General features: G+C 70.3%; 215 protein-coding genes, 4 tRNA genes, 1 rRNA gene, 1 pseudogene and 1 riboswitch (1 of these 222 cut by a window edge). Of the genes and pseudogenes, 104 read left to right on the plus strand and 117 right to left on the minus strand.

The annotated features are described in order from the left end of the window. A 16S ribosomal RNA gene (locus KOI35_RS38600) occupies window positions 1–99 on the minus strand; the annotation flags it as partial. 595 nt (window positions 100–694) lie between these two features. On the opposite strand from KOI35_RS38600, the gene KOI35_RS38605 reads away from it, so the two are divergent. Continuing rightward, on the plus strand, window positions 695–910 hold the full coding sequence (locus KOI35_RS38605) for a hypothetical protein (protein ID WP_215794092.1): 216 nt from the start codon (window positions 695–697) through the stop codon (window positions 908–910). A gap of 27 nt (window positions 911–937) precedes the next feature. On the opposite strand, the gene KOI35_RS38610 is transcribed toward KOI35_RS38605, so the two are convergent. The 3 genes from KOI35_RS38610 to KOI35_RS38620 are packed head-to-tail and all read right to left on the minus strand — an operon-like array spanning window position 938 to window position 2562. Beyond that, window positions 938–1735 carry a carbon-nitrogen hydrolase family protein gene (locus tag KOI35_RS38610; protein WP_215794094.1) on the minus strand — a complete coding sequence of 266 codons (798 nt, stop codon included), beginning with the start codon at window positions 1733–1735 and terminating at the stop codon, window positions 938–940. Window positions 1736–1744: 9 nt separating this feature from the next. Beyond that, window positions 1745–2206: a hypothetical protein gene (locus KOI35_RS38615; protein WP_215794096.1), complete on the minus strand. Its 462-nt coding sequence runs from the start codon at window positions 2204–2206 to the stop codon at window positions 1745–1747. Continuing rightward, window positions 2203–2562 (minus strand): nuclear transport factor 2 family protein, encoded by a 360-nt coding sequence (locus KOI35_RS38620; protein WP_215794099.1) that lies wholly within the window; start codon window positions 2560–2562, stop codon window positions 2203–2205. The genes KOI35_RS38615 and KOI35_RS38620 overlap by 4 nt, the downstream gene beginning before the upstream one ends. 70 nt (window positions 2563–2632) lie before the next feature. Here KOI35_RS38620 and KOI35_RS38625 point away from each other — a divergent pair, with 70 nt between their 5' ends. Continuing rightward, window positions 2633–3190 carry a PadR family transcriptional regulator gene (locus tag KOI35_RS38625; RefSeq protein WP_246614495.1) on the plus strand — a complete coding sequence of 186 codons (558 nt, stop codon included), beginning with the start codon at window positions 2633–2635 and terminating at the stop codon, window positions 3188–3190. Between the two features lie 65 nt (window positions 3191–3255). Here the strand turns inward: KOI35_RS38625 and clpX are convergent, their stop codons facing one another. From clpX to KOI35_RS38650, 5 genes are all read right to left on the minus strand, one after another. Beyond that, window positions 3256–4545: an ATP-dependent Clp protease ATP-binding subunit ClpX gene (gene clpX, locus KOI35_RS38630; protein ID WP_215794101.1), complete on the minus strand. Its 1290-nt coding sequence runs from the start codon at window positions 4543–4545 to the stop codon at window positions 3256–3258. Between the two features lie 210 nt (window positions 4546–4755). Then, entirely contained in the window at window positions 4756–5412 is a 657-nt protein-coding gene (locus KOI35_RS38635) for an ATP-dependent Clp protease proteolytic subunit (protein ID WP_215794103.1), read from the minus strand. 11 nt (window positions 5413–5423) lie between these two features. Next, a complete protein-coding gene (locus tag KOI35_RS38640; protein ID WP_215794105.1) occupies window positions 5424–6053 on the minus strand; it encodes an ATP-dependent Clp protease proteolytic subunit in 630 nt (209 codons plus the stop codon). A 166-nt stretch (window positions 6054–6219) separates the two neighbouring features. Then, window positions 6220–7569, minus strand: coding sequence for a trigger factor (tig, locus tag KOI35_RS38645; protein ID WP_215794107.1), 1350 nt, complete (start codon window positions 7567–7569; stop codon window positions 6220–6222). Window positions 7570–7607: 38 nt separating this feature from the next. Then, window positions 7608–7681, minus strand: a tRNA-Pro gene (locus KOI35_RS38650). Window positions 7682–7813: 132 nt separating this feature from the next. On the opposite strand from KOI35_RS38650, the gene KOI35_RS38655 reads away from it, so the two are divergent. From KOI35_RS38655 to KOI35_RS38690, 8 genes are all read left to right on the plus strand, one after another. After that, a tRNA-Gly gene (locus tag KOI35_RS38655) sits at window positions 7814–7884 on the plus strand. Between the two features lie 792 nt (window positions 7885–8676). Continuing rightward, complete coding sequence (locus tag KOI35_RS38660) at window positions 8677–8991, plus strand: LapA family protein (RefSeq protein WP_215794109.1); 315 nt, start codon at window positions 8677–8679, stop codon at window positions 8989–8991. A 367-nt stretch (window positions 8992–9358) separates the two neighbouring features. Continuing rightward, a complete protein-coding gene (locus KOI35_RS38665) occupies window positions 9359–9994 on the plus strand; it encodes a GntR family transcriptional regulator (RefSeq protein ID WP_215794112.1) in 636 nt (211 codons plus the stop codon). 227 nt (window positions 9995–10221) lie between these two features. After that, window positions 10222–11802: an allophanate hydrolase gene (gene atzF, locus KOI35_RS38670; protein WP_308121341.1), complete on the plus strand. Its 1581-nt coding sequence runs from the start codon at window positions 10222–10224 to the stop codon at window positions 11800–11802. Window positions 11803–11817: 15 nt separating this feature from the next. Then, the gene (biuH, locus tag KOI35_RS38675; protein ID WP_215794114.1) at window positions 11818–12543 is read left to right on the plus strand and encodes a biuret amidohydrolase; all 726 of its coding nucleotides are present in this window, start codon (window positions 11818–11820) and stop codon (window positions 12541–12543) included. A 10-nt stretch (window positions 12544–12553) separates the two neighbouring features. Beyond that, window positions 12554–13219 (plus strand): cysteine hydrolase family protein, encoded by a 666-nt coding sequence (locus KOI35_RS38680; RefSeq protein ID WP_215794116.1) that lies wholly within the window; start codon window positions 12554–12556, stop codon window positions 13217–13219. Continuing rightward, window positions 13216–14811: a SulP family inorganic anion transporter gene (locus KOI35_RS38685; protein WP_215794118.1), complete on the plus strand. Its 1596-nt coding sequence runs from the start codon at window positions 13216–13218 to the stop codon at window positions 14809–14811. The genes KOI35_RS38680 and KOI35_RS38685 overlap by 4 nt, the downstream gene beginning before the upstream one ends. Window positions 14812–14885: 74 nt before the next feature. Beyond that, complete coding sequence (locus tag KOI35_RS38690; RefSeq protein WP_215794120.1) at window positions 14886–15242, plus strand: AtzH-like domain-containing protein; 357 nt, start codon at window positions 14886–14888, stop codon at window positions 15240–15242. A gap of 108 nt (window positions 15243–15350) precedes the next feature. Here the strand turns inward: KOI35_RS38690 and KOI35_RS38695 are convergent, their stop codons facing one another. Next, window positions 15351–15998, minus strand: coding sequence for a DNA-directed RNA polymerase II (locus KOI35_RS38695; RefSeq protein WP_215794122.1), 648 nt, complete (start codon window positions 15996–15998; stop codon window positions 15351–15353). A gap of 103 nt (window positions 15999–16101) precedes the next feature. On the opposite strand from KOI35_RS38695, the gene KOI35_RS38700 reads away from it, so the two are divergent. Both KOI35_RS38700 and KOI35_RS38705 read left to right on the plus strand, forming a co-directional pair. Next, window positions 16102–17322, plus strand: a complete 1221-nt coding sequence (locus tag KOI35_RS38700) for a GNAT family N-acetyltransferase (RefSeq protein WP_215794124.1) — start codon at window positions 16102–16104, stop codon at window positions 17320–17322. Window positions 17323–17347: 25 nt separating this feature from the next. Further along, window positions 17348–17812: a hypothetical protein gene (locus tag KOI35_RS38705; protein ID WP_215794126.1), complete on the plus strand. Its 465-nt coding sequence runs from the start codon at window positions 17348–17350 to the stop codon at window positions 17810–17812. 125 nt (window positions 17813–17937) lie between these two features. On the opposite strand, the gene KOI35_RS38710 is transcribed toward KOI35_RS38705, so the two are convergent. From KOI35_RS38710 to KOI35_RS38725, 4 genes are read right to left on the minus strand one after another with little or no spacing between them, the layout of a single operon-like run. Then, the gene (locus KOI35_RS38710; protein ID WP_215794128.1) at window positions 17938–18414 is read right to left on the minus strand and encodes a ribose-5-phosphate isomerase; all 477 of its coding nucleotides are present in this window, start codon (window positions 18412–18414) and stop codon (window positions 17938–17940) included. 12 nt (window positions 18415–18426) lie between these two features. Next, window positions 18427–19341 carry an alpha/beta hydrolase gene (locus KOI35_RS38715; RefSeq protein ID WP_215794130.1) on the minus strand — a complete coding sequence of 305 codons (915 nt, stop codon included), beginning with the start codon at window positions 19339–19341 and terminating at the stop codon, window positions 18427–18429. A gap of 1 nt (window position 19342) precedes the next feature. Continuing rightward, window positions 19343–20539, minus strand: a complete 1197-nt coding sequence (locus tag KOI35_RS38720; protein ID WP_215794133.1) for a DUF1015 family protein — start codon at window positions 20537–20539, stop codon at window positions 19343–19345. 10 nt (window positions 20540–20549) lie between these two features. Beyond that, on the minus strand, window positions 20550–20762 hold the full coding sequence (locus tag KOI35_RS38725) for a hypothetical protein (protein ID WP_215794135.1): 213 nt from the start codon (window positions 20760–20762) through the stop codon (window positions 20550–20552). 142 nt (window positions 20763–20904) lie between these two features. Here KOI35_RS38725 and pepN point away from each other — a divergent pair, with 142 nt between their 5' ends. After that, window positions 20905–23508, plus strand: a complete 2604-nt coding sequence (gene pepN, locus KOI35_RS38730; protein ID WP_215794138.1) for an aminopeptidase N — start codon at window positions 20905–20907, stop codon at window positions 23506–23508. Window positions 23509–23628: 120 nt separating this feature from the next. On the opposite strand, the gene KOI35_RS38735 is transcribed toward pepN, so the two are convergent. The 3 genes from KOI35_RS38735 to ctaJ all read right to left on the minus strand — a co-directional run bounded on the left by KOI35_RS38735 (window position 23629) and on the right by ctaJ (window position 25090). Then, on the minus strand, window positions 23629–24189 hold the full coding sequence (locus KOI35_RS38735; protein WP_215794621.1) for a Uma2 family endonuclease: 561 nt from the start codon (window positions 24187–24189) through the stop codon (window positions 23629–23631). A gap of 159 nt (window positions 24190–24348) precedes the next feature. Next, a complete protein-coding gene (locus tag KOI35_RS38740; protein WP_215794623.1) occupies window positions 24349–24765 on the minus strand; it encodes a DUF5130 family protein in 417 nt (138 codons plus the stop codon). A 31-nt stretch (window positions 24766–24796) separates the two neighbouring features. Further along, a complete protein-coding gene (gene ctaJ / locus KOI35_RS38745; protein ID WP_246614497.1) occupies window positions 24797–25090 on the minus strand; it encodes an aa3-type cytochrome oxidase subunit CtaJ in 294 nt (97 codons plus the stop codon). Between the two features lie 213 nt (window positions 25091–25303). On the opposite strand from ctaJ, the gene KOI35_RS38750 reads away from it, so the two are divergent. Continuing rightward, window positions 25304–25804: a hypothetical protein gene (locus KOI35_RS38750; RefSeq protein ID WP_215794140.1), complete on the plus strand. Its 501-nt coding sequence runs from the start codon at window positions 25304–25306 to the stop codon at window positions 25802–25804. Between the two features lie 2 nt (window positions 25805–25806). Continuing rightward, complete coding sequence (locus KOI35_RS38755; RefSeq protein ID WP_215794143.1) at window positions 25807–26643, plus strand: class F sortase; 837 nt, start codon at window positions 25807–25809, stop codon at window positions 26641–26643. Between the two features lie 2 nt (window positions 26644–26645). Here the strand turns inward: KOI35_RS38755 and KOI35_RS38760 are convergent, their stop codons facing one another. Then, window positions 26646–27194, minus strand: coding sequence for an HNH endonuclease (locus tag KOI35_RS38760; protein ID WP_215794145.1), 549 nt, complete (start codon window positions 27192–27194; stop codon window positions 26646–26648). Window positions 27195–27412: 218 nt separating this feature from the next. On the opposite strand from KOI35_RS38760, the gene KOI35_RS38765 reads away from it, so the two are divergent. The 4 genes from KOI35_RS38765 (at window position 27413) to KOI35_RS38780 (ending at window position 32063) form a co-directional block, all read left to right on the plus strand. Next, the gene (locus KOI35_RS38765; RefSeq protein WP_246614518.1) at window positions 27413–28480 is read left to right on the plus strand and encodes a mechanosensitive ion channel family protein; all 1068 of its coding nucleotides are present in this window, start codon (window positions 27413–27415) and stop codon (window positions 28478–28480) included. Window positions 28481–28689: 209 nt separating this feature from the next. Further along, the gene (locus KOI35_RS38770; RefSeq protein ID WP_215794147.1) at window positions 28690–30072 is read left to right on the plus strand and encodes an MFS transporter; all 1383 of its coding nucleotides are present in this window, start codon (window positions 28690–28692) and stop codon (window positions 30070–30072) included. Between the two features lie 41 nt (window positions 30073–30113). Continuing rightward, window positions 30114–30545: a globin gene (locus KOI35_RS38775; protein ID WP_215794149.1), complete on the plus strand. Its 432-nt coding sequence runs from the start codon at window positions 30114–30116 to the stop codon at window positions 30543–30545. 261 nt (window positions 30546–30806) lie between these two features. Next, a complete protein-coding gene (locus KOI35_RS38780; RefSeq protein ID WP_215794151.1) occupies window positions 30807–32063 on the plus strand; it encodes a delta-60 repeat domain-containing protein in 1257 nt (418 codons plus the stop codon). Window positions 32064–32233: 170 nt separating this feature from the next. Here the strand turns inward: KOI35_RS38780 and KOI35_RS38785 are convergent, their stop codons facing one another. The 5 genes from KOI35_RS38785 to KOI35_RS38805 all read right to left on the minus strand — a co-directional run bounded on the left by KOI35_RS38785 (window position 32234) and on the right by KOI35_RS38805 (window position 36286). Further along, window positions 32234–32818, minus strand: coding sequence for a type III secretion system chaperone family protein (locus KOI35_RS38785; protein ID WP_215794153.1), 585 nt, complete (start codon window positions 32816–32818; stop codon window positions 32234–32236). Window positions 32819–32949: 131 nt separating this feature from the next. After that, window positions 32950–33609 carry a DUF8185 domain-containing protein gene (locus KOI35_RS38790; RefSeq protein ID WP_215794156.1) on the minus strand — a complete coding sequence of 220 codons (660 nt, stop codon included), beginning with the start codon at window positions 33607–33609 and terminating at the stop codon, window positions 32950–32952. After that, window positions 33606–34022 (minus strand): acyl-CoA thioesterase, encoded by a 417-nt coding sequence (locus tag KOI35_RS38795; protein ID WP_215794158.1) that lies wholly within the window; start codon window positions 34020–34022, stop codon window positions 33606–33608. The genes KOI35_RS38790 and KOI35_RS38795 overlap by 4 nt, the downstream gene beginning before the upstream one ends. Then, window positions 34015–35691, minus strand: a complete 1677-nt coding sequence (gene ettA / locus KOI35_RS38800) for an energy-dependent translational throttle protein EttA (protein WP_215794160.1) — start codon at window positions 35689–35691, stop codon at window positions 34015–34017. Before ettA ends, KOI35_RS38795 begins: the two co-directional genes overlap by 8 nt. A gap of 136 nt (window positions 35692–35827) precedes the next feature. Next, on the minus strand, window positions 35828–36286 hold the full coding sequence (locus KOI35_RS38805) for a hypothetical protein (RefSeq protein WP_215794162.1): 459 nt from the start codon (window positions 36284–36286) through the stop codon (window positions 35828–35830). A 212-nt stretch (window positions 36287–36498) separates the two neighbouring features. Here KOI35_RS38805 and KOI35_RS38810 point away from each other — a divergent pair, with 212 nt between their 5' ends. Continuing rightward, a complete protein-coding gene (locus KOI35_RS38810) occupies window positions 36499–37935 on the plus strand; it encodes an alpha,alpha-trehalose-phosphate synthase (UDP-forming) (protein ID WP_215794164.1) in 1437 nt (478 codons plus the stop codon). Here the strand turns inward: KOI35_RS38810 and KOI35_RS38815 are convergent. From KOI35_RS38815 to cobC, 4 genes are read right to left on the minus strand one after another with little or no spacing between them, the layout of a single operon-like run. After that, complete coding sequence (locus KOI35_RS38815) at window positions 37923–38300, minus strand: VOC family protein (protein ID WP_246614498.1); 378 nt, start codon at window positions 38298–38300, stop codon at window positions 37923–37925. The genes KOI35_RS38810 and KOI35_RS38815 overlap by 13 nt on opposite strands. A 29-nt stretch (window positions 38301–38329) precedes the next feature. Continuing rightward, window positions 38330–39520 carry a uroporphyrinogen-III C-methyltransferase gene (gene cobA, locus KOI35_RS38820; protein ID WP_215794166.1) on the minus strand — a complete coding sequence of 397 codons (1191 nt, stop codon included), beginning with the start codon at window positions 39518–39520 and terminating at the stop codon, window positions 38330–38332. Continuing rightward, window positions 39517–40572 carry a nicotinate-nucleotide--dimethylbenzimidazole phosphoribosyltransferase gene (gene cobT / locus KOI35_RS38825; protein ID WP_438870649.1) on the minus strand — a complete coding sequence of 352 codons (1056 nt, stop codon included), beginning with the start codon at window positions 40570–40572 and terminating at the stop codon, window positions 39517–39519. The genes cobA and cobT overlap by 4 nt, the downstream gene beginning before the upstream one ends. Next, on the minus strand, window positions 40569–41621 hold the full coding sequence (gene cobC, locus KOI35_RS38830; protein WP_246614499.1) for an Rv2231c family histidinol phosphate aminotransferase CobC: 1053 nt from the start codon (window positions 41619–41621) through the stop codon (window positions 40569–40571). The genes cobT and cobC overlap by 4 nt, the downstream gene beginning before the upstream one ends. A gap of 67 nt (window positions 41622–41688) precedes the next feature. On the opposite strand from cobC, the gene KOI35_RS38835 reads away from it, so the two are divergent. Beyond that, window positions 41689–43890, plus strand: coding sequence for a transglycosylase domain-containing protein (locus tag KOI35_RS38835; RefSeq protein ID WP_215794170.1), 2202 nt, complete (start codon window positions 41689–41691; stop codon window positions 43888–43890). A gap of 125 nt (window positions 43891–44015) precedes the next feature. On the opposite strand, the gene KOI35_RS38840 is transcribed toward KOI35_RS38835, so the two are convergent. Continuing rightward, window positions 44016–44633: a TIGR03086 family metal-binding protein gene (locus KOI35_RS38840; protein ID WP_438870650.1), complete on the minus strand. Its 618-nt coding sequence runs from the start codon at window positions 44631–44633 to the stop codon at window positions 44016–44018. 158 nt (window positions 44634–44791) lie between these two features. Beyond that, complete coding sequence (locus tag KOI35_RS38845) at window positions 44792–46237, minus strand: cobyrinic acid a,c-diamide synthase CobB (protein WP_246614500.1); 1446 nt, start codon at window positions 46235–46237, stop codon at window positions 44792–44794. A 114-nt stretch (window positions 46238–46351) separates the two neighbouring features. Between KOI35_RS38845 and KOI35_RS38850 the strand changes: the two genes are divergently transcribed. After that, entirely contained in the window at window positions 46352–47251 is a 900-nt protein-coding gene (locus KOI35_RS38850) for an SURF1 family cytochrome oxidase biogenesis protein (RefSeq protein WP_308121344.1), read from the plus strand. 158 nt (window positions 47252–47409) lie between these two features. Here the strand turns inward: KOI35_RS38850 and KOI35_RS38855 are convergent, their stop codons facing one another. From KOI35_RS38855 to KOI35_RS38905, 11 genes are all read right to left on the minus strand, one after another. Next, entirely contained in the window at window positions 47410–48933 is a 1524-nt protein-coding gene (locus KOI35_RS38855) for an ATP-dependent DNA ligase (RefSeq protein WP_215794175.1), read from the minus strand. Between the two features lie 68 nt (window positions 48934–49001). Continuing rightward, window positions 49002–49298: a hypothetical protein gene (locus KOI35_RS38860; RefSeq protein WP_215794676.1), complete on the minus strand. Its 297-nt coding sequence runs from the start codon at window positions 49296–49298 to the stop codon at window positions 49002–49004. Between the two features lie 77 nt (window positions 49299–49375). Next, window positions 49376–50827, minus strand: coding sequence for an FAD-dependent monooxygenase (locus KOI35_RS38865; protein ID WP_215794178.1), 1452 nt, complete (start codon window positions 50825–50827; stop codon window positions 49376–49378). A 12-nt stretch (window positions 50828–50839) separates the two neighbouring features. Further along, a complete protein-coding gene (locus KOI35_RS38870) occupies window positions 50840–52192 on the minus strand; it encodes a dipeptidase (RefSeq protein ID WP_215794181.1) in 1353 nt (450 codons plus the stop codon). A 21-nt stretch (window positions 52193–52213) separates the two neighbouring features. Next, the gene (locus KOI35_RS38875; RefSeq protein ID WP_215794183.1) at window positions 52214–53275 is read right to left on the minus strand and encodes a M48 family metallopeptidase; all 1062 of its coding nucleotides are present in this window, start codon (window positions 53273–53275) and stop codon (window positions 52214–52216) included. After that, window positions 53272–53832, minus strand: coding sequence for a uridine kinase family protein (locus tag KOI35_RS38880; protein WP_246614501.1), 561 nt, complete (start codon window positions 53830–53832; stop codon window positions 53272–53274). Before KOI35_RS38880 ends, KOI35_RS38875 begins: the two co-directional genes overlap by 4 nt. Then, window positions 53825–55366: a cobyric acid synthase gene (locus KOI35_RS38885; protein WP_215794188.1), complete on the minus strand. Its 1542-nt coding sequence runs from the start codon at window positions 55364–55366 to the stop codon at window positions 53825–53827. Before KOI35_RS38885 ends, KOI35_RS38880 begins: the two co-directional genes overlap by 8 nt. Further along, entirely contained in the window at window positions 55363–56286 is a 924-nt protein-coding gene (locus KOI35_RS38890) for a cobalamin biosynthesis protein (RefSeq protein WP_215794190.1), read from the minus strand. The genes KOI35_RS38885 and KOI35_RS38890 overlap by 4 nt, the downstream gene beginning before the upstream one ends. Then, entirely contained in the window at window positions 56283–56750 is a 468-nt protein-coding gene (locus KOI35_RS38895; protein ID WP_215794192.1) for a hypothetical protein, read from the minus strand. The genes KOI35_RS38890 and KOI35_RS38895 overlap by 4 nt, the downstream gene beginning before the upstream one ends. Before the next feature lie 46 nt (window positions 56751–56796). Beyond that, on the minus strand, window positions 56797–58011 hold the full coding sequence (locus tag KOI35_RS38900; protein ID WP_215794194.1) for an RNA polymerase sigma factor: 1215 nt from the start codon (window positions 58009–58011) through the stop codon (window positions 56797–56799). Next, a complete protein-coding gene (locus tag KOI35_RS38905; RefSeq protein WP_308121345.1) occupies window positions 58008–58334 on the minus strand; it encodes a YciI family protein in 327 nt (108 codons plus the stop codon). Before KOI35_RS38905 ends, KOI35_RS38900 begins: the two co-directional genes overlap by 4 nt. A 90-nt stretch (window positions 58335–58424) precedes the next feature. Here KOI35_RS38905 and KOI35_RS38910 point away from each other — a divergent pair, with 90 nt between their 5' ends. Both KOI35_RS38910 and KOI35_RS38915 read left to right on the plus strand, forming a co-directional pair. Further along, window positions 58425–58979, plus strand: coding sequence for a dihydrofolate reductase family protein (locus tag KOI35_RS38910; RefSeq protein WP_215794197.1), 555 nt, complete (start codon window positions 58425–58427; stop codon window positions 58977–58979). Beyond that, on the plus strand, window positions 58976–59182 hold the full coding sequence (locus tag KOI35_RS38915) for a DUF4287 domain-containing protein (protein WP_215794199.1): 207 nt from the start codon (window positions 58976–58978) through the stop codon (window positions 59180–59182). The genes KOI35_RS38910 and KOI35_RS38915 overlap by 4 nt, the downstream gene beginning before the upstream one ends. Here the strand turns inward: KOI35_RS38915 and KOI35_RS38920 are convergent. From KOI35_RS38920 to KOI35_RS38935, 4 genes are all read right to left on the minus strand, one after another. Further along, a complete protein-coding gene (locus KOI35_RS38920) occupies window positions 59179–60018 on the minus strand; it encodes a phosphotransferase (RefSeq protein ID WP_215794201.1) in 840 nt (279 codons plus the stop codon). The two genes, KOI35_RS38915 and KOI35_RS38920, sit on opposite strands and share 4 nt — an antisense overlap. 195 nt (window positions 60019–60213) lie before the next feature. Then, window positions 60214–60286: transfer RNA gene (locus tag KOI35_RS38925), tRNA-Arg, on the minus strand. Window positions 60287–60319: 33 nt separating this feature from the next. Further along, complete coding sequence (locus tag KOI35_RS38930; RefSeq protein WP_215794203.1) at window positions 60320–62605, minus strand: tetratricopeptide repeat protein; 2286 nt, start codon at window positions 62603–62605, stop codon at window positions 60320–60322. Between the two features lie 88 nt (window positions 62606–62693). Then, window positions 62694–63731, minus strand: a complete 1038-nt coding sequence (locus KOI35_RS38935) for an alpha/beta hydrolase (RefSeq protein ID WP_215794206.1) — start codon at window positions 63729–63731, stop codon at window positions 62694–62696. Between the two features lie 171 nt (window positions 63732–63902). Here KOI35_RS38935 and KOI35_RS38940 point away from each other — a divergent pair, with 171 nt between their 5' ends. Beyond that, window positions 63903–64529: a single-stranded DNA-binding protein gene (locus KOI35_RS38940; protein ID WP_215794208.1), complete on the plus strand. Its 627-nt coding sequence runs from the start codon at window positions 63903–63905 to the stop codon at window positions 64527–64529. A 47-nt stretch (window positions 64530–64576) separates the two neighbouring features. On the opposite strand, the gene KOI35_RS38945 is transcribed toward KOI35_RS38940, so the two are convergent. Next, complete coding sequence (locus KOI35_RS38945; protein WP_246614502.1) at window positions 64577–65326, minus strand: HEAT repeat domain-containing protein; 750 nt, start codon at window positions 65324–65326, stop codon at window positions 64577–64579. Window positions 65327–65488: 162 nt separating this feature from the next. Here KOI35_RS38945 and KOI35_RS38950 point away from each other — a divergent pair, with 162 nt between their 5' ends. Further along, window positions 65489–66220: a hypothetical protein gene (locus KOI35_RS38950; RefSeq protein WP_215794212.1), complete on the plus strand. Its 732-nt coding sequence runs from the start codon at window positions 65489–65491 to the stop codon at window positions 66218–66220. Window positions 66221–66228: 8 nt separating this feature from the next. Here KOI35_RS38950 and KOI35_RS38955 read toward each other — a convergent pair whose 3' ends face one another. Both KOI35_RS38955 and KOI35_RS38960 read right to left on the minus strand, forming a co-directional pair. Then, the gene (locus KOI35_RS38955) at window positions 66229–66771 is read right to left on the minus strand and encodes a hypothetical protein (protein WP_308121346.1); all 543 of its coding nucleotides are present in this window, start codon (window positions 66769–66771) and stop codon (window positions 66229–66231) included. 126 nt (window positions 66772–66897) lie between these two features. Further along, a complete protein-coding gene (locus tag KOI35_RS38960) occupies window positions 66898–67518 on the minus strand; it encodes a winged helix-turn-helix transcriptional regulator (protein ID WP_215794214.1) in 621 nt (206 codons plus the stop codon). 53 nt (window positions 67519–67571) lie between these two features. On the opposite strand from KOI35_RS38960, the gene KOI35_RS38965 reads away from it, so the two are divergent. Together KOI35_RS38965 and KOI35_RS38970 are read left to right on the plus strand one after the other, a co-directional pair. After that, complete coding sequence (locus KOI35_RS38965) at window positions 67572–68039, plus strand: pyridoxamine 5'-phosphate oxidase family protein (RefSeq protein ID WP_215794216.1); 468 nt, start codon at window positions 67572–67574, stop codon at window positions 68037–68039. Beyond that, window positions 68036–68710 carry an alpha/beta fold hydrolase gene (locus KOI35_RS38970; protein ID WP_215794218.1) on the plus strand — a complete coding sequence of 225 codons (675 nt, stop codon included), beginning with the start codon at window positions 68036–68038 and terminating at the stop codon, window positions 68708–68710. Before KOI35_RS38965 ends, KOI35_RS38970 begins: the two co-directional genes overlap by 4 nt. Here the strand turns inward: KOI35_RS38970 and KOI35_RS38975 are convergent. After that, window positions 68699–69649 (minus strand): zinc-binding dehydrogenase, encoded by a 951-nt coding sequence (locus tag KOI35_RS38975; protein ID WP_215794220.1) that lies wholly within the window; start codon window positions 69647–69649, stop codon window positions 68699–68701. The two genes, KOI35_RS38970 and KOI35_RS38975, sit on opposite strands and share 12 nt — an antisense overlap. Window positions 69650–69698: 49 nt before the next feature. On the opposite strand from KOI35_RS38975, the gene KOI35_RS38980 reads away from it, so the two are divergent. After that, complete coding sequence (locus tag KOI35_RS38980; RefSeq protein WP_246614503.1) at window positions 69699–70277, plus strand: TetR/AcrR family transcriptional regulator; 579 nt, start codon at window positions 69699–69701, stop codon at window positions 70275–70277. Window positions 70278–70359: 82 nt separating this feature from the next. On the opposite strand, the gene KOI35_RS38985 is transcribed toward KOI35_RS38980, so the two are convergent. The 5 genes from KOI35_RS38985 to KOI35_RS39005 form a co-directional block, all read right to left on the minus strand. Then, window positions 70360–70998 carry a DUF998 domain-containing protein gene (locus KOI35_RS38985; RefSeq protein WP_215794223.1) on the minus strand — a complete coding sequence of 213 codons (639 nt, stop codon included), beginning with the start codon at window positions 70996–70998 and terminating at the stop codon, window positions 70360–70362. Between the two features lie 81 nt (window positions 70999–71079). Beyond that, window positions 71080–72237 carry an ABC transporter permease gene (locus KOI35_RS38990; protein ID WP_215794225.1) on the minus strand — a complete coding sequence of 386 codons (1158 nt, stop codon included), beginning with the start codon at window positions 72235–72237 and terminating at the stop codon, window positions 71080–71082. Window position 72238: 1 nt separating this feature from the next. Beyond that, window positions 72239–72898, minus strand: a complete 660-nt coding sequence (locus tag KOI35_RS38995) for an ABC transporter ATP-binding protein (RefSeq protein ID WP_215794227.1) — start codon at window positions 72896–72898, stop codon at window positions 72239–72241. Continuing rightward, window positions 72895–73950, minus strand: a complete 1056-nt coding sequence (locus KOI35_RS39000) for an efflux RND transporter periplasmic adaptor subunit (RefSeq protein WP_215794229.1) — start codon at window positions 73948–73950, stop codon at window positions 72895–72897. The genes KOI35_RS38995 and KOI35_RS39000 overlap by 4 nt, the downstream gene beginning before the upstream one ends. After that, complete coding sequence (locus tag KOI35_RS39005) at window positions 73947–74501, minus strand: hypothetical protein (RefSeq protein ID WP_215794231.1); 555 nt, start codon at window positions 74499–74501, stop codon at window positions 73947–73949. The genes KOI35_RS39000 and KOI35_RS39005 overlap by 4 nt, the downstream gene beginning before the upstream one ends. A gap of 220 nt (window positions 74502–74721) precedes the next feature. Between KOI35_RS39005 and KOI35_RS39010 the strand changes: the two genes are divergently transcribed. The 5 genes from KOI35_RS39010 to KOI35_RS39030 all read left to right on the plus strand — a co-directional run bounded on the left by KOI35_RS39010 (window position 74722) and on the right by KOI35_RS39030 (window position 79066). Further along, window positions 74722–75378: a response regulator transcription factor gene (locus tag KOI35_RS39010; RefSeq protein ID WP_215794233.1), complete on the plus strand. Its 657-nt coding sequence runs from the start codon at window positions 74722–74724 to the stop codon at window positions 75376–75378. Beyond that, the gene (locus KOI35_RS39015; RefSeq protein ID WP_215794236.1) at window positions 75375–76487 is read left to right on the plus strand and encodes a sensor histidine kinase; all 1113 of its coding nucleotides are present in this window, start codon (window positions 75375–75377) and stop codon (window positions 76485–76487) included. The genes KOI35_RS39010 and KOI35_RS39015 overlap by 4 nt, the downstream gene beginning before the upstream one ends. A gap of 13 nt (window positions 76488–76500) precedes the next feature. After that, window positions 76501–77136, plus strand: a complete 636-nt coding sequence (locus KOI35_RS39020; RefSeq protein ID WP_215794238.1) for a dihydrofolate reductase family protein — start codon at window positions 76501–76503, stop codon at window positions 77134–77136. 40 nt (window positions 77137–77176) lie between these two features. Then, complete coding sequence (locus tag KOI35_RS39025) at window positions 77177–77812, plus strand: hypothetical protein (RefSeq protein ID WP_215794240.1); 636 nt, start codon at window positions 77177–77179, stop codon at window positions 77810–77812. Between the two features lie 129 nt (window positions 77813–77941). Next, a complete protein-coding gene (locus KOI35_RS39030) occupies window positions 77942–79066 on the plus strand; it encodes a ScoMcrA-related endonuclease (RefSeq protein ID WP_215794242.1) in 1125 nt (374 codons plus the stop codon). A gap of 100 nt (window positions 79067–79166) precedes the next feature. Here KOI35_RS39030 and KOI35_RS39035 read toward each other — a convergent pair whose 3' ends face one another. After that, window positions 79167–80030 carry a DMT family transporter gene (locus tag KOI35_RS39035; RefSeq protein ID WP_215794244.1) on the minus strand — a complete coding sequence of 288 codons (864 nt, stop codon included), beginning with the start codon at window positions 80028–80030 and terminating at the stop codon, window positions 79167–79169. A 95-nt stretch (window positions 80031–80125) separates the two neighbouring features. Between KOI35_RS39035 and KOI35_RS39040 the strand changes: the two genes are divergently transcribed. Continuing rightward, the gene (locus KOI35_RS39040; protein ID WP_215794245.1) at window positions 80126–81031 is read left to right on the plus strand and encodes a phosphotransferase family protein; all 906 of its coding nucleotides are present in this window, start codon (window positions 80126–80128) and stop codon (window positions 81029–81031) included. A gap of 146 nt (window positions 81032–81177) precedes the next feature. Further along, a complete protein-coding gene (gene serA / locus KOI35_RS39045) occupies window positions 81178–82392 on the plus strand; it encodes a phosphoglycerate dehydrogenase (protein ID WP_215794247.1) in 1215 nt (404 codons plus the stop codon). Window positions 82393–82516: 124 nt separating this feature from the next. Here the strand turns inward: serA and KOI35_RS39050 are convergent, their stop codons facing one another. Continuing rightward, window positions 82517–84124, minus strand: a complete 1608-nt coding sequence (locus KOI35_RS39050; RefSeq protein WP_215794250.1) for a hypothetical protein — start codon at window positions 84122–84124, stop codon at window positions 82517–82519. 333 nt (window positions 84125–84457) lie between these two features. Beyond that, window positions 84458–85114: a response regulator gene (locus KOI35_RS39055; RefSeq protein ID WP_215794252.1), complete on the minus strand. Its 657-nt coding sequence runs from the start codon at window positions 85112–85114 to the stop codon at window positions 84458–84460. A gap of 222 nt (window positions 85115–85336) precedes the next feature. On the opposite strand from KOI35_RS39055, the gene KOI35_RS39060 reads away from it, so the two are divergent. The 5 genes from KOI35_RS39060 to KOI35_RS39080 are packed head-to-tail and all read left to right on the plus strand — an operon-like array spanning window position 85337 to window position 89087. Beyond that, window positions 85337–85828: an AfsR/SARP family transcriptional regulator gene (locus KOI35_RS39060; RefSeq protein ID WP_215794254.1), complete on the plus strand. Its 492-nt coding sequence runs from the start codon at window positions 85337–85339 to the stop codon at window positions 85826–85828. Between the two features lie 36 nt (window positions 85829–85864). Next, the gene (locus KOI35_RS39065) at window positions 85865–86464 is read left to right on the plus strand and encodes a class I SAM-dependent methyltransferase (protein ID WP_215794256.1); all 600 of its coding nucleotides are present in this window, start codon (window positions 85865–85867) and stop codon (window positions 86462–86464) included. Window positions 86465–86495: 31 nt separating this feature from the next. Beyond that, window positions 86496–87002 carry a MarR family winged helix-turn-helix transcriptional regulator gene (locus KOI35_RS39070; protein ID WP_215794258.1) on the plus strand — a complete coding sequence of 169 codons (507 nt, stop codon included), beginning with the start codon at window positions 86496–86498 and terminating at the stop codon, window positions 87000–87002. Next, on the plus strand, window positions 86999–88729 hold the full coding sequence (locus KOI35_RS39075) for an MDR family MFS transporter (RefSeq protein ID WP_215794261.1): 1731 nt from the start codon (window positions 86999–87001) through the stop codon (window positions 88727–88729). Before KOI35_RS39070 ends, KOI35_RS39075 begins: the two co-directional genes overlap by 4 nt. 46 nt (window positions 88730–88775) lie before the next feature. Beyond that, window positions 88776–89087: an antibiotic biosynthesis monooxygenase family protein gene (locus KOI35_RS39080; protein WP_215794263.1), complete on the plus strand. Its 312-nt coding sequence runs from the start codon at window positions 88776–88778 to the stop codon at window positions 89085–89087. Between the two features lie 12 nt (window positions 89088–89099). On the opposite strand, the gene KOI35_RS39085 is transcribed toward KOI35_RS39080, so the two are convergent. Beyond that, window positions 89100–89789: a GAF and ANTAR domain-containing protein gene (locus KOI35_RS39085; protein WP_308121347.1), complete on the minus strand. Its 690-nt coding sequence runs from the start codon at window positions 89787–89789 to the stop codon at window positions 89100–89102. Between the two features lie 442 nt (window positions 89790–90231). On the opposite strand from KOI35_RS39085, the gene KOI35_RS39090 reads away from it, so the two are divergent. The 3 genes from KOI35_RS39090 to KOI35_RS39100 all read left to right on the plus strand — a co-directional run bounded on the left by KOI35_RS39090 (window position 90232) and on the right by KOI35_RS39100 (window position 92234). After that, window positions 90232–90630: a hypothetical protein gene (locus KOI35_RS39090; RefSeq protein WP_215794267.1), complete on the plus strand. Its 399-nt coding sequence runs from the start codon at window positions 90232–90234 to the stop codon at window positions 90628–90630. Between the two features lie 11 nt (window positions 90631–90641). Continuing rightward, complete coding sequence (locus KOI35_RS39095; protein WP_215794269.1) at window positions 90642–90962, plus strand: DUF3817 domain-containing protein; 321 nt, start codon at window positions 90642–90644, stop codon at window positions 90960–90962. A 168-nt stretch (window positions 90963–91130) separates the two neighbouring features. Then, window positions 91131–91259: riboswitch (cyclic di-AMP (ydaO/yuaA leader) on the plus strand. A 57-nt stretch (window positions 91260–91316) separates the two neighbouring features. After that, complete coding sequence (locus KOI35_RS39100; protein ID WP_215794271.1) at window positions 91317–92234, plus strand: C40 family peptidase; 918 nt, start codon at window positions 91317–91319, stop codon at window positions 92232–92234. A gap of 91 nt (window positions 92235–92325) precedes the next feature. Here KOI35_RS39100 and KOI35_RS39105 read toward each other — a convergent pair whose 3' ends face one another. Beyond that, complete coding sequence (locus KOI35_RS39105; RefSeq protein WP_215794273.1) at window positions 92326–93330, minus strand: sigma-70 family RNA polymerase sigma factor; 1005 nt, start codon at window positions 93328–93330, stop codon at window positions 92326–92328. A gap of 570 nt (window positions 93331–93900) precedes the next feature. Here KOI35_RS39105 and KOI35_RS39110 point away from each other — a divergent pair. After that, window positions 93901–94596: an SDR family NAD(P)-dependent oxidoreductase gene (locus KOI35_RS39110; RefSeq protein WP_215794275.1), complete on the plus strand. Its 696-nt coding sequence runs from the start codon at window positions 93901–93903 to the stop codon at window positions 94594–94596. 173 nt (window positions 94597–94769) lie between these two features. Here KOI35_RS39110 and KOI35_RS39115 read toward each other — a convergent pair whose 3' ends face one another. Beyond that, window positions 94770–95468, minus strand: coding sequence for a dTMP kinase (locus tag KOI35_RS39115; protein ID WP_215794278.1), 699 nt, complete (start codon window positions 95466–95468; stop codon window positions 94770–94772). Between the two features lie 169 nt (window positions 95469–95637). On the opposite strand from KOI35_RS39115, the gene KOI35_RS39120 reads away from it, so the two are divergent. From KOI35_RS39120 to KOI35_RS39150, 7 genes are all read left to right on the plus strand, one after another. Beyond that, the gene (locus KOI35_RS39120) at window positions 95638–96222 is read left to right on the plus strand and encodes a nucleotidyltransferase (RefSeq protein ID WP_215794280.1); all 585 of its coding nucleotides are present in this window, start codon (window positions 95638–95640) and stop codon (window positions 96220–96222) included. A gap of 9 nt (window positions 96223–96231) precedes the next feature. Beyond that, window positions 96232–96480 carry a BON domain-containing protein gene (locus KOI35_RS39125; RefSeq protein WP_215794282.1) on the plus strand — a complete coding sequence of 83 codons (249 nt, stop codon included), beginning with the start codon at window positions 96232–96234 and terminating at the stop codon, window positions 96478–96480. Beyond that, window positions 96477–97235 (plus strand): metallophosphoesterase family protein, encoded by a 759-nt coding sequence (locus tag KOI35_RS39130; RefSeq protein WP_215794285.1) that lies wholly within the window; start codon window positions 96477–96479, stop codon window positions 97233–97235. The genes KOI35_RS39125 and KOI35_RS39130 overlap by 4 nt, the downstream gene beginning before the upstream one ends. A 27-nt stretch (window positions 97236–97262) precedes the next feature. Then, complete coding sequence (locus tag KOI35_RS39135) at window positions 97263–97406, plus strand: GPGG-motif small membrane protein (RefSeq protein ID WP_203378731.1); 144 nt, start codon at window positions 97263–97265, stop codon at window positions 97404–97406. Window positions 97407–97577: 171 nt separating this feature from the next. Then, the gene (locus KOI35_RS39140) at window positions 97578–98462 is read left to right on the plus strand and encodes an MHYT domain-containing protein (RefSeq protein WP_215794287.1); all 885 of its coding nucleotides are present in this window, start codon (window positions 97578–97580) and stop codon (window positions 98460–98462) included. Window positions 98463–98482: 20 nt separating this feature from the next. Further along, window positions 98483–99199, plus strand: a complete 717-nt coding sequence (locus tag KOI35_RS39145) for an HD domain-containing protein (protein ID WP_215794290.1) — start codon at window positions 98483–98485, stop codon at window positions 99197–99199. Window positions 99200–99226: 27 nt separating this feature from the next. After that, window positions 99227–100828: a glycoside hydrolase family 13 protein gene (locus KOI35_RS39150; RefSeq protein WP_215794292.1), complete on the plus strand. Its 1602-nt coding sequence runs from the start codon at window positions 99227–99229 to the stop codon at window positions 100826–100828. On the opposite strand, the gene KOI35_RS39155 is transcribed toward KOI35_RS39150, so the two are convergent. Genes KOI35_RS39155 through xylA form a run of 3 tightly spaced genes read right to left on the minus strand, consistent with a single transcriptional unit; the run spans window position 100736 to window position 104819 of the window. Further along, window positions 100736–102202 (minus strand): MFS transporter, encoded by a 1467-nt coding sequence (locus tag KOI35_RS39155; RefSeq protein WP_215794294.1) that lies wholly within the window; start codon window positions 102200–102202, stop codon window positions 100736–100738. The genes KOI35_RS39150 and KOI35_RS39155 overlap by 93 nt on opposite strands. 9 nt (window positions 102203–102211) lie before the next feature. Continuing rightward, a complete protein-coding gene (gene xylB, locus KOI35_RS39160; RefSeq protein WP_215794305.1) occupies window positions 102212–103612 on the minus strand; it encodes a xylulokinase in 1401 nt (466 codons plus the stop codon). Between the two features lie 19 nt (window positions 103613–103631). Next, the gene (xylA, locus tag KOI35_RS39165; protein WP_215794307.1) at window positions 103632–104819 is read right to left on the minus strand and encodes a xylose isomerase; all 1188 of its coding nucleotides are present in this window, start codon (window positions 104817–104819) and stop codon (window positions 103632–103634) included. An 89-nt stretch (window positions 104820–104908) separates the two neighbouring features. Between xylA and KOI35_RS39170 the strand changes: the two genes are divergently transcribed. Beyond that, window positions 104909–106006: an ROK family protein gene (locus KOI35_RS39170; RefSeq protein ID WP_215794643.1), complete on the plus strand. Its 1098-nt coding sequence runs from the start codon at window positions 104909–104911 to the stop codon at window positions 106004–106006. Here the strand turns inward: KOI35_RS39170 and KOI35_RS39175 are convergent. Further along, entirely contained in the window at window positions 105994–106476 is a 483-nt protein-coding gene (locus tag KOI35_RS39175; RefSeq protein ID WP_215794309.1) for a MarR family winged helix-turn-helix transcriptional regulator, read from the minus strand. The two genes, KOI35_RS39170 and KOI35_RS39175, sit on opposite strands and share 13 nt — an antisense overlap. Before the next feature lie 50 nt (window positions 106477–106526). Between KOI35_RS39175 and KOI35_RS39180 the strand changes: the two genes are divergently transcribed. Continuing rightward, entirely contained in the window at window positions 106527–107660 is a 1134-nt protein-coding gene (locus KOI35_RS39180) for a PP2C family protein-serine/threonine phosphatase (protein WP_215794312.1), read from the plus strand. 54 nt (window positions 107661–107714) lie between these two features. Here the strand turns inward: KOI35_RS39180 and KOI35_RS39185 are convergent, their stop codons facing one another. The 6 genes from KOI35_RS39185 to KOI35_RS39210 all read right to left on the minus strand — a co-directional run bounded on the left by KOI35_RS39185 (window position 107715) and on the right by KOI35_RS39210 (window position 115002). Beyond that, window positions 107715–109424: a VWA domain-containing protein gene (locus tag KOI35_RS39185; RefSeq protein WP_215794314.1), complete on the minus strand. Its 1710-nt coding sequence runs from the start codon at window positions 109422–109424 to the stop codon at window positions 107715–107717. A 239-nt stretch (window positions 109425–109663) separates the two neighbouring features. Continuing rightward, on the minus strand, window positions 109664–110713 hold the full coding sequence (locus KOI35_RS39190; RefSeq protein ID WP_215794316.1) for a lactonase family protein: 1050 nt from the start codon (window positions 110711–110713) through the stop codon (window positions 109664–109666). 27 nt (window positions 110714–110740) lie between these two features. After that, on the minus strand, window positions 110741–111340 hold the full coding sequence (locus KOI35_RS39195; RefSeq protein ID WP_215794318.1) for a GTP-binding protein: 600 nt from the start codon (window positions 111338–111340) through the stop codon (window positions 110741–110743). Beyond that, on the minus strand, window positions 111321–111704 hold the full coding sequence (locus KOI35_RS39200) for a DUF742 domain-containing protein (protein ID WP_215794320.1): 384 nt from the start codon (window positions 111702–111704) through the stop codon (window positions 111321–111323). The genes KOI35_RS39195 and KOI35_RS39200 overlap by 20 nt, the downstream gene beginning before the upstream one ends. Continuing rightward, the gene (locus tag KOI35_RS39205) at window positions 111694–112116 is read right to left on the minus strand and encodes a roadblock/LC7 domain-containing protein (RefSeq protein ID WP_215794322.1); all 423 of its coding nucleotides are present in this window, start codon (window positions 112114–112116) and stop codon (window positions 111694–111696) included. Before KOI35_RS39205 ends, KOI35_RS39200 begins: the two co-directional genes overlap by 11 nt. Beyond that, window positions 112117–115002, minus strand: a complete 2886-nt coding sequence (locus KOI35_RS39210) for a sensor histidine kinase (protein WP_215794324.1) — start codon at window positions 115000–115002, stop codon at window positions 112117–112119. Window positions 115003–115260: 258 nt separating this feature from the next. On the opposite strand from KOI35_RS39210, the gene KOI35_RS39215 reads away from it, so the two are divergent. The 3 genes from KOI35_RS39215 to KOI35_RS39225 are packed head-to-tail and all read left to right on the plus strand — an operon-like array spanning window position 115261 to window position 117898. After that, window positions 115261–115920, plus strand: coding sequence for a hypothetical protein (locus tag KOI35_RS39215; RefSeq protein ID WP_215794327.1), 660 nt, complete (start codon window positions 115261–115263; stop codon window positions 115918–115920). 11 nt (window positions 115921–115931) lie between these two features. After that, entirely contained in the window at window positions 115932–116855 is a 924-nt protein-coding gene (locus KOI35_RS39220; protein ID WP_215794329.1) for a hypothetical protein, read from the plus strand. A 59-nt stretch (window positions 116856–116914) separates the two neighbouring features. After that, window positions 116915–117898, plus strand: coding sequence for a helix-turn-helix transcriptional regulator (locus KOI35_RS39225; RefSeq protein WP_215794332.1), 984 nt, complete (start codon window positions 116915–116917; stop codon window positions 117896–117898). Between the two features lie 40 nt (window positions 117899–117938). Here the strand turns inward: KOI35_RS39225 and KOI35_RS39230 are convergent, their stop codons facing one another. Together KOI35_RS39230 and KOI35_RS39235 are read right to left on the minus strand one after the other, a co-directional pair. Further along, a complete protein-coding gene (locus tag KOI35_RS39230) occupies window positions 117939–118457 on the minus strand; it encodes a hypothetical protein (protein ID WP_215794334.1) in 519 nt (172 codons plus the stop codon). 226 nt (window positions 118458–118683) lie between these two features. Then, a complete protein-coding gene (locus KOI35_RS39235) occupies window positions 118684–120765 on the minus strand; it encodes a M48 family metallopeptidase (protein ID WP_215794337.1) in 2082 nt (693 codons plus the stop codon). 164 nt (window positions 120766–120929) lie between these two features. Here KOI35_RS39235 and KOI35_RS39240 point away from each other — a divergent pair, with 164 nt between their 5' ends. Continuing rightward, window positions 120930–122123 carry a cytochrome P450 gene (locus tag KOI35_RS39240; protein ID WP_215794339.1) on the plus strand — a complete coding sequence of 398 codons (1194 nt, stop codon included), beginning with the start codon at window positions 120930–120932 and terminating at the stop codon, window positions 122121–122123. Here the strand turns inward: KOI35_RS39240 and KOI35_RS39245 are convergent, their stop codons facing one another. After that, a complete protein-coding gene (locus KOI35_RS39245) occupies window positions 122124–123605 on the minus strand; it encodes a beta-N-acetylhexosaminidase (RefSeq protein WP_308121348.1) in 1482 nt (493 codons plus the stop codon). Between the two features lie 25 nt (window positions 123606–123630). Between KOI35_RS39245 and KOI35_RS39250 the strand changes: the two genes are divergently transcribed. Beyond that, the gene (locus KOI35_RS39250) at window positions 123631–124164 is read left to right on the plus strand and encodes a GNAT family N-acetyltransferase (RefSeq protein ID WP_215794344.1); all 534 of its coding nucleotides are present in this window, start codon (window positions 123631–123633) and stop codon (window positions 124162–124164) included. Window positions 124165–124305: 141 nt separating this feature from the next. Here the strand turns inward: KOI35_RS39250 and KOI35_RS39255 are convergent, their stop codons facing one another. The 3 genes from KOI35_RS39255 to KOI35_RS39265 all read right to left on the minus strand — a co-directional run bounded on the left by KOI35_RS39255 (window position 124306) and on the right by KOI35_RS39265 (window position 127322). Beyond that, window positions 124306–125055, minus strand: coding sequence for an SGNH/GDSL hydrolase family protein (locus KOI35_RS39255; protein WP_215794346.1), 750 nt, complete (start codon window positions 125053–125055; stop codon window positions 124306–124308). 140 nt (window positions 125056–125195) lie between these two features. After that, the gene (locus KOI35_RS39260; protein WP_215794349.1) at window positions 125196–126041 is read right to left on the minus strand and encodes an LLM class flavin-dependent oxidoreductase; all 846 of its coding nucleotides are present in this window, start codon (window positions 126039–126041) and stop codon (window positions 125196–125198) included. 327 nt (window positions 126042–126368) lie between these two features. Beyond that, window positions 126369–127322 (minus strand): helix-turn-helix transcriptional regulator, encoded by a 954-nt coding sequence (locus tag KOI35_RS39265; RefSeq protein WP_246614505.1) that lies wholly within the window; start codon window positions 127320–127322, stop codon window positions 126369–126371. A 62-nt stretch (window positions 127323–127384) separates the two neighbouring features. On the opposite strand from KOI35_RS39265, the gene KOI35_RS39270 reads away from it, so the two are divergent. The 4 genes from KOI35_RS39270 to KOI35_RS39285 all read left to right on the plus strand — a co-directional run bounded on the left by KOI35_RS39270 (window position 127385) and on the right by KOI35_RS39285 (window position 132984). Continuing rightward, window positions 127385–128344, plus strand: a complete 960-nt coding sequence (locus KOI35_RS39270; protein WP_215794351.1) for an ABC transporter ATP-binding protein — start codon at window positions 127385–127387, stop codon at window positions 128342–128344. Between the two features lies 1 nt (window position 128345). Beyond that, window positions 128346–129080 (plus strand): ABC transporter permease, encoded by a 735-nt coding sequence (locus KOI35_RS39275; RefSeq protein ID WP_215794353.1) that lies wholly within the window; start codon window positions 128346–128348, stop codon window positions 129078–129080. Window positions 129081–129107: 27 nt separating this feature from the next. Next, window positions 129108–130148: a magnesium and cobalt transport protein CorA gene (locus KOI35_RS39280; RefSeq protein WP_215794356.1), complete on the plus strand. Its 1041-nt coding sequence runs from the start codon at window positions 129108–129110 to the stop codon at window positions 130146–130148. Between the two features lie 220 nt (window positions 130149–130368). After that, window positions 130369–132984, plus strand: a complete 2616-nt coding sequence (locus KOI35_RS39285) for a lipopolysaccharide biosynthesis protein (protein ID WP_215794358.1) — start codon at window positions 130369–130371, stop codon at window positions 132982–132984. A 170-nt stretch (window positions 132985–133154) separates the two neighbouring features. On the opposite strand, the gene KOI35_RS39290 is transcribed toward KOI35_RS39285, so the two are convergent. Then, the gene (locus KOI35_RS39290) at window positions 133155–133607 is read right to left on the minus strand and encodes a hypothetical protein (RefSeq protein WP_215794361.1); all 453 of its coding nucleotides are present in this window, start codon (window positions 133605–133607) and stop codon (window positions 133155–133157) included. A gap of 214 nt (window positions 133608–133821) precedes the next feature. Continuing rightward, on the minus strand, window positions 133822–134712 hold the full coding sequence (locus KOI35_RS39295) for a hypothetical protein (RefSeq protein ID WP_215794363.1): 891 nt from the start codon (window positions 134710–134712) through the stop codon (window positions 133822–133824). 401 nt (window positions 134713–135113) lie between these two features. Here KOI35_RS39295 and KOI35_RS39300 point away from each other — a divergent pair, with 401 nt between their 5' ends. The 3 genes from KOI35_RS39300 to KOI35_RS39310 are packed head-to-tail and all read left to right on the plus strand — an operon-like array spanning window position 135114 to window position 136353. Beyond that, window positions 135114–135482, plus strand: coding sequence for a DUF2750 domain-containing protein (locus tag KOI35_RS39300; protein ID WP_215794365.1), 369 nt, complete (start codon window positions 135114–135116; stop codon window positions 135480–135482). A 56-nt stretch (window positions 135483–135538) separates the two neighbouring features. Continuing rightward, window positions 135539–135976, plus strand: coding sequence for a response regulator (locus tag KOI35_RS39305; protein ID WP_215794368.1), 438 nt, complete (start codon window positions 135539–135541; stop codon window positions 135974–135976). A 29-nt stretch (window positions 135977–136005) separates the two neighbouring features. After that, the gene (locus KOI35_RS39310) at window positions 136006–136353 is read left to right on the plus strand and encodes a PRC-barrel domain-containing protein (RefSeq protein WP_215794370.1); all 348 of its coding nucleotides are present in this window, start codon (window positions 136006–136008) and stop codon (window positions 136351–136353) included. Here KOI35_RS39310 and KOI35_RS39315 read toward each other — a convergent pair. From KOI35_RS39315 to KOI35_RS39335, 5 genes are all read right to left on the minus strand, one after another. Continuing rightward, entirely contained in the window at window positions 136350–137363 is a 1014-nt protein-coding gene (locus tag KOI35_RS39315; RefSeq protein WP_215794372.1) for a 3-oxoacyl-ACP synthase III family protein, read from the minus strand. The two genes, KOI35_RS39310 and KOI35_RS39315, sit on opposite strands and share 4 nt — an antisense overlap. Window positions 137364–137672: 309 nt before the next feature. Further along, complete coding sequence (locus tag KOI35_RS39320) at window positions 137673–138545, minus strand: MHYT domain-containing protein (RefSeq protein ID WP_215794374.1); 873 nt, start codon at window positions 138543–138545, stop codon at window positions 137673–137675. A gap of 115 nt (window positions 138546–138660) precedes the next feature. Then, window positions 138661–139077, minus strand: a complete 417-nt coding sequence (locus KOI35_RS39325; protein WP_215794376.1) for a hypothetical protein — start codon at window positions 139075–139077, stop codon at window positions 138661–138663. An 81-nt stretch (window positions 139078–139158) separates the two neighbouring features. Continuing rightward, a complete protein-coding gene (locus KOI35_RS39330) occupies window positions 139159–140370 on the minus strand; it encodes an Ig-like domain-containing protein (protein ID WP_215794379.1) in 1212 nt (403 codons plus the stop codon). A gap of 134 nt (window positions 140371–140504) precedes the next feature. After that, window positions 140505–141740, minus strand: coding sequence for a L,D-transpeptidase (locus KOI35_RS39335; protein ID WP_246614506.1), 1236 nt, complete (start codon window positions 141738–141740; stop codon window positions 140505–140507). A 147-nt stretch (window positions 141741–141887) separates the two neighbouring features. On the opposite strand from KOI35_RS39335, the gene KOI35_RS39340 reads away from it, so the two are divergent. The 3 genes from KOI35_RS39340 (at window position 141888) to KOI35_RS49165 (ending at window position 145896) form a co-directional block, all read left to right on the plus strand. Beyond that, window positions 141888–141963, plus strand: a tRNA-Lys gene (locus KOI35_RS39340). A 157-nt stretch (window positions 141964–142120) separates the two neighbouring features. Continuing rightward, window positions 142121–142549: a hypothetical protein gene (locus KOI35_RS39345; protein ID WP_308121349.1), complete on the plus strand. Its 429-nt coding sequence runs from the start codon at window positions 142121–142123 to the stop codon at window positions 142547–142549. Between the two features lie 428 nt (window positions 142550–142977). Continuing rightward, window positions 142978–145896 (plus strand): tetratricopeptide repeat protein, encoded by a 2919-nt coding sequence (locus KOI35_RS49165; RefSeq protein WP_215794381.1) that lies wholly within the window; start codon window positions 142978–142980, stop codon window positions 145894–145896. Between the two features lie 21 nt (window positions 145897–145917). Here the strand turns inward: KOI35_RS49165 and KOI35_RS39355 are convergent, their stop codons facing one another. The 6 genes from KOI35_RS39355 to KOI35_RS39380 all read right to left on the minus strand — a co-directional run bounded on the left by KOI35_RS39355 (window position 145918) and on the right by KOI35_RS39380 (window position 155686). Continuing rightward, entirely contained in the window at window positions 145918–146862 is a 945-nt protein-coding gene (locus KOI35_RS39355; RefSeq protein WP_215794383.1) for a hypothetical protein, read from the minus strand. Between the two features lie 126 nt (window positions 146863–146988). After that, window positions 146989–147975, minus strand: a complete 987-nt coding sequence (locus tag KOI35_RS39360) for a trypsin-like serine protease (RefSeq protein ID WP_215794385.1) — start codon at window positions 147973–147975, stop codon at window positions 146989–146991. A 56-nt stretch (window positions 147976–148031) separates the two neighbouring features. Beyond that, window positions 148032–151691: an FHA domain-containing protein gene (locus KOI35_RS39365; RefSeq protein ID WP_215794388.1), complete on the minus strand. Its 3660-nt coding sequence runs from the start codon at window positions 151689–151691 to the stop codon at window positions 148032–148034. Window positions 151692–151740: 49 nt separating this feature from the next. Beyond that, the gene (locus KOI35_RS39370) at window positions 151741–152184 is read right to left on the minus strand and encodes a CBS domain-containing protein (RefSeq protein WP_215794391.1); all 444 of its coding nucleotides are present in this window, start codon (window positions 152182–152184) and stop codon (window positions 151741–151743) included. Window positions 152185–152210: 26 nt separating this feature from the next. Continuing rightward, on the minus strand, window positions 152211–153398 hold the full coding sequence (locus tag KOI35_RS39375; protein ID WP_215794394.1) for an SWIM zinc finger family protein: 1188 nt from the start codon (window positions 153396–153398) through the stop codon (window positions 152211–152213). Then, window positions 153395–155686, minus strand: coding sequence for a DUF6493 family protein (locus KOI35_RS39380; protein ID WP_215794396.1), 2292 nt, complete (start codon window positions 155684–155686; stop codon window positions 153395–153397). The genes KOI35_RS39375 and KOI35_RS39380 overlap by 4 nt, the downstream gene beginning before the upstream one ends. 173 nt (window positions 155687–155859) lie before the next feature. Between KOI35_RS39380 and KOI35_RS39385 the strand changes: the two genes are divergently transcribed. The 3 genes from KOI35_RS39385 to KOI35_RS39395 are packed head-to-tail and all read left to right on the plus strand — an operon-like array spanning window position 155860 to window position 163270. Next, complete coding sequence (locus KOI35_RS39385; protein WP_246614507.1) at window positions 155860–156444, plus strand: hypothetical protein; 585 nt, start codon at window positions 155860–155862, stop codon at window positions 156442–156444. Next, a complete protein-coding gene (locus KOI35_RS39390; protein ID WP_215794400.1) occupies window positions 156444–158441 on the plus strand; it encodes an SPFH domain-containing protein in 1998 nt (665 codons plus the stop codon). The genes KOI35_RS39385 and KOI35_RS39390 overlap by 1 nt, the downstream gene beginning before the upstream one ends. Next, the gene (locus KOI35_RS39395) at window positions 158438–163270 is read left to right on the plus strand and encodes a DNA repair ATPase (RefSeq protein WP_215794403.1); all 4833 of its coding nucleotides are present in this window, start codon (window positions 158438–158440) and stop codon (window positions 163268–163270) included. The genes KOI35_RS39390 and KOI35_RS39395 overlap by 4 nt, the downstream gene beginning before the upstream one ends. Here KOI35_RS39395 and KOI35_RS39400 read toward each other — a convergent pair. The 3 genes from KOI35_RS39400 to KOI35_RS39410 form a co-directional block, all read right to left on the minus strand. Beyond that, the gene (locus KOI35_RS39400; protein WP_215794405.1) at window positions 163245–163649 is read right to left on the minus strand and encodes an SRPBCC family protein; all 405 of its coding nucleotides are present in this window, start codon (window positions 163647–163649) and stop codon (window positions 163245–163247) included. The two genes, KOI35_RS39395 and KOI35_RS39400, sit on opposite strands and share 26 nt — an antisense overlap. Before the next feature lie 101 nt (window positions 163650–163750). Next, window positions 163751–164545 (minus strand): AraC family transcriptional regulator, encoded by a 795-nt coding sequence (locus KOI35_RS49170; RefSeq protein WP_215794408.1) that lies wholly within the window; start codon window positions 164543–164545, stop codon window positions 163751–163753. 9 nt (window positions 164546–164554) lie between these two features. Further along, window positions 164555–165376 carry a S1 family peptidase gene (locus tag KOI35_RS39410; protein WP_246614508.1) on the minus strand — a complete coding sequence of 274 codons (822 nt, stop codon included), beginning with the start codon at window positions 165374–165376 and terminating at the stop codon, window positions 164555–164557. Between the two features lie 87 nt (window positions 165377–165463). On the opposite strand from KOI35_RS39410, the gene KOI35_RS39415 reads away from it, so the two are divergent. The 4 genes from KOI35_RS39415 to KOI35_RS39430 are packed head-to-tail and all read left to right on the plus strand — an operon-like array spanning window position 165464 to window position 167740. After that, window positions 165464–166123, plus strand: coding sequence for a response regulator transcription factor (locus KOI35_RS39415; protein WP_215794412.1), 660 nt, complete (start codon window positions 165464–165466; stop codon window positions 166121–166123). After that, a complete protein-coding gene (locus KOI35_RS39420) occupies window positions 166120–167178 on the plus strand; it encodes a sensor histidine kinase (protein WP_215794414.1) in 1059 nt (352 codons plus the stop codon). The genes KOI35_RS39415 and KOI35_RS39420 overlap by 4 nt, the downstream gene beginning before the upstream one ends. A gap of 29 nt (window positions 167179–167207) precedes the next feature. After that, complete coding sequence (locus KOI35_RS39425) at window positions 167208–167441, plus strand: hypothetical protein (RefSeq protein ID WP_215794417.1); 234 nt, start codon at window positions 167208–167210, stop codon at window positions 167439–167441. After that, a complete protein-coding gene (locus KOI35_RS39430) occupies window positions 167438–167740 on the plus strand; it encodes a putative type II toxin-antitoxin system PemK/MazF family toxin (RefSeq protein WP_215794419.1) in 303 nt (100 codons plus the stop codon). Before KOI35_RS39425 ends, KOI35_RS39430 begins: the two co-directional genes overlap by 4 nt. 1 nt (window position 167741) lies before the next feature. On the opposite strand, the gene KOI35_RS39435 is transcribed toward KOI35_RS39430, so the two are convergent. From KOI35_RS39435 to KOI35_RS39455, 5 genes are all read right to left on the minus strand, one after another. Next, window positions 167742–168764, minus strand: a complete 1023-nt coding sequence (locus KOI35_RS39435; protein WP_215794421.1) for a DUF695 domain-containing protein — start codon at window positions 168762–168764, stop codon at window positions 167742–167744. A 28-nt stretch (window positions 168765–168792) separates the two neighbouring features. After that, on the minus strand, window positions 168793–169488 hold the full coding sequence (locus KOI35_RS39440; protein WP_215794423.1) for a DUF429 domain-containing protein: 696 nt from the start codon (window positions 169486–169488) through the stop codon (window positions 168793–168795). After that, on the minus strand, window positions 169469–169633 hold the full coding sequence (locus KOI35_RS39445) for a hypothetical protein (protein ID WP_215794425.1): 165 nt from the start codon (window positions 169631–169633) through the stop codon (window positions 169469–169471). Before KOI35_RS39445 ends, KOI35_RS39440 begins: the two co-directional genes overlap by 20 nt. Window positions 169634–169652: 19 nt before the next feature. Then, a complete protein-coding gene (locus KOI35_RS39450; RefSeq protein WP_215794428.1) occupies window positions 169653–170651 on the minus strand; it encodes an RICIN domain-containing protein in 999 nt (332 codons plus the stop codon). Window positions 170652–170740: 89 nt separating this feature from the next. After that, entirely contained in the window at window positions 170741–171886 is a 1146-nt protein-coding gene (locus KOI35_RS39455; protein ID WP_215794430.1) for a GH12 family glycosyl hydrolase domain-containing protein, read from the minus strand. Window positions 171887–171974: 88 nt separating this feature from the next. Here KOI35_RS39455 and KOI35_RS39460 point away from each other — a divergent pair, with 88 nt between their 5' ends. Together KOI35_RS39460 and KOI35_RS39465 are read left to right on the plus strand one after the other, a co-directional pair. Then, a complete protein-coding gene (locus KOI35_RS39460; RefSeq protein WP_215794432.1) occupies window positions 171975–173540 on the plus strand; it encodes a ricin-type beta-trefoil lectin domain protein in 1566 nt (521 codons plus the stop codon). A gap of 37 nt (window positions 173541–173577) precedes the next feature. Further along, window positions 173578–174999, plus strand: a complete 1422-nt coding sequence (locus tag KOI35_RS39465; RefSeq protein ID WP_215794435.1) for a GGDEF domain-containing protein — start codon at window positions 173578–173580, stop codon at window positions 174997–174999. On the opposite strand, the gene KOI35_RS39470 is transcribed toward KOI35_RS39465, so the two are convergent. Beyond that, window positions 174983–175978, minus strand: a complete 996-nt coding sequence (locus KOI35_RS39470) for a fibronectin type III domain-containing protein (protein WP_215794437.1) — start codon at window positions 175976–175978, stop codon at window positions 174983–174985. The genes KOI35_RS39465 and KOI35_RS39470 overlap by 17 nt on opposite strands. Before the next feature lie 245 nt (window positions 175979–176223). On the opposite strand from KOI35_RS39470, the gene KOI35_RS39475 reads away from it, so the two are divergent. The 7 genes from KOI35_RS39475 to KOI35_RS39505 all read left to right on the plus strand — a co-directional run bounded on the left by KOI35_RS39475 (window position 176224) and on the right by KOI35_RS39505 (window position 183595). Beyond that, window positions 176224–179571 carry a CARDB domain-containing protein gene (locus KOI35_RS39475; RefSeq protein ID WP_215794439.1) on the plus strand — a complete coding sequence of 1116 codons (3348 nt, stop codon included), beginning with the start codon at window positions 176224–176226 and terminating at the stop codon, window positions 179569–179571. Between the two features lie 51 nt (window positions 179572–179622). Beyond that, a complete protein-coding gene (locus KOI35_RS39480) occupies window positions 179623–180297 on the plus strand; it encodes a maleylpyruvate isomerase family mycothiol-dependent enzyme (protein WP_215794441.1) in 675 nt (224 codons plus the stop codon). 113 nt (window positions 180298–180410) lie between these two features. Next, complete coding sequence (locus KOI35_RS39485) at window positions 180411–180662, plus strand: ABC transporter substrate-binding protein (protein ID WP_215794443.1); 252 nt, start codon at window positions 180411–180413, stop codon at window positions 180660–180662. Window positions 180663–180703: 41 nt separating this feature from the next. Beyond that, a complete protein-coding gene (locus tag KOI35_RS39490; RefSeq protein WP_246614551.1) occupies window positions 180704–180991 on the plus strand; it encodes a hypothetical protein in 288 nt (95 codons plus the stop codon). 93 nt (window positions 180992–181084) lie between these two features. Then, complete coding sequence (locus KOI35_RS39495; protein WP_308121350.1) at window positions 181085–181909, plus strand: SGNH/GDSL hydrolase family protein; 825 nt, start codon at window positions 181085–181087, stop codon at window positions 181907–181909. A 55-nt stretch (window positions 181910–181964) separates the two neighbouring features. Beyond that, on the plus strand, window positions 181965–182471 hold the full coding sequence (locus tag KOI35_RS39500) for a SigE family RNA polymerase sigma factor (RefSeq protein WP_215794447.1): 507 nt from the start codon (window positions 181965–181967) through the stop codon (window positions 182469–182471). After that, window positions 182468–183595 (plus strand): hypothetical protein, encoded by a 1128-nt coding sequence (locus KOI35_RS39505; protein WP_215794449.1) that lies wholly within the window; start codon window positions 182468–182470, stop codon window positions 183593–183595. Before KOI35_RS39500 ends, KOI35_RS39505 begins: the two co-directional genes overlap by 4 nt. Before the next feature lie 10 nt (window positions 183596–183605). On the opposite strand, the gene KOI35_RS39510 is transcribed toward KOI35_RS39505, so the two are convergent. The 7 genes from KOI35_RS39510 to KOI35_RS39540 all read right to left on the minus strand — a co-directional run bounded on the left by KOI35_RS39510 (window position 183606) and on the right by KOI35_RS39540 (window position 193981). Then, complete coding sequence (locus tag KOI35_RS39510) at window positions 183606–184397, minus strand: hypothetical protein (protein WP_215794451.1); 792 nt, start codon at window positions 184395–184397, stop codon at window positions 183606–183608. A gap of 322 nt (window positions 184398–184719) precedes the next feature. Further along, complete coding sequence (locus KOI35_RS39515; protein ID WP_215794454.1) at window positions 184720–189237, minus strand: hypothetical protein; 4518 nt, start codon at window positions 189235–189237, stop codon at window positions 184720–184722. Between the two features lie 376 nt (window positions 189238–189613). Next, window positions 189614–189868 (minus strand): hypothetical protein, encoded by a 255-nt coding sequence (locus KOI35_RS39520; RefSeq protein ID WP_215794456.1) that lies wholly within the window; start codon window positions 189866–189868, stop codon window positions 189614–189616. A 155-nt stretch (window positions 189869–190023) separates the two neighbouring features. Continuing rightward, the gene (locus tag KOI35_RS39525; protein WP_215794458.1) at window positions 190024–191097 is read right to left on the minus strand and encodes a DMT family transporter; all 1074 of its coding nucleotides are present in this window, start codon (window positions 191095–191097) and stop codon (window positions 190024–190026) included. Window positions 191098–191157: 60 nt separating this feature from the next. Next, window positions 191158–191814: a zf-HC2 domain-containing protein gene (locus KOI35_RS39530; protein WP_215794460.1), complete on the minus strand. Its 657-nt coding sequence runs from the start codon at window positions 191812–191814 to the stop codon at window positions 191158–191160. Next, window positions 191811–192257, minus strand: a complete 447-nt coding sequence (locus KOI35_RS39535; RefSeq protein WP_308121351.1) for a sigma factor-like helix-turn-helix DNA-binding protein — start codon at window positions 192255–192257, stop codon at window positions 191811–191813. The genes KOI35_RS39530 and KOI35_RS39535 overlap by 4 nt, the downstream gene beginning before the upstream one ends. Further along, on the minus strand, window positions 192254–193981 hold the full coding sequence (locus KOI35_RS39540; RefSeq protein WP_308121352.1) for a YncE family protein: 1728 nt from the start codon (window positions 193979–193981) through the stop codon (window positions 192254–192256). Before KOI35_RS39540 ends, KOI35_RS39535 begins: the two co-directional genes overlap by 4 nt. 112 nt (window positions 193982–194093) lie before the next feature. On the opposite strand from KOI35_RS39540, the gene KOI35_RS39545 reads away from it, so the two are divergent. After that, window positions 194094–194672 carry a hypothetical protein gene (locus tag KOI35_RS39545; RefSeq protein ID WP_215794465.1) on the plus strand — a complete coding sequence of 193 codons (579 nt, stop codon included), beginning with the start codon at window positions 194094–194096 and terminating at the stop codon, window positions 194670–194672. Here KOI35_RS39545 and KOI35_RS39550 read toward each other — a convergent pair. After that, complete coding sequence (locus KOI35_RS39550; RefSeq protein WP_215794467.1) at window positions 194662–195159, minus strand: TspO/MBR family protein; 498 nt, start codon at window positions 195157–195159, stop codon at window positions 194662–194664. The genes KOI35_RS39545 and KOI35_RS39550 overlap by 11 nt on opposite strands. A 260-nt stretch (window positions 195160–195419) precedes the next feature. Between KOI35_RS39550 and KOI35_RS39555 the strand changes: the two genes are divergently transcribed. The 5 genes from KOI35_RS39555 to KOI35_RS39575 are packed head-to-tail and all read left to right on the plus strand — an operon-like array spanning window position 195420 to window position 200199. Then, the gene (locus KOI35_RS39555; RefSeq protein WP_246614509.1) at window positions 195420–196259 is read left to right on the plus strand and encodes a S1C family serine protease; all 840 of its coding nucleotides are present in this window, start codon (window positions 195420–195422) and stop codon (window positions 196257–196259) included. 14 nt (window positions 196260–196273) lie between these two features. Continuing rightward, window positions 196274–197263 (plus strand): AAA family ATPase, encoded by a 990-nt coding sequence (locus tag KOI35_RS39560; protein ID WP_215794470.1) that lies wholly within the window; start codon window positions 196274–196276, stop codon window positions 197261–197263. Between the two features lies 1 nt (window position 197264). Next, window positions 197265–198152: a DUF58 domain-containing protein gene (locus KOI35_RS39565; RefSeq protein WP_215794473.1), complete on the plus strand. Its 888-nt coding sequence runs from the start codon at window positions 197265–197267 to the stop codon at window positions 198150–198152. Continuing rightward, window positions 198149–199105, plus strand: a complete 957-nt coding sequence (locus KOI35_RS39570) for a VWA domain-containing protein (protein WP_215794475.1) — start codon at window positions 198149–198151, stop codon at window positions 199103–199105. Before KOI35_RS39565 ends, KOI35_RS39570 begins: the two co-directional genes overlap by 4 nt. Then, on the plus strand, window positions 199105–200199 hold the full coding sequence (locus KOI35_RS39575) for a VWA domain-containing protein (protein WP_215794477.1): 1095 nt from the start codon (window positions 199105–199107) through the stop codon (window positions 200197–200199). Before KOI35_RS39570 ends, KOI35_RS39575 begins: the two co-directional genes overlap by 1 nt. A gap of 256 nt (window positions 200200–200455) precedes the next feature. Here KOI35_RS39575 and KOI35_RS39580 read toward each other — a convergent pair whose 3' ends face one another. Further along, entirely contained in the window at window positions 200456–200935 is a 480-nt protein-coding gene (locus tag KOI35_RS39580) for an NUDIX domain-containing protein (protein ID WP_215794479.1), read from the minus strand. 151 nt (window positions 200936–201086) lie between these two features. Here KOI35_RS39580 and KOI35_RS39585 point away from each other — a divergent pair, with 151 nt between their 5' ends. Continuing rightward, window positions 201087–201287 carry a hypothetical protein gene (locus KOI35_RS39585; protein ID WP_215794481.1) on the plus strand — a complete coding sequence of 67 codons (201 nt, stop codon included), beginning with the start codon at window positions 201087–201089 and terminating at the stop codon, window positions 201285–201287. Here KOI35_RS39585 and KOI35_RS39590 read toward each other — a convergent pair. Continuing rightward, a complete protein-coding gene (locus KOI35_RS39590) occupies window positions 201277–202260 on the minus strand; it encodes a glycoside hydrolase family 18 protein (RefSeq protein WP_215794483.1) in 984 nt (327 codons plus the stop codon). The genes KOI35_RS39585 and KOI35_RS39590 overlap by 11 nt on opposite strands. Before the next feature lie 57 nt (window positions 202261–202317). Between KOI35_RS39590 and KOI35_RS39595 the strand changes: the two genes are divergently transcribed. Then, window positions 202318–204429: a bifunctional polysaccharide deacetylase/glycosyltransferase family 2 protein gene (locus tag KOI35_RS39595; protein WP_215794485.1), complete on the plus strand. Its 2112-nt coding sequence runs from the start codon at window positions 202318–202320 to the stop codon at window positions 204427–204429. A 72-nt stretch (window positions 204430–204501) separates the two neighbouring features. Continuing rightward, complete coding sequence (locus KOI35_RS39600; RefSeq protein WP_215794487.1) at window positions 204502–205317, plus strand: SGNH/GDSL hydrolase family protein; 816 nt, start codon at window positions 204502–204504, stop codon at window positions 205315–205317. Here KOI35_RS39600 and KOI35_RS39605 read toward each other — a convergent pair. The 5 genes and pseudogenes from KOI35_RS39605 to KOI35_RS39625 all read right to left on the minus strand — a co-directional run. Continuing rightward, a pseudogene (locus tag KOI35_RS39605) lies at window positions 205296–205484 on the minus strand (hypothetical protein); the annotation flags it as partial. The gene KOI35_RS39600 and the pseudogene KOI35_RS39605 overlap by 22 nt on opposite strands. Before the next feature lie 174 nt (window positions 205485–205658). Continuing rightward, entirely contained in the window at window positions 205659–206876 is a 1218-nt protein-coding gene (locus KOI35_RS39610) for a glycosyltransferase 87 family protein (RefSeq protein ID WP_246614510.1), read from the minus strand. After that, complete coding sequence (gene mptB / locus KOI35_RS39615) at window positions 206873–208279, minus strand: polyprenol phosphomannose-dependent alpha 1,6 mannosyltransferase MptB (protein ID WP_215794493.1); 1407 nt, start codon at window positions 208277–208279, stop codon at window positions 206873–206875. The genes KOI35_RS39610 and mptB overlap by 4 nt, the downstream gene beginning before the upstream one ends. A gap of 106 nt (window positions 208280–208385) precedes the next feature. Continuing rightward, window positions 208386–209678 (minus strand): DUF4832 domain-containing protein, encoded by a 1293-nt coding sequence (locus KOI35_RS39620; RefSeq protein ID WP_215794495.1) that lies wholly within the window; start codon window positions 209676–209678, stop codon window positions 208386–208388. Between the two features lie 30 nt (window positions 209679–209708). Continuing rightward, on the minus strand, window positions 209709–210845 hold the full coding sequence (locus KOI35_RS39625) for a type III PLP-dependent enzyme (RefSeq protein ID WP_215794497.1): 1137 nt from the start codon (window positions 210843–210845) through the stop codon (window positions 209709–209711). Between the two features lie 117 nt (window positions 210846–210962). On the opposite strand from KOI35_RS39625, the gene KOI35_RS39630 reads away from it, so the two are divergent. Further along, window positions 210963–211892, plus strand: a complete 930-nt coding sequence (locus tag KOI35_RS39630; RefSeq protein WP_215794660.1) for a helix-turn-helix domain-containing protein — start codon at window positions 210963–210965, stop codon at window positions 211890–211892. 28 nt (window positions 211893–211920) lie between these two features. Here KOI35_RS39630 and KOI35_RS39635 read toward each other — a convergent pair whose 3' ends face one another. From KOI35_RS39635 to KOI35_RS39645, 3 genes are all read right to left on the minus strand, one after another. Continuing rightward, window positions 211921–215463, minus strand: coding sequence for a S8 family peptidase (locus KOI35_RS39635; RefSeq protein WP_308121353.1), 3543 nt, complete (start codon window positions 215461–215463; stop codon window positions 211921–211923). 110 nt (window positions 215464–215573) lie between these two features. Then, window positions 215574–216299 carry a hypothetical protein gene (locus KOI35_RS39640; protein ID WP_215794501.1) on the minus strand — a complete coding sequence of 242 codons (726 nt, stop codon included), beginning with the start codon at window positions 216297–216299 and terminating at the stop codon, window positions 215574–215576. Beyond that, window positions 216292–216825: an RNA polymerase sigma factor gene (locus KOI35_RS39645; protein WP_308121354.1), complete on the minus strand. Its 534-nt coding sequence runs from the start codon at window positions 216823–216825 to the stop codon at window positions 216292–216294. The genes KOI35_RS39640 and KOI35_RS39645 overlap by 8 nt, the downstream gene beginning before the upstream one ends. 178 nt (window positions 216826–217003) lie before the next feature. Between KOI35_RS39645 and KOI35_RS39650 the strand changes: the two genes are divergently transcribed. The 5 genes from KOI35_RS39650 to KOI35_RS39670 all read left to right on the plus strand — a co-directional run bounded on the left by KOI35_RS39650 (window position 217004) and on the right by KOI35_RS39670 (window position 221253). After that, complete coding sequence (locus KOI35_RS39650) at window positions 217004–218215, plus strand: YncE family protein (protein ID WP_215794506.1); 1212 nt, start codon at window positions 217004–217006, stop codon at window positions 218213–218215. 280 nt (window positions 218216–218495) lie between these two features. Continuing rightward, window positions 218496–219476 carry a polysaccharide deacetylase family protein gene (locus KOI35_RS39655; protein WP_308121355.1) on the plus strand — a complete coding sequence of 327 codons (981 nt, stop codon included), beginning with the start codon at window positions 218496–218498 and terminating at the stop codon, window positions 219474–219476. Window positions 219477–219543: 67 nt separating this feature from the next. Continuing rightward, the gene (locus KOI35_RS39660) at window positions 219544–220011 is read left to right on the plus strand and encodes a permease-like cell division protein FtsX (protein ID WP_215794511.1); all 468 of its coding nucleotides are present in this window, start codon (window positions 219544–219546) and stop codon (window positions 220009–220011) included. Window positions 220012–220061: 50 nt separating this feature from the next. Beyond that, the gene (locus KOI35_RS39665) at window positions 220062–220370 is read left to right on the plus strand and encodes a hypothetical protein (RefSeq protein WP_215794513.1); all 309 of its coding nucleotides are present in this window, start codon (window positions 220062–220064) and stop codon (window positions 220368–220370) included. 103 nt (window positions 220371–220473) lie between these two features. Then, complete coding sequence (locus KOI35_RS39670) at window positions 220474–221253, plus strand: hypothetical protein (RefSeq protein WP_215794514.1); 780 nt, start codon at window positions 220474–220476, stop codon at window positions 221251–221253. 3 nt (window positions 221254–221256) lie between these two features. Here the strand turns inward: KOI35_RS39670 and KOI35_RS39675 are convergent, their stop codons facing one another. After that, the gene (locus KOI35_RS39675; protein WP_215794516.1) at window positions 221257–222081 is read right to left on the minus strand and encodes a S1 family peptidase; all 825 of its coding nucleotides are present in this window, start codon (window positions 222079–222081) and stop codon (window positions 221257–221259) included. A 158-nt stretch (window positions 222082–222239) separates the two neighbouring features. Between KOI35_RS39675 and KOI35_RS39680 the strand changes: the two genes are divergently transcribed. Next, window positions 222240–222956: a hypothetical protein gene (locus tag KOI35_RS39680; protein WP_215794518.1), complete on the plus strand. Its 717-nt coding sequence runs from the start codon at window positions 222240–222242 to the stop codon at window positions 222954–222956. Between the two features lies 1 nt (window position 222957). Then, window positions 222958–224820 carry a CHAT domain-containing protein gene (locus tag KOI35_RS39685; protein ID WP_215794521.1) on the plus strand — a complete coding sequence of 621 codons (1863 nt, stop codon included), beginning with the start codon at window positions 222958–222960 and terminating at the stop codon, window positions 224818–224820. On the opposite strand, the gene KOI35_RS39690 is transcribed toward KOI35_RS39685, so the two are convergent. Beyond that, window positions 224753–226435: an L-lactate permease gene (locus KOI35_RS39690; protein WP_215794523.1), complete on the minus strand. Its 1683-nt coding sequence runs from the start codon at window positions 226433–226435 to the stop codon at window positions 224753–224755. The two genes, KOI35_RS39685 and KOI35_RS39690, sit on opposite strands and share 68 nt — an antisense overlap. A 141-nt stretch (window positions 226436–226576) precedes the next feature. Here KOI35_RS39690 and KOI35_RS39695 point away from each other — a divergent pair, with 141 nt between their 5' ends. Continuing rightward, complete coding sequence (locus tag KOI35_RS39695; RefSeq protein ID WP_215794525.1) at window positions 226577–227644, plus strand: PAS domain-containing sensor histidine kinase; 1068 nt, start codon at window positions 226577–226579, stop codon at window positions 227642–227644. After that, a protein-coding gene (locus tag KOI35_RS39700; RefSeq protein ID WP_215794528.1) for a PAS domain-containing hybrid sensor histidine kinase/response regulator crosses the window boundary here: on the plus strand, window positions 227641–227713 show its 5' end (the start). It continues 1763 nt past the right edge of the window; only the first 73 of its 1836 coding nucleotides appear in the window; the start codon lies at window positions 227641–227643; its stop codon lies off the right edge, out of view. The genes KOI35_RS39695 and KOI35_RS39700 overlap by 4 nt, the downstream gene beginning before the upstream one ends.

Genomic DNA, 227713 nt, shown 5'->3' on the forward strand with positions numbered 1-227713 from the left:
TTCGCCGCTCGAGTACCCCGAAGGGCCTTTCCGCTCGACTTGCATGTGTTAAGCACGCCGCCAGCGTTCGTCCTGAGCCAGGATCAAACTCTCCAACAAAAACTGTGGAAAAGCGTCCCGGCAGTTATTAACTGCCAAAGGAATCTCCCACCGAACTAACTCGCCCCAAAGAACGAGAAGCCGGCCGGGGTATTACTTAATTGGCACTGGCTTATCAAGCACCCTGTTGAGTTCTCAAAGAACAACCACACCCGGCTTACTGCTCCGGGGCAACCGCTCAAACTTACCCGGTCGACTTCGCAAGCGCAAGATCCAAGATCTTGCTTGCATCGCCCAAGTTTGCCCCACGACTCGAACCCGCTTTCCGGCGGGTGGATCGTGAGAGTGGCCTTGCGGACCGGCCGACGATCACTTTCGTGATCTGCTTGCCCGGTTCCCCGCTGGCCTGACTACCTTACCCGGTCGGTTTCGCTGGCGCAAGTTGCCCTGCTCCGCTCCGCCCGAGCTCGTTAATCGAGCTTCTTGCGTACCCGGGAGGTTCCTGGGCGTCCGTCGCTTTCGCGCCGTTCGTCCGGGTTTCCCTCGGGCAGAGAGAAAGTTACAAGACCGGGGGCCGCGCATGCAAATCGACCCCCGTGCCCGGCCGTGCGCCGAGACGCCCCGAAACGGCTTCACATCGTGAAAGAGTGGTGCCATGGGAGCTTCCGGGACGCTGGCAGCTGACGTGCTGGTCGACATGATCATGCCGTTCGGACAGTTCCTCATCGGCACGCTTGTGCTGGTCACGCTGGTGGTCTCGGTCCGCCGGCTCCTCGAACGGGGTCCGTCCCGTATGGGCGGAGCGATGCTCCTCAGTGGTGGCGCCGTGATCGGCCTGGCGGTCGTCGGCTACCTCTTCCAGCTGCTGTGACGCCGCTGACACAAAGCAAAAGCCGGGTCAGAGCCGACGGTTGGCCAGGCTGGGCAGCTCGGTCCGGATCTGCTCGAGATGCTCAAGATCCAGCTCCGCGGTGACGATCCCTACGGTGTCGGGCGCCTGGGCGACCACGGTGCCCCACGGATCCACGATCATGCTGCGGCCGAAACACGTACGGCCGGGGTCGTGGTCTCCGATCTGGCCGGCGGCCACCACGTAGCACTGGTTCTCGATCGCGCGCGCCCGCAACAGCACTTCCCAGTGGTCGCGGCCGGTGTGCATCATGAAGGCGGCCGGCACGATCAAGACGCGGGCCTCTCCCCCGACCGCGAGCCGTCGATAGAGCTCGGGGAAACGGAGGTCGTAACAGATGGAGAGCCCGGTACGCACCCCGGCGATGTCGGCCGCCACCGTCTCGGCGCCGGGAGCCACCGAACGCGACTCCTGATAGGAGACCCGGCCCGCGATCTCCACGTCGTACAGGTGGATCTTCCGGTACGTGGTGACCAGCTCGCCGCGTGGGTCGAAGACCAGGGACGTGTTGTAGGTGCGGCGCTCGTCCGGGCCGGCCTCGTGGAAGGACCCGGCGTGGACCCAGATCCCCAGCTCTCGTGCGGCGGACGCGAAGAACTGGGCGAACTCCCCGTCGATCCCCTCGGGTTTGGGCGCCGTGTCTCCGGGACCGAGGTAGTCGACGTATTCCGGCAGCACGGCCAGCTCGGCACCGGCCGCCGCCGCCCGTTCCAGCAGCCCACGGGCCACTCGCAGGTTGTCATCCCGATCGGCCCGCGAATTCAGCTGACACACCGCAACGCGCATAGGTGCAGCCTACGAGCGGGCCCGCCGCTGACCAACCTCCAGCAACGCGCGGAGGAAGCGGTGGTGCGCGGGGGCCAGGCGGGACCAGATGAGCCGGCCGGGCGGGTGGTCGTAGCGGACCAGCATGACCTGGGTCAGGTCGGTGCCCGAGATGTGCAGCACCAGGCGAGCGGTGACGCCGGCCGCGGCGCGGACCTCGAGCACGATCGCGCCCGGGGTGTTGTGCCGGATCCGCCAGCCCAGCACCTGGGAGCGGGACCATGGAGGGGCGAGGGGGATACCGAGCAGGGTCCAGGTCGTGACCATCTGGGCCCGGGCTTTCCAGGAGGCGCCCTCGAGCATGTGCCGGGCCCACTGTTCGGCGCTTCGCGACCCGGTGACGGCGAGCGTGAAGGACTCCCGCCAGTCGACCGGGGTCAGGGCGGCCAGGGCCTCGAGATCAGCGGGAGCGTCGATCTCACGGACGGTCATGTGAGCCGGGCCTGCATCGCTCCGGCCAGGGCCTGCAGACCCTTGAGCGGACGGATCATGACGACGAACTCGGTGATCTCGCCGGTCGGGGACTCCTGCAGGAAGTCGCAGCCCTCCAACTGCTTGTCTCCGACCCGGGCCTGGAACATCAGCGCGTGGGAGGAACCGTCGCCGATCTCCCGCGTGTACTCGAAGTCTTCGAAGACCTCGATAACGGCCCGCAGCAGGGGCGCCACCGCGAAACGACCCCGGTACGGGGTGAAGACGGCCGGACTCTTGAAGATGACGTCCTCGTGGAGCAGGGCGATGGCGGCTTCGATGTCGCGGGACTCGACGGCGGCGCGGAACGGATGCACGGCAACCCCTATAGTCAACAAATTGATTAGGTGCGGATTACGCTAACCTCCGCGTGAGGGAGGTGTCCAGATGTCACTGCGCCACGCACTGCTGGCCGCCCTGTCCCAGGGTGAGGCGTCCGGATACGAGCTGGCCAAACGGTTCGACGTGGCGGTGGCGGACTACTGGTCGGCGACACCGCAACAGCTCTACCGCGATCTCGAACGACTCGAGCAGGACGGCATGGTCAAAGCCCACGTGGTCGAACAGACCCGGCGGCCCAACAAGCGCGTGTTCACGATGACCGAGCGGGGACGCGAAGAACTACGGTCGTTCAGCCGCCGGCCGTCCAAGCCACCCGCGATCCGGGACGAGTTCCTGGTCAAGCTCCAGGCGGGCGACGCCGCCGACCCCGCGGCGATCATCGCGGAGACGAGGGCCCGCATCGACCGGTCACGCGAGAAGCTGGCGCGGTACGACGAGATCCGCGAACGCATGCTCAAGGGGCGCGACGAGGACGACTTCCTACGGGAGAGCCGGCGCGCCGGGCCCTACCTGACCCTCATGGCCGGGCGCATGTACGAGCAGATGAACATCACCTGGGCCGAAACCGTGCTCGCGACGCTCATCCGGCGGGAACAGGGCTGACGGCGTACGGGAAAAGAAACCGCCGCCGGCCCCCGGGAAGGGGAACGGCGGCGGATCGAGACAACCTAGGCGGACTTTTCCTCGCGCTCGCGACGCCGGCGGCCGACGAACTCGCGCGGGACGATCGTGGGGTTCACGTTTTCCAGCACGACCTCGCGCGTGATCACCACACGGGCCGCGTCGGGGTTGCTCGGCACCTCGAACATCACCGACTGCAGCACCTCCTCCATGATCGCGCGGAGGCCACGAGCGCCCGTGCCGCGGAGCATGGCCTGGTCGGCGATCGCCTCGAGCGCGCCGAAGTCGAACTCGAGCTCGACCCCGTCCAGCTCGAAGAGCCGCTGATACTGCTTGACATACGCGTTCCGCGGCTCGGTCAAGATCTTGATGAGCGCTTCGCGGTCGAGGTTACGCACCGTGGTGATGACCGGCAGACGACCGATGAACTCGGGGATGAGCCCGAACTTCAGCATGTCTTCCGGCATGACCCGGCTGAAGATGTCGTCGGTGTTCCGCTCGGAGACCGACCGCAGGTGAGCGCCGAAACCGACACCACCGTGGCCCACGCGGGACTCGATGATGCGGTCGAGCCCGGCAAATGCGCCGCCCACGATGAACAGCACGTTCGTCGTGTCGATCTGGATGAACTCCTGGTGCGGGTGCTTACGGCCGCCCTGCGGCGGAACGTTGGCCACCGTGCCCTCGAGGATCTTGAGCAGCGCCTGCTGCACACCCTCGCCGGAGACGTCACGTGTGATCGACGGGTTTTCGCTCTTGCGGGCGATCTTGTCGACCTCGTCGATGTAGATGATGCCCTGCTCGGCGCGCTTCACGTCGTAGTCGGCGGCCTGGATCAGCTTGAGCAGGATGTTCTCGACATCCTCGCCGACGTAGCCCGCCTCGGTGAGCGCCGTGGCGTCGGCGATCGCGAACGGCACGTTGAGCATGCGGGCCAGCGTCTGCGCCAAGTGCGTCTTGCCGCAGCCCGTGGGGCCGATGAGCATGATGTTGGACTTGGCCACCTCGACGTCGCTGCCCGCACCGGGAGCGCCGCTCGACTCGGCCTGAATCCGCTTGTAGTGGTTGTAGACCGCGACCGAGAGAGCCTTCTTGGCCTGCTCCTGGCCGACCACGTACTGGTCGAGGAACTGGCAGATCTCCATCGGCTTGGGAAGCTCTTCCCACTTCACCTCGCCGGTCTCAGCCAGCTCTTCTTCGATGATCTCGTTGCAGAGGTCGATGCACTCATCGCAGATGTAGACCCCAGGGCCCGCGATGAGCTTCTTGACCTGCTTCTGCGACTTCCCACAGAAGGAGCACTTGAGTAGGTCGCCGCCGTCGCCGATCCGTGCCACCTACGTTCTCCTTGAGCTCATCGGCCGACTCGCACCGGCCCCTGATCCGAGGACTGATTGCCTCGTTGCCATCTCATCGTCTGCGGAACCGCGTAACTGAGGCTGCATGCTCGACGTTACCCGCAAAGGTTCGGAACTCCGACCCCCCAAAACGGGCGTGTCAGGGGTCGGCCAGTTTAATCCGTCCCGGCCGGCCCCCGACAGCATGCCTCAGCTCACCGACTGCAGGCTCTTCTTACGGCTCGCCAGCACGACATCGACCATGCCGTACTCCTTGGCCTCCTCGGCCGTCATGATCTTGTCGCGGTCGACGTCCTTGCGGACCTGCTCGGGCGTGCGGCCCGAGTGACGCGCGATCATCTCTTCCATCTGGGACCGCATGCGCAGGATCTCGCGCGCCTGGATCTCGATGTCGGAGCCCTGGCCGTAGCCGCCCTCGGTGGCCGGCTGGTGAATGAGCACCCGCGAGTGCGGCAGCGCCATGCGCTTGCCCGGCGTACCGCCGGCCAGCAGTACGGCGGCGGCGCTGGCGGCCTGCCCGAGGCAGACCGTCGAGATGTCGGGGCGCACGTACTGCATGGTGTCGTAGATCGCCGTCATGGCGGTGAAGGAGCCACCGGGCGAGTTGATGTACATCAGGATGTCGCGGTCGGGGTCCGAGCTCTCCAGCGTGAGCAGCTGGGCCATCACGTCGTTGGCCGACGCGTCGTCCACCTGCACGCCGAGGAAGATGATCCGGTCCTCGAACATCTTGTTGTAGGGGTTCGTCTCCTTCATCATCCCGTTCGAGGAACGCTCGACGAAGGAGGGCAGCACGTAGCGGTTGTGCACCGGCGCGAACCCGGAGGGCAAGGTCAGATCAGTCATGGTTCAGCTCCTCAGTTCAGCGTTCCGGCGCCCTCGGGAACCTGAGTGGCCCCGGTGATCACCTTGTCGATGAAGCCATAGTTCTTGGCCTCTTCGGCCGTGAACCAGCGGTCACGGTCGGAATCGGCCTCGATCTGCTCCTGAGTCTGGCCGGTGTGGTGGGCGACCCGCTCCTGGAACATGCGCTTGGTGTAGAGCATCTGCTCGGCCTGGATGGCGATGTCGGCGGCCGTGCCGCCCATGCCACCCGACGGCTGGTGCATCATGATCCGCGCGTGCGGCAGCGAGAAACGCTTGCCGGGGGCGCCGGCGCAGAGCAGCAGCTGCCCCATCGACGCGGCCATACCCATCGCGACGGTCTGCACGTCGTTGTCGATGAACTGCATCGTGTCGTAGATCGCCATGCCCGAGTAGACCGAGCCACCGGGCGAGTTGATCCAGAGGTTGATGTCGCGCTCAGGGTCCTCGGCGGAAAGCAGCAGCAGCTGCGCGCAGATGCGGTTGGCCACCGAGTCGGTCACCTCGCTGCCGAGGAAGATGATGCGCTCACGCAGCAGGCGGTTGAAGACCGAGTCGTCGAGGTTGCCACTGAGGGAATCACCGCGGAGCACAGGGCTCGCGGGGAGATGAAGATCGGTCATGGCAGCCCTTCACAGCTAACTGTGTCGGCCTCAGGTTCGAAGGCCGGCAGGTCGTCCGTCGTACGACCAACCTAACCGGTCGAATGCGCATCAGCTTCCCGCTCGGGCAGGTGTTCGCTGACAGCGCAGGCGGCCCGGGAAAGCTTCCCGGGCCGCCGCGTCGACGTCAGTGGTTGTGGCCTGCGTGCTCGTCTTCCGAGGCGGCGCGGAGGTCGTCGAGGGTCAGAACCGTGCCCTCGGAGTCCTTCATCTCGACCTGCTCCATGACCGAAGCGAGCGCCTTGCCCCGCCGCACGTCACCGAACACGGCGGCCGCCGCACCCGACTGCACGAGCTGGTCGTAGTACTGCTGCGGCTGCATCTGCGCCCGCTGCGCCCGGTGCACGATCTCGTGACCGAACTCGTCGTCCGACACCTGCACGTCCTCGGCGTCGGCGATCGTGTCGAGCAGCAGCTGAATCCGGACGCCCTCCTCGGCGGCCTCGGTCAGCTCCTGGTCGATCTGCTCCTCGGTCTTGTCCTCCGAGGTCAGGTAGTCCTGCAGGGTCGCGCCGATCCGCTCCAGCTGGTCGGTCATGGCCTGCTTGCGGCCCTCGACCTCATCCTTGACGACACCCTCGGGAGCCGGGATGTTCGCCGCCTCGACCAGCTGCTTGAGCGCCTCGTCACGGGCCGCGTAGATCTGCTCGACCTTCTTGACCTTGGTCAGCCGCTCGCGCAGGTCACCCTTGAGCTCCTCGAGCGTGTCGAACTCGCTCGCCATCTGCGCGAACTCGTCGTCGACCTCGGGAAGCTGCTTGTCCTTGACGCTGCGGACCTTGACCTCGACATCGGCGTCCCGGCCGGCGAAGTCGCCGCCCACCAGCTGCGTGGTGAACTGGGCGTCCGCGTCGGCGACCAGGCCCACCAGCACCTCGTCGAGACCCGGGAGCAGCTGCTTGCTGCCGACCTCGTGCGAGATGTTCGTGGCCGAACCACCCGGCACCTCTTCGCCGTCGACCGTGGCCTTCAGGTCGAGCTGCACGTAGTCGCCCTCGGCGGCGGGCCGGTCGACCGTCTTCAGCGTCGCGAACCGCTCACGCAAGCCGTTGATCTGCTCGTCGATCTCGCTGTCACCGATCGCGACCGCCGGTACCTCGACCGAGATGGTCTTCAGGTCGGGAACGGTGATCTCGGGACGCACGTCGACCTCGGCCGTGAACTTCAGCGGCTCGTTGTCGGCGAACTCGGTGATCTCGACCTCGGGGCGACCCAGCGTCTTGACGTCGTGCTCACGCACGGCCGCCAGGATCTGCTGCGGAATCGCCTCCTGAACCGCCTCGTTGAGGACCGCGCCACGCCCGACCCGCTGATCGATGACCGCGCTCGGAATCTTGCCGCGACGGAAGCCCGGCACCTGCACCTGCGCGCCGATCTCCCGGTACGCCTTCTGCAGGCTCGGCTTGAGCTCGTCGAACGGCACCTCGATAGCGAGCTTCACCCGGGTCGGGCTCAGAGTCTCGACGGTGCTCTTCACAGGCGTACTCCTTGTAACTGCCGATAGTTGGTTGTCAGTCGGGGTGGCGGGATTTGAACCCACGGCCCCTCGCTCCCAAAGCGAGTGCGCTACCAAGCTGCGCCACACCCCGTGGCGACGGCCAGTGTATGCGGTCCGCTTCCGCGCGCGTGCCTCGGAGTCACCTGGTGGGGAATCCGGTTCGCGTCGACGGGAGATGATTCAGTAAGCTATCCCCGCAACCCCGCGAATGTGCGGGGTTGATGCGGGCGTAGCTCAATGGTAGAGCCTCAGTCTTCCAAACTGATTACGCGAGTTCGATTCTCGTCGCCCGCTCGCTCGGGAGCAGTGTGTCCGCAGTACTGCTCTGTGGACCTGGCTCGCTCTCACTCCTACCTGGGGGCCAAGCCCCCAGACCCCCACGTTACGGCTGGTCACTGGCCGTCTTTGGGTGGGCTTCGATCAAAACCGTTTCTCGTACGCCTCGTGGTGTCTCCGAGCGCAATGGGGCTGGGCTCCGCCTTCGGCGGCTGCCGCGCGCGATGTGGGGACCTGGGCTGGGCCGTAGCGCGCGACCGGGATGTTGCCGGTGGTTGCGCATAGAAAGTCAGCGGGGAAAGTCACCGGAGGCTGCAGGAGCTACGGGCTGCCGGACCAGGACGCGGCGCCAGCGGACCAGAGTGCGGGGCCACCGGACCAGGACGCGGCGCCAGCGGACCAGAGTGCGGGGCCACCGGACCAGGACGCGGCGCCAGCGGACCAGAGTGCGGGGCAAGGGCGGAGTTGGGTGCGCGGAGCGGCAAAGTGGCGTCGATGCGGCATGGGCTGGGTGGGTATTGCTAGGGGCGCGGCGCCGGGCCGCCACCCGGCGCCGCGCGTCTCGGCCGGCGGTGCCCCGGCCGGGAGCTTCTGGTGCTTGACGCGATCCAGATACCCGCCGGAGAACCTAGCGGGACGCTTCGACGCCCGTCTATTAGCGGATCCTTAAATCGCACCGTGGGATTAACAATTGGTCACGCAGGGCAACACCCAGTCATGAGTAGCCCGGCCGCTGAAACCCCACCTGAGCTGCCACCACGCCCGCCGGAAACCGCCCCGCGGTCAACGCTGCCTCTGGCCGACGATTCGTTGCCGCCGCGGACCCCGGTAGGGGACTCGCCGCCACCTCCGCCGTCGGCCCAGGTCCGTGCACGGGTTCCGCATACGCGGATCGGCGCCGCCTGGTTCGGAGTCTGGGCCGGCGTCCTGGTCGTCATCCTGCTGATCGTCTTCATCAGCCAGAACACCGCCGCGGTCCGCATCAACTTCCTCTGGATGACCGGCCAGTTCCCCGTAGCCCTGGCCCTGCTGATAGCAGGCGTTGGCGGCGCCATCATCGCCATGGCCGTAGCAGCAGCCCGAATAGTCCAGCTGCGCCGCCTGGTCAAACGCCCCCCACGCTAGCCCCGCCGCAGCAGTGCCCCCGCCCGTGCCGTCCCGGCCGCCACTCGCAGCGCGCCCCCGCGTGATTGGTGCCGTGTGGGGCGCGTTCTGCGCAGATCGCGAGGGCAGCGAGCGTCTGTCGCACGAGGGCGGTCGGCTGGAGATTGCGCGGATGGTGCACCACGGGGCGTACGCGCTAAGGGGTGCCGGTGGGGTCGGCGGGGTTAGGGTCGCGCGATGACTGTGGTCTGGACTGCACTCATCGTGCTCGGAGTGGTCATGATCGTGGTCGCGGTCTGGCCCAGCCTCCGGCGGCCGCGGGGTGGCCGGCGCGACGAACAGGACAGTGCCTGACACGGCGGTTTGCCCCGGCTGGCACACTTCAGGCGTGAGCGACGGGGAGCTGCGGACCTACAGTCTGGTCGAGCTCGCCGTGGAACGCCTGCGCCGCGAGATCCTCAGCGGACGCGTCGAGCCGGGCGAACGGCTCGTCGAGGAACAGCTGACCCGCCGCCTCGGGATCAGCCGGGCACCGCTGCGTGAGGCCATGCGGCTGCTGGCCCAGCAGGGCCTGGTCGAGCACATCCCGCGCCGTGGTGCCCGCGTCGCCACGCTCTCCGCCGACGATGTTCAAGAGCTCTACGAGGTGCGCGACGTCCTCGAACGGCACGCCGTCGCCGCCATGCCGGCCGCACCCGACCTGACCGCACTGCGCGCCGCGCTCGAACTCATGCGCAAGGCCACCGAGGCCGACGACCGGCTCGAGCTGGCCAACGCGCACCGCCAGTTCCACACCGAGGTGGTGGCGCTGGGCGGCAACCGTCAACTGGCCGACCTGTACAGCTCGGTACTGGTGCGCATCCAGCTCTACATGGCCGTCAACATGCGACGCGAGGCCGAGGCGGCCCGCGCCGAAGACGGCGTGCTGCGCCACGAGCGCCTGTTCGCCGCGGTCGAGCAGGCCGACACGACTGCGGTGATCGAGGCGCTGACCGCCCACGGAGCCCGCACGTACCTCAGCTGAGCCGGCCTCTCACCGTTATCCACAGGTCCGGCTTGTCCACAGAGCGACGGTCAAGATCCACAAATCGCACTAGCCTGGCCGGTGGTGGAGGCCCCCGGTGGTGGGTGGGCTACGTGCCGGGCGGGCTACATGCCGGGTGGGCTACGTGCCGGCGATGTGAGCTACGCGAAATCGCAGCGTTACACGGCGTCGCGGTTTGCGAAACAGAATTGTCGACAATCGACGATGTGGATGTCGACGGGATCGTGGAACGGGTCCGGCGGGCCGAGGGCGTGTGGATCAGTGCCTTCGGGGCCGATGAGCTGCGGGCGCGCGTCCGGGAAGTGGATCCGGGGCTGCCGCTCGCGGGGGTGCCGTTCGCGGTCAAGGACAACATCGACGTGGCGGGGCTGTCCACCACGGCTGCGTGCCCGGACTTCGCGTATGTGCCCGAGCGGCACGCGCCCGTCGTCCAACGGCTGGTCGACGCGGGCGCGATCGTGGTGGGCAAGACGAACCTCGATCAGTTCGCCACGGGGCTGACGGGCGCCCGGTCTCCGTACGGGAAACCGGAAAGTGTGTTCGGCGGCGGGCTGATCAGCGGGGGCTCGAGCTCGGGGTCGGCCGTGGCCGTGGCGGACGGGACGGTGGCGTTCGCGCTGGGCACGGACACCGCCGGGTCGGGGCGGGTGCCGGCCGCGCTCAACGGGATCGTGGGCATCAAACCGACGCGGGGGCTGCTCAGCACGCTCGGGGTGGTGCCGGCCTGCCGGTCCCTGGACTGCGTGTCGGTGTTCGCCCGGGACCTGCCGATGGCGGACCGGGTGATGCGGGTCGCGCGGGGACGCGTACGGGAAGATCCGTGGTCGCGGGAAGGCCACCGGCCGCTGATCGCCGAGCCGGCTGTGGGCGTACCGGAAAGCCTGGATTTTTTTGGTGACTCCGGGCAGGAGAAGGCGTTCGCGCGGTTCGGCGGTGCTGCCACGGTCGACATCGGGCCGCTGCTCGAGGCCGGTGACCTGCTGTATCGCGGTCCGTGGGTGGCCGAGCGGCTGGCCGATCTCGGGGATTTCCTGGCCGCACATCCGGAGTCGGTGCTGCCGGTGACGCGGGCCGTGCTGGAGACGGGGAACGGGTTCTCGGCGGCGGACGCGTTCCGGGCTCAGCATCGGTTGCAGGAGCTCAAGGCCGCGGCCGACCGGATGTGGGAACAGATCGACGTGCTCGTGCTGCCGACGATCGGCACCACCTACACGCACGACGAGATCGCCGAGGATCCGATCGGGCGGAATCTGAATCTGGGGCGGTACACGCAGTTCACGAACCTGCTCGACATGGCCGCGGTGACCGTGCCCAACGGGTTCACCGCGGACGGGCGGCCGGCCTCGATCACGCTGTTCGGGCCGGCCTTCAGCGACGACATGCTCGCGCTGGCGGCCCGGTCGCTGCCGGTCGAGGACGCCATGACGCTCGCCGTCGTCGGGCTGCACCTGCGCGGCGAACCCCGCAACGGCGAGCTGCTCGACCGCGGGGCCGCCTTTCTGCGAACCGCCCGGACCGCGCCCTGCTACCGCCTCCATCTCCTGCCGTCGGGGGCGCCCGGCCTGGTGCGGGACGAGTCGTCACGAAAAGAAATCGACATCGAGCTCTGGCAACTGCCGGCCACGCAGGTCGGCGGCTTCCTGGCCGGCATCGCGGCACCGCTGTCGCTGGGCCGGATCGCTCTGGACGACGGCACCGAGGTCACCGGCTTCCTGTGCGAGGCCTACGCGGTGGCCGGCGCCCCGGACATCACCGCCAGCGGCGGCTGGCGCAACTACCGCAGTTGAAGGAGGACGGAACTCATGACGGCAACGATCGGGCCGGTCAAGGCCAACCCCTACCTCTGGCCGTACGACGGCACCGTGGACGTGTCACGGACGGCGCTCATCTGCATCGACTGGCAGACCGACTTCTGCGGCAAGGGCGGCTACGTCGATTCGATGGGCTACGACATCGAGCTCACCCGGGCCGGGCTGCCGGCCACCGCGCGACTGCTCGAGCACGTCCGCGGGCTCGGCATGCTGGTGATCCACACGCGGGAAGGACACGACCCGGACCTGTCCGACCTGCCGCCCAACAAGCGGTGGCGGTCGGCTCAGATCGGCGCCGAGATCGGCAGTGACGGGCCGTGCGGCCGCATCCTGATCAAGGGCGAGCCGGGCTGGGAGATCGTGCCCGAGGTGGCGCCGCTTCCCGGCGAGGTGCTCGTCGACAAGCCGGGCAAGGGCGCCTTCTATGCCACCAATCTCGACCTGGTGCTGCGGACCCACGGCATCACCCACCTGATCCTGACCGGCATCACCACGGACGTCTGCGTGCACACGACGATGCGCGAGGCCAACGACCGCGGTTACGAGTGCCTGATCCTCAGCGACTGCACGGGCGCCACCGACCCGTCCAACCACACCGCCGCCCTGCACATGGTCACCATGCAGGGCGGCGTCTTCGGCTGCGTCGCCACTTCGGACGACGTGATAGCGGCAACGGAGCCATCCGACCACCCCGCCCGCCACCCGGAAAACGACTGAAGGCGGCGCCATGCCCACTGTCGATGCAAAACCATCCCCCTTCACCTTCGAACTCGACAACGTCGCCCTGCTCGTCATCGACATGCAGCGTGACTTCCTGCTTCCCGGCGGTTTCGGCGAGAGCCTGGGCAACGACGTGTCCCAGCTCGCCCGCACGATCGAGCCCCTCGCGGCCCTGATGGCCGTCTGGCGCGCGCACAACCTGCCGATCATCCACACCCGCGAGGGCCACCTACCCGATTTGTCGGACTGTCCGCCGTCCAAGCTGGCGCGCGGAGGAATCGGGGAGCAGGGCGCCTTCGGCCGCATCCTGATTCGCGGCGAGTACGGCCACGACATCGTCGACGAGCTGGCTCCCCTCGACGGGGAGCTCGTCGTGGACAAGCCAGGCAAAGGCGCCTTCTACGCGACCGACTTGTCGGACATTCTGGAAAAACTCAACGCCAAGAAGCTGGTCGTCACGGGGGTCACGACCGAGGTCTGCGTCCACACCACGGTCCGCGAGGCGAACGATCGCGGCTACGACTGTCTCGTCCCGGCCGACTGCGTCGGCTCCTACTTCCCGGAATTCCAGCGCGTCGGCCTGGAGATGATCGCCGCGCAGGGCGGCATCTTCGGCTGGGTCGCCGACTCCCCCACCCTGATCGCCGCCCTCTCGTCGCAGGAGCAGAAATGACGACCAATACCGCGGCACGGCTCCCCCTCTGGGTGCGCGGCGACACCAACGCCTTCTTCGGCTTCGGCGTCAACGTGCTGGTCAACGTCCTCACCCTGACCGGACTCTGCATCGGCGTCATCAAGATGCCGGCCTCCGACGTCTTCGGCGTCATCCTGCCCGCGCTCGGCGTCGCCCTGGTCGCGGGCAACATCTACTACACGTTCCTGGCCCGCCGGCTGGCCGCCAAGGAGGGGCGTACGGACGTCACGGCCATGCCGTACGGCCCGAGCGTGCCGCACATGTTCATCGTGATCTTCGTGATCATGCTGCCGATCTATCTGACCACCGGGAACCCGGTGCAGGCGTGGACGGCGGGCATCGCGTGGGCGTTCATCATCGGGATCATCGTGCTGATCGGCGCGTTCGTCGGGCCGTACATCCGCAAGTACACGCCGCGGGCGGCCCTGCTGGGCACGCTGGCCGGCATCTCGATCACGTTCATCTCGATGAACCCGGCCGGCAACATGTGGAACTACCTGTGGATCGCCCTGCCGGTCTTCGGCCTGCTGCTGATCGGCCTGCTCACCGACGTGAAGCTGCCGTTCAACTTCCCGATCGGCCTGGCCGCGCTGCTGCTGGGCACGGCGATCGGCTGGATCGGCGGGGCCATGTCGGTGCCGGACGTGACCGCGGCCGCCCGGGACATCGCGTTCGCCTTCCCGCACCTCAAGTTCGACCTGCTCTTCGACGGTCTGCGGGACATGGCGCCGCTGCTGGCCACGGCCATCCCGCTGGGCGTCTACAACTTCACCGAGGCGATGACCAACGTGGAGAGTGCGGCCACCGCGGGTGACCGCTACAACCTGCGCAGCGTGCTGCTGGCCGACGGCGCGGGCGCGGTGATCGGCTCGTGCCTGGGTTCGCCGTTCCCGCCCGCCGTCTATGTCGGGCACCCGGGCTGGAAGGCGGCCGGCGGCCGGACCGGCTACTCGATGGCGACCGGCATCGTGATCGCGCTGCTCTGCTTCTTCGGCCTGTTCGGGCTGCTCGGCGCGATCTTCCCGACCGCCGCCATCGTGCCGATCCTGCTCTACATCGGCCTGCTGATCGGCGCCCAGGCCTTCCAGGCCTCACCCCGGGCGCACGCCGCCGCGGTGGTGGCGGCGCTGATCCCCAACATCGCGTCGTGGGCCACCGGGCAGATGGACAACGTCCTGTCGGCCGCGGGCACGACGGCCAACCAGGTCGGCATCGACGCGCTGGCCGGCGCGGGCGTGGTCTACGACGGCCTCAAGACACTGGGCGAGGGCGCGATCCTGGCCGGTCTGGTGCTCGGCGCGATCGTCGCGTTCATCATCGACAAGCGCTTCTGGCACGCGGCGGTCTTCGCCGGGTCGGGGGCGGTGCTCAGCTTCATCGGCCTGATCCACGCCGAGAAGGTGCAGTGGAACGCGGACGGGCAGGTCACCCTCGGCTACCTGTTCCTGACCGTCGTCTGCGTGGCGTTCGCGCTGACCCGGCCCACGCCGCGCGTGCCCGACGCGGCCGAGATCGAGCTGATGCGCGAGGAGGGTGAGGTCGTCGAGGCTCCGGTTCCGGTCCGGGCCTGATCGATCCGGGCGGCCCGGTTCACGCCGGGCCGCCCTTTCCGTCGATTCGAGAGTCGATTCGAGGAGGAGACGCCATGGACACCGTCGCCGAGGTGAGCGCGGCCTTCGAGGCGTACGAGAAAGCCCTGGTCCTGAATGATGTCGACGCGATGCTCAGCTTCTTCGCCGAGGACGCGGTGCGGTACGGCGTCGCCGATCAACAGATCGGGCTCGAGGAGCAGCGACGCTGGCGGCTCGCTCAACCGCCGCTGCCGCCGGGCCGCTATCTCAAGGACACGATCATTTCCCCGTACGGGGACGGGGTCGTCATCGTGAACACGCTCTTCGGATATCCCGGTCGTGCGGTGCTCGGTCGCCAGTCGCAGACGTGGGTGCGGCTGCCCGAGGGCTGGCGGATCGTCGCCGCCCACGTCTCGGAACCGGGCGCATGACACCCGATTTCGTGGACATCCGGAAGTCCCACGCCGCTCGGGCGGCCCGGCCAACCGGCCGAGCTCGCCTCCGCGTACGTCTCCTGCCCCCGCCCGGGGGCAAGCCGGTCAGCTGAACAGGCCGGCCACCCAGTTCCAGGCGTCGACCACCCACGGGGTCTGACGCAGCCAGGCCACGCCGACACCGGTCAGGAACAGGGCCGTGACCAGGTGTGAACCGCGAGCGGTGCGGCGCACGCGACCCATCTGGCGCTCCAGCACCAGGTGGCCGACGAGCCGGGCCAGGCAGAAGACGCCGAGGGCGATCACCAGCGTGACCACCAGCACGACCGTCGGGGTGCCGAACGGGCCCTCGCCCGAGAGCGCCCAGATGCCCCAGCAGACGAAGGCGAACAGCACCGCGGCGCTGCTCCATTCGCTGCCCAGACGCAGTTCGCTCCACTTCCAGCTCATGCCGGGGTGACTGCGTGGTGCCTGGGCGCCGGGCCAGCCGGTGCCGGTCGGCTCGTGCTCCGCGTACGGCTGGTGCGGCCGCGCGTTGACCTGGGCCCGGCCCTGGCTGAACGGCGCGTTCTGACTCTGCGGATCTTGCGGTGCTTGTGGTGCCGGGAACGACCCCCGGTCTTGCGGTGCGGCTGCCGGGAACGGCGCCGTCGGGGGTGGTGACCCCTGCGACGGCGTGGTGGGCGCGTCGGCCCACGGGTCCTGCGGCGGCATGTCGAGCGTCCGCTCCGACCACTGCGGTTGCTCAGGCATCAACTCCCCCTCCGGTCGGCGGTGCATCCCACCCGCCCACATCGAGAGTAGCGAGCCGACAAATCGTTGGCCCTCAGGGACTCGTTCCGTTACACAAGTGCCCATGGACGAATCCGTGCGCCTCCGTACCGCGGCCGCCGACGATCGGCGTGCGATTGCTGACCTTTTGCTCTACGTCTTCAACGAGCACACGACCGACGAATCGCGTGAGCTCGAAGAGTTGATCATGGAGTCGGACCGCACGATCGTGGCCGAGGACGGCGACCGGATCGTCGGCACCGCGGCCGCCCAGACCCGGGAGATGAGCCTGCCCGGGGCCGTCGTGCCGGTCGCGCATGTGACCGGCGTCGGCGTCGCCCCGACGCATCGCCGCCGCGGCATTCTGAGCGCGATGATGCGCCGCCAGCTGACCGAGATCGCCGCGGCCGGGCGCGAACCGGTGGCGGCGTTGTGGGCGAGCGAGACCGCGATCTACCCCCGGTTCGGGTACGGGCCGGCGTGCGGCCGCCTCGTCTTCGACATCCTGAGCCGCGAGGTGAAGATCACCGCCCCGCCCGCCCCGCCCGGCCGGATGCGCCTGGTCGAGCCCGCGGCCGCCCGCGCCGAGATGACCGCCCTGCACAACGGGCTGCGGATCCACCGGGTGGGCTGGTCGAGCCGCCCCGAATACTGGTGGGACTACCTGCTGCGCGACACCGACAGCCAGCGCGACGGCGCCACCGAGTCACGCGGGGTGATCTACGAGACCGCCGACGGGCCGGTCGGCTACGCCACCTGGCGGGTCAAGAACGACTGGAGCTCGCACGGCCCGGCGGCCGAGGTCCGCGTCCGCGAGGTGGTGGCGGGCGACCCCGGCGTCTACGCCGAGCTGTGGCGCTTCCTACTCAGCCTCGACCTGTCGAAGAAGGCGTCGTACCACTACGGCGCGGTCGACGAGCCCCTGCAGTTCATGGTCGACGAGCCCCGCAAGCTGGGCGCCCGCTACGCCGACTCGCTGTGGATCCGCCTGGTCGACCTGCCGGCCGCGCTCGCGGCCCGGCGCTACGCCTGCCCGGTCGACGCGGTGATCGAGGTGACCGACCCGATCATCGAGGCCAACAACGGCCGGTGGCGCCTCATCGGGGGTCCGGACAAGGCTTCCTGCGTACGCACCGACGACGCCCCCGACCTGGTCTGCTCGATCACCGAGCTGGGGGCGGCCTACCTGGGCGGCACCACGCTGGCCACCCTGGTCACGGCGGGCCGGGCGCGCCAGCTCACCGACAACCTGCCCTCGACGGCGTTCCGCTGGAATCGCGAGCCCAGCTCGATCGAGGTGTTCTGAGAGTGCACCGGGTAGCGTCGGCGGCATGGGTGAGCCCGAACGCCGACGCCGCCGCCTGCGTCCCCCGTCTCAGAAGGCCACACCGGCCGACCTCGACGAGGCGCCCGAGCCGGAGGCGGGCTCGGCCGTGACCGAGCCGATCGCCGATCCGGAGGACACCCCGGCCCCGATCTCGCCGCTGATGATCGCGCCGACCTCACCCGCGTCGACGGCACCGACCTCGCCCGCGCCCGCCGAGCGCGGGCAGCGCCCACCGCGGACCGGCACCGGCCGGCGCCCCGCTGCGGGCCCCGGCGGCGACGACCGCGAGGTCGAGCGCGGCCTGCGCGGCCTCGTCGGTTCCGGATCGTCGCAGGTCAGCGTCGGCGCCGCCATGCGGGCCCGGGACGCCGCCCGGGCCAGCGATCAGGACCTGGCCGACGCCGACGCCAACCTCACGATCGTCCGGCGCAACTGGGTGCCCCGCGAGGAGCTCCCCCGCAATCGTTAGGGGTCGTCTCCCGGATAACGCGGGGTTGCGGTGCGGTCCAGGTGGTGGCTGACGTCGGCCGCGGAACGGCCGCATCCCGGCGTTGGATTCGGGCGCTCCGCGGCTGCCGTCAGGCGCCGCGACCCCTAACTCGCGGGAAGCTCGGGCAGCGTGGGGCGGCCGGCCTCGTAGTCGGCCAGCTGGGCGATGCGGCGGGCGTGGCGCGGGTTGCCCGAGAACGGCGTGGCCAGGAACGCCTCGACGAACGACGTGGCGTCGTCAAGGGTGTGCTCGCGGGCGCCGATGCTGATGATGTTGGCGTCGTTGTGCTGGCGGGCCAGCTGGGCGATCTCGGTGCGCCAGACCAGCGCCGCGCGGACGCCGTCGATCTTGTTGGCGGCGATCTGTTCGCCGTTGCCCGAGCCGCCGATCACGATGCCCAGCGAACCCTCGTCGGCGACCACCTTGGCCCCCGTGTGCAGGCAGAACGCCGGGTAGTCGTCCTCCGGGTCGTAGACGTGCGGTCCCACGTCGACGACGTCGTGTCCCTGCTTGATCAGGTGGTTCACGAGGTGCATCTTCAGCTCGTAACCGGCGTGGTCGGAACCCAGGTAGACGCGCATGGTCTCACTCTCTCAGAAGGTCAAGCCTGTACGCAGGTAAGAGGCCACTTGATCGGTCGCCACGCGGGCCGCGTCGACGACCGCGAGCTTGCGGGCGAATCCATGATTCACCCCCATGTAGCGGGTGTGCACGACGGGCACCCCGGCTGCGATCAGCGCGTCGGCGTAGTCCGCTCCCTCGTCGCGCAGGGCGTCGTACTCGGCCGTGATGATCAGGGTCGGGGGCATACCCGCGAGGTCTTCGGCGGCCAGCGGGGCGACGTCGGGGGTGAAGCGGGTCATCGGGTCGGGCACGTACGTCTCCCACGCCCGCTTCATCGAGGCACGGTCGAGCCCGTACGAGCCGACCTCGTCGAACGATTCCGAGGCGGTCATCGGATCGATCGCCGGGTAGATCAGCACCTGGAGGTCGAGCGGGGTCGCCGCGTCGCGCTGCCGCCGGGCCGCGACCGTGGCGAGCTGTCCGCCCGCACTGTCGCCGCCGATGGCCAGCCGGGACGGGTCGACTCCGAGCTCGGCGGCGCCGGACTTCCGTACGTACGAAAGAACGGTCTCGAGGTCTTCCAAGGCAGCCGGGAACACATGCTCCGGAGCGAGCCGGTAGCCGACGGACAGCACCGCGCAGCCGGACCGGTCGGCGATGCGGCGGCACACCCGGTCGACCGTCTCGATGCTGCCGTAGCTCCAGCCGCCGCCGTGTGCGTAGACGAACACGGGGGCGTCGACCCGGGAGGCGTAGAGCCGGGCCGGCACTCCCCCGGCGTCGACGTCGACCACCACCGGCAACGGCAGCGCCGGGCCGCACTCGGCGTCGTTCGAGTCCTCCATCGCCTGCCGCATGAAATGGAGGATCTCGAGGGGCTCGGTGAGGTCGGCGGGCGGCCGGGCACGCAACCCGGCCGCCGCCGCCACTTGCGGATGCAGCATCTCAGTCGAGCTGGGCGAGGACGAGACCGCCGCGCGCCTTGGGCGTGAACCAGGTGCTCTTGCGGGGCAGCTTCTGCCGTTCGAGGTTGACCCGGACGAAGTCGTCCACGGTCACCGGCGCGATCAGCACGGCCAGCTCGGACCGGCCGCCGTCGACCTCGCCGCGCAGCCACTCGGCCGGGTAGTCGCCGCCCACGTAGTTGATCCGCTTGTCACCCGGGTCGAGGCCCAGCACGTCGCGCAGCAGGACCCGCTCGACCAGGGCATGGTCGAGGTTGTCGACGTCGGGCAGGTTCACGTTGACCGGCAGGCCGACGGTGAACGAGCGACCGGCGGCGTACAGCTCGATCGTGCTCTTGGCCGGTATGCGCGCGGGCCGCGGCACCTCGGTGACCGTCGCCCCGGCCGCGCGCAGCCGGGCCAGCATCTCGTCGAGCGGCAGCGGCAGCTCGCTGACCAGGCGGTTGTACGGCTGAATGGCGACCGAGGCCGGGGTGGTGACGACGGCCAGGAAGCGGGGCAGGCCGGCCGTCTGGGCGGCCAGGCTGCGGTGGTTGCCGTCGGCGACGACGAGCTCACCGCCGCCCGCGAGCGCGGTCAGCTCGGACTGCAGCGGGCCGGGGCCGACGACCCAGATGGCGTGGGTGCGGCCGGTCTGGTCGGTGTCGGTGGCGGCCGGGGCGCCCGCGGCGTCGGTGGCGGCGGCCAGGGCCGCGTGCAACGCGTCGCCATGGGCCGTCTGGAGCAGCAGGACCGGGGACAGCAGCGTGGCCACCGCCTCGGCCAGGGCCACCCGTTCGCGCACCTTTTCCAGGAACACGTCCTCGTTGCGGATCACCAGGCCGGGTTCGTCGGCGCTGGTCGAGATCTGGTCGGTGTCGACCATGCTCCACAGCCCGTACGCCGGGGGCTCGCCCGCCGCGGTGATGCGGTAGAGCACGACCACGTCGTCGGACGGGGTGTAGAGCCCCTCGGCCCGCTCGAGCGCGAGCCGGGCGACCGCCTCGGGCAGCGAGTCGAGGAACGACTTGCCCAGGGAATCGGGTGCCAGGTGCGGCATCTCGATCGCGAGCGAACTATGCGGATTGTCGGCGATGATGGACGTTATTTCGGCGTCGTCGGCGAATTCGTCGTAGTTCTGGGCGCCGGTGCCACCAGTGGTGACCCAGGCTCGGCTGATCGGGTGCACGACCGTCATGGGACGGAACTTACCGGGCCGCCCGGGCGTGCTTGCCGACGGGCATGTTGCCGCGTGACCTGGCCAGCTGACCGCGGCGCCAGCTGCCGATCGGGCGCTCGACGGGCACCGACGACACCACCACCGGCGGCGCCACCAGCGCGGCCACATCGGCCGGCAGGTCGGTCCAGGCGCCGCGGTGCACGGCGATGCTCGACTGCGCGACGGCTTCGGAGTCCGCCATTTCTGCTCCCGAGTTGAATGAGGTGTGCATCACCTCATCCAACGCCTGGACCGGGCGCTGGTCGTGGGGTTTACCGGGATCTCAACCTCCGGAGTCGGGGTCCGAGTGTCGCCTCCTGTACTCCGGGTGCGGTGAGACCTCGATGTGCCGCCTAGGCTGGCAAGGAAAGACGAGCGCTCAGAGGAGAGTGACTGTGGCCGGAGTTCGTAATTTGACCCAGGTGGAGGCGGCCGAGCGGGCCCGTCTGCTGGATGTCACCGGGTACGACATCACCTTGGATCTGACCGATGGCCACGGTAATCCCGGCGACGGCACCTTCCGCTCCACCACGGTCGTCACCTTCACCTGCCGTGAGCCCGGTGCGGAGACCTTCATCGAGACCGCCGCGGCGTCGGTACGGTCGGCGACGCTGAACGGCGCGCCGCTCGATCTGACCGGGTTCTCGGCCGAGAAGGGCCTGACCCTGACCGGGCTGGCCGCCGAGAACGAGCTGGTCGTGGACGCCGACTTCGCGTACTCGGCGAGCGGGCAGGGTCTGCAGCGCAGCCCCGACCCGGTCGACAAGGAGGTCTACCTCTACAGCCAGTTCGAGACGGCCGATGCCCAGCGGGTGTACGCCTGTTTCGACCAGCCCGACCTCAAGAGCGTCTACACCTGGCACGCGACCGTGCCGGCGCACTGGAAGGTCATCTCGAACATGCCGGCCGAGCGCTCCGAGCCGGCCGGGCCGGGCGCCAAGACGGTGCACTTCGCGACGTCGGCCCGGATGAGCACCTACATCACCGCGATCTGCGCCGGGCCCTATCACGAGGTGCGCGACGAGCACGACGGCATCTCGCTGGGCGTCTTCTGCCGGGCCTCGATGGCGCAATATCTCGACCCGGACGACCTGTTCCTGGTCACCAAGCAGGGCTTCGACTTCTTCCACGAGCAGTTCGGGGTGCGCTACCCGCTGCCCAAGTACGACCAGCTGTGGGTGCCCGACTTCAACGCCGGCGCGATGGAGAACTTCGGCTGCGTGACCCACGCCGAGGCGCACTACATCTACCGCTCGCAGGTCACCGACTTCGAGTACGAGCAGCGCGCCAACACGATCCTGCACGAGATGGCCCACATGTGGTTCGGCGACCTCGTGACCATGCGCTGGTGGAACGACCTGTGGCTGAACGAGTCGTTCGCCGAGTGGGCCAGCCACTGGTGCAACACGCACGCCACCCGCTTCACCGACGCCTGGACGACGTTCCTGTCGATCCGCAAGAGCTGGGGCTACCGGCAGGACCAGCTGTCGTCGACCCACCCGGTCTACACCGAGATGCCCGACCTCGAGGCGGTGGAGGTCAACTTCGACGGCATCACGTACGCCAAGGGCGCCAGCGTCATCAAGCAGCTGGTCGCCTACGTGGGTCTCGACCCGTTCGTCACCGGTCTGCGGGCCTACTTCGCCAAGCACGCCTGGAGCAACGCCACCTTCGACGACCTGCTCACCGAGCTCGAGACGGCGTCCGGTCGCGAGCTGCGCAAGTTCGCCGCCCAGTGGCTCGAGACGGCGCAGGTCAACACGCTGCGCCCGCTGGTCGAGATCGGCGCCGACGGCACGTACGCGAAGGTGGTCGTGCGGCAGGAGGCCCCGGCCGGCTATCCCACGCTGCGCACCCACCGGATCGGGGTCGGCCTCTACGACCTCGAGGGCTCCCGCCTGGTGCGGCGCGACCTGCTCGAGATCGACGTCACCGGTGAGCAGACCGAGATCACCGCGCTCGCCGGGGTCAAGGCGGCCGACGTGCTGCTGCTCAACGACGACGACCTCTCGTACGCGAAACTCCGGCTGGACGAGCGTTCGATGGCGACCGTGGTGCGGCACATCGACGGGCTCGACTCGTCGCTGTCGCGCGCGCTGTGCTGGAACGCGGCCTGGGACATGCTGCGCGACGCCGAGCTCGCCGCCCGCGACTACGTGACGCTGGTCTGCTCGGGCCTGCCCGCCGAGACCGACATCAACCTCACCACCTGGACGGCCCGGCAGGCCGCCACCGCCGTCGCGCAGTACGCCGACCCGGCCTGGCAGCCCACCGGCTGGGCGCAGCTGGCCGAACTGGCCCGCACGTCGCTGGCCTCGGCCGAGCCCGGCAGCGGCTGGCAGCTCACCTGGGCCCGCTCGTTCATCGGCGCCGCCCGCACCCCCGACGAGCAGGCCGTGCTGCGCGGCTGGCTGGCCGGCGAGGGCGTGCCCGAGGGCCTGGTCGTCGACACCGAGCTGCGCTGGTCACTGCTCCAGACCCTGGCCTCACTGGGCGCCACGACCGACGACGAGATCGAGGACGAGCTCAACTCGGACCGTACGGCGAGCGGCGAGCGCGAGGCGGCGCTGGCCCGGGCGCTGATCCCGACGGCCGAGAACAAGGCCCGGGTGTGGAGCGAGCTGACCGGCGAGGCCGACGTGCCGAACTGGCTCAACCGGTCGCTGCTGTCCGGCTTCCAGAGCGCCAAGCAGGTCGAGCTGACCGCGCCCTACGCCGAGAAGTTCTTCGACGTGGTCGGTGACGTGTGGGCCCGCTCGGACAGTGAGCCGGCTCAGGAGTTCGCGATGATGGGCTACCCGGTCTATCAGATCAGCGAGCGGACGGTGCAGCTCACCGACGCCTGGCTGGCCCGCGACGGGCACCCGGCCTCGCTGCGCCGCCTGGTCGCCGAGGGCCGCGACGGCGTCGTGCGCGCCATCAAGGCGAGGGCCAAGGACTGTGCCTGATGGCCTCGCTCCGCTCGGCGGGGATTGCGCCCGAGAGGTTGGTGTCGAGAGAGCCGGAAATGACATCGGCTGCGCCTCGCCATTTCCGGCGCTCTCGACACCAACGGCGCAATCCCGCCGCTAGCTGATCCACGCCGCCGGGGCGATCCGGACGGGATAGGGGGCGTCGAGCTTGACCGGCTCGGCGCCCTCGATGCTGTGCATCACCCGATAGCGGGCGGCGCCGAGTTGATACGTGCGGAGCAGGGGCCCCGGCTCGACGCGCCAGAAGGACGGGATGCCGGCCTCCGCGTACAGGGAAGGCTTGAGCAGCCGGTCGAACCGCCGGGTGGCCGCCGTCTCGACCTCGACGACCAGGGCCACGTCGGCCGGGTCGCACCAGCTCGCCCCGGACGAGCGGGGTCGCAGCACGGTGACGTCGGGCACCAGGTTGCTGTCGCCGATCTCGACGCCGAGCCGGTCGCAGACCCACCAGCCCTCGGGGGCGGCCGCGCGCAGCGTGGTGACGACGGCGCGGACGATCGTCTCGTGCGACTCGGGCTCGGGCGGGGCGACGTGCAGGCTGCCGTCGACGATCTCGTAGCGATGGCCGTCCTGCGGGAAGAGATGAAGGTCGGGTTCGGTCCATCGCCCGTCAGGCGCCGTCCACCGGAGCGGGGGACTCGAAGCCGGACTCGTCATCACCAACCGGACCACCTCCGTACGCGCCGTCGCGTGGAGTAACGAGCCTACCTACACCCTGTTGTTACCGCCCGGTTTCGGGCGCGACACGATTTTCCCGGCATGACGAAAGCCCCCGTCCCACCAGCGGCGGGGCGAGGGCTCTGTCCTAGATCTGACTTACGCGCGACCGGCGTGGGTGGCCAGCTGGTCGATACCGGCGACCACCCCACCGGCCAGGTCGCCGCCGGCGAAGGCGGCCGCCATGGAGAGGCCGGCCAGCTTGGCGTCCCGGTCGGAGATGCGCTTGCGCGCGTCGTTACCGGTGATGATCTCGAGCTTGCGCTGGTTGGGCGAGACCGCGATCAGCACGGCGGTGCCCGCGTGCTCGATCTGCGCGTGCAGCTTCTCGGCGAACGGCCGGGCCGGGGTCTCGAACTCGCCGACGTAGACGCTGAACGTCAGGCCGGTCTCGGTGTTCGCGATCCGGAGTGCGTGGTCGAGCCGCAGCAGCTGCCGGGTGGTGAAGGGTCCGTCGGCAGCGTGGTTCTGGTGGGCCGCGACCGTGTCGCCGCCCGCGTGGTCGAGCTCGGTCAGGGGCTGCTCGTGCGCACCCTGCTGAGCCAGGTCACCAGCTGTCACTTGCGCCTCCTGTGGAACCGGGCTTCACCCGGGCGCCGCTGCTGTCCTCCAGCACCTGGCCACCGGTCAGGGCCGGCTGGGCGTGCCCACCGGCGGAGCCGACGATCTGTTCCGGCGAGGCCAGGAACCACATCGGCTGGAAGTTGTAGGGACGGCCGGGACGGTAACGGCGGTCCGGCTGCTTGGTGTCCCGGGTGCCGGCCATCGACAGCGAAGCGATCAGCACGATGACCGCGGCCGGAATGACCACGTACACCAGAACGGTGATTGATATCGACAACCTCAACGCCCCCAGGCGTCCTGTGATCCCAGTTGATTCGAACAAGAGTCACGGTAGCGGAGCGCCGGTCGTCCCGGAGCGTCGGGTCTCGAACCCGTGCGGGTTGGACGCATCATGCCGTCGGGATCTTCGCGGAATGTGCTCCGGGGTGCGAAAATCACCCACACGCGCCGTTCGTGCCTACGCGCCCGCGGACGGCAGGAGGGGGAACCAATGCGCCTGCCCGTCCCCGCCGCCCTGGCGGCGCTCGCTTTGGGGTTGTCCGTCCTGTTCATCCCGCTGGGAGCGGCACCCGCGGCGGCCGCCCGGGCCGCCCTCTTCCTCGAGCTGAGTCCCAGCACGGTCCCGGCCGGTGACGAGGTCGGGCTGCGCGCCTCCTGTGACGACAATCTCAAGGCGGCGACGGTCACCTCCGGGCTCTTCGGGTCGGTCACCGTGGCACCTCGGTTCGGGTTTCTGACCGCGACCGCCCAGGTGCCCGGCAACACCCGGCCCGGCGACTACCGGATCGACCTGAGCTGCCCCGACGGCGCCACCGCGTCGGCCACCCTGCACGTGGTGGCCAAGGTGCAGCCGGCCCGCGGTCCGGCGACGGGCGCGGGCGGCACGGCCCCCGGGCGCAATGCTCCCCTGCTGATCGGTGGCGGCCTCGCGATCGTGGCGATGGCGGCCGGACTGGGCGTGGTCTCGCTGCGCCGGCGACGGCTCGGCTGAGCATGGCCGGCCGTCAGCCACCCGGCGCGTCCGGGCCGCGCATGCCCGAGTCGGTGCTGCGCAAGCAGCCGGCCCAGATCGTCGCTCCACCCCCCGGAGTCATCACCGGCCGGCTGCCCGCCCCGCGGCCCGCGCCCGGCCGACCGGCCTTCCGCAAGCCCAGTCCCCGGCCGCTGCCCAAGACGCCACCCCGGCCGATGCGGGGCCGGGGCCAGGGCAAACCGTGGCCGATCGGGCTCATCGCGCTCGCTCTGCTGTTCCTCGGTCTGTTCGTGGTGGCCATGGGCATCGGCGCGGCCACCAACGTCGACCTGGGCGGGCTCTTCAGCGGTCCGGCCCGGAACGAGCCGCCGCCGCGCGCGTTCCCGGTCCTCGACCCGAGCCGGCCCGAACGTCTCACCATTCCGGCCATCAACGTGGAGGCGCCGATCCTCGAGGTGGGCCTGGCCGCCGACGGGACGGTCGGGGTGCCCCCGCTCAAGCGGCACAACGAGGCGGGCTGGTTCGACGGCGGGCCGACACCCGGGCAGTTCGGGCCGGCGCTCATCGTCGGGCACGCGGACACGCGTACGGGACCCTCGGTCTTTCACGAACTCCCCAAGCTCAAGCCCGGGCAGCGCATCGAGGTCGAGCGGGCCGACAACTCGGTCGCGGTCTTCGAGGTGAACTCGGTCGAGCACTTCGACAAGGGCAAGCTGCCGGTGCAGCGGGTCTACAGCGACTTCACCCGGCCGTCACTGCGCCTGATGACCTGCGGCGGGCGCTGGGTCGGGGGCAGCACGGGCTACGCCGACAACATCGTCGTGTTCGCCTCGCTGGTCTCCGCGAAGAAGACCTAAAACTAAGCCGCCTCGGCCGAGACGGCCGGGGCGGCGGGAAGGTCGAGCCAGTCGGCCCAACGAGGGTCGGGCGTGCGGTGTCCGAGCACCCGCCAGGCCACCCCTCGGGGCGCCGCCGGTATCTGGTGCAGCCGCCAGCCGAGCTCGGCCGGGGTCTTGTCGCCCTTGCTGTGATTGCACTTGGCGCAGGCGGCCACGACGTTCTCCCACGCGTGCAGGCCACCCCGGCTGCGCGGGAAGACGTGGTCGATGGTCTCAGCCGAACCACGGCAGTAGGCGCACCGGCCACCGTCACGGGCGAAGATCGCGCGGCGGGAGAGGCCGACGTGGGTGCGGTAGGGAACCTTCACGTACCGGGTCAGGCGGACCACCGACGGAACGGGAAGATTGGTGTGCACGCTGTGCAGGATGCCGTCGCCGTCGGAGACGCACTCGGCCTTGGCGGTCAGCACAAGGATGGTCGCTCGACGCACAGATACGACGCACAGCGGCTCGTAGGTGGCGTTCAGAACCAACGCGGATGAGCCCACTATGGGTCGTATGTCAGGCATCGCGATCACCTTTCGGTGTAGGTGCTAAGTCACCGCTCCTGGTTGAATCCGTAGCCGGGTAACGAGGCGTCGACGACGATGCCTCGTGCGCCAATAGTCCCTGACGGATGCCCAAATTGCGAGCACAATCCGTGGCCGGGCGGTAAACGTCTGAGGTCACACGGCTGTGTGGTGACTGAAAGAGCCTTCCCGTACGCCCGGTACGGTTGTTCCCCGTGTTGTTCCAAGCCCCCACCCCCGACCCGTCCACCTCACCCGACATCTACGTCACGCCCGACGTGTCCGCGATCTGCAACACGGACGTGGTCTGCAGCCGGGTGTTCGAGTGGACCGGCAACCAGTGGCTGGCCAACAGCAGCTACGTCGTGATCGTGAAGCCGTTGCGGATCATCGGCATCATCCTGATCGCGCTGCTGATCCGCTGGCTGATCCACCGGGCCATCGACCGCCTGACCACCAGCACCAGCCGGGCCTCGATGCCGGCCCTGCTCAAGCCGCTCAAGGAGAAGGTCTCGGCCACCGCCGAGGAGGGCCAGTTCATCCCCGAGCGGCGGCGCCAGCGGGCCGAGGCGATCGGCTCGGTGCTGCGCAGCTTCATCAGTGCGGTGATCTTCACCATGGCCGCGCTGCTGGTCTTCGGCGAGCTCGGCTTCAACCTCGGGCCGCTGCTGGCCAGCGCCGGCATCGTCGGCGTGGCGCTCGGCTTCGGCGCCCAGAGCCTGGTCAAGGATCTGATCGCCGGCCTGTTCATGCTGCTCGAGGACCAGTACGGCGTCGGTGACACGGTCGACGTGGGCGAGGCGACCGGTGTCGTCGAGACGGTCGGTCTGCGGATCACCACCATCCGCGACGGGCGCGGGGTGCTCTGGTACATCCGGAACGGCGAGATCGTCCGGGTCGGCAACAAGAGCCAGGGCTGGGCCATGGTCGTGATCGACATCCCGATCGGCTTCGTCCGGTCCGAGGAGGCCATCGGCGTGATGCGGGACGCCGCCGAGGCCGTGGCCAACCGGACCGACCATCAGACCGAGTTCCTCGAGCCGCCCGACGTGGTCGGCGTGGAGCAGCTCACCGTCGACGGCGCCACGATCCGGACGATCGCCAAGACGACGGCCGACGGTCAGCTGGCCGTGCAGCGCGACCTCCGGCGGGCGCTGATGGAGGCGCTGGACTCGTCCGGGCTCTCCGAGCGCATCGCCGCCTCTCGATTGCTGCCGCGGGGCGCGGTGCCGCCGCCCTACTTCCAGGATTCCGTCAGCGACCAGCGACCGGGTGGGGCAACCTGAGCTGGGATTAGTTCTTCCGGGGGATGCCCGACCTCGACCGAATGGCCGACATTTCGCCCGTACGCCCTAGCATCGGCTCGGACGATCGGGCAGAATCCGGTTGAGCATCTGCACATGCGGCATCACGTTCCCGTCGGGCTCCGACCCGCGCGGGTCGTGTCCGGTGACCGCCGTGACCCGGCGGAAAGCCGACATCGATGGAGGACCTGGTGTCCGAGGACCCGGATGCGCGGACGGCGAACAACGCCGCCGCGACTACGGAGGGCGATCGCCTGGTTACTTTTCGCGACCTCTTTGCGATCCGTGAATACCGGGCGCTCTACCTCTCCCTGGTCACCAACTGGGTCGGCGACTATCTCGCCCGCGCCGCCATCACCGTCCTCGTCTATGAGGAGAGCAAGTCCGTCCTGCTCTCGGCGGCGGCCTTCGCGGTCACCTTCCTGCCCTGGGTGATCGGTGGCACGCTGCTGTCGGCGCTGGCCGAGCGGTACCCGTACCGCCGGGTCCTGATCACCGCCGACCTGTACCGCATGGTGCTGATCGCGCTCCTGCTGATCCCGCACACGCCGATCCCGGTCATGCTGCTGATCGTCTTCCTGGCCAGCCTCGGCACCCCGCCCACCCAGGCCGCCCGCTCGGCGCTGCAACCACTCGTGGTGGGCCGGGACAAACTGCCGATCGCCGTCGCCACCAACGCCACCAGCGTGCAGGCCGCCCAGGTGTTCGGCTACCTGGCCGGGGCGGCCCTGGCCACCGCCATCAGCCCGCAGGTGGCGCTGGTCATCGACGTGATCACGTTCGCCGTGTCGGCCGCCCTCATCCTCACCGTCGTCAAGGTCCGGCCGGCGGCCCGCAGCCGGGCCCAGCGCACCCATCTCCTGCGCGAGTCGGGCGAGGGATTCCGCCTGGTCTTCGGTTCGGCCACGCTGCGGGCCATCGCGATCATGGTGTTCGTCCTGACCATGTTCGCGATCGTGCCCGAGGGCCTGGCCGCCGCCTGGGCCGCCGAGGGCAGCCCCGACCCGGCCACCCGCGGCCTCAACCAGGGCCTGATCATGGCGGCCGGCCCGATCGGGTTCGTCGTCGGCGGCCTGCTGATCAACCGCCTGGCCGGGCCGGTCATGCGAGACCGCCTCGTGCGGCCGCTGGCCGTGCTGTCGGCGCTGGCCCTGGTGCCGGCGCTGGCCTCACCGCCGGCGCCGATCGTGGCCGTGCTGGTCGCGATCTCCGGGATCGCCCAGGGCGGCGTGGTGCCCACCCTCAACGGCAAGTTCGTGTTGATCCTTCCGCACGGCTACCGCGCCCGGGCGTACGGAGTCATGCAGACCGGCATCCAGTTCAGCCAGTTCGCGGCCGTGATGGTCACCGGCCTGCTGGCCGATCATTACGTGCTGCCGGTGGTGGTCGGGCTGTGGAGCCTGGGCGGCACGGTGGCGCTGCTCTACCTGGCCCACCGGTGGCCGCAGGCCGCCACCTTCACCGCCGCTGAGGCCGTTGCGTCCGCCGGGGCGGCTGCCGCCCCGGTCTCGCCCGCCGTGCGGCCCACCTCACTGGCCGACGCTCCCCCGGCCCGGCCGTCCGTGCGGCCTTAGCCGCCGCCGTCCATGCGCCTCCGGTTTCGCCGCCGCCGTCCATGCGGCCTCCGGTTTCGGCTCCCTGGCAGGATGGACGGGTGACAGCGCCAAACAGCTTCTACGACGCCGTGGGTGGCGAGCCCACCTTCCGGCGCCTCGTCGACAAGTTCTACGAGGGTGTGGCCGAAGATCCGCTGCTGCGGCCGATGTATCCCGAAGAGGATCTCGGACCGGCGGCCGACCGGCTGACGCTGTTCCTCATGCAGTACTGGGGCGGGCCCAACACCTACTCGGCCAGTCGCGGTCATCCCCGGCTGCGGATGCGGCACGCGCCGTTCGTGGTGGACGCAGCCGCCCGCGACGCCTGGCTCCTGCACATGCGGGTGGCCGTGGAGTCGCTCGAGCTGCCGAAGGAGCTGCACGACGAGCTCTGGACCTACCTCGAGCGCGCCGCGTACTTCATGGTCAACAAGATGGATGAGCTGAGCTGAGTTGATGGCTGAGCTGATGGCTGAGCTGATGGCGTCGCTGAGCTCCGCGGCGATTGCCTTGTAACCGTTGAGATGGCACGCGATTTCCTGCCACCCGCAAACCCCACGGGCGTCAGAAAATCGAGTGCCATCTCAACGGCGGCAATCGCGATTGTTCCGTGGCTCGCTTGCGATCGTTCCTCGGCTCGCTCTGTGTCGTTGAAGCGGGTGACAAACTCGCTGATCACCTGAAATTTCGGGTATTACGACCAGGAGCTCGCCATGCGCCGCCGCCTGCTCGCCGCCGCTACCGTCGTTGCCGCCGCTGTGGCGTGCGCGCACCCGGCCGCGGCCGACATGGCCCATTCCACCGTGGTGTCGACCAACCCGGTCGACTTCACCCCGCACGTGCTCGACGGCACCGTCTGGTCGATGACCGTGATCGGTGACACCGTCGTCGTCGGCGGGGCCTTCACCAAGGTCGCCGACAGCACGCGGAGGTCGACCTTCGCCCGCAAGAACCTCTTCGCGTTCGACCTGCACGACGGGGCCATCCGCGCGTTCGCCCCCCAGGTCGACGGCGCCGTGTACTCCGTCGCCGCGGGCCCCGACGGCACGGTCTACGCCGGCGGTGCCTTCAAGACCGTCAACGGCACCGGCCAGCGCGGCATCACCAAACTCACCCTCGGCGGCCAGCGCGTCAGTGCCTTCAGCGCCAAGATTGCCTGGGGCGACGTCCGGTCCCTCCAGGCGCGCGGCTCCCGCCTGTACGCGGCCGGCACGTTCCAAGCCATCAACGGAGTCAACCGGGCCGGCCTGGCCCGCCTCAACACCGACACCGGCGCGGTCGACACCGGCTTCGACGCGAAACTGACGGCACCCGGCCTGACCCGCACCCGGGTCGAGCACTTCGACATCTCCCCTGACGGCCGGAAACTGGTCGCGGTCGGTGCGCTCCTCCGTGCCGGCGGCTACGACCGTACGCAGATCGCCATGTTCGACGTGTCCGGCCCGTCGGCCCAGCTGACCAGCTGGTACACGGACGCGTACAAGCCGCAGTGCATGAAAGGCTTCGACACGTACCTGCGCCAGGTGAAGTACTCGCCCGACGGCTCCTACTTCGTGGTCGCGGCGACCGGGCGGGCGTCCTCGCCCGACCGGCTGTGCGACTCGGCGGCCCGTTTCGAAGCCGGCGGCACGGGCCGGCACAACCCGACCTGGGTGCAGCGGACCGGTGGGGACTCCCTGTACGCGGTGGCCGTGACCGGATCGGCCGTCTACCTCGGTGGGCACCAGCGGTACTTCGACAACCCCTACGGAACCGACGCCAAGGGGCCGGGGCCGGGTGCTGTTTCGCGGCCGGGGATCGGGGCGGTCAGTTCGTCTACCGGGCGGGCGCTGTCCTGGAACCCGACGCGGAAGCGCGGGGTCGGGGTGCGGGTCTTCGTGGCCGTGCCCCAGGGCTTGCTGGTCGGCTCGGACACCGACGAGCTGGGCCGCGAGTACCACGGCCGGGTGGGGATGTTCCCCATCAACTAGGGGGCTTCAGGACAGTTCACAAACGCAACTGTCTTTCTGGGCTCCGCTTCGCTCCGCCGGCAAATGCCTTGTAACCGGTGACTTGGCAGGTGATTTCCCGCCACCCGCAAACCCCGCGGGCGTCGGCAAATCACTTGCCAAGTCACCGGCGGCATTTGCGGGGATGGCCGTTAAAGCAGCGCGCCCTCGTCGTGGAGCCAGTCGACGAAGCTGGTGGCTACCGCTGCGCCGCAGTCGAGCAGCTCTACCAGCAGGGCGTCGTGGGTGCCTGCGGCCAAGGGGACCTGCAGTTCGGCGTAGATGGGGAGCTGGTTTCGCTCGGTGGGGTCACCTACGTAGGCCTTGCAGAAGCGGCGGGTGTGGTTCCACTCGTTGACCACGCGGTAGGCCCGGTCGGCCCAGTCGGGTGGGACCGTGGCGTGCGGGCGGGCGCGCATGACGAGGATCTCGTCGTCGGGGCCCTCGAGTGTGAACAGGACGGCGTGCCGCTCCCACATCGCCAGCAGGCTTCCGCCGCCGTCGGCCAGGAAACGGATGTCGAGCAGATCGAGCGCCTTACCGATCCGCGTGAGCGTCACCGGAGCGACAACCTCGGGCTCTTCGGACGTCGCGGTCTCGACCGGCACCGGCAGGCGGGCCGGTTCACGTTGCGCCGGGACACCGACACGCACCGTGCTGCTCCGTACCGTCGAATCCTCGTCGGTCTCCGGCGCGTTGCCCGCGGCCGAACCCGGACGCCATGACCACCACGGCATCTTTGTGCACCTCACTCCCCAGCAGACCCGCCGCCGGACGTTGCGAGCGGATCCGAGAGCCGACGGTACCCGTACCGGTCGCGGAGGTCATCCCCCCAACCGGAGGGCGGGACCGGTCGTACGATCGGCCATCACCCTTTCGGGTGACCACCTATAGGCATAACGGTCAATTTCTTGACCGCTTGTAACCACGCCACTCCATATGGTGCCGAAAGTCCCACCCAGGTGCCGGCCACCCGAACTCGCGTCTCCGGACCTTCAGTCTCCCCCGGACCGAGGAAACCCATCCGGGAGATCGCCTGAACGAGTCGCTGCGAAACCTCGACCGGCCGGCCGCCGGGCGGCGTCACCACCAGGGCCACGTGGTCGAGCAGCGCGTCGCGGACGGCCCGCTGGCCCACCGAACGCCCGGACAGGCCACCGGCGGAAACCTCACGGAGCGTGCCCGCCGCGGCGTCGGCCAGCTGGCTCAGCTCGGCGCCGGAGACCGACTCGACTGTCTCGCCGCCGGGTGGCGGCAACGGCCAGCGCCACTGCGCGTCGCGCCGGGCCGGGAGCTCGTCGCCACCGCGGGCCAGCACGGAGAGCAGCTCACTGGCCGAGACCGTGGCATCGTCGGGGCCGTGCCCGGCGACCTCGCGGGTGACGAGCACCTCCCACGGCAGCCGGCCCCACAACGCCACCCGGCCGCCGAGGGTGCGCAGGCGAACCGGAGCGGTGGGGTCCAACCTGGTCAGCCGGGCCAGGAAGGCGCCTGCGTCGGGAACCCCGAGCAGGCCGTGCGAACTCATGACTGGGTCCGTACGAGATAGGGCTTCAGGAACTCACGCTCGGTCTCGGTGAGCCGCCGCGGGTGGCCGTTGGCCAGGTTGTACGGCACGCAGACCGACTTGGCTCGGCTGGCCAGCACACCGTCGTCGAACAGCTCGTAGGAGACGGTGAATGCGGCCGCGCGCTGCTCGGAGATCCACATTTCGATACGTACAGGATCGCCGTAGTCAACCGGCCGCAGATAGTCGACCTCGTGCCGGGCGATGACGATGCCCTCCTCGAAGGACCCGAGACCGTGCTCGCGCGCGCCGACGAAGAACATGGCGACGCGCGCCTCCTCGTAGAGAGTGAGGAAGCGCGCGTTGTTGACGTGCCCGTACGCGTCCATGTCGGACCAACGTACGGGCACGTGATGCACGAATCTCTTAGTCACGCGTCAGCTTGCGGTAGGTGACCCGGTGCGGACGGGCGGCCTCGGCGCCGAGCCGGTCGATCTTGTTCTTCTCGTACGCGTCGAAGTTGCCCTCGAACCAGAACCACTTGTCCGGGTCTTCCTCGGTGCCCTCCCACGCCAGCATGTGGGTGGCAACGCGGTCGAGGAACATCCGGTCGTGGCTGATGACCACGGCACAGCCCGGGAACTCGAGTAGCGCGTTCTCCAGGCTGCCCAGGGTCTCGACGTCGAGGTCGTTGGTCGGCTCGTCGAGCAGGATCACGTTGCCGCCGATCTTCAGCGTCAGCGCGAGGTTGAGCCGGTTGCGCTCGCCACCGGAGAGCACCTTGACCGGCTTCTGCTGGTCGGGACCCTTGAAGCCGAACGCCGCCACGTAGGCCCGGGACGGCATCTCGACCTTGCCGACCATCAGGTGGTCGAGACCGTCGGAGACGACCTCCCACACCGTCTGGGGGCCCATCAGGCCCTCACGGCTCTGGTCCACGTACGACAGCTTGACGGTCTCACCGACCCGGACCTTGCCCTCGTCCGGCTGCTCGAGCCCGACGATGGTCTTGAACAGCGTGGTCTTACCGACGCCGTTGGGGCCGATGATGCCGACGATGCCGTTGCGCGGCAGCGAGAACGACAGGTGGTCGATCAGCGTACGGCCGTCGAAGCCCTTGACCAGGTCGTTGACCTCGATCACCGTGTTGCCCAGACGCGGGCCCGGCGGGATCTGGATCTCTTCGAAGTCGAGCTTGCGGGTCTTCTCGGCCTCGCTGGCCATCTCGTCGTACCGGTCGAGGCGGGCCTTGCTCTTGGTCTGGCGGGCCTTGGCGTTCGACCGCACCCACTCGAGCTCCTCGGTGAGGCGCCGCTTGAGCTTGGCGTCCTTCCGGCCCTCGACCGCGAGGCGCTGGGCCTTCTTGTCCAGGTAGGTCGAGTAGTTCCCCTCGTACGGGTACGTCCGGCCGCGGTCCAGCTCGAGGATCCAGTTGGCCACGTTGTCCAGGAAGTACCGGTCGTGGGTGATGGCGATGACGGTGCCGGCGTATTTGGCCAGGTGCTGCTCCAGCCAGCTCACGCTCTCGGCGTCGAGGTGGTTGGTGGGCTCGTCGAGCAGCAGCAGGTCGGGCGCCTCGAGCAGCAGCTTGCACAGGGCGACGCGGCGGCGCTCACCACCGGAGAGCTGGGTGACGTCGGCGTCCGGCGGCGGGCAGCGCAGCGCGTCCATCGCCAGCTCGAGCTGGGAGTCGAGATCCCAGGCGTTGACGTTGTCGAGCTCCTCCTGGAGCTTGCCCATCTCTTCCATGAGCTCGTCGGTGTAGTCGGTCGCCATCTCTTCGGCGATCTTGTTGAACCGGTCGAGCTTGGCCTTGGTCTCGGCGACGGCCTCCTCGATGTTGCCGAGGACCGTCTTCTCCTCGTTCAGAGGAGGCTCCTGTGCGAGCATGCCGACGGTGTAGCCGGGCATGAGCTTGGCCTCGCCGTTGCTGAGCGTCTCGACGCCGGCCATGACCTTGAGCAGCGTGGACTTACCGGCGCCGTTGGGGCCGACCACACCGATCTTGGCGCCCGGCAGGAAGTTCAGCGTCACGTTGTCGAGCACGACCTTGTCGCCGTGCGCCTTGCGCGCCTTTTCCAGGACGTAAATGAACTGGGCCACGGTGCGCCCTACCTCCGTGATCGTGGATTTCCAGCCGGATGAGATACCGGTTGAGTCGCAGAATGCAGGACCAATCTTTCCAGGTCGCTCACCGGCCGCTTTCAACAACCCCGGCAACGCCCCGCGGATTCCCCGCTCAGTCGACCGGACGGGCCTTGTCGGTCTGCGGCGCCTTGCCGCTGGCGAAGGTCACCGTCAACTTGGTCTTGGACACGGTGAACACGTTTCCGTCGGGCGCCGTGGCCCGATAGGTGCCGTCGGCCTCGACCACGCCGGGCAGGAACAGACCGGTCTTGTTCTGCACCAGCGGCCGGTCGACGTTCGACCAGCTCTGATAGAAGTATCCGCCGTTGCGGTCCATGCAGACCCAGACCATGGTGTTGGTGCGGTCGATGCGCACCTTGAGCACCTGCCACAGCTCGGAGGTGAAGCCCTCCGACTCGGCCGTCTGGCGGGCCTCGTCGAGACAGAACGGGCCGGGCGGGGTGAAGGCGGGCGAGGGTGAGTCGGTGGGATCGCTCGGTCCGGCCACTCCGCCGCCGCTCGATCGATCGTCGTTGCGCTGCTGCTCCCCGAGCACGTACCCGCCCGTCATGGCGATGATCGTGAGGAAAACCGTGGCAATCACCACAGGGAAGAAGATCGGCCGCCGGGGCGGGGAAAGATCAGCAGACGGTGTCACGCGCTCAGAATGGCACCCGGCCGCCACCGAGGTCCATCGGCGACGGCAGACACTGGGCACGCCCCGTGCTGCTACGCACAGTAGGCTCACAGGGGGAACAGAAACGACCCGGAGGTGCACTCAGCGTGGCCGAACGAAGTTCCTTCGTCGTAGTCGCCAACCGTCTGCCCGTCGATGAAGTAACCACCCCGGGCGGGGAGCGCCAGTGGCGTACAAGTCCGGGTGGCCTGGTCACAGCCCTGCACCCGGTGCTCACCGAGCACGGTGGCACCTGGATCGGCTGGGCCGGCGGCACCGGCGACGCGCCCGATCCGTTCGAGCTCGAGGGCATCCGCATCCACCCGGTGCCGTTGAGCGCCGAAGAGCTGGAGCGCTACTACGAGGGTCAGTCCAACGCGACGATCTGGCCGCTCTATCACGACGCCGTCGAGACGCCGGTGTACAAGCGTCGCTGGCGTGAGACCTACCGGCTGGTCAACCAGCGCTTCGCCGAGGCCGCGGCCGAGGTGGCCGACGACGGCGCCACCGTCTGGGTGCAGGACTACCAGCTCCAGCTGGTGCCGGCCATGCTGCGCGAGCTGCGCCCCGACCTCAAGATCGGGTTCTTCCTGCACATCCCGTTCCCGCCGATCGAGCTGTTCATGCAGATGCCGTTCCGGGCCGAGGTGCTGCGCGGACTGCTCGGCTCCGACCTGGTCGGCTTCCAGCAGCGGCTGGCCGCGCAGAACTTCGTCCGCCTGGCCCGCCACCTGCTCGGCCTGCGCTACGAGGGCCAGTCGATCCAGGTCGACGGCCGCAAGGTCAAGGCGGGCGCCTTCCCGATCAGCATCGACACCAAGGAGATGGAGCGCCTCGCGGCCGACCCCAAGGTGCAGGCGCGGGCCAAGGAGATCCGGGCCGAGCTGGGCGACCCCAAGACGATCATCCTGGGTGTCGACCGGCTCGACTACACCAAGGGCATCGAGCTGCGGCTCAAGGCGTTCCGCGAGCTGCTGGCCGACGGCAAGCTCAAGGTCGGCGACGCGGTGATGGTGCAGGTGGCGACCCCGAGCCGCGAGCGCGTCGAGCACTACCAGACGCTGCGGGTCAAGGTCGAACGCGAGGTCGGGCGGATCAACGGCGAGTTCGGCCGGGTCGGCGTGCCGGCCGTGCACTATCTGCACCAGTCGTACAGCAAGCAGGAACTGGCCGCGATGTACGTGGCGGCCGACGTGATGATGGTGACCCCGCTGCGCGACGGCATGAACCTGGTCGCCAAGGAATACGTGTCCTGCCGGGCCGACACCGGCGGCGCGCTCGTGCTCAGCGAGTTCGCCGGGGCCGCGACCGAGATGCGCCAGGCCTTCCTGTGCAACCCGCACGACCCCGACGGCGTCAAGGACGCGCTGCTGCGGGCCGTCGGCGCCGAGCAATCCGAGCTCAAGCGGCGGATGCGGGTCATGCAGCGGCATCTGCGGACGCACGACGTGGCCCAGTGGGCGCACACGTTCCTCGACGCGCTCAAGGAGGCGGCCGAGGGCCGCGACCCCGAGCCGCATTCCCTGGACGGTCAGTCCACGTAGAGGCAGAACGGGTGTCCGTCCGGGTCGAGGAAGACCCGGACGTGCTCCTGCGGCTGGAAGTCGGCCAGGGTGGCCCCCGCCTGGGTGGCGTGCGCGCTGGCCGCTTCCAGGTCGTCGACCCGGATGTCCAGGTGGGCGCTCATCTGCGGGTCACCGGGCCGGGCGGGCCAGACCGGCCGGGCATAGAGCTTCTCGGTCTGGAAGGACAGCCCGGCGCCGCCACCCGGCGCGCCGAGCACCACCCAGCCGTCCTCGTCCTGGGTCGCGCTCCAGCCCAGCAGCCGCTTGTAGAAAGCGGCCAGCTCACGAGCGTCGGGCGCGTCCAGCACCATTCCCGTCATCGTCATCTGTGGCCGTCCGTCCATGGATCCGACCTACCCAGATCGTGACGGGTCTATACCGCTGCGTGTACGACTTCCCCGATGACGACCACGGCCGGCGGCCGGATCCCGGCCTCGGTGACCGCCGCCGCGACCTCGCCGAGCGTGCTCCGCAGCGATCTCTGGTGGCTGGTCGAGCCCTCCTGGACGACGGCGGCCGGCGTCTCGGGCGAGCGGCCCTCGGCGATCAGCCGGTCGGCGATCCGGCTCAGGTTCTTCAGGCCCATCAGCACGACCAGGGTGCCCCGGAGCCGGGCCAGCGCGGGCCAGTCGACCAGCGAATCCGCGTGGCCGGGCGGGATGTGCCCGCTGACCACGGTGAACTCGTGGGCGACGCCGCGGTGGGTGACCGGGATGCCGGCCAGCGCGGGCGCGGCGATCGAGCTGGTCACGCCGGGGACGACGAGCACGGGCACGCCCGCCTCGGCGCAGGCGATCGCCTCTTCGCCGCCTCGGCCGAAGACGAACGGGTCGCCGCCCTTGAGCCGGACGACGAACTTCCCCTCCAGGGCCCGTTCGACCAGGATCCGGTTGATCTCCTCCTGCGCGGCGGCCGGCCCGTACGGGATCTTGGCCGCGTCGACGAACTCCACCTCGGGCCGCAGGTCGCCCAGCAGCAGGCCGGGCACCAGCCGGTCGGCCACCACCACGTCGGCCGCGGCGAGCAGGCGCCGGCCCTTCACCGTGATCAGCTCGGGGTCACCCGGACCGGCCCCGACCAGGGCCACGCCCTTGTGCTCGCCGACAGCCGGCGGGCTGCTCTCGAGCGCATGGGCGACGAGGTCACGGACGGCCATCGCGCGCCGCCGGTCGCCGCCGTCGGTCACCGCTACGGTGACCTGCCCCTGCCGGGTCACGGCCGGGGTCCACGCGGTCGCCGCGTCACGGTCGTCGGCCCGTACGCAGAAGACGTGCCTCTGCTCGGCCGCCGCACTCACCGCAGCGGCCGCCTCCGGGTCGTCGATCGCTACGTGGACCAGCCAGGCGCCGTCGACGTCGGCCGGCTCGAAACGGCGGGCGCTCCAGGTCGCCCGGCCGGCATCCACCTGGCCACGCAGGGCCGGGGTGAGCTCGGGCGACACGATCTCGACGACCGCACCCGCGGCGAGCAGGGCCGGCACCCGGCGGGTAGCCACCGCGCCGCCGCCCACCATCAGCACGCGGCGGCCGGTCAGCTTGAGCCCGAGGGGGTAGACGCCGCTCATTTCTCCGAGACCCCGGCCGAGTCGAACGTGGCGACCTCGTGCAGCACCCGGACGGCGGCCTCGACCACCGGCAGCGCGAGCGCGGCGCCGCTCCCCTCGCCCAGCCGCATGCCCAGGTCGAGCAGGGGCTCGAGACCCAGGTGGGCCAGCGCGACGGTGGCTCCGGGCTCGGCCGAGCGGTGCCCGGCGATCATCGCGGCCACCGAGTCGGGCGCGAACGCGGCCGCGGCCAGCGCGGCCGAGGCGGCGATCACGCCGTCGACGATCACCGGAATCCGCTGCGCCGCCGCGCCCAGGATGAAGCCGGTCAGGGCGGCGTGCTCGAGCCCGCCGACCGCGGCCAGCACGCCCAGCGGATCGGCCGGGTCGGGCCGGTGCAGGGCGAGCGCCCGCCGCACGATCTCGATCTTGTGGTCGAGGGTGGCGTCGTCGATGCCGGTGCCGCGGCCGGTCGCGTCGACCGGGTCACGGCCGGTGAAGACCGCGATCAGGGCCGCCGCGGGCGTCGTGTTGGCGATGCCCATGTCGCCGGTGAGCAGGCATTTCGCGCCCGAGTCGATGAGCGCCGAAGCGACGCCGAGGCCGACCTCGACCGCGGCCCGGGCCTCGTCGGGGGTCAGGGCCGGCTCGACCGACAGGTCGCGGGTGCCCCGCCGGACGTTCGCGTCGAGCAGGGTGGCGCCGCCGTGCAGCGGGATGGCCACGCCGACGTCGACGACCATGACGTCGGCGCCGGCCTGGCGGGCGAAGGCGTTGACGACCGCGCCGCCGGCCACGAAGTTGGCCACCATCTGGGCGGTGACCTCCTGCGGCCACGGGCTGACACCCTGGGCGTGCACGCCGTGGTCGCCCGCGAACACGGCCACCGTGGCCGGCGTGGGGCGGGGCGGCGGGCAGACCCCGGCCAGCCCGGACAGGCGTACGGAAAGATCCTCGAGCATGCCCAGCGAACCGGCCGGCTTGGTCAACCGGGCCTGGTGGTCACGCGCCGCGGCCATCGCCGTCTCGTCGGCGGGCCGGATCGCGGCGAGGGTCTCCTCCAGGGCAGTCACGGGCGCTCCTCCAGCACGGTGGTCAATACATCGACGAAGGCGTCGGTAGTGGCAGTGTCGCGCACCGCGATCCGCAACCAGTCGGCGCCCAGCCCCGGGAACGTGTCGCCGCGGCGTACCGCGTAGCCCCGTTCGCGCAGCTCAACGCGTAGTTTGTCGGCCCCGTCGAGGCGTACGGTAACGAACGCACTGGCCGGATGGCCCGCGACCGTGAGCTTCGGCACGTGCCGGAGCCGCCGCACCAGATGCTCGCGCTCGGCGGCCAGACGCACCGCGATCTCCCGTTCCGCCGCCACCGCGACCGGCGACGCGCAGGCGATCGCCGCGGCCAGCGCCGGGGTCGACACCGCCCACAGCGGCTGCGCGGCGGCCAGCCGGGGCAGCAGATCGGCCGGCCCGAGCAGATAGCCGATCCGCAGCCCGGCCAGCCCCCAGGTCTTGGTCAGGCTGCGCAGCACCACCAGGCCCGGCAGGTCACGACGGCCGGCCAGCGACTCCGGCTCGCCCGGCATGCCGGACCGGTGGGTCGTGTCGGAGAACGCCTCGTCGACCACCAGCACGCGGCCGGGCCGGGCCAGCTTCGCGATCTCGTCGGCCGGGTGCAGCACCGACGTCGGATTGGTGGGATTACCGACGAAGACCAGGTCTGATTCCTCCGGTACGAGCGTCGCGTCGAGCCGGAAGCCGTCCTCCTCGCGCAGCAGCACGCGTTCGACCACGTGACCCGCGTTGTTCAGGGCGGCCTCGGGCTCGGTGAACTGCGGGTGCACCACGACCGGACGGTGGGCACCCCGCAGGGCCTGCGCAAGCAGCACGAACGCCTGAGCCGCCCCGGCCGTGAGCAGGACCTCGGACGGGTCACGCCGGTGTCGGCGGGCCACGGCCGAGGTCGCTTCGGAGCTTTCCGGGTACGCCGCCAGGTCGCTCAACGAGGCCCGCAGGGGTTCGGCGAGCCAGGCCGGCATGGGCTCGCGACGCACGTTGACCGCGAGGTCGATGAGACCGGCGGCCACTTCCGTGTCGCCATGGTGGCCGAGGTCGAACTTCATGCGTATGAGCATGCCCGAACCCGATAGTGCGTCTCACTTCGGCCGATTCCTTCGGATATGAACGTTTTTGTCATACCTTCATGGGGTGGCAGCCGGAAAAGTCGCACCCCTCGTCCGTGCCGGCCTGATCGCGGGTCTCGTGATCGCCGGTCTCGCCTACCCCCTCGCCGCCCTCGCCGGACTCGGCGTCAAGGCGGGCACCGAGGCTCTCCAGGGCATGCCCGAGGAGCTGATCGAGGTGCCGACCGCACAGACCAGCTACGTGTACGCCAAGGACGGCAAGACGCTGCTCACGATGTTCTACGAGGAGCACCGGAAGCCGATCAAGATCGCCGACATGTCGCCGTACATCACCCAGGCGATCGTGGCCTCCGAGGACAACCGCTTCTACGAGCACAACGGCGTCGACGCCAAGGGTGTGGCCCGCGCGTTCGTGGCCAACCAGCAGGCCGGCGGGGTGTCACAGGGCGCGTCGACGCTGACCATGCAGTACGTACGGATGGCCCTGCGCGACGGCGCCAAGACGCCCAAGCAGGCACTGGAGGCGACCGAGCAGACCACCCAGCGCAAACTGCGCGAGATGCGGCTGGCCATCGAGCTCGAGAAGCGGATGAGCAAGCAGGAGATCCTCGAGCGGTACCTGAACGCGGCGTACTACGGCCACCGGGCGTACGGGATCTTCGCCGCCTCGCAGGTCTTCTTCTCCAAGCTGCCCCGCGACCTCACCCTGAACGAGGCGGCGCTGCTGGCCGGGCTGGTCAAGGCGCCCTCGGCCTACGACCCGGCGACCCAGGACCGGCAGGCGGCGACCAGCCGGCGCAACTACGTGATCGACCAGATGCAGAAAATGAAGTCGATCACGCCGCTGCAGGCCACCGAGGCCAAGGACCAGCCGATCAAGCTGAAGCTCAGCTCCCCCGCCAACGACTGCATCAGCATCGCGGACAAGCACAACGACTGGGGCTTCTTCTGCGACTACTTCAAGTCGTGGTGGAAGGAGCAGCCCGCGTTCGGCGCCAACCCGATGGAACGCGAGGAGAACCTGCGGCGCGGCGGCTACCGGGTGGTGACCTCGATCGACCCGCGGATCCAGGCGTCGGCCATGGAGCACATCCTGGACAAGGAGAAGCGGCGCAGCCGGATCGCGCACGGCCAGGTGATCATCGAGCCGAACACCGGCCGGGTGCTCAGCATGGCGGTGAACCGGCGGTACTCGCTCGACCAGAAGAACAACGCCAAGCACAGCCGGTACAAGAAGTTGAAGGGCAACTATCCCAACACGGTCAACCCGCTGCTCGGCGGCGGCACGATGGCCGGATATCAGGCCGGGTCGACCTTCAAGATCTTCACCATGCTGGCCGCGCTGGACGAGGGCATGCCGCTGAGCACCTCGTTCTACAGCCCGCCGCGGTTCTACTCGAAGTACATCACCGCGCCCGGACCGGCGACCTGCGGCGTGCACTGGTGCCCCAAGAACTCCACCCCGTCGATGACCGGCGATCAGACCATGTGGAGCGGCTTCGGCAAGTCGGTGAACACCTACTTCGTGCAGCTCGAGCAGAAGGTGGGCGCGGACAAGGCGGTCAAGATGGCCGAGCGGCTCGGGTTGCGCTGGCGCACCGACATCGACCGCAAGCTGGCGTCGCCCGAGCATGCCTCGGGATGGGGCGCCTTCACCCTGGGCGTGAGCGACGTGACACCGATCGAGATGGCCAACGTCTTCGCCACGCTGGCCGCCGAGGGCAATTACTGCCAACCTCTTCCCGTACGCGTGATCAAGAACCGGGATGGCGCCGACGTCACGTACAAGGGGAAGGTCGTGGCCACCCCCCGCTGCCACCGCGCGGTGAGTGTCGATGTGGCCCGGGCGGCGACCGATGCGGCCCGATGCGTCACCGGTTACGGGGCGTCGCGGGGCAGCTGCGGTGGCTGGGGCACCTCCGAGATGGTCTACGGGACGCTGCGCCGGCCGATCGCCGGGAAGAGCGGCACGACGGACAGCAACAAGACGGCCTGGTTCTGCGGCTTCACCCCGCAGCTGGCGGCGGCCGCCTTCGTCGCCGACCCGGACAACCCGGAGATGAACGTGGGGTCGAACCGCTCGACCACATCGAAGTACACGCTCGCCGAGACGTTCAAGGACGCGCTCAAGGGGCAGCCCAAGGCGAAGTTCACGCCGCCCTCGGACGACCTGGTCTACCGCTCGCACGACCGCGATCGTGGCCAGAACCGGGACCGCGACCAGGACAGCGACAACTCCGACAATTAGCCCAGAAGCCCGCCCTCCCTGGGGGACCCCCACCACCGGCAATTATGTCGAAACTCGCCGATCTTGGGGCGCAGCCTGTGGACAGCGCTCAGCTGTGGACAACCCCCGGGCCGGGCGATGATCTGCTATGCGGCGGCCCTCCGACGGCGGGGCGGGCGCCAGCCGGCGTCGCGGCCGGTCAGGGCCAGCGCCTGGTCGAGCAGGGTGGACTCGTCGTCGGTGGGCACGCGCGGGCCGAACAGGCCGGGCGTGCCCTCCTCGGGGCCCTCGGCCAGGAACTCGATCAGCACCTCGAGGGTGCGCGGGTCGGTGTAATACTCCTGACCGGTAGCCATGGCCAGATCCCAGCTGTGCATGATCACTTCGTTCATCGCCACATGGCCGAGCGCGGCGGCCGGCATGGTGACTCCCCCGGCCTGTGACGTGCCCGTCCAGGCGGCCGGATCCTTCCAGGCGGTGGCCAGGTCTTCGAGCAGGACCGGCAGGCGGCTGCGCCAGTGGCGGGTCAGATGCTGCGCCGAGGGGGCGGGCGCCGAGGTCGTCTCGGGGCCGTCGAGGCGCTTGTGGGCGGCCTGGGTGAAGGCCACCGACAGGCCCATCAGATGATCGAGAAGGGTGGCGACGGTCCACTCGGGACACGGCGTGGGATTGGGCAGCTCACCGTCGTCGACGCCGAGCAACAGTGCCCGCAACATCCGGACCGGGGGGTCGAAATCCAGAGGAACACGATCGGCCACGGCCATCCTCCTTCGCGTCGTACCTGTTAACCCCACGTTACGGCTGGGGTGCGACAGTTTCCGCTCGCCGAACGGGCGTTTTCACGGATGCTTCCCGGCAGGGTGTATTTCCGCATATCGATCTTGACATTCCGGCCGCCCGCGCGCCGTCCGGCTCTCCGTCGTCAGGCTGACGTGATGTCCACCGTGTCGTTCTGGTTCTGATCGGGGATCGGCTGCATGGATCGCACGTGCACCGGCGGCAGCAGCTGGGCCGGGCCGGCGATCGCGGCCGACACCAGGCGCTTGGCGATCTCGGGGGCGGCGGCCCAGTGCAGGCCCAGCTGGGAGGCGTGCACCTGACGCCAGACGAAGCCCTCCGGGTTGCCGCCCGACCAGGTCCAGGCCGGCACCGCCCCGGCACGCGGCGTGACGATCGCCCGATGCTGTTTGTAACCGGTGATGCGGGCGCCGGCCGGAGCCAGCGGCGAGGTGGTCGGCGCGGTCGCCTCCCGATAGCCGGCCACGGTCTGCTCGCCGGTCACCGCCGAGGCGTCGAGCACAGCGCACATCGGCCGGCCGTCGAAGTCGCGGCCCAGCCACGGCAGCGCCACCCCTTCGGCGATCACCGGCCAGCCGTCGACGGCGAACTGGGCCACCGCGTTGCACAGCCGCCGGTTGGCCGACAGCTCTTCGGCGTAGCCCTCGGGCAGCCCCCCGCCGACGACCAGGGCCCGGGTGCCGGCGGGCAGGCCCTCGTCGCGCAGCGGGTCGACCACGGCCACGTCAGCGCCGGCCGCGGTGAGCAGCTCGGCCGTCTCGACGTACGTGTAAGGGGCCCCCGGCCCGCCGGCCAGCGCGATCACCGGACGTGGGTCGAAGACCTCGCCGCCCGCCGCCTCGCCCGGGGTCCAGATCGGGCCGGACAGCGCCGGGGCCGAGTTGGCCAGGCCCATGATGCGGTCGAGGTCGAGCCCGCCCGCCACCGCCTCGCCCAGCCGGCGCACGGCCCGGCTCGCCTCGACCGTACGGTGGGCGACCGGAACCGGTCCGTGAGCGCGCGCGGGCAGCACATTGGGCAGATCGCCGCGGCGGAGGGCGCCGAGCACCGGCATGCCGATGTCGTCGAGGGCGGTCCGCAGCATCTGCTCGTGCCGCGGTGAGGCGACCCGGTTGAGGATCACGCCGCCCAGGTGCACCATCTCGTCGAACATGCGGAAGCCGTGCACCAGCGCGGCCAGCGAGTGACCCATCGCGGCCACGTCGACGACCAGCACGACCGGGGCCTGCAACTGGGCGGCGACGGCGGCCGTGCCGTCGATCTCGGGCTGACCGGTCAGCGAGTCGAACAGGCCCATCGCGCCCTCGATCACCGAGATCTGGGCGCCCGACGAGCCGTGCCGGAAAAGCGGAGCGATGCGCTGCGCGCCGACCAGCCGCGGATCGAGGTTGCGCCCGGGACGACCGGCGGCCAGACCGAGGTACGCGGCGTCGGTGTGATCGGGACCGACCTTGAACCCGGCCGACGGGACGCCACGGGCCGCACACGCCGCGAGCAGGCCGACCGCGATGGCGGTCTTGCCGTGCCCCGACGCGGGGGCGCTCACGACCAGACGGGGCTGGGCGCTCATCTATGACTCTCCCGGTTGCGCGTATCACCTGACGCCGACCATCTCATCGACCGCCGGAGTGGGACAGTACCCGGCAGGGGCATCGGCAACCTGGTCGGCGGGTAGCCTCATGACGTGTACCGCTTCCTGCTGAGCCCCCGCTGGCTCGCCGCGGCCGCGCTCGCCGTCGCCGCGGCGGTGGTGATGGTGATGCTCGGCAACTGGCAGTTGCGGCGCTACGAGGAACGCACCGCGATCAACGATCGCATCGACGCCGCCGACTCGGTGGCGGCCGTCCCGCTCACCTCCAAGCTGTCCCGGCCGACCACGCCCGGCGCGGCCGGCGAGTCCCCCGGCAAGGCCCTGGCCTGGACAAAGGTCACCGTGTCGGGCCGCTACGACCCGGCCCACGAGATCCAGGCCCGGGGCCGCACGGTGGACGGCGACGTGGGCTTCGAAATCGTCACGCCGCTGGTTCTCGACGACGGCTCGGCCGTGCTGGTCGACCGCGGCTGGGTGCCCGCGCCCGAGGGCGGCGCGACGGCGGCGCCGGTGGTGCCGCCCGCGCCGACCGGCCCGGTCACGGTGGTCGGTCAGATTCACCTGTCGGAAAGCCGACCGGCCCCGATCGAGCATCGCAACGGGCGGCTGGACACGCGGCGGATCTCGCTGTCCAAGCTGGCGCCGGAAATGCCCTATCCGGTGTACGGCGCCTACGTGCTGCTCACCGAACAGACGCCGGCCGCCGACGCCGCCTTCACCCAGATCCCGATCGACCACGAAGACTCGTGGCAGAACGGCGGCTACGCGGTGCAGTGGTGGCTGTTCGCCGCGATGGCCCTGGGCGCCTACGTCTATTACGCCCGCAAGGAGGCCCGCGGCGAGTCCGGCGAGACCCGCTCGCGCCCCCAGACCCCCGACCGCCCACGCACATCAGGCGGCGACCGAGTCGAGGAAGCCGACCGCCGCCGAGCCGCCGCAGCAGCCACCCCCGGCGACCGCGTCTCCGACGCCGACCGCGCCCACTCCGACTGACGCACACCCGCAAGATCGCCGCAGATCCGCGCGGAAGAGAGCCCGCCCTCCCAGAGGGGGGCCACCGCCTCACCCGAAGTTTGACAAGCATTTCGGATCTTGGTCGGCTGACCAGCGCCGCTCTGTGGACAGGTCGGGATTGTGGATAACTCGGCGACTCAGCTCGCGGTGTGGCCTCCGATTGCTCGGACTGTGTCGATCGTGTCGGCCTCGGTGGCCGGCTTGTCGTCGCGGTAGCGCAGCACGCGGGCGAAACGCAGCGCCACCCCGCCCGGATAGCGCGGCGACGTCTGCACCCCGTCGAAGGCGATCTCGACCACCTGCACGGGCCGCACCCGTACGACCCAACCGTCGTCGTCGGTCTTGAGTTCTTGGAAACGCTCGGTCTGCCAGCGCAGCAACTCGTCGGTGAGGCCCTTGAAGGTCTTGCCGAGCATGACGAACCCGCCGGTCTCGGGGTCGCGGGCGCCCAGATGCAGGTTGGACAACCAGCCCCGGCGTCGGCCGTGCCCCCACTCGACGGCCAGCACCACCAGGTCGAGCGTGTGCCGGGGCTTGACCTTGACCCAGGCCGAACCGCGCCGGCCCACGTCGTAGGGCGCCTCGGACGCCTTGACGACCACGCCCTCCTGCCCGTGCTTCAGAGCAGCGGCGAACGCGGCCGCGGCCTCTTCCTCGCTCGTCACCGTCGTGCGACCGACGACAAGAGAAGACGGCAGCGCGTCGGCCAGCGCCGCCCAGCGGACCCGGCCCGGCTCGTCGAGCAGATCGACCCCGTCGAGATGCAGCACGTCGAAGAAGAAGGGCACGAGCGCGACCGGACCGGCGGCCGAACGGGTGGCGGCTCGGCTCGACGTCTCTTGGAACGGGCGCGGCCGGCCGGACGCGTCGAGTGTCATCGCCTCGCCGTCGAGCACCGCCTCGCGCAGCGGCAGCTTGCGGACCGCCTCGACCACCTCGGGCATGCGGGCGGTGATGTCGTCGAGGCTGCGGGTGAAGACGGATACCTCGTCGCCGGACCGGTGGACCTGAATGCGGATGCCGTCGAGTTTCACGTCGACGGTCGCTGGGGTGCCGGTGGCCAGCAGGGCCGCGCCGACGTCGGGGGCGCTCTGGGCCAGCATCGGCGTGAGCGGGGTGCCGACCCGCAGGTGGATCTCGGCCAGCGCCGCCGCCCCGCCGGTGAGCGCGGCCACGGCGACCTGCTTGAGATCGCCGGAAAGCAGCAGCGCGCGGCGGACGGCAGTGAGCGGCACCTCGCCGGCCTTGGCGATCGCGTCGGCCAGCAGCCCGGCCTGGGCCCCCTGGCGCAGCTCGCCGCTGAACAGGCCGACCAGCAGGCGCTGCTCGTCGGCGGTGGCCGCGCCGAACAGGGCACCGACCAGATCGCGCCGCCGGGCCTGGGAGCCGGCCCCGGCCACGACCGAGATCTCGGCGATCAGGGCGTCGACCGCGCCGACGGTGAGGGTGGGCTCGGTGGCCGGCTCGGGGCGCTCGCGCAGGCTGGCATAGCCCACCCCGGTCTGCCGCTGCCGCAGCTCACCGGCCAGATAGGCCGAGCCGGGCGCGATCTCGCCGGGGTCGAGCCGGCGCAAGGCGTCGGCCAGCAGCTCGACCTTGGCCTTACGCCCGGACGTCGCCGCGACGGCCGCCGAGGTCGCCGCCAGATCAACAAATCGCACCACCACATCCTGGCAGCACCCACCGACAATTTCGCGGGCTCGAGCCCTCGGCCCGAGCGGCCCACGGCTCAGGCCGCCCGCGGCTCCGAGATGCGGAAGCCCCGGGCCCGCACGGCGTCGGCCACCCGGGCGACCTGGGCGTCGATCGCGCACAGCGTGGCCGACAACTCCTCGAGATGGTCGGTGAGGTCGTCGTCGTCCCAGTCGGAGACGTCGACCTCGTCCATCGCGCGGACGGCGGCCCGCAGGCGGGCGATCGACTCGAGACGGTCACGGGAGTGCAGGCGATCGATGGCGTTACGCGGCCCGGCCAGCTTGGGCCGCACCACCAAGGACAACGAGACGGGCGCATCATTCGAACGCATGTTCGATATCCTAACAGGACGAAATCACGCCCCGCACCCGTTTGCTCTGCGTAGCGACGAAACGAAACCCTACGTAACTAGCCCTGCATGATCGCCGCGAAGACCCGGGCCGCCTCATCGACCGGGGCCGCCGCCGCGACGAACCCGTCCGGCCGCACCAGATAGAGCAACCCCGACTCAAAGGCCGCCGCAGCCGGAAAGACGTGCACCGGCAACCCGAGATCCGGCACGTCCGAGACCGGCCCATAGGCATGGACCTGCCAGTGCAAATCGCGGAGGACCGCGTAGTTGCCCCCGGCCCAGGGCAGCCGCCGCCCCACCACCGGATCCCGCTTCCCCTCGGCCGCGAGCTGCGCGTTCGGCGTCATCCAGTAGTGGATCCGGATCTGCGACACGTACTGGAAGAAGCGTGATCCGCGCGGCCCGAGCCGCACGCCCAGCGGCCCCACCAGCGGCACGACCAGCCGGCGCAATGCGCGGGCGACCGGCCGCTGCGAGGTGATCGCCCCGAAGATCCGGTCGGTCGTCGCCACCAGGGTGCGGGCCACCGGGCGGCGTTCGGCGTCGTAGCGGTCGAGCCACGCGTCCTTGCGGCGCCCCTGCAGCACGTCGGCCAGCTTGAAGGCCAGGTTGTGGGCGTCCTGCAGGCCGGTGTTCATGCCCTGGCCGCCGACCGGGGAGTGCACGTGGGCGGCGTCCCCGGCCAGGAAGAACGGACCGTCACGGAACGTGGCGGCCACCCGGTGGTGCACCTTGTACGTCGCGAACCAGCGCGACTCCCCGTATGTGACCGCGAAATCCTTGAGCCGGGGCCGGACGTCCTCTTCACCGACGAGACCCTCCGCGGAGGAGACCAGGCCGATCAGACGCCACGCGTTGCGGCCACGCATCGGGAAGGCGAGCAGGAAGTCGGCTCCCCCCGGCCGTACGTTGATCGCGTTTTCCACCAGGCCGGCCACGCCGGTCGCGTCGATCACGTAGAAGCGGTGCGGGTTGGTGACGCCCTCGAAGGCGATCCGCCGCGCCTTGCGCACGGCCGAGTTCGACCCGTCGCAACCGACGCAGAAGCGGGCCCGGACGGTGTCGTTGCCGACCTTGGCCTCGATGCCGGCTTCGACCTGCTTGACCGCCGTGACCGGGGTCTCCCAGCGCACCGCGGCGCCGAGTTTCTGCAGGTTGTCGTAGAGGATCTCTTCGTTGCGGCTCTGTTCGAGGATCTCGATGAACGGGTAGGGCGTGCTGTCGCCGCCGAGCGGGCCGAGCGGAACCCGCCCGAACGCGTGGTCGAGAAAGCCCGGAGCGAGCGCGTCGGCCCGATGAGCGGCGTCGAGCACCTGGTCGGCCAGGCCGAGCTGGTCGTAGATCTCGAGGCTGCGGGCCTGGACGACGAGGGCCCGCGACTCGCGGGTCGGGCCCTCCTTGCCGTCCGCGACGATCACGTCGACCCCGAGCCGAACCAGCCAGTTGGCGAGCATCAGCCCGGTCGGGCCGGCGCCCGCCACCAGCACGTCACACGACAGCTCGGCCATCGGCCGGCCCCCTTATCTGGTCAAGGTCGCAGCCACGTTCTGCAGGAGGAAGGCCTCGGCCACGCAGACCCGCTCGAACTCGCCCAGGTGCAGGCTCTCGTCCGGGCCGTGGGCGCCCGAGTAGGGGTCTTCGACGCCGGTGACCAGGATCGCCGCCTGCGGGAAGAGATCTTGGAAGGTGGCGATGAACGGGATCGACCCGCCGACGCCCATGTCGACCGGCTCGGTGCCGTCCCAGGCCGAGCGGAAGGCCGCCCGCGCCGCGTCGTAGGCCGGGCCGGTCGCGTCGATCACGCACGGCGAACCGTCGCTCTCGAGGGTCACCTCGACGTGGGCGCCCCACGGCACGTGCTTCTCCAGGTGGGCGCGGATCGCCGCGTACGCCGACTTGGGGTCGTCGCCCGGGGCCAGCCGCACGCCGATCTTGGCTTTGGCCGTGGGCTGGAGGGCGTTGGCGGCCTCGAAGGTGCGGGGCGCGTCGATGCCGAGCACCGAGATCGAGGGCTTGGTCCAGATGCGGTCGGTGATCGAGCCCTTGCCGACCAGTTCGACGCCGTCGAGCATGCCGGCCTCGTGCCGGAACCGGTCGGCCGGGTAGTCGACGCTCGCACCCTCGCGACCGATCAGCCCGTCGACCGCGACCTCGCCGCTCTCGTCGTGCAGGGTCGCCAGCAGGCGCGCGAGGGTGGTCAGCGCGTCGGGCACCGGGCCGCCGAACATGCCGCTGTGCACCGCACTCTTGAGTACCTTGACCTCGGCGAACAGGTTGACCAGGCCGCGCAGCGAGGTGGTCAGGGCGGGCTGCCCGATGTCCCAGTTGCCGGAGTCGGCGATCACGATCACGTCGGACCGCAGCACCTCGCGGAACTCTTCGAGGATGGCGTCGAGCGAGTCGGAGCCGTATTCCTCCTCGCCCTCGACGAAGACGACCACGCCGACCGGCAGCTGGTCGCCGAACGCGCGCAGGGCCGCGACGTGGGCCATCACGCCCGCCTTGTCGTCGGCGGCGCCACGGCCGTAGAGGCGCCCGTCGCGCTCGACCGGCTCGAACGGGTCGCTGCTCCAGAGCGCCGGGTCGCCGACCGGCTGCACGTCGTGGTGGGCGTAGAGCAGCACCGTGGGCGCGCCCTCGGGGGCGGCCCGGTGACCGATCACGGCCGGCTGGCCGCCGCGGCGCACGATCTGGGTGTCGAGACCGCAGCCGCGCAGCAGCTCGGCCACCGCCTCGGCCGACCGCTCGACGTGGGAGTGGTCGAAGCCCTCGAAGGCGATGCCCGGAATGCGGACGAGCCGTTCCAGATCGGCACGGACTCCGGGCATCTCCCGCGCAACGGCGGCACGCAGATCGGTCTCGCTCAAGCTCATGAGATCGATCCTAAGGGTCGTTCAGCCTTGGTCGTCGTCCTGGCGACCTCGGCGGGAGGCGTCGTTCATCCAGCCCCGGGCCCCGCGAGCAGCGGATCCGGCCAGGTCGGCGGCACCGTCGCCCAGTTTGCGCAAAAGCCCGACGAGCGGATCCTGCGAATTGCTGAAGGTCTCGCGGTAGGAGTTGGCCGCCGCCTTGACGTCTTCGCTGACCGAGGCGTCGCCGTCGGAGTCGCGGCGCGGGTAGTCGCCGCCGAGGATCTCGGCGTAGGCCCCCGAGTCGACCCACTTGCGCAGCTCGGAGGCCCGGGCCACCGGCACCGGGTGGGTGCTCCAGGCGGTCATGCCGATCTTCTGGATGCTGTCGCGCAGGTCGCCGCCGCTCTCGTACTCGGCCGCCTGCTCGAGGAAGGCCGCGGTGTCGATCTGCGACAGGTCGCCGCCGCCGGCCAGCTTCATCAGCAGGCGGGTCGAGGCGGCCGGATCCTGACCGGCCAGCAGCCCGGCCCGGTCGGCCGACAGCTCGGCCTTGCGCCACCACTCGAACATCGCCGCGATGATCGCCCGCAGCGCGATGGCGCCGACCGGCAGCCAGCTCAGGTTGGCCGCCCACCGGGTGAGGATCATCATGATCGTCTTGTAGACGGCGTGGCCGCTGCGGACGTGGCCGATCTCGTGGCCCAGCATCGCACGCAGCTCGTCATCGTCGAGCCTCTCGACGGCGCCGGTCGTGATCACGATGAACGGCTTGTCGAGGCCGATCGCCGAGCCGTTGATGATCGGGTCTTGCGAGACGTAGAGCTCGGGCAGCTCGACCACGTCGAGGGTGGTCGCGGCCTCGGTGAAGCGCTGGTAGACCCGGGGATATTGCCGGTGGTCGACCCGGATCGCGCCGGCCAGGAACTGGAGGCGGAAACCGCGCTCGTTCCACATGCCGAAGAACGCCTTGACCACGTCGTCGAAGCCGCGCAGCTCGCGCAGGGCGGTCAGCGCGCCACGGTCGGCCGGGTGTTCCCAGGCCCGCGAGCTGATCCCGGTCAGGGTGACGCGCCTGCGTACCGGCTGGTTTGCCTCGTCGGTCATGGTGCCTGCCCTTTCGTCGCGCCGTCGACGATCAGATCCGCGTACGCGGCCGTCTCGTCCACGGCGAAGTGCCGGTCCTCGGCTGCCCGCCAGCGCTCAAGGTACTTCCGATACGCAACACTGTCGTCCCCGTCGCGGACAATCGCGCGCTCCCAGCGAAGTTCGGGCGGAGCGTCGACGAACACCGCCGCTGACAGTTCGGGACGAACTTCGCGTCGAGCCGCACTCACCCCCTCCAGCAGTACGACCTCGGCCGGCGGGACCACGATCGGCGTACCTGCGAAATCGCCCTTTTCCCAGTCATAACGCTCGAAGGTCGCCGTCTGACCACGTCGCAGCGGACCGAGTACGTTCGCTTCGAGCCGTTTCCAGAAGGTGAACTGGTCGTCCCATCCGTCGAGAAGGTCGTCGGTGTGCACGACCGGACTGCCCAGCTCACCGGCCAGCCGTTCGGCGAAACGCGTCTTGCCCGCACCGCTCGGCCCGTCCACGGCGACCAGGCGCGTCCGGCCCAGCCGGGGCGGTCGACTCATGATCAACTCGACCAGCTCAGACATCATCGGGCGCCCCGGGTGGCAGGAACGGCAGCCCCGGCGTCGGGCCGGTCTCGATCAACCGCCACAGCGCATCGACGTCCAGATGCTCCTCGACCAGGTCACCCAAAAGATCAAGAGCGGTTTCCCGTACGGCGGAAAAGCTCGTCGCCGGGGCCACGACGAACCCGGGCCGGCCCGCCGATCGAGCGGCCCCGGTCAGGAATCGACGACGGAACTCGTCCGACTCGAAGGCACCGTGCCAGTGAGTCCCGAACACGTTGCGCACGACGGCTCCTTCGGCGCGGCCATCGGCGTACCGGAGGAAGGGGTTGACCTTGACCTTGGCCGGGGAGACGACCCCGTGGTGGATCTCGTAGCCGGTGACGGGTGCGCCGAGGCCCTCGCCGGTCGCGCGCGCGAGGGTCTTGACCGGCTCGAACGCGATCTCGACGGGCAGAAGACCCAGCCCCGGCACGGTTCCGCGGCGGCTCTCGACCTCGTCGTGGATGCGCTCGGCCAGCATCTGGAAACCGCCGCAGATGCCGAGCAGCGGCTTCCCGGCGGCGGCGTGCTGGTGGATCGCGCCGGCCAGCCCGGTCGCGCGCAGCCACTCGAGATCGGTGACGGTCGCCTTGGAACCGGGGATCACCACCAGATCGGCTTCGAGCAGGTCGGCCGGGTCGCGGGTCAGACGTACGCGCACGCCCGGCTCGGCCGCGAGCGCCTCGGCATCGGTGGCGTTGGAGATCCGGGGCAGCTTGATCACGGCGACGCGGAGCCACTCGGTGCCGACTGGGCCCTGTTCGCGACCGACCGTCGATCCGAAGGCCAGTGAGTCCTCGCCGTCGACCCACACGCCCTCGTCGTACGGGAGGACGCCGAGGACCGGACGGCCGGTGGACGCGGTGATCATGTCGAGGCCGGGCCGGAGGATCTCGGGGCTGCCCCGGAACTTGTTGATCACGTAGCCGGCGATCAGCTCCTGGTCCTCCCGCGCGAGCAGGGCGACCGTGCCGAACAGCGCCGCGAAGACACCGCCGCGGTCGATGTCGCCGACCACGATCGCCGGGAAGCCGGCGTGCCGGGCCAGACCCATGTTGACGAAGTCGCCGGCGCGCAGATTGATCTCGGCCGGGCTGCCCGCGCCCTCGCAGATCACCGCGTCGTACTCGGCACGAAGATCGGCCAGGGCGGCGTACGCGGTCTCGGCCAGCCGGGGTTTCATCGAGCGGTAGTTGCCCGCGGTGACCGTGTCGATCGCCTCGCCGAGCAGGACGACCTGGCTCGACCGGTCGCTCCCGGGCTTGAGTAGCACGGGGTTGAACCGCAGGTCGGGGGCGATCCCACAGGCGGCCGCCTGCATCGCCTGGGCCCGGCCGATCTCACCGCCGCGGCCGTCCGGCCCGACCACGACGACCGAGTTGTTGCTCATGTTCTGGGCCTTGAACGGCGCGACCTTGACACCCCGGCGATGCAGCCAGCGGCAGATGCCCGCGGTGAGGATGCTCTTGCCGGCGTCGCTCGTCGTGCCGGCGACCAGCAGGCCGCCGGTCATCGTGCTCTTACCGCGGCGGCTATCGCGGCCGCGGCGAGCCCGACAGCGCCGGAGATGCGGGCGGCCTTACGCAGGTGCACCGCCGTCGGGCGGGGTCCGTCACCGAGGAACGGCCGGGTCTCACTTCGTCCGAAATAGACATTTCGCCCACCCAGCCGTACGCCGAGGGCCCCGGCCATGGCCGACTCGCACTGCCCGGCGTTCGGGGATGGGTGGTCGTTGCGATCGCGGCGCCAGACCCGCAGCGTCTCGGCCGGCGTCCCACCCACGATCGGGGCGGCGGCGATCGTGAGCAGCCCGGTCAGCCGCGAGGGCAGCAGGTTGAGCGCGTCGTCGAGCCGGGCCGAGGCCGTGCCGAAGCGGGCGTACCGCGGCGAACGGTGCCCGACCATCGCGTCCAGGGTGTTGGCGGCCCGATAGGCCAGCAGCCCCGGCAACCCGAGCAGGCCGCCCCAGACGAGCGGCGCGACGACGGCGTCGGACGTGTTCTCGGCGACCGACTCGACCGTGGCCCGGGCGAGTTCCGGCTCGTCCAGGCCCGACGGGTCACGCCCGCACAGGTGATTGAGGCGGCCCCGGGCCGCACCGAGATCCTCGTCGCGCAGGTGCCGGGCCATGATCCGCGATTCCCGCCGGAGGGTGCGCCCGCCCAGCACGGTCCAGGTGACCCCGGCGACCAGGGCCGCCCGCACCAGCGGCTGCTTCCGGGTCGCGACGGCCGCGGCCACACCGGCCAGGGCCGGCACACCGACCGCGATCGCGGTGAACGCCGCGCCGGCCGCGCGGCTGTCGGCGTAGAGCCGCTTCTCGAGGGCGGCGGCCGCCGTCCCGAAACCGGCCACCGGGTGAAACCGGCGCGGATCTCCGAGCATCGCGTCGAGCGCGTAGCCGGCCAGCAGACCCGCGGCGTCGGCTTTCATACGCTCCTCAGGTCGCACACCCAGACCGAGATTTCCGGCGCCTCCGGCGATTCCGGACCATCCGGAATCGGCACCGGGTCGAACTCGCCCCAGACGATCGCGCCCGGCGCCCGGTCCTCCAGGAACTCGATGACGATCGCGTGCAGATCGTCGGTCGCCCGGTATTTCTCGGTGAACGGCAGTTCGTCCCGCCCGCACGAGGCGGTCGAGCAACGCAGCTGCCCCGCCTGCAGGTCGTGCCACACGTAGAAAGTCGCCGGCCCGGTGTGCGACAAGGCCACGACCTGCGTACGCAGCAGCTCGATCGTCTCCTCGAAGGCGTTCACCACCTCGTCGGCCGACAGGCCCATACGCTCGTGCGGCGGAGCGCCGAACCAGCTGGTGTTGGCGGTCTCGGTGTCCTGGTCGTGCGGAGCGAGCACCAGGGTCTCGCCCGCGATCGCGCGGATCTCCTTCAACAGCACACGCCCAGTCTGCCGGGCCGCCCCTACCGTCGCCCAACCGGGCGGCTCAGATTTCGGTCCGGCTCAACAGCGCGTCGCGCTCACGGCGGTTCCCGGTCAGCGCGGCCGCCCGTTCGAATTCGGCCCGCGCCTCGTCCACCCGGCCGAGCCGGGCCAGCAGGTCACCGCGGACGCTGGGCAGCAGGTGGTAGCCCCGCAGAGCCGGATCGCCGGCGATCTCGTCGACCATCTCGAGCGCCGTTTCGGGGCCTTCGGCCATCGCCACGGCGACCTCCCGGTTGAGCTGCACGACCGGCGAAGATGTCAGCCGATGCAGTGACGCGTAGAGCGCGGCGATGGCCGGCCAGTCGGTATCCTCGGGCCGGAAGGCGCGGGCGTGACAGGCCGCGATGGCCGCCTGCAGCACGTACGGGCCGGCCGGCTTCTTCAGGTGCTGCGCGCGCAAAAGTGCCGTGTAGCCGCGGCGGATCAACAGCCGGTCCCAGCGTCCACGGTTCTGTTCCAGCAGCGGAACCGGGTCACCCTCCGGAGTCAGGCGGGCGGCGTTCCGCGACGACTGGAGCTCCATCAGCGCGGCGAGCCCGTGCACCTCCGGCTCGTCCGGGGCCAGCTCGGCCAGCATCCGGCCCAGGCGCAGAGCCTCGTACGTGAGCTCGGGCCGCAACCACTCGTCACCCGCGGTCGCCGTATAACCCTCGTTGAAGATCAGGTAGACGACCTCGAGCACGGACGCCAGCCGTCCGGCGAGCTCCTCGGCCGGCGGCAGCTCGAACGGGATGTGCTTGTCGGCGAGGGTCCGCTTGGCGCGCACGATGCGCTGAGCCACCGTCGGCACCGGGACGACGAAAGCCCGCGCGATCTCCTCGGTCGTCAGCCCGCCGACGACCTTGAGCGTCAGGGCGACCCGCGCCTCCGCCGGCAGCACCGGGTGACAGGCAATGAAGATCAGCCGGAGGACGTCGTCCTGTTCTTCTTGTTCTTCTTGGTGGTGCTCAACCGCACGCCCGAGCTCGGCGATGTTGGCGGCGAGCCGGTCGTCGCGCCGCAGCCGGTCGATCGCCCGGTGCCGCGCGGTGGTCATCAGCCAGCCTCCCGGGTTGACCGGCACACCTTTGACCGGCCACTCGGTCAGCGCCGCGACTACCGCGTCCTGAGCCAGTTCCTCGGCCAGCCCGACGTCGCGGACCAGCCGGGACAGCACCGCGACGATGCGCGCCGACTCCAGCCGCCAGAGCGCGTCGACAGTGGCCTGGACCGTCATTCCGGTCCGAAAACCTGGCGGATGTCGCCCTCGCCGTCGCCCACCAGCTCCCAGAAGCGGCGGCTGAGCTCGATCGCCTCCTCTTTGGACCGCACCTCGAGCAGTGCGAAGCTGACGATCGTCTCCTTGGCCTCCGCGTACGGCCCGTCGGTGAACGTCACCCGCCCACCCGACGCCGACGCGTGGGTCCCCTGCATCGCCAGCCCGCCCGTGGCCAGCAGCACGCCGGCGCTGGTGAGCTCCTCGACGAACTTCCCCATCTCGGCGTAGAGCTGCTCGTCGGCCGCGGCCACGCCCCCGTTGAGCGTCATCAGAAATCTCACCCGAACATTCTCGCCGATCTTGTCGATTCTCCCCAGGCCCGTTCGCTGTCCCAGGTGAAAGCACCTCCGACACTCACCAGGAGACCCGTCATGCGAAAGATCACGGTCGGCGAGTTCATCTCCCTCGACGGCGTCGTCGAGGCCCCCGACAAATGGCACATGCAGTACGTCAACGACGAGATGATGGCGGCCATGTACCCCGCCGACAGCGACGTCGACACGCTGCTGCTGGGCCGCACCACCTACGACACGTTCGCCGGCGCCTTCGAACACGCCCCCGCCGAAGACCCGGTGGCCGCGGCCATGAACAAGACCGCCCGGGTAGTCGTGACGTCGACCCCCGAGACGGTGACCTGGGCCGGCGCGACCCCGTTGACGGGCGACGTGATCACCGGCGTACGCGACCTCAAGAACCAGCCCGGCGGCTCGATCTCGGTCGTCGGCAGCACCCAGCTGGCCCGAACCCTGCTGGCGGCCGGCCTGGTCGACGAGCTGAGCCTGATCCTGCACCCGCTCACCGTCGGCACGGGCGAGCGCCTGTTCCCGGCTTCCGGCCCCGGCGCCGACTTCACCCTGAAGACCTGCACGCCGATGAGCACCGGCGTGATCCACCTCGTATACACCTTTGCCGGAGGAACTCGATGAGCGACGAAGTCAAGGGAAGCGCCTACTTCCCGTCCATCGAAAAGAAGTACGGCCAGCCGATCACCCATTGGCAGCAGTTGGTCCGCGCCTATCGGACCGAGAACCCGTCAGCGAAGCACATGCAGGTGGTGGCCTGGCTCAAGACAGAACACGGCATGGGCCACGGCCACGCCAACGCGGTGGTGGCCAGCGTGGCAACCTAGCCGGTCAGTTCGTCGAGGACGCGCCGTCCACGCCGCACCACCTCGGCCACGACTTCGTGTCGGCGAAGACGAACGGACCACTCCAGCTGCAGGAGGATCTGGGTCGCGGCGAGAACCGCGGCCCCCTCCCCGCCGACCAGGTCGAGGATTCTCCGCCGCAGCCGGCCGTCGAAGGTGTGCCAATGCAGGGTGGTGAGATCGGTAGCCCGCGTGCCGCAGCCGGCGTTCCCGACATCCACGACGGCCACCACGACGCCGTCCCGAACCAGGACGTTGCTCGGGTTCAGATCGGCATGAACCATGTCCGGCGCCCCCACCGGCAGCGGGACGTCGGCACACAAGTTCCGCAGACGCTCGACCAGGGCCGTCACCTCGACGGAGTACCCCGCGACCACGGCTTCCTGACCGGTGACAACGCGCCAGGCGTACGACGAGTGGTCATGGGGTTCGGTGGCCTGGCCGGCCTGAAGCTCAACAATCGCCATCAGTTGCTCGACGATGGCCGGAGTCAGCTCGGCCACGGGAGCCGCGTCGACAAACTCCATCAGATGCCAAGCATGAGTGGCGGTGGCCCCAACGCCGAGCCAGGCCGGGGTGGGATAACCGCGGCCGCGCATGTGCTCGACCACTCTCTGGGCCCGCAACATCTCGTCCAGGTGGGCGGAGTGCGCTGCTTTGAGCACCGCGTCGGCCCCGCCACCCAACCGGACGCGCCACGCTCCCCCATTCGCGCCTCCGGCAAGGCCACCGAGCAGAGTGACCTCAGCCCCGACCACGCCGGCCACATCGACTAGGACTTCGGCCGGCAGCTCGTCGGAACGGGAGCCCTGGCTCACGAAACCACGGTAGTCAAAGAGCTGACTCGCCTTCGCGGACTTCCCGGCCAGACATCACCGTCCGCGACTCAGCTGCCTGGTCGCGTCTAAAACTGGAGTGCCGCCCACGAATCGGCCGGCGGCACGACGATGGGGGATCCGGGGGGCTCGCCCCCACGGCGTGGGGTCTGGGGCTCGGGCCCCAGGAAGATACAGCGCGCCCGGCAGGATTCGAACCTGCGACCGACGGATTAGAAGTCCGTTGCTCTATCCGCTGAGCTACGAGCGCATGGGGTCCACAGCTTATCGTGCCGACCGCACCCTACGGTGCCCCCGCTGGCGGCGGGCCAACAGGCAGTGCGGCCAGCCCCGTACGGGCTCGGGCCTGCTCCGACGGGTCGTCGATCGCGCGGGCCGTGTCCAGCGCCAACTCGAAGGTCGTTCGCGCCTCGGCCACCCGCCCGGCCCCGGCCAGGGCCGCACCCCGGCCGTTCAGGGCGCACGTCTGCCCGTAGCGTTCGCCCAGGTCACCGAAGATGGCGATGGCCTGGTCGTACGACTCCAGCGCCTCGGCGAACAGGCCCAGCCCGGTGTCCGCGTCGCCGAGGTTGGTCAAGGCCGTCGCCTCCCCGCCGCGGTGGTTCAGGTCGCGGAAGAGCGCCAGCGCCCGCCGGTGCTGCGAAGCCGCGTCGGACGGCCGGCCCAGCCGCAGGTAGACGTCGCCCAGGTTGGTCAGCGTGTTGGCCTCGCCGACCCGGTCGCCGATCTCGACGAACTGGTCCAGCGCCTGCGCGTGGTGCGCCGCCGACGCCTCCTGGTCGCCCAGCCCGTTGTAGACCACGCCCAGGTTGCCCAGCGTGCGGGCCTGTCCGCGGTTGTCGCCGAGCCGGCGGAACAGGGCCAGGCCTTCGTCGAGCAGCCCCAGCGCCTCGGGCAGCCGGCCCAGTTGCCAGTGCACCACGGCCAGGTTGACCAGCGCGTTCGCCTCGCCCGCGAAGTCGCCGACCCGCGCCGCCGCGTGCCGGGCCTCGCTGTGCACGGCGATCGCGTCGGCCGGGTAGCCGCCGTTGTCGAGGAACGTGTAGAGCGTCGCGGCCAGGCGCACCGCATGTGATTCCCAGCCGTGCCGCGCCGCGTACAGGCAGATCGCCACCAACGTCGCGCGTTCGGTGTCCAACCAGTGCAGGGCCGTCTTGGCATCAGAAAGATCAGGTCTCCGTACGCCGTGATCCTCGAGCAGTGGACGACGGTGCTTCTCGGCCGGGTGCAGGGCATCCATCGCGGCCCCGGATGCGTACAGGTAATGGTCGAAAAGCCTGGTCAGAGCGGCCCGGCGGTCGGCCGGTCGTTCCTCGTCGGCGGCTCGTTCGGCCGCATACTGCCGCACCAGGTCGTGCAGCACGAACCGGCCCGGCACCGGCTGCTGGATCAGGTGCTCGGCGGCCAGCCGGCGCAGGTGTTCCTCGGTCTCGTCGAGTTCGGCGTCGAGCAGGGCGGCCGCCGCGTACGCGTCCAGGTCTTGCCCGGGGTGCCCGGCCAGCCGCCGCAGCAGGATCCGGCGGCTTTCGGGCAGCCGCTGGTCGGAGAGGTGCAGGGCCAGTTGCACGCCGTCGTCGAGGCGATGGTTGCGGTGCCGCTCGTCGAGCCGGTCGGCATGATCGGCCACCGACCATCCGGGTGTCGCCGCCATCTGCCCGGCGACCACGGTCAGCGCCAGCGGCAGGTAGCCGCAGCGCTCGGCGACCCGTTCGACCGCCGCCGAGTCGGTGTCGGTTCCGGCCGCGTCGGCCAGCAGCGCCGACGCCTCCTCGGCCGAGAACACGTCGAGGTCGATGCGGGTCGCGTGGTCGAGCCCGCCCAGGTCGCTGCGCGAGGTGACCAGCGTCAGCGCGTCCGGCGTCAGCAGCGGGCGCACCTGTTCCTCGTCGACCGCGTTGTCCAGCACCACGACCGCCTGCCGACCGGCCACCTGCTCGCGGAACAGCTCGGACCGCGCACTCAGATCGTGCGGGATCTGCCGGGCCGGGACGCCGAGCGCGCGGAGGAATCCGTCCAGCACCGCCCCGGGTTCGGCCGGCGGCTGGCTCTCGTCCGGATGGAAACCCCGGAGATCAACAAACAAAGTCGTTTCCCGCGTACGCCGGTGCCCCGCCCGAACCGCAAGCTGCGTCTTCCCGACTCCGGCCATCCCGGTGATCACGCAGACGCCGGCCGCCCGTTCGAGCGAGGCGAGCTGGGGTTCGCGGCCGACGAACGAGGACGCGTCGCTGGGTAGACCGGCCAAAACCCGTACGGTAGCCGCTGCTTGTCGCTCGGCCAACGTGATCCGGATGGCCTGCCGCCAGCGGGCGAGGTAGGCCTCGTCGTCGTGGAGGGACGCCACCACCGCGATCACCAGTTCGGCGTTGATCCGGCGGCGACCGTCGCGGAAACAGTCGACCACGGTGCCCCGGCCCGCCGCCGTGTTCGCGGCGTTGACCCGCCTCGTGATCGTGTCGTACGACGGATCGCCGGCCCACGACTTGAGGGCGCGCAGGGCGGCGGCCAGTTCGTCGAGGCTCCGGCAACCGGTCGGATCGGGCAAATGCGGATCACGTGGCTCGTCCATCAGCGCGAACGATAGCAATCGATGTTCGGGATCGTTCGGGATTTCTCAGCCCGCGGGCCGCACCTGATAGGCCGAAGAGATGCCGACGCTATTCGCGCTTTTCGCCGCTTTCCACCACTGGATCCTCTAGAGCCACGTTGTCCTCGGGTGCTGGTGGCACGTCAACCTCGGGCGTGCCCACCGGCGGCACGAACGCGTCCACCCATCGGGCCAGCTCACGGAACACCTCGACGCGTACCTCTTTGCCGGAAAGCATCAGGTCGTGCATCCCGCCGTCGAACCGCGCGATCGTCACCCGGGGTCCGAGGCGCGGCGCCCACCGCACGATGTGTTCGACGTCGAGCACCGAATCGGTGACGCGCAGATCCTCGTGCCAGGCGCGGCCCTTGAACGTACGGGTGGAACACGCGACCATCACCGGGACGTCGATGCCCAGCCCGGCCCGCAACCGCTGCTGACCACGGCGGATCGCCTCGAGCCAGCCGGTCGTGACCGGGAACCCGAGCACCGGTTTCCAGGCCAGGTCATAGGTCCATTCGCCGTGGTGGTCGGTGTGCAGGCTCTGCCCGTACAGGCCGAGCGAGGCCATCGGGACGATGCGGTACGGCGTCCGGCGGGTGGCCGCGATGGTGGCCGCCATCAGCGGGCGTTTCACCAGCCAGGGCACGTTGAAGTCGAAGAACGGGCTGTTCAGGAACAGCCCGTCGACCAGGCCCTGCCCCTGGCGCGCGTGCGCCCACAACGACGTGATCAGCCCGCCGGTGGAATGACCGGCGACCAGCAGCTGATCGTGGCCGTCCTGCTCGCGGATGATGCGCGCCGACTCGTCCAGTTCGGGGAAGTAGTCGGTCAGGCTGCGCGCGAAGTTCGGCGTCTGGTGCGGGAGCAGGCTGCGCCCGTACTTGCGCAGGTCGAGCGCGTAGAAATCCCAGCCCCGCTCGACGAAGAAGTCGGCCAGGTGGGTCTGGAAGAAGTAGTCGACGAACCCGTGGACGTACAGCACCGCCCGCCGGGAGGGCGTGGCGGCCCGCCGCCGTACCAGCGTGGCCACCACCGCGCCCTCGTCGTCACTACCCAGGTCGATGGTGTGCCGCTCATAGGGCGGTCCCAGGACGTCGATCTCCACGTGCCCAGGCTACCGGCCGGTACGCACCGGCGCGCCCTATCAGATCCCGCGCCCGGAGCGACGTTTTCCACAATCGTCCCGCTGTCCACAGCCTCCGCCCGGCGCCGGCCTGCCGCTCGCCGGAACCCGCGATGCTTCCGGCCTCACCGCAACTCCACCTGGAGGTCACAAGTGTTCGACACCACCCTCGTCGTCGTGGGTAACGTGCTGGCCGCCCCCGAATGGCGGCGTCTGGAGAGCTCCGGCTCGTTCGTCGCCAACTTCCGGATCGCGTCCACCGCGCGCCGCTTCGACCGCGAGAACAACAGCTGGATCGACGGCAACAGCCTGCGCGTCCGCGTGAGCGCATGGCGGCGCCTGGCCGAGGGCGTCATCTCGTCCATCGCCGTCGGCGACCCCGTGATCGTCTACGGCCGCCTCTTCACCCGCGACTGGAAGGACGACCAGGGCAACAACCGCATCTCGTACGAGATGGAGGCGTACTCGATCGGCCACGACCTCGCCCGCGGCCGGTCCCGCTTCGCCCGCAACACCCCGATCACCGCGATCGACGACGCCGCCGACGACCGCGTCCTCGGCGGCGAGCCGCTCCTGCCCGTCCCGGCCGAGGAGGCCCCGGTCAGCTTTGGCGACGGCGTGCCCACAGAGGACGCGCCCGACTTCGCCGAGGTGGAAGCGGCCGTCCCGACCGAGCAGTCCGACGAGGAGATCGCCCTCGAGGTCGAGCGCCTGACCGAGGAGGAATCCGCCACCCCGACCCGGCGCCGGCGCACCCGCAAGGAGCCGGTCGCAGCCTGACCGGCAGTGCCCGGCCGGCCTCACACCGGCCGGGCACCCACTCACGCTCAGAGGTCCGCGTGATCGACCCACTCGATCGTCGCGAGCAGATCGCCGCGCGGAACGACGAACGCCGCCTCGATCAACGCCGCCTCCCGAGCAGCCTCGACGACATGGGGCCAGGGCAGGCCGACGTCCAGGGTCTGGTCGAGCCTCTCGTGGTTCTGCCAGTAAAAGCTCCCATCGGCAGCCGTCCACAACTGGAAATACAGCACCGCTTGATCATGGTCAGCCAGGTCATTGACGACTTCCGTCAGGTGCGCCGCCGACCAGGCGAAATCCCAGCTGCCGGCCGGCACCAGCAGGGAGGCCGCCAAGGGCGGCAACACGTCTTGTCGAGCGCCGAGCACCGTCAAGGCCCGACGGAGGGCAACGGCTTCCGTGAAGTCGAGTTCGTCCCCGCCGGCCCGCTGGCGCCGGTATGCCGCTCGCAGAGCCGGCACCGCCTCCGGCACACCCAGCTGGGCAACAGCACCGGCCGCCCATTCGCGCACGGTCGCGGCCTCGCTGTCGAGCAGACCGATCAGGCTGGGCCCAGCGGCGAGATCGCCGAAATGCTCGAACACCTCGATCGCGGACAACTGGCCGAAGTAGTCCAGCGACCGCACAGCGACCGTCAAGGGCAGCACAACCTCGCCGCCGATCGACATCAGCTCGCCCTTGGCATCCTCGGCGATCTCCGTCGACTCGTGGTCCAGCAGCCCGATGAGCCGCGCGATCTCGTCCGACGCGAGGTCCAGTCTGTCCCATTTGGCCAACCACCTACAGCAAGATTCAGACATGTCTCACGCGACATCAACGGTGCCCGGACGATGACGCTGAGGCGGTGAGTGAGCTGCGCCTGATTAGCGAGGCCAGCACTAATCGTTTCGAAAAACCAGGCCTTTATCTCCGTCGCATTACTCGGCTACCATCCGTTCATGGTGGACGTGGTAGCGCTCGACACAAGCGCGAACCTGGCCGACTGGATCAGCGCAATTGGTCAAGCGGCAGGCGCTGTCGGCACTGTCGCGGCGGTGGTGGTGGCACTTTTCCTTCCCGGATGGCAACGGGCCAAAATACGACCGATAGTGACTCTCGAATTCGATCGGACGTCGGCGGACATCGCCGTTTACGACAGCTCCCCCTGGGCCAGCGTCTGGATAAGGCTGCGAGCTACCAACCGGCCGGGGCGAGAGACGGCCAGGAAAGTTCGTGTGATCGTCTCCAAGGTGGAGGCCGAAGGCGGGTCCGTGCTGCCGGACAACACACTTGCCCTGCGTGAACTCTCCTGGTCGGAGGTCAGGACGGGAGAGCTGGATCTTCCGGCTGGGATGCAGCGTCGAATTGACGTCGCTCATGTTGAGAAGAAGCGAGCGGCAAAGAGGAATCTGGTCACTCCTTGGCCAGATCTTGGCATGGGTCTGGCCAGTTGGCCCCAGCGCTATGACGGGCGCGATTATCTGGGCGAGGGGGCGTTTCGCATCCAACTGACTGTCGCCGGCGAAAATTTGGATGCCTCGGAATGGGAGATACGCATTTCCTTCAAGAAGGCCGGCCTGTCCAACCGGTCATCGCTGGCGCGAATCCGGGACGCCGTAGATGTGTCTGATCCTGTGCTTGTATCCACCGAGACTTCGCTACGTCGCCGCCGATGGCTCGCGGCCGGCTGACCCGACGCTTATCCGAGGCGGCGGATACGGCCTCCTGACCGGATCGATCCGCCGTAAAGGTGTACGCGCTTGTCGACGTCGTGGTCCGGCTCGCCCCGGACGAACCGGTCGGCCTCGACCCGGCCGTTGCTGACGTGCACCGACCAGGTCTCGTAGTACCAACTCGGATCGCAGCAGCACGCCGCGAATCGGAGGCGGAAGTTGGCTCGATATCGGCCCACCTCACCGGGCTCGAGCGTGAACAGGCGAGCCGGCCCGCTGTCCGCCGGGTAGGCCGCCCGACCCGGTAGCCGATCCACCTTCAGAGTCGACCCTTCGCTCATGAACCACAGACCGACATCCCGACCTCGCTCGACGCCGCCGTACGACACCTCCTCGTGCCGGGCATAGCCGGTGGCTTCGTCAGCGAGCACGTCATGAACCGCGACCTCGGATCCCGGCAGCAGGGCGGGCAGGTCTACCGGGCTGTCCAGGCCGCGCCGGGCATTCGCCTGCAGCGCACCACGGGACGCCGCACTCCACCGCACGCGCACCCGCTGAATCGTGATCACGACTCACCATGACCTGCCGACGGCCCGGCCCGCCAGCCATATTGCCGAAGCGAGGCGCGTCAGCCGGAGATCAGGCTCAGCACCATGCCGATGACACATCGCGGTGGCCAGGAAGACCCGACCAGGTCAAACCCTGGAGGGCCGCGGGAACAAGGTGACCAGGTGAGCGGCCGCGTCGCGATCACCGGTGACCGAAGCCGGGTCCAGCGGCCACCCGCCGAAGATCACGGACCGCCAGGTCGTCGCCGTGGTGGTGATGGTGACGTCAGGATCGGGCATTTCGCCGCGGGTGATGGTCAGCTCGGGACCCGCCACCACCACCTGCAGATGGTCGGCGTCCACATTGAGCTGTGCCCGGATCTCGGTCGAGGCACCCACGAAGGTCGTCCGCATGGCCAGTGCCAGCGCATCAACGCTCAGTTCCTCGGAGGAAGCCGTCGGCTCGCGGCTGCCCCACGCCGACAGCGCCACCAGGGCCGGCGAAAGATCCTGGCCGCGCGCCGTCAGCTCGTAGACCTGCGAGGCGACCGGCGGGCCGAGTCGGCGCCGCCGCAGCACCCCGGCCTGTTCGAGCTCGGCCAGCCGGGACGTGAGCATGCTCTGGCTGGCGCCGGGCAGGCCGCGCCGCAGGTCGGTGAACCTTTTCGGCCCGAGCAGCAACTCCCGCACGATCAGCAACGCCCACCGTTCCCCCACCACGTTGAGGGCGCGGGCCAGCCCGCAAGGGTCGTCATACGTTCGCGGCATGGTCCCGATCCTAGGGGTTGCTTTATCGCACCGGCTAGTGCGAAATTAGAACCATGACATTGCCGCAAGGATCGACCGCGCTGCTCGACCACTCGACCGCCACCGATCTGCTCGCTTCGACCGAGCTGGCCCGCCTGGCCTACAACGCCCCCGACGGCACCCCGCGTGTCCTGCCGATGCTCTTCACCTGGACCGGCGACGAGCTGGTCATGGCCACGTTCCAGGGCGCCGCCAAGATCGGAGCGCTGCGCGCGAACCCGGCCGTGGCCGTCACGATCGACCGGCCGGGGCCGCCGCCCGAGGTGCTGCTGCTGCGCGGCCGGGTGACCGTCACCGATGCCGAAGGGCTGGTTCCCGAGTACGCCGCCGCCCACCACCGCTACTACGGACCCGAACAGGGTGCAGCCAACGTGGCCGGCCTCGACCGTCCGGGCGTTCGCATGGCCCGGATCGCCCTGCGACCGGACTGGGTCGGTGTGCTCGACTTCCAGACCCGTCTCCCCGGGGCGGGTGCACAGTGACCACCTACGTTCTCGTTCCCGGAGCCGGCGGACAGGCCTGGTACTGGCACCGCGTCGTACCCGAACTGGAGCGCCGCGGTCACGAGGTCATCGCCGTGGAACTGCCCACCGGTGACGAAACGGCCGGGCTTTCCGCGTACGCGGAAACGATCGTCACCGCCGCCACCGGTCGAGGTCCGGTCACGCTCGTCGCCCAGTCGATGGCCGGCTTCTCGGCCCCACTGACCGTAGGACGGTTGCCGGTCGACGAGATCGTGCTGGTCAACGCCATGGTCCCGGCCCCCGGCGAGACGGCCGGCGACTGGTGGGACAACACCGGCCAGCCGGCCGCCCGTCGCGATGCCGAGGCCGCCGCCGGACGCGATCCGAACGCCGAGTTCGACCTGCTCGAGGGCTTCTTCCACGACGTACCGGCCGAGGTGACGGCGGCGGCGATGGCGGCCGAGCCGGACCAGGCCGACAAGCCGTTCGGCGATCCGTGGCCGCTCGACGCCTGGCCCGACGTGCCGACCCGGGCCGTCGTCAGCCGCGGTGATCGCCTGTTCCCGCCCGACTTCCAGCGCCGTGTCCTGGCCGATCGCCTGAAGATCGAACCGACCGTCATCACCGGCGGTCATCTGGTCGCGTTGAGCTACCCGCAGGAGTTGGCCGCCGCGATCTCAGACAGTTAGCACGATGCGCCCGAAGACCTCGCCGGCGTCCATTCGACGGTGCGCCTCGGCGGCGTCGGCCAGCGGCAGCACGTCATGCACCACAGCCTTCAGCTCGCCGCGGGCCGCAGATTCAAGCTGCGTTTCCCGTACGCCGTTTCGCGCACCCACAGGCACAGAGTCCAGGCTGAACGTGGCGAACGAGCGGGACCGCTGATAGGCGCGGAAGAGTGCCATCCCAAAATCGTCGGGCGGGAAGCCCCCGACCACGCCGGCCGACACCAGGCGGCCGTTGCCGGCGAGTCGGTCCAGAAAGGACGGCAGCCCCGGCCCGCCCACGATGTCGAGCACGACGTCGAACTCGAGCGAGGCGTCGCCGCCGGAACGGTCGAGCACGGTGGTGGCGCCCAGCGACTGGAGGCGCGAACCGCGTTCGGGCGACGACGTGGTGACGGCAATCGTCCGCGGTGCGAGGGCAGCGAGCTGGACCGCCATGATGCCGATGCTGCCGGCCGCTCCCCGGATCAACAGCGACTCGCCCTCGGCCAGCCGGGCGTGGGCCAGCGCGAAGTGCGCCACCGGCCCCGAGCTGCCGAGCGTCACCGCATCGACCGGCGATAGCCCCTCCGGCAGCGCGGTGATGTCTTCGAGCCGGGCAACCGCGTGCGTGGCATAGGCGCCGCCGACACCGGTGAACGCCCACACGCTGCGCCCGACCCAGGACGCGTCGACCCCGTCGCCCACCGCCTCGACCCGCCCGGCCACCTCGCTGCCGGGGATCAGACCCTCGCGGAAGCCGTAACTGCCCAGGGTCCCGCGGCGGATCACCGCGTCGACCCCGCCGACTCCGATCGTCTCCACCGCGATCAGCAGCTGGCCGGGCGCCGCGGACGGCCGGGGCGCGTCGATCACCACCAGGCCGCTGGGGTCGCCGAACTTCTCGATATGCACCGCTTTCATGGCCCGAACGTAACGGACGCCCCCGTCCACTTGGCTAAAGTGAGACATCATGACCGCTCCACTGCCCCAGTTGCGTTCCGACGCGAGAGACAATCGCGATCGGGTGCTCGAGGCGGCCCGCGTCCTGTTCTCGGAGCGCGGCCTCGAGGTGCCGATGCGCGAGATCGCCCGCCGGGCCGAGGTCGGGCCGGCCACGCTCTACCGCCGCTTCCCGACCAAGCAGGCGCTGGTCGACGCGGCGTTCACCGACGAGCTGCGGGCCTGCAGCGCGATCGTGCGGGACGGGTGCGCCGACCCGGATCCGTGGCGCGGGCTGTGCGCCGTGATCACCGGCATCACCGAGCTCAACGCGCAGAACCAGGGCTTCGTCGACGCCTTCATGTCGTCCCACCCCGACGCGGCCGACTTCGCCGAGCACCGCCAGGGCATGCTGCGCTCCCTCGACGGCCTGTGCCGCCGCGCCAAAGAGGCCGGCGACCTCCGCGCCGACTTCGTGATCGACGACCTGGTCCTCGTGCTGATGGCCGGGCGCGGCCTGCAGTCGGCCCGGCCGGCCACCCGGGTCAAGGCCGCGAGACGATTCGCCGAGCTGACCATCGACGCGTTCCGCGCCAGACCGACCGGCTAGAAGCGCCGGGAAAGACGAGCGGTGTCCCTCTTCCCTCCGAACGAAGATCTGCCCACCGACGAGGCACGGCAGTGGCGATTCTTCATCCCCGCCGGGACGTAACGGGAACGCGGGCCCTGCTGCTCACCGCCCACCACGCGATGAGCAGCAGGGTCACCACCTCGACCAGGCCCAGCAGCCGCTCGACCCCGCCCAGCGGAATGGCCCGCCACCACCGCACCCCGGTCCACGGCTCGGACACCAGAGCCCACAGGATCGGGGTCAGGCAGAGCAGCGACACCACGCCGCCCAGCGCGACCAGCCGTCCGGCCGGCGAGGAGGAACGGCGAGCCGCCAGCAGAGCCGCGACCGGCAGGCTGAGGAACGCGACCACGCTGGCCACCCGGTGAATGTCGCCGCTCATCGACGGCCCGGCCGCCCAGTTGTGCTTCTCGAACCACACCACACCGACCAGACCCACCGCCCACAGCAGCAGCGCCGCCGCCGCACCGCCCCGCACGACCCCGGCCCGCCGCGCCGCCAGCAGCACCGCGACCGACCCCGCGGCCAGCAGCAGCGTCGCCGCGTCGAACCACCAGCCGTTCTCGACCAACGCGTACTGGCTGATGGTCCGGCGCGCCCAGTCGAGCTCGGCCGAAGGCGACACGAGGTGCAGCAGGCCGTAGAAGGTCAGCGCCGCGAGGACGCACACGACACCCAGGCCGGCCAGAACAATCACCATCCCGCCAAGCCTGCCAGCGAGCCCCGAAAGAAACCCGAAATCACGCCACCAGAGCGGCCGCGGCGGGCCCGAGAGCCCCGATCACGCCGCCAGCGCCTCGGTAGGGGCGAGCCGCGCCGCCCGTACGGCCGGATAAAGACCCGCCACACCCCCGATGACCAGAGTCGCCCCGACCCCACCGGCGAGCGCCCACAACGGCACCACGGTCGGCCACTTCTGGGTAACCGCGTACAACCCGGTGACCAGATAGCCCAGCAACACCCCCGCCGCCCCACCGAGCAGCGACAACAACAGCGACTCGGCGACGAACTGGATCCGGATCTGCCCCCGGGTGGCTCCCAGGGACCGGCGCAACCCGATCTCGGCCCGTCGTTCCAGCACCGAGATGACCATCGTGTTGGCCACCCCGATCCCGCCGACCAGCAGGGCCACCGCGCCCAGCCCGAGCAGCAGGGCGGTGAACGCGGCGTTCGTGGCCTGCCGGGCGGCCAGCGCGTCCGAGGGCTTGGACACCTTCACCTCATCGGGGCTCGAAGGGTTGGCCGTGCGAGCCAGCACTCCCCGTACGGCCTCGACGAAGGCATCCGCCGATCGCGTGTAGACGGTCGTCGGGTGGCCGTCGAAGCCGAGGTACGAGGTGGCCGCGTCCCAGCCGACCAGCACCGACTGGTCGAGCTCGGGCGCGAGGGGCACCGGCGCGAGCACCCCGCTGACGGTCCACCAGCGTCCGGCGATGTAGACCGACGGCACGTTCCCGAGGCGGCGGGCCGCGGTCGCCCCGAGTACGACCGTCGGATATTTCGGGACGAGCCACGTGCCCCGCGCGAGCGTGCCGCCGACCGTACCGAGCAGGTCGGACCGGGCCGCCAGCAACGCGAGCCCACCGGTTTCGCCCGCCGGGATGCGGTCGGTGCGGTAGACGCTGGTAGAAGGCACCAGACCGGTGGCCGTGGCCGACTGCACCGGCCCGATCCGTTTGATCATCGGCACCGACGTGTCGGGCAGCGTCGCCTCCTTCCCGAACATCGTCTGCCCGGGCGTCACGGTCAGCAGGTTGGTGCCGAGCGCGGCCAGTTCGCGGTCGAGGTCGGCCCGGCTCGACGACGAGATGCCGACAACGGCGGTCATGGCGGCGATGCCGATCGCGATGCCCAGGGCCGAAAGCACCGCGCGCATCGGCCGCGCATGGAGGCCGTACGCCGCCAGATTCACCAGATCGCGGAAACCCAGGCGGTTCATGTCAGACCACCCGCCCGTCGTGCATGGGCACCTGCCGGGGCAGGGCGGCGGCGATCTCGCGGTCGTGGGTGATGATCAGGACAGTCGTCCCCGAGGAATGCAGCGACAGCAGCAGCTCGACCACCCCGGCCCCGGAGACCGAGTCGAGATTGCCGGTCGGCTCATCGGCCAGCAGCACGGCCGGATCACCGGCGACCGCCCGCGCGATGGCCACCCGCTGCCGCTCGCCGCCGGAGAGCTGATGCGGACGGTGGTCGAGCCGATCACCGAGTCCGACCCGCACCAGGGCCGCTTCGGCTCGCCACTCGCGCTCCTTACGGCGTACGCCGGAATAAAGCAGCCCGTCCGCCACATTGGCGAGGGCGGTCCGGCCCGGTGCGAGATGGAACTGCTGGAACACGAAGCCGATCCGGGTCGCGCGCAGCCCCGACAGCTGCCGATCGGTCAGGGTCGCCACGTCGTGCCCGTCGATCCGCACCGTCCCCTGGGTGGGCCGGTCGAGCGTGCCGATCAGATGCAGCATGGTCGACTTGCCCGAGCCGGAAGGACCGACAATCGCCACCAGTTCCCCGTACGCGACGGTCAGGTCGACCGACCGCACAGCCGTGACCCCGCCCGGGTAGGCCTTCGTGACCCCGGCCAGTTCGATGACGGCGTTCACGACGGCATCCCCACCTTCTGGCCCGCCGTGATGCCGCCGCCCGACACCTCGACCCGGCTGTCGGCGAACAGTCCGGTCTTCACCCCGACGATCCGGGTGCTGCCGCCGGCCTCGACGACCTCCAGTCCGTACCCACCCTCGGCCAGCGCCAGCAGCGCGGACACCGGCACGGTCAGCACCCCTTCGCGCTGCGAGGCGACGAAGTCGACGGTCACCGCCGCCTCGTCCAGGCCGGTCGGCGTCCTGGTGAAGGCGATGGTCACCTCCAGCGACGTGGTGTCGTCCTCCTCGCCCTGACCAGGGGTGACGACCGTCTCGACCGCCGTGATCCGGCCCTTCCCCGTACTGCCGTCGGGCAGGGTCACGTCGACCGTCGCCCCCTTGCGGGCCAGTCGCTGGTCGTCGACGTCGAGGTCGACCGTGGCCACCAGCGTCGTGCCGGTCGTCCGGAACAGGTCGGCGCCGGGTTGCACGACCGCGCCGAGCTCAGCGCTCAGCGAGTCGACGCGGACCTTTCCTTTCGCGTACGCGATCTGCCCGCTCTCGATCCGCCCGGTCTGCCGTCGTCCGAGGTCGTCCTGCCACTGCTTCACGGCCGAGGCGGTGGCCGACGTGAACTCGTCGTCCACAGTAAACCCGGTGTAGCCGAGCGCCCGCAGGTTCTGCTCGAACTGGCGGACATCCGCCCCCTCGACCCCGGGACGCAGCGTTCGGTAGGCGGGCAAGGACCCGTACAGGAGGGAAACGGGTTTGTTGTCGAGTCGATAGAGCGGCTTACCGCGGGTGATGACCGCACCGCCGGCGGGCAGCCAGGTGACCGTGCCGGAACCACGCGCGGTGACCGTGCTGGTGTCGCCGTGACCGAGCGTGCCGTCATGCGACTCGTGATCGACCAGCGTCTCCTTGGTGATCTCGGCCGTCTCGGCCGGCCCGCTGCGCGTCGTGTTGTCGCCGCTCTCGGCCGGGGGCAGGTTGATCACGGCCACCGCCGCCGCGACCGCCCCGGCGGTCAGCACTCCGGCGACCACGGCCGTCGTCCGCCGGCGCGTCATGCCGTCCCCGCCTGGGTCCCGGCCTGGCCCGGCCCGTCCGGAAGGAACTGCCGGCACTTCTCGTCGGCCTTGTCAAACGTCGGGTCACCCGGACCGGCCGGGCCTTTCCCGTCCTTGCCGCGGTCGATCCGGATCGAGCCGTCGGGCTGCGGATCGGGGAAGTCGGGCACCCCGTTCTCGCGCATGCACTTGGCCATCTTGCGGGCCGCCTCGAGCATCGCCGGGTCGGCCCGATCGCCGTTGGTCATGTCCGGCGCGAACTCCTGGCACGCCTCCTGCGCGGCCTGGAACTTGTCCGGGTCCATCCCCTTCGGTGACCGGATGGTCTGCCGTCCGCTCGGATCCGGATCGGGGAACCACGTCATGCCATGGGCCCGCATGCACTGCGCGTATTTGAGTGGCGCGTCCTCGTCACGCGTGGTGGCGGACGCGCTCGGCGCCGCCGTCGATCCGCTCTGCGCGGTCGCCACTCCCGGGTCGGCCGGGTCGCCCCCGCATCCCGACGCCAGGGCCAGAAACAAGGCCACTACGACGATCTTTCCCGTACGCATCTCCGCCTCCCTCGGGCGGCCACGGCGGTCGCCCCGGGTCCGGAGTCTTGTGCGCAACCGGTTTCCCGGCCGTCACGAAAAAACGTGACGCTCAGGTGACGCCGCGGCGCGGTTTCGCTGGCGCGGGAAAACGTGACGCTCAGATGACGCCGCGGCGCGGTTTCGCTGTCGCGGGAAAACGTGACGCCCAGGTGACGCCGTTGCGCGGCAGGATGGGTGGATGCGGATCCTGGTGGTCGAGGACGAGCCGCTGCTCGCCGACACGGTGGCGCAAGGTTTGCGGCACGAGGCACACGCGGTCGACGTGGTCTACGACGGCGCCGCCGCCCTGGAACGGGTCGGCGTCAACGACTACGACGTCGTGGTGCTCGACCGTGACCTGCCCAGCGTGCACGGCGACGACGTGTGCCGGGCGCTGGTCGAACGCGAGGCCGACACCCGGGTGCTGATGCTGACCGCCGCGGCCGGCGTCGACGACCGGGTGACCGGGCTGTCGCTGGGCGCCGACGACTACCTGCCCAAGCCGTTCGCCTTCCGCGAGCTGAGCGCCCGGGTGGCCGCGCTGGGCCGCCGATCCCGTCCGGCCGCGCCGCCGGTGCTGCGCCGCGCGGGCATCAGCCTCGACCCGCACCGGCGCGAGGTGTACCGCGACGGTCGCTACGTCCCGTTGTCCCGTAAGGAGTTCGCCGTGCTGGCCGAGCTGCTGCGAGCGGACGGCACGGCGGTGTCGGCCGAGACCCTGCTCGAGAAGGCGTGGGACGAAAATGCCGATCCGTTCACCCACGCAGTACGGATGACGATCCTGAAATTGCGGCGGAAGCTCGGCGATCCGCCGGTCGTGCTCACCGAACCGGGAGTGGGGTATCGGATCCCATGAGACTCACCGTGCGGGGCCGGCTCACCCTCGTCTACGGCGGCCTGTTCGTGCTGGCCGGCCTCGTGCTGCTCGGCGCCACCGCGGTGCTGGTGTCGCAGCGGCTGCCGATGGTGCTGGCCCGCTCCGACGTCGTGGCCGGCCCCGGGCCCGGGGGCGGAACCGTCCAGACGCAGCAGTTCATCGAGTCGAGCCGCGACGAGACCATGAGCACCCTGCTCTCCCAGGGCGCGGTCGTGCTGATCCTGGTCGGCGCGGCCACGATCGCGCTCGGCTGGCTGGTCGCCGGCCGCATGCTCCAGCCGTTGCAGCAGATCACCGCGACCGCCCGCCGCATCGCCGAGGCGCCCGACGCCGACCGTGGCCTGCACGAGCGGATCGCGCTGACCGGTCCTCCGGACGAGATCAAGGAGCTGGCCGACACGTTCGACGTCATGCTGGCCCGGCTCGACCACTCCTTCGACAGTCAGCGCCGGTTCATCGCCAGCGCCTCGCACGAGTTGCGTACCCCGCTCACCCTCAACCGCACGCTGCTCGAGGTGGCCCTGGCCCACGAGGCGGCGACCGAGCAGGTGCGGCAACTGGGTTCGACCCTGCTCGCCATCAACGACCGCCACGGCCGGCTGATCGACGGTCTGTTGCTGCTGGCCCAGTCCGAGCGTCCGGTGGTCGAGCGGTCCTATGTCGACCTGGCCGACATCGTCGACCACGTCGCGGTCTCGGACAGCGTCAAGGTGCTGACCGAACCCGAGGAGGCCACGGTTCTCGGCAATCCGGTGCTGCTCGAGCGTCTGGTGCAGAATCTGGTCGAGAACGGCGTACGGCACAACGTCGGAGAGAACGGCTGGGTCCGGGTCCGCACCGGCACCCGCCTCGACGGCTGGGTCGTGCTCGAGGTCAGCAACTCGGGCCCGGTGATCCCCCGCTACGACGTGCCCGGCCTGTTCGAGCCGTTCCACCGTTACGGCGCCGAGCGACTGCACTCCCCCGGCGCCGGCCTCGGCCTGTCCATCGTGCGGGCGGTGGCCCGGGCCCACGGCGGCGACGCCCGGGCCGACGCCCGCGACGAGGGCGGCCTGATCGTGACGGTCACCCTGCCCCGCGCCCTGTGACATCCTGTGGCGCATGGCGAAGCTGCGCGTGCACAACCTCGCGACCTCCCTCGACGGCTACGCGGCCGGCCCCGGCCAGACCCGGCAGGATCCGCTGGGGGCCAACGGCGAACGGCTGCACGACTTCTTCTGGAAGACCCGCTTCGGCTCCGGTGACGACGAGGGCAGCGTGGGCCTCGACAACGACGTGCTCGAGGCCGCCGTCGACAACATCGGCGCGAGCATCATGGGCCGCAACATGTTCGGCCCGGTCCGCGGCCCCTGGCCCGACGACTCGTGGACCGGCTGGTGGGGCGACGAGCCGCCCTACCGCCACGACGTCTTCGTGCTGACCCACCACCCGCGTGAGCCGGTCGCCATGAAGGGTGGCACCACGTTCCACTTCGTCACCGACGGCATCGAGGCCGCCCTGGCCCTGGCGTTCGAAGCCGCCGACGGCCGGGACGTACGCCTCAACGGTGGTGCCGCCACGGTCCGCGCCTATCTGCGGGCCGGGCTCGTCGACGAGATGCACGTCCCGGTGGTCCCGCTGCTGCTGCGCGGCGGCGAGCGCCTGCTCGACGACGAGGTTCTGGCCGGCTACTCACTCGACCGTTTCGCCGCCTCCGCTGAGGCCGCCCACTACTGGTACGTACGCACGCGTCCTTGATCCGACGGCCCTTTCGGCCGGTCCCTGCCACCCTGCTGAGATGTTCACTTCTCCGACACGCGTCCCCGGCACCGCCGGGCAGGACGCGGAACCGCCCCAGGTGGTGCGGACCGGCAACGACGTCTTCCTGCTGTGGCACGAGTTCCCGGACGCGGCCGCCACCCAGCCCGACATCTTCCTCGCCCGCAGCGGCAACGGCGGATCCTCGTTCCGCCCGCGGATCAACCTGAGCAACAGCCCGGCCGCGTTCTCGGCCGACGAGGACATCGCGGTGGCCCGGGTCGGCAACGCGACCCGCGTCTACGTGGTGTGGATCGAGGACACGGCCGTGCTGTTCCGCCGGGACAAGACCAACGACGGCACCTACTCCAACGCCCTCCGGCTCAACGACACGCTCGGCGTCAACTCCCCGTCGCGGGTGCGGGTGGTGGCCTCGGGCGACAACGTCTTCGTGGTGTGGCAGGCCGAGCACCCGCAGCCGGGCGACAACACCGACATCTTCTACGCGCGCAGCACCGACGCGGGCGACTCCTTCAAGGACAAGAAGAACCTGAGCACCAACGCCGGCGTCTCCGAGTTCCCCGACCTGACCGTCCTGGCCGACAACCGGGTCCTGGTGACGTGGCGGGACAGCACCACCGGCGACTTCGAGATCTTCTTCACCCGCGGTAGCTAGGGGCGGCGGCTTTAGAGGCCGCCTACGAACTCGACCAGCAGGCAACCTCGCGCGATCCCGCGCGCTCGGCGCTAGCCATGCCTAGATCAACTAACCTGATCCCTCCGACTCTCATCAAGGAGGACGCTCGTGGCGGTCAGGAATCCAGCTTGGACCAGGGAAGAAATCATTCTGGCGTGCGAGCTGGTGGCCGACAACGGCTGGAAGGAGCTGCGCACGCCAGATCCAAAGGTCCAACAGCTGTCGAAGGTTCTCCGAAGTATGTCCATCCACCCTGTGGAGAACCAGTTGCCGAGCTTCCGATCCCCGGACTCCGTTTCCCGCAAGACAAGCGATTTGATGACCGCCCATCCGTCGTACCAAGGGAAACCGACAAGAGGGTCGAAGCTTGACCGCGAGGTCATCGATGCGTTTGAAAACGAACCGCAGGCCATGAGGGCGACCGCGGCCAGAATCCGGGCATCACTAACGGCGAATTCGCCTGGACGCGACCGCCGGTCGGGAGTAGCCGACGGGGTCCACCGTCATCACATTGACGCGGCGTTGAAAGAATGGTGGATGCTGGGCCGTGACGTGTTCATGGATACCTACTCTACGAACGCCGCCGATCGCTATGTGGTTGTCACCCCGGGCGGCCCCGTTGATGCTCTCGCGCTCATCGTTGGCGCCCGCGCCAAAGCGGGACTAGATACAGCCGGGCCTTGGCGCGGTGATCGTGCGAACGTAGCCGGTCCGTTGCGCAGCCTCGGCTACCTGGTCGACGACAGCACCGGGAATGTTTCGCCGGAGGTCGTCAGCGCGGAGCACTCTGTCGACAATGCTGCCGGATATCTACGAGGCTCCACGGGTGGCCAGGGCTTCCTTTTAGATCAAAAGAAGAAGGTAGCCATCGAACTCTATGCGATGAAGCGGGCCTTGGAGCACTACGCCGCGAGAGGCGATGTGCTCAATACGTCTCGGCACGCAAGCTGGGACTATGAGGTTGACATCGGCAACGAGCGTTGGCATGTCGAGGTCAAAGGAACTACCGGCGACCCCATCGACGTCATCCTTACTCCGAACGAGGTCATGCACGCGCGCAGCTATCCTCGGGTTGCACTTTTCGTCGTAAGCAATATCGATGTCCGAACCGGCGCGGACGACGAGTTCGTCACATCCGGCGGAAAGATTACCCACCTCCACCCGTGGACGATCGAAGACACCGCCTTGAGACCGATCGGCTACAAATACCGACTTCCTGACTCGCCTCCGTGATCCGGCACGTCGCCGCCTGAGTGACAAATGTGGTGGCGATCGTCGCGCCGACGGTCATGCCGCCGGGATTGACATGCAACCGCCATCGAGACGCTGTGCGTCAGGTGGCGATGTCGGTACGGGTCGCAGAATCCGCCCGACCGTCGGACGGTGACTCGGCGGCGGCTCGCCGGGCCAGGCCGATCACGCCGACGGTCATCACGGTCGCGGCGAACGCGACCACGGCCAGGCCCGACGGGCCGAACCGGAAACCCTCGCCGAACACGACCACGCCGGCGATCGCGGCGACGATCGGGTTGGCCACGCTCACCGTGGCCAGCGGTGCGGCCATGCCGGCGCGGCCGTAGGAGAGCTGGCTGAGCACGTAACCACCGGTGGCGAAGACGAGCACGGCCACCCCCGCGAACGGCGACACCGCGCCCACGCCGCCGGCGGTGAACGCGGCCAGCACCGCTTTCGACAGCACCGACGAGATGCCGAAGGCCACCCCGGCCGCGGCCGCCAGCAGCACCGACCGGACGCGCGGACCCGACGCCCACGCGCCCAGCACCAGCACCGCGACCACGGCCAGGGTGATCAGCGCGAGATAGCGGTCGTCGGGCTGGCCCAGCACGCGCGGCTCGGACGACTCGACCGAGAGCGACAGGATCAGGGCCAGGCCGACCACGGTCAGGATGGCGTCGACCCAGGCGGCGCGGCCGACGCGGGTGCCGTAGCGCACGGCCGCGATCGGAAGCGCGAAGAGCAGGGTGAGCGTGCCCAGCGCCTGCACCACGGCCACGGTTCCGAAGTTGAGCGCCACCACGTGCAGCACCACTCCACCGCCGGTGAGGAGCAGCGCGGTGGCCCAGCGCGACCATCCGCGCTGGCCGTGCTCGGCCAGCCGCTCCTGGGCGATGGCCGCGGCGGCATAGCTGGCCGCGGAGAGTACGGAGAACGCGACCGCCCACCCCAGCGTTCCCATTTGCACCCCCTTGGGGCGAGTCTGCCAGACCGGGGAGGGGGCCCCGTAAGTGTCATGGGTCACTCGAATGACGCCGCCGCTGCGAGGATGACCCCATGGTTCAGGCTGCGGGCACTCGGATCGGCTGGCGCGACCTGCCCGCCCCGGTGCGGAGACAGATCGAGGACATCGTCGGCGGACCCGTCGTCGAGGCGGTGTCGCAGGCCGGCGGGTTCTCCCCCGGCACGGCCGACCGCGTGGTCACCGCCGACGGACGTCGTGCCTTCGTCAAGGCGGTCTCCCCCGCCCTCAACACCGAGTCCGCCGTTCTCGCCCGGCGAGAGGCACGGATCAGTGCGGCGCTGCCCGGCCACGCCCCGGTCCCGCGCGTGCTCGGATCGTTCGACGACGGCGACTGGGTCGTGCTGGTGCTCGAGGACATCGAGGGCACCCACCCCCGTACGCCGTGGGTCGCAAGCGAGATCGACGCCGCCATGACTGCCCTCGCCGAGCTCACCGACGTCCCGGCACCGTCCGGCCTCCCGCCGGTCAGCGAGGCCATGCGGGAGGACTTCGGCGGCTGGGCGCGGGTCGCCGCGGATCCGCCGGCCGGCCTCGACCCGTGGGAGGCGGACCATCTGCCCGCGCTGATCGCCGCCGCCGACCGCGGGCTGGCCCGGCTGAGCGACGGCGACACCCTGGTGCACTGCGACATCCGGGCCGACAACATGCTCGTCCGGCCCGACGGCCGCGTGGTGATCGTCGACTGGCCGTGGGCCGCCACCGGGCCCGCCTGGTTCGACCGGGTGCTGCTGGCGCTGAACATCGTCGTGCACGGAGGTGACCCCGAACGGGTGATCAGCGGCCTCGACCGGAGCATCGTCACCGACACGTTCGCCGGATTCGCCGGGTATTTCCGCGACCGCGCCCGCCGTCCACCACCGCCGTCACTGCCCTCCGTCCGGGCCTTCCAACGGTGGCAGGCCGATGAGTTGCGGCCATGGCTCCGCCGTGAGCTGTGACGAAGGTGTGAACCGAAGCCGGACCGCCACCGTATGGGAGGTCGAGCACACCGGCCCGGGGCGCGCGGCACAGGGCATTAGGCTGGGTGGTCGGGCTTCGGCGTGGCGGCCCGGACGGCCACCACTTCCTCACGGATCGGAACAAGATGAGCGACCAGGCCAAGGTGCGAGTCCTTCTGTTGGAGAGCATCCACCCCGACGCGGTGTCCCGGCTCGAGGCCGAGGGCTACGAGGTCGAGTCCGTCCGCAACGCCCTCGACGAGTCCGAGCTGATCGCCCGCATCGCCGGCGTCTCGCTGCTCGGCATCCGATCCAAGACCAAGGTCACGGCCAAGGTGCTGGACGCCGCCGACAAGCTGGTCGCGATCGGCGCCTTCTGCATCGGCACCGACCAGATCGACCTCACCGCCGCCTCGGCCAACGGCGTGGCCGTGTTCAACGCCCCGTTCTCCAACACCCGCTCGGTCGTCGAGCTGGCGATCGCCGAGATCATCTCGATGACGCGCCGCCTCACCGACAAGAACAAGCTCATGCACGACGGGGTCTGGGACAAGTCGGCCGACGGCGCCCACGAGATCCGCGGCCGGCGGCTCGGCATCATCGGCTACGGCAACATCGGCACCCAGCTCTCGGTACTCGCCGAAAACCTGGGCATGTACGTGTCCTTCTACGACACGGCCGACAAGCTCGCCCTGAGCAACGCCCACCGCTGCGCCACGATCGAGGAACTGCTCGAGACCAGCGACGTGGTGACCATCCACGTCGACGGCCGTCCCGGAAACGCCGGCTTCTTCGGCGCCGAGCAGTTCAAGCGGATGCGCGAGGGTGCCCTGTTCCTCAACCTGTCGCGCGGCATCGTGGTCGACCACGTCGCGCTGCGTGAGGCTCTCGAGACCGGTCACCTGGCCGGCGCGGCCGTCGACGTCTTCCCGACCGAGCCCAAGGGCCGCGGCGACGAGTTCGTCTCCGAACTGCGCGGCCTGCCCAACGTCATCCTCACGCCGCACATCGGCGGCTCGACCGAAGAGGCGCAGTCCGACATCGGCGGTTTTGTCGCCAACAAGCTGGCGTCCTTCGTCGAAGACGGCAACACCACGCTCAGCGTCAACCTCCCCGGCGTCTCACTGCCCGAGCACCCCGGTCAGAGCCGCATCGGGCACGTGCACATCAACACCCCGGGCGTCCTCGCCCAGGTCAACAGCATCCTGGCCGAGCACCACGTCAACGTGGAGGGTCAACTGCTCAGCACCCGCGGCGAATACGGCTACCTGATCACCGACATCGGCGGCGGCTTCTCCGACGAGGTGCTCGACCGCCTGCGCGCCATGGAACAGACCGTCCGCCTGCGGGTCCTTTCCTAGATTCTTTTCCCGTACGCGGTAAAGGGCGCCTCGTTCGTGAGGCGCCCTTCCTTTTCCCGTACGTCGTTCTCGAGCTCGCCGGCTCCGGTGCTCTCTTCCCGTACGCCTGTCTCGAGCTCGCCGGTCAGGCGTTCTCGACGGTGAGCGTGGTGATCGGAGCGCCCGCGCCGATGTCGTAGCGGTTCTGCACGGCCCAGTTCTTCGGGGTGAGCGTCGATCCGGGCGCGACGTCCTTGATCGTGCGCGAGCCCGCGACGACCGTCTTGGCGCCGCCGTTGACCGTGACGCGCACCGGACTTCCGCTCGGCGAGTTCACCACCAGCCGCTCCACCGCGCCGTTGACCTTGATCGGCACCGTGCCGGTGGGGCGGGCCAGGCTGATCCGGGCCGTCCGCATGCCGCCGACCATCTCGAGCCCGCTGATCTGCCCGCCGCTGAGGTCGATGGCCTGCTCCTCGGCGTAGCCGGAGAAGCGCAGCGCCCACCGCACCTTGGCCGCCAGCACGATGTTGATCTCGCCGCCGGTGCCGTCGCCGTCCTTGGTGACCTGAAGCTTGACGTCGTCACCGCGGATCACCGGGTCAGGCAGGAAGCCGGCGTCGTCGGGCGTCGAGATGCGGTAGAGGTCGTCGCCGAGCTCACCGATCGTGACGTTGACCCGGTTGGTGGCGGCGAGCACCTCGAAGCTGGCCTGGTTGCGGTTGTCGAGCGGCGCGGTGACCGCACGCGGGGCGGACTCGCCGGCGCCGAGCTGCAGCACCGAGTCGAGCCGATCGTCGGTGCCGGTGAAGTAGGCCACGCCCACGATCCCGCCGGCCACCAGCACCACGATGCTGAGCAGCACGATGCCGACCGTGACCGCGCGCGACTGACGCGGAGCCTCCCCGACCGGCACCGGCCGGCGCTGCTCCTTGGCCTCGGGCCGCTCGGCCGCACGGTCACTGGCGTCGAGGAAACGACGGAACTCCCCGGTGTCCGCGCCTCGGCTCTCCGCCGGACGCGTCTCGGGCTTACGAGTCTCGGGCGCACCGGACGCACCCCACCGAAACTCACCCGTCTCCGAAACGCGGGCAAACGAACCACTGTCGGCACGCGCGAACGAGCCGCTGTCGTCGGCACGCGCGAACGAACCGCTGTCGTCGGCACGCGCGAACGAACCGCTGTCGGCTCCACGCGTGGACGAACCGCTGTCGGCTCCACGCGTGGACGAACCGCTGTCGGCTCCACGCGTGGACGAACCGACCTCCGAGACCCGCCCGAACGATCCCGTGTCGGACACCGGCCGGAACGCACCGGAGCGCTCGAACGAACCATTGTCGGGCGCGCGCCCGAACGAATCGGGGTCTGGCACCCGGTCGAACGGCCCGGGATCGGACAGGCGACGGAACTCCCCCGAGTCCGCCGCACGACCGGAATCACTCGGATCCGCCACCCGCCGGAACGCACCGGAATCGGAGACCGCCGACGCCTCGGGCGCTTTGGCTCCGCCGCCACGGCGCTGTCCGCCGGCCCCGCCGACACCGCGCTGTTCGCCGGTGTGGGCGCCGGCACGGCGTACGGGAAGCTCGGTTTTCTCCACCCCCGTCGGGGCGGGCGCCGGAGGCGCAGCCGGTGCCGCCGGAGAGGTCGGTGACGCCGGGTGACGAACCGGTGAGATCGGGCTCGACGTGAACCCGAAGGAGATGCGACTGGACCCGCCGGGCGTGGCCGGGCCGTATTCGGGCGCGCTCACCGCGGGACCCTCTCCGGAAGACGACGAAGCGGTTGATGAAGTCGGAGCGGTCGAAGGCTCGGCGCCCCCGAACCACGGCGGGTCGTCCGCCGCCGGACGGGCCGGTGGCCGCCGGTACATAGTGTCGCGAGAGCCGTTGCCCGGCGATCCCGCAGTCGACGGCTCGGCCACCGCCACATCGGACGGTGTCCCACCAGCCGCTGCTCGGTCAGCTGCTGTCCGGTCCACGTGAAGCCCTTCCCCTGAATCGGCGCCGCACCGCGGCATCCATCCCCGAAAACAGGTACGGATTTCACGTCCTCTCGGATGAGTGTCGAGAAGAACTACTTACTGTTACGGCCGACCGGGTCGTACCAGGCCACGGCGGGTGGCGATCGCGACCGCCTCGAGTTGGCTGTGCGCGCCCAGTTTGGCCAGTACCGCCTTTACGTAACCCCGGCACGTGTGCAGGCTGATGCCGAGCCGGCGTGCGATCGCCCGCGCGTCGAGGCCGGCCGCCATCAGTTGGAGCACTTCGTCCTCACGCGCGGTGAGGCCGCCGCCGCGGGGGCCGACGACCGGGCTGGTGCTGCGCAGCAACCGGGCCAGGATGTCGGTCGACACCGTCATGCCGCCGCCGTGGGCCGTACGCAACGCGTTCAGCACGTCGCCGAGCGCACCGTTCTTGGACAGGAAGCCGGCTGCCCCCGCCGCCGTGGCCCGGCCTACGAGCGCCGATTCGTCGCTGGCAGTGAGGATCACCACACGTGTGTCCGGTTGGCGTACGCGGAGCAGTTCCGCGATCGCAATTCCGTCCGCATCGGACAAATCCGGGTCGAGGAGGATGACGTCGGGACGCAACTCGGCGGCGAGCCGCAGGCACTCCGCACCGGTCAGCGCATGCCCTACATATTCGAGGTCGGGCTGGCCGGCCAGGGCGTGTCCGAGCAGCTCGGCAAACGTCTGGTGGCCGTCGACGACGAGCACGCTGATCGCATCGCCGTTAATCATGCGCCACCTTTCCTGGAGATCCTGACCGTGGAAGTCTAAGGAGTACCAGCTCTCATCTTTGCCCTACCAACAGGCGGCTGGTGCACCGGCCCGGATCCGTTCCGCCGGTACGCCCGATGATCGGATGAGGCCGAGCGGCCGCGATAACCAGTCTTTCGGGTGAGGTCACCCCTCGCTTTGGGGCTTGCCGCCATGACTCCCACACCCGCAGAGTTCCGAAACATGTTCGACATCCAGCTTTTCGGTCCCGTCGAGGTCCGGACCAGGGGCGTCCTCCTGGCCGGAGCCGATTTCGGCGGCGACCACCCGCGCCGCATCCTGGCTCTTCTCGCTCTTCGGGGCGAAATGTCCACCTCGGAGCTGGCCGGCGTGCTGGAAGAAAAGAAGAAGGCTGTCGAAAGCGACATGTCGGTCCTACGTGATCGACTGGAGCCCGGGACGGCCCCGAACGACTCCGTGGTGCGCCGGCGCGGTGGCCGCTGGTCGCTCGACCCCGACCGTGTCCGGGTCGACGTCGCCCGCTTCGACGAACTGATCAACGCCGCCGCGGGCCGGCCCGCCGAGCGCGCGGTCAAGCCGCTGACCGCGGCCTCGTTCGTCGCGTCGCGTCCCCTGCTCGAAGACGAAGACCTCCCGTGGGCGGCCGAGGCCCGGGCCGCATACCGCGCCAAGCTCGTGATGGCCCGCCACGAGGATGTGACGCAGGTCAATTAGCGCGCGGTCGCGCCCGGCCGGGCGCACAATCGCCGCGTGCCGCAGCCCACGACCACGCTCCGTGAGGTCCCGTTGACCCCGGAGATCTCCCTGCATCTCGCCGCCGACTCGACCGGCCTGTTCGACTCGGCCGGGGGCGAGTTCCGCAGCGACGACCCACCGCCGTTCTGGGCCTTCGTCTGGGCCGGCGGCCAGGCGCTCGCCCGTTATCTGCTCGACCATCCCGAGGTGGTCGCGGGCCGGCGGGTCCACGACCTCGCCACCGGCAGTGGCATCGCCGCGATCGCCGCCGGCAAGGCCGGGGCCGCCGAGGTGGCCGCCACCGATCTCGATCCCGCCGCCGAACTGGCCGCGCGCCGCAACGCCGCCGCCAACGGCGTGGTCATCTCCGATCCCCCGGCGCGGCCCGACGTGCTGCTGGCCGGCGACGTCTTCTACACCCCCAGCGCCGCCGCCGAGATGACCCGGCGGATGCGGGCGGCCCGGCGGGAATCCGTCGAGGTGCTGGTTGGGGACCCGGGGCGGGGGTACTTCCCGGATCGGCTCTTCGACCGGATCGCCGAGTACGCCGTGCCCGTACCGAAAGCCCTCGAAGAGGCCGAGACGCTCGTCACAGGAGTCTGGCGCATGCGCTAATGCGTTCACCACCCAAGCAGTTGTACGGTACATGCAACTTCCCAACCGGACGACCGGACGGCAGATCGTGCACGAATCGGACATTGACGCTGCCATCCCGCAGTTGGCCGACGAACTTATGCGGTTCGCCCGTGTCGTCGCGCGGGCCAAGAGCATGCTGAATGTCGGAGACCTCGGTGCGGAGTTCTCCGCGCTGATGTTGTTGTTCCCGCTGCGGTTCCGAGGTCCTCTGCGGGCCACCGATCTCGCCGAGATCAAACAGGCCGACCCGTCCACGGTCAGCCGTCAGGTCGCCCAGCTGGTCAAGGCCGGCCTCGCCCGGCGCGAAGCCGATCCGGTCGACGGCCGGGCCACCCGGCTCGCGATCACCGACGCCGGACTGGAGGCCGTCGAGCGACTTCAGGAAGCCCGTCAGGCCTGGCTGCGCGAGGCGCTCAACGACTGGCCGGCCGACCGCATCGCCGCCTTCACCGGCCTCTTCTCAGAATTCAACAGCTCGGTCGAGGCTCACCTCGCCACACCACGGGAGAACTCGTGAGCAACTCCAACCCCACCGCGCCGCCCGCCAAGGCGTCCACCGAATTCAGCCACCGCCAGATCCTCACGATCCTGGCCGGCCTGATGATGGGCATGTTCCTGGCCGCCCTCGATCAGACGATCATGGCCACGGCCACCCGGACCATCGCGGACGACCTGAACGGCTTCAACATCCAGGCCTGGGCCACGACGGCCTTCCTGATCACGTCGACGATCTCGACGCCGCTCTACGGCAAGCTGTCCGACATCTACGGACGACGGCCGTTCTTCCTGTTCGCGATCGGCATCTTCGTCGTCGGCTCGTTCCTGTGCGGGCTGTCGCAGAACATGTACGAGCTGGCCGCGTTCCGGGCGATCCAGGGCATCGGCGCCGGCGGCCTCATGTCGCTGGCGCTGGCCATCATCGGCGACATCGTGCCGCCCCGTGAGCGCGCCAAATATCAGGGCTATTTCCTGGCCGTCTTCGGCACCGCGAGCGTGCTCGGCCCGATCCTGGGCGGCTTCTTCGCCGGCGCCGACAAGATCCTCTGGGTCGACGGCTGGCGCTGGGTGTTCTATCTGAACGTCCCGATCGGCATCGCCGCGATGGCCGTGGTCGCCCGCGTGCTGCACCTCCCCCACCACCGCGTCGACCACCGCATCGACTGGCCCGGCGCGGTCGCGCTGATCGTCGGCCTGGTGCCGCTGCTGACGATCGCCGAGCAGGGCCGGGCCTGGGGCTGGGACTCCGGGCGAGCGTTCCTCTGCTACATCATCGGCGCGATCGGTCTGGTTGCGTTTGTGCTGGCTGAACGGGCGTACGGGGACGAAGCTCTTCTGCCCTTGCGGCTGTTCCGCAACCGTACGATCGCCGTCGGCGCCACCTCCAGCACGATCCTCGGCATGGCGATGTTCGGCGGCCTGATGACGGTTCCGCTGTACCTGCAGATCGTCAAGGGCTCGACCGCCACCATGGCCGGCCTGCAGATGATCCCGTTCGTGTTCGGCATCATGTCCGGCTCGATCATCTCGGGTCAGTTGATCGCCCGGACCGGCCGCTACCGCATCTTCCCGATCATCGGCAGCACGCTGATGGTGGCCTCGCTCGCGCTGTTCGCGACCATCGGCGCCGACACCCCGCTCTGGCGCACCATGCTGATCATGGTGCTGATGGGCCTGGGCCTGGGCGGCAACATGCAGCCGATGATCACCGCCGTGCAGAACGCGGTCTCCCCACGCGAGATCGGCGTGGCCACCAGCTCGGTCACGTTCTTCCGCTCGATGGGCGGCACGCTCGGCACCGCGGTCTTCCTGTCGGTCCTGTTCAACGTGCTGCCCGGCAAGATCCAGTCGGCGTTCCAGACCGCCCAGGCGACTCCCGAGTTCCAGGAGTCGCTGCGCGACAACCCGGCTCAGCAGCAGGTGCTGCAGCGGGCCACCGGCGGCGGCGAACTGAGCGACACCTCGTGGCTCAGCCAGCTGTCCGACGTGGTGTCGCACCCGTTCAAGGTCGGCTTCTCGGACGGCATCCAGGTCGTCTTCCTGCTGGCCCTGGCCGTGATGATCGTGGGCCTGATCGTGGTGTTCTTCCTGCCCGAGATCCCGCTCAGCCTCCGCTCGGCCCAGCAGCAGCGCGCCGACGACGCGCTGGCCGCCGAGAACAGCATGGGCGTCCCCGGTGAGGTCGGCGCCGGACCGCTGCGCGACGACGAAGTCGCCGTGCCCGCCTCCAAGGACACCCCGAAGTAGGAGCACGCCTCCTCCGCCGCGGTCGGCGCGGGCTAGTTTTGGCGGCATGGCTGTTGTGAAGATCAACGCGATCGAGGTTCCCGAGGGTGCCGGGGCCGAGCTCGAGCAGCGGTTCGCCGCCCGCGCGGGCATGGTGGAGAACGCGCCCGGTTTCCTGGGCTTCGAGCTGCTGCGTCCGGTCGCGGGCGAGACACGCTATTTCGTCTACACGCGGTGGGAGACGGAAGAGGCGTTCCAGGCCTGGTCCGCCGGCAGCGGCCGGGCCGCCCACGCCGGCGAGCGCTCCCGCCCGGTGGCGACCGGTTCCGGCCTCCTCGAGTTCGAGGTGATCCAGCAGGTGGCGAAGGCCGCCGACTGAGCCGGCGCCGGGTCAGGCGTTACGGGCCGCCACGGCGATCAGGCGATCAGCCACGGCGTGGCGGTCCAGCCCCAGGCGCTGAGCCGTGTCCCGCAGCACGGAGTAGGCCTCCTGCACCCCGCATCCCCGCTGGGCGATGATCACGCCGATGGCCCGGTCGACGGCGGCCCCGGAGCTCAGCGCGTCCCGGCGGCGCAACTCGTCGAGCAGCAGCTCGGACTGGTTGGCCAGGGCCATCGCGGTGAGCAGGTCGTCGGCGCCGGGCCCCTCGACGGTGTCGAAATAGAGGCTCAGCGCCCCGACGTCGGCCCGCGGCAGGTCGAGCGGCACCGCGGCCACGGCGTGGATCCCCTCGGCGCGGGCGGCCTCGGCCAAGTCGGGCCAGCGGGCGTCGGTCGACAGGTCGGGCACCGTGACCGTGGAGCGGGTACGCGCCGCCTCGAGCGCGGGGCCGGTGGTGCCGGCCGCGTACTGGATCTCGTCGATCGCGGCGCCGGCCGGGCCGTGGCCGACGTGGGTGAGCGGTCCGCCCTCGCCGATCAGCACGATCGAGCAACGAACCGCACCGGGGACGGCGCCGGCCCCCAGGACGGCCAGCCGCTCCAGGGCCTGCGGAAAGCTCTCGGCCGAGAGCAGAAGTGCGGTGAGCTCGTGCAACAGGCCGGCCAGCTCCACCGGGTGCGGGCTCGCGGGCACCGCCACGCGAGACGCGGAGCGGGTGCGCCCAGGCCGGGTCACCACTCGGGCGGGACCACGATCCAGGGGCGAAACCCGGCGATAAGGGGCAGACACCCGGGGCATCCTGCCATGACCATCGACGATCACGTAACTCGTGTGCCTCTAACGAGTGGCTTCGCCCGTCCTCCGCGCATAAAGATCAACTACCCCGCACGCGAGCTGGGCAAACCCGGAAAGCAGAGCGCCGCCCCCGGCGAACCAAGGGCGGCGCAGATGTCGGTGTGCAGGTCGCCTCGCGGCGAGCGGCTCAACACGGCTCCAGCCGAACGGTATTCCGTGAAGGCAATGGGTGAGGCCCGGGGACACTGGGCACACCGACATCTGTCATCAACGGTCGGACCCGGTAGGCGATTCCGTTAGCGAACGTGACGCCGGTCACACCGACCCTCGCCGGTACGCTCTAGGCATGAAGGGCCTGTGGACCCCGGCGTGGATCGCCCGGCACGTCCTGGCACTGGTTCTCGCCTCGGGCTGCCTGGTGCTGGGCTGGTGGCAGTTCAGCCGCGCCCAGGAGGGCAATTCGATCAGCTGGGGCTACATGTTCGAGTGGCCGGTGTTCGCGGCCTTCGTGGTGTTTCTCTGGTGGCGCGAGGTCCAGCTGGCCCGCCGCAAAGGCACGCCCGCCAAGACCGGGGAAGCCGAGGAACCGAGGCTCCCAGGTTCGGCTGTTACCGTCGGGCGGCCGGTCCGGGTGGCGACGCGTTCCACCGTGAATGACGACGATCCCGAACTGGCCGCTTACAACGACTATCTCGCCTGGCTGAACGCCAATCCCGGCGCCCGCCCGAGCGACTATCCCGGATAGGACAGAGCAACGTGCAGGGTGCCCTGACGCGATACCGGATCATCGCGTGGATCGTCGGTGTGGTCCTGCTCGCCCTGGTCGTGGTCGGCATGCCGTTGAAATACCTGGGCGACAACGCGGTGGTCGTCGAGGCGGTCGGCCCGGCCCACGGCTTCCTGTTCATGGTCTATCTGGTCGCCACGTTCGATCTGTCGCGCCGCGCCCGCTGGTCGTTCGGCCGCATGATCCTGGTGATGCTCTCGGGCACGATCCCGTTCCTGTCGTTCTGGGCCGAGCGTAAAGTGAGCCGGGAATGGGTGCCGGCCGCCGAGTTGGCGAAAAGCCCGGTTTGACAGTCGGGTTAGACGCACCGCTTTCGTCGAATTACTAGCTGTTATCGGGATCATTCCCGCAAAGCGGTCCATTGTCTTAAATCACTCTGTGACCCCTTGCATTTGATATTCCCACCGATAGGTTGGTGCGGTTGGTTTCGGTCCGCAGCCACTTCCCCCTAGTGGCGCCGGCCAACGCCGCCGAATCACACCGAGCCGGGGAACCACGTACCCGGGGCGAATCCGCGTCCGCGCGGTAGGGCTCATCTTCCAGCCCGAGCCCGTCAGCTAACCCGGTAGGCGGCCACGCGGAAGAAAGGCCACTGACCGGTGCCCCACCCCCGTACGAGGCTTCGGGTCCTCGTCGTCGCGGCGATGGCTGCCGCGATCGCCGGCTCCTTCGTGACGCCCGCCCAGGCGGCGCCGTCCGCGACCGAGCTGAAGAAGCAGATCGAGACGGCGTCCAACAAGCTCGAAGACGTCACCGAGCAGTACAACGCCATGAACGTCAACCTGAAGAAGACCCAGGCTGACACGAAGAAGCTCCAGGCCTCCCTCGCGCCCGCTCAGGCCGCGTTGAAGGCGGCGAGCGCGAACGTGGGCACGCTGGCCACCACGTCCTACATGCAGGGCCGGGTCGGCCCGGTGAGCGCGCTGCTGAGCGGCACGCAGGACAGCATGATGGAGCGGATGAGCTACCTCGACATGATCACGCGCTCCAACCAGCGTGACATCGACGAGTTCACCGCGGCGACGCAGAACTTCAGCGACCGTCAGGCCGCCCTCAAGGCGACCCAGACCAAGCAGACGGCCCAGCTCAAGGCGCTCGCGACGCAGAAGACCGGCATCCAGAAGGACCTCAAGAAGCTGATCTCGATGCGTGAGGCCGCGTTCGGCCAAGGGCAGGAGACCGGCAGCAAGTACACCGGCAAGATCCCGGAGATCTCGGGTGCGGCCGGCGTCGCGGTCAAGTTCGCGTACAACCAGATCGGCAAGCCGTACCTGTTCGGCGCGGACGGTCCGGGCAGCTACGACTGCTCCGGTCTGACCTCGGCGGCGTGGGGAGCGGCGGGCAAGTCACTGACCCACCAGACCAAGTCGCAGTGGAGCGAGACCACTCGCATCAGCCGCGACGACCTGCAGCCGGGCGACCTGGTGTTCTATCGCAGCCTCGGGCACGTCGCGATCTACGTCGGCGACGGCCAGATCATCGACGCGCCGCACTCCGGCACGGTGGTCAAGAAGCGGACGATCAACATCATGACGCCGTACGGATACGGTCGCGTCACCTGACCTGATCCGCGCACTTCCGGATACGGAGAAGGCCGGTACCCGTCGGGTACCGGCCTTTCGCGTCTGTGGGTAACGGGGGAAATGAGGTGGATCAGGCGGCCTGCAGGCCCTCGGCCCGGGCCAGCTCGCGCAGCCGGCCGAGCGCCTGGATCTCGAGCTGACGGATGCGCTCCCGGCTCAGCGAGAAGCGCGAGGCCACCTCGGTGAGCGAGTGCTCGCGGCCGTCTTCGAGACCGTAGCGGGCCCGCATGATGCCGGCCGACCGGTCGTCGAGGTGGTTGAGCAGACCCTCGATGCGCTGACGCTCCAGCGCGGTGAGCACGATCTCTTCGGGCGAGGGGGCGTCACTGTCGGCCACCAGGTCACCGAGGTTGGTGTCGCCGTCGTCGCCGACCGGCGTGTCGAGCGAGACCGTGTCCTGCGCCCAGCGGGTGAGCTCGTTGACACGCTCGACGGTCACGCCGAGGGCGGCCGCCACCTGCTCGGGCTCGGGGTCGCCGCCCAGCTCACGGACGAGCTGACGGGTCACGTTGCGCATCCGGTTGACGTCTTCGACGAGGTGCACCGGCAGGCGCACGGTGCGCTCCTGCTGGGCGATGGCCCGGCTGATCGCCTGGCGGACCCACCACGTCGCGTACGTCGAGAACTTGTAGCCGCGCTCGTAGTCGAACTTCTCGACGGCGCGGACCAGGCCGGTGTTGCCCTCCTGGATCAGGTCGAGCATCGGCATGCCGGAGCGCACGTAGCGCCGGGCGATCGACACGACCAGTCGCAGGTTGGCCCGGATGAACAGGTCTTTCGCCTTGGCGCCCTCGGTGACGAGGCGCTCCAGCTCCTCCCGGCTCACGCCACGCCGGACCTCGCCGCTGTCGAGCAGGTGCTCGGCGTAGAGGCCCGCCTCGATTGCCTTGGAGAGCTCGACCTCCCGTGCGGCGTCCAGCAGTGGCGTCCGGGAGATCTCGTGCAGGTAGACGCCGACCAGGTCGCGCTCCTCGGCGACTTGATCGGTCCGCATCACGGTGTTCTTCTCCACGTTGCCCACGGTCCCCTCATTGCCATCACTACTAACCCCGTTACGGGTGATACCTGTATCCATCAGTTCCCTCCCCGTAACGTCCGCAGTTCGCACATTGCGGTTACTGGCATCTACACAACAAATGGCTGCCTGCACTGATTCCGGCTGGTGGGTCGAAAGTGTCACGAATGCCTGGGGCTTAGCTGAGAGCCGCGTGCGTACTTCCTGTACAGGGCTCCTGTGTTACGGCATTCGGCCTCGCGACCACCCGGTCGCGCTGACAGAGGCATACCCGTTGCAAGCCTCATGACACCACCGGCCCCTCGTCCCTCACAGCGACGTCCATCACCAATGACCTTGGGACGTCCGTCACCACCCAGTACGTTCCTTGGGCTCGCCAGGTTCACGTGCTGGATCGACAGCTTCGGGACGGGCTTGAAACAAAAGCAACATCAAAAGATCCCGGCGCTCAACCCGAACGGGACCACCTGCCACAATGCGGCACGCAGCGGCGCAGTTCACTAGCCCGGCCGGATGACCCTGACTGGGTGACGGCTCCTTTGACAACGGTTCGGAGCCGGCTCTCCATCCGCTTGGCCGGGTGACGTAAAACACAGTGGCCGGACACGCGGGAGGGGCACGATGGGCGGCATGGAGAACGGTCGTACGGCTCTGATCACCGGCGGAACGGGCGGCCTCGGGGTGGCCGTGGTCGAAGCATTCGTGGCCGACGGCTGGCGCGTGGTGACTCCGGTCCGCGCCGGATCCGTCGATCGAGTGCCCAAGGGCGCCGTGCCGGTAGTGGCCGACCTCACCGACGAGACGGAGGTCACGACCGCGGTGGCGGCCGCCGTCCAGGCCGGTGGTCCGGGTTCGCCGCTGCGCGCCGTGGTCAACCTGGCCGGCGGGTTCGCCAGTGGCCCGCTGATCGCCGACGCGCCCTACGCGGGCCTCGAGGAGCAGCTGCGGATCAACCTGCGCCCCACCTACCTGGTCACTCAGGCCGCCCTGCCCCACCTGGTCGACGCGGGCGGGGGCAGCATCGTGTGCGTTTCCTCCCGTACGGCGGTGGCCCCGTTCCCGGGCGGCTCGGCCTACGCGATCTCCAAGGCCGCGGTGGTCGCCTTCGCCGACTCGGTGGCGCTCGAATACCGGTCGAAGAACGTGCGCTGCAACACGATCCTGCCGAGCGTCATCGACACCCCGGTCAACCGGGCCGCGATGCCCGACGCCGACGTGTCGAAGTGGGTGCGGCCGGACGAGATCGCCCCGGCCATCCTGTTCCTGGCCTCCGACGCGTCGGCCCCGACCAGCGGCGCCCAGATCCCGGTCTACGGCCGGGCCTGAGGCCCGATCCCGCGCCGATCGTCGCGTCGCCCAGTGATCATGGCCCGCCCTCCCCAAGGGGGCGGCCCCCGCAGCCATTATCCAGGGAAAATGGGCCGCGCGGGCGGGTCGGAGCCGGGGCCTGTGGATAACCCGTAACTGTGGACAACGCCGGAGCGGCGGCCGGAGGCGTCTCAGAGGGCCTCGGCCAGCTGGTGACCAGCGACGGCGAGCGCGGCCACGACCGGGCCGCCGGCCAGGATCATGCCGCCGACGTTGCGGCCGCGCGCCGGTACACCCAGGCGGGCGAGCTCGGCGTGGATGGCGGCCGAGACCTCGTCGGGGGTGCCGTTGGCGTCGATCACGACGAAGTCGCGCGCCTCGGGCAGGGAGCAGTAGGCCGCGCGGGCGGCGTTCAGGTAGTCCATCGTCTCGCTGTCGTAGCCGCGGGCCTCGATGCGGTCGTGGGCCACGTCGGGGGTGACGTCGAGGAAGAAGGTGACGTCGGGGCGGGGGAACAGACGGTAGGCGAGGCGGGCGAAACGCTCGGCGCCCGGTTTCGCCCCGCGGGCGCGCAGGCTCGCGTATTGGCAGAACGCGTAGCGGTCCATCACCACGAGGCCGCCCGCGAACGCGCGCCGCAGCACCGTGCGCAGGATCGCCAGCCAGCGCAGCACCGCCTCGACCAGGAGCATGCCGCGCCGGCCGAGCAGGGCGTCGCCGTCGGCTCGGCCCAGCCGGCGGGCCAGCACGCCGAACCAGTGCCGGCCACCCGCGTTGCGGCGGTAGGAGGCGTCGAGACCCTCGGCACGCAGCTCGTCGGCCAGCCGGTGCGCCTGGGTGGTCTTGCCCGAGCCGTCGATGCCGACCAGCGCGATCATGCCGGAGTTCATGCCAACCAACGGTAACCGTAGGGCGCACGCGCCGTTCTCCGGCGAACGGGCGGGCCGCCGTAGGAAAATGGGTTTTTGTCCGGTGAACGGCGGGGGCAGCGATTCAACGAGAGGCGGCCCGGGTAGTCCAATCCGACACCGAACCGCACACGTCGACAGGGGGATCACCATGCCGCACCGGGTGGACGAGGGGCTGGCCGTCACGCTGAAGAAGGTCGCCTCGACCCTGAAGGGTGCCGGCATACCGTTCGCGCTGGGCGGCAGTTTCGCGGTCTATGCGCACGGCGGGCACTCCAGCGATCACGACGTCGACTTCCTGCTGCGCGAGAAGGACAAGGACCAGGCGCTGGCCGAGCTGGCCCAGGTCGGGTTCCGCACCGAGCAGCCGCCGGAGGACTGGCTGGTCAAGGTGTACGACGAGGACCGGATGGTCGACCTCATCTATCGCCCGGTGGAGACGCCGGTGACCGACGAGACGCTGCGCGACACCGAGCAGATCTCGGTCGAGGCGATCTACATGCCGGTGCTGTCGGCGACCCAGCTGATGGTGCACAAGCTGCTCAGCTACAGCCAGCACTACTGCGATTTCGCGACCGGACTGCCGGTGGCGCGATCCCTGCGGGAACAGATCGACTGGCGACGGGTGCGCCACGAGACGCGCAAATCGCCGTACGCGGAAGCTTTTTTGATCTTGCTTGATCGCCTGGACGTCGTGCCGTTCCCGGATGACGAAGAGGCCCTGGCCAACAAGTAGGGGGTTCTGATGACTACGGACACCGATCTCGAGGCCGAGATCCAGCGCCTGCTCGCCGAGCACGACCGGATAGCCGAGCAGGGCATCACCGTGCAGCGCCGCGACCACCTGATCGTGCTCGGCGGCGAGGTGGAGAGCGCCCAGCGCCGCGACGAGATCTGCAAGCAGATCACCGCGCACTTCCCGGACGTGCAGATCACCTGCGACATCGGGATCACGCGGTCGCAGGCGCCGAGCGAGGTGGAGGAGATTTCATGATCCGGATCGCCGCCGTGGGCGACGTCCACGTGGACAAGGACGTGGTCGGCCGGTACCGGCCCGCCCTCGAGGAGCTGCCCGACCGGGCCGACGCGCTGCTGGTCGCGGGCGACCTGACCCGGCACGGCACGCCCGACGAGGCACGCTGCTTCGCCAAGGAGTTCGGCGCGCTGGCCGTCCCGGTCGTCGTCGTGCTCGGCAACCACGATCACCAGAGCGACCAGCAGGACCAGGTCACCGAGGTGCTCACCGACGCCGGCATCACCGTGCTGGAGAGTTCGGCGACCGTCCTCGAGATCCGGGGGCACCGGCTCGGCATCGCCGGCACCAAGGGCTTCGGCGGCGGGTTCGCCGGGGCGTGCGCGAGCAACTTCGGCGAGCGCGAGATGAAGGACTTCGTCGGCACCAGCGAGCGCTACGCCCAGGCGCTGGAGGCGGCGCTGAACTCGGTCGAGTGCGACGCCCTGGTGGCGCTGACGCACTACGCCCCGGTGCCGGAGACGCTGGTCGGCGAGCCCCTCGAGATCTACGCGTTCCTGGGCTGCTACCAGCTCGGACGGGCGATCGACGCGGCGCCGACGGCCCTGGCCCTGCACGGGCACGCCCACCACGGATCAGAGCGCGGCCGTACGCCCGGAGGGGTGCCCGTCCGCAACGTGGCGCACCCGGTGATCAAGCAGGCGTACAACGTGTATCAGCTGCTCTCGGACGAGGTCGACGCCACATTGGTGACCGCGAACAAAACAGGTTTCTGATTTTCGCGCATCGGGTATCCGATGTGCATGGACCTAATCCTTTGGATTCTCGCAGTCATCCTGGTGGTCGCCGGTATCCTCGCGCTCTTCCGGCGGCAGCTGCTCTGGGGGATCGTGCTGATCGTCGTCGGCCTGCTGGTCGGCCCCGGCGGCGTCAGCATCTTCACCTGATCGGCTCTCCTCACCTCTCGCCTCATCCCCCACGAGCAAGAACCGGGTCACCCTGAGGGTGGCCCGGTTCCGTTTGTCCGCCTTGCCGCACTCGCGGTGCGATGAACCGATGCGTGAACCTGACTGAATCACTCGCGGAAATCTTTCGATCTTCTCCCGCGAGGAGTGCCGGTGGCCGAGGTTCATCACTTCACGTACGGCGCGTTCAACCCGATCGCCGCGTTCCTGCTGGCTTTTGTCGGCTCGTTCTTCGGGCTGCTGAGCACGTCACGGGCCCGGGACGCGCGGACCCGGGGCCGGCGCAACCGCTGGCTGGTCATCGCCGCGTTCGCGATCGGCGGCGGCGCCATCTGGCTCATGCACTTCACCGCGATGCTCGGGTTCGAGGTGCCGGCCAGCCCGGTCCGCTTCGACGTGCCGGTCACCGTCACCAGCCTGGTCTTCGCGGTCGGAGCGGTCGGCGTCGGGCTGCTCATGGTCGGCCACGGCCGGCGGAGTCTGCCCAAGGTGGTGGTGGCCGGCGTGCTGACCGGCGGCGGTGTGCTGGCCATGCACTACACCGGCATGCGGGCGATGCACATGGGCGGCGAGATCCACTACAACGTCCCCCTGGTCGCCGCTTCGGTGATCATCGCGGTGGTGGCCGCGACGGTGGCGCTCTGGTTCACCGTCTCGGTGCGCGGCTACCTGCCGATCAGCGGCGCCGCGGCGATCATGGCGGTCGCCGTCTGCGGCATGCACTACACCGGGATGGCCGCGCTGTCGGTGCACCTCGACCCGGTGGCGCCGCCGGTCGTCGAGGGCTTCCGGCCGCTGGCCATGATCGTGCCGATCACGCTGATCACCGCGGCCACCATCATCGGGGTGGCGCTCAGCGGTCTGCAGGCGATGACCGAGGAGGAGTTCACCGACGGCGCCGGCTCGCCACGCCGGGGTCTGCACGCCGAACCCGGCAACGCCTGGTCGCTCAAGCAGGCGACCGCGGCCACGGCCACGATCGCCGCCCGCCGGCCCTCGCCCCGCCCGGTTCCGATGCGTACACCCACCAACGGCTGACGCTCCGGTACGTTCTGCCCATGGCGCCACGGATGCTGCTGTCGATGCCGCTGCACGCGATCACCGAGGTGTACGGCGAGGCCGGCCTCCGCGAGCGGTTCCTGCTCGAGCTGGCCGACTTCGGCGAGACCGAGCGCAAGCAGCTGACCGAGGCGCTCGATCTGGCCGCCCGGCTGCACGCCGACGACCGCCGGGTCCGCGAGCCCTACCTCAACCACCTGCTGCGGGTGGCGATCCGGATCATCCGGTACTACGGGATCCGCGACGTGGACGTGATCACCGCCGCGCTGCTGCACGACGCGGTCGAGGACCATCCGGCCGAGCTGGCCGGGTTGTCCGACGGCACGCACACCGAGTTGACCGAGGCGGCCATCGCCGAGCTGGCCGGTCGCTTCGGACCGCGGGTGGCCGAACTGGTCCGCTCGGTCACCAACCCGGAGTACGACCCCGAGCGCGACCGCCACGAGCAGTATCGGGAGCACGTGGCGGCCAGCCTCGAGCGCGACCCGTGGGCCCGGGTGATCAAGGTGTCCGACTTCACCGACAACGGGGTGGGCGTGGTGCACACGACCCCCGACAAGGCCGTACGGGCGGCCACCAAATATCGCCCGCTCGTGCCCAAGCTGCGCGAACTGGTGGGGCGGCCGGACACTCCGCTGTCGATCGCGGCCAAGGACCACATCATGGATCAGCTCGACCTGGCCGAGGAGAGATTCGCCGCGCTCCTGGACGATTGACGCCCGGGCCTGATTAGCCTGGTGACCATGCTCCACACCGACGAATGGTGGCGCGACGCCGTCATCTACCAGGTCTATCCCCGCTCCTTCGCCGACAGCGACGGGGACGGGATGGGCGATCTGCCCGGCATCACCGGCCGGCTCCCCCAGCTCAAGGAGCTCGGCGTCGACGCCGTGTGGCTCTCCCCGTTCTATCCCTCGCCGCAGCACGACGCCGGCTACGACGTGGCCGACTACCGTGGCGTCGACCCGCGGTTCGGTGACCTCGGCGACGCCGACAAGCTGATCGCCGAGGCGCACAACCTGGGCCTGAAGATCATCGTCGATCTGGTGCCCAACCACACCTCGAGCGAACACGCGTGGTTCCGGGCCGCACTGGCCGCGGCGCCGGGCAGCCCGGAGCGCGAGCGGTACATCTTCCGCGACGGGGAACAGCCGCCCAACTCCTGGACGAGCGTCTTCGGCGGCGACGCCTGGGAACGGACGCCGGACGGGCAGTGGTATCTGCACCTGTTCGATGTCAGCCAGCCCGACCTCAACTGGGGCAACCCCGAGGTGCGGGAAGAGTTCCTCGACGTCCTGCGGTTCTGGCTCGACCGCGGGGTCGACGGCTTCCGGGTCGACGTGGCCCACGGTCTGATCAAGGAGGAGAACCTGGCCGACTGGACGACCACCAGCACGATCCTCGGCGGCGTCGACCCGGCCGGCCCGCCTCCGCCGATGTGGGACCAGGAGGGCGTCCACGAGATCTACCAGTCGTGGCGCTCGCTGCTCGACCAGTACGAGGGCGGGCGCATCCTGGTCGCCGAGGCGTGGGTGGCCCCGGCGGCGCGGCTGGCCCGCTACGTGCGCCCGGACGAGATGCACCAGGCGTTCAACTTCCCGTACCTCGACGCGCCGTGGAAGCCGGCCGAGTTGCGGACGGTGATCGACGAGTCGCTCGAGGCCAACAACGCGGTCGGGGCGACCACGACCTGGGTGCTCTCCAACCACGACGTGGTGCGGCACGCGAGCCGGCTCGGCTTCCCGGTCGGTTCCCCGCGCGTGCCCGGCATCGGCGCCGAGGACCCGCAGCCCGACGCCGCGCTGGGCCTGCGCCGGGCCCGCGCGGCCACGCTGCTGATGCTCGGCCTGCCCGGCTCGGCCTACCTCTACCAGGGCGAGGAGCTCGGGCTGCCCGAGCACACGACGATGCCGGACGAGTTCCGTGAGGACCCGGCCTGGGAGCGGTCGGGGCACAAGGAGCGCGGGCGGGACGGCTGCCGGGTGCCGCTGCCGTGGGAGGCGGACGCTCCCTCGTACGGCTTCGGACCGGCCGACGCCTCCTGGCTGCCCCAGCCGGCGTCGTGGGCCGAATTCGCACTGGACCGCCAGCAGGGTGTCGCCGGGTCGACCTGGGAGCTGTACCGCTCGGCGCTGGGTCTGCGGCGCGAGCACGGGCTGGGCCACGGCTCGGTGCGGTGGGCGGACGCCGGGTTCGCGTTCCGCAACGGCGGCGTGCTGGTCGTGACGAACTTCGGGGCGGAGCCGGTGGAGCTACCGGCCGGGGCCCGGGTCCTGCTGAGCAGCGAGCCCCTCGACGGTGACGGGCGGGTCCCCACCGACGTCACGGTCTGGGCCGTCGTCTAGCCGGGCCGCACGCGCCAGCAGGGCGGTGTGCGTGTCGGCCATGTCGCGCGCGACCGTCCTGCTGGCCAGCCAGAACATCACGCCGGTGGGGATCCAGAACAGCTGGAAGGCGGCCAGGCCGACCGCGTAGTTGAGCGGCGGCGGGAAGGCACCGGCCAGCCCGCGGAAGGCCACCGCCACCATCACGTTGCCGCCGGCCCGGCCGAACCCGTTGACCAGGTTGCCCAGGCTGTACACGGTGCCGCGGTGCTCGGGCGGGTTGACGTCGGCGATCAGGGCGAACCAGTTGGGCGAGTTGGCCGACGTCAGCATCAGCGCGAAGACCGCGGTGGCCAGGCACAGGCCGACGGTGGGCTCGGTGAACACGTCGGCCAGGACGGCCGCGATCACCGCACCGGTGCCGGCGCCGTCGGGCACGTCGATGCGCATCGGGACGAAGAACAGCACCACGTAGAACGGGACGGCGGCCAGCACCCCGACCGAGGCGACCAGGGCCCGGCCGCGCGGGGTGCGCCGCTGGAGCCGGTCGCCGATCAGCCCGCCCAGGATCGACAGCGCCCCGCCGAGCTGGAACAGCGTGGCGAAGACGCTGCCGACCAGCACCGCCGTGCCCGCCGTGTAGCCCTGATCTTCGGCCCGGGCCCGGAACAGGACGGGCAGCCAGACCAGCGAGCCGAGGGCGATCTGCGCGGTGCCACCCTGCAGGATCAGCCACACGTTGGTGCGCCGGCGCAGGATGAGCGGCAGGTGGTCGTGGTGGATGCGCTCGTCGTACTCGACCCCGGCCAGCTCGGGCTGGCTGTCGCCGCGGGGCACGTTGTAGGTGAACAGGTAGGCCACCGTGGCCACGCCGCCGGCGACCGCGGTGACCAGGAACGGCTCGCGCCAGTCGGTGTGGCCGAGTAACCCGCCGAGCAGGGTGCCGGCCAGTGTGCCGACGCCCTGGGACAGGCCCCAGAAGCTCATCACCAGGCCCCGGCGCTTGGGCGAGATGAGATCGCTGACCACGGCGAAGCTGACCGAGGCGACGGCGCCGAGGCCGAACGCGGCGACCACCTGGCTGATCAGGAAGCTGGGGTAGCCGCCGGCCAGGCCGGACCAGACGGTGCCGGCGATCCAGATCAGCGTGCCGACGATGAGGACCGGCTTGCGGTCGGTGCGGTCGCCCGCGTACGCGAAACCGATGGCCGCGACCGCACTGATCAGGAACATGATCGTGGTGGCGAGCGCGATGTGGCCCTCGCCCACGCCGAACGCGTCGCCGATGCTGCCGTAGAGCGGCGGCACCAGGCCGATCGCGACGTTGTCGAGCGAGGCGAGGACCACGAACACCACGACGCTGTAGGCGCGGTGGGCCGTCCCTCCCCTGGTCACCCGCAAAGGTTAGCGGGGACGGTCGATCACCGCGTCTCGGGCGGCGGCGTACTGCTCGCGGATGATCGGGGCGGCGGTGGCCTCGTACGTCTCCGGCTGCTCGGCCGTCCACACCGGCGGTTCCGCGCCACCGGCCGTGACCCACGCGGCCTGCCGGGCGGCGCCGTCGGCCACGTACTCACCGGGCGGCGGCACCAGCACCGGCAGCCCGAACAGCTCGGGCGCGATGCGGCGGACGGCCTCGCTGCGGGCACCGCCACCGACCAGCACGATGCGGTTGGCCGCGGCGCCGTTCGCGACCAGCGCGTCCAGCCCGTCGGCGAGCGCGCACAGCATGCCCTCGACGGCGGCCCGGGCCAGGTGGGCCGGGTCGGAGGTCTTCAGGGTCAGCCCGTGGATCGCCCCGGTGGCGTCGGGCCGGTTGGGCGTGCGCTCGCCCTCGAGATAGGGGATCAGGACCAGCCCGTCGGCACCGGCCGGGGCGCTCAGCGCGAGCCGGGACAACTCGTCGTGGTCGACGCCGAGCAGCCGGGTCGCCGCGTCGAGCACGCGGGCGGCGTTCAGCGTCACGACGATCGGCAGGTAGCGGCCGGTGGTGTCGGCGAACCCGGCCACCGTGCCGGTCGGGTCGTTGGGCGAGACGTCGGACGAGGCGAAGACCGTGCCCGACGTGCCGATCGAGACGATGACGTCGCCCGTCCCCGCACCCGTGCCGAAGGCGGCCGCCGCGTTGTCGCCGGCGCCGGGGCCGAGCGGGGCGCCGTTGGGCAGATGGCCGGCGATGCCGGTCGGGCCGAGCACCTCGGGTACTCCGATGACCCGGCCGAAGCCGAGCTCGAGCAGGTCGGGGCGGTATTCGCCGGTGCGCGCGGACCAGTAGAGCGTGCCGCTGGCGTCGCTGCGGTCGGTCTTGATCGTGCTGATGTCGGTCGACCCGGAGAGCTTCCAGGTCAGCCAGTCGTGCGGCAGGCAGACCGAGGCGACCTTCGCGGCGTTCGATGGTTCGTGCCGGGCCAGCCAGCGCAGCTTGGTCAGGGTGAAGCTGGCGACCGGCACGATGCCGACCGCGTCGGCCCACTTGTCGCCGCCGCCGAGCTCGGCGATCAGGTCGGCGGCCGCGCCGGCGCTGCGGGTGTCGTTCCACAGCAGCGCCGGGCGGACCACGTCGCCGTTCTCGTCCAGCACCACCATGCCGTGCTGCTGCCCGGCCACCGAGGCCGCGGCCACGTCGTCCAGGCCGCCGGCCTGGTCGATCGCCTGCTGCAGAGCGGCCCACCAGGCGTCCGGGTGCACCTCGGTGCCGTCCGGATGGCTCGCGCGGCCCTGGCGGACCAGCTTGCCGGTCTCCGCGTCGCGGATGACCACCTTGCAGGACTGGGTGGAACTGTCGATCCCGGCTACGAGAGTCATGTCTTCCCTTACGACAGCGTCAGTTGGCGCGGAGAACGTGGTCGATCATGAGCTGGTGGAGCTTCACGAAACCGTATCCCTGGGCACCGACGGCGTCGACGTCGTAGTCCTCCCAGGCGCTCTTGTCGTTCAGGAGGTCGGCGTAGGTCTCGCCCGCGTTCAGGGTGGGCTGGGACAGCTCGGCGACCTTGCTGTGCGCGAGCGCCTCCTGCACGGCGGCCGAGGCCCGGAACTCCTGCGCGCGCTCCTTGAGCAGCAGGTACATCCGCATGTTGGCGGCGGCCGAGTCCCAGACGCCGTTGATGTCTTCGGTGCGGGACGGCTTGTAGTCGAAGTGGCGGGGGCCGTCGTACGTGGGTCCGCCGCCGATCGGGCCGTTCTCCAGCAGATCGACCAGTGAGAACGCGTTGAGCAGGTCGCCGTGGCCGAAGACCAGGTCCTGGTCGAACTTCACACTGTGCTGGCCGTTGAGGTCGATGTGGAAGAGCTTCTTCTGCCACAGGGCCTGGGCGATGCCCTGGGTGAAGTTGAGGTTGGACATCTGCTCGTGGCCGACCTCGGGGTTGATGCCGAACAGCTCGGGGCGCTCGAGCTCGTAGGTGAACGCGATGGCGTGGCCGAGGGTCGGCAGCAGGATGTCACCGCGGGGCTCGTTCGGCTTGGGCTCGATGGCGAAGCGCAGGCCGTAGCCCTTGTCCTCGGAGTACTGCGCGACCAGGTTGAGGCCCTCGCGGTAACGGTCGAGGGCGGCGTTGATGTCCTTGGCCGCGTCGTACTCGGCGCCCTCACGGCCGCCCCAGAGCACGAAGGTCTTGGCGCCCAGCTCGGCCGCGAAGTCGACCTGACGCAGCACCTTGCGCAGCGCGTAGCGCCGGACCGAGCGGTCGTTGCTGGTGAACGCGCCGTCCTTGAACACCGGGTGGCTGAACGTGTTGGTGGTGACCATCGGGATGACGATGCCGGTCTCGTCGAGCGCCTTCTTGAAGCCGGCGACGATGCCGTCGCGGGTCTGGGCGTCGGAGCCGAACGGCACGAGGTCGTCGTCGTGGAAGGTCAGGCCGTACGCGCCGAGCTCGGCCAGCTTGTGCACCGCCTCGACCGGGTCGAGCACCGGCCGGGTGGCCGAGCCGAACGCGTCCTGGGCCTGCCACCCGATGGTCCACAGGCCGAACGAGAACTTGTCTTCACGGGTGGGTTGGACCGACACGGTTACCTCCACGCAACAGATCGGATTTGTTTATTGGTTGAATTATTTGGCGGCGATGTGGCATTGTCAAGGCCGTGAGCGGCCGCCTGATGAATGCTTCCCGGGCCCCCGTCCGGCAATCGAGCGTGCGAGCCCACAATCTCGCGCTCGTGTTGCAGACAGTGGCGAACAGCGCAAACCGGCCATCGCGGGCGGCCATCGCCGCCGCCACCGGGCTGACCCGGGCCACCGTCTCGGCGCTGGTCGACGACCTCGTCGCGGGCGGGCTGCTGGCCGAGCTCGACCCCGCTCCCCGCACCGGCGCCGGCCGTCCCGCCGCCGGGCTGGCGCTCTCGCCCGACGGCCCGGCCGGGCTCGGCCTCGAGATCAACGTCGACTACCAGGCCGCCTGCGTGGTCGACCTGACCGGCGCGGTGCGGCACCGCTTCGTGGCGCGGGGCGACCAGCGGCTGCTCTCCCCCGCGGACGCTCTGGCCGCGCTGGACGACCTGGCCACGCAGGCCCGCGCCACCGCCGAGGCCGACGGGCTGGTTCTCGCCGGAGCCGCGCTGGCCGTGCCCGGTCTGGTCGCACCGGGCGATCTCGTGCGGGTCGCGCCCAACCTGGGCTGGCTCGACGTCCGGGTCCCGGAGATGGCCGGACTGCCGGTCACCGTCGACAACGAGGCCAACCTGGCCGCGCTGGGCGAGCTTCGGGCGGACGGCGCCGAGCCCACCTTTCTCTACGTCTCGGGCGAGATCGGCATCGGCGCCGGCATCGTGCTCGACGGCGAGCTCTATCGCGGCGGCCGCGGCTGGAGCGGCGAGATCGGGCACGTCACCGTCTATCCCGACGGTCGGCCGTGCCGGTGCGGATCCAGCGGCTGCCTCGAGCAGTACGCGGGCCAGGAGGCGGTCGCGGCCGACCCCGACCTGGCCGCGGCCGCGCTCGGCATCGCGCTGTCGGCAGTCGTCAACCTGCTCGACCTCGGGGTGATCGTGCTGGGCGGCGGCTACGCACCGGAGTTCGCCCGGCTCCGGTCCGGGATCGAGGCCGAGCTGCACCGACGCGTGCTGACGGCCGGGCTGGCCCCGGTCACGCTCCGGGCGGCCGGCCTGGGCTCGGACGCGGCCATGCGGGGCGCCGCCGACGTGGTGATCCGCGGTGTGCGGGAGGACCCGGCCGGATGGCTGGCTCAGGCGGTCTGAGCCGTCGCCGACCCGCCGTTCTCGTCGGCGGCCGCGGCGGCGAACTCGGTCAGTCCCCGCAGCAGCGCGGCCCGGCCGGAAGAAGACATCTTTTCCAGTACGCCGGTGAGCGCGCGACGCCGGATCCGCCGCAACTCGCCGAGCAGGGTGCGCGACGCGGGCGTGAGATAGAGCGCGATCTCGCGCCGGTCGGCCCGGCCCGGCACCCGCTCGACCATGCCCGAGGCGACCAGCCGGTCGCACAGCCGGCTGGCCGACGAAAGCAGCATGCCCAGTTCGGCGGCCAGGCCACCCAGATTGATGCCCTCCGACCGCTCGACCGCGAGCAGCGCGTTGAGCTGCACCGAGGACATCCGCGGCGTCGCCTGCTCGCGCGCGACATCCCACGCGAGCAGCAAGGCTTTCGCGGCGTCGTCGATCGCCGCGGCATGCAGGGGGTCAGGCCCGTCCGGACCATGGTGAACAGCCATGGTGCAGCAGAGACTACTCGTACGTCCGTGTCTGTTCGAGGAGGTCGTCATTGATCGACAGGCTACTGACGGTTCGGCGGATCCTCACCGAGGCCGCCGCGGACGCCGTGCCGGAACGCCTGGCCGAGGGACTGGCCAAGGAGTACGGGGTCACCCGAACGGAGTTCTACCTGGTCGACTACCGTCTGGCGGCCCTCGTGCCGGTCTTCGGGGGCGACGATCGGACCCGTCCCGGCGACCCCGCCTGGCGCTGTTTCGACCACCAGTCCGAAGTGCACGACGGCGCCGAGATCTTTTTGCCGGTGACCCTGCGCGGGGAGCGGATCGGGGTGCTGGCGTGCTCGCCGGCTCCGGAGGACCCCGCCGTGGTGGCGGAGCTGGCCGAGATCGCCACCGCACTGGCCCACGAGCTGGAGGCCGCCGGTGACGGCACCGACCGCTACCAGGCGATCGCCCGCACCCGGCGGCTCACGCTGGCCGCCGAGATGCAGTGGGAGCTGCTGCCCGCGCGCAGCCGGATCCGCCCGTCGTTCGGGCTGGCCGGGCAGCTGGAACCTTCCTATGCCGTACGCGGGGACAGCTTCGACTGGGCCGACCAGGACGGCCGGCTCTCGCTGAGCGTGCTCAACGGCATGGGCGAAGGGGTGGCGGCGGCGCTGCTCACCTCGCTGGCCACCTTCGCCCTGCGCAACGCCCGGCGGGCCGGGATCGGGCTGGCCGACCAGGCCGCGCTGGCCGATCAGGCGGTCTTCGCCGAGCACCGGGGCGCGACGCACGTGTCGGCCCTGCTGCTCGAACTCGACCTGACCACGGGTGAGGTGCAGGCGATCGACGCCGGCGCGCCCCGGTTGTTGCTGCTGCGCGACGGCCGGGTCTACGACCAGCGGATGAGCGCGGAGTTCCCGCTCGGCATGTTCGAGGAGACCGACTATCAGGTGCAGCGCTTCCAGCTCGAACCGGGCGACCGGCTGATGCTGGTCAGCGACGGGGTGCACGACGCGGTGGCCGCCAGCGGGCGGTACGGGGACGCGGCGCTGGCCCGCTTCGTGCGGCGGGCCGGGTCGCTGGCGCCGCTGCAGGCCGTGCGGTCGCTGCTGGGCGACCTGCGGGTGTTCATCGGGGACGCCGAGCTCGAGGACGACGCGGTCGCGGTGTGCCTGGACTGGACCGGGCTGCAGAACTGAAAGGGCCGCCACCCATTGCGGGTGACGGCCCTCACGGCGTACGGGAAAAGGAACCTAGCTGCCGGCTCCGGTGCGCCGGCCGATGGCCTCGACGAAGATCTCGCTCATGCGGGCCGGGTCCTTGGTGACGAAGACACCACCCGCGGGCGTCGCCTTGACGATCGTCTGGAGCTCGTTCTGGTCGACCTGGTCACCGATGCCGATGATGACCAGACGGATCGGCTCCTTCGGGTCGTTCAGCCGCTTCAGCTCACTGACCAGGAACGGCAGCTTGATGCCGCTGTCGTTCTCGTTCTTGCCGTCGGTGAACAGGATGACCGAGTTGACCTTGCCGCCCTGCCAGTTCGCCTTCACGTTCTTGTAGGCGTCGAGCACGGTGTCGTAGAGGCCGGTGTCGCCGTCCTTCTTCGGCACGATCTCGCTGATCGAGGCCTGGAGCTCGGACCGGGCCGTGGCCAGCGGCTTGATCGGCACGATCTCCTTCCAGGGCTTGCTGCCGTTCATCTCGGTCGAGAACAACCACACGCCGACGGCCCACTTGTCGTTGAACATCTGCAGACCGGCGGCGGCCGCGCCCCGGGTCACGGCGGCCCGGGTCTGGTTCTTCGCCGTCGGCACCTTGGTGTTCATCGAGCCGGAGACGTCGAAGACCGCGAGCACCCGGCCGGGCTGGGTGATGGCGGTCCAGCTGCCGATCACCTGGCTCAGCGCGCTGGCGTCGAGACCGGCCGCCGCCGTGCCGCCGTTCTCACCGTTGCCGCCGACCGAGTTGCTGGCCGGCGGGGAGGCGTCGGGCGAGCCGAGCGGACGGGCGAAGCCGGCGCCGAACGAACCGTCGGGCGAGCGCAGACCGGCCGCGCCGAGCGCGTTCTTGAACGTGGCGCTGGAGAGCTGGGCCCGCAGACCCGCGGCCGCCTGCTGCTTGGGCAGGTCGGTCTCGGGCATCACCGCGAACGGGTAGTCGAGCGGCATCGGGCTCGGCTCGAGGTAGAGCGCGGCCAGCGGCACCGGCGGCTTGGCCGCGTTGTAGGCGACCACGTTCTGCTCCGAGACGGGTGCGGCGCTGAGGGCCGCACCGATGTCGTTCGGGTCGAGCGAGCGCGGGAACGACTCGATCACGGCGTCACGCGTCTGGGACGCACCCTGGGCGAGCGCGTTGAGGGCCTGGACCCGGGCCGCCTGACCGTTCGCGCCGGCGCCGGCGGCCTGCCCGAGCGCCAGCAGACCGGACAACCCGGTGGCGTCGCGCTGCGGGTTGGTGATGCCGGTCCGGAGGTTGGCGTTCTCTTTCATCATCTTGAGCAGCTGGGTCCAGCCCAACTGCTGGGTGGGCCAGCCGACGCTCTTGGCGACCGGTTCGGGCATGGCGAGGACGACCGGGCTCTGCGCGATCGGCTTGCCGTCGGAGGGCACGAAGCCGGGCGCCTCGGACTTGAGGCGCAGGATCCAGGTCGAGGAGTCGGGGATCCAGAGATCCGGCACCTTGACCGCCTCGGGTGCCGTTCCGACACCGGCCAGGACGACCTTGTGCTCACCGGCCACGGCGCCGGCCATGGTCGAAGAGTTCACGTCTTCGACGGCGACGGCGACACAGGTGCCGTTGACGTTGGCACCGTCCTGTACCCAGCGTTGCGCCACCTGGTCGACCGCGGGTGCGATCTCGGGGGTGGCGGCGACGGTCAGCCGGATGGAACCGGAGCATCCGTCGTCGGCGAGCTGCTGATATCCGAAGTAGGACCCCGCCACTACGACGACTATTGCCATCGCAGCTCCGACGATGCCCGCTCCTCTTAGATTGAAGTTTCTACGATGGCGGCCAGACACGCGCTCTATAGTGCGCATCACAGAACCCGAATGCCATATACGTTCGGGCGAAAGTTACTCGGATTGGAATTCTTGGCATCATGCGTCACCACGTGTGATGGCGCCATCTCGATCAGTGGCGATTCCCGCCGGATTTGTGCCCGGGCCGACCGCGACCGCCGTCTATGCCACTCCGCGCGCTACCTGCCTCCGACGACATTCCAGCGCAACAAAGCGGTCGGCGTCGGCTCGGCCGTCGTCGATTGCTCGGCGGGCACTCCGGTTTCCGGGTCGACCCGCAGAGTAGTCACGCTCTGTGATCGCTGGTTGGTTACGTAGAGGTGATCCCCGGCCAGGATCATGTGGCGTGGCCAGTCACCCCCGGCAGGTGTCTCGGCGACCAGCACGGCGTCGTCACCGTCCCAGGCGAAGGTGGCGATCGTGTTGGGGCCGCGGTTCGCGACATAGACGAAACGGCCGTCGGGGCGCACGACGATCTCGGACGGATAGTTCTCGCCCCCGGCCGTGGTGGTCGCGGCCTCGCCGACCTGCTTCAAGGACCCCTCGGCACCGGGGCGCCACCACGACAGCGTGCCGCTCAGCTCGCCGACCACGAACAGCGCGCCGTCGGGCGAGAAGCGGATGTGGCGGGGGCCCGTGCCGGGCTGAGCCTCGACGGCTGCTCCCAGCAGCGTCAGGCGTCCCGAGGCCGGGTCGAGGCGGGCCCGCCACACCTTGTCGGAGCCCAGGTCGGCGATCAGCACCTCGTCGCGTACGGGAAAGACCATGTGGGCGTGCGGACCGGCCTGACGGTCGGCCACCGGGCCACTGCCCTCGAGCGTGAGCAGATCGCTGCGGTCGCCGGGCTCACCCTCGGCGTCGAGCGGGAAGACGGCGACCGAGCCGGTGCCGTAGTTGGCCACGAGCAGGTGCCGCCCGTCGTCGGTGACCGCGAGGTGGGCCGGGTCGCTGCCGCCGGTCAGCCGGGTCGTCAGCGGCGAGAGCGAACCGTCGCCGTCGACCGTGAACGCGTTGATGGCGCCCTCCGGGTCGAGCTCGTTGACCCAGTAGAGGACGGGCAGGCGAGGGTGCCGGGCGAGGAACGAGGGCGACGGCGTGTCGACCACGAGCCCCAGCGACGTCAGCTCCCCGCTCGACGGCTCCCGCCGCAGCAGCGTGATGCCCTCACGGTCGCCACCCTTGTCCGCCGTGTAGCCGCCGACGAAGACGAAATCATCCTGCGCTCCCATGGTGTGATCCCATCACACCGCGGTGGGTCAGCGGGACGCGGCGGAGGCCAGTTGACGGCGGGCCACGTATTCCACCAGCTCGATCAGCACGTTGCGGGCCCCGTGCGGCTCGCGGGCGTCGAACAGCACGACCGGCACCCCCGGGTCGAGGTCGAGCGCGCGGCTCACCGCGTCGGCCCCGAAGCGCTGCTCGGACTCGAAGCAGTTGACCGCGACGACGAACGGCGTGCCGCGCTGCTCGAAGTAGTCGATCGAGGGGAAACAGTCGGCCAGCCGGCGGGTGTCGGCCAGCACGACGGCACCGAGGGCGCCCTGGGACAACTCGTCCCACAGGAACCAGAACCTGTCTTGCCCCGGGGTGCCGAACAGGTAGAGCTGCAGGTCTTCGGTGATCGTGATGCGACCGAAGTCCATGGTCACGGTCGTCGTGGTCTTGCCCTCGACGCCACCGGTGTCGTCGGCACCCTCGACGCCGGTGAGCACCTCTTCGGTCTGCAGCGGGCGGATCTCGCTGACCGAGCCCACCATCGTGGTCTTGCCGGCGCCGAAGCCTCCGGCGATCAGGATCTTGAGCGCGACCGGGATGCGCGACGAGGCGCCGTTGCGATCAGAGCGCACGGAGTCCATTGACAACCGCCTTGAGTACGTCGACATCGTGCGGCTGGGACGCCGCCGGGGGTTCGTACAGCGAGATGAGTCCTGCCGAGCGTAGATCACCCAGCAGAACCCGGACGACTCCGATGGAGAGGTCGAGAGCCGACGCGAGTTCGACGACCGAGATCGGCTCCCACGAGGCGGCGACGATCGCGTGATGCTCGGGCTGCAGGGCGGCGCCGGCCGGGTCTTCCCCCGCGGTGGCGACCACGAAGGCGACGAGATCGAACTCGCCACCCTCGGGAGCCACCCGGCCCTGGGTCATCGCGTAGGGGCGCACCACCGGGCCGGCGTCGTGGTCGAGCCAGTCGTGCGCCCGGGGAAGGTCAGCCGGCATCGGAGGGCATCACCGACGAGCGCCCGGGGGCACTCATGCTCTGACCGACGCGGGTGACGAGCATGGCCATCTCGTACGCGATCAGGCCGAGGTCGGCGTCGGCCGAGGCCAGCACGGCCAGGCACGCACCCTGACCGGCGGCCGTGACGAACAGGAAGGCGGACTCCATCTCGACCACGGTCTGGCGCACGGCGCCGGCCCGGAAGTGCCGGCTCGCCCCCTTGGCCAGGCTCTGGAAGCCGGCCGCCATCGCCGACAGGTGCTCGGCGTCCTCGCGGTGCAGCCCGGCCGAGGCCCCCATCAGCAGGCCGTCGGCGGAGAGCACGACCGCCTGCTGCGCCGTCGGCACCCGCTCCACCAGATCGTCGAGGAGCCAGGTGAGCTGCGCGCGCTGGTTCGTCGTCTGTGTCACTTATGCGTCCTTTTCCGGCCTGATCACGTCTCTGCCCCCGGAGTCGTCGGCACGGCTTCCCCCCGCGTCCCGATCATCCCCGCCCTGCCTTTCCTCCGCGAGCGCCAGGTTCACGATCGCCGGGAAACTGACGGTAGCCGCATCCGCAAAGGATGCGCCGCTCCGTCCCACGCCATTGCCCGTGTCATCCCCATTAGACCGATCTTCAGATGCGTTTTTTGGCCCTGAGTGACGTTCACCACCATCGTTGCCTTCGCCACCAGCGGCCGACCCATTACTCGGCGTCACCTCGGTCAGGTAGCGGTCGGCGTCCAGGCGGCCCCGGGTGGTGCCGGACTGGAGGGCGCTCATGATGCTGCGCACCTGCTCGGGCGACCGCAGCTGAGGCTCGGGCTCGGCCGGTGCCTCGCCGGCCGGGCGGCGCAGCTGGGGCACCAGGTTGGCCTGGCGCCGGCGGCGGGGCAGACCGTCCTCAGTGGTCTCCCCCGGGGCGGCCGGGACCGGCGCGCCGGTCGGCGCGGCCAGCGGCTCCGGCATGGCCGGCGCCGACGGCATGGCCTGCACCGTCGGCGCTGTCGGCATGGCTGGGCCGGAGTTGCGGGGGACGGCGCGCGGCGCGTTCCGGGCCTGCAGCTCGGCGTTGACGGCCGCGAGGTCGGCGTCGGCCGTGGCCGATCCGAGGTCGACCGGGCGGCGCACCCGCCGGCGCTGCACCAGGCCGTCGGTGTTCAGGCCGTCGGCGACCGAGCTGGGCGACGGCCCGCCCGGGGCCCGGTGATGCCCGCCGGTCACCATGCCACGCACCGGCTGGTGACTCTCCGGGCCGGGCAAAGCGGTGCCCTCGATGATCGGGTGACCGGACGCGGTGACCTGCCGGAGCTCTTCGCCGCCCTGCCACTGCAACGCGGCCAGCGAGCGGCGCGACGGGTCGTCGCTGCCCGAGCCGACGAGCGGGCGCTCCCCCGTGGACCCGCCCGCGGGCAGCGCCGCGGCCGGCGTCGCCGAGATGATCAGATCGGCCGGGACCAGCACGATCGCGGTGACGCCGCCGAACGCGGACGGGCGCAGCGACACCTTGATGCCGTGCCGGTTGGCCAGCTGGGCCACCACGAACAGGCCGAGCCGGGCACTGTCGGTCGGGTCGAACTCGGGCGGCTCGACCAGGCGGCGGTTCGCCTCCTCGATCGCCTCCGAGGTCATGCCGAGACCGCGGTCCTCGATCTCGACCCCGTAGCCGTGCGGCAGCACCTGGCCGGTGACCTGCACCCGGGTCTGCGGCGGGGAGAACGACGCGGCGTTCTCGAGCAGCTCGGCCAGCAGGTGGATGACGTCACCGACCGCGCGGCCGAGCACCGACGCCGACTCGACCGAGCGGATGTCGATGCGCTTGTAGTCCTCGACCTCGCTGATCGCGCCGCGGACGACGTCGATCACCGGGACCGGGTTGCGCCAGCCCCGGCCGGGCGCGGCGCCGGCCAGGATGACCAGGTCTTCGGCGTGGCGGCGCATGCGGGTGGCCAGGTGGTCGACCCGGTAGAGGTCCTCGAGCTCCTGCGGATCGGTCTCGCGGCGCTCCATCTTGTCGAGCAGCGCGAGCTGGCGGTGGAGCAGGGTCTGGCTGCGCCGGGCGATGTTGAGGAACACCTCGTTGAGGCCGCGGCGGACGCTCGCCTCTTCGACGGCGGACTGCAGAGCCGTGCGCTGCACGTCGTTGAACGCGTGCCCGAGCTGGCCGATCTCGTCGCGGCCGTACTCCAGCGGCGGGGTCTCGACCTCGACGTCGACACTCTCGCCCCGCTGGAGCCGGCGGACCACCGTGGGCAGTCGCTCGGCCGCCATCTCACGGGCCTCGCCGTGCAGGCGGCGCAGCCGGCCGACGATCGAGCGGCCGACCCGCACCGACAGATAGAGCGAGAAGGCCAGCGCGGCCAGGCCGACGATGGCGGCCAGACCGAGGCGGATCAGCACCCGCTCGGCGACCGGGCGGGCCCGGTCGGTCAGCGCGTCGGTCGCCCGTACCTCGAAGGCCCGCAGCTCCTGGGCCACGGCCACGTAGGCCGGACGGAACTCGGCGCTGCTGACCGGGGTGGCCGAGCCGTCCCGGCTCTGCTGCACGAGCTGGGTGAGCAGGCTGTCCATCCGGTCGAAGGCGATGCCGCTGCTCAGCTCGTTGTAGGCGAGCCGGTCGTTGGCGGCCATGTCTTCGACGCCGCGCTGCAGCAGGAAGCGGGCGGTGCCCACGTCCTGGATGAGCTCACCGCGGATCTCGGGGGTGAACCGGCCCGCGGCGGTCGCGCCGCCGACCAGGGCGTCGACCCGGGACAGGTACTCCTGACCCTGCCCGACCGTGGTGAGCGCGCGCAGCTCGCCGTCGATCTGCTGGTCGTTGAAGGTGGCGGTGGCCCCGAAGGTCTGGAAGCCGGAGGCGATCACGTTGTTGAAGAGGTTCTGCGCACCGATCACGTCCATCGCGCGGCGGTCGATGTGGCCGCGGTTGCCGGTCAGGCTGGCCAGCTGGGTCAGGAACCCGTCGATCCGGCCGCGCAGCGTGTCGCTGGTGGCACCGCGCGCGGCGTCGCCCTCGGCCAGCTTGCGGAAGTTGGCCAGCGACTTGTCGGTCTCGCTGCGCTGGTCGAGCAGGGCCTGCGAGGGCGGGCCGGTGGCGGCGAGATATTCCACGCTGAACAGGCGCTCGCGCTGCAGCTGGCCGACCAGCTCGATGCCGGGGTTGCCGACGTTGTCCAGCACCGTGCGGGCGGACAGCAGGTTGAACGCCGGACCGGCGGTGAGCGCCGTCGCGAAGAGCCACAGTGCCAGCAGCGCCGTCAACGGGACGGCGACCAACACGATGATCTTCGAACGGATCGACCAGTAACGCTTCTTCATCAGGCTCCGCTCTTCTGGCGTACGCCCTCGGGAGAATACGTAAAGACTTCATGGCGAGCCACCAGGGCGGCGTACCCAAAAAAGCGTTTAAGTCCTTTTTAGCCATCGAGATTGGCATGTCTGACCCAGTCGTCCTCATGACACTGTGACCAGGCGGTTACCTACCGACAGGAGGGATCGGGCGAAACCGAACCCGACGAAGGGGATTGACGACCGGGGCGAGATGGGAATACCGACAGCGAATACTTAGGAGGCCCCATGTCCCCCACAGCCACGATCATCCTGATCGTCGTCATCCTGGTTGTGATCGCCGCGGTCGTGTACGGCGTCCAGGTCATGCGACGCAAGCAACTGCAGAACACCTTCGGGCCCGAGTACGACCGTGCGGTGGCCGACACCGGCAGCCGCACCGAGGCCGAGAAGGAACTGCGTGAGCGTGAGAAGCGCCACGCGTCGTTCGAGCTGAAGCCGCTCTCCCCGGAGGCGCAGAGCACGTACGCGGCGAATTGGGAAGAGGTCCAGATCCAGTTCGTGGACAGCCCGGTCGAGGCCGTGACCGCGGCCGACGACCTGGTCACCCGGCTGATCACCGACCGGGGCTATCCGACCGCCGAGTACGACGACCGGCTGGCCAACCTGTCGGTCGAGCACGCCCGCACGCTCGAGCACTACCGCAAGGCCCACGAGATCAGCCGGCGCAACAGCGCGGGCGAGGCGAACACCGAGGACCTGCGCCAGGCGCTGGTGCACTATCGGGCGCTCTTCGCCGACCTGCTCGGCGCCGATCCGGTGCCGTCGACTGGTACTACTACTCCTACCGCTCCCGTCTCCGCTCCGGCCGCCGAGGAATCCACATCGGAGGCCCCCGCACCTCGCACCCCCGCTGACGAGTCCCCCGCCCGCGACACCAGCCGCTAGGAGCCACCGCCATGAAGTTCTTCTCGAACGAGAAAGAGACCGACACCCACGACGACCCGGACCGGACGCAGACCGTGTCGTCCGACCCGGTGGGCGTGCCCCCGCAGCGGGCCGGCTCGCCGTGGAGCGACGCGCCTGTTTCCTCCGACGACACCTCGTCCGACACCGCGCGCGTGGACGACGAGTCGAAGACCACGACCACGTACGGCCCGGACGGGACCGTCGTCGAGGACACCGACTACCGCCCGGAGCACGCCGACCGGACGACCGACTCGCAAGTCGACCTGCCGCTCGGCGACGAGCCGGCCGACAAGAAGGACGAGCCGGTCGACGCGGCGCTCAAGGACGACGGCACGTTCGACAGTCCCAAGGTGGTCGACTCCGACTCCGACTCCGACGCCTCGTCGCTGTCGTCCGACCGGGCCGACGCGGTCGCCTCGGTGCCGGCCGACTCGCCGGACCCGGTCGAGGCGGACAGGCCCGCCTCCGGGGACACCTCGACCGACTCGACCAACGGTGTCGTCGTCACGGACAACGACACCGTCGACGAGAAGGCCGACGGCTACCGCGACGGCGAGGAGTTCCAGCCGGCCACGGACACCCCGGTAGTTGCCGCTGCCGCGGTGCCCGTGGCCACTACCACCCCTACGGCCACCGCGGCCACCTCTACGGCCACCGGGACTACCGGAGAGCGGCTGCTGCCGGACGGCGACTCGTACGCCGAGCGGTTCCGTGAGATCCAGCTGCGCTTCGTCGACGAGCCCAAGGCGGCCACCGCCGAGGCGGCCGAGCTGGTCGGGGACGCGGTCGACAAGCTGACCAGCGCGCTCAAGGCCCAGCGGGACAGCCTGGGCGGCAACGCCGACGACACCGAGAAGCTGCGGGTAGAACTGCGGGCGTACCGGGACATCATCAACCGGCTGACCCAGCTCTGACAGGTAGGTCCGACCGAAGGGGGAGCCGCCGGCTCCCCCTTCGGCGTTAGCGTTTGGTCGTGCGCGCCGACCGACTGCTCTCGCTCCTGCTGCTGTTGCAGACGCGTGGGCGCATGACGGCGCAAGATCTCGCCGACGAGCTCGAGGTCTCCGTCCGCACCGTCTATCGCGACATCGAATCGCTCGGCTCGGCCGGGGTGCCGGTCTATGCCGACCGCGGCCCGGCCGGTGGATATCAGCTGCTCGACGGTTATCGGACCCGGCTCACCGGGCTGACCTCGGACGAGGCCGGGACGCTGTTCCTGGCCGGGATGCCGGGACCGGCGGCCGAACTGGGACTGGGCTCGGTGCTGGCGGCGGCGCAGCTCAAACTCCGGGCGTCGCTGCCGGGTGAACTGGCCGACCGGGCCGACCGCGTACGGGAAAGGTTTCATCTCGACGCGCCCGGGTGGTTCCGCGGGGACGAGCCGACCCCGTACCTCTCGACCGTGGCCGACGCGGTGTGGAGCGGGCGGATGCTCGAGGTTCGCTATCGGCGATGGCGGGCACCGCGTGAGGTGACCCGGCACCTGCATCCGCTGGGTGTGGTGCTCAAGGGCGGGCGCTGGTATCTGGTGGCCTCGTCCGAGACGCGCACCACGGCCTATCGCGTGGCCAACATCCTGGACGCGGAGCTGCTGGAGTCGCCCGCGGTGCGGCCCGCGGATTTCGACCTGGCCGGGTTCTGGCACGAATGGACCGAGCGGTACGAGCAGAGCGTCTACACGGCGGTGGCGACCGTACGGATGACGGTCGAGGCGCTGAACCGGATGGCCTACGTGTTTCCGCCGGAGATGTCCCGGGTGGCGCGGGCCGAGGCCGGTGAGCCCGACGAGACCGGCCGGCTGATCACGCGGGTACCGATCGAGTCGGTGCGGCACGGGCACATCGAGCTGCTCAAACTGGGCGCCGAGGCGGAGGTGCTCGACCCGGCCGAGCTGCGGGAATGCTTCGTGGCGACGGCTCGGGGGCTGGCCGCGACCTATTTGCCGGATGCCCCCTAGCGCTGCCTTTTCGACACCGCTGCTCAGGGGCGGGACCGTTTTACCGGCCGATCGCCACGTAGCCGCCGTATTGCGAGGTGGGGTCGTCGTCGCCCGGGTCCGTCGCGGGTGGGGTCGGCGGGAGCGTCGGCTCTTCGGTGTCGTCGTCGGACGGCGGCACGGTGGTCTCGTCGGTCGGGTCGTCGGTGGGCGCGGTCGTCGACTCGGTCGGCGGGGTGGTGGGCCGACTCGTCGTCGGTGCCGGCTCGGGGGCCGGCGAAGACGTGCTGGGAGTGGGCGTCGGCTCGGTGTTCGCGCTCGTGCTCGGCGAAGGCGAGGGCGACGTGGTCAGTGGCAGGATCTGGCCGCGCGGCACGGTGGCCGGGCTGTCGTCGGACCGCTCGCCGGCGCCGCGGCCGCCGAGTTGCTGGCCGGCCTTTTCCGCGCCCTGCTCGCTCACCACGGGTGGACGGGCCGGGTTGTCATCGGGCACCGCGCGGAGTTGAACGCCCATCCACAGTGCCGGTCCGACGCCGATCGCAACGATCGCGCCGAAGAGGGCCAACGGTCCCCGCTCCATGTCCGGCCTCCCTCCAAGTGGGATCATCCGCCGATCTCGGGCATGTCTCTACCCGTTATCGAGAGCGATAAAGCGAACGTTCCACGTGGATATTGTGACCGCTGGTGACGAACAGTTCACTCAAAGGCCGTTCATGCGACCCGCCCGTCAGGTAGCACGGACCTGCGGCGTGTGCAGTTCACTGTCCAGCTCGGCCAGTCCGGGTTCCGGGCGGGCCGGGGACAGGTCAGCGCGTGCGGGTCAGGAACGCCACCGCGTCGTCGAGGGCGGCCCAGCCGCCGGGGAGCTCTTCGGAGTCCAATGTGGTGCGCACGGTCAGCGTCCCGCCGTCGCGCATGTTGATCTCCCAGGCTCGGCGGCCGTTGCGGGTGGCCGAGGCGGTGGCGACGTCGGCGAACGGGACGAAGCGGCTGCCCTCGACCGCCGCGCGGGCCTCCGGCTCGAGCGTGGCCGTCGCGGTCTTTGCGAGAGCCGCCGGCGAACCCGGGGCCATCGCTTCCGAAGCCGTGGCGGCGGCAGGCGAACCCGGGACTGTCGCCGACGAAGCTGTGGCAGCCTCGGTCGAGCCCGAAGCCGTCGCCGACGAAGTCGTGGCGGCCGCAGGCGAGCCCGGGGGTGTTGCCGACGAAGCTGCGGCGGCCGCAGGCGAGCCCAGGGCCGTCGCGTGCGCGGTCGCCACGGCCGGGGAACCGTCGGTGAGTACGCCGTCGCCGGCCAGGCGGGTCAGGCGGCGCCGGGCCTCGTGATGACGGGTGCGGGGCAGGGCCGGCACCAGGAACAACCCGGTCTCGAGCACCAGCAGGTCGGTGCGCGCGCCGTCGACCTGCACGCCGACCACCCCGCCGAGCACCGGCACCCGCGACGAGTGGTGCCGTGCGGTCGAGGCGGTCGCGGTGAGGTCGACGCCGAGCGAGGTCAGCCACTCGCGGGCCCTGCCGACCGTGGCCGGGTCACCCGCCGCCTCGGCCGGGGCGTGCAGCTCCAGATAGGAGCCGTCGGCCGCGACCAGCTCGGCCGTGCCGGTCCAGCTGTGCCGCCAGCGGGCCACACCGCTGTGCAGGGCGGCCAGGGCGAGAAGCAGGGCGATCAGGTCGGTGATCCGGCTCGACACCTCGTCGGCCGGCAGGTCGCCGAAGACCGTCTCGGCGATCTTGCGGAGGCGGCCGTCGGCGGACAGGTCGAGCACCTCGGCCGCGCCGGTCACCGGGGCGCCGGCGGCGCGGGAGAGCGCGCGGAGGGAGGCGTCGGCCTCACGCTCCATCTCGGCGATGCGGGCCACCCCGAAGAACTCGTCCCAGCCCACGACCGCGCGCCCGCCGATCGGGAACGCCACCGCCTGCAGCGCGCGGCCCAGATCGGGCAGGCCGGGCACCATCTCGCCGGCCGGGCGGCCGGGCGCCTCGGGCCCCTCGGGGGTGATCTCGGCCAGGGCGGCCAGGCGCTCGGCCCGCGGCGGGTGCGGATCCCACTCGCCCGGCGGCTCGGGCTCGCGGGCCCGCAACGCGGCCATGTCGTCGCCGCGGGCGGCCAGCACCCGCAGCAACCCGCCGAAGACGTCGTCCGGCATCAGGCCGGTCTGCCAGCCGGGGCTCAGGTATTCGGCATGGAAGAGTTGCTGCATCGCCTCGAGGGCGGGGCCGTCGCGCAGCACGGCGGCCGCGGCCTGCGGACCGGCGAAACCGGCCGCGACCCGGTCGGCGGCCAGTTCGTGGGCGTGGCTGTAGGGGGTGTCGACGGCCCGGTACCACTTCGCGTAGGCCCGCAACAGCGGACCGGCCGGGCTGCGCCGGGGAATGCGCGGGACGATGCGGCCCAGGGCGAGCCGGCCCCGCCGGGCGAGCGGGGCGAAGCGGCCACCCAGGGCGGGCGAGCCGTGGGCGAGCTCGTGAGCGACCACCGCGCGTACGCGGGACTCGTCCCACGCCTGCAGCAGAGGCAGCCCGAGATAGAGCTCACGGTGCCCGCCGGCCAGTCCGCCCAGCCAGGAGCGCTCGGTCAGCGAGGCGGTGGCCCCGGCCACGATCGTCACCCCGCCCGGCGGTTTCACCCCGGCCGCGACGGCCGCGTCGTCGATCATCGTCCACAGCGCGGGGGCGTGCTGACGCAGCACGGGCACTCCGGCCGGTGCGGGCCGGCGCAGGCGCAACGCCCGCACGGTGGCCCACCAGAGCAGGCCGGCGACGGCGATGACCAGCGGCACCGCCACCTGGAGGGCGATCTCACCGGGCAGCGGCTCGAGCACGAGCAGCACCACCAGCAGCACGGCCGCGACCTGCAGCCAGGCCACCGCCAAGAAGCCGACCAGCATGGCCGCGGATCGTGCCCCCGACTCCCGCCGCACTCTTTGCCTCCCGTGTTCGACGACCGGCCCAGCCTAGGTCGGGGGTCCGACGGAAACCCCAGACGAACAGTCCGTCGAAGGGAAAAATAAGGAAGAGTTTCGCGCCGTCACCGAGGGAGATACGGACTGCCATGGCGTTTCTCGATCAGAGCGTGGCTTTCGGGACGAAGGGGTACGCCTGGTTGCCCGATCTGCGCCGTCGCCACCACGGCCGGCCGGTACCTCTGCGGTTCGGAAGGCAGCCGGCCGTCGCGATCAGTGGTCCCGACGCGGCCCGCTTCTTCTATCACCGGGGCCATCTCGAGCGGCACACCGCGCTGCCCTCGCCGGTGGTCGACACGCTGTTCGGGCGGGGTGTGCACACGCTCGACGGCGAGGCGCACCGGGCCCGCAAGGCGCTCTTCGTGGCGCTGCTGATGAACGAGAACGGCGTCGACACCCTGGCCACCCTGGTCGGCAAGATCTTCGACGAGCGGGCCGACGGTTGGCGGGGCGGCGGGCCGGTCACGCTGTTCGACGAGGCGGCGCGGGTGCTTTCGGACGCGGCGGCGCGCTGGACCGGCGTACCGGAAAACGATCTTTTGACCTCGGATCTGGTCGCGATGGTGGAGGGATTTGCGAGCGTGGGGCCCCGGCACCTGCGCGCGCGGCTGGCTCGCATGCGTCGTGAGCGGCAGCTGTCCAAGATCATTGAGGACGTACGCCGGCAGCCGCCGACCGACACGGCGGTGTCGCGGATCGCGCACCACCTCGAGAACGGCTATCTGCTCGACTCGCGCAGCGCCGCCGTCGAACTGATCAACATCATCCGCCCGACGACCGCCGTGGCGTGGTTCGCGGCCTTCGCCGGACATGCGCTCGACCGCTGGCCGGGGACGCGGGCGCGGCTGCGGGAGGGCGATGACGCGTACACGCTCGCCTTCGTGCACGAGGTGCGGCGGTTCTATCCGTTCGTGCCGTTCCTCGGCGGGCGCGCGCGGCGTGACCTGGCCTTCCAGAGCACCGACGTGCCGAAGGGGACGCTGGTGCTGCTCGACGTCTATGGGCAGCACCACGATCCGCGGGTCTGGCCCGAGCCGTACGAGTTCCGGCCCGAGCGCTTCCTCGGCCGGCCGATCGGCGAGTTCGAGCTGATTCCGCAGGGCGGCGGGGATCCGCGGACGGGGCATCGCTGCCCGGGCGAGCAGATCGTGATCGCCACGCTGGGGACGCTGGTGCAGCGGCTGGCGAAGCTCGACTACTACCTGCCGCCGCAGGACACGGGCATCGACCTGGGCCGGGTGCCCGCCCGCCCCCGCAGCGGCATCAAGATCGTCGTCCCCTAGTCACTTCCAGTCGACTTCGCCGGAGCGGTGGAAGTTGACGCCCTGGGCGGTCCAGCGCGGACCGAACTCGGCCAGCCGGCGCCGGAACTCCGGCCACGAACGATCGGCGCGCGGCGTCCAGCCGATCTCGGCGATCGCGAGCAGGCGCGGGAACACCATGAACTCGACGTCGGCCCGGCTGCGCAGCGTCTCGGACCACAGCGGCGCCTCGACGCCGAGCAGCGACTCCTCCCCCACGCCGGGCAGGCGGTCGGCCGGGTCCCAGTCATAGGATCGCTCGACCCCGACCAGCCCGGCCCAGTCCAGCCCGAGCGGGCTCGACTCGTCGTACTTCATGTCCAGATAGCTGCGGTCGGCCGGCGACATGATCACCTGGTGTCCGGCCGCGGCGGCCCGGGCCACGCCGTCGTCGGCCGGTTCGATCCGCCAGTACTGCGGGACGGCGGTCGGCGGCAGCTCGACGGCGGCCATCTCGTGCCAGCCGATCGCCCGCTTGCCGTACCGGCCGACCATCGGCAGCACCCGCGTCATGAAGGTGCGGTAGTCCTCGGCTGTGGTGCTGAGCGCCTCGTCCCCACCGATGTGCAGGAACGGGCCCGGGGTCAGGCCGGCCACGACGCGGATGACGTCCTCGACAAAGGCGTACGTCTCCTCCTTGCCCGCGCACAGCGAGGAGTAGCCGACCTCGGCGTCGGTGCGCGGCTGGACCGGCTCGCCGTCGCAGGTCAGCTCGGGATAGGCGACCTGGGCCGCGTTCACGTGACCGGGCAGGTCGATCTCCGGCACGATCGTGACAAACCGCGTTTCCCCGTACGCGATCAGGTCCGCATACTCCGCCGCGGTGAGGAACCCCGGGCCTTGACCGTCGATCCCGGTGCCCTCGCCGCCGCTGACCTCGGTGAGACGCGGCCAGCCGTCGATCTCGAGCCGCCAGCCCTGGTCGTCGGTCAGGTGCAGGTGCAGGTGATTGATCTTGAACTGGGCGATCGTGTCGATGAAGGTGCGGATGTCGGCCGGCTCGTAGAAGTGCCGGGCCAGGTCGAGCATCGTCCCGCGATAGGCGAAACGCGGCTCGTCGTCGATCCGGCCGCCGGGGATGGTGACCTCGCCGCCCGCAGTTTCCGGCAGCAGCTGGCGCAGCGTCTGCAGGCCGGCGAAGAGGCCGGCCGCGGCCGGGGCGCTGAGGGTCACGCCGTCGGCGGCGATGTCGAGGCGGTAGGACTCCGGCGACTTGGCCTCGTCCACGCTTTCGTCCAGCCGCAGCCGGAAGCCGCCGTTCTCCGGTTCTTCTTCCTTCACCGGTACGGCGAAGCCGGTCACCCGCCGCAGCAGGACGCCCAGCTCGTCGGCGACGGCGGCGGCCGCGGGGGCGGCGCTGACCGACACGCCGGACGGGATCCGGAAGTCGGCAGTCGAGTCGGGGCGCACCGCCGCCGGCAGCGGAATGACGTCACCGAGTTGTCTCATCGTGGGAGCGCTCACGCGAGAAACCATAAACTGTCTTTCCATGTCGATCACCACCCGTCGCGCCGATCTCGCCGACACCGGACTGCTGCACGACCTCGCCGCCCGCACCTTCGGACTGGCCTGCCCGCCCGGCACGTCGCAGGCCGACATCGACGCGTTCATCGCGACGCACCTGTCGGTGGAGAGCTTCCGCGGCTATCTCGCCGATCCCGGGCGAATCCTGCTGCTGGTGCTCGCCGACGGGGTCCCGGTCGGTTATTCGATGCTGGTCAGCGGCCCGATCAAGGACCCGGACGTGGCCGCCGTCATCGACCCGGCGACGAGCATCGAGCTGAGCAAGTTCTATCTGGCGCCCGAGCGCCACGGATCGGGCGCTGCCGCCGCCCTGATGGCCGACAGCCTCGTCGCCGCCGCCGGGACCGGTGCGGCCTTCTGCTGGTTGGGCGTGAACCAGCAGAACGGACGAGCCGGGAAGTTCTATGCCAAGAACGGCTTCGAGATCGTCGGCGTCAAACGCTTCCTGGTCGGCCAGGAATGGCACGACGACCACATCCGCCGCCGCCCGCTCCCCTGATCACACAGCCAAGATCACGCTGAGCAGCCGCCGCCTCCCCCGCCCACCCAGGGACGCCGACGAAACTACGCCCCGGTCAAGCTGAACGGCCGACGTTGTCCACAGGCCCGGCCGAGCAGTCCGCGCGCGTCCACAGGCGGGTCAGGCCGGGTTGATGTCGACCCAGTCGGTGAACTTGCCGGTTCGGTTGTCGCCGGAGGACTGGCCTCGCGCCCGGCGGGTCAGCCACGGTAGGACGTGCTCGCGGTAGTAGCGCGCCTCGGCCAGCACGCCCCGGCTCTCGGCCGGGCCGGGGTCGATCAGGTGGGCGGCCTGCTCGTAGCCCAGCGCGGTGAGCACCAGGCCGGCCACCCGGCGATGGCCGGACGCGTTGAGGTGCAGACGGTCGGGTGACCAGTAGCCGGCCCGGCGCAGTTCGACGTCGCGGAAGCAGTCGACGAACGTGATGTCGTACTGCTTCGGCAGGGACTCCACCGCTCGGGTGAACGCCTCGCCGCGGCGGCGGATCACCTTGCCGAACGGCAGCCGGTCGCCCGGGTCGGCGCCGCTGAGCATCACCATGCGGACGCCGGCCTCGACGACACGCTGCACCGCTTTCTCGGTCATCACGGCCAGCCGCTGCATGTCGCCGCTGCGCATCATGTCGTTGCCGCCGCCGTTGAAGGACAGCAGCGTGGGCGGCGGTGACAACGCGAGGGCGGCGTCGAGCTGCTCGGTCACGATCGGCTCGAGCAGACGGCCGCGGATGGCGAGATTGGCGTATTGGATCGTCGTGCCCTCACCGGCGGCCAGCCCGGCCGCGACCAGGTCGGTCCAGCCGCGCGCCGCGCCGTCGGGCAGCTCGTCGCCGACCCCTTCGGTGAAGCTGTCGCCGATCGCCACGTATCGCATCACGCCGTGCCTTTCCGCCGCGGCCGCTCGGCTGCCACCGCCGGCCGCGGATTCTCATCCCCGTGTGCCGGTCAGCGCCTCACACCGCGGCGCCGACCGGGTTGTCGCGCCTGAAGGGAACAGGGGCGCACCGGCCGAGGCTATCCGACCGGTCCGGGCACCAACGGGCGTACCTCTTCGGCCACCCAGCGGACGTAGTCGGCCGGATCCTCCCCCGGCACCGGTTGCAGGATGACCTTGGAGGCACCGGCCGCGGCGAACTCACCCACGACGGCGGCGATGTCGGCGGGACTGCCCGCCGCGCCCGGATAGTCGGTCTTGTAGACCAGGGCGTCGGCGGCCAGCTTGTCGGCGGCGCCCGGACCGGTGAGCGCGGGCAGGAAGACCACGACCTCGGCCGCGCCGTCGACAGTCTTGGCCGCCGCCGAGACCATGGCCGGGGTGGATCCGCCGGACAGGACGATGGCGTCGCCCACCTCACCGGCCAGCGCGATCGTCTTGGGCCCGCCGGCCGCGACCGAGATCACCGGCGGAGTCGCGGGCGGCCAGTCGAGCTTGACGCCGTCGAGCTTGACGTAGCGCCCGTCGACCGTGACCGACTCGCCGGCGAGCAGCGACCGCAGCGCCGTCGCATATTCGCGCAGCAGCGTGAGCGGGGAGGCGGCCCGGTTGCCGACCTGGCCCATCCACTCCTGCACACCGTGGCCGATGCCGGGCAGCGCGCGGTCGCCGTAGAGCCGGCCGAGCGTCGCCAGCTCCATGGCCAGGGACGCGACGTTGCGGAACGGCACCGGCATGATGCCCACGCCGACGCGCAGATTTTCCGTCACGGCCAGGGCCGCGGTCATCGCGGTGAGGCCGCCGTTGAGAAAGCAGTCTTCCCAGAGCCACAGCTCTTCGAGGCCGGCCGCGTCGGCGGCGCGGGCGACCGCGGGCATGGTCTCGGGCGGGTTGCTCGGCAGGAAGATCGCACCGATCGTCGTCATGGGCCCGATTGTGCCCCGACCCCCCGACACTTTCCGGCCCGCGGCCAACGGTCGGCAACACCGGCCTAAGTGTGAGCACCGTCACCATCGAAAGCCGGAGGGTTCGAAGGCGCTGGTCACAACGCCGCCCGCGCGAGGCGACGATCCGGCCGTCATAAAACCAGTCGCCTGTTCGTGTTTTTTGTCCAAGCCCGGCCCCGATCGGCGCGGAAAAGTGTCGTACGCCATCGATAGGTTTCCGTCATGTGGATCGGCGCCACGGGGGCGCCGATCCACGCAGGTCAGGCTCATGTCCCGGCGTGTCACGGGGGCACACCGGGGCATGGGTCAGGCCGCGCCGCGCAACAGCGTCTCACCGGTGGCGCGCACGCGGTCGCGCAGCTCGTCCGGCGACTCGACGGTGAAGGCGGCCCCGAGCACCCCGGCCACCATCACCGGCCAGCCCAGGTCGTCGGTGTTCATGCGCATCCGGCACGACGAGTCGGTGAGTTCCTCGACGGTCCCGTAATGACCGATGAAGCCGCGGACCGTGGCGGCGGGGGTCTGGAAGACCACCGAGACGTCGTATCGGGCCGGGATCTGCGACATCCGCGAGCGCAGCCACGCCGCCGGGTCGCCGCCGGGGATCTCGCGCGGGCGGAAGCGGGCACCGGTCAGCACCGGGGAGCCGAGCCGGTCGACCCGGAAGCTGCGCCAGTCGCCGCGGTCGAGGTCCCAGGCGATCAGATACCAGCGCCGGCCCAGCGGGACCAGCCGGTGCGGTTCGACGTAACGGGTGGCGGTCTCGCCCTCGCGCGGGGTGTAGCCGAAGCGCAGCCGTTCCTCGCCTCGGCAGGCCATCGCCAGGGTGGTCAGCACGGTCGCGTCCAGCGTCGGACCGCCACCGAACACGCCGGGCGACGTCACCTCGCGCAACGCGTCGATGCGACGGCGCAACCGGGGCGGCAGCAGTTGAATGACCTTGGCCAGGGCCCGTACGGACGTCTCCTCGAACCCGGACACCGCGCCCGCCGCCGCCGTCCGGAGGCCGATCGCGATGGCGACCGCCTCGTCGTCGTCGAGCAGCAGCGGAGGCACCGCCGCGCCGGCCTGGAGCTGATAGCCGCCGGCCACCCCGCGGCTGGCGTCGACCGGATAGCCCAGCTCGCGCAGCCGGTCGACGTCGCGGCGCAGGGTCCGCGGGCTCACCTCGAGCCGTTCGGACAGTTCGGACCCGGGCCAGTAGCGGTGGGTCTGCAGCAGCGAGAGCAGTCGCAGCATCCGGGCACTCGTGTTCGCCATGAATCCAGACTCCGCCGTATTGAGGTCAGAAAGTGTCCGCAAACGACCCTAGCGTCAGAACCATGATGGAGACGTACGGGCTCACCAAGCACTTCAAGGACGTCCGAGCCGTCGACGGCATCGACCTCAACGTGGCCCCCGGCGAACTGGTCGCGCTGCTCGGCCCGAACGGCGCCGGCAAGTCGACGACGCTGCGGATGCTGACGACGCTGATCCCGCCGACCTCGGGGACGGCCCGGGTGGCCGGGTTCGACGTGGTGCGGCAGCAACGCGAGGTGCGGATGCGGATCGGCTACATCGGGCAGGGCAACGGCGCCGGTCACAGCCAGCGGGGCCGGGACGAACTGATCAGCCAGGGCCGGGCCTACGGGCTCGGGGTCAGGAGCGCCCGGGCCCGCGCGGCCACCCTGATCGAGTCGCTGGGCCTGGGCGAGGTGGCCGACCGCCGGGTCTCCAGCCTCTCCGGCGGGCAGCGGCGCCGGCTGGACATCGCGATGGGGCTGATCCACGAGCCCGGCCTGCTGTTCCTGGACGAGCCGTCGACCGGCCTCGACCCGCAGAACCGGGCCAACCTGCAGGAGCACATCCTCGACCTGCGGGCCCGGCACGAGACGACGATCGTGCTGACCACCCACTACCTCGACGAGGCGGACTCGATGGCCGAGCGGGTGATCGTGATCGACCACGGGCGGATCATCGCCGACGACACCCCGGCGCAGCTCAAGGCCGAGCACGTGGGCGACCGGATCATTCTCGGGTTCGACCACGAGACAGACGCGGCGAGCGCGGCAGCCGCCGTCGCCCGGTTCGATCCGGAGCGGCAAGACACCCGGCTGACCATCCGGACGCAGGGGGCTCCTCGACGCGTACCGGAAATCCTTGATGATCTTCGGACCCTCGGAAACCCGGCCACCGAGGTCGAGGTGGTGCGGCCGACGCTGGACGACGTGTTCCTCAAGCTGACCGGTCGCAGCCTGCGTGAGGGCGGCACGGCCGATTCGCGCGAACTGGTGGAGGTCTGAGATGACGACCCTGGTGGCCGACACCCGCACCGTGTTCAGCCGGGAGCTGCGGCCGGTGCTGCGGGACCCGTTCACGATCATCTTTTCGATGGTGCAGCCGCTGGTGTTCCTGGCGCTGTTCACGCCGTTGCTGCCGGACGACTCGCTGCAGTGGTTCGTGCCCGGCATCATCGTGATGTCGTGCCTGTTCGCGTCGTCGATGACCGGCTCGAACCTGCTCTTCGAGATCCAGACCGGATCGCACGAGCGGATGCTGGTCACCCCGTTGCGGCGGCCGGCCCTGCTGATCGGGCGGGCGCTCAAGGAGATCGTGCCGATGTTCGCCCAGGCGGCGTTGATCGTGGCCGTCTGCGCGCCGTTCGGGTTCCGGTTCAACCTCGTGGGCGCGCTGCTCGGGCTGGTCATCCTGGCCGCCTTCTGCATCGGGCTGGGCGCCCTGTCGTACACGCTGGCGCTGGCCTCGAAGAACCAGGAGTGGCTGTTCTGGACCGTGCAGCAGACCCTGATCTTCCCGTTGCTGCTGCTGGCCGGGGTGCTGCTGCCGATCGACAACGGACCCGGCTGGCTGCAGGCCCTGGCCCGCGGTAATCCGCTGAGCTACGTCGTGGATGCCGAGCGGGCGCTGTTCGCCGGGGACATCCTCTCGTCGGCGACGTTCGGCGGGCTGGTCGCCGGGGCGGCGACGGCGGCCGTAGAGCTGTGGGCCGGGGTCCGGGCCATGCGCAACTCGGACTGAGATGCGCGGTGCCGATACCGTCGGCCCGTGTTCAAACTGTGGCGGCGTCGCGCCGACGATCCGGTCGCGGCGCCGCGCCGCCGTAATCCGGACTCCGTGGTCGACTGTGCCGTCTATCGCTCCGGAGGTCGCAAACCGGGCACCGTCCACTTCGGCCAGGCCCACCGGCGGCGCGGCGAGTTCCTCTGGCTCGGCCTGCACGAGCCCGACCTGGGCACCATGCGGGCCGTCGCGCACACTTTCGGGCTGCACGACCTGGTCGTCGAGCAGACGGTCGAGGACGGGCACCGGCCGGCCGTCGAGACGATCGGCGAGGTGACCCGGCTCGTCCTGCGGACGGCCCGCTACGTCGAGCACGAGGAATTGACGGCCACCAGTGAAGTGGTCGACACCGGCGACGTGACGGTGCTGATCGGACCGTGGTTCGTGATCACCGTGCGTCACGGCGCGGCGGGTGCATTGTGGCGAGTCCGGCAGGAAGCGGAGAAGCGCCCCGAACTGGTGCGAAGCGGACCGTGGGGGGTTGCGTACGCGGTGGCGAACCGGATGGTCGACGACTATCTGGAGGTCGCGGCCGAGGTCGAGCGCGATCTGGAGCGTCTCGAGGAGGAGACGTTCGCCACACGGCGGTCCGCCGACATCGCCCACTTTTACCAGCTCAAGCGGGAAATGGTCGAGCTCAAACGAGCCGTGCTGCCACTGTCCGAGCCGCTCGCCCGGCTGCTCGACCTGACCGTCCTGCCGCCGGGGCTGAGGCCCTATTTCGTCGACGTCCGCGGGCGCCTGGCCCGGGCCACCGATCGTGTGGCCGGCTTCGACGACCTGCTCAACTCCATCCTGCAGGCCCGATTGACGCAGGTCACGCTCGAGCAGAACAACGACATGCGGATGATCGCGGCCTGGGCCGCCATCGCGGCCATCCCCACCGTGGGTGCCGGGATCTATGGGATGAACTTCGCGAACATGCCAGGAATCGACTCCCGGTATGGGTTCTCGGTGACCATTGTGATAATTGTTCTCGTCTGTAGCGGCCTCTTCTGGCGGTTCAAACGAGCGGGTTGGTTGTGATGATCCACGTCACGGACGGTGACGGTCGATCAAGGGTGCGTGAGTGCCAGGTGATTCATCTGGGACCTCAGGAGCATCAGGCATCGACCGAACGGCCAGCCGCATCCACCGCTTCAATGATCGTCCATACCGGACAGTACGCGAAGATTCGGCCGCTCTCCCGTAGCCATCGAAACCGGCGAGTAACTAGCGTTTCATCGTCGTTCCGTGGGGAGGCTGTGTGACTGCGACCCAGGTCGCCGCACCGCAGGGTCAGGCAAAACCGGCCAAGCGGCGCAGCGGCATCCTGACTGCCCTCAAAGGGCACGTCGATCTGTTCCTGAACGCCGGCTCGCTGATCGCCACCACGGCGATCACGTCGTTGTTCGGGTTCGCGTTCTGGTGGGTCGCCGCTCGTTCGGCGTCCCCCGAGGCGGTGGGTCAGGCGTCGGCCGCGGTCTCCGCGATGACGCTGATCGGCACCATCGGCATGTTCGGCATGGGCACCATGCTGATCTCCGACCTGTCGCAGCTGCGCGGGCCCAAGTGGGAACTGATCACCACCTGTCTGCTCGTGGCCGGCAGCGCCGCCACGGTCGGCGGCATCATCTACGTGGTCGTCGCCCAGCTGTGGATCCCCGGCCTGCAGGCGGCGCTGGGCGGCACCTTCGGCACCGTGCTGCTGGTCATCGGCATCGCACTCAACTCGATGACCCTGGTGCTCGACGAAGCCCTGGTCGGCCTGCTCAAGGGCCCGCTGCAGCTGATGCGCAACGCCTGGTTCTCGGTGATCAAGCTGGCGCTGCTGGGCGGTCTGGCCCTGGCGCCGATCACCCTGACCGGCAACGAGCTGCTGCTGACCTGGGTGGCCGGCATCGTGCTGTCGACCGCCATCCTGAGCGGCGCGCTGCGGCGCAACCGCATCATCGACTCCGCCAAGCCGCGCCTCTCGCTGCTCAAGGGCCGGGGCAAGTCGACCTTCGACCACAACCTGCTCAACCTGGCGACCTACCTGCCCCGCGCGGCCCTGCCGCTGGTCGTCACCGCGGTGCTGTCGGCCGAGGCCAACGCGTCGTTCTACACCGCCTTCATGGTGCTGTCGTTCCTCGCGATGGTGCCCGGCAACGTCGCCCTCACGCTGTTCGCGGTGGCCAGCGGCGACAAGCGGGCGCTGACCTCCAAGGTGCGGGTCGGCCTGATGATCTGCCTCGGCGGCGGTCTGCCGGTCGCGGCGCTGGTCTACCTGCTGGCCAACCCGATCATGTCGGTGTTCGGCGCTCAATACGCCGAGACCGCGAGCGACGCCCTGCGGCTGCTCACGCTCACCTACGTGCCGTTCGTCTTCCTGCACTTCTTCATGGCGATCTCCCGGGTCAACGACCGGGTCCGCGGGGCCGGCATCTTCTCGCTCTTCGCGGGCATCGCCGAGCTGGGCGGGGCCTGGTACGGCGGCACCCACGGCGGCCTGACCGACCTGGTCATGTGGGTCGCGATCGTGATGGGCGTGGAGACCGTGCTGGTCGCGCCGACCGTGCTGCGGGTCGTCTTCGGCAGCGCCAAGCGCCGCGGTGACAGCGCCAACACCACCGTCATGACGCTGCACGAGCGGGCCTGGTTGCCGCTCGAATACATCCGGACCGTCGGGCCGCTGTACGGCGTGACCGTGGACGGCGTACGGCGGGCTCTGATCGGTCTGCACGCCGCCGACCCCAAGCACCGGGCCGTGTCGAAGCTCGACCGGGTCGGGGCGCGCTGGGAGCACATGAACGGGGCCGAGTTCGCCCAGTTCGTGCACCGCGCCGTGCAAGACTCGGGCGACTGGTCGCTCGACATGGACGGGATGACCCGCAAGCTCCAGTCCGAGCCGCGCGGCGTGCACCCGATCCGGATCCTGGTCGGGGCCGGCTACATCGCGATCAAGGTGTCGCACGCGTACGGCGACGCCGGCCCGGTGAACTCGCTGGTGCACGAGCTGGTGCTCGCGGCCAGCCAGGGCCGGGCCGCGGTGATCCCGCCGCTCGAGCGCAACCGGATGGCGCTGCCCAAGGCCTGGTGGAAGCAGTTCGGCACCAAGCCGGCCCGGTGGAAGGAGGGCATCAGCTTCGCCCGCCCGCCGGAGGCCGAAGAGACCCGGATGCGCAAGTGGCAACCCAATTTGACCGTACGGTCGGCGCGCTCGGCCTCGACGCTCAAGCTGATGCGCAAGTGGCGCGACGAGTACAGCCCCGGCGTCACCACCTCGGCCATCACGTTCGCGGCGTTCACCGCGGCGCTGCACCAGCTGGGCCTCAAGCCGGACACCGGCGGCGCGACGTTCCTGGCCGACGGCCGGCGGTTCCTCGACAAGGACGTCCGGATCGACAGCAACTTCTGCATGGGTCCCTACCTGTCCCCGCAGAACATGATGGACCCGGCGTCGATCAACACGACGATCAAGAACGAGCTGGCCACCGGCCGCATCCTCACGATGATGGTGCTGCGCGAGGGCAAGATCGCTCTGGACGGCGCGCCCGGCATGCCCGACCCGTACCCGTCGGAGCTGGCCATCCCGCCGCGGCCCCGCCTGACCTTCAGCAACCAGGGCCGGCACGACCTGCTCGGTGACCTGCCGTGGTCGGTCGGCCCGGAGTGGCGGGTCAACCTGAGCGTCCCGACGCTGAACAGCCCCGAGGGCGTCTGCCTGACGACCAGCGAGATGAACGGGGTGCTGCACCTGGAGGCGACGTTCCACGCGTCGACCTTCGACCCCAACCTGATCTCCAAGGCGATGGAGATGGTGCTCACCGACCCGTCCGCGCTGATCATGGCGGCGCGGCGCGAGTCGGACGAGGCCACCCAGGTTCTCGCCCGGGTCTGACCCTTCTGATCGCAACGGCGCCCGGCCTTCTCTGGCCGGGCGCCGTCGCGTTATGTCCGGCGATCGATGTCGCCGTTCTGCTCGGGCGGACCTGAGCCGCCCCTCGTTCATCCGGCGCGGCCCGGTGGGGCCGCACCCGCTATGTCCCGGTGCACTGACTGCACCGCTGTCTACGCCCGGACTGGCACGACCAGACCGGCGTTCGAGGTATAGGTGTCCGAATTGCGGCTGCAGTCGGTGTACGTGATGGTGGCCGCGAGGATCGCCCAGGAGTCCTTGTTGAAGTCGGCCTCGATGCGGAACGACGTGTAGTCGCCGCGGCCGCGGTTGAGCGTGTCACCGCGCGAGAACGACGTGTACTCCCGGTCGCTCGGGTAGTCGATGGCGACGTCGTCGTCGTTGGCCCAGATGACCACCTGCGCGTCACAGATGCGGCGGTCGGTCTTCCACTTGACGCGCACCCACTGCGAGTCGTTGGCGTCGACCGTGGAGAGCATCTGGTTGACGACGTGCGGGCCCTTGAACTGCTTCGGCGCGTTGCCCGCGGCGCTCGCCGGCGACGCTACGACCAGGGCGCTCATCGCGGCGGCCGCGGTGGCGGCGATGATTCCGGCTGTTCTCATCTCGATACCTCCCGTTGCCCAGGCCGCTTGTTTCGCGCCCGGCCGTCGATCATGCTATAACGCACAATTCGGGCGCATGTCATCTTTCCCGTACGCGGTCCCGCTCGTGGCCGGCGCGCTTCCACGCACCGCCTCCGGCCCGCTCGGGCGTCGCCAGTCCCGGGCCCTCGAACTGATCGGTGGGCCCGGGACTCGCTTCGCCGTCGGGGGACGATCAGCCGTTGCCGCCGCCACGGGTGCCACCGTCGCCGCCACGGGTACCACCGTCGCCGCCACGGGTACCACCGTCGCCACCCGGTCCACGGGTGCCACCGTCGCCACCCGGTCCACGGGTACCGCCGTCGCCACCGGGACCACGGGTCCAGGTGCGGGTCGGGCTAGGAGTGGGGTCCGTCGTCGCCGTAGCGGTCGGGCTCGTGGTCGTCGTCGCGGTCGCGGTCGGGCTCACCGTTGCCGTCGGGCTGGCGGTCGGGCTCGTCGACGGCGAGGCGGTCGGGCGGGTCGGCCAGCCCGGGTTGTGCGGGCGACCCGGACCATCACCCGGACGACCCGGACCGTCACCCGGACGTCCCGGACCATCACCCGGACGTCCCGGACCATCGCCGGGGCGACCCGGACCGTCACCGGGGCGACCCGGGAAGCCGGGGCCACCGTGGTTGTTGTTCCGCAGCACCGGCAGGGCCAGCGAGAACGAGCGGTACTGGGTGCGGTCGCGACGGCCGCACGTGTCGAATGCGATCGTGGCCCGCAGGCGGGCGATGCCGGCCCGGTCGAAGTCGGGGTTCACCGAGACGGCGGCGAAGTCCGTGCGACCCGGGCGCAGTTGGTCGCCCCGGCTGAAGGACGTGTAGTTGCGGCGACCCGGGTAGTCGACGTCGACGTCCCGGCCGCTGACGCGCACTTCGACGTCGCAGACCTTCCGGTCCGTACGGAAGTAGATCTTGACCCAGCTGTCGGCGTTCGCCCGGACCGCGCCCAGCCAGTTGGAGACCGGCTCCGGTCCCCTCGGCGCCGCCGTAGCGGGTGCCGTCGCGGTCACCGTAGCCATGCCGACCGCCGCCGTGGCCATGGCCACGAGCGCCCCGATGCGTCGACTGTTGTTCATTGAAACTCCTCCAGTGACTGTTGAGTTGTCCGGCCAGGTTGCCAACCGACAAACCGGACAATATGACCACCACTGGATCCTGCCGTGCCTTCGCCACGCGTTTCGCGGTGATTTCCTCATTCATGTACTAAATGTTTAGCCCCGCCTGTCCGAAAAGTTGATGGTCATATCCCCCACATTTCGCCACGCAATTTGCTCTCGTTCCACGATCGAATCCGGTCTCACCAGCGCATATGAATAACCACGGATTCGATAACGACAAGATCGCCGCCGAGCACAGCCCGGTGGCGGGGTCAGTCGCCGTCCTTCGCGTACGTCGGCGGGGTTGGTCTTGGGTGTTTCGGCCGGACCGGGCGCCGGCAGCGGCGATGATCGGACGGACGGAGAAGAGGGAGATACCGATGTCGCTGAGTGGGGCGCACCGGGCGGCGTTCCGGCGGGAAGCGGCCGGGGAGGGGCGCGTCTATGCGATCCGGGACGACGGCGGGCTGCCGGCGCCCGAGCTGGCGGACGGGCGGCGCACCGTGCCGTTCTGGTCGAAACCGACCCGGGCCGGGCGGATGGTCGACCAGGTCGAGGCCTACCGCGGCTTTGAGGTGATGGCCGTCGACGTCGACGAATGGCTCGACGAATGGCTGCCGCAGCTGGAGGACGACGGGCTGCTCGTGGGCGTCAATTGGGCCGGGGCCCGGGCCACCGGTTACGACCTGGAGGCCGACCAGGTGCGGCAGTGGTTCTCGGACGAGCCGGCCGACGACGCCCGAGACTAGAGACCGGCACGTCGTACCCCTATGCTTGCGGCACAGCAACCAAAGGGGCCCTCCGCGTGCGTAGCCTTCAGATCCTCGTCGTCGATGACGATGACGCCGACGCGCTCATGATTTCCGAAGCGCTCGAGTCCGGGGATACGCAGGCCAACGTCGACCGGGTCGTCGACGGGCGCGAGGCGCTCGACTATCTGCGGCGCGAGGGCGCCTACCCGCAGGCGAGCCGGCCCGACCTGATCCTGCTCGATCTGAACATGCCGCGGATGGACGGGCGCGAGACGCTGGCCGCCATCAAGACGGACGACCGGCTCAAGGCCATCCCGGTGGTGATCCTGACGACCTCGGGCGCGGCGCCCGACATCGTCGCGAGCTATCAGCACCGGGCCAACGCCTATGTCACCAAGCCGTTCGGGCTGGACGACTTCGAGGCGACCGTGCGGCAGATCAACCGCTTCTACCGCGAGATCGCGACACTTCCGCAAGACCGCGAAGCGTAGGCGGGCCTCACCCGGGGTATCAGGTGACCATGACCACGAACGAAGCTCCCGAAGACCTCGGCGCTCCGGTCGCCTACCTCGTGCTCAAGGACGGCACGCCCGTCTTCGACGAGTCGGGGGCGCGCGCCGGCGAGGTCGAGCATGTGCTGGCCGACGAACAGTCGGACGTCTTTCACGGGCTGATCGTCGAGACGCCCGAGGGTCACCGGTTCGCCCCGGCCGACAAGGTCGGCGGCCTCTTCGAGCACGGCGTGATTCTCACCGTGCCGGCCGCCGACCTGCCGGAACCGAGTGAGGACCCGTCGGCACGCATCGCCGACGAGGGCCTGCAGGACACGCTCAAGCGGGCGTGGAACTGGCTCGTCCAGCCACGCTAGGCGCGAGCGGCCGCACCAGCGCCGGCGCCACCCCAGCGCATCAGCGACGCGCCGACCGACATGCCGCCGCCGAAGCCGGCCATCAGCACGATGTCGCCCTCTTTGAGGGCGCCGGTGCGGTTGGCCTCGTCCAGCGTCACCGGCACGGAGGCGCTGCCCACGTTGCCGTAGCGGTCGAGCGTGAGGTGGGTCTGGGCCTCGGTCAGGCCGGCCGCCTCGACCAGCTCGGCCAGCATGACGCCGTTGGCCTGGTGCGGCACGAAGTGGGTGACGTCTTCGACGGCGATGTCGGCCCGCTTGAGCAGGGCCTCGAGCGCCGGCGGGACACCGCTGTTGACGAACTCCCGCACGCCGCGGCCGTTCATCTTGAAGTAGTGGTCGCCGTTGGCGATCGTGTCGGCCGAGGCGGGCAGGCGGCTGCCGCCCCCGGGCACGTGGATCAGCTGGCTGGCCTCGCCGCGGGACACGAGCTCGGAGTCGAGGAAGCCGTAGCCGTCGGCCACCGTGCCCACGACCGCCGCGCCCGCGCCGTCGCCGAAGAGCACGGCCGTGCGGCGGTCGCCGAAGTCGAGGATGCGCGAGTAGATGTCTGAGGCGATGACCAGAACCTTGGCCGTAGGGTTCATCGAGACCAGGCTGTTGGCCAGCGCGACCCCGAAGACGAACCCGGCGCAGACCACGTTGATGTCGAAGCAGGCGGCCCGGTTGGCGCCGATCAGGTCTTGCACCAGGGTGGACGTCGGCGGTTGCGGAGAGTCACCGGTTGAGGTCGACACGATGAGGTAGTCGATGTCGACGGCCTCGAGCCCGGCGTTGTCGAGGGCCTGACGCGCGGCCTCGGCGGCGAGGTCGGAAGCGGCCTCGTGGGGCGCGGCGAACCGGCGCGCCTCGATCATCGTCTTGCGGCTGACCCACTCGGGATCGGCATCCGGCACGAGACGCACCAGATCGGTGTTGGTGACCACCTCGGCCGGCAGATACGAGCCGGTGCCCAGGATGCCCACGCTCATGTTGCCCCCACTTGATCGAACTCGCCCGCTGTCCCGCGAAAGAGGCTATCGGGTTTAGGCTATGACAGGCAGGCAAGATCCCACGACGTGCGGACCGCCCATATCGGCCGATCGGCCCACCGGCGGCGACTTCGGAAACGGGCCGGTAACAACTGGGGTCGAAATGACGCCTCAGCGTCCGCTCCGTCGAGATCGTTATCACGGAGAGTCACTTCTGATGTGACAAATCGGACTGTGTCACAAGTCGGCATCCGTCTTCAAATAGAGAAAAGGCCGGCCCGTCGGGCCGGCCTTTTCTGGGGAAAAACGTCAGCGGGATGAGCGGTCCCGGTAGGTCCAGGCGCCCGACCCGAGACCGCCACCGTTCAGCGTCGTGCCCGGGCCGGCCTGCTGCGGGATGCGCGCCGCGGCCTCCTCGCGCCGCTGAGCCAGGTAGGCCGCGGCCGCCCGGTCCTCCTCGGTCGGGGCCGACATCAGGGCATAGGCGAGCCCGATGATGCCGAAGACCACGGCCAGCCCGATCGGGACGAGCATGCCGCTGGCGGTCGCGCCGGGGAGCTGGTCGGTGGTCGGGTGCGCCTCGACCGACATGGCGGTCATGCCGGTGAAGTGCATGCCGTTGACCGCGATGCCCATCACGAGCGCGGCGGCAAAGATCACGATTGGGCGGCGCACGGTGACGGCCAGCCAGAGCGCGACCGCGGCGGCGACGACGGCGATGCCGATCGACAGGCCGACCTGCGTCATCGCGTACGAGACCTCGCCGTTGAGCTTCATCGCAGCCATGCCCGTGTAGTGCATCGCGGCGACGCCCAGGCCCGCGATGACCCCGCCGATGACGATGCGGAGGTTCTTCGCGCCCGTGCCGAGCAGCGCGATCGTGAGGCCGACGCCGACCGCGAGCACGGCGATGACGGCGCTGGCCACGGTGAGGCCGACGTCGTAGCGGATCGGCGTGCCGACCACGCTGAAGCCCATCATCGCGACGAAGTGCATGCTCCAGATCGCGGTGCCGCCGATCGACAGCGAGGCGAGCACGAGCCACCAGATGCGCTCACCGCGCCCGCCGGCCGTGCGGAACCGAACGGCGCAGGTCAGCCCGAGCATCGAGCCCAGCACCGACAAGACATAGCTGACGGTGGGAGTGATCCACCCGTGGTCGAAGTGATGGATCTGCCCCATCGAGTTGTCCCCTTTTCGGCTTTCGCCCCGCCGTCCCTGTTTCGCGCGGGCCCCGAAATCGCAGGTCAGACGCGCGCCTCGCCGAAGATTAGAACCCGTAAATCGGTTCGGGTGATCACCCGACGGTCTGCAGCCCGCTGTCCGAACAGACACTGGACATATCCGAGGCCGCTGCGCTCACCGCGGCCACGGCATCCGGTTCGTCGTCTTTTCCGACCGAGAGGACCGCTTTCCCGTACGCCGCGAGCAGGCGCCCAGCCGCATCGGCGACCGGGGCGTCGGCCGTGCCGCTGACCCGCGCGATGCCGTCGACCACGCCCGGGGTCATCAGCGACGAGTCGGCGATCGCCTGGGCCAGGGCGGCGCAGGTCAGCGTGCCCGGCGGGTCGTCCACCAGGGCGGAGGCGCTCGCCGAGACCGGGGTCGGGCTCGGGGCCGCGGTCGGCCCGGCGACCGGCGTCTCGTCGCGGCCGCAGCCGGTGACCGTCGCGGTCAGCAGGGCGGCGAGGATCAGCGCCGGGACGCGGGACATTTCGTCAGATTAAGCGCGGTTGCCGGCGTACGGCAGCAAAAGGCCCGGCCGCCACGCGACCGGGCCTCACTGACCGGCGACTCAGAGGTAGGAGCCCTTCTTGTACTCGTCCCAGCTCATGTTCCAGTCGGTCCAGCCGTTGCCGTTCTTGAGCTTCTCCTCGGTGCCGCTGACCGTGATCGGGTCGCCCATCATGGTGCGGTCGAAGAGCCACTTGCCCATCGCCTCGGAGACGTTCACACAACCGTGCGAGACGTTGACCTTGCCCTGTTTGCCCTCGGACCACGGCGCGGCGTGGATGAACTGGCCGCTCCAGGTGATCCGCTGCGCGAAGTCGATCGGCGTCTTGTAGCCCTCGCCGGCGGGCAGCTCGTCGGTCGTGTCGAAGATCGTGTGTTCCTTCTTCTCGATCACGACCATCGTGCCGCTCGACGACGGCGTGCTCTTCTTGCCCAGGCTGACCGGGATGGTCTTGATGACCTTGCCGTCCTGCTTGACCGTCATCTGCTTGGTCTTGTTGGAGACCGTCATGACGAGCGAGCGGCCGATCTTGAGGTCGACGGTCAGGTCGGAGCGGCCGTAGTAACCGCTGCCGAGCGGGACGCCCTTGAGCGCCACCTTGTAGAAGACCTTGGACTGCGCCTTCCAGTAGACCTTGGGCCGGTAGTGCACCTCGGTCGGGCTGGTCCAGTGCCAGGTGCCTTCCTGGGCCGGGGTGGCGGTCACCTTCATGCGGCGCTCGACGTCGTCGCGGTAGCTCTCGGGGATGGACCGGCCGAACTTGATGATCAGCGGCATGCCCACGCCGACGGTCTGGCCGTCGCCCATGAAGCTGGTGACGCGGATCTCCTTCGACGGCTTGGCCATCGTGGTGAAGGACGAGGTCGCCGTGTTGGTCTTGCCCTCGGCCTGCGGGCCGGTGACGGTCACGGTGTATTTCGTGCCGTAGTCCAGCGTCTTGGCCGGGGTGAAGGTCTTGGCGTCCTTGTCGAGGGTGCCCTCGACCGCGCCACCCTTGGCGTCGGTGACCTTGACCTCGGTGTTCTCGGCGTCTTCGCTGGTGAACTTGATCGGGCTGATCGCCACGACGTTCTTGGCGTCGGCGGCCGGCTCGGTCACCGCCACGGTGCTCGGCTGCGGGGCCTCGCTGGTGGCGCCGGCGCTGCTGCCGGGCTGCGCCCCGCCGCCCTGCCAGGAGGACGACTTCTTGCCGCCGTCACCGCAGGCCGAGGTGAGCAGCAGGCTCGACGCCGCGATGGCGACGGCTGCCTTTTTGAATCCCCAGGTCTTCATGGTCCCCTCACGGCGTCGAATCGTCCCGGCGCCAATACTGCCTTTATCTTTCCCGGTCACCAATCCCGGAATCGTGCCGCCGCCGGTTTCATTCCTTCGCATTCGGTGCCTTTTTGTACCTTTTGCAACATTGGTCACTTAAGCGACACGGGTACCGGAAGAGCGCTCCCCTTGATGTATTCCGACCACGAAAGATCCCAGGGCGTCCAGCCGTTGCCGTACGAGAGCTTGTCTCCGGTGCCCTTCACGGTGACCGGGTCGCCGATGAGCGTGTTGTCGAACAGCCAGCGCGCGTTGCCCGGCGCCACGTTGACGCAGCCGTGCGACACGTTGCGTCGGCCCTGGTCACCGACCGACCACGGGGCCGAGTGGATGTACTGCCCACTCCAGGTCAGCCGCTGCGCGAACGCGATCTCGGTCACGTAACCGTCGGCGCCGTCGGTGTCCGTGGTGTCGAAGACGGTCTGTTCCTTCTTCTCCATGACGACCATCACACCGCTGGACGAGGGCGTGCTCTTCTTGCCCAGGCTCACCGGCATCGTCTTGATCGTCGCGCCGTCCTTGACCACGGTCATCTTCTTGGTGGCGTTGTCGACCTTCATCTCGAACGAGCGCCCGATCTTGGCGGTGGCCGAGCGGTCACGGTCGCCGTAGCGCCCGCCGCCGGTCGGCAGCCCACCCACCCCGACGCGGACGGCGATCGTGGTGCCCGGCTTCCAGAACTCCGGTCCGCGGTAGTAGGCCTGGGTGCCCGAGCTGGTCCACGACCAGACGCCGGGCTGAGCGGGCGTGGTGCTGACGAACAGCCGGCGCTGCACGGCGGCGCGGTCGGCCTTCTTGATACCCGGGCTGAACTCGACGACGACGGGCATGGCCACGCCGTACGTCCGGTCGTCGAACAGGTAGAGGCCGGTGCCGGTCCGCTTGCCGGGCTTGCCCATCGTGGTGAAGCTGGTGGTCTGCGTGGTCGTCTGGCCCCCGTCGGAGGTGGCCACGACGGTCGCCGAGTACTTCTGGCTGGGCTTCAGCGTCGCGGCCGGCACCCAGGCGGTGCCGTCGTCGCGCAGCTTGCCGGTCACGGCCTGGCCGGCGCCGTCCTTGACGGTGACGTCGGTGACCTTGCCGCCGCCGACCTTGACGCCGATCTCGGCGCTCAGCGGCACCCCGGTCTTGCCGGTGGCCGGCGTGATCGCCAGGCTGACCGGAACGGAGGCGGACTCGAGCACCGGCTCGCCACCGGGAGCGGAGGCGCTCGCACTGGCCCCGGGGGTGCCCACCCAGGCCGACGACTTCTCCTTGTCACCGCACGCCGCAAGCGCGACCGGCGTGATCACCGCCATCGCCATGACTGCCACGAGCGTGCGTCGCATGCTGACCGTCCGTCCCCAAGCCCTTTTGAAGTTGCGGGGACATCCTGCCTCATGAATGCAAGTGATCCAGTCCTCCGTCCGGGTGGGGCACCCCCGGATTTCGGTGATCAGTTGGGGGCGTGCTAACGTTTTCTCCGTTGCCGACGAGCGCCGCTAGCTCAACTGGCAGAGCAGCGGACTCTTAATCCGCGGGTTGTAGGTTCAAGTCCTACGCGGCGCACCACACTTCACCAAGCCATACAGCCTTTAAGCTGTACGGCCTTGATCTTTTTCTGGCCACGCGTGCGGTCTCCGCGACACGTTCGGGGTGGGCCGACCCGCCGCGATTTCCTGAAGGATCATCCGTGTCGGTCCGGCACCGAAGTTCATACCGTTTTCTCGTGGGGATATTGCGTAGCCGGTCCCGAGAGGTTGCTCTGGTGATCTCCGGCATCGTTCTCGTGAGCGGGGGCATCGCCCTCGCCGCGGCCCGGCTCGATGCGGCGGACAAGTGGGGAAGTGTGCTCGGTGGCCTGGCCGGGATCGCCGGCTTGGCGTTCTCCGGCGTCGGTGCTGCCCGCGCGCGGCGATCCGGTGGCCAGTCGGTCGGGAACTCGGTCGTCGGCGGGAGCGTCGTGCAGGTCCGGAACGTTCGCGGCGGCGTCCGGATCGGGGCGGCCCCGCCGGTCCGGATGGCGGCGAAGCCGAGCCCGGCCGAATCATCGGCGTCACCGACCGGTGACCAGGTAATCGACAGAACCTCGGTGGCGGGCCCGATCCGTCAAGTGGACGATGTCACCGGCGACGTCGACATCGACCGATGGGACTGAGCTGGTCGCGCGGGCCGGGCAAGCCACGCCAGGTCATCCTCGGACACTGCTTCCAGATCTCCGGCGTCAAGGGACCCGTCACTGTTCATACCGCCGAGCCGCCGTACCACTTGTCTGTGGGCGAACCGGCTCAGCTCGACCCGGCCGAGGCGGCGAAGCATCCGAGCCGGCTGCTGCACGCACACCACCAGGTCGTCCCGTTCGGTGGCCGGCAGTCGGACCTGGCCCGCGCCGAGTCCTGGTTGAACAACGACGTACCGATGGCGGTCCGTCTCCTCCACGCGGCCGGCGGCCAGGGCAAGACCCGCCTGGCTCTCAAGATCGCCGAGCAGTGCTCGGCCGCTGGTCACACTGTTTGGCAGGCGACGAATCCCCGCCCGTCATTGGAGTCGGCCGGCATCGACCTGTATGACGCACCGTTGCTCGTCGTGGCCGACTACGCCGACCGGTGGCCGGCCGAGGCACTGCTCGACCTGATCATCCACCTGAACCGTCTGCGGGACGTTACCGGGATCAAGGTTCGGCTGCTCTGCCTGGGCCGATCATCGCACCTGTGGTGGTCACTGGTGGTGAACCATTTCGTGGGCCAGCCGGTCAAAGTGGACGACGAACGGCTCGAAGCCGTGGCGGCCGACCGAGACCGGACGCGTCTCTACGCTGAGGCGGCCGGCCGCTTTGCCGCGGCCCTCGGCGTTCCGGTGCGAGCGTGGCCGCCGCCCGCCGGCCTTGGTGATCCCGAGTTCGGGCAGATTCTGGCGGTTCACATGGCCGCGCTGGCCGCCGTCCTGGCCCATCAGCGAGGAGATAAACAGCCGGAGACGCCGCACGAGGTCTCGTCCTACCTGCTGACGCGCGAGTATGCCTCGTGGTCGCGCGGTACCCGGCAAGCGCCGGACGGCATGCAGCAGACCCTGCACCAGGTCACTTGCGCGGCCACTCTGGCCGGGCCGTTGAACTGGACAGATGCCGAGAAGGTGCTGACGCGGGCCGGTCTGGCGCCGGCCGGCGCACTCATCAACGAGCACCGACGGTTCTACCCGCCGGAAAGTGCCGGCACAGTCCTCCAACCGCTCGCCCCCGGACGCCTCGGCGAGGACCTCATCGCGCTCTCCACACCCGGCCACGGTTTCCACGGCGCGGACACCCCGACGGATCCGTGGATGCTGCACGTTGTGCCCAGGCTGCTCATCTTCACCCAGCCACACCACGGACACCGCCCACACCGCGGTCTCCGCCGCCAGGTCGTCCCCTCGCCGACGTGGACACCGAAAATGATGCTGACCTTGGTGGAGACCGCTTATCGCTGGCCCCACGTGGCCTCGGAGCTGCTCTACCCCGTCCTGCATCGATCGCCGGAGCTGGCCATTCGTGCGGGCGGGGCCACGCTCGCACGTCTGGCGCGCCTTCCCGAGGTCGATCTGGACGTGCTCGAGGCGGTGGATCGGCGCCTGCCGGACAAGCGCCGCGCCGACCTGGACCTCGCGGCCGCGGCCCTCTCGGAGGCCCTGATCGAGAAGCGCCTCGTCCAGGCCGGCGGAGCCTCGCGACGGGCCACGCTGCTCTACGAACACGCATGGCGGATGAGCCAGGTGGGTGCGTGGTTCGCCGCGGTGAACGCGGCCGAGGACTGTGCACACATCCGCCGCGACCTCGATGACCTCCCCGATCTGGCCCATGCCCTGGATGCCCTGAGCTGGTTTCAGTCGAAGCTGAACCGACGGCCCGACGCCGTCGCCACGGCCGAGGAGTCCGTCGCGGTCTGCCGGCGCATGGCGAAGCGCGACTGGCTCCGGTTCCGCTCCCACCTGGCCCGCACCTTGCGCTACCTGGGTCATCGCCGCCACGACCTGGACCGGGCCGACGCCACCGAGCCGTTGGAGGAAGCGGTCACCCTGCTTCGCGAGCTGGCCGCGGACGATCCGGATCAATACCGGGCCGACCTGGCGGAATCTCTGGCCACGCTCGGTATGAGACTGGTCGGCGCGGGCCATCGGGCACTCCATCTGGTCGCCGAGGCCGTGGAAACCTACCGGCAGATCGTGCTCCCGGGCTCAGAACTGGCGGATACGCTAAACGACCTGGGTGTCCTGGCCGTGCGGCTGCACCGCCCGGAGCTGGCGCTTTCCTCCTACCAGGAGTCCGCCGACCTCTATCGACGGCTCGTCGCCGGCAATCCCGACGCGTACGAGGCGAGCCTCGCCCTGACCTTGGGCAATCTCGACGGAAGCCTGGCGACCGCGGGCCGGGACGACGCAGCTCTGGCTGCGATCTCCGAGGCCGTGGACATCTATCGCCGCTTGGCCGAGACCAACCCCGTTCATCTCGCAGCCCTCGCGGACGCGCTGGACACCCTCAGTGTGCGGCTCTGGGCGCTGGATCGACACGACGACGCGTTGGCTTCCGCCGACGAGGCGGTAGCCATCTGCCGGCGGTTGGCCGCACGCAACGCGGAGACCTACCTCCCGGTGCTGGCGTCCAAGCTGTCCGACTACTGCGCGCACCTGATCAACTCGGGCCGCGGCGAGGAGGCACTCCCCGGGATGAAAGAGGTGGTGGCCATCCGGCGACGACTGGTCCGCAAAGACCCGGCCACCCATCGACGCGATCTTGCCGCCAGCTTGAACAGTCTCGGCGACCAACTGGCCGCGCTCGGCCGCAAAGAACCGGCCGTCACCTGGACCGAACAGGCGGTGGATCTGTACCGGGAGATGGCGGCCGAGAACCCCGGCGCACACCGGCCGACCCTGGCCCGCTGTCTGCGGGCGCTCGCCACCCGCCAGTTCGCGGCCCACCAGGACGGTCGCGCCGCGATCGAGGAATCGGCCGCTCTGAGCCGGCGGCTGGCCGCGGCCAGCTCGACCGACTACCTGATCGAGCTGGCACAGTCACTGGACGTTCTCCGCGATCACCTGATGGCCGGCGGCCACCCCCGGGCCCTCGCCGTGGCCGCCGAAGTGACCCCCGCCTGGCGAGACCTGGCCCGGACGAGTCCCGGAGCGCACCAGCAGTCGCTGATTCGCGCACTGCAGAAGCTCGGTCAACTGCTGGCCAAGGCCGGGCGAACCGACGAGGCGCTGGCCCCCAGCGCCGAGCTCGTGCGGCTGTACCAACGCCTGGCCGCCACCGACCCGGAGAACTACCGCCTGCCCCTGGCCAAAGCCGCGGAAAGACTCGCCACTCGGCTGAGCGCCGTCGGCCGGCACCAAGAGGCGCTGAGCCCCCTTCTTGCCGCCGTCAAGATCTATCGGGAGCTGGACGCCTCCACTGATCTGACGCGCGGGCTGTCCATCCTCGACCGTTGTCGCGCGAAGCTGAGCGACCATCCTCGAACCCGCCGGTGGGCGTAGCCGGACGCGGCGGCACGGAGGTCAGGGCTCGAACCTCCTCGCGCGGCGGCGCACGAGCAATACTGCGCCGGCGCCGATCGTCAGGAGCGCCAACCCGAAACCGGCCGCCATGGGCACATCGGCGCCGGTGACCGGCAGCCCGCCGGCGCCGCCACCGCCGCCACCGCCGCCGGGCGGGGGAGCGGAACTTGTGGGTGCCGGCTTGCGCGGGTTGTTCTCACATCCGAGCCCTCGTACGCCGGTGAACTTGGCGCCGGCGGGTCCGTCGAGGCCCCACGGGTCGTTCCGGTAGTCGGGGAGGGTCACCTGGTATTTGACGGCGTCGCAGGTGGGATTGTGGGCGCCACGGAAGTCGGCGCACAGATTCGTCCGGGTGCCCGTGTAGAGGTACGCCTCGCAGTACCGCTCATCCCCCGGTACGGGCGGCGTGGTCGGCGGCGTGGTCGGCGGCGTCGAGGGTTCCGCGGCCCGCACATCGATGGTTGCCGTGTTGTTCCCGGGGTTGGGGTCGGGCACGGAGCTGGAATCCGCGGTGATCGTGAACGAGCCGACCGGCCCTTGCACGCCCGGCCGGGCGTCCAGGTTGAACGGCATGGTTCGAAAGTGGCCGGACTCGACCGGGATGCCGAGCGTTTCGGTGCACACCATCTTGTCGTCGCTCAGTACGCAGTCCGGCAACTGCACCGGGACAACAGTGACCTTGCGGTCGTTCAGACCGCTGAAGTCGAAGACGAGGGTCCAGGAACGGGGGACGTCCGACGGGCCGTTGTTGAGCACCGAGAGCTCGAGGCGCCGAAACAGCTCACCGGTGATCGCCGTCGTGGCCGACACCTTTACCTCCAGGTCGGCCGTGGCTTCGTCGGCGTACGCCGGGCGGCTCGTGGCGACCAGGGCGGCAGCGGATGTGAATATGGCCGAGGCGCCCAGAACAGCCCAGGCAACAGCGCGCTGGAAGTGCAGGTCCATGTGTCCCCCGGAGCATCGAAGCGTGGCACCAGCCGACGTACCGTATCGGCGCAGCCTCTCCATCGCCATCCCCCGTCGAGCGTGTGACTGAGGTTTCCGGTGCCGGCCATGGCCGGCACCGGAAGTTCAGGCGCGGCGCCAGAGGGCGGGCACGGCCGACGGCTCCCAGCCGGGGAGCGACGTGTGGCTCTGCACGCAGGTGTAGGAGGCGCCGCCGTACGTGACGACCTGGCCGGCCCGATACGCCGTGTACGGGGCCCAAGCGCCGGTCGCGGGCGGCGTGGTCGGAGGGGTCGTGGGCGGTGTCGTCGGGGGCGTTGTGGGCGGTGTGGTCGGCGGCGTCGTCGGTGGGGTGGTGCCGTCGGGATCGGGCAGGCCGCCGACGGTCTGGGCGATCCAGGTGCGCAGGCCGGCGTTGGTCACGTCGACGTAGATGGACGGGACCACGCCGCAGTCGGTGTTGACCGTGCCGGCGCCGCTCGTGGTGCCGACCAGCAGCCACTCGTTGCGGCTGTTCTTCTGCAACTGGGGGCCGCCCGAGTCGCCGTAGCAGGCGCCCGCGTTGCCACCGGGGTTGTCGGTGCAGAGTTCCTGCTCGCCGTTCACGATCAGCGGGCAGCGGGCGTCGGGGACGATCGACGTGTCCAGCTCCATCGCCTTGGTGGTGCTGCCGTCGCAGCTGACCGTGGGGCAGGTCTGACCGAAGCCGACCAGCCGGGTCGGGGTGCCCACGGCCGGGGTGGTGCGGGCGATCGTCACCGGTTTGACCGTGGTGACCGGCGGCGAGAGTTTGAGCACGGCGACATCGGCACCACCCGGGGCGAAGTACCGGCCGACCGACTCGGTGACGGCCACCGGCGCGTTGCGGTCGGTGCCGATGCCGGCGTAGCCGTTGCGCCAGGTGCAGTGGGCGGCGGTGATCGCGTAGTCGGACTTGATCAGGACGACGGTGCAGGCGTTCCAGACCCCGATGGGGTACGCCTCGGTGGCCGGGCGGCCACCGACCAGTGCGGGGCGGACGGGGTCGGTGGCGGCCGACGCGGCGACGGCGGTCGCGGAGATGCCGGCCACCAGCACCGCCACCACCGCTAGGAGCCGGATGGGTTTCCTCATGCCCATCGATACTTCATAGACGATGATTAATAGTCAACTTTGTTTACAGTTGAATATCAGGAGGTCAGCAGCGGGCCGCCGTGGCCGGGGAGGCCACGGTCGGGTGGGATGGCCTCCTCGACGCCGTCGCCGGCGGCGATGCCCTGGCCCCGGGTCTGGCCGGCCAGCCGCTGGTAGTAGGCCGAGACCAGAGACAGCGCGTCCCGGGTGACGTTCAGCAGCGTCGGTGCGGCCTGCTCGACGACGTCGGCCTCGTGGGTCTCGAAGGCCCGGATCCCCTGCAGCACCGCGGTTTTCAGGTCGCGCAGCAGCTGGACGTCGGCGTACGCGTAGGTGCGGCACAACGACGTGACGCGGGAGAGGTCGTTGCCGCCCCGCAGCAGTCCCTTGACCGCGGAGACCGACTGGCGCACCAGCGTGACGTCGGGCCGGGCCGACAGCTCGGTCAGCTCGGTGTCGAAGGAGCGGATGTCCTGCTCCGGGTCGCAGAAGCCGACGGTGTGCAGCCAGAGCACGCGCAGGTCGTCGTGGAGCAGACCGTCCAGATAGCTGACCAGGAAGCGCCGGTGCGCCTCGATCACGTACTGGGCCTTGAACGGGGTCAGCTCCCCCGGATCCTCGCCGGCGGTGCTCGCCGAGGCGGTGAAGCCGTAGTCGGCGGTCAGGGCGTTGCTCATGCCGACCAGCATGTAGAGGAACCGGACCCAGGTGCGGAACAGCTCCTCCAGCGGTTGCGAGCGCAGGCCGTCCTCGGTCAGCACCACGCCCCAGCGGTCACCGAACTGGAGCCGGCGCAGGTGGCCGATCTGATACATCGAGAGCTGCGAGTCGATCTCGGCGTTGGCGTGGTGGAGCACTTTCCGGTACGCCGCGGTGGCGTCCATCCCCACGTAGTTGCGGACGATGTGCGGGCCACCGATGTGCCGGTGGATGAACTCGCTGACGTCGATCACGGCGCCGCCGATGGCCATCCAGTAGCCCGCCTCGGCGGTGTCGTGCCGCGCCAGGTCGGAGATCTCGAAGCGGGGCGTCTGCTGGGCGTGGCCCAGATAGGTGGTGAAGACGTCGAGGGAGAGCCGCCCGTCGGCCACCAACCGGCGGATGAACTCACGACCGTCGCCGGGCACGATGTCGGTCAGCGCCTGGACCACGGAGGCAGCGAAGCGGGAGCTTCCACACACGTACACGGAAGCGGTTTGCAGCATCTCCCCCAGCGTGTCGGCCTCGGCCCGGATGACGTCGTCGACGCGGCGCCGGGAGCCCGCCCCGACGACATGCCGGCGACCGTCGAAGGTGACGGCGGCGTCGGCCCGGGAGAACGCGACGGACAGGGTCAGCCGGCCCGCGGCGGCGGCCGCGTCCAGCCCGGCGTGCTCGATCAGCTCGTCGGGGGTGCGGATCCCCAGGTAGAGATGACCGGGACCGGTGAGGGCGTCGGCGAAGCTGAGGAACGGGGCCAGACCGGAACCGGCCGCGAACATGATCACCGGGCGGGACTCGTCGGCCGGCAGCCGGAACCGGGGCGTGGGCACGATCTGCAGGGACAGCCGCCGCTGACCGTCCTGGGCCGCCCGGCGCAGGAAGTGCGAGGCCGCGCCCTGCCGCTTACGCGGGTAGGACCAGGGGGTCCGGGCCGAGCTGTAGTCGAGACCGGCGACGACGAGCCGCAAGCTGGTGGCCGGTTCGCCGGGCGCCGGGGCCGAGGCGATCGAGTAGAGCCGGACGGGCTCGGGCGGGATCACCGAGCAGAAGGTGCCGTCCTTCCACAGCCGGGTGACGTCGTAGCCGCCCGCGTAGAGCAGGTTGAGGACGTCCCACAGCTCCCACTGGTCTTCCATGCGGGCGTCCACGACCCGTTGCCAGGCCCCGACCGCGGTCAGCTTGACCAGCCGTTTGGCCAGCTCGCGTCCGATCGGCCGGAGCTGGGCGAAGCGCAGCAGGGTGCGCAGCGGCAGCACGTCGACCTCGCCGTAGCCCTCGCGCCGGGCCACCGCCTGCTGCCACTGCGGAGTCAACGGCACCAGCTCGTCGCCGGTGGCCTGCAGGGCCGATACCGTACGCCGGACCAGCTCGTCCTCGTGCTCGGCCAGCACGCCGACCCGGTCGCCGGGCAGGTGGTGCACGCCCTGCCCGGTCACGTCGATGTCGAGATAGCAGGTCCACGCGCCGGACTCGCCGGTGACGACCCGGCCCCGGCGAGTGGTGCCGAACACGACCGGGGCGCCCACCGGGGGGCGGCGCTCCTCGCGGACGACGGCCAGCTCACCGTCCACCTTGTCCCAGGTGCGGTCCTTGAACAGGCCGGTGAACCGGGCGCCGGTGGTCACCTGGCGGCCGACCTTGAAGGCCACTTCGAGGAAGCCGTACGCCTTGATGCGGTGCAGACCCATCCACCCGCGGTCACCGACGTAGGCGTCGAGCATCGCGTTGTAGACGCCGCGCAACGTGCTGCTGCGGCTGTCCTCGACGTACTGGCGTACGGAAACCTCGCGGAGCGCCGCCACCAGCTCCTGCCAGTGGCGCGGGAAGAACCCGGCGAGATAGATGCTCTGCTGCCCGACCACCGAGCCGAACTCGCGGCGTTCGAGGAACGCGTCCAGCGCGTGGATCTGGGGCTGCGCGGTGCCGCTGGGGCTGGGCGCGCCGTCGAAGATCGGGACCCCGGCGGTGCCGACCGTCTTGGCCCACAGCACCTGGTCGAGCCAGTGACGGCCGCGCGGGTTGGGGTCGATCTGCGGATAGATGGCCTGGGTGACGTGCTGCAACTGACCCAGGATGACCAACAGCGCCTGTTCCAGCGCGGCCGGATCGTCGGCGGCCACCGCCTCCTGGGCGTCGAGCATCGCGCCCAGCACCGGCGTCAGACCCATCGCGAACTCGGTGGTGACGAGATAGAACACCCGCTCGGCCGCGTTGTTCCAGGTCGGCACGAGCAGGTCCATGTTGTCCAGAGCCCGCGGACCGGCCGGGTCGCGGAGCCGCCAGTTGTAGAAGAACAGGTCGATGTACGAGACGGCCGGGGTCTTCTTGCCGAGCCGGCGCGAGACGGTGGTCCACGGCTGCAGCAGCGAGTCGGGCAGCGCGGTCGGCGGGTCGATCGCCATGTACTGGTAGGCGTGGGCGAAGACGCCGAGCATGGTCGAGGCGCGCAGCAGATAGCGGTCGGGCAGCGCCTCGGGCCGGGCGTCGAGCACCGGCATCGCGTCGAACGCGCGACGCACCCGCAGCCGCCGGAACAGCTCGGGGAGCTGGTCGGTCATCTCGTCCCAGGCCCGGTGCGAGCCGGGGAACGCGGTCAGCGGGAGCTCGGCCGGCAGGAAGCCGTGCGCGTGTGACAGGAAGCCGTCGAGCTCGTGCCCGGCCTGCCGGTTGTGCGCCTCGGCGGCCAGCACGACCCGCCGGGCCGCGATCTCGGGCCGGTCCGGCGGCCGCACGCTGGTCAGCTGGGACTCGTCGAACAGCATGGTCGCGTTCGAGTCGACGAACGCCCACCGGACGTCGTACCGGCCGATCTGCAGCACGTCGGCGGCCGCGAGCACCCGGCGGGTCACCCGCTCACCGTTGACGAAAGAGCCGTTCGTGCTGCCGAGGTCGGTGAAGACCAGTTCGGGCCCGGTGATCTCGAGCCGGGCGTGCCGCCGCGAGATGTTGCGGTCGTCCAGCGCCACCGCGGCCACGCTGCTGTCCCGGCCGAAGACGATCGGGAGCGCGCACACCTGTTCGCTGGTCGCCTGGGTCTTCCGGTCGGTGACGAGAAGCCGGAGCTCAGGAATGGTAGATCACCGCCCGGCACAGATCGGCCCGCGACAGCGTGCCGACGAGCTTGCCGTCGTCGACCACGGGTAGTCGCCGGATCCCCCGGTCGATCATCACGATCGCGGCCCGGGCCAGCTCGTCGGTCGGCTTGACGGTGGCCGCGTCCCGCACCACGAGCGGGTCGACCACCCGCTCGGCCAGGGTGCGCCCGCGCTCGAGGAAGAGCCGGAACGCGTCGGCCAGCGTGCCGCCGCCCTCGGTGACGTCGTCGAAGCCGGGCAGCATGGCCCGGACGAGATCCTCTTCCGACAGGGAACCGACGAAGCGGCCCTCGTGGTCGAGAACCATCAGTTGCCCGACCTCGGAGACGCTGACCACCTCGGCCGCCCGCCGGATGGTCGCACCGAGCCGAATGTAGGCCGGGAAGCCCGTCATCACGTCACTGACCCGCACATCGTGAGCCTATGGGCCGGGCCGATCTAGGACGGTCCGCCGATCGGAGGACCTTGCCGGGCCGCGAGGATGTGTTTGCACGGGCCGCGACCGAGTCCGTGCGTGGCGAACCAGGCGCACGTGCAGCGTTCCCCGTCGGGCGTACGGCGGACCACGTACGCGGTCCCGCCGCTCGTCACGATCGTGTGATCCGGGCCCGGGACGACCGCGCCCGAGTCGACCAGCGCCCGCGCCGCCCGCAGCCGGGGCTGGTCGTCCGCGTCCGGCCGGGCGTCCAGCGGCAGCCGCCGCTCGAACGTGGTGCCGTCGGCCAGGTCGAACCCGGTGTCGTCGAGAACGCCGTCGGAGAGCAGACCGCCCTCGCCCGAGAACCCGCGGCTGACCGCTGGGCTGAGCATCACCGTCAGCCGGGCCGTGGGCATCTCGAGCAGCCAGGCGCTGCCGGTGCCGAGGCCGAAGGCCCGGACCGTCGTCGCGTGCCGCAGCAGCGGTTCGACCGGGCGCAGCCGGTCCAGCCCGGCCACCGCCACGCTGCCGGCCGCCGGACGTGAGGCGAGCCGCGGGCCGCCGGGGCCGGGCACCACGTGCAGGACGTCCGCGCTGCGCGCCCCGCGGGCCTGGGTCTGCAACAGGCGCCGCAGATGGGCGGCCGGATAGGTGGCGGCCGGCCGCAGGGCACGCGCGATCACGTTCAGTTCGGCCAGACTGCGCACCCAACGGCCGGGCAGCGGGACCCGGCGTTCCACCGCCTCGGCGTCCAGGGTGCGGACCCGAACCTCGTCGTCGCCGACCGACAGGTGCATCGGGTCGGGTCCGGACAGCCCGGCCAGCGCGTCCCGCATCGGACCGTTGAAGTCCACATTGGTCGTCCCGGCGGCCCGCGGTATCGCGCCGAGCCCGTCCGGCAGCACGTCCAGACGGGCGTAGACCCCGCAGTCGGCCGACAGGCTCTCGAACCGCAGCATCGCGCCGTCGCTGGTCACGATCGGGTCGGCCGCGCGCAGGATCGCGGCCAGCATGCCCGGCGGCGTGAAGAAGCGGGTGCGCGCGACCCGGGCCACCGCGAGCAGACCGGCCGCGACCACCGGCGGCCGTTCGATCAGGCCGTCGAAGAAGTACGGATGCTCGACCGGGCCGCCCGAGGTGGCCAGCCTCAGCCCGTCGGGGCCGAGGACCGACGGGTGCCGGTATCGATAGAGCTGCTCGACCGTCATGGCATCAGTTTCGCCAGGTCACGCGCGCTCCGGGCGGCCTTCGACGAGCCGGTGAAACCCGACAACCAAGGATCAAGAGCCTTCCCGGGTACGCCGTTGGCCCGCACACATTCCTCCATCAGCGTCTCGATCAGCGCGTTCAGGCCCCGATGCGTGTACGGAAGCCGTGGCAGCAGCCCGCTCAGGACGGCGATCACCGTGTGCGGGTCGCCCGTGTCGCGCAGGGCGGCCGCCCACCGGGTGGCGGTGGCGTGCTCGGCCAGCAACGCCATCGCGCCGGCCATCACCGGCACCGGAATCCGCCGCGGGACCAGGGTGGTCAGTGCCTCGGCGGCCCGGATGCGGCAGCCCGTGTCCTGCGCGGTCAGTGCCGCGGCGACCACGGTCGCGGCCATCGGTCCGAGCCGGCCGGGGTGGGCGAGCAGCGCGTCCAGGCGTTCCGGGGTCCGGCCGTCGTTCTCGCCGTACGCGGACGACATCGCGGCCTCGATCTCGGCCGCCAGGAACGTCTCGGCGTCGTGCGGCCAGGTCTGCGCCTGCCACCGTACGAAGTCGGCCTCCGGACCGGGCACGGTCGGCTCGTCGGTGTGGCGGACGACCCGGGGCTCGACCTCGAGCTGCGGCTCCCAGACCACGACCGTACGGGTGCCGGTCTCGGTCTGGTAGCTCCACGAGTCCGAGGTCAGGCGCACGGTCAGGCGGGCCGCGTGGCCCCGGCCGGCCCCGGTGACCCCGGCCGCGATCAGGTGCGGGTCGTCGTCGAGCGGCGCGCGGGTGCGGGCGGCGGCCACCCAGAGCGCGTGGTCGTCGATCTCGGCCGGCGGGCCGCCCAGCGCGTACCGGACGACCGCGCTGACATCACCTTTTCGGAGAGCGGCTTCCCGTCCGTCCGGGTGCAGGCGCAACAGGGCGGCGATCAGGTCGTGGCGGGCCGGTCCGGGCTGGGCGGCCAGGCGGGCGACGAACTCGGCCGGGTCGAGCCAGCCGCTCGGATCGGACGGGGTGGCGAGCAACGTACGCGGGCCGGTGAACCCCTGGATCTCCCGCAACCGCAGGGCCAGGAAGCCGCCGCGGCTCAGGTGCGGACGCTCGCCCAGCAGCATCGCGGCGACCACGTGGCGCAGCTCGCCCGAATACTTGAACGCGCGGCGGGCGGGCTTGTTCAGTTCGGTGGGGGCGCGACCGGCGGCGACGTCGGCCAGGAACTGTTCGATCTCCCACGGGTCGGTGTCGCCGGCCATCAATGCGGCGGCGCGCTCCCCCGGCGTACGGGAAACGGATTTGATCTCTTCCGTCGCTGATGGGGCGGGTGACTCGTCGGGGCGGACGAGCCCGAACCACGCCGTCGCCTGCTGGGCCACCGACGGCTCGAGCAGGTCGAGACGGGACGCCACCAGTTCGCCCGCGCCCCACTCGCGCAACAGCTGGAGCGCGGCGAGCTGCACGTCGCGGTGCCGGTGCTCGAGCGCGACGGCGGCGACCTCGGCGGCCCGCTCCGGATGCCGTGGCGCGGCCCGGGCGACCAGGCGCAGGAGGGCGAGCGGCGTGTTCTTGGCCGGCACGACCAGGGCCGGCGGGCACGCGTCGAGGAACTCCTCGTCGGGCTCGGTCGTGGCCAGGTGCCGGGCCGCGAACGCGACCGTGGCCGGGACCGTCGACGAGAGCAGCCGCAGAAGGCGGGGCCGCGCGGTGGCCAGCTCGGCCGGGGTGGGCGTGAGCGAGTCGAAGAGACGCGCGAAGAATCCGGCCCGGTAGGCGCTGAAGTCGCGGCCCAGCGCGGCCAGGCAACTGTTCAGCACCCGCTCGCGGGGCAGCGCGCCCTCGGCGACCAGGGTCCGGAACGCGTCGGCCCAGCCACATCCCGGCATGCTGAACTTGTCGACGTTGGTCAGACTGACCTCGCCGCCGCCCTCGACCTCGAACACCCGCCAGAGCAGGTCGTCGCGCAGTTCGTGGTCGGCGCGGATCACGGCGAGCCGATACTCGGCGTCGCCCCGGTCCCCCAGGGCCGAGACCATGGCCAGCACGTACGCGTCGTCGTGGGCCGGCGTGACGATCCCGGCCCGGTCCAGCGCCCGGATCGGCCGGAACAGCGGTCGTTGCGGCCACGTGCCGGCAAGCCAGCCGACCGCGTTCTCGACACCCACCCGAAACCACGCCGGGACGGGCCGCGACGGCGGCGTCACGGGCTGATCGAGACGGCTCACTTCGTCGGCGAAACGCCAGCCGACCCGGTCCGCACTCGGCACGTCCGCCAGCGCGGCGACGATCTCATCGACGGAAGCCATGATCGAATTCTGCCGGATACCGGACAGCGCCGAGACCCCAGATATGACGGTTTCGACAAAAATCCGCAGGTGGGGTGGCCTGGGATGAGGCACAGACCCCAGAATGTCCGGGCGATCGTGGCTGGACGCGGGCTGTCACCATGAGATCACGATCATGGGACGGGGGGTCTGGCTTGAGCGGGTTCATCGACGCTGCGTTGAGTTTCCCCACCGTGCTGTTCACGCCTCTGCTCGTCGTGGTCGTGGGCTACTGGCTGGTGGTCATCGTGGGCGGCGCCGACCCCGATGCGGGGTCCGAGGCGAGCGACGGCGGCCCCCTCGATTTCGCCGGGCTGGGTGGTGTGCCCGCCCCGGTGTCGCTGTCGCTGGTGATCGCGTTCGCCTGGTTCGCCAGCCTGGCCGGCGGCCAGTTCCACGGGCCGGTCCCGCTCTGGGCCGTGCTGGTCGCCGCGCTCGCCGTGGCCTGGCTGCTCACCCGCATCCTGGTGATTCCGATCCGCAAACTGCTCCCGGCCGGCCCCGACGCCTCGCGGGCCGACTTCGTCGGGCTCACCTGCGTCATCCGCACCGGGCGGGTGACCGACACCTTCGGCCAGGCCGAAGTGCACGCGCCGGACGGCTCGTCGGCGATCGTCCAGGTGCGCCAGGCCGGCGCCGACGATCTGCGCGCCGGGTCCGAGGCACTTCTCTACGACTTCGACCCGGACGGCGAGTTCTTCTGGGTCGTTCCCACCGATATCGCAACAAGGGGTCATTGATGGACGTTGTCTCCACCGGGTTCGGTGTGCTCGCAGCCGTGGTGCTGCTGGTGGCCATCGGCGTGCTGTTCTTCGTCAGCCGCATGTTCCGCAAGGTCGAACAGGGCAAGGCCCTCATCGTGTCCAAGGTGCGCCGCGTCGACGTGACGTTCACCGGCGCCGTGGTGCTGCCGGTGCTGCACAAGGCCGAGATGATGGACATCTCGGTGAAGACGATCGAGATCACCCGTACGGGACATGAGGGGTTGATCTGTAAGGACAACATCCGGGCCGACATCCGGATCACGTTCTTCGTACGGGTCAACAAGACGACCGAAGACGTCATCAAGGTCGCCCAGGCCATCGGCACCGACCGGGCCAGCAACGAGTCGACGCTGCAGGAACTGTTCAGCGCCAAGTTCTCCGAGGCGCTCAAGACGGTCGGCAAGCAGCTCGACTTCGTCGACCTCTACACCCGGCGCAACGACTTCCGCGACCAGATCATCGAGGTGATCGGCACCGACCTCAACGGCTACAGCCTGGAGGACGCGGCGATCGACTTCCTCGAGCAGACGCCGATGGCCTCGCTCGACCCCAAGAACATCCTCGACGCGCAGGGCATCCGCAAGATCACGGAACTGACCGCGATCGAGTCGGTGCGGACCAACGACTTCCGGCGCAACGAGGAGAAGGAGATCAAGCGGCAGGACGTCGACGCCCGCGAGGCCATCCTCGAGCTGGAGCGCCGGCAGACCGACGCCGAGATCAAGCAGCGCCGCGAGATCGAGACCATGCGGGCCCGCGAGGAGGCCGAGATCGCCCTGGCCCACGCCGAGGAGCGGCTGCGCGCCCAGGGTGCCCTGCTCAAGACCGACCAGCAGCTCGGTGTGCAGGAAGAGAACAAGCGCCGCGAGATCGCGGTGGCCGAGAAGAACCGCGAGCGGGTCATCGCGATCGAGACCGAGCGCATCGAGAAGGACCGGATGCTCGAGGTGATCGGCCGCCAGCGTGAGACCGAGCTGTCCACGATCTCGAAGGACAAGGAGGTCGAGGCCGAGAAGCGGCTGATGGCCGAGGTGATCCGGGAGCGGATCGCGGTCGAGAAGACGGTGGCCGAGCAGGAGGAGAACATCAAGCGCCTGCGTACGGTCGAGGAGGCCGAGCGCACCCGCCAGGCGGTCATCATCGCGGCCGAGGCCGAGGCGCAAGAGGCCCTGGTCAAGGACATCAAGGCGGCCGAGGCGGCCGAGGCCGCGGCCAAGTTCAAGGCGCGCGAGGAAGTGCTGCTGGCCGAGGCCCGTCAGCAGGCGGCCGAACTCGACGCCCGGTCGAAGATCCGGCTGGCCGAGGGCACCCAGGCCGAGGCGGCCGCGTCCGGCCTGGCCGACGTGCAGGTGCGCGAGCGCAACGCCGAGGTGATCGAGAAGACGGGCCGGGCCGAGGCCGCCGTCGAGCGGGAGAAGGCGCTGGTCATCGCGGAGGCGATCCGCGAGAAGCTCAAGGGCGAGGCCGAGGGTCTGCAGGAGAAGGCGGGCGCGATGGCCGCGCTGGACGACGCCACCCGCGAGCACGAGGAGTACCGCCTGCGGCTGGAGATGGAGAAGGAGATCCGGCTGGCCGGCATCAACGTGCACCGCGAGGTCGCCGAGGCGCAGGCCATGGTGCTGGCGGCCGGGCTCGAGAAGGCCGACATCGACATCGTCGGCGGCGACTCGATGTTCTTCGACAAGCTGATCGGCTCGATCACGCTGGGCAAGAGCGTCGACGGGTTCGTCGAGCACTCGACGGTGGCGCAGGGCCTGGGCGCGCGTTACCTGGACGGGTCGGCCAACTTCGCCGACGACCTGGGCCGCGTGGTGGGCTCGGTGTCCACCTCGGACGTGGCCAACGTGAGCCTGGCCGCGTTCCTGACCCAGCAGATCAAGAACGGCGGCCAGGACGCCGGCAAGCTCCGTGAGCTGCTGGCCGCGGCCGAGAAGATGGGTATCGCCGACGGAAAGGTGCCGGCGTCCCGGTGACCCAGGAAACGATCGACGCCGGCACCTATGAGGTGCTGCGCGGCCGGCTCGGGGCGCGTGCGCGCGACCTGGCCGGCCGCGCGGAGGCCCTGAACGCCCGCCGCATCTCCACGTTCGGCGGGCAGCAGACGACGCTGCTGCACACCGACCGGGTGCGGACCGAGAACAACTGCGTGCCCCGCGACATCGCCCAGGTCGGCGGCGTCATGCTGTTCGGCTACAACGTGTTCATCGGGCTCAAGGCCGAGACCTCGGTCGCCGACGTGTTCGCGGTGCACCGGTTCAACGGCAAGACGTTCGAGCCGGCCACCCTGCCCGGGCTGCTCGACGACCCGGGGTTCGAGCGCGACTTCGCCGAGCTCTACCGCTATTACAAGCAGACCAGACTGCTGCAGCTGCGCCGGATCGAGGGACTGCTGCTGGCCGTGTTCCAGACCGGCGCCCGGGGCGACGACCTCAAGGTGCTGCGCTGGCGGGTCGGCACCGACGGCGCGGTGTCCTATCTGGACAACCGCGGCGAGCGCGACCACGTGTTCCCGCCCCAGCACGACTTCGAGTGGATCGTCACCGGCCGCGAGCAGCACGTGCTGGGCCGGCACCCGCACGTCTCGATCGAGGACGAGGTGTTCGTCGAGGCGGTCGGCGGCACCCTGACGATCAAGGTCGAGAACAACACCGAGGTCGGCGAGGGCATCTTCTCCGAACCGGTCGACGAGCCGCTGCAGAGTCTGGCCGACGCGGAGATCTCGTACGCGCGGGTCGGTCCCCTGATTCTGCTGCGCGTGCTGCCGTACCAGGAAACGGTCTATCGCTTTCTGGTCTTCAACACCCGCACCCGGGACGTCCGCCGCCTCGACGGCATCGGCCAGGCCTGCCGTCGCCTGCCGGACGACCAGGGCATCATCTTCCCCGGCGGCTACTACCTGGCCACCGGCGCGGCCAAGACGTTCGACGCCGACACCACCGACCTCGAGTACGAGCGGGCCATCCACTCGGTCAACGGCGAGGACGTGCTGTACGTCTTCCACGCCCGCGCCGCCGGCCGCTACCTGCTGCTGCCGTACAACGTGATCCGCAAAGAGGTCGCCACCCCGATCGTCGGCCACGGTTACTCGCTGTTCGACGACGGCACCCTGGTCGTCTTCCGCACCACCACCGACGAGCCGGCCCGCGTGCACCCGATGCAGGTCTGGCAGACGCCGTACGAGTCGGACACGTTCGCCGCCGCACGCCCGGCCGGCGACGGACCGCTGGACCGGATCGGCAACGCGGACCTGGTGCGCGGCATCGCCGACGCGCTCGCCGTGACCCGCATGGTCGACGAGATGAGCCCGTCCGGGCCGGTGTTCGAGGCGATCATCGCGGCCTGCACCCGGGTCGCCGACAGCTACCACTGGCTGGCCGACGCCGAGCTGGAAAACCTGGCCGAGCCGCTGACCGAGGTACGCGCGACGGCCGAGCAGGTGCTCGACGAGTTCGAGTCGGTGCAGGTGCTGACCGGGCAGGCGGCCGACGCGGTGACCGCGGCCGAGACCGCCGCCACCGCGCTGATCGGGGCCTCCCGCGCGGAAAATCCGACCACCACCGGTGGCTGGGTGTCGCAGCTCGGTGGGCTGCGTCAGGAACAGGGCCGCCTGGCCGGGCTGCGCGAGATGCGCTACGCCGACCTCGCCCGCATCGACGCCGTGGACGCCTCGCTGTCCACCGCGGTCGACGAGACCGCCCGCCGTGCGGTCGACCATCTGCAGCGGCCGGACGCGCTGGCCGACTACGAGTCCACGGTGGAGGGTCTGGTCGCCGAGGCCGGCGCGATCGCCACCGTGGCCGAGGCCGAGCCGGTCACCGCCCGGATCGCCGAGCAGTTCGACGGCATCCAGGCGGTCACCGAAGTGATCGGCGGCCTCGACATCGCCGACGCCACCGTGCGCGTGGGCATCCTGGAACGCCTCGGCACGGTGCTGGGCGGGCTGAACCGGGCTCGCGCCACCGTCGACGGCCGCCGCCGCGACCTGGCCGCGCTCGAGGGCCGGGCCGAGTTCGCGGCCGAGTTCGCCCTGTTCGGGCAGGCGGTCAGCGGTGCGCTGGCCGCGGCCGACACGCCGGACCGCTGCGACGAGCACCTGACCCGGCTGATGGCCCAGATCGAGACGCTGGAGACCCGGTTCGGCGAGTTCGCCGACTTCGCCGAGCAGCTGGGCGCCAAACGTACCGAGGTCTACGAGGCGATCTCGGGCCGCAAGCAGGCCCTGCTGGACGAGCAGGCGCGCCGGGCCGACCGGTTGAACGACTCGGCCCGCCGCATCCTCGCCACCGTGCACCGCCGGGCCGGCGCGCTGACCGACGCCGATCAGGTCAACACCTACTTCGCCACCGACCCGATGGTGGCCAAGCTGCGCTCGCTCACCGTCGATCTGCGGGAGCTGGGTGACACCGTACGGGCGGAAGAGCTGGACGGTCAGCTCAAGGCGGCCCGGCAGGACGCCGGCCGTGCGCTGCGCGACCGCCAGGACCTGTACGACGACAGCGGCCGCACGATCCGGCTCGGCCGGCACACGTTCGCCGTCAACACCAGCGCGATCGACCTGACGCTGGTGCCGCACGCCGGGGAGCTGGCGTTCGCGATCACCGGCACCGACTACCGGGGCCCGGTCCGCGACGAGGCCTTCCTGGCCACCCGCACGTTCTGGGACCAGCCGCTGATCTCCGAGGACGCGCAGGTCTATCGCGGCGAGCACCTGGCCGCGGCGGTCTTCGCGGACGATCCCGCGGCGGCGGCTGCGGCTCTCACCGACGGGACACTGCGTGATCTCGTACGGCGTGGGGCCGAGGCCCGCTACGACGAGGGCTACGAGCGTGGGGTGCACGACGCCGACGCCGCCCTGATCCTGGCCGCTCTGGTCCGGTTGCACGCCGGGGCCGGGCTGCTGCGGTATCCCCCATCGGTGCGGGCGGCCGCGCAGTTGTTCTGGGCCTTCGAGACGACGCCTCTCCTTTGTGAGCAATGGACCTTGCGGGCGGCGTCGCTGGCCCGCGTACGGGCGATGTTCGGCTCGGCCGGCGCGGCCTGGGACGAGCTGTGCGCCGAGCTCGGACCGGGCGGGGAATACCTGGCCGAGGAGCTGGCCACCGCCCCCGACGGATTCGCCACCAGCGCCGGGGCGCGCACGCTGCTCGACCGCTTCCACCGTGAGCTGGGTGGCCCGCAGTCGGCGGCGGGCCGGCAGTATGCGGCCGACCTGCGCGCGCTCGAGGGCGATCGGCCGGCCCGGAAGCAGCTGGTGCACGCGTGGCTGAGCGCTTTCCGGGCGGCCAAGCCGGATGCCGGCGACCCGGCCGACGTCGTCGAGGCGGTCGCGGTCGAACTGACCGGACTCACCAGGTACGACGTGTCGGCCTCGCTCACCGAGACGGTCACCGGGCTGCTCGGCGTGCACCCGCGGATCAGCGAGGGGTCGTTGACCGTACGGCTGGACGACCTGCTGACCCGCACCCGCTCGTTGCGCGAGGATCGGATGCCGGCCTACCGCGTCTACCAGAAGCAGCGGGCCGCCCTGGCCTCGGCCGAACGCGACCGGCTGCGGCTGGACGAGTTCAAGCCGCGGGTGATGACCGCGTTCGTCCGCAACCGGCTGCTCGACGAGGTGTACCTGCCGCTCATCGGTGACAACCTGGCCCGCCAGCTCGGCGCCACCGGCGACGGCAAGCGAACCGACCAGTCCGGCCTGCTGATGCTGATCTCACCGCCCGGCTACGGCAAGACCACGCTGATGGAGTACGTGGCCGACCGGCTCGGCGTGATCCTGGTGAAGGTCAACGGGCCCGCGCTCGGGCACGGCGTCACGTCGCTCGACCCGGCCGACGCCCCCGACGCGACCGCGCGGCAGGAGGTGGAGAAGATCTCGTTCGCCCTGCAGATGGGCAACAACGTGCTGCTCTACCTGGACGACATCCAGCACACCAACCCGGAACTGCTGCAGAAGTTCATCTCGCTGTGCGACGCCCAGCGCCGGATGGAGGGCGTCTGGGACGGGCGGACCCGCACGTACGACCTGCGTGGCAAGCGGTTCGCGGTGTGCATGGCGGGAAACCCGTACACCGAGACCGGGCGTCGGTTCCGGGTGCCCGACATGCTGGCCAACCGGGCCGACGTGTGGAACCTGGGCGACGTGCTGGCCGGCCGCGAGGACCTGTTCGAGCTGTCCTATCTGGAAAACGCGCTCACCTCGAACACCACGCTGGCCCCGCTGGCTGCCCGCGACCGCGCCGACCTGCCGCTGCTGCTGCGTCTGGCCGACGGCGACGATTCCGTACGGGCGGACCGGTTGTCCCACCCCTATTCGGCGGCCGAACTCGAGCAGGTGCTGTCGGTGCTGCGCAAGATGAAGAAGGTCCAGCGGGTGGTGCTGCGAAACAACCAGGCCTACATCGCGTCGGCGGCCCAGTCGGACGCGGCCCGCAGCGAGCCGCCGTTCCGCCTGCAGGGCAGCTATCGCAACATGAACAAGCTGGCCGAACGCATCGTGCCGGCGATGAACGACGACGAGCTCGAGACGGTGATCGACGACCACTACCTGGGTGAGGCGCAGACCCTGGCCGGCGGGGCCGAGGCCAACCTGCTCAAGCTGGCGGCGTTGCGCGACCGGTTGACGCCCGAGCAGACGGCACGCTGGGACGAGGTCAAGGCCGCCTACCGACGTGAGCAGGCCCTGGGCGGCGCCGACGACGACCCGATGGTCCGCGCGGTCGGCGCGGTGGGCCTGCTGGCCGACCGCGTCCGCGAGATCGAATCGGCGATCCGGGACGTCAGCGGGCCTCGATCACCCGCTTGAGCGCGGCCGGCTGGCCGCTGTCGGCTCGGCGGATCGCGGCCCGGAGCAGGGCGGCGAACGGGCGCCAGACGCCGCCGACCTCGCAGTCGGCGATCAGGGTGACGTTGGTGCGGGGGCCCTCGGGATCGCACGTGTAGGTGTACGCGGTGCTGACGGTTCCCTGGGCCGAGCGCACGACGACCGTACGGCCGGGGTCGACGATCTCGATCCGGGCCGTGCGGTCGCGGCCCCGGGCCCGGAAGGTCAGGTCGGAGCCGTTCACCCGGATGCTCTCGAGGCCGGACATCCACGCCGGGGCGGCGGGCCAGTCGGTCAGGTGGGCCCATACCTCGGGGGCCGGGCGCTCGACGGTCGCGGAGGCGGTAAACGCAGTGGTCACGGCGGTCAGGGTCGCGGGTCCGGCGCCCCCGTGTCTTGGACAGATTTGACCTCCGGCTGCTTCACGTAGCGCTACTTCACGTAGCGCTACTTCACGTCGGGCTACTTCACGTCCGGGACGAATCCCGGGGCGGCCTGGTCGGGGGTGAACGCGGAGCGCTGGGCCCGGACGTAGGCCGACGGGGTGACGCCGGTGTGCCGGCGGAAGTCGCGGATGAAGTGGCTCTGGTCGAACCATCCGTACGTGGCGGCGAGCCCGGGCCAGTCGACCGGCGCGTAGACGTCGAGCGCGGCCAGCAGCGACCGCAACCGCAGGATCCGGGACAGCACGCGCGGGCCCAGGCCGACGATCTCGGTGAACTCGCGGTCGAGGTGCCCGTGCGAGACGTTCAGTTCGGCCGCCAGTCCGGCGATCGACCGTCGCGGGTCGGCCTCGAGCGCGTGCACGGCCGCCTCACACCGCAGCAGGGCCGGGCCGGGCGCGGCGGGCACCAGCGCTTTCTCGAGGACGTCGAGCCGGCCGTCGGTCGACAGGGCCTGGCGCAGAGCGGTCGCGGGCCAGGGCACGACCTTTCCCCGTACGGGGGAAGGGTCTTGATCTAAAAGCGCCCGGCACCCGACCGCGGTGGTCACCACGCCGAAGCAATGGGTCTCACCGAGGGGCTCGTTGAGCACGGGGCGGTCGTGCGGCCCGATCAGGAAGCCCTCGTGGGCGACGAGCGGCGGGTGATCGCCGGTCACCAGACGGATCGGGTCACCGAGCACGACGACGGCGACGGTCGACCCGGTGGGGGCGATCCATTCGCGCTGATAGTCGATGCGGCCGCGGGCGTACCAGATCGACTCCACGAACCGCGCGAGCCCGGGCGGCCGCCGCTCCTCGTAGGTGAACTCCACGCGTGCAATCTAGGGCCTCCCGAACCGTCGGCGGCGGAAGGCCAGAGCGCCGATCGTGGCCAGGGCGGGGACTACGGCGACCAGGGCGACGGTGCGCAGCGGGTGCGGGCGGTCGTCGACCGTGGCGGTGATCCAGGCGCTGAGGTTGTCGACGCGGGCGGCCTGGTCGGGGCCCTCGTGCGGGCAGGTCGGGCCCGAGCTCACGACGGCGACCAGTTCGGGGTCGCCGTCCTTTCCAGCGCGGAAGTACGGGCCGCCGGAGTCGTGCGGGCACGGGCTCGTGTCGGGGCGTGGGGCGTGGCCGGAGGTCTGGATCAGGGATTCGCCGACGTTGCCGACCACGAAGCGGCCGGTCTGCAGGCGGGTGGCCGGGGTGTCGCCGACCAGGCCGTAACCGGTGAGGCGCACGGTTTCTCCCGGGACGGGCGGGGTGGTCGCGATACGCAGCGGGCGCACGTCGGTGATCGGGTGCTCGAGCTGGGCCAGGGCGACGTCGGCGGTTTCCGACTGGTGCACCTGGACGACGCGTACGGCGTACCCACCCGAGCCTTTGATCTTGATCCGCCCGGCCACCGCGGTGGTTTCCTCGGCGACCGTGCGGCTGACCCGGCGCCCGGACGCGTCGCGGAAGCAGTGGCCGGCGGTGATCACCCAGGTCGGGGCGATGAGCGCGCCCGAGCACGAGCTGTCCCGGGTGCCGTGGTCGGGGGTCGGCAGGCCGGTCATCGTGAGCAGCACCGAGAAGGGGTAGGCGCCGTCCTTCGCGTTCTCGCCGTGCGCGATCGTGGGCGTCAGGGCGAGAGCGGCGGACAGCAGCAGGTTTCCGAGCATGCCGACCATGCTGCTTTTCCGGGTGTTACAGGGCCGTCAGCGGCGTCCTTACGAATCCTTTATCGCGGCTGTGCGAGGGTGGCAGACGTGCGGGTGCTGGTGGCGGAGGACGAACGGGTGCTGGCTGACACCGTCGCCGAAGGGCTACGGCGGCTCGCCATGGCGGTCGACGTGGTCTACGACGGTGACGGTGCGCTGGAACGGCTCGCGGTCAACCGCTACGACGTCGCCGTGCTCGACCGGGACATGCCCGGCCACACCGGCGACGAGGTGTGCCGGTGGATCGCCGGTTCCGGCACGGGCACCAAGGTGCTGCTGCTCACCGCGGCGGCCGGGATCCGCGACCGGGTCGAGGGGCTCGGGCTGGGGGCCGACGACTATCTGACCAAGCCGTTCGCGTTCGCCGAACTGGTCGCCCGGCTGCAGGCCCTCTCCCGGCGGTCCGGTCCGGCGCTGCCGCCTGTGCTCGAACAGGACGGCGTGGTGCTCGACGTCGCCCGGCACACCGCGAGCCGTGACGGCGAGGTGCTGTCGCTGTCGCCCAAGGAGTTCGCCGTGCTGCACGTGCTGCTGCGCGCCGGCGGCCGCGTGGTCAGCGCCGAAGACCTGCTCGAACAGGCCTGGGACGAGAACACCGACCCGTTCACCAACACCGTACGGATGACCGTGATGACGTTGCGCCGCAAGCTCGGCGATCCCCCGGTGATCCACACCGTGCCGCGGGCCGGATATCGGCTCGGCTCATGACTTTGCGGAGGCGGATCCTCCTGTTCGGGGCGGTGCTCCTGATCGGGTCGCTGTTCGTGGGCCGGGCGGCGGAGCTGCTGCTGTTCTTCTGGCGCGAATTCGGCCCGTCCTGGTGTGTGGCGCCCAGCCCCGAATCCACGTACGTGTGCCGGCAGATCTTCCGCCGCCCGAGCATCCCGTCGATCCTGGCCGTCCTGATCACGGTCACCCTGTTCCTGGCCGCGTGCTATCCGCTGATGCGCTGGTGCCTGCGCCCGCTGCGCGACCTGGTGCCGGTGATCGCCAACGTCGGCCCGCAGAATCTGGGGCACCGCCTGCGCCCGACCGCCCACGACGAACTGGCCGCGGTGGGCCGGGCGATCGACGAGATGATGGACCGGATCGCGATCGGCTACGAGGCCCAGCGCCGTTTCGCCGCCGACGCCTCGCACGAACTGCGCACCCCCCTGGCCGTGCAACGCACGTTGATCGAGGTCGGGTTGTCGCGCACGCTCGGCGAGGATCAGCTGGCCCTGCTGGCCGCCCAGCTGCTCGAGACCAACGAGCGCAACGAACGCCTGATCGAGGGTCTGCTGGTGCTCAGCGAGAGTGACCGGGGCCTTCTTTCCCGTACGCCGCTACGACTCGACCACATCACCGCCGAGGTGCTCGAAGCACACAGTTCCCGCGCGGCCGACGCCGGAGTCACCATCACCCGCGAGTTGAGCCCGTTCACCGTGCCGGGCGAGCGTGTGCTGCTGGAACGGCTGGTCACGAACCTCGTGCAGAACGCCCTGAAATACAACCGCGCCGGCGGAACGATAACGGTGCGCGTCGGTGCTTCGTCTCTCATCATCGAGAACACCGGCGACGACGTGCCCCCGGACGAGGTCGCCGCGCTGTTCGAGCCGTTCCGCCGGCTCAACGGCCGGCGGATCGACCACAGCGGCGGGGCCGGGCTGGGGTTGGCCATCGCGCGTTCGATCACCCGAGCCCACGACGGCATCATCACCGCATCGTCAACCGGCAAGGACGGCCTGCGCGTCGAGGTGTCCTTCCGCTCGCCCCTACCATGAGCGTCACGTCAGGCGGTATGTTGAGCGGTATGCGATCCAAGACGTCCCTGACGCTCGATGAGGGCAGCATCCCTCTGGCCCGTGCCCGCGCCGAAGCCGAGGGGCTCGACGTCGGCCGTTGGCTCGACCGCGCGATCCGGCACGAGGCGGCCCGAGGCGACGTCGACGTCATCGCCGATTGGGAGTCCTCGCTGCCGGCCGACGACCAGGCCGTCCTCGCCGCGCTCGATGCGAGCGACCGCCTCGACCCGGACGTCGCGTGACCCGAGGCGACGTCTACGAATACACGATCGGTAACACCCGCGCCCGCATCGCGATCGTTTCCGCCGCGCCATACAACCCGCGCCGGGCCACCTTCGTCGTCATCCTCGGCGCCGACATCCCGACACCACCGTCGCCGTCGCTTGTGTCCGCGGCCCCGGCCGACCCGGTCCGCGGCACCATCGACGTCACCCGCTTGCGCCCGGTCGTCCCCGACAACGTCGGTGCACGAATTGGCCGGCTGTCCCGGACCACGATGTCGCGAGTCGACGACGCGTTGCGCAACTACCTGGGGCTCTGACTCACTGCATGAGGTGACGGACCTGCTCGTACGCGGGATCGAGCCGGACATCGGTCGAGGCGCGCCCCTCCGCCCAGTGCGCCAGGCGTGATTCGATCTCGGCCCGCGCGTTGGTCTGGGCGTCGGCGTAGAAGTGCAGCGTCCGCAGGTTCGCACCGGTCTCGTGGGCGACCAGGGTGCCGTTGACGCCGATCGCGTGGCTCAGCTCGTCTTCGAACGCCCGCAGCCCGTCCAGCGACCCGTCGACCGGGAGCTGCCCCGCGTTGCTGTTGAGGTAGGGCAGCCGCACCGCCACATGCAGGTCGAACCGGGGCCAGCGGGCCGGCCGCAACGGAACGGTGACCGTGGCCAGCAGCGGCAGACCCTTCCGCTCACCCTGCATGACTGCCCACACGTCGTCGCCGCGGCCGGCCATCGTCTCGACGGCCTTGCCCAGTTCGGCCGGGGTACGCGGATCGGCCGGCTCGGTCCCGCTCCAGCTGATCTCGCCGAGCCAGATCTCCACGGCCTGCTCGCCGACGGCCCAGTCGAGCGTGAGAAACGTGATCTGACCCTGAACCTGCTCGGGGAGACCGCCGAACGCGGGGTGGTAACAGACGACGTCGATCTGCCGGCTCTGCTCATCGACGGCGATGCCGTACCGGACATGCGCGAGCTCCAACTGCCGGCCACCGATCTCGATGGTCGACTCGAAGGTCGACGGGTCGGCCGCCCGCACCGACCGGTACGACCAGATCGCGTCGGCGGGCGGGGCCGCGGCCAGCCAGCGGGCGGCGACGGCCCGGATCTCGGCCCGCCCGCCCGGGGTGACGGCCAGCGCGTGGGCCGACGTGCCACCCGGGCTGAGCTCCCACTGCAGGTCGGGGTGGATCGCCGCGACCCGCTCCCCGATGGCGTCGGCGAACTGGGCCACCGTGCCCGCGCCGACCCCGGCCGCCACCTGGTCCCGAACGGCCGACCACCACTGCCAGAACTCGGCGATGGTTTCGGCCTCGGGGCGCGCCTTCTTGCGGAAGAGCTTCATATACGCGCAGGTTACGCGCCGTTTCACGCTACGGGAGATCTTTCAGCTCGCCGGTCGGTAGGGCTATCCAGCCCTCGGTGCGGGCGGCCTCCTGCTGGTCGGCGGTGGGGAGCAGGGTGCATCCGATCGCGGCGGCCCGTGCGGCCAGGGCGGCGATCACCGCGTCGAAGGCGTCGTGGCTGGTGCGGGCGAGTTTCCCGTACGGGCCCAGGTCGAGCCAAGGCGCAGCGGCCAGCAGGGCGTCGAGCAGCGCGTCGTGGCCGTCGACCTTGTAGCCGCGGTGCGTCAGGCCCCACCGGCGCAGCGACGCGGCCGGGTAGACCTCGACGACGTTGTGCCCCGGCAGTTGGGCGAGCAGGTTGGCGCAGCGGAAGGCCACGTAGGCGATCCGGTCGGCCGAGACGCTGAGCGGGTTGATGCCCACCTCGGCCCGCACCACCTGGTCGGTGACCCGGTAAGCCAGGGTCCGGCGCCAGGACGCGTCGGCGTCGACCGGGCGCCACGTGCCGGCCCGATGCGCGACCACGAAGTCGACGAACGCCGACGGCCACCCGAGCGGACAGTCCACCCCAGCTTGATCGACCCCACCGATAGCCGCGACGAGCTCATTGTCGGAAACCCCGAGCTGCAATTCCCGTACGACCGCAGCCCCGCCTGCCCACTCGATCCGCGCCATGGCCGTCCGCTCGTCGGCCGAGGCCAGGTCAACCCCGAGCGTCAGCACCGGTCGCCTCCTGGCACGCCGAGGCCCCCGGGTCGACGCGTTGCGGCACCATGAATTTTGCGCCGCAGGCCTGGGGATCCGGCACGACGAGCCCGTGCAAATCCTTCTCGGCGTTGTACGGGCTCGCCTCCAGCTGTTTCCTCACCTGGCGGACGGTAGCAACGTCAGTTCTGCAGGCGCCACGTCTGGTTGGACTGGGCCTGGCCGCAGTCCCAGATGATCAGGGGTGTGCCGTTTGCCGTGCCCCAGGCGTCGGCGTCCAGGCACTTGCCCGAGTTCGGGTTGCGCAGCGTGCCGTTCGTCAACTGCCATTTCTGGGCGCCGTTGCCCAGGCACGCCCACTGTTGGACGGGCGTGCCGGCGGTGGTGCGGCCTCCGGCGACATCAAGACATTTTCCCGTACGGGAATTGACGAGCGCTCCATTCTGCCAGCTCCAACGGACCTCGGGCCCGCCGTGGCAGTCGTACAGCTGGATGCGCAGGCCGTCGTCGGCGCGGCCGCCGGGGACGTCGAGGCACCGGTTCGAGCCGGCTCCGACGATCATCTGGTCGCCCCGGCGGTTGCCCATCGCCCACGCCTTCGGGCCCAGTCCCAGGCCGCCGGGGATCGTGCCGTTGAGGAAGTCGCGGTACCAGCCCAGCCAGTACGGGAGTCCGCCGCTGTTCTGGTTGTAGCCGTGCGCCTCCCCCGAGTGCAGGTCGACCGCGCCGGGCACGCCGAGCTGCTGGAAGTAGAACTGCTCGCCCAGCTGGTGCAGCATCTCGTGCACCCAGCCGGCCACCGCGTCCTGGTTGTAACCGAGGTCGTCGCGGGCGTTGACGCTGGTCCAGCCGGTGTTGTGGGGGCCGGGGGCGCCGCTGGAGAAGTACGCGTGGGGGCGGAACGCGTTGTACACGAATACGCCGTCCCATTCGCGCGGGTGCACGTACTGGGTCACGTCGTCGGGCACGTTGCCGGGCTCGACCATCAGGCCCTGGTAGCCGATCGACGTCAGGGGGCGGCTGGACACCACGACCGAGGTCTGGATGTCGACCGCGTTGCCGGTCAGGTCTTCGACCATTCGTGGAAACGTCGAGAGGAACGCCGTACGGGCGGAATCGATCTGGCCCTGATTCAGCGTGGCGGCGAGGCCGGGCACCTGCGAGACCGGCTTGATGATCATGAGAAAGCGCAGGCCGAGCGGGGCCGCGGACGCTGGTGACGGGACAAAGAGGACAGCGGCGGCGACTATCAACAACGTAAGAAGGCGCCTCACGCGAACCGCCAGATCTGGTTGGACTGGGCCGCCCCGCAGTCCCAGATGATCAGCTGGGTGCCGTTGGCGGTGCCCCAGCCGTCGGCGTCCAGGCACTTGCCCGAGTTCGGGTTGCGCAGCGTGCCGTTCGACTGCTGCACCCACTGCTGGGCCGGCCCGTTCGGGATGCAGCTCCACAGCCAGACCGCGCTGCCGTTCGCGGTGCCGGCCGCCTGCACGTCCAGACACTTGCCGGACTGCGGGTTGACCAGGGCGTTCCCGTTGCGCCGCCACTGCTGATTCCAGCCGCCATGACAGTCCCACAGGATGATGTCGTTGCCGTCGGCGGTGCCCCACCCGGCGAGGTCGAGGCACCGGTTGCTGCCCGCGCCGCGGATGACGGAGCTGCCCGACGAGGTGCCGCCGTTGAGGTTGAACGCGAACTGGTTCACGGCCAGCCCCGCGCCCCCGATCCACGGCTCGAACCCGGCCTGCACGCTGGTCATGAACCACGCCGGGTTGATCTGCCCACGGCCGACGGCGTCGTTGGTGAACGCCTTCACGCTGAAGTTGTTCATCGTGTTGGCGGGCGTCGTCCGGACGTACGAGATGACGTTCCACCCGATGTTGCCGATCCAGACGTCCCAGGTGCCGCCCTCGAGGTTGACCGAGCCGACGCGCGAGCCGATCGGTTGCGGCCGCCCGCGGTGGTTGGTCCAGATCATCAGCTCGGCGCCGTAGTTCTGGCCGGGCGGGTTGGCCGACGCGTCGAACCACAGGTCGAACGCGGCGTCCCACTCCCCCGAGTCGGGTGTCGAGATGTTGAAGGTGGCGCGGGGATCACCGAAGTCCCGTACGCGCACCGGCAGCCCACTGCCCGACGTGCAGTTGCCGTAGTGGCAGCCGGCGTAGATCGACGGATACGACGCGGGCGGCCCGTTGGTGGCGTTGTTGTGGTCGGCCCGGGTCACCCGGAAGCCGGCGCCGTCGACGCTGATGCACTGGGCGGTGCTCGCGCCCCACCGGTTGTTCTGCACGATGTAGCGGCCGCCCTCGACGGTCACGGTCCCGTACTGCTCGCAGGTCTCGGTCGCGGCCTGGGCCGGCGCGGCGCCGACGAGCACCCCGGCGGCGACCAGCAGCCCGACTAGAAATGTACGCATCGTCGCAGCGTGTAACACCCTGTACATAGATGCCTATCAGTTTCGAAACAAATGGACACGCTCCCACGACGATGCCGACGATCGCGGCATGAGAGCTTTCCTGCTCGTCCTGGCGCTGATCCTCACGCCCGCAGCAGCGCCCGCAACACCCGCAGTGGCAGCGCCCGCAGTCGCAGCACCCGCAGTGGCGGCCGCAGCGCCGGCCGAGGCGGCCGCAGCGCCGCCGGTAACGGCCGCGGCTGCTCCGGTCGGCAGCGACACCGCCATGTATCCGCGAGTCGTCCGGCTGGCCGACGGGCGGGCGCTGCTCTCGGTCACCCAGTTCCCGCCCGGCGGCCCGGTCGGCGGCATCTACGAGAACAGCGGCAACGGCTTCCAGCGCGTCGGCACGGTCGCCGACCCCGAGGCCCGCGCCGGACTGTGCTGCGCGACCTTGTTCGTTCTGCCGCGGGCGATCGGCGGCATGCCCGCGGGCACCGTGCTGTGGGCGGGCAGCGTCGGACAGGACGGCGGATCCGGGCGCCGGATGGCGATCCGGGTCTGGGCCAGCAACGACGCCGGCCGGAACTGGCGTTTCCTGTCCACGGTCGCGCGTTCGGACAACGCCGGTGGGCTGTGGGAGCCGGAGTTCTTCGTGGACGCGTACGGGCGCCTGGTGGTGCATTTCGCCGACGAGAGTCAGCCCGGACGCAGTCAGGTGCTCGTGCAGGCCATCTCGAACGACGGGGTGGGCTGGTCGGCCCGCACGCCGATCGTCACCGGACCGCAGGCGGGACATCGGCCGGGCATGCCCGCGGTGCGCCGGCTGGCCGACGGGCGCTACCTGCTCGCGTACGAGATCTGCGGCTTCGGCGGACAGTACGACTGCGCGGTCCGCTCCCGGCTCTCCGGCGACGGGGTGAGCTGGGGTGATCCGGCCCGGCTGGACCCGCTGGTGCAGACGCAGGATGGCCGCTACCTGACCGCGACGCCCACTCTGGCCGTGACGTCGACTGCGCGTGTGTTGCTCATCGGTCAGCGGGTGCGCAACGCCGACGGTACAGACGCGGCGGTCAACGGTCGGGCGATGTTCTCGGGCGACGGCACCGGACCCTGGACGGCCATCCCGGCGCCGGTGGCCGTCCCGGGTGCGCGGTCGGTGGTCTGCCCGAACTACAGCCCGTCGCTGGCCCCGAGCCTGGACGGCAACACGGTGCTGCAAGTGAGCACCGACGACACCGGGGCGGGCTGCCGGGCGTACGGGGAAGAAGGTCTGTTGCCCCCGATGAGCGAACGCACCGGCCGTTTCGGCGCGATCGGCGGAACCTGCGTCGACGTGGCGGCGGGCGGCGGTTTCAACGGGGCGGCCGTGCAGCTGTGGTCGTGCAACAACGCGCCGGTGCAACGGTGGACGCTGCGGACCGACGGCTCGATCGGCGCGATGGGACGCTGCCTCGACGTGCCGGGTGCGGCCACCGCGGGCGGCACGAAGATCCAGATCTGGGACTGCAACGGCACCCCGGCTCAGCAGTGGCTGCGGCGCACGAACGGTTCGCTGCTCAACCCGAACTCCGGCCGCTGCCTCGACTCGCCCGGCGGCGCGATCGCCAACGGGACACGGTTGCAGCTCTGGGACTGCAACGGACTTCCACCCCAGAGTTTCCCGTACGCCTGAGCTCAGGTCGGCGGCCCTGGTGCCGATAGGGGCCGTCATGGGGAGACACGCCAGCGCATCGGGCCTGGTGGCGCTGGCCGCCGCGCTCTGGTTCGGCGTCAACCTGGTGCATCCGGCCGGTCCGTCGCTGCTGCTCTGGGCGCCGACGGTGATCGCCGGCGCCCTGCTCGCGGGGGCGCTGCGGCACACCTCGCGTGCCGCCGACCTCCCCCGGCCGACGCGGGACTTCTGGCGGCGACTGTCCTACGCGGCGGTCGCCGCCACCCTCGGGCTGGCCGCACAGGGCTACGACGTGTGGCGCCACCCCGAGTCGACCGCGCCGCACACCCCACCCCTGCTCATCGCGGGTGCGGGCGTCGCGCAACTGTTCATCGTGTACGCCCTCCTCCGGCTCCCGATCGGCGATCGGCGCCCCGGCACCCTGCTGCGGCTGCTGCTCGACGCGGGCACGGTCATGCTCGCCGCAGCAGTGTTCCTGTGGCACTTCCAGATGCGGCACCTGCCCAGCGCGACCGCCTCACTGGTGCTCACCGTCACCGGCATGATCGCGGTGTTCTCGGTGATGAAGGTGGTGCTTTCGGGTCAGCGCTACATCGACCGCACGTCGTTGCGGATGCTGGCCGCGGCGGTGTTCGTGGGCACGCTCGCGCCCATCGCCCAGCCCCTGATCACCGAACCGCACCTGTTCGCTTCGATGGTCGGCAACCCGGCCTGCTTCTTCGTCGCCGCCCTGGCCGCGGGGCGGCAGCTCTTAAGAAAACGGGCCGCCGCGAATCGCCCGGACCGCCCGTTCAGCCTGGCCCCGTACGTGGCCGTACTCGCCGTCCAGGCCCTGCTCGTGACCGAGGCGGCGGCCGGCGGGCTGGACAACGACGTGGCCATGGTGGTCGGGGCGGCCCTGGTGACCGCGCTGGTCGCCGTACGCCAACTGACCGCCCTGATCGACAACGGCCGCCTGGTCCGCCGGTTGGACCACAGCGCCACCCACGACGCGCTGACCGGCCTGCCCAACCGGGTGCTGTTCCAGCGCCGGCTCGACGCCCAGCTCGACGGCCCGGTCGCGGTGGCGCTGCTCGACCTGGACGGCTTCAAACAGGTCAACGACACCCTCGGCCACGACGCCGGCGACCAGCTGCTCATCACGGTGAGCCGCCGCTTGTCCGACTGCGCCCGCGACGGCGACACGGTGGCCCGCCTGGGCGGCGACGAGTTCGTCGTCATCCTCCCCGGTCCGGACGCCGACGAGGTGGTCGGGCGGATGATGGCCGCCCTGTCCGAGCCGATCGAGGTGGCCGGCCACCCGCTGGCGATCGGCGCAAGCTTCGGCATAGCCCACGGAACCGGCGATCTGCTGCGTCGGGCCGACATCGCCATGTACGCCGCCAAGGCCCAGCCGGGCAGCGCCATCGTCCATTACGAACCCGGCATGGCTGCGCACCGCCTCAATCCAGTGACATGAGCCGGTTCTGCTCGATGTGGTCCACCTCGGGATGGGCGGCCAGGTCGATCGCCTGAGCCTCGGACATGTCGACTCCGAACACGGGCATCTGACTGAGGACCGTGGTGACCGTGCCGCCGTGCTGGGCGATCAGCGCATGAACGAACGGCTCGACGTGCTCCTGCGCGACGACGTTCTCCCGCAGGCTCACGATGTACGAGTCCGGCACGGCCTCGGGCACCCCCGCGGCGAGGATCACCTCGGCGGCCCGCCGGGGGCTGTGCGGCGTGAAGGCGACGATCTCGCTCAGCGGCCCCTCGGCGTCGCCGGCCAGGGTGGCGACCCGGAACTCGTAACGATGGCCCGGGATGAGCTGCCGAACCCGCACCCCGGGCAGCCTCGGAGCGACCGGCAGCCGGGCGAAGTGGGTCTGCCCACCGGTCACATCCCGCTGGTAGATCCGGTAGCCGGTGCCCTCGACCATGTGCCAGTCCAGGTAGGCGTATTCGTCGTCGGTGACCGCGGACAGGCCGGGCGGCGCGGGCGGTGTGGTCGACCGGGGCCAGAACGGCCAGCCGGCCGTGGTGTGGGCCGGGTTGGTGATGACGAGCCGGCCGTTGTCCTCGTGGACGGCCAGGGCGTCGGGCACAGTGCCGTGGTGGTGCGGTCCGTCGAAGGGGCCGGTCGGTGACAGCGCCGTGTAGGCGACCAGCTGCGAGTCGGACGACAGGTTGTGTTCGCGCGTGAAGAGGACGTACAGGGGCGGGAGCCTGAGCACCGCGAAGGTGGCCCCGACGCCGCTGAGGAGCCGCTTCGAGGCAGCGGGATCGGCTGACCACGTGGCGCCGGTCCAGTAGCGCCACTCGTCGTCACGCACGCGGGCCACATGCGCGAACGTCATCCGGCCGGGGGCGCGCTCGGTGCCGTAGACGTAGGTGTGGTCGCCGTCGGCCAGCCGCGCCGACTCCCACGTCACGACCGGGACGGGATCGATGGACATGCGCAAATCTTTCCATCGGCTTTTGTGCGAGCTGCCACGCGTACGGAATCGTGGGTCGGTTTGGCCTCCGCGAAATCTTGCGACACGAGCCGTTGACTTATCAGTGATGTATCTGAAACCTTGAATCCCTGCTCACGAAAAAACTTGGCAACAAGTTGAAAATTTGTGGCAGACATCCCCCGTCCCCCCGTGATCGCCGAGCCCCCGAACCTCGGCGACCACGCGCGCACACCGAAGAGGGATTCATGAGAGGACGAAGACTCGTCACCGGCATCCTGGCGACCGCCCTGGTCACCGCCGGGATTTCCGCTACCCCCGCACACGCCGCCGGCGGCCCCAACCTGGCTCAGGGCAAGGCCGCCACGGCGAGCGGTATCAACGGCCCGTACGGGGCCGGCAACGTCACCGACGGCAACGCCAGTTCCTACTGGGAGAGCCCGAACAACTCCTTCCCGCAGTGGGTCCAGGTCGACCTCGGCAGCGCCGTGGCCGTCGACCAGGTCAAGCTCAAGCTGCCGCCGCCGGCCGACTGGGCCACCCGCACACAGACGCTCAGCGTGCTCGGCAGCACCAACAACTCGAGCTGGAGCACGCTGTCGGCGAGCGCCGGCCGCACCTTCAACCCGGGCAGCGGCAACACGGTCACCATCGACTTCACCGCGGCCACCGTCCGGTACGTCCGCGTCAACATCACCGGCAACACCGGCTGGCCGGCCGGTCAGCTGTCCGAGCTCGAGGTCTACGGGGTCGCGGGCACGAACCCCGACCCCGACCCGGACCCGGATCCGCCGACCGGCACCAACCTGGCCGCGGGCAAGACGATGGAGGCGTCGAACAACGTCTTCAACTTCGTCGCGGCCAACGCCAACGACAACAACCGGGCGACCTACTGGGAGTCCAACGGTTTCCCGGCCACGCTGACGGCCAAGCTCGGCTCCGACGCGAACGTCACCGGCGTCGTCGTGCAGCTCAACCCGGACTCCGCCTGGGGTCCGCGCACGCAGAGCATCCAGGTGCTCGGCCGGGCGCAGGGCGCGTCGGCGTTCACCTCGCTCAAGGCGCGGGCCGACTACGCGTTCGGCTCCGGCAACTCGGTGACGATCCCGGTCACCGGCAAGGTCGCCGACCTGCAGCTGCAGTTCTTCAGCAACACCGGCGCGCCCGGCGGGCAGGTCGCGGAGCTGCAGGTGCTCGGCTCGTGGGCCCCGGCCGCCGACCTCGTGGTCAGCGGTCTGTCATGGACCCCGGCCACACCGGACGAGACCTCCACGATCAACATCGCCGCCACCGTACGCAACGCGGGGTCGGTCGCCTCGACCGCGACCACCGTCGACGTGCGGCTGGCCGGCAACACGGTCGGCAGCGCGAACGTCGGCGCCCTCGCGGCCGGTGCCTCGACGACCGTGACGGTCAACGCGGGTCGTCGCGGGCAGGGAAGCTACCAGGTGTCCGCGGTCGTCGACCCGGCCAACACCGTGCCCGAGACGGACAACTCCAACAACACCTACACGTCGCCGACGGCGCTCGTCGTCGCCCAGGCGCCCGGTCCTGACCTGCAGGTCCTGAGCGTCACGCCGAACCCGGCCAACCCGGCGGTCGGCTCGTCGGTCACCTTCGCCGTCGCGGTCAACAACCGCGGCACCAGCGCGGCCGCCGCCACCGTGACCCGGGTGGTCGCGGGCAGCACGACGCTCAACGCGAACACCGGAACGATCGCAGCCGGTGCCACCGTCACGGTCAACGTCGGTCCCTGGACGGCGACCAGCGGTGGCGCGACGATCACGGCCACGGCCGACGCGACCAACGTCGTCGCCGAGACCAACGAGAACAACAATTCCCGTACGCAATCCATCGTCGTCGGACGCGGTGCCGCCACCCCGTACGTGTCGTACGAGGCCGAAGCCGCCCGTTATCAGGGCACCCTGGTCGAGGCGGACGCGCTGCGCACCTTCGGGCACACCAACTTCGGCACCGAGTCGTCGGGCCGCAAGTCGGTGCGGCTGAACAGCACCGGCCAGTTCGTCGAGTTCACCTCGGTCAACCAGGCCAACTCGATCGTCGTCCGCAACTCGATCCCGGACGCCCCGGGCGGCGGCGGGCAGAACGCGACGATCAGCCTGTACGCGAACGACCAGTTCGTGCAGAAGCTGACGCTCTCGTCGCGCAACAGCTGGCTGTACGGCACGACCGACGACACCGAGTCGCTGTCCAACACGCCGTCGGCCGACGCACGCCGGCTCTTCGACGAGTCGCACGCGCTGCTGTCCACGTCGTACCCGGTCGGCACCCGCTTCAAGTTGCAGCGGGACTCGGGCGACTCGGCGTCGTTCTACATCATCGACATGATCGACCTCGAGCAGGTGGCCCCGGCGCTCTCGCAGCCGGCCGGCTGTGTGTCGATCACGACCTACGGCGCGGTGCCGAACGACGGCATCGACGACACGGCCGCCATCCAGCGCGCGGTCACCGACGACGAGAACGGCGTGATCCCGTGTGTCTGGATCCCGGCCGGTCAGTGGCGCCAGGAGCAGAAGATCCTGTCGCCCGACCCCACCCGCGGCCAGTGGAACCAGAAGGGCATCCGGAACGTGGTCATCCGCGGCGCCGGCATGTGGCACACGCAGCTCTACACGAACACCGAGCCGCAGAACGTGGTCGGCAACATCAACCACCCGCACGAGGGCAACGTCGGCTTCGACATCGACGACAACACGCAGATCTCCGACCTGGCGATCTTCGGCATGACGACCAACCGGGCCAACCGCGGCCACGGCATCAACGGCCGCCTCGGCAAGAACACGAAGATCAGCAACGTGTGGATCGAGCACGTCAACGTCGGCGCGTGGGTCGGCCGCGACTACTCGGACACGCCCGCCTACTGGAACCCGGGCGACGGGCTCGAGTTCAGCGGCATGCGCATCCGGGACACGTACGCGGACGGCATCAACTTCTCGAACGGCACGCGCAATTCCCGGGTGTTCAATTCTTCCTTCCGTACGACGGGTGACGACTCACTCGCCGTCTGGGCGAACCCGCGGGTCAAGGACACGACGGCGGACTCGGCCAACAACAACCACTTCGTCAACAACACGGTGCAGTTGCCGTGGCGGGCGAACGGCATCGCCATCTACGGCGGGTCGAACAACTCGGCCGAGAACAACCTCATCTACGACACGATGAACTACCCCGGCATCATGCTGGCCACCGACCACGATCCGCTGCCCTTCGGCGGGACCACGTTGCTGGCCAACAACGGCCTCTACCGGGCCGGCGGCGTCTTCTGGAACGAGGACCAGGAGTTCGGCGCGATCACCCTGTTCCCGTCGAGCAAGCCGATCACCGGCGTCACCATCCGGGACACCGAGATCGTCGATTCCACGTACGACGGAATCCAGTTCAAGACCGGCGGCGGTGAGATGCCCAACGTCGCCGTCACCAACGTCCGCATCGACAAGTCCAACAACGGCGCCGGAATCCTGGCGATGAGCGGAGCCCGCGGCAACGCGGTCCTCAGCAACGTCACCATCACCAACTCCGCCGACGGCAACATCGTCACCCAGCCCGGCTCCCAGTTCGTCATCACGGGCAGCTGACAAACACGGTCCCGGCGGTGCGCTCACACGCACCGCCGGGATCCTTGGCGTATGACTCTCGACCATCTGGCTCTGCTGCACGACGAGCTCGCCGCTTTCCAGGACTGCCTGACCGGCGACCTGTCCGCCCCCGTCGAGCACTGCGGCGACTGGACCCTGCACGACCTGGTCGTCCACCTGGGCCAGGAGAACCTGTGGGCGGCCGCCGCGGTCCGCGAGCTGCGGGGCGACTACGTCGCGGAGCCGCCCCCGGCCGACGTCGTGCCGTGGTTCGCCGACACGGCCCGCACCCTGACGGACACGCTCGCGGTGGACCCGGCGACCGAGGCGTGGACATTCTTCCCGCCGCACACGGTCGGTTTCTGGCGACGCCGCCGCTGCCTCGAAACGCTCGTGCACCGTTGGGACGCCGAGCAGGCCGCGGGCCGGCCGAGCACGCTGAACCCCGCGTTGTGCGGCGACGGCATAGCCGAAGTCATCGACGGTTTCGTGCCACGGCAGATCCGCCTCGGGCGCATGGACCCGCTCCAGGCCGCGATCCGGCTGAACGCCACCGACCTGCCGGCATCCTGGCAACTCGGGCCGGGCGTCCCGGTCGCCGAGCTGTCCGGAACCGCCGCCGACCTGCTGCTCATGCTGTGGGGCCGCCTTCCCGCACCATGGCAAACCCTGACCGGCAACGAGACAGCCGCCCGCGACATCCTGCGCGGCCCTCTAGTCCCCTGATAATCTGGCACAAGTCATCCTGACTCTTGACTAGTTATCACGCAATGCGCAAAACTGTCCTCCCCGCCGACACGAGGCGTGGAGGAGGAACGACTGCCTACCGATGGAGAGGCATGAACAACGTTCTCGAGCAGTCGGAAGCGGGCCGCGAGATCGCCCGCAAGAACCGCGAGCAGGGCCTCGAACAAGGTCTCGAACAAGGCCTCGAACTAGGCAGCGCCAAGACGATGCGAGCACTCCTACGAGCAAAATACGGCGACATCGAGGACCTGGAAGCACTCGCCCGGAAACTGGTCGGGCACGACCCCGACGGCAACATCGCACGCATCGTCGCCGGGGCGACGCTCGCAGAGTTGCGGTCCTGAACGGCGGTCGGGCCGCGGCGGGCGGGGATACTTGGCCGGTGATGCAGTCTGAGGCGCAGCCGATTGCTGGTGTTCGCGTGGGCATGACCGTGGCCGACCCCGCCGGCGCTGAGGTCGGCACGGTCAGCGCGGTGCAACAGCCGGGCACCCACGTACGCCCCGAGGCGGATGCCGACGTCGAGGCGCTCATGGTGGCCGGCTATCTGCGCATCGACGGCACCGGGCTGTTCTCGCACGACGTCTATGCGAGTGGCGACCAGATCGTCGAGGCGCTCGAGGGCACCGTCGTGCTGAGCGTGACCCGCGACCAACTCACCCGAGCGACCTGACCGGCACGCGGCCGGACAGGGGCACCCCACATGACATATCGTGCCTGAGTGGTTGCATCAGGTAACGGGGGAACGCTTCGCCGGTGGCATTTGGTGGTCCTGGCCAGTCTGGCGGTGTTCGCGCTGGCCTGTGAGGGTGCGGACGGCACCGGCGCCGCGAATCCGGATTCGACAGGCAAGCCGGCCAAGGGCTACCCGTCCTCGATGGCCGCTCTCGGCGACTCGATCACGGCCGGGTTCGGGAGTTGCGGAGCTTTCCTGGTGTGCGGCCGCAACTCGTGGGCCACCGGCACGGCCGACGCCGTGGACAGTCACTACGCGCGCATCCTGGCCAAGAACCCGCGCATCAAGGGCAACGCGCACAACTACGCGCGACCGGGCGCGGAGGCCCGCGATCTGGCCGGTCAGGCCGCGCAGGCGGTCGACGCGAAGGCCCAGTACGTGACCATCCTGATCGGAGCCAACGACGCCTGCGCCGCAACGACGGCCGGCATGACGTCGGTGGCCGGCTTCCGGGGCAGCATCGACCGGGGACTCGCCCGGCTCAAGAAGGGCCTGCCCAAGGCCAACATCGTGGTCGCCAGTGTCCCCGACCTCTACCGCCTCTGGCAGCAGGGCCACGACAATCCTCGCGCCGTACGGGCGTGGCAGCGCTTCAAGACCTGCCCGTCGATGCTGGCCGACCCGGCCGCGACCACCGAGGCGGCCGAAGCGCGACGCCGGCAGGTGCGGGACCGGATCAAGGACTACAACGACGAACTGCGGCAGGCGTGCGACGCGTACGGAAAACGCTGCCGCTGGGACGACGACGTGTTCGAGGCGGGCTTCAGTCTCGACCTGGTCAACCAGGTCGACTACTTCCATCCGAACGCCGAGGGTCAGGCCGAGCTGGCCGACGCCACGTATTCCTTCAAATAGGCTGCAACCTTCCCCGACCCCGGCGCCGACATAGAGGCGACAAGGGAGGGATCGGATGCGGGCCGACGAGGACCGGGAGTACGTCGACTACGTACGGGTGCGGCTGCCGCGCCTGCACCGGATGGCGTACATGCTGTGCTCGAACGCGCACCAGGCCGACGACATCGTGCAGGCGACGCTCACCGCGCTGTATGTGAGCTGGCGCAAGGCGGCCACGGCGGACAACCTCGACGGGTTCGTGCACCGGATCATGGTGCGCCGCTTCCTGGACGAGCGCCGCCGCCGGTGGTCACGGGTGCTGCTCGGCGACCACATGCCGGAGACGTCGGCTCCGGGTGCGGACGACGGCTTCTCGGAGCGGGACGCGCTGGTCGCCGCACTGCGGACACTGCCGAAGGGGCAGCGGGCCGTGGTGGTGCTGCGCTATTTCGGTGACCTGAGCGTCGAGCAGACGGCCGAGGCGCTGGGCTGCTCGACCGGCAACGTCAAGAGCCAGTGCGCCCGCGGCCTGGCCACCCTCCGCGAAGCGATGATGACGGCCGCCGAAAGGGAGCAGGCATGAACGACGAGCAGGAACTGCGGCAGCGACTCGAGGCGATCACGCCACCGCCGAGCCGCTGGGAGGCCGAGTCGTTGCTGGAGGCGGGCCGGCGCCAGGTCTTTCGCCGCCGGTCATGGCAGGCGGCGGGTGGGGTCGCCGTCGCGACCGGTGCCGTGCTGGCGGTGCCGGGCCTGATGCGATCGCCGGAGCCGGTCCCGCTGCCCGCCGCCTCACCGGCTGAGCCGCCTGGCTGCACTACCCGAGTCCTGGCCACGCCCACGGGCGTGACGGGGGCGAGCGCGGCCGGAGTCGATCCGACCGGCCGGTTCGTGATCGGGCTCTACGCCGAGGGCCAGGACTTCCACTCGATCCTGTGGACCGACGGCAAGCCGAAGGCGCTGCCCCAGCAGGCCGAGTCGATCGAGGCGACCGCCGTGAACGCCCAGGGCGTGGTGGCCGGCCTGGCGACCAACGGCGCCGAGCAGTATGCGTTCCGCTACGAGAACGGCAAGTACACCCGCATGCGGACCCCACCCGGCCAGTGGACGGTCTATCCCGGGCCGGCCATGAACGCGACCGGCGACATCGTGATCAACGCCGAGCCGATCGCCAACATCGAGGGCAAGGACAGCATCGCCCTGCTCTGGAAGGCGGGCACGACCACCGCGGTCAAGCTCCCCCTACCCCCCGAGGCCAACATCTACGATATTTCCGACACCGGCCCGGTGGTCGGGGCGACATTCAAAAACGGTCAGGGCGATTTCCCGTACGTGTGGCAGCGCACCGGTTCGGGCAAGCGCCTGACGATTCCGGACGGAACCCGGGCGATCGCGCACGCGATCCGGGGCGACTGGGCCGCGGGCGGCATCTGGCCGGCCACCGGGGAAGGGAAGCCGGCCCTGTGGAACCTGCGCACCGGCCAGTTCACTCAGCTTCCGGGCAACGGCCCGGCCGACGACGTGAACAGCACCGGCGTGGTCGTGGCGGCGGGTCAGGTGATCCGCGACGGCAAGCCGGTGAAGCTCCCCGTCCCCGCGGGCGAGGAGGCGTCGGCCCGCGCCGTCTCGGACACCGGCCTGGTGGTCGGCCACACTCAGGGCCGGAACGACGACGAGCGGGGCGACCCACGCGTCTGGCAGTGCTGAGCAGAATCGGTCACGGGCGGGCCAGCCACGCCTCCAGCTGAGTCAGTGTCGCCCGGGTGGCCGCGAGTTCCTGCCGCAGATCCTCGCGACCGTCCCCGAGAACCTCGGCGGCCGACCGCCCAGCCGCGAGCGCGGCGAGCTGGGTCTGGGCATCGACCAGGTCGGCGAGGGTCTTCCGGAAGGCACTGTCCACGACCGACCAGTCAGTCGGGGTCGCTTCGGCGACCTCCGGAGGGCTGGACGGTTCCGCGTCCTCGGCCGAGGGCCTCGGCGGGGTGATCACTGAACCCCGGGCGGGCGAGGACTCGGCCGGCCGGGCCGCCGGCAGAGTCAGCGGCGGCGCGGTCGCTGGAGGCGCCGACTGTGCCGGAATGGTCGTCCTCGGCAGGGGCGGCGCCTGGACCGACAAGGAGGCGCTCGCCGGAAGCGGCGGTGCAGCGAGCGGCGGCGCAGGAAGCGACGACGTAGGAAGCGACGGCGCGGGAAGCGACGGCGCGGCCAGCGGCGGCGACGCAGGAAGCGACGGCGCAGCAAGCGGCGGCGCAGCCAGCGGCGGCGACGCAGCAAGCGATGGCGCAGGAAGCGACGGCGCAGCAAGCGGCGGCGACGCAGCAAGCGGCGGCGGCGCAGCAAGCGGCGGCGGCGCAACCGCATCGGACGCACCCACGACCGGCGGCAGCAGCGGCGCCGGAGACCGCTCGGCCGGATGGTCGAAGGTCACGATCGGCGGCGGCGCGACCGGCTCCGCCGCGGCGACGACCGGGGGCAGGGGTGGTGGAGCAGCCGGCTCGTCCGGGATCACGACCGGAGGCAGAGGCGGTGGCCCCATCTGCTGCGGGGCCGGCGGGGAAACCGGCACGTACGGAGGGAGAGGCGGTGCCGCCGCCGGTTCCGGTGGAGTGAACGTGAACGCTGTGGACAGGGACCAGGACGGCCGCCGGTCGATTCCGGGGTCGTCCCCCCACCTCGGAGGGACCGGTGACGCCGGTTCAGCCTCCACGCTCTCGGGTTCGGCCGAGGACGGCGAGTTCCACGACTCCTCGGCCGAGTGCCGGCCCGCGGGCGGATCGAACGGCTCTGATTTCCGCCATGCGGGCAGGTCGCCCCACTCCGGCGAATGAGAGTCAGCCACGGATTTCCTCCTGGAATTTCTCGGGAGTGACCGAGCGCGCCATGGCCGGGTCCTTCAACACCTCGTCGGCGTCCCACAGCACCAGATCCGGGCCGTCGAGCCCGAGGATCTGGCAGGTCAGCCGCCGCTCGTCGACGGTCGCCATCCACGGCGTACCGAAATTGCCCGCCTTGCTGTCGCGCGAGTATCCGGCGACGACGTGGACGCGGAGCCCGGACGCGGCCCGGCCACGGCCCTCCACGCCTTTCAGGAGGCCCATCGCGGTGGGGATGAAGAAGTGGTCGCCCGACACGATCACCACCTCGGCCAGGTTGTACTGCTCGGCCAGTCCGGTGATGAACGGCTGCAGCGCCATGTCGGCCGCGTTCTCTTTCGACTCGATGCTCGGTGGAGGCATCTCGAAGCGGATCTGTCGCGCGACGAAGGCCGCTTCGACCGCCCGCAGATCCCAGCCCACCAGGGAGAGCGAGTATCGCGTGGCCACGGCGACCGGCGGCGCCACCGAACCGAACCGCCGGGCGAAGGCGATCAGCTGATCGGCCAGCTCCTCGGGGGACTGCGCGGCTCCGATGATGTTCTCCACGTCGACGAACAGGCCGACCGGCTTCTTGCTCTTGTCCGGTGAGACCTCGAGCCGGGCGCCGTGCAGCAGGCGCAGGTAGCGTTCGAGGACCCCGCCACGGATGCGGATCTGCAGCTCACCACCCGGCGCCGGACGGGACTCGATCACGTTCGCCCCCTCCAGCGCCCGCAGCGTCGAGCGCACGTCCCGCTCCGACCGCTTGATGACGTCGGCGACGCTCATCCAGGCCCGGGGTGTCGGCAGGGTGTGCGCCAGATCGACCGCGACGGCACGCTCCTGCTCGTTCAGCAGTGATGCGTCGAACCAGGACACGTCGAACATGTACTGCTGGTTGGTCGCGATGTCCTGCGAGGCGTCCCACACGTCGTTGACGCAGATGACGTTCCGCCGTCCGGCGTTGGCCAGCCGGAGCGCGCCCTTGATGATGGCCGAGGTGAAGTTCGGATGCCCGGCCGATTCCTCGAACAGGACGCCGTGGACGTCGTCCGGCACGATCACCGGCCGGCCGCTGAGCACGGACTTCACCAGTTGGGTGACCTCGGTGGCGTCCAGGAAGTCGACCCGCCGGGGCTCCACCAGCAGTCCGGTCGTGGTCGGCAGGCCGCCCGGGCCTTCGACGGCGGCGAAGATGAAGCCGCACCGCCGGCTCTCGGCCATCATCCGGATGAGGTCGAGCAGCGGTGCACACTCGGCCGTGTAGAGGCACTGGAACTCGTCGATGACCAGGACGGGGGCCGATCCGCTGGCGGCTTTGCCGAGATCCGCGTAGGCGTCGAGGAACTCTTCCAGGAAGAGCGTCGGATTGTCGGGGAGCGGCGGGACGGCCGGGAGGGGCAGGCGCGCTTCGCCGGAGATGCGCCGGCACAGGTTCGCGACGATCGCCCCGAGGGTCTGGTGTGCGGGTTGGAGACCCTGCGCCGTCACCAGATCGACGCGCCGGCCCGCGTCGGCCAGTTCGACGATCACCTTGTTGAGCAGGCTGCTCTTGCCCACCTTGCGGATGCCGTGGAAGCACACCGGCACGGCCGGAAGCCGATCCACATAGTTGCGCAGCACCTGTTCCAGGTGGTCACCGCGACCCTGGAACAGGCCGGAGACGACCTGGCTGCGGCTCAGTGGCTCGTTGATGACGAATTCGTCGGGAATCTCGAGACCGGCCACGCCGGAGTCGGCGAGCAGGGCGTCCCAGCTGCTGACCGGCGCGGTGACCGTGACCGACCGCCGGCGGCCGGTGACATAGCCCCAGCTCCACGCCAGGTCGAGCTGGATGTCCACCGACTCCTGGGGCGCGTGCAGGTCGACCGCCACGGGGACGGCCACGGTGTACGACTCGCCGGCGGCGACGTTGCCGAGGGCCAGCGAGGACACCCCGCCGGACAGTTCGACCTGTTGCAGCTCCACCTCGCGGGTGCCACTGACCTCGACCACCGCCTGCGGCGGCTCCGCCTCGCGGCTGAGACCCACCCAGTACGCGGGCAGTGCCGCGTGCGGCGGGGGCGCCTCGACCAGGTGGTTGACCGCGAAGTCGGAGGCCCGGCGGACGGCACCGAGCAGCGCGGCGAGCGATTCCTCGCCGGCGTCGGACGACTTCAACTCGGCGGCGATGCGACCGACGCGGTCGAGCAGGTCACGGGCGTCCTCGGGGCGTACGCCCTCGGACAGCTGCCCCAGGGCCGAGAACACCTGATGCACCAGTTCACGGACCCGGGTGTCGACGCCGACGTAGACCAGCGCCGACTCGACGCTGCGGGCCAGTGCGGCCACCGAGGCCGGGTCGGAGGCGGCCGTCAGCTTCGGCAACAGTTCGGCGATCTCCGGCCGTACGTTGGGCGGCGGCTGCACCGGGCCACCCGGCAGCAGGCTGCTGAGCAGCTTGTCCTGCTCCTTGGAGGTCGGGATCGCGTGGTGGTCGAGCACCTCCTTGACGCTGCGGGCCAGTCGCTCGTCACGCCACTTGGCGGCGAACCGGAGGGCGCCCGATCCGGGGGCCCGGAACGCGTACTTCGCGTCGGAGAGGCCCTTCTTCGTGTGCTGGATCCGGCTGCGCACTCCCGGACGCCGGTTGTCGCCCTCGGCCAGGCCTTTCACCCGCCGCTCGAGCTGGACGAGTTCCTCACTCTGCTGGTCGAGACGGTCCCGCGCGTATTCGATCACGCGTGCCCACGTCTCGTTGGCGACCGTGTGGTCCGGATCCTTCTCGCTGGTCTCGGCCAGCGCGACCAGGACGGTCTGCCGGGGAGCGGGTCCCAGCTTGGCGGCCATTCCGGCGAGGAGACACCGCTGCCATCGCTGGGTGTAGCGGGACTCCTTGCGGACCTCGTCGACCATGCTGGGGGCGGATCGCTGCCCCGAGTCGAAGCGCAGCGGCACCGGATCGGCCAGCTGACCCCAGTGGCGCAGGGCCACCTCGGCACCGTCGAAGCCGGTGGGGATGTCGGTGTTCGCCATCGCGAGAGCGGCCAGCAGGACCCTCGGTTCGGGCACCTCCCGGGCCCACGTGGTGAAGAAGCGTGTCGGCTCGTCGTCGCCGGACTGCCCGTCCTCGGTCGCCTGCAGTGCCAGCCAGATGCCGAGCAGCACCATGTCGGTGTCGGCCCGCCACGACTTGAGCCCCTCGTCGAGGTGCTTGTACGCCCCGACACCGGCGAACTTCCGCTTGGTGTCGAAGACGGCCAGGTTCCAGCAGACCTCGGGGCTGGGCCGGGTCATCCGCCGCCACTTGTCGGCCGCGTCCGGCAGCCGGCTGGCCTGCGCGTCCAGGTAGGCGTCCCATTCCTCGGCGGCCATGCTCCGGCCCCGGACCAGGAACGGCTCCAGCGCCTGACGGCAGCGCGCCACCGCCGGCTGGTTGCCGGCGATCGCGTCCTCCACGTCGCGCTTGTTCAGGCGGTTCCGCGGATGCTGTGTGGCCGGGTGCGACACGGCCGGCGCGCGGTACTCCGAGACCTTGCTGCCCAGTTGCTGGGCCAGCCAGGTCCGCGCCTGCTCGACGATGATGGTCCGGTTGCGCTTGCAGATGTCGGCGGCGGTCTGCGCCTGGAAGGCCTGCGCCGCGTTGAGCAGGGCGGTGCGGTCGGTCGTGCTCAGACCGGCCAGGTCGGGGCGCCGGGTCGGGTCGGCCCGCGCCCGCAGCTCGTCGAGCGCGAGACTCGATTCGAGGTTGAACGACTCGAAGCGATCCCACAGGCTCTTCGTCTGCGCCTGGGTCAGATTCTCGGCGAGCGTGGCCGCGGCCTCGACGCAGCTGGCCGCCTTGACCCGGTCGTTGCGCACGGAGGCCGCGTCGAGCAACCCGGTGATCGCCCGCAGCAGGAGCTGACGTACGACGGATTCGTACCGGCCGGTGTCCGCGGTCAGCAGGGTCACCTGCACGCTGGACGGCGCCGCCTGCCGGACGACCAGCCCGATCGCCTCGGCGACGAGGTCCGCGTGCTCGGTGTGGATCACCGCGACACACGCCGGCACGAGCACGTGCTCGACGCGGGGCAGCGACCCGGTCGACACCGCCTTCTCGGCCAGAACGTCCAGCAGGGCGGACGCCACACGGTGGGTGGTCCGCTGGCGGATGTCCCGGGCGTGGCCGGCGTTCAGCAACTCCCAGCCCAGTGACCGCGGCTTGTCGTTCGAGTCGAACAGTTGGGGATAGACGGCGTCCCAGAAGGCCTGCTCGTCGTCCGCGCTGAGGCTCTCCTCGGCGCTCGCGGCGACCGGCGAGGCCTCGGCCTCGGCCGGCGGCGGCTCGGCCGGGCTCGGAAGCAGGGTGTTCCGGACCTCGGCGGCACCCGGCACCGTCGACAACCGGTCGAGCATGGCCGTGGCGGCCTGCGAGATCGGCTCGGAAGCGGCGACCTGATCGGACAACGAGCGAACCAGGCCGACGACCGAAGTCGCAGTTTCGGCACTGATGTCCACATGCACCCCGGACATCAAGGAAGTGATCTGTGCGGTCCGATCCGGAATCCATCCCTGATGTGCCCAGAACCAGAGTCCGTGCAGGAAAAGGAGTGCGCCGGTTTCGTGATCAACGGCCTCCGACTTGACGGCCAGAGCGGCGAACGCCTGGTCGATCCGGATCACATCCGCGTCTCCGTCGGACGGTAGTCCGACATGGGCGGAAACACCCTTCAACCAGGGCCAGATCTGCGCCGTCCAGCTTCCGTCGACTGCCAAGGCTCACCCCTACAACGAAACTCGAATGTCTTGTGATCAAAGGGCTACGGCCGGTTGCCGTCGCAACGCTAGACGAGCCCTGGCCGGATTAGTAGGGCTGGTCGGACCATGCACCGTCGGCGGATGAGCCCCGTCACCGATCGGGTGAGAGGTCACCTCGAGAGGCCGGAAGAACATCGGCCTCATCCGATTTATTGATAGCGCCGTCGCCGTCGGACGGGTTTTTGGCCACGATGGCCAGCACGCCTCGATAGGCCCGCACGGCCAGAGCCACATCCCGCAGTCCGCGCGTATCCCCGGTTCGGGTGACGACAAAAGCGAGGAGGCCGAGATAGGCAATGAAGCCGACCAGAACGATGACGGCAACAATCACAATGGATGTCTGCACGGCCTGCCCCCTCGAACACCTGTCGCCGTCGAATTGCGGCAAACGAGAAGCCCATCAGGGCGGGAGGAGCAGGACCAACAAAGGGCGCGGAAACAACCCGGAAAGAATGTAGCAGTGTGGACCGCCGGGCGCCACCCACGCCCACCCGAAGGGGTTCAGCGACGACGGGGCGGAGCCGCCCAGACGAAGCGCGGCGCGGCGGCCGGCAGGGCGAGAGCGCGGTAGGACGGCTCGACCGGCCGGCCGCGGTCCGGCGGGCGCCAGATCGGCGGCGGGCCCCACCAGATGACCCGTTCGCCGGTCGGCTGAGGCAGGACGGGGAGGGGCGGCGCGGCCAGGGCGTGCCGGGGCGCCTGGCCCGGCAGAGCGGCAGGCTCGGGCTCGGGCGAAGCCTCGACGTGTGTGGCACTCGTCGCGGGCGCGGTGGCCAGCACGATGGCGGCACCGACGGTGAGGACACAGGCGGCGCCGGCGGGCAGCAGCCAGCCATCGCGGACGGTGTCACCCAGGAAGACGACGGCCACGATGGACGGCGCCATCACCTCGGCCGTCCAGTGGATCGCGGTGACCGGGCCGACGTCGCCGTGTTGCAGTGCGTGGGCATACAGCGTCATGCCCGTCCCGGCGAAGACCAGCAGGGCGGCGATCAGCGGCTCGGTCAGCAGGGCAAGCGCGGTCTGCCCGGCACTGACGCCCTCGGGGATCGGCAGCGACCGGCCGACCAGGGCGGCCCCACCGAGGGAGAGACCGGCGCAGGCCGCGATGACACCGCCGGGAGCGTCCACCTTGACCGCGCCGTAGCCGACCAGCACCATCGCCGCCGCCGCGCCGCACAGGGCGAAGCGCAGCTCGCTGGGCGTGTGCACCTCGCCCTGCGGGGCGGCCGAGAAGGCCAGGAAGGTCAGCGAGACGATCGTGACGAGAATGGCGAACGAGTCGCGGCGGCGCAGGCGGGAACCGAGCCAGATGCGGGCGCCGAGCACGGTGAGGGCGAGCGAACCGGCCAGGATCGACTCGACGACGTAGACGGCCAGGGTCTGCAGCGCGATCATGGCGCCGACCCAGGCCAGGATGTCGAAGAAGATGCCGGCCAGGTAGAGCGGGTGGGCCATGGTCTGGGCCGTGCCGCTGCTGCGGCGGGCGCCGACGGCCTGGAGGATCGAGGCAGTCGCATAACAGAGCGACCCGACCATGACGATCGACAACGCGACCCAACTGGCCCCGGTCATCGCCGGAACCCGATCTTGTGACGCTTTGTCGATCGAGCAATCACGATCTGATGATAGGCGCTAGACAGTGGCCGTGGCGAGCACTTGGCCCGCGAACGTCTCGGCCTGCACCGCGGCGACGTCGGCCGGAGCGACCAGGGCGCTGCCGTCCACGGTGGTCGGGCCCGGCGAGCTGACCAGCCAACTTCCGGCGAACTCGCGGCCGCCGTCGTTGGCGATCACGAACAGCCGGCACTGCGTACCAGCCGGGACGCCTTCGATGGTGGCGCTCAGCCGCACCCAACCGGCGGCCGGAGTGACAGTCACGTTCAGGCCGGGGCCGGTGAGCACACGAGGTGCCGCCGCCGCTGCCACCGCGGCGGAAGAATCCGCAGGAACGGTGGAACGACCGAAATAGAGGCCACCCAGCAGGGCCAGGACAGCCGCGGTGACACCGGCCAGAAGGTAGACAGCGCGGCGCCTGAGATGAGAAGAGCGACCCTCCGCCCGTACGCGGGAAAGGGTGTTCTGCAAAATCTCGTCACCGCCGGGCGGCGGGCCCTCGAGGAAAGCTTCGGGCGGGATCTCGCCGAGCCGCTCCTCCATCTCGCGCAGACCGCCGACCTCACGCCGGCACTGCGGGCAGTCTTCGACGTGGGCGTGCACGGCGGCCCACTCATCGTCGTCGAGCACACCCAGGGCGTACGCGCCGAGCTGGTCGGTCTGGTGCCCGTTCATGAGACTCCCGTCGGTTCGGCCGCGGGCGCCACCGCCTCCCGCAACCGGCGTAACGCCTCGGAGCTGCGGGACTTCACCGTCTCGGCCGGAAGACCGAGCGACGCCGCCGCCTCTTTGACGTCACGCCCCTGGAAGTACAACTGGTTCAACACCTCGCGCTGCTCGGGCGGCAAGGTGCCCACCGCGGCGAGCATCTCGAGCGGGTCGGCGGGCGCGTTCGCCACCTCCCGCAGGGCCGAGAACAGATGCGCCCGTACGGCTCCCCGGTCCTCGCTCAGCGCAGAGTTCGACGACCAGGCCCGCAAGAGCGTTTCCCGTACGATCTCCGCCGCCACCGCCCGATCCCCGCTGAGCCGGGTCGCGTACGCGAGCAGCGCCGCCCCGTGCTCGGCGAACAGCCGGCGGACGAGCACCTCACCGGCCACCTGGTCGCGTCGGTTCACTCCCCCACCCGAAGGACGGAGATCGTGTTGTCGCCGCCGTTGGACACGTAGGCGCGGCGACCGTCCGGCGACACCCCGACCGTACGGGGGCTCTTGCCGACCTTGACTGTGGCCGTGAGCGTGCCGGTGGTTCCGTTGAGCACAGAGACCGTGCCGTCGAACTCGTTGACCACGTAGCCGAAGCGGCTGTCGGCCGAGAACGCCACGCTCTGCGGATCACGGCCCACCTTGAACGGCCCGATGCGCTTGAGGCTGACCGTGTCGATCAGGTCGGCCGTATCCGCCTCGTAGCCCGCGACCAGGGCCATCCGCCCGTCCGGGGAGACCGCGATGCTGTGCGGCGCCTTCGACACTCCGATGTTGCGGATCACCGTGTTGGTCCGCATGTCGATCGCCGACACCATGTTGGACTCGTGGTTGGCCGTGAACGCGCGCATCTGGTCGCCCGAGAAGCCGACCGCGTGCGGGTTCGGGCGCACCGGCAGGTCGGCCTCCATCCGCAGGGTGCCCGGGGTGAAGATCTCGAGCCGGCCGTCGCTGTGGATCGGCACCCAGAGCTTGTTGTCCGGGGCCACGGCCAGCGTGTACGGCATGTGGCCGGTGTCCAGGTACTTGATCACCTTGCGACTGCGGGTGTCGACGACCGCCACCCCGCTGCCGGTGTGCTTGTCGTCCTCGTACATCGACACGAACACCGTGCGGCCGTCGCGGGAGACGGCGACGAAGCGCGGCGTGTTCCGCAGCTGCACCGAGGACACCTTGCGGGTCGTCGCGTCGACCACGGACAGGATGCGGCTGTTCTGGTTGGCCACATAGACCGTGCGGCCGTCGGGCGAGACGATCACGCCCTCGGGCTCGGCGCCGACCTTGATCGTGCCGATCACGGTGGGCTTGGCGACGCTCTGCACCCGTTCGGCGGCCAGCGGGACCTTGGTGATCCCGGGTTCGGCCGTCTCCTCCAGGGTGACCGCGCCCTGGCCGCTGGGCTGCGGCGCGGCGACGACCGGGGCGATCGGGTTGCGGCGGCCGTCGAGCAGGGTCATGGCGACGCCCGCCCCACCCAGCACGACCAGTGTGGTCAGGATGGCGACGAGAACGGTCGTGCCCAGTTGACGCCGGGCGGGCGGGGGCGCCGGGAGGACGGTGACGCGCGCCGGGCCGTAGTCATTGGCCACCATTCCACCGTCGTACGTGCGCATGCCCTCGGGCTCACCGCCGCGGCTCACCGCCGGCTTAGGAGGTGGCGGGCTCGCCCACGCTCCGGCCGCGACAGCGCTCGCCACCTGACCGGTGACCCGGACCTCGGCCCAGCCGGCCGGGCCGCGGACGGTGACCGACCCGTCGAGCCAGTCGGAACGCGGCAGCCACATGATCCGCAGCGTCCGGTCGTTGATCATCGCGCGCAGCCCCGGACCCGACACGGTCACGGTGGCACCCGCGACGGCCAGCGGCGGACCCTCGACCCGCACGTCGGCGACCAGGCGTGGCGTCTCGGCGGCGACCGTGCCGAAGTCGATGCGCTCGGGTTCGAGCCGGACCGCGGTGCGCTCGAGAGCGGCGGTGGCCGAGGCCGAGACGCTGCGGCTGTCGTCCTCGGTCATCTGCTGCAACGCGTGCCGCGCGGCAGCCGCCATCATGAGATCGGCGCCCCAGGCCATCCGGGTCAACCCGTCGACCGCGGTCAGACGAGACTCCCGGATCGGACTGCCGATCTCGGTCAACACACTCTGCGGTAGCCTATTTTCACTCATAGTGTCCCCGCGATCATCATGTAGTGACGAACCTCCACATGGGAAGACGCGAGCCGAGATTGGCACTCTCGCTAAGATCCGCGCCGTGACTGTCACCCTCACCGACCTGGCCGGTTACATCGACCGCGATCTCGACGCGGATCTCGCCCGCTGGTTCCCCGACGACGAGCCGATCACCCTCGAGGAGGAGGTGCGGCCGGTCGAGCCGTTCCTCGACCGGCTGAGCCCGGCCGGCGCGGCGGCGCTGGCCGCCTTCGACCGGCGGGTCCGATCGGGCGCGATGCCGCAGTTCATGGACATCGCCGACTGGGTCTACGGCTTCGACTTCGAGGCCAACGGGGTCGAGATCCTCGACTCCGACTACGAGACCGAGCTGACCGACGACGACGTCTATTCGATCGGCGCCGACGGGAGCGGCAACTACTACGTGGTGCTGACCGACGGGCAGGTCGCCGTGTGGTTCCACGAGGACGGGGCGCTCGAGGAGGACACCCGCTTCGACAACCTCGATGTGTTCGTCTGGACGATGGTGCGCTACCGGGCCGTACGCTCCGGGCGCCTCGACCGGGCCGAGGTGGAGGACGACTTCCGGGCCCTCGGGCAGGACGGCGTGCTGCACGAGGAGCTGGGACTGCTCAACTCGTTACGGCCGATCAAGCGTTGAGCCGCCAGATCGCGAAGTTGAGCGCCGTGGCGAAGGTGACCCAGGCCCAGTAGGGCAGGAGCAGCAGGGCAGCGGCGCGGCGGACCCGCCAGAAGGCGACCACCGTCGCGCCGATCGCCAGCCACATCACCACGATCTCGGCGAAGGCCAGGCCGTACTGCCCGGCGCCGAAGAACAGCGGCGTCCAGATCGCGTTGAGCACGAGCTGAGCCGTGAACAACCAGAGCGGCCAGGTGAAGCCGACCCGCTGCCAGGCGAGCCACCCGGACAGCGCGATCATCACGTAGAGCACGGTCCAGACCGGGCCGAAGAGCCACGACGGCGGCGCCCAGGCCGGCTGCTGGAGCCCGTTGTATTCGGCGCTGGTGCCGGCCACGCCGAGCCCGCCGATCGCGGCCGCGACGAAGACGGCCAGGCCGAACCCGGCCAGCGCGAGCCAGCGGCGACGAGGGTGGTGGTGGGGCAGGCGCAGCGCGGCTTGGCTCATATCCCCAGTTGTTCCCGGCCCGGACCCGGCGAAACGTGCGGCCGACTCGGCCACGCCGCCCGGATCACGGCAAGGGCGCCGAAGGCAGCGGCGGCGACCGCACCGGCCGGGATCAGCCACGTGGGCAGGCCACCGACGTCAGTGCTCGACCGCAGCGATATATATCGTCAACCGGGCTATGTCGCCCGGTCAGGATTCGCAGACGTGCACAAACGCCACTCGTTGATGGAGTTTTGAGATTTCGCTCCTACAGTCGATGAATGGAGATGGAGGTGCTCCGGCCCTCGGGCGCCGGGCCGACACCACCCACCGAGACCGAACCCGCGCCGCCGCGCTGGTGGCAACGCCGCGAGCTGCGCCGCAAGATCCTGATCGGCGCCGTCGTGATCTGGGCCGTCGCCCTCACCGGCTTCGTGGTGTTCCGCGGCAACGGCGGCACCCCGGCCCAGGCCCTCCCGTCGCCCTCCCCCTCGGCGTCCGACGCGCCACTCACCGTCCCCGAGGTCTATCAGGCGCTGCGCCCCTCGGTCGTGTCGATCACGGCGAGCGGCAGCGGCGCGGGCACCGACACCGGCACGGGCGTGATCGTCAACGCCGACGGCACCGTCCTGACCGCCTTCCACGTGGTCGAGGGGGCCAAGACCATTTCCCTCTCGTACGCCGACGGCACCGAATCAGCCGCAGCCATCGCCTCCTCGAGCAAGGCGCAGGACATCGCCACCCTCACTCCCGAAAAGCTGCCCGAGACGCTGGTGCCGGCCACGCTCGGCGGCGGCGCGGCGATCGGCGACGACGTGGTGGCCATCGGCAACCCGCTCGGCCTCACCGCCACCACCACCAGCGGCGTCGTCTCGGGGCTGGAGCGCACCCTGAACCGGGACGAGGGCGGCGCCATCGCCGGGCTCATCCAGTTCGACGCCGCGGTCAACCCGGGCAGCTCGGGCGGCCCGCTCATCAACGACCAGGGTCAGGTGGTCGGCATCGTGATCGCGCTGGCCAACCCGACGGATGCAGGCACCTTCATCGGCATCGGCTTCGCGGTCCCGATCGGCACCGCGCTCGGGGCCGGCGAGGGCGACGGACAGAACCCACCTCTGTAGAAAAGGACCCATGCATGTGGAATGACGCCCCGCCCGCCTCGGCCGGTCCGATCGAGAAGGTGCTCTACGAGGTCAAGAAGACCATCGTGGGCCAGGACATGCTGCTCGAGCGGCTGCTCGTGGCGCTGCTGGCCCGCGGGCACATCCTGGTCGAGGGCGTGCCCGGCCTGGCCAAGACGCTGGCCGTGAAATCCCTGGCCGAGGCGATCGGCGGCGACTTCCACCGGGTGCAGTTCACCCCCGACCTGGTGCCGGCCGACATCGTCGGCACCCGCGTCTATCACCAGCCGACCGGCGAGTTCCAGGTGCAGCTGGGCCCGGTCTTCACCAACCTGCTGCTGGCCGACGAGATCAACCGCGCGCCCGCCAAGGTGCAGTCGGCCCTGCTCGAGGTGATGCAGGAACGCCAGGTCACCATCGGTCGCGAGACCCACAAGGTGCCCAACCCGTTCCTGGTCATGGCCACGCAGAACCCGATCGAGACCGAGGGCACCTATCCCCTGCCCGAGGCGCAGACCGACCGCTTCATGATGAAGGTGATCGTCGGCTATCCGAGCGTCACCGAGGAGTTCGTGGTGGTCGAGCGGGCGCTCGGCGCGGCCGCGGTCATCCAGCGCATCATCGATCCGGAGACGCTGGTCGGGCTGCAGCAGGAGGCCGACCGGGTGTACGTCGACCCGTCGCTGATCGAGTTCGCGGTGCAGCTCGCCCACGCCACCCGCGAACCGGCCCGCATCGGCCTGACCGACCTGGCCCGCTACGTGACGTTCGGGGCGAGTCCGCGATCGTCGATCAGCCTCGTGCTGGCCGGGCGGGCGCTGGCGTTCATCCGGGGCCGCGAATACGTCGTACCGGAAGATCTGACTGATTTGGCCCTGGACGTGATGCGGCATCGGCTGGTGCTGTCCTACGAGGCACTCTCGGACGATGTGACCGCCGATCTGATTCTGCAGAAGGTGCTGGCCAACGTGGCGATTCCGGAGCCCGCGGGCCGAGGCCGCTGAGATGACCTCGCCGCCGGACCGGTTGCTGCGACGCCTGGAGTGGCGGCTCGGCCGTCGCCTCGACGGGCGGCTGCAGGGCAACTACCGCACGGTGTGGCACGGCGCCGGCATCGACTTCACCGACCTGCGCCTCTATTCGGCCGAGGACGACGTACGCCACATCGACTGGAACGTCACCGCCCGGCTCGACGAACCGTATGTGCGGCAGTACACCGAGGACCGCGAGCTCACGGCATGGCTGGTGATCGACCGCTCGGCGTCGATGCGGTTCGGCCGCGAGAAAGGCAAGGAGTCGACCGCCACCGAACTGGCCGTCGCCATCGCGCGACTCGTCTCGCGCGGCGGCAACCGGGTCGGCGCGATCCTGTTCGACAACCTCAGCCACCGGGTGATCCCGCCGCGCGGCGGCCGTGACCAGGTGCTGCGGATCGCCGGCGAACTGCTGCGGCCCGCACCCAGGGGCAAGCCCGGTGCGACCACCGACCTCAGCGCCATGCTGCATCTGGCCGCGACCACCACGGCCAAGCGGCGCAGCCTGGTCTTCGTGATGAGCGATTTCATCGGCGACCCCGGCTGGGACCGTCCGCTGGCCCGGCTCACCCACCGGCACGAGGTGGTGGTGGTCCGCGTGGTCGACCCGGCCGAGGTGGAACTGCCCGACCTCGGGATGATCCTGGTCGAGGACGCCGAGACCGGCGAGCAGCTGCTGGTCGACACGAGCGACCCGCTGCTGCGCGGGCGGCTGGCCGAGCAGGCCGGGGCCCGCGAGGACGAACTGGCCGCGGGCATGCGCCGGGCCGGGGTCAGCGCCCAGCGCATCACCACCGATCAGGACATGCTGACCGTGCTGGTCGACATGGTGAGCCGCTCGGGACGGGATCGCCGGTGAGCTTCTCCTACCCGCTCGTGCTCGCGGTGGCCGTCCTGGTCACCGCGGCCGCCGTGATCGCCTACGTCAATCTGCAGAAGAGACGCACGACTGCGCTGCGCCGGGCCGGGTTCGCGCCCACCGGCCGGTTCCGACGGCATCTCCCGTACGGGCTGATCCTGCTCGCCCTCCCGATCCTGCTCGTCGGTCTGGCCCGTCCCGAGGCCGAGGTCAGCGTGCCCCGGGTGTCGGGCACAGTGCTGCTCGCGTTCGACGTGTCCAACAGCATGCGGGCCACCGACGTGCAGCCGTCCCGCCTCGGCGCCGCCCAGGCCGCGGCCAAGGAGTTCGTCGACGCCCAGCCCGACACGGTCGACGTCGGGGTGCTCGTCTTCGGCGACCAGGCGCTGCTCACCCAGGCCCCGACCGACGACCACGCCGCGTCGCTGGCCGCGATCGGCCGGCTGTCGGCCGGCGGCGGCACCTCGCTCGGCCAGGCCATCCTGGTCGGGCTGGGCACCATCACCGGCAAGCCGGTCACCCTGCCGGCCGCCGGCGAACCCGCACCCGACCTGGGCTACTGGCCCTCGGCGACGATCGTGGTGTTCTCCGACGGGCAAGAGACGGGCGGACCCGACGTCGAGGCCGCGGCCGAACTCGCGGCCGCCGCGGGCGTCCGGATCCAGGCCGTCGGCGTGGGCACCGAACGCGGCGCGACCGTCGAGGTGGACGGCTTCCAGCTCGGCACCGCGCTCGACGCGTCGCTGCTCACCGCGGTCGCGCAGACCACCGGCGGCGCCTACCTGCCGGCCGGCGACGCGGACACCCTCACCGACCGGACCAAGGCGATCGACCTGCGGCTGACCGCCAAGAAGGAACCGCTGGAGCTGACCGCGCCGTTCGCCGGTGCCGCCCTGCTGCTGCTCATGCTGGGGGCCGTGCTCGGCACCCGCTGGCACGGAAGGATCGTCTGATGTCGTTCAGCTGGCCCTGGGCACTGACCGCGCTGCTCGCGGTGCCGCTGCTGCTGGCGATCCGCTGGTGGCTCAACCGGCGCCGCAAGCGCTCGGCGATCACCGTCTCCAGCGTCGCGCTGATCAAGGCGGCGATCCCGGGCCGCACGTCGTGGCGGCGGCGCATCCCGGTCTTTCTGTTCCTGGCCGGCCTGCTGTCGCTCGGCTTCGCCCTGGCCCGGCCGCAGGCGTCGATCTCGGTGCCGTCCAACAGCACCTCGATCCTGCTGGCCATCGACGTATCCGGGTCGATGTGCTCGACCGACGTGCAACCCAACCGGTTCACGGTGGCCACCGACGCCGCCCGCAAGTTCATCCGCGAGCAGGAGGACGGCACCCGGATCGGGCTGGTCGCCTTCTCCGGCATCGCGGGCCTGCTGGTGGCGCCCACGACGGACAAGAACTCGCTGCTCGACGCGATCGACACCCTACGTACGGCCCGGGGCACGGCGATCGGCCAGGCCATCCTGACCTCGATCGACGCGATCGCCGAGAGCAACCCGCGGGTGGCCAAGACCGGTGTCGACCTGAGCACGTCCCCCGGCGCATTGGGCGACTACGAGCCCGACACGATCGTGGTGCTGACCGACGGCTCGAACACCACCGGCGTCGACCCGGTGACGGCGGCCCAGCAGGCGGCGGCCCGCCGGGTGCGGGTCTACACGATCGGGTTCGGCACGACCGAGCCGGCGCCGATGGTGTGCACGGCCGACCAGATCGGCGGCGACTCGCCGTTCGGCGCCGGCCAGGGCTGGGGCGGCGGGCGTGGGGGCGGCCGCAACCAGGAGATCGACGAGCAGGCGCTGACCCAGGTGGCCGACACGACCGGCGGCCGCTACTTCCGGGCCGAGGACGCCGACCAGCTCGTCGGCGTGCTGACCGACCTGCCGCGCGAGTTCAACCTGCGCAAGCAGGACGTCGAGATCACGTTCTGGTTCGTGCTGGCCGCGTCCCTGTTCGTGGTCACCGCCGTCGGCCTGAGCCTGTGGTGGCAACGCGCCCCCGGATCACCCGTGCGAAAGCCGCCACCCGCCACCCGTCCCGCAGGCTTGTGAGACGCCGAGAAGACCCCGTAGCAACTGGTTCACAAGCTTGAAGGTTCAGCTGACCGCCCTTGTCGTAGCTGGTCTACGCGGCATCGTTATGGCCGCCTGCCAGGTGGCGACAACGTGGATCACGGCACGGAAGGATCTTTCCGTGGAGAAGGAGTGGACTCCCCCTTCGTCGAGGATGTGGTGCAGGTTGGCCGGGCGGCATTCGCGGTGAGGTTGGTCAGTGTCGTCGATTGCTGCTGTGGCCAGGGTCCAAGGATTACTGGGCGCCGTCCTCGAGGTAAAGGGTCGCGCCGGCGGCGCGGGCCTTCTGCGCGGCCGTCATGCGGCGGGCCAGGCGTGGGATCAGGAACGGCGCGGCCTCGGCGTCGGTGCACCAGCGGTGACTCCGGAGCTCGTCGGCGGGCAGAGTGATTTGCTCGCACTGGTCGGGCGACAGGGTGCCGCCGTCGAAGACCAGCATCAAGCCGTCGGGACGGGTCGGCTGGTCGGCGGGCGGCGGGGTCCAGTCGATCACCAGCAGGGTGGTTACCGGCAAGGTCAGTCCGAGCTCCTCCTGCAGCTCGCGGCGGACGGCCGTCAGCGGGGACTCGCCCGCCTCGACCAGGCCGCCGGGGATTTCCCAGGTGTCCTTGTAGGTGGGCTCGACGACCAGGAAACGGCCGGAATCGTCGGTGATGAGCGCGCCGGCGCCGACCAGTTTGCGGGGCAGGGAGGCGAAAAAGTCACCCGTCGTCATGCCGCGAAGCTATCTGACGCACAAAGGGCAGTGACATCAACACGGAGAGTGTTGTAGACGTGCGACACATAGTGCCCGCATAGACGGCGGCTCGGAATTCCTCAGGCTCGGTTTCTAGCTTTTCGGCGGGAACCGAGGAAAGGGAATTCGCATGTCACAGGTATTCGTCGACGCGACCGGCCGGCGTAAGCGGATCGTCGGGGTCACCGGCTTTCTGGTCGCGTTGTTCGCCACGCTCTATCTGGCCGTCATCGGGGTCAGCGTGGCCCGGGCCTCGGGTGCGGAACTGACCACCAAGGCGACCGTCACGACCACGGCGACGCCGAGTGCGAGCGCGTCCGCTAGCTCTTGAAAGCGGCGAACAGTTTCGTGAACTGATATTCGGTCTGCGTGATGCCGCTGCAGGTGGGACTGACCGAGCCGTCGGTGCAGCCGCCGTTGTCCCGGTTGACCGACCAGAAGCGGACAAAACCGAGACCCTGCTTTTCCCCGTACGCAATAAGGGTCTTGACGTTCGCCACAGTGGTGACCGGACCGGTGTCGTTGACCCCGATCATCGGAGTGACGCCGAGCATTTTGTAGACGGCCGTGTCGTCGAGATCGGACCAGACCGCGGCCACATCGGCTTTCACGGCTTCGGTGGCCGTCGTCATGGCCGTGCCCCAGTCGCCGGACGCGCTGAAATTCATCGTCATCGCGTTGACCGTCACGTCCAGCCCGGCCGTCTTCGCCGCCTGGAGCAGGGCGATGCTGGCGTCGGTCAGACCCTGCACGGTCCCGCCGACGGGCACGGTCAGCGTGATCGACGTGCCGCGATCCGCTTGCAGCGTGGTCAGCGCCTGAACGACCGTGGCCGGCGTGATGCTCTGCTCGATGTCCACGTCGAGGTGGTTGCTGCCGGCCGCGTCGAGGGCGGCGGCGTACTGCTTGGCGAGTTCGTCGGCCGTACAGACGCTCTCGAGATAGGTGCCGGTCGCGCCCCCGGAGGAGACCACGGGCGTACCACCGAGGGAAGTCATCTTGTCGATCTCGGTCTGGACCGTGCTGTCGTCCAGCGCGGTCGTGCCGCCCCAGGTGGCCGTGCAGGCGCCCGAGCTGTTGGCCAGAATGAAGGCCAGCGTGTAGCTCTTCTGCCCGGTCGCCTCGGCGGCGGCGCTGATGTCGACCGTGCCGCTCACGATGTCGATGTAGGGCGCGACCGCGGGCGGCACCCCGGCCGACGAGGGCGACGCGGTGGCGGTCGTCCCGGCGTCCGGGCTGTCGTCGGCCGAGCAGCCCGCGACGCCAACCGCGACCAGGAGCAACAAGGCCGCTGCGAGGCGCATTTCGCCACTATCCCACCCGATCGCTCAGGTCTGCGCCGGATATGCCGATAAGGGCGAGTGACTGTCGATGCTCCGGCCCGGCGGCGCCTACGGGTGCCCCAGCCGCGCTGGATCGTGCTCGTCGTCGTGCTCCTCCTCTTCACCGGCATCCTGCTGGTCAACGGTCTGGTCGAGGGCGAGTTCACCCAGGACGGGGCGGCCGATTCGACGGCGCAGACCGACCAGGTGCCGGCCGCGGCGCTGAACGGCGGCCCGATCATCCAGACCGGCGGTTCCACCACGTCGACCGTGAGCGTGCCGGACAAGCAGATCGTGCTCACCTTCGACGACGGCCCGAGCCCGCAGTACACGCCCGAGATCCTGGCCGTGCTGAAGAAGTACGACGTACCGGCCGTGTTCTTCATGATCGGCTCGGAGATCAGCAAGTACCCGGGGATCGTCCGCGACGTCCGCGCCGCCGGGCACGAGATCGGCATCCACACGTTCACCCACCCGGACATGTCGACCAAGGGGCAGTGGCGGCGCGACGTCGAGATGTCCGAGACGCAGTTCGCGCTGGCCGGGGCGACCGGGCACGACAGCCTGATCTTCCGGCCGCCCTACTCGTCGACCGTGGACGCGCTGGACAACAGCAACTGGCAGGTCATCGCCGAGATGGGCGGGCGCGGCTATCTGACCGTGGTCAACGACCTGGACAGCCGGGACTGGGAGACCAGGAGCACCCAGGCCGACATCGTCGACGCCGTGCTGCCCGGGAACAACGCCGGGGCGATCGTGCTGTTCCACGACGGCGGCGGCAACCGGTCGAAGACGGCGACGGCGCTCGAGACGGTCATCCCGACGCTGAAGAACGAGGGCTACACGTTCACCACGATCGCCGCGCTGACCGGGATGGAGACGGTGAACCCGGTCGCCACCGCGGATGAACGCGTCTTCGGGTGGGGCATCGTGGGGGCGGTGCAGGTCGCCCGTACGGTAACCAACGGTTTTGCCGCCCTGCTGCTGGTGCTGGGCATTCTGATGATCGCGCGGCTGCTCCTGATGCTGGTGCTCGCGCGCCGCCATGCTCGTCGTGACAAGTCCGATGCCGAGTACCGCGATCCGGTGACCGTGATCGTGCCCGCGTACAACGAGAAGGAGATCATCGCCGAGACCCTGGCCTCGCTGGTCGCGAGCACGCACCCGATCCGGATCATCGTGGTGGACGACGGTTCGACCGACGGCACGGCCGAGATCGCCGAGGCGTTGGGCCATCCCGGCGTACGGGTGCTGCGGCAACCCAACGGCGGCAAGTCGGCGGCTCTCAACAACGGCATCGCGCACGCCGACACCGACGTGATCGTGATGATGGACGGCGACACCGTCTTCGAGCCCGATACCGTACGTATCCTCGTGCAGCCCTTCGCCGCGGCCGAGGTCGGCGCCGTGGCCGGCAACGCCAAGGTGGCCAACCGCACCGGCATGATCCCGATCTGGCAGCACATCGAGTACGTCGTCGGCTTCAGCATCGACCGCCGGGCCTACGACGTGCTGCACTGCATGGCCACCGTGCCCGGGGCGATCGGCGCGTTCCGGTTGGAGGCGCTGCGCCAGGTCGACGGGCTCAGCGAGGACACGCTGGCCGAGGACACCGACCTCACCATCGCGATCATCCGGGCCGGGTGGCGGGTCGTCTACGAGGACAGGTCCCGCGCCTGGACCGAGGCGCCGGCCACCATGTCGCAGCTGTGGCGGCAGCGCTACCGGTGGAGCTACGGCACGATGCAGGCGATGTGGAAGCATCGCCGGGCGATCGTCGAGCGTGGTCCCGGCGGCCGGTTCGGGCGGCGCGGCCTGCTCAACCTGGCCCTCTTCCAGACCTTGATGCCGCTGCTGTCCCCGCTGATCGACGTGTTCCTGCTCTACGGCCTGATCTTCCTCGACCCGGTGATGACGCTGGCCGCCTGGTTCGGCGTGCTCGGCATCCAGTTGATCAGCACGATCATCGCGTTCCGGCTCGACGGCGAATCGCTGCGCCCGCTGTGGCGGCTACCGCTCCAGCAGTTCGTCTACCGCCAGCTGATGTATCTGGTGCTGATCCAGTCGATGCTGTCGGCGCTGTCCGGTCTGCGGCTCGGCTGGCAGAAGCTCCGGCGTACGGGCGGGCTGAGCGCGCTGATGCGGTCCTGACTTCGCCCTCTCTTCGCCGATCGGACACGGCCGCTTGACCCGCCGCACGACCGGCGGGTCCACAGTGACGACATGATCCGATTCGCGTCCCTCGGTGACTCGGTCACCAGCGGGTACGGCGATCCGATGCCCGGCGGCAACTGGCGCGGCTGGGCGGCTCTGCTCGCCGAGGCCCTTCCCCCGGACACCGACTTCCACAACCTCGCCGTGAGCGGCGCCCGCGCCGCCGACGTGGCCGAGCGTCAGCTGCCGGCCGCCCTCGAACTCCGCCCGCACCTGGCGTCGGTGCTGGTCGGCATGAACGACACCCTGCGCGGCGACTTCGACGCCGACATCCTCGCCCGCCGGCTGGGCGACGTGGTGGCCGCCCTGACCGCGTGCGGCGCCACGGTGCTGACCGCGCGCCTGCCCGACCCGGGCCGCATGTTCAACCTGCCGGGCGTGATCGCGCGCCCGCTCGGCCGCCGCATGGAGGCGCTGAACACGGCCCTGGACGAGATCGCCCGCCGCCACGCGACGATCCACGTCGACCTGGCCGGCGGCACGTCCTACGACAAGACGCACTGGAGCGTGGACCGCCTGCACCCGAGCGAGGTCGGCCACCGCTACCTGGCCCACCGCTTCGCGTCGGCGTTGCGGGACGCCGGCCATCCGGTGCACACGCTGCCCGGGCTGGCCGCCACCAACCCGCTGCCGACGCTGAGCGCGCGCGTCTGGTGGATGGCCACCAAGGGCAACCAGTGGTTGCTGCGCCGTTCCACCGACCTGCTCCCCTCGCTGGCCCAGATGGCCGCCCGCGAGTGGCTGGCCCCGGGACGGGAGTCAATGCCGGGGCCTTCCATCGCGGGGGTGCCGGGCCCTGTCCCTCAGCCTCCACAAACCCGTTGAGCCGGCAGCCGGATCTCCATCTCGATCGACTCGGTCGGCGGCGCCAGGCCGGCCGCGATCGGCACCGGTCGGCCACACCAATAACCCTGGACAAAATCGACGCCGTACGTCCGGAGCAGTTCGACGGTCTCGCCGTCCTGCACCCATTCCGCGGCGACCTGGATGCCGAGGGCGTGGCAGTCCGTGGGAGGGTCGAATGTGGATGCCGATGCGGTCCGTAGTTTTCGGGGTGATCGTTGATCAGGCGCCCCAGCTCACGGGACGCCACAAAGCTATCCGCTTTGCACAGAGTGCGATCACCCGACCGAGAATCTCCTCGGCAACAATCTGAGTGATTTCAACTACGGAGCGTCGCTCAGGCGTACGGGCTCTGGGCCGGGAGTTTTTACCGCAACGGGTGGGCGGAACGGGACGGCCAGCATCAGGCCGATGCTGATCCACACGTAGGTGTTGCTGCCGATCGCGGCCAGGAAGCCCTCCGAACCGGCCCACCACAACCACACCACGCTGCTGCTCAGGATGACGTAGGTGGCGAACAGCACGCCCAGCCGGCCGCGGGAACCGGATCGCAGGGCGGCGTCGACCAGCAGGAACAGGGCCGGCAGCAGCCACACCAGGTGATGCACCCAGGTCACCGGACTGATCAGGCAGGCCACGATGCCGGTCACGGCGAAGCCGGCGACGTGGTCGGGACGGCCCGCCGACCGGACCCGGAAGAACCAGGCCGCCACCACGAGGGCGACCGCGGCCAGCCACCACGCGGAAGGCAGGTCGAGGCGGGCCACCACCCCGCGCAGCGACTGGTTCGAGACGTACTCGAGACGGCCGACCCGGTCGGTGTCCCACAGCGCGCCCAGCCAGAACTGGGCCGATGTGGACGGCGCGACCAGGACGGCGAGCAGGGTCGCGCCCGCTGCGGTGCCGGTCGCGACGGCGGCCGCCCGGTACTGGCGGGTGACGATCAGGTAGCCGATGAAGACGGCCGGCGTCAGCTTGATCGCCGTGGCCAGACCGATGCCGACGCCGGCCCAGCGCTTGTTGAGTGTCAAGGCCTTCAGGTCGACGCACACCAGCAGCAGCAGCGCGAGGTTGACCTGGCCGAAGCTGAAACTGTCCCGGGCCGGTTCGAAGACCAGCACGGCCAGAAAGAACAGCGCGCAGGTGAACCACACCGGCCAGCCCTGGCGGCGGATCGTCGGCATCAGGAACCAGCGCAGCAGCAGGACGACCGCGGCCACGTTGACGACGATGCTGAGACCGATCGCGACCGGCCAGCTGGTCAGGGCGAGCGGACTGAACACGAGCGCGGCGAACGGCGGATAGGTGAAGCCGTACTCGGTGCCGTTGTAGAGGTAGTCGTAGAGGTCGCCGCCGTCGATCAGCCAGTAGTGCACCGCGCCGCGATAGACGCCCAGGTCGAAGAAGCCCCGGAAGGTCGGCACCGTCACCAGGAACACGCCGACGGCGATCGCCGCCACGACCACGATCAAGATTTGCCCGTACGGGCTCAGTCCGCGCTTCATCGTGACACCGCTCTCGATCGAAACGCCGCGCTTCATCGGGAGACCGCCACTCGTGTGACCGCCGGGGCGGCGGCGAGCCGGACGGCCGCGAACAGCGTGATGCCCAGGAGCGCGCCCACCGTCGCCAGCAGGAACCGTTCGGCGTCGGCGGCGAACCCGTCGGGCAGCACCATCAGCACCATCACCGCGCAGACGCCGGCCAGCCCGTGCCGGACCCAGCGGTGCGCGGCCGCGGCGGCCAGCGGCACCAGGCCCCAGATGAGATACCAGGGTCGCAGCGCCGGCCCGAACGCGACCACCGCGACCAGCACGATGCCGAGTCCGTAGAGCGGGCCCAACCGGCCCAGATAGGTCCACACCAGACCGGCCACGATCAGCGTGAGCAGGATGCCGATCCACCGCCAGAGGCTCATCACGAACACGTCGCCGACGCCGTCCTCGCGCAGGGCGTCGGCCGTCCAGCGGCCCAGCACGGTGGTCAGCGACCAGTTCTGCGGCGAGATCGGGGTGTCGAGGGCGGCCAGCCAGCCGTAGCCCGTACCGGCCAGAAGGGTGAGCAACGCGGTCCCGCCGGCCGCGGTCGCGCCCACCGCGGCCGAGGCGCGCAGCCGGGGCCATCGGCCGGGCAGGTGCGACGCCCAGATCACCGCGACCGCGACCAGGCCGAGCGCGGCCGGGGCCTTGACCAGGGCGGCCCCGACGACCAGCAGGGTGGCCGCGATCGGCCGATGCCGGATCGCGGCGGCCAGACCGGCGCCGAGCAGGCCGACCATCAGGGCGTCGTTGTGCGCGCCGGCCACGAAGTGGATCAGCACCAGCGGGTTGAGCACGGCCAGCCACAGCGCCGAGCGGGGGCGGATGCCGGCCGGGCGGGCCAGGATCGGCATCACGTAGGCGAGCAGCGCCAGGCCGGCCACCGCGAGCAGCCGCATCAGGACGACGCCGGTGAGCAGATGGGCGCCGATCGGATCGGTCAGCAGGCGGGCCAGCAGGAGGAAGACCGGCCCGTACGGGCTCGGGGTGTGCTGCCAGATCGCGGGCACCTGTTCGGCGAAGAAGCCGCCCAGCGCCGACGGCCCGACCCGGTAGACGTCGTAGCCGTCGCCGAGCATGATGCCCTGCGCGAGATAGCTGTAGACGTCCCGGCTGAACATCGGGGGCGCGAGCAGCATCGGGGCCGACCACAGGGCGAGGGTCTGCCAGGTCGACCGGATGCCGTCGTCCGGGTCGTGGCGGGTCGCACGGCCGTACCACCACCAGGCCAGCAACAGCAGGGCCAGCCCGCAGTAGACGCCGACCAGCCCGATCCGTACGTGCTTCAACCCCGCGAAGAACGGAATGCCGACCGGGAGCGCCCCCGCGCCGAGCCCGCCGAGCGCGACCAGACAGGATCCGGCGAACCCCGTGACGCGCGCGACGACGGCGTGATCTCTGAACACCGCAGCACCATTTCAATACTGGGTGTCGCCGCGGGGACCAGTTGCCGACCGCCACGTGACGCCCCGATGGCAGCCGCCGTCAGTAAACGTCAGAAATGCGCCAGGTTCACGCCGCGGTGACTCTCAGTGTCGCTCCGAGGTTGTTGCGGCCCTGGGCGGCGTCCCACACGCCGGGGTTGGCGAGACGGATGGCGTACGCGGGCACGGCGGCGATGCGCGGCGACGGGTCGGGCAGGGCCAGCGCCAGACGATAGGTGCCGACGGCGGGGGCGGTGAACGCGGCCTTCACCGTGACGGTCCGGCCCGGGGTCAGGGTGCGCAGGTCGGCGGTCACGCGAAACGTCCGGACCGAACCGCCGCTGGTCAGCACCAGGTTGAGCGGCCGGTTGGCGATCGGGGCCGCGTAGCCGTCGTTGGTCAGGGTCAGCGTGGCGGTCAGCTGGGCGCCGCGGCGGGCCGTCGCCGGGAGCACGGCCCGGATCAGGCGCAGGCGGTAGCCGAGACGGCGGGCCGCCTCGGTGCGACCGGCGGCGCCCCACGAGGTGAGGACGTCGGCGTTGAAGGACGGGTTCAGATAGGTCCAGTGGTAGCGGGCCATCTCGGCGCCCGCGTTGGGCCAGCCCGACCGGGACGAGACGTCGCAGGTCTCGCCCCCGACCAGCATCGTCGTCGAGGACGCCAGCCACTTCGTGTCGTCGGCCGCCTCGTACGTGCCGTAGTCGTCGGTGCCGGCCAGGAAGCAGTCGTTGTGGATGCCGATCCGGGCGACGTCGGGAAGGAGCGTTCGCTTGTACGACGGCGTGCGCACCTGAATCGGCGTGGTCGGCGCCGTAGCGGTCAGCAGTGCGGCGAGCACGGCCTTGCGGTCGGCCCGGTTCTGGGCGGTCAGCACGCCGGGCGACGACGAGAAGTTCTTGCTGTAGTACCACTCGCCCCACTGACCGATGAAGCCCGCCTGCACCGCGGCGATCACGTCGGCGTTCGCCTTGAGGATCGGGCCGACCTGGGCGATGTGGCGCAGCACCCGGGCCGGTGGGGCGTCGAGGTCGGAGGAGTCGCTGTACGAGAACCGGACCACGATCTTGTCGCCGGCCTTCCGGACCGTTCCGAAGTCGGCGCTGATCAGGGCCAGGTCGGCCGCCGAGATCTGGTCCACCGCCTGGTACTTCGTCAGGTAGTAATGGCGATAGACCAGGGTGTGTGCGTCGGCAACCCGGTCGTGGGCGAGGGAAACGGCATCCAGCGGTTCGAAGCCGGTGCCGAGGGTGGTCTCGCTGTAGGTGAAGAAGCCCCGCCCGGGGTTCGCGAAAACCTCGGACGAGGCGGCGTACGTCTTCGTGAGATAGGGCGCGGGCACGACCATTGCGGCGGCCAGCATCACGGCGGAGAGAAACTGCATGAACGGCTTATCGGCACGCCCCGCCGGGAATCAAGGAAGAACGACCGTACGCAGCGGTGGCAGGCCGTTGAAGCCGACCGACGAATAGGTGGCCGTGTACGCCCCCGCGCCCAGAATGCGGATCACCTCGCCGGCCGCCAGGTCCAGCGGGAGATCGTAGGGCGCGTGCTGATAGAGGATGTCGACGCTGTCGCAGGTCGGTCCGGCCAGGATCACCGGGCCGGCCGGGCCGCCGCGGGTGGTCGACAACTCGTACTGGATGGCCTCGTCCTCGGTCTCGGCCAGCCCGCCGAACCGGCCGACATCGAGGTAGACCCAGCGCGGTTCGTCGTCGTACGACTTCTTCGCCACCAGCACGACCTGGGTGTGCAGCACCCCGGCCGGGGCCGCGATGTAGCGCCCGGGCTCGATCATGAGCGAGGGCAGCCGGTGCCCGAAATGTCGGCCGAGCGCGGCGTAGATCGAGTCGGCGAAGTCGGCGATCGGCGCCACCGGCGTGCGATAGGGAACCGGGAATCCCCCACCCGCGTTCAGGATCCGCAACGTGATCCCGGACTGCTCGAGCACCTTGAAGATCCAGGCGGCGGTGGCGATCGACGGCTCCCACCGGTCGGGGTGCAGCTGCTGCGACCCGACGTGGAAGGCGATGCCGGCCGGGTCGAGCCCGCGCAACGCGGCCACCTTCATCAGCTCGGCCGCCATCTCGGGCACGCACCCGAACTTGCGCGACAGCGGCCATCGGGCGCCGTCGCTCGAGGCCAGCACCCGGCACAGCACCGAGGAGCCGGGCGCATGCTGGACGATCTTGTCGAGCTCACCCTCGCTGTCGAAGGCGAACATGCGGACCCCACGGGCGTACGCGTACGCGATGTCCTCGCTCTTCTTGATCGGATGCCCGTAACTGAGGTCGGCCGGGGACGCGCCCGCGGCCAGGCAGAGGTCGATCTCGGCCCGGCCGGCCACGTCGAACTGGCAGCCGGCGGCGACCAGTGCTCTCAGTAGTGGCGGTTCGGGGTTCGCTTTCACGGCGTAATGCACGCCGGCCCCGGCGAACGCCGCCGCGATCCGCTCGTATTGAGCGCGGGCCACGTCCACATCGATCACCAGGCAGGGAGTCTGATCCAGGCCTGCCTGCAGCAACTGTCCGGCGTCTGCGGTCACTGTCATGACTCGGTGTCCTCCATCGATGACGGGGGCAACGGCGACACTCAGCGTACGTCCAGCAATGCACAAAGTGGTTAATCGATCCGTGCCGAGAAGAATTACAGTGACGCCGTGTCCGACATGCTCTCCGCGCCGGAGCAGCACGCCTACCGCCTGCTGGTCCGTATGGCCGGCGCCGCTCCCGGGGATCTCGCGGAACAGGCCGGCCTGCCCCCGGCCGACGCCCAGGCCCTGCTCGAGGCGCTGCACCGCAAGGGGCTGGCCACGGCCGGCCCGACCTTCCACGCCCTGCCGGCCGACGTCGCGCTGGGTGACACGCTGCTGCGCGAGCAGCAGGCCCTCGAGTCGGCCCGCCGGATGGTGGCCGCGCTCAGCGAGGAATACCGCACCAACACCCGCCGTCGCAGCTCCGACCACCTGGTCGAGATCGTGACCGGGGCGGCCGCGCTCCGCGACCGGCTGCGCGAGATGCAGGATTCGGCCCGCGACGAGATCCTCTGGTTCTGCCGGGCCAACCCGATCGCCATGCAGGGCCCCGACAACACCGAGGAAAATTCGGCGCTCGAGCGGGGCGTCCGCTACCGCGCGATCTACGAACGCGAGCTTCTCGAGAAGCCCGGCGAGCTGGACAGCATCGTCGACGCCATGGGCCGGGGCGAGCTGTCCCGCACGCTTCCGGCCCTGCCCGTACGCCTGGCCATCGCCGACCGTTCGCTGGCCATCTGCCCGCTCGTGCCGGATGCGGCGCGCGGCGTCGGGGAGCCCACCGCGGCCCTGATCCGGCCCAGTGAGCTCCTCGACGCGCTGGTCGCCCTGTTCGAGAGCTATTGGGAACGCGCCACCCCGCTGCTGCCCGACGGCGGCGAGGAGGAGCCCGACAAGTTGCTGTTGTCGCTGTTCGTGGCCGGTCTGCCGGACAAGTCGATCGCCGGCCGGCTCGGGGTCAGCCGCAGGACCGTCCAGCGCCGCCTCGACCGGCTGATGGAGGCGGCCGGCGTGGACACCCGGCCCGGCCTGGCCTTCCAGGCCGCCCGGCGGGGTTGGCTGTAGGCGGGCCAGCGATCCTCGACCAGCGGCCTCATGATGCTCGCCCGTAAGCCCGGATCACGGTCTGAGTCACCGTATTTCCGGTTTTGTCGGAGGCGCTGACCCGGATCGACACCGTCCCCTTCCCCGCCGGCACGAGAACCGACGTGCCCAGGGAAACGGCGTCCTTCCACGTCGCGCCGTCATCCGCGGAGAGGGCCACCTTGACGCGCTGCGCCCCCGGCACCCGCACGTCGAGCACGCCGGGCAGCGCCGTCACCCGATACGAGATCTGCAACAGCGGCAGCGTCCCGGCCGGGCCCGACTTGAAGGTCCACGAGGTCGACGTCGACGTTCCGTACTGCCACTCGTCACTACTCCGCGCGGTCGCCAGATCGAGCCGATACGTGGCGTCACCGGCCGGCACTGGAACGTCCTGCCACCCGTCCGGCAGTTCGGCCAGCACCGTGCCGTCGCGCGAGAGCGTCGCCCCGGCCGAACCCTCGACCAGCCAGTGCCGATCGGTGCTGTCCACGAACGATCCGACCCGCAACTTCAAGATATTTCCGGTACGGGTATTGGCCTGCCCCACCGGAGTCGCGGGCCGGACGATCGGCGCGTACCAGGCCTCCGCCGACGACCCGGCCCGCGGATAGCTGACCGCGGCGTCCCGGATGCCGCCCTGCAGGCCACCCATGTTGTTCCAGGGATATTCGTGGTGCACCTGGTGCTGCCAGATGCTGTCGCCGGTCGAGACCCACTCGTCGCGCACCGACGGCGTCCGCACCGAGCGCGAGGCGTCGTTCCACGAGTAGTCCTGATAGGGGCGCCACCCGAAGCGCTGCTCCCGGATCCAGTCGAACCCGCCGTTGTCGGCGTAGCGCGAGGAGATCCGGTACGAGTTGGCCGCGGTCACCCGATGCACGATCTGCGCGGGCACGGTGCCTTTGCTGACCTGGAAGACGTCGTACAGGAAAGGGCTGTCGGGGGTCAGCGTCAGCGTGAGACGAGCACCCGGCCGGGCCGCGCGCGCCAGAATCCGCTGCCCGTCGTCGTGGGCGACCAGCGCACTCGGGATCGGCATCCGGACCTCGCCGCTCGGATCCCACGGCTGCCAGGCGCTGCGGTCGGCCGGCAGCACCACGAACACCACCGCCGCTCCGGCCGTCGCCGCCGCCTGCGATGCCTCGTCCGGGTTGTCCGACTCGAGCACCACCGCCTTGCCGCGCACGTTCCCGCCGAGCCCCTTGACCAGATCAAAACGGCGGGTTCCGTCGTACGCCGGCGAGTTGACGCACAAATTGATCTGCGGATCGCCGTCGACGCCGGGGATCGACGCCTGCACCATCGGGGCCACCAGCTGCCAGCGCGACGAGAACTCGTACTGACCCGACCGCAGTTTCTTCGTCGGCGTCACGTTGATCTTCTGGACGTTGCTGAAGTTCATGAACCCGTTGGTGATCTCCCGCCCGCTGCCGGTCACCCGGTGCACGTAGTAGCTCTCGACCGTCCGCTGCTCGGCCGGCTTCGGCGTCTCGATCCGGATCGGCCGGGCCGTCCGCGCGTCGAGCGTGACGGTCAGGTCCCGGTCGACCTTCAGTTCGGGGATCGTCACCAGGTAGTCCTGCTCGTCCTGGGGATCGTTGTCCGGGATCGAGGCGTCGACCAGGTAGTCGCCCTCGGCCAGCTGGAACGTCTTGGTCTCGCCCCGCATCAGGAAGTTGAGCACGTCGAACCGCCGGTCGTCGCCGAACGCCTGCAGCACCGGCACCGCCGCCGGCTGCCCGTCCGGGCCCACGGCCTGGAAGGTGACCAGGTGCCGCGCCCGGTCGAGGGTGCCGCCGATCGCGGTCGTGACCAGCACGCCGCCCGGCCCGGTGGCGGTGAGCCAGCCGCTGATCCGGCCCGGGCCGGCCGCCGGGAGGTTCCAGCCCAGGGTCACGTCGGCGCGGCCTCCGGCGGGCACGGTGACCGTGGCCGGCGCGGTGATCTGCGGCAGCGAGCTGCGCAGAGTGAGCGTCACCGGGGTGGCGCCGGTGTTGGTGTAGGTCACCGGACGCGACTGCGCCGGATCGCCCAGCGCGTGCAGCCCGAAGTCGGCGACCCCCGTGGCCGCGATCGTCTGGCTGGTCGCCCGGGCCACGTCGACCCGCCCCGCACCCTGCTCGTAGACCGGCGAGTCGGGCGTCGTCTTCGCGGTGCTGACCAGCTCGTCCTTGATCCGGGCGCCGGTCCAGTCCGGGTGCTGCTGGGCGACGATCGCGGCCGCGCCGGCCACGTGCGGGGTGGCCATCGAGGTGCCGCTGGCCGCCGTGTAAAGGTCGTCGACCGGCTCACCCATCGCGGTGCCCGCGGCCCGGGCGGCCACGATGCCGACGCCGGGCGCGGTGATCTCGGGCTTGAGCCCCTCGTCGCCGAACCGCGGGCCCCGGCTGGAGAAACCGGCGATCCGGTCCTCGCGGTCGACCGCCCCGACGGTCAGCGCGCTGGGCGCGGCGCCGGGCGTACCGACCGTGTATTCGTCGTCGCCGTCGTTGCCCGCCGCCACCACGAACAGCGCGCCGGTCGAGGCGCTGAGCTCGTCGACGGCGGCGCTCATCGGGTCGGTGCCGTCGGTCGGGCCGCCGCCGAGGCTCATGTTCACGACCTTGGCGCCGGCGCCAGCGGCCCACTCCATGCCGGCGATGATCCCAGACTCGTAGCCGACCCCACCGTCGTCGAGGACCTTGCCGATCAGCAGTTTCGCGCCCGGGGCGACGCCCTTGCGCAGCCCGTTCGAGCCGGCGCCGCTGCCCGCGACGGTGGCCGCCACGTGCGTGCCGTGTCCGAAGTGGTCACCCGTGCCGCCGCTGTCGCTGAAGTCGCGCGCCTCGGCGATCCGGCCGGCCAGGTCGGGATGGGTGGCGTCGGCGCCGGTGTCGAGGACGGCCACGGTGACGCCCCGGCCGTCGAGTCCGGCCTTCCACGCCTCGGGCGCGCCGATCTGCGCCGTGCTGCGGTCGAGCGCGGGCCGCACCTTGCCGTCGAGCCAGACCCGGTCGGTGGTGGCGCTGCGCGCGTCGGTTGCGCTTCCCATTCCCGTACGCCAGAAGTCCGCGAGCGTCCTTTTGTCCGCGCGCACGGCCACGGCGTTGAGGCTGGGCAGTGTTGTGCCCGGGGCTGCGCCGAGCGTACGGGCGGTGGCCGTGGCCCGGTCCGACCGGACGATCAGCGGGAGCGTCGGAGCGGCCGCGTCGCCGTAGCCCTCATCGATCAGGTGCTGCACGTCGAACAGTTCGGCGTCGACCCGGCCGTCGGCGAGCAGCGGCACCGCATCGGCCGGCACCACCCGCACGCCCCGGTCGGTCTCGACGGTCGTGAACGACATGCCCTCGCGGCCCGGCCCCGGCCGCACGGTCACCGCGACCCGGCCCGTCCCCGCCGGGTCGAGCCGGACGACGTCGCCGGTGATCAGCGTGATCGACTGCGTTTTCGATACCGCGGGCGCGGGCGACGGGGTGGCAGCGCCGACGGGACCTGGCGGGGTCACGGCGACGCTGCCGGCTCCGATCAGGAGACCGGCGAGAGCACCGGTGAGGCGTGTCGAAGGTGTCACGACCGGCTCCTTTGCGTTTCGAGATGAACCGCATTCTGAAGTCGATCGATGGGCCGTCGGGAGATGTTCGCCCTGCCGCAGAGGCGACATGGCGCGATGTGGACAGCTTTCTATTTCAGGGAGGTTGCCGCGGCGCGGGCCTGATCCAGATCGGTGAAGCCCTCGAGACGGTAGGTGACCGATTCCGACTCCCAGATCAGGGTCGGCGTGGCCAGCCGGGCCGTCGCCTGTCGCTCCGTGCCGGCGCGGTCGACGTAGGTCAGCGTGTGCGGCTCGGGCAGCCAGATCGCCATCGACGCGCCGGGGAAGTCGACCCAGCGCGCCCCTTCGGCCTGCTTGAAGAAGACGGCGGCGGAACCGGCGAACTGGTCGAACCGCACCGTGCCGCCGCGATACGCCACGCTGACCACTCTCGGCACTCCGGACGCGTCGGGATCGGCCAGTTCGACGCGTTCGGGCGTCCCGAGGCTCGCCGGCAGCTTCACGGTGAACGGCGCCCGCTGCCGGGCCTGGTCGAGGGTGACGACGCCGGTCGACGGCAGCGGGCTCGGGCTCGGCCGGGGCGGGGCGGGGGCGGCCTGGCGCACCTCGATGCCGGCCACGTGCAGCACCGAGACGACCGCGTCGACCACGGCGGCGCGGGCCGGTTCGACCGCGGTCACGGTCACGACCACGGCGGCCAGCGCGGACGCCAGCCAGAGACGCCAACGGCGCTTCCGTACGGGCGCGGTCAGTCTCGCCCGCACGGCGGCGCGCTGGTCGGCCGGGCCGGGCACGGCCAGCCAGGGGTCGAGGTCGCGCAGTTCGGCGATCAGGTCGTCGTGGTTCTCAGGCACCGGGCACCTCCTCGGTCGCGAGGTGCTCGCGGAGGCGGCCCAGCGCCCGGGCCGTCCGCGACTTCACGGTCCCCTTGGGCACGCCCAGGGCGGTCGCCGTCTCCTGTTCGCCCAGGTCGAGCAGGAAACGGCAGACCAGCACCTCCTGATCGCGCTCCGGGAGCAGCTTGAGGGTGCGCACGAGGCGCTCGCGGCGGTCCCGGGCCAGCACCGTGTCGGCCGGGTCGGGCTCGTCGCGCAGCGGCTCGGTCACCGCGGCCGCCCGCAGGGCCAGCCCGTCCCGGCGGCGGCGCGAGCGGTGCAGGTTGCGGGTCTCGTTGGCCACGATGGCGAGCAGCCACGGGCGGAAGCCGGACTCGCCGCGGTAGCGCGACAACTGCCGGTACGCCTTCACCAACGCCTCCTGCACCACATCGTCGGCGTCGTCCCCCGCGCCGAGCAGCACGGCGGCCCGGTGCGCGGGCACGGTGTAGCGGGCGACCAGGACCTCGTAGGCCTCCAGGTCGCCACCCCGAGCCCGGCTCACCGCCGTGGCGTCGTCTAGTTCTGTGGCCTTACTCAGCGTCGAAGCTCCTCCGCATCCGAATCGACACTGCCTTGACACCGCCCGCGCCGGAAGGGTTCCCGCGAATTCGAACCCGGCCCCCGGGAACCTGTCGCCGGGTCGCGGTGTCGACAGGGTGGACCCGATCGGAGGCTCAGCCATGACCACACGTCGCTCGTTCCTCGCCCTGTCCGGCGGGGTGCTCGCCGCCTCGGCCCTGGCCGCCTGCCGCGAGCCCGAAGCGTCGGCCGCGCCGCCCGTCGCCGCCGTTCCCGACGTGCTGCTGGCCGGCAGCCGGGGCGGCCTGGTGCGGTCGACCGGCACCGACACACGCGTGCTCGGCGCGCACGCCGCGCTGAGCCGTGACGGTGCCATCGCGTACTCCACCGACGGCGACTTCGTCGTTCGGCTGGACGCGGCCACCGGGGCACCCCTCCAGAAGGAAGAGATCGGGGGTGGATGGGTGCCCCGGGTGGTCGCCGAATCCGGAAACGCTTGTGTCCTCACGACTTTCGAGCCGGCCGAGCCACCCGCGCCGCGCGCCACGACGGCGCTGCTGGTGACCGGTCCGGGCGGGCCCCGCAAGTTCGAACTGACCGGATGCATCGAACCGGATGCCTTCACCGCCGACGGTCAGGGACTCTTCGTGCTCGACTGGCTGCCCGCCGACAAACCCGATCATTACCGCGTACGGATGCTCGACTTCGCCGACGGCAAGACGTACCCGCTGTTCACCCGGGACAAGCAGCCGGTGCCCGCGGGAGCCGAGGAGCAGATGCGCGGCCGGGGACGGCAGGCGGTCTATTCACGGGAGCGGCAGACGCTCTACACGCTGTACACGCACCAGCCCGGGCATCAGCACACCCGCAACCTGATCAGCGGGACCAAGGCCGAGGTGCACGCGTTCGTCCACGTGCTGCACCTGGCCGAGCGCTGGGCCTACTGCCTGGATCTGCCCGATCCGTTCGGGCACGGGCCGGCCGCGGGACACGCGCTGGCCGTGGACAGGCAGCACATCGCCGTGCTCGAGACGACGTCGGGCACGCTGCTCTACGCCGGGGCCGAGACGATGGAGATCGAGCGGGTGGCCCGCGTTCCGGCCGCGGCCGGGCCGGCCAGTCTCGCGCTCGGTGGCGATCGACGGGTGTTCGCGGCCGATGGCACGACCGTGCACGTGCTCGACCGGTCGACCGACACCGCGCTGGCCGCGTGGTCGCTGCCGTCGGCCGCGCGCGGGCTGGCCCTGAGTCGCGACGGCTCGCGGCTGTATGCGGGCGGCACCGACGAGGCGGTCTGGCTGGACACGGCTGCGGGATCACTCGCCGGCCGGGCTCGCGTCGAGGGGCTGACCGAGGTGCTGTCGGTGCACTGACGAGCGAGGGAAGGCGCGGACACGTCGGGCGAGCCGCCTGCCGGTCGTACGGAAAGGTCTCGGAAGTTTCGGTGCCAATGGCGCGACATCTTCCGACCAGCGGGCAACCTACCGCAGCTCCATCGATACGGAACTATCGCGGACTCTCGTAATTTAGAGGTTGACTCACCCTGGGCGCGCTCCCAAGATGAGAGAGACAGTGATGCTCGTCTCTTCGTCGGCGGGCGGGCGGCTTCCACCGGCCACCCGTCCGCCGCGTTCCCCGAGAGGTGAATCCCCCGTGATCAGAAAGATCGTCCTCACCGCCGCGGCCGCGCTCCTGGCCGGGGCGGGCGCCGTCGCGCTGACCCCGAGCGCCGACGCCGCCGCGGCCTGTTCCAACGGCTACGTCGGCCTGACCTACGACGACGGACCCAATCCCGGCACCACCACGCAGCTGCTGAACACCCTGCGCAGCAACGGATTGCGGGCCACGATGTTCAACACCGGCCAGAACGCGGCGGCCAACCCCGGCCTGGTCGCGTCACAGGTCTCGGCCGGCATGTGGGTCGGCAACCACAGCTACACCCACCCGCACATGCTCACGCTGAGCTCGGCCCAGATGTCGTCCGAGCTGTCCCGCACCCAGACCGCGATCCGCAACGGCGGCGGCGGAACCCCGACGATCTTCCGGCCCCCGTACGGCGAGACCAACGCCACGCTGCAGTCGGCCGCCTCGGCCCTGGGGCTGCGCACGGTGACCTGGGACGTGGACTCGCAGGACTGGAACGGGGCGAGCACCGCGGCGATCGTGTCGGCCGCCGCGCGACTGACCAACGGGCAGCTGATCCTGATGCACGACAACTACGCCACCACGATCGCGGCCATCCCGCAGATCGCGGCCGGGCTGTCCGCGCGCGGTCTGTGCGCCGGCATGATCTCGTCGTCCACCGGTCGCGCCGTGGCCCCCAGCGGCGGCAGTAACCCGACCACACCTCCGCCCACCGGCGGTTCGTCCTGCACCACCACCTACACCCCGGGTCAGCAGTGGAGCGACCGTTTCAACGGCTCGGTGTCGGTGGGCGGCAGCAGCAACTGGGTCGTCACCGTGACCCTGCGCTCGCCGCAGAAGGTGATCGCGACCTGGAACGCCTCGGTGAGCTGGGACAGCACCGGCCTGGTGATGACCGCGCGGCCCAACGGCAACGGCAACACGTTCGGCTTCACCATCCAGCACGGCGGCAACTGGACCCAGCCGTCGCTGAGCTGCCGGACGGCCTGACGCGACGTGTGCGGGGCGTGGTTCGCCGCGCCCCACACATCGACGTTCCTTGTTAGAGTGCTGCCCCGTGCGCCGTCTCGTGACCGCCCTCCTCGCCCTCGCGCTCGTGCCCGCCCTCGCCGCCTGCGGCCTGTTCGGCGAGTCCGACCAGGAGCGCCTCGACCGACTGATCGCCAAGGATCCGAAGTTCACCGTCTTCGTCAAGAACGCAGTCACCGAGCAGCAGAAGACCGGCATCGAGAAGTACCTGCACACGGTCCCGCACGTGCTGAACGTCGAGTTCGAAACCCGCGAGCAGGCCCTCAACCGGCTGAAGGAGATGTACGCGGCCAAGCCGGACGAGATGCCGGACATCACGGCCGACGTGCTGCCGGAGTCGTACGTCGTCTACGTGCCCGACGCCGACGCGCTGCGGGCCGCCCGGGACAGCCCGCAGGCGGCCGGGATCAAGGATCTGCCCGGCGTGCAGGACGTGGTCTTCGGGTGTCTGCAGGCGTCGGAGTGCCAGGAGCAGCTCGACCAGATGGACAAGTGATCACCGGAGTGGCGCCGGGCATTCGGTGATCAAGTCGGTACATTGGGGACATGGCAACGATCTCTCTACGCGGCGCTCTGCTGCGATCGTTGCCTGCCCTGCTCCTGCTGCTGACGTTCGCCTTCGTCGCGCCTCAGCCGGTCAGCGTGCCCGTCCTCGCCGGGGTCACCCACAGCACCTCCCCCGCGGCGCCGACGACGGCAGGGTCCACAGCCGACACTCCGGACGACCTCGCGTCGACGGATGCGGCCTCCGCGCGTACGCCCGGCGCTCCGGTCGCCGACCGCACCCGCGACCTCTCCGCTCAGGTCACCGCCGGGGTTTCCGGATCCCGCGCTCCGCCGTTCGCTATCGCCTGACCATCCGCTGACGGCTCCACAGCCGTCCGGTGGTCGCCGCCCGCGCTGATCAGCGCGCTTCCCATCTTCACGCGGACTTGCGAGCGAACAGGACTACCTGACGATGAACGTTGTTGCCGAAATGCTGCTGGAAACCCCCGCCCCCGCCGCCATCTGGGCCACCCTCTGGATCCTCACCCTGCCCGCCGTGCTGCTGCTGGCCAGCCCCGAGGCGATGCGCAACCCGGGTCAGCTGCTGCGGGCCCTGGCCCGCTACCTGCGACTGCCGGTCGGGCGGGGCGAGAAGCGCCGGGAGCTCGCCCTGGAGACGCTGGCCGCGACCCAGTTCGCCGAGGAGGTGCGGGTCGCCGCCGACCGGGCCGCCCTGGCCGCCGAGCGCTGGCACGAGCGGTGGGAGGCCTCGACCGACGAGGTGACCGAGGCTTACCAGGCCTGGCTCGACGCCGACGCCCGGCTGCGGGTGCGGCGCGCGGCGGCGGTCTTCGGCACCCCGTGGAGCGCGCAGACCCCGACCGAGTACGCCGCCCGGGAACGCTTCCTGCACAAAGCCGTGCGCACCGCGGCCGACAACGGCTGGCTGCCGGCCGCCGCGGTCGCCGACGCGATGGCCGGCCGGGCCGGTTGGGACGCCCGCCTGCACCCGGTGGAGCAGGAACTGGTCGTCTTCACCGCCGCGGCCGGTCACCTGCGCGACCGCTACGAGCGGGCCGTGGCTGCCGAGCGGGCCGCCGAGCGCGACGCCACGCTGGCCCGCCGCGCGAGCGACAGCCTGCGCCAGGAGTCCTGGATCGCCGCCGGTCGCGCCGCGGACCTGCGGCGCCTGGCCCCGGCCCGCTGGTCGGTCACCACGCCGGCCGGCGAACCGGCCGTGGCCTGGAACTGACCCCTACGGCTTGGTGAGCAGGCAGCCCGACTTGTTCAGGTCGATCGTGCGCGAGGCCGTCAGACACGTCGTGAACCAGTAGGTCTGCTCGCCGTAGCTCTGACCCTGGTGCACCGAGATCGTGCCGTCAGCGGCGACCTCACAGGGGTTGTTGAGGGTGCAGCGCGCGCCGTCGTCGTTGCCGGTGTTGTTGATGCCGATGACCTGGCCGGACGAGGCGCTCACGATCGGCGAGCCCGAGGTGCCGTGGATGGTGTCGCAGGCGGTGTCGTAGCGGATCGAGTCCTTCCACGTCCAGTCGCCCTCCTTCAACTGCGGGACGAAGCCGTCGATCTTGCAGTTCCAGATCCGCTTCCAGTAGCTGGACGGGATCGACATGGTCGTCCCGGCGGCCGGCCGGCTGCTCGCGATGGTCAGCGCAGTAGCGCCGTACCGGCTCTGCAGGGTGGCGAAGGTGCTGGTCAGGCGGTAGAGCGTGACGTCGGTGCCGGTCATCGTGGCGTAGAGGACGCGGTCGGCGCGGACGGTGCCGAGTGACCCGCCGGAGGCGTTGAGCAGGGTGCCCGACCGGGACGAGGTGCGATTTTGCAGCACCTGACCGGCGGCCAGGAAGCCGCCCTCGTAGCAATGGCCGTTGGTCAGCATCATCGCCCGGTCGGTGCTCACCGAGGACGGGTAGCGCACCAGCGCCGCCGAGCAGTTGCTCAACGCGATGGTGTTGGCGAGAGTGGTGGCGGCGACCGCCTGGGCCTGCGCCGGGGCGATCACGATGCCGGTGATGGTGGCGACCGCGGCCGCGGCGGTGGCGAGAATCCGTCGTACGCGCATGGGGGTTTCCCTTCTGGTACCTGACGACGTCCGTCACCCTCGCACCGTCAAAAATCGATGTCAATCAATAACATTCGGGTCATACCTACAGTCCGTTGTGAACCTTGCGCGAGAAGGCCACGATGGACCTCCACGAGACGAGCGCGGGGAGAACGATCATGGGTACGGCCCGCAGATTCAGCAAGGTCCTGCACTCCGAGCTCGACGTGCACGCGGCCTGGATGCCGGTGACGAACACGTTCGCGCTGGGCGACTACGGCGTGATCAGCGACGGCGTCTTCGTCAAGATGGGCAACATCAAGGAATACGGCGTCTCGTTCACGGCCGGCGCGGGCGCACCGACCAGGATGCGCTTCCGGTCCGACGGCACGCGCGTGACGAGATTCGTCGCCGGGGCCGAGGTGCCCAACATCCCGCAGGTCGACCTCGAAGCGTCGATCCGCATCGAATTCTCCACAGAGGACTCCTTCTACATCGACGCGCCGGTGCTGACGGTCGAGTCCATTGAGGACGTCGCCCGGGTCGGTGCGGCGCTGCGGCAGGCCGAGGGGTGGCGCCGCAAATACCGGGTGGTGCATTCGACGTACACCGGTCAGGGTTGCACGATCATCTCGTCGCGGAAGGCGAACTCGGCATTCGAGCTCAGTGCCACGGCCGACGTGCTGCGGCTGCTCGAGCTCGGCCAGGCCCACGGCGGCATCACCCTCTCCGGCGAGGAGGCGGCGGGCCTCGAGGTGATCGGCGCGAGCGGCGTCGTCGGGCTCCGCCTGTTCAAGCTGCGCCTGTTCACCGGCCGGCCCGACATCCTGCGTCAGCCCGGCGACGACGACGAGGTCGAGTACGAGCCGGCCGGCGAGCTGGAGGACGACGTCTGAGATGCACTCCGAGCTGATCGAGTTCTTCCGCTTCGACGACCAGAACTCGGGCCTGCTGCGGCGCGGCGACCGGTTCCTGCGGGCGCGCGGCAACGAGCCGGTCACCGAGGTGCGGATCCCGATCGGCCACAGCGACTTCCTGCGCCGGCTCGACCACCTGCGCTACGCCGTCGAGCACGACCCGGGCCGGCGCGAGGAGGCCCTCCGGCGCCTCGCCCAGGTGGTCACCGACGTGCTCGGCCCCCTCGGCCACGACGGCGCCGAGCCGCTGCGGGTCGACCTGGTCACCAACGCCGCCGAGCTCAGTGCGCTGCCGTTCGAGCTGGCCGGCCCGTCGCTGGTGCTGACCCGCCGGGTGCGGACCGGAGCCCACCACGAGCGTTCGCTCTGGTGGTCGAAGCCCCGCGTGCTGTTCGCGTGCGCCTCCCCGGCCGGCGCGGGCCGGCCGGTGCCGATCGAGGACCACCGGGCCGCCCTGCGGGATGCGCTCAAGCCGTGGAGCGAGCCGCTGCCGGTGGAGGGACTGGCCGACGCCATCCGCGACAGCCGCCGCCTGCTCACCACGGTCGACCGGGCGAGCCTGGGCCGGATCGCGGCCGCGCTGCGGGCCGCCGTCGACGAGGGCCGCCCGTACACCCACCTGCACGTGCTCGCCCACGGGTGCGATGTCGGCGACCGGTTCGAGCCCGCGTTCGGGGTGGCGCTGTTCGACGAGGACGACCGGACCATGGCCGCCGTCACCCCGGAGATGCTGCGCGAGACGCTCCGGCCGATCGAGCCCGGCCCGGTGGTGGTCACGCTGGCGGTGTGCGACGGCGGCAACGAGTCCAACAGCGTCACCGGCGGCGGCAGCCTGGCCCACACGCTGCACGTCTCGGGTGTGCCGGTCGTGCTCGCCTCACAGTTCCCGCTGACCTTCGCCGGGTCGGGCACGCTGACCCGCCGGTTCTACGACCTGCTGCTGGGCGGGGCCGATGTGCGCGACGCGCTGCACGAGACGCGGACCCGGTTGTACGACGACGCCGGGAGCGCGCACGACTGGGCCGGCCTGGTCGCCTATGTGCAGCTGCCCGAGGACTACCAGGACCGGCTGTACGAGGTCGCCATGCAGGCCGAGATGGCGTCGTTGCGTACGGCCCAGTTGTGGTCGGACCGCCTGGTCAACGAGGGCATCACCGACCCGGGCGCCTTCGACACGGTCGCCGAGCAGCTGGGGTCGCGGATAGCGTCGCTGACCGGCTACGTCGAGGGCCCGGTGGCCGCACCGGCCCGGGCTGCCCGGCTGGAAAATCTGGGCATCCTCGGCAGCGCGCAGAAGAGGTTCGCCGAGCTGGCGTTCCACCGCGACCACGGCGCCGAGGCCCGCGACCGGCTGACCGAGGCGCGCGGCTGGTATCTGCAGGGGTTCACCCGCAACCTGTCCCAGCACTGGCACGGCGTGCAGGCGCTGTCGCTCGAGGCGGTGCTGACCGGCCGGATCGAGCGGGTCGGCCAGTGGTACGCGGCCCGCGAGGCGGCCGAGGCCGACGACGACGCGTGGGCGCCCGGTTCGCTGGCCGAACTGCTGCTGCTGGCGCCGTTCGCCGGCCGCACCCGGGCCCTCGACGAGGCCGAGGAGCAGCTGGCCGAGCTGGTGCGCCGCACCCGGGCCCAGTGGCCGGCCGACGACCCGTTCCCGGTCGACTCGACGATCCGCCAGTTCGGCCGCTACCTGCGCTGGTGGACGGCCGCGCACGGCTACTTCCCGGGCTACGGCGCCGACCTGACCGCCGAGGCGTCCCGGCTGCTCGAAAATCTCAGGGCGTTGTCGGGACCATCCAGCTCAGCACCGGGGTCCCCTGCAGGGTCACCAGCACACACATGACCAGCAGCAGGACGACGCTCCAGCCGATCACCCGGCGGAACAGATCGCCCTCCTTGCCGGCCATGCCGACGGCCGACGCGGCGATGGCCAGGTTCTGCGGGCTGATCATCTTGCCGAGCACGCCGCCCGACGAGTTGGCCGCGGCCAGCAGCACCGGGTCGAGGCCGGCCTTGGCCGCGGTCTGCACCTGCAGCGCCCCGAAGAGCGCGTTGGCCGAGGTGTCGGAACCGGTGACGGCCACCCCGATCCAGCCCAGGATCGAGGACAGGAAGACGAAGAAGCCGCCCGCCTGGGCCAGGAACACGCCGAGCGTGTTGGTCTGGCCGGACTGGTTGAGCACGTACGCGAGAGCCAGCACCGCCATCACGGTGACGATCGCGTGGCGCAACTCGACGTACGTCTGCCCGTAGGCCTTGATCGCCCGCCCGGGACGGACCCGCAGGACCACGGCGGTGAGGATGCCGGCCAAAATCATCAGGGTCCCCGCGGCGGGCAGCCAGCCCAGGGTGAACGTGGTCGAGGACAGGGGTTTGCCGTTGGCGCCGAGCACATCGAGGCCGGGCCAGCCGAACGCCACCGTCCACGGTTCCTCGGCCAGCGCCGCCTTGACCGGGCCCAGGTTCACGATCGAGAAGATCACGATGATGATCAGGTACGGGGCGTAGGCGCGCAGCACTTCCACCGGCGCATCTCGTCTGGTGGCGACAGCCACGCCGCCGCCCCCTTCCACGGGCGGCTCGGGTTCTTTCTCAGCCGACAGATCGGGCGACTCGGCGGGTCGCCACACCCGGAGGAGCAGCATCACGGCCGCGGCGGCCAGCAGCGCGGCGATGATGTCGGTCAGCGGCACCGAGATGTAGTTGGACGCGACGAACTGCGACCCGGCGAACACCACCCCGGCCACCAGCGCGACCGGCCACGTCTGCCGCACCCCGCGCCGCCCGTCGATCACCGCGACCAGCACCAGCGGCACGACCACGGCCAGCACCGGCGTCTGCCGCCCGACCATCGCGCCCAGCGTGTCGGTGTTGAGCCGCGGGTCGTCGGCCGCGCCCGCGGTCACCGTGCCCAGGGTGACGATGGGCGTGGCCAGCGCCCCGAACGCGACCGGCGCCGTGTTCGCGATCAGGGCCACGGCGGCCGCCTTGATCGGCTGGAATCCGAGCGCCATCAGCATCACCACGGTCACCGCCACCGGCGTACCGAAACCGGCCAGCGCCTCGAGCAGCGCGCCGAAGCAGAAGGCGACGATCACCGCCTGGATCCGCATGTCCGGGCTGACCCGTTCCATCGAGCGGCGCAACACGTCGAAGTGCCCGCTGGCCACGGTCAGGTTGTAGACCCAGATCGCGTTGAGAACGATCCACAGGATCGGGAAGAAGCCGAACGCGGCGCCCTCGGTGGCCGACAGCAGCGCCTGCCCGGCCGGCATCGAGTAGACCGCCACGGCCACCACCAGGGCCACCGCGAGCGAGATCACGCCGGCCAGCCAGGCCCGCATGCGCAGCACGCCGAGCAGCAGGAAGAGGGTGAGCAGCGGCAGCACTGCGAAGATCGCGGACACCGCGACCGAGTCGCCGACGGGGTCGGTCACGATCCGGAACTGATCGAACATGATCACTATCCCTTCGCCGCCCGAACCGTCATGGTCACCCCGCACGAGCCCCGCCGCATCGGCACCCGACCGCGATCACCAATACGGAAAACACTCACATTTCCGGCGATACGCCGGTACGGTCGGAGCGGTGAGGTCACGATGAGCACCGGCACGACCGCCGGCGGCCTGCCTCGGGTCCGGATCGGGCACGAGCAGTTCCTGGCCCTCGTCGACCACCTGCCCGCGGTCGTCTCGCTGCGCGACCAGCGGGGCCGCTATCTGCTGGTCAACCGCGAGTACGAGCGCCTGACCGGGCGGAACCGCGCCGACGTGACCGGGCTGACCGAGCACGACCTGTTCCCGGGCCCGATCGCCGACGGGTTCCGGGCCGGTGACCTGGCCGCGGTCGCGAGCGGCGGGCCGGTCGAGGCCGAGGAACAGATCCCAGGCGTGGACGGCCTGCACACCTGCGCCACGGTGCGCTTCCCGCTGCTCGACGAGGCCGGACGGGCGTACGCGGTCTGCGGCATCTCGACCGACGTCACCGAACGCAAGCGGGCGGCCGAACTGGACGCGTTCTCGTACTCCGTCTCGCACGACCTGCGGGCACCCCTGCGCAGCCTCGAGGGGTTCAGCCAGATCCTGATCGAGGAGCATGCGGACGAATTCGGCGAGGAGGCCCGGGGCTATCTCGACCGCATCCGGGCCAACGTCGAGCGGATGACCCGGATGTTCGACGCGCTGATGGAACTCTCCCAGGCCGATCGGTCCCAGCTGCGCCGCGAGCACACCGACGTGACCGCGCTGGCCCACGAGGTGGCCGACGAGCTGACCGCGACCGACCCCACCCGGCCCGTACGGTTCGACATCGCCGACGGCCTGGTCGCGCTGGGCGATCCGCAGCTGATCCGGATGGTGCTGCAGAACCTGCTCGGCAACGCCTACAAGTTCACCTCGAAACAGCCGGACGCGGTGATCAGCGTGACCGCCGAGGGCGACGACTTCCTCGTCCGCGACAACGGCGCCGGCTTCGACATGCGGCACGCGCGCCGGATGTTCGACCCGTTCCAACGGCTGCACCCGGCCGGCGAGTTCGAGGGCACCGGCATCGGCCTGGCCCTCGTGCAGCGCATCGTCGCCCGGCACGGCGGCCGGATCGAGGCCTCCGGAGAACCCGGCGCGGGGGCGACGATCCGGTTCGGTCTGGGTGATCGGGGGCTGGCATGACCTCCGTGCTGGTCGTCGACGACAACGACGACGACGCCGTGCTGATCGGCCATTCGCTGGCCCGGGCCG

The sequence above is a fragment of the Paractinoplanes bogorensis genome (assembly GCF_018829635.1).
Classification (GTDB): domain Bacteria; phylum Actinomycetota; class Actinomycetes; order Mycobacteriales; family Micromonosporaceae; genus Actinoplanes; species Actinoplanes bogorensis.

Coding starts and splice junctions, on each gene's coding strand:
- KOI35_RS39130 (WP_215794285.1), top strand. CDS start 96,477: ATGATCCGGATCGCCGCCGTGGGCGACGTCCACGTGGACAAGGACGTG.
- KOI35_RS39515 (WP_215794454.1), bottom strand. CDS start 189,237: ATGTCCGGGGTGCATGTGGACATCAGTGCCGAAACTGCGACTTCGGTC.
- KOI35_RS39575 (WP_215794477.1), top strand. CDS start 199,105: ATGTCGTTCAGCTGGCCCTGGGCACTGACCGCGCTGCTCGCGGTGCCG.
- KOI35_RS39115 (WP_215794278.1), bottom strand. CDS start 95,468: ATGAACTCCGGCATGATCGCGCTGGTCGGCATCGACGGCTCGGGCAAG.
- KOI35_RS38930 (WP_215794203.1), bottom strand. CDS start 62,605: ATGGACGAGCCACGTGATCCGCATTTGCCCGATCCGACCGGTTGCCGG.
- KOI35_RS39055 (WP_215794252.1), bottom strand. CDS start 85,114: ATGATTAACGGCGATGCGATCAGCGTGCTCGTCGTCGACGGCCACCAG.
- KOI35_RS38860 (WP_215794676.1), bottom strand. CDS start 49,298: ATGCGTTCGAATGATGCGCCCGTCTCGTTGTCCTTGGTGGTGCGGCCC.
- KOI35_RS39560 (WP_215794470.1), top strand. CDS start 196,274: ATGTGGAATGACGCCCCGCCCGCCTCGGCCGGTCCGATCGAGAAGGTG.
- KOI35_RS39425 (WP_215794417.1), top strand. CDS start 167,208: ATGCGATCCAAGACGTCCCTGACGCTCGATGAGGGCAGCATCCCTCTG.
- KOI35_RS39295 (WP_215794363.1), bottom strand. CDS start 134,712: ATGAACAACAGTCGACGCATCGGGGCGCTCGTGGCCATGGCCACGGCG.
- KOI35_RS39685 (WP_215794521.1), top strand. CDS start 222,958: ATGCACTCCGAGCTGATCGAGTTCTTCCGCTTCGACGACCAGAACTCG.
- KOI35_RS39590 (WP_215794483.1), bottom strand. CDS start 202,260: ATGCGCCTCGCAGCGGCCTTGTTGCTCCTGGTCGCGGTTGGCGTCGCG.
- KOI35_RS39270 (WP_215794351.1), top strand. CDS start 127,385: ATGATGGAGACGTACGGGCTCACCAAGCACTTCAAGGACGTCCGAGCC.
- KOI35_RS39255 (WP_215794346.1), bottom strand. CDS start 125,055: ATGCGATACGTGGCGATCGGCGACAGCTTCACCGAAGGGGTCGGCGAC.
- xylB (WP_215794305.1), bottom strand. CDS start 103,612: ATGACTCTCGTAGCCGGGATCGACAGTTCCACCCAGTCCTGCAAGGTG.
- KOI35_RS39175 (WP_215794309.1), bottom strand. CDS start 106,476: ATGGCTGTTCACCATGGTCCGGACGGGCCTGACCCCCTGCATGCCGCG.
- KOI35_RS39070 (WP_215794258.1), top strand. CDS start 86,496: ATGCAACTTCCCAACCGGACGACCGGACGGCAGATCGTGCACGAATCG.
- KOI35_RS39610 (WP_246614510.1), bottom strand. CDS start 206,876: ATGAAGCGCGGCGTTTCGATCGAGAGCGGTGTCACGATGAAGCGCGGA.
- KOI35_RS39005 (WP_215794231.1), bottom strand. CDS start 74,501: ATGCGTACGGGAAAGATCGTCGTAGTGGCCTTGTTTCTGGCCCTGGCG.
- KOI35_RS39315 (WP_215794372.1), bottom strand. CDS start 137,363: ATGAGCGTGGGCATCCTGGGCACCGGCTCGTATCTGCCGGCCGAGGTG.
- KOI35_RS39135 (WP_203378731.1), top strand. CDS start 97,263: ATGGACCTAATCCTTTGGATTCTCGCAGTCATCCTGGTGGTCGCCGGT.
- KOI35_RS39020 (WP_215794238.1), top strand. CDS start 76,501: ATGGCGAAGCTGCGCGTGCACAACCTCGCGACCTCCCTCGACGGCTAC.
- KOI35_RS39190 (WP_215794316.1), bottom strand. CDS start 110,713: ATGGGAGCGCAGGATGATTTCGTCTTCGTCGGCGGCTACACGGCGGAC.
- KOI35_RS38880 (WP_246614501.1), bottom strand. CDS start 53,832: ATGTCTGAGCTGGTCGAGTTGATCATGAGTCGACCGCCCCGGCTGGGC.
- KOI35_RS38865 (WP_215794178.1), bottom strand. CDS start 50,827: ATGGCCGAGCTGTCGTGTGACGTGCTGGTGGCGGGCGCCGGCCCGACC.
- KOI35_RS39080 (WP_215794263.1), top strand. CDS start 88,776: ATGGCTGTTGTGAAGATCAACGCGATCGAGGTTCCCGAGGGTGCCGGG.
- KOI35_RS39410 (WP_246614508.1), bottom strand. CDS start 165,376: ATGCTCGGAAACCTGCTGCTGTCCGCCGCTCTCGCCCTGACGCCCACG.
- KOI35_RS38875 (WP_215794183.1), bottom strand. CDS start 53,275: ATGACCGACGAGGCAAACCAGCCGGTACGCAGGCGCGTCACCCTGACC.
- KOI35_RS39120 (WP_215794280.1), top strand. CDS start 95,638: ATGCCGCACCGGGTGGACGAGGGGCTGGCCGTCACGCTGAAGAAGGTC.
- KOI35_RS39525 (WP_215794458.1), bottom strand. CDS start 191,097: ATGACCGGGGCCAGTTGGGTCGCGTTGTCGATCGTCATGGTCGGGTCG.
- KOI35_RS38805 (WP_215794162.1), bottom strand. CDS start 36,286: ATGACGGGCGGGTACGTGCTCGGGGAGCAGCAGCGCAACGACGATCGA.
- KOI35_RS39275 (WP_215794353.1), top strand. CDS start 128,346: ATGACGACCCTGGTGGCCGACACCCGCACCGTGTTCAGCCGGGAGCTG.
- KOI35_RS39330 (WP_215794379.1), bottom strand. CDS start 140,370: ATGAAGACCTGGGGATTCAAAAAGGCAGCCGTCGCCATCGCGGCGTCG.
- KOI35_RS39320 (WP_215794374.1), bottom strand. CDS start 138,545: ATGGGGCAGATCCATCACTTCGACCACGGGTGGATCACTCCCACCGTC.
- KOI35_RS39040 (WP_215794245.1), top strand. CDS start 80,126: ATGGTTCAGGCTGCGGGCACTCGGATCGGCTGGCGCGACCTGCCCGCC.
- KOI35_RS38815 (WP_246614498.1), bottom strand. CDS start 38,300: ATGGACGGACGGCCACAGATGACGATGACGGGAATGGTGCTGGACGCG.
- KOI35_RS39000 (WP_215794229.1), bottom strand. CDS start 73,950: ATGACGCGCCGGCGGACGACGGCCGTGGTCGCCGGAGTGCTGACCGCC.
- KOI35_RS38690 (WP_215794120.1), top strand. CDS start 14,886: ATGGACACCGTCGCCGAGGTGAGCGCGGCCTTCGAGGCGTACGAGAAA.
- biuH (WP_215794114.1), top strand. CDS start 11,818: ATGACGGCAACGATCGGGCCGGTCAAGGCCAACCCCTACCTCTGGCCG.
- KOI35_RS39665 (WP_215794513.1), top strand. CDS start 220,062: ATGGCAACGATCTCTCTACGCGGCGCTCTGCTGCGATCGTTGCCTGCC.
- KOI35_RS38735 (WP_215794621.1), bottom strand. CDS start 24,189: ATGACGAGTCCGGCTTCGAGTCCCCCGCTCCGGTGGACGGCGCCTGAC.
- KOI35_RS39420 (WP_215794414.1), top strand. CDS start 166,120: ATGACTTTGCGGAGGCGGATCCTCCTGTTCGGGGCGGTGCTCCTGATC.
- KOI35_RS39210 (WP_215794324.1), bottom strand. CDS start 115,002: ATGAAGAAGCGTTACTGGTCGATCCGTTCGAAGATCATCGTGTTGGTC.
- KOI35_RS38985 (WP_215794223.1), bottom strand. CDS start 70,998: ATGGTGATTGTTCTGGCCGGCCTGGGTGTCGTGTGCGTCCTCGCGGCG.
- KOI35_RS39650 (WP_215794506.1), top strand. CDS start 217,004: ATGACCACACGTCGCTCGTTCCTCGCCCTGTCCGGCGGGGTGCTCGCC.
- KOI35_RS39455 (WP_215794430.1), bottom strand. CDS start 171,886: ATGCGTACATTTCTAGTCGGGCTGCTGGTCGCCGCCGGGGTGCTCGTC.
- KOI35_RS38610 (WP_215794094.1), bottom strand. CDS start 1,735: ATGCGCGTTGCGGTGTGTCAGCTGAATTCGCGGGCCGATCGGGATGAC.
- KOI35_RS39505 (WP_215794449.1), top strand. CDS start 182,468: ATGAACGACGAGCAGGAACTGCGGCAGCGACTCGAGGCGATCACGCCA.
- KOI35_RS38700 (WP_215794124.1), top strand. CDS start 16,102: ATGGACGAATCCGTGCGCCTCCGTACCGCGGCCGCCGACGATCGGCGT.
- KOI35_RS39125 (WP_215794282.1), top strand. CDS start 96,232: ATGACTACGGACACCGATCTCGAGGCCGAGATCCAGCGCCTGCTCGCC.
- KOI35_RS38790 (WP_215794156.1), bottom strand. CDS start 33,609: ATGAGTTCGCACGGCCTGCTCGGGGTTCCCGACGCAGGCGCCTTCCTG.
- KOI35_RS38890 (WP_215794190.1), bottom strand. CDS start 56,286: ATGAAAGCCGACGCCGCGGGTCTGCTGGCCGGCTACGCGCTCGACGCG.
- KOI35_RS38635 (WP_215794103.1), bottom strand. CDS start 5,412: ATGACTGATCTGACCTTGCCCTCCGGGTTCGCGCCGGTGCACAACCGC.
- cobC (WP_246614499.1), bottom strand. CDS start 41,621: ATGAAGTTCGACCTCGGCCACCATGGCGACACGGAAGTGGCCGCCGGT.
- KOI35_RS39460 (WP_215794432.1), top strand. CDS start 171,975: ATGAGAGCTTTCCTGCTCGTCCTGGCGCTGATCCTCACGCCCGCAGCA.
- KOI35_RS39010 (WP_215794233.1), top strand. CDS start 74,722: ATGCGGATCCTGGTGGTCGAGGACGAGCCGCTGCTCGCCGACACGGTG.
- KOI35_RS38870 (WP_215794181.1), bottom strand. CDS start 52,192: ATGAGCTTGAGCGAGACCGATCTGCGTGCCGCCGTTGCGCGGGAGATG.
- KOI35_RS39360 (WP_215794385.1), bottom strand. CDS start 147,975: ATGAGGAAACCCATCCGGCTCCTAGCGGTGGTGGCGGTGCTGGTGGCC.
- KOI35_RS39500 (WP_215794447.1), top strand. CDS start 181,965: ATGCGGGCCGACGAGGACCGGGAGTACGTCGACTACGTACGGGTGCGG.
- serA (WP_215794247.1), top strand. CDS start 81,178: ATGAGCGACCAGGCCAAGGTGCGAGTCCTTCTGTTGGAGAGCATCCAC.
- KOI35_RS39090 (WP_215794267.1), top strand. CDS start 90,232: ATGAAGGGCCTGTGGACCCCGGCGTGGATCGCCCGGCACGTCCTGGCA.
- KOI35_RS38615 (WP_215794096.1), bottom strand. CDS start 2,206: ATGACCGTCCGTGAGATCGACGCTCCCGCTGATCTCGAGGCCCTGGCC.
- KOI35_RS38965 (WP_215794216.1), top strand. CDS start 67,572: ATGACATTGCCGCAAGGATCGACCGCGCTGCTCGACCACTCGACCGCC.
- KOI35_RS39565 (WP_215794473.1), top strand. CDS start 197,265: ATGACCTCGCCGCCGGACCGGTTGCTGCGACGCCTGGAGTGGCGGCTC.
- KOI35_RS39530 (WP_215794460.1), bottom strand. CDS start 191,814: ATGAACGGGCACCAGACCGACCAGCTCGGCGCGTACGCCCTGGGTGTG.
- KOI35_RS38685 (WP_215794118.1), top strand. CDS start 13,216: ATGACGACCAATACCGCGGCACGGCTCCCCCTCTGGGTGCGCGGCGAC.
- cobA (WP_215794166.1), bottom strand. CDS start 39,520: ATGAGCGGCGTCTACCCCCTCGGGCTCAAGCTGACCGGCCGCCGCGTG.
- KOI35_RS38990 (WP_215794225.1), bottom strand. CDS start 72,237: ATGAACCGCCTGGGTTTCCGCGATCTGGTGAATCTGGCGGCGTACGGC.
- KOI35_RS38680 (WP_215794116.1), top strand. CDS start 12,554: ATGCCCACTGTCGATGCAAAACCATCCCCCTTCACCTTCGAACTCGAC.
- KOI35_RS39670 (WP_215794514.1), top strand. CDS start 220,474: ATGAACGTTGTTGCCGAAATGCTGCTGGAAACCCCCGCCCCCGCCGCC.
- KOI35_RS39200 (WP_215794320.1), bottom strand. CDS start 111,704: ATGCCGGCTGACCTTCCCCGGGCGCACGACTGGCTCGACCACGACGCC.
- KOI35_RS38710 (WP_215794128.1), bottom strand. CDS start 18,414: ATGCGCGTCTACCTGGGTTCCGACCACGCCGGTTACGAGCTGAAGATG.
- KOI35_RS38605 (WP_215794092.1), top strand. CDS start 695: ATGGGAGCTTCCGGGACGCTGGCAGCTGACGTGCTGGTCGACATGATC.
- KOI35_RS39185 (WP_215794314.1), bottom strand. CDS start 109,424: ATGGCAATAGTCGTCGTAGTGGCGGGGTCCTACTTCGGATATCAGCAG.
- KOI35_RS39100 (WP_215794271.1), top strand. CDS start 91,317: ATGGCTGCCGCGATCGCCGGCTCCTTCGTGACGCCCGCCCAGGCGGCG.
- KOI35_RS39145 (WP_215794290.1), top strand. CDS start 98,483: ATGGCGCCACGGATGCTGCTGTCGATGCCGCTGCACGCGATCACCGAG.
- KOI35_RS38720 (WP_215794133.1), bottom strand. CDS start 20,539: ATGACGGTCGTGCACCCGATCAGCCGAGCCTGGGTCACCACTGGTGGC.
- KOI35_RS38695 (WP_215794122.1), bottom strand. CDS start 15,998: ATGCCTGAGCAACCGCAGTGGTCGGAGCGGACGCTCGACATGCCGCCG.
- KOI35_RS38640 (WP_215794105.1), bottom strand. CDS start 6,053: ATGACCGATCTTCATCTCCCCGCGAGCCCTGTGCTCCGCGGTGATTCC.
- KOI35_RS39195 (WP_215794318.1), bottom strand. CDS start 111,340: ATGGACTCCGTGCGCTCTGATCGCAACGGCGCCTCGTCGCGCATCCCG.
- KOI35_RS39555 (WP_246614509.1), top strand. CDS start 195,420: ATGGAGATGGAGGTGCTCCGGCCCTCGGGCGCCGGGCCGACACCACCC.
- KOI35_RS39580 (WP_215794479.1), bottom strand. CDS start 200,935: ATGACGACGGGTGACTTTTTCGCCTCCCTGCCCCGCAAACTGGTCGGC.
- KOI35_RS39170 (WP_215794643.1), top strand. CDS start 104,909: ATGAATGCTTCCCGGGCCCCCGTCCGGCAATCGAGCGTGCGAGCCCAC.
- KOI35_RS38755 (WP_215794143.1), top strand. CDS start 25,807: ATGGCCGGCCGTCAGCCACCCGGCGCGTCCGGGCCGCGCATGCCCGAG.
- KOI35_RS38775 (WP_215794149.1), top strand. CDS start 30,114: ATGCGGCCTCCGGTTTCGGCTCCCTGGCAGGATGGACGGGTGACAGCG.
- KOI35_RS39025 (WP_215794240.1), top strand. CDS start 77,177: ATGTTCACTTCTCCGACACGCGTCCCCGGCACCGCCGGGCAGGACGCG.
- KOI35_RS38845 (WP_246614500.1), bottom strand. CDS start 46,237: ATGAGCGCCCAGCCCCGTCTGGTCGTGAGCGCCCCCGCGTCGGGGCAC.
- KOI35_RS39215 (WP_215794327.1), top strand. CDS start 115,261: ATGTCCCCCACAGCCACGATCATCCTGATCGTCGTCATCCTGGTTGTG.
- KOI35_RS39150 (WP_215794292.1), top strand. CDS start 99,227: ATGCTCCACACCGACGAATGGTGGCGCGACGCCGTCATCTACCAGGTC.
- KOI35_RS38885 (WP_215794188.1), bottom strand. CDS start 55,366: ATGACCGGCGGCCTGCTGGTCGCCGGCACGACGAGCGACGCCGGCAAG.
- KOI35_RS38975 (WP_215794220.1), bottom strand. CDS start 69,649: ATGAAAGCGGTGCATATCGAGAAGTTCGGCGACCCCAGCGGCCTGGTG.
- pepN (WP_215794138.1), top strand. CDS start 20,905: ATGTGCCGCCTAGGCTGGCAAGGAAAGACGAGCGCTCAGAGGAGAGTG.
- KOI35_RS39550 (WP_215794467.1), bottom strand. CDS start 195,159: ATGAGCCAAGCCGCGCTGCGCCTGCCCCACCACCACCCTCGTCGCCGC.
- KOI35_RS38950 (WP_215794212.1), top strand. CDS start 65,489: ATGGTGGACGTGGTAGCGCTCGACACAAGCGCGAACCTGGCCGACTGG.
- KOI35_RS39355 (WP_215794383.1), bottom strand. CDS start 146,862: ATGGACCTGCACTTCCAGCGCGCTGTTGCCTGGGCTGTTCTGGGCGCC.
- KOI35_RS39690 (WP_215794523.1), bottom strand. CDS start 226,435: ATGTTCGATCAGTTCCGGATCGTGACCGACCCCGTCGGCGACTCGGTC.
- KOI35_RS39325 (WP_215794376.1), bottom strand. CDS start 139,077: ATGTCCCGCGTCCCGGCGCTGATCCTCGCCGCCCTGCTGACCGCGACG.
- KOI35_RS39240 (WP_215794339.1), top strand. CDS start 120,930: ATGGCGTTTCTCGATCAGAGCGTGGCTTTCGGGACGAAGGGGTACGCC.
- KOI35_RS38915 (WP_215794199.1), top strand. CDS start 58,976: ATGAGCGACGAAGTCAAGGGAAGCGCCTACTTCCCGTCCATCGAAAAG.
- KOI35_RS38750 (WP_215794140.1), top strand. CDS start 25,304: ATGCGCCTGCCCGTCCCCGCCGCCCTGGCGGCGCTCGCTTTGGGGTTG.
- KOI35_RS39110 (WP_215794275.1), top strand. CDS start 93,901: ATGGAGAACGGTCGTACGGCTCTGATCACCGGCGGAACGGGCGGCCTC.
- KOI35_RS39625 (WP_215794497.1), bottom strand. CDS start 210,845: ATGACAGTGACCGCAGACGCCGGACAGTTGCTGCAGGCAGGCCTGGAT.
- KOI35_RS39035 (WP_215794244.1), bottom strand. CDS start 80,030: ATGGGAACGCTGGGGTGGGCGGTCGCGTTCTCCGTACTCTCCGCGGCC.
- KOI35_RS39485 (WP_215794443.1), top strand. CDS start 180,411: ATGAACAACGTTCTCGAGCAGTCGGAAGCGGGCCGCGAGATCGCCCGC.
- KOI35_RS39600 (WP_215794487.1), top strand. CDS start 204,502: ATGATCCGATTCGCGTCCCTCGGTGACTCGGTCACCAGCGGGTACGGC.
- KOI35_RS39105 (WP_215794273.1), bottom strand. CDS start 93,330: ATGGATACAGGTATCACCCGTAACGGGGTTAGTAGTGATGGCAATGAG.
- KOI35_RS38625 (WP_246614495.1), top strand. CDS start 2,633: ATGTCACTGCGCCACGCACTGCTGGCCGCCCTGTCCCAGGGTGAGGCG.
- KOI35_RS39380 (WP_215794396.1), bottom strand. CDS start 155,686: ATGGCTTCCGTCGATGAGATCGTCGCCGCGCTGGCGGACGTGCCGAGT.
- KOI35_RS38960 (WP_215794214.1), bottom strand. CDS start 67,518: ATGCCGCGAACGTATGACGACCCTTGCGGGCTGGCCCGCGCCCTCAAC.
- KOI35_RS38840 (WP_438870650.1), bottom strand. CDS start 44,633: ATGGCCGTGGCCGATCGTGTTCCTCTGGATTTCGACCCCCCGGTCCGG.
- KOI35_RS39480 (WP_215794441.1), top strand. CDS start 179,623: ATGACTCTCGACCATCTGGCTCTGCTGCACGACGAGCTCGCCGCTTTC.
- KOI35_RS39060 (WP_215794254.1), top strand. CDS start 85,337: ATGTTCGACATCCAGCTTTTCGGTCCCGTCGAGGTCCGGACCAGGGGC.
- KOI35_RS39390 (WP_215794400.1), top strand. CDS start 156,444: ATGGACGTTGTCTCCACCGGGTTCGGTGTGCTCGCAGCCGTGGTGCTG.
- KOI35_RS39695 (WP_215794525.1), top strand. CDS start 226,577: ATGAGCACCGGCACGACCGCCGGCGGCCTGCCTCGGGTCCGGATCGGG.
- KOI35_RS38715 (WP_215794130.1), bottom strand. CDS start 19,341: ATGCTGCATCCGCAAGTGGCGGCGGCGGCCGGGTTGCGTGCCCGGCCG.
- KOI35_RS39335 (WP_246614506.1), bottom strand. CDS start 141,740: ATGCGACGCACGCTCGTGGCAGTCATGGCGATGGCGGTGATCACGCCG.
- KOI35_RS39680 (WP_215794518.1), top strand. CDS start 222,240: ATGGGTACGGCCCGCAGATTCAGCAAGGTCCTGCACTCCGAGCTCGAC.
- KOI35_RS39310 (WP_215794370.1), top strand. CDS start 136,006: ATGACCACGAACGAAGCTCCCGAAGACCTCGGCGCTCCGGTCGCCTAC.
- KOI35_RS39250 (WP_215794344.1), top strand. CDS start 123,631: ATGTCGATCACCACCCGTCGCGCCGATCTCGCCGACACCGGACTGCTG.
- KOI35_RS38980 (WP_246614503.1), top strand. CDS start 69,699: ATGACCGCTCCACTGCCCCAGTTGCGTTCCGACGCGAGAGACAATCGC.
- KOI35_RS38900 (WP_215794194.1), bottom strand. CDS start 58,011: ATGACGGTCCAGGCCACTGTCGACGCGCTCTGGCGGCTGGAGTCGGCG.
- KOI35_RS39470 (WP_215794437.1), bottom strand. CDS start 175,978: ATGTCCATCGATCCCGTCCCGGTCGTGACGTGGGAGTCGGCGCGGCTG.
- KOI35_RS39475 (WP_215794439.1), top strand. CDS start 176,224: ATGAGAGGACGAAGACTCGTCACCGGCATCCTGGCGACCGCCCTGGTC.
- KOI35_RS39675 (WP_215794516.1), bottom strand. CDS start 222,081: ATGCGCGTACGACGGATTCTCGCCACCGCCGCGGCCGCGGTCGCCACC.
- KOI35_RS38705 (WP_215794126.1), top strand. CDS start 17,348: ATGGGTGAGCCCGAACGCCGACGCCGCCGCCTGCGTCCCCCGTCTCAG.
- KOI35_RS39235 (WP_215794337.1), bottom strand. CDS start 120,765: ATGCTGGTCGGCTTCTTGGCGGTGGCCTGGCTGCAGGTCGCGGCCGTG.
- KOI35_RS39620 (WP_215794495.1), bottom strand. CDS start 209,678: ATGCAGTTTCTCTCCGCCGTGATGCTGGCCGCCGCAATGGTCGTGCCC.
- KOI35_RS38910 (WP_215794197.1), top strand. CDS start 58,425: ATGCGAAAGATCACGGTCGGCGAGTTCATCTCCCTCGACGGCGTCGTC.
- KOI35_RS38780 (WP_215794151.1), top strand. CDS start 30,807: ATGCGCCGCCGCCTGCTCGCCGCCGCTACCGTCGTTGCCGCCGCTGTG.
- KOI35_RS39220 (WP_215794329.1), top strand. CDS start 115,932: ATGAAGTTCTTCTCGAACGAGAAAGAGACCGACACCCACGACGACCCG.
- KOI35_RS39375 (WP_215794394.1), bottom strand. CDS start 153,398: ATGACGGTCGAGCAGCTCTATCGATACCGGCACCCGTCGGTCCTCGGC.
- KOI35_RS39450 (WP_215794428.1), bottom strand. CDS start 170,651: ATGATCATCAAGCCGGTCTCGCAGGTGCCCGGCCTCGCCGCCACGCTG.
- KOI35_RS38785 (WP_215794153.1), bottom strand. CDS start 32,818: ATGCCGTGGTGGTCATGGCGTCCGGGTTCGGCCGCGGGCAACGCGCCG.
- KOI35_RS39260 (WP_215794349.1), bottom strand. CDS start 126,041: ATGACGACGATCGGTGCGATCTTCCTGCCGAGCAACCCGCCCGAGACC.
- KOI35_RS38725 (WP_215794135.1), bottom strand. CDS start 20,762: ATGGCGGACTCCGAAGCCGTCGCGCAGTCGAGCATCGCCGTGCACCGC.
- KOI35_RS39265 (WP_246614505.1), bottom strand. CDS start 127,322: ATGGCGAACACGAGTGCCCGGATGCTGCGACTGCTCTCGCTGCTGCAG.
- KOI35_RS39585 (WP_215794481.1), top strand. CDS start 201,087: ATGTCACAGGTATTCGTCGACGCGACCGGCCGGCGTAAGCGGATCGTC.
- KOI35_RS38760 (WP_215794145.1), bottom strand. CDS start 27,194: ATGCCTGACATACGACCCATAGTGGGCTCATCCGCGTTGGTTCTGAAC.
- KOI35_RS39015 (WP_215794236.1), top strand. CDS start 75,375: ATGAGACTCACCGTGCGGGGCCGGCTCACCCTCGTCTACGGCGGCCTG.
- KOI35_RS39230 (WP_215794334.1), bottom strand. CDS start 118,457: ATGGAGCGGGGACCGTTGGCCCTCTTCGGCGCGATCGTTGCGATCGGC.
- KOI35_RS39465 (WP_215794435.1), top strand. CDS start 173,578: ATGGGGAGACACGCCAGCGCATCGGGCCTGGTGGCGCTGGCCGCCGCG.
- KOI35_RS39490 (WP_246614551.1), top strand. CDS start 180,704: ATGCAGTCTGAGGCGCAGCCGATTGCTGGTGTTCGCGTGGGCATGACC.
- KOI35_RS39435 (WP_215794421.1), bottom strand. CDS start 168,764: ATGAAGCTCTTCCGCAAGAAGGCGCGCCCCGAGGCCGAAACCATCGCC.
- KOI35_RS39290 (WP_215794361.1), bottom strand. CDS start 133,607: ATGAGAACAGCCGGAATCATCGCCGCCACCGCGGCCGCCGCGATGAGC.
- KOI35_RS39300 (WP_215794365.1), top strand. CDS start 135,114: ATGTCGCTGAGTGGGGCGCACCGGGCGGCGTTCCGGCGGGAAGCGGCC.
- KOI35_RS39630 (WP_215794660.1), top strand. CDS start 210,963: ATGCTCTCCGCGCCGGAGCAGCACGCCTACCGCCTGCTGGTCCGTATG.